Source organism: Shewanella sp. SM74, assembly GCF_025653725.1.
In the GTDB taxonomy this organism is placed as follows: domain Bacteria; phylum Pseudomonadota; class Gammaproteobacteria; order Enterobacterales; family Shewanellaceae; genus Shewanella; species Shewanella oncorhynchi.
Genome location: NZ_JAKKRZ010000009.1, coordinates 1 through 175,951, shown reverse-complemented (window position 1 = coordinate 175,951; position 175,951 = coordinate 1). Strand labels below are relative to the sequence as shown.

The 175,951-nt window shown below is 45.9% G+C and carries 139 protein-coding genes, 1 rRNA gene, 1 pseudogene and 1 other annotated feature; of the genes and pseudogenes, 77 read left to right on the top strand and 64 right to left on the bottom strand.

Features of this window, described 5'->3' with window-relative positions; all coding sequences use genetic code 11:
- Positions 1–297 (top strand): annotated as a pseudogene (locus L5M49_RS11860) (transposase); the annotation flags it as partial.
- 103 nt (positions 298–400) lie between these two features.
- On the opposite strand, the gene L5M49_RS11855 reads toward L5M49_RS11860, so the two are convergent.
- Positions 401–1,072 (bottom strand): RluA family pseudouridine synthase, encoded by a 672-nt coding sequence (locus tag L5M49_RS11855; RefSeq protein ID WP_263266135.1) that lies wholly within the window; start codon positions 1,070–1,072, stop codon positions 401–403.
- Positions 1,073–1,147: 75 nt separating this feature from the next.
- On the bottom strand, positions 1,148–1,771 hold the full coding sequence (locus L5M49_RS11850) for an acyl carrier protein phosphodiesterase (protein WP_263266134.1): 624 nt from the start codon (positions 1,769–1,771) through the stop codon (positions 1,148–1,150).
- Between the two features lie 208 nt (positions 1,772–1,979).
- Here L5M49_RS11850 and L5M49_RS11845 point away from each other — a divergent pair, with 208 nt between their 5' ends.
- From L5M49_RS11845 to L5M49_RS11800, 10 genes are all read left to right on the top strand, one after another.
- Positions 1,980–2,189 (top strand): hypothetical protein, encoded by a 210-nt coding sequence (locus L5M49_RS11845; RefSeq protein WP_263163444.1) that lies wholly within the window; start codon positions 1,980–1,982, stop codon positions 2,187–2,189.
- A gap of 62 nt (positions 2,190–2,251) precedes the next feature.
- The gene (queA, locus tag L5M49_RS11840; protein WP_198572755.1) at positions 2,252–3,289 is read left to right on the top strand and encodes a tRNA preQ1(34) S-adenosylmethionine ribosyltransferase-isomerase QueA; all 1,038 of its coding nucleotides are present in this window, start codon (positions 2,252–2,254) and stop codon (positions 3,287–3,289) included.
- A 161-nt stretch (positions 3,290–3,450) separates the two neighbouring features.
- A complete protein-coding gene (tgt, locus tag L5M49_RS11835; protein ID WP_006082277.1) occupies positions 3,451–4,575 on the top strand; it encodes a tRNA guanosine(34) transglycosylase Tgt in 1,125 nt (374 codons plus the stop codon).
- Between the two features lie 27 nt (positions 4,576–4,602).
- Complete coding sequence (yajC, locus tag L5M49_RS11830; RefSeq protein ID WP_007649452.1) at positions 4,603–4,935, top strand: preprotein translocase subunit YajC; 333 nt, start codon at positions 4,603–4,605, stop codon at positions 4,933–4,935.
- 17 nt (positions 4,936–4,952) lie between these two features.
- Positions 4,953–6,803: a protein translocase subunit SecD gene (gene secD, locus L5M49_RS11825; RefSeq protein ID WP_173496405.1), complete on the top strand. Its 1,851-nt coding sequence runs from the start codon at positions 4,953–4,955 to the stop codon at positions 6,801–6,803.
- A 12-nt stretch (positions 6,804–6,815) separates the two neighbouring features.
- Positions 6,816–7,763 carry a protein translocase subunit SecF gene (gene secF / locus L5M49_RS11820; protein WP_113941669.1) on the top strand — a complete coding sequence of 316 codons (948 nt, stop codon included), beginning with the start codon at positions 6,816–6,818 and terminating at the stop codon, positions 7,761–7,763.
- A 234-nt stretch (positions 7,764–7,997) separates the two neighbouring features.
- The gene (locus L5M49_RS11815; protein ID WP_028761071.1) at positions 7,998–8,315 is read left to right on the top strand and encodes a DUF2007 domain-containing protein; all 318 of its coding nucleotides are present in this window, start codon (positions 7,998–8,000) and stop codon (positions 8,313–8,315) included.
- A 128-nt stretch (positions 8,316–8,443) separates the two neighbouring features.
- Positions 8,444–8,803, top strand: a complete 360-nt coding sequence (locus L5M49_RS11810) for a rhodanese-like domain-containing protein (protein WP_263266133.1) — start codon at positions 8,444–8,446, stop codon at positions 8,801–8,803.
- Between the two features lie 19 nt (positions 8,804–8,822).
- Positions 8,823–9,734, top strand: coding sequence for a bifunctional precorrin-2 dehydrogenase/sirohydrochlorin ferrochelatase (locus L5M49_RS11805; RefSeq protein ID WP_263266132.1), 912 nt, complete (start codon positions 8,823–8,825; stop codon positions 9,732–9,734).
- Positions 9,735–9,910: 176 nt separating this feature from the next.
- Complete coding sequence (locus L5M49_RS11800) at positions 9,911–10,456, top strand: YaeQ family protein (RefSeq protein ID WP_113941666.1); 546 nt, start codon at positions 9,911–9,913, stop codon at positions 10,454–10,456.
- Between the two features lie 83 nt (positions 10,457–10,539).
- Here the strand turns inward: L5M49_RS11800 and L5M49_RS11795 are convergent, their stop codons facing one another.
- The 17 genes from L5M49_RS11795 to L5M49_RS11715 form a co-directional block, all read right to left on the bottom strand.
- Positions 10,540–12,996 (bottom strand): S8 family serine peptidase, encoded by a 2,457-nt coding sequence (locus L5M49_RS11795; protein ID WP_263266131.1) that lies wholly within the window; start codon positions 12,994–12,996, stop codon positions 10,540–10,542.
- Between the two features lie 721 nt (positions 12,997–13,717).
- Entirely contained in the window at positions 13,718–14,134 is a 417-nt protein-coding gene (locus L5M49_RS11790; RefSeq protein WP_173244003.1) for a rhodanese-like domain-containing protein, read from the bottom strand.
- 108 nt (positions 14,135–14,242) lie between these two features.
- Positions 14,243–14,455, bottom strand: a complete 213-nt coding sequence (locus tag L5M49_RS11785; protein ID WP_105252075.1) for a DUF2892 domain-containing protein — start codon at positions 14,453–14,455, stop codon at positions 14,243–14,245.
- A 43-nt stretch (positions 14,456–14,498) separates the two neighbouring features.
- Positions 14,499–17,753: an efflux RND transporter permease subunit gene (locus L5M49_RS11780; RefSeq protein ID WP_263266130.1), complete on the bottom strand. Its 3,255-nt coding sequence runs from the start codon at positions 17,751–17,753 to the stop codon at positions 14,499–14,501.
- Between the two features lie 36 nt (positions 17,754–17,789).
- A complete protein-coding gene (locus tag L5M49_RS11775; RefSeq protein WP_263184868.1) occupies positions 17,790–18,803 on the bottom strand; it encodes an efflux RND transporter periplasmic adaptor subunit in 1,014 nt (337 codons plus the stop codon).
- Positions 18,804–18,979: 176 nt separating this feature from the next.
- On the bottom strand, positions 18,980–19,696 hold the full coding sequence (locus L5M49_RS11770; protein ID WP_028761062.1) for an SIMPL domain-containing protein: 717 nt from the start codon (positions 19,694–19,696) through the stop codon (positions 18,980–18,982).
- Positions 19,697–19,839: 143 nt separating this feature from the next.
- Entirely contained in the window at positions 19,840–20,226 is a 387-nt protein-coding gene (locus tag L5M49_RS11765) for a VOC family protein (RefSeq protein ID WP_173244012.1), read from the bottom strand.
- Positions 20,227–20,328: 102 nt separating this feature from the next.
- The gene (locus L5M49_RS11760; protein WP_173244015.1) at positions 20,329–21,624 is read right to left on the bottom strand and encodes an OmpP1/FadL family transporter; all 1,296 of its coding nucleotides are present in this window, start codon (positions 21,622–21,624) and stop codon (positions 20,329–20,331) included.
- A gap of 353 nt (positions 21,625–21,977) precedes the next feature.
- Positions 21,978–23,429, bottom strand: coding sequence for a sodium/proline symporter PutP (gene putP, locus L5M49_RS11755; protein ID WP_105253092.1), 1,452 nt, complete (start codon positions 23,427–23,429; stop codon positions 21,978–21,980).
- A 157-nt stretch (positions 23,430–23,586) separates the two neighbouring features.
- Positions 23,587–24,291, bottom strand: coding sequence for a DUF3379 domain-containing protein (locus L5M49_RS11750; RefSeq protein ID WP_263266129.1), 705 nt, complete (start codon positions 24,289–24,291; stop codon positions 23,587–23,589).
- A complete protein-coding gene (locus tag L5M49_RS11745; RefSeq protein ID WP_006085483.1) occupies positions 24,284–24,847 on the bottom strand; it encodes a sigma-70 family RNA polymerase sigma factor in 564 nt (187 codons plus the stop codon). The genes L5M49_RS11750 and L5M49_RS11745 overlap by 8 nt, the downstream gene beginning before the upstream one ends.
- 72 nt (positions 24,848–24,919) lie before the next feature.
- Positions 24,920–26,641 carry a BatD family protein gene (locus tag L5M49_RS11740; RefSeq protein WP_263266128.1) on the bottom strand — a complete coding sequence of 574 codons (1,722 nt, stop codon included), beginning with the start codon at positions 26,639–26,641 and terminating at the stop codon, positions 24,920–24,922.
- Positions 26,635–28,686, bottom strand: a complete 2,052-nt coding sequence (locus L5M49_RS11735) for a VWA domain-containing protein (RefSeq protein WP_263266126.1) — start codon at positions 28,684–28,686, stop codon at positions 26,635–26,637. The genes L5M49_RS11740 and L5M49_RS11735 overlap by 7 nt, the downstream gene beginning before the upstream one ends.
- Complete coding sequence (locus tag L5M49_RS11730; protein WP_263177966.1) at positions 28,686–29,705, bottom strand: vWA domain-containing protein; 1,020 nt, start codon at positions 29,703–29,705, stop codon at positions 28,686–28,688. The genes L5M49_RS11735 and L5M49_RS11730 overlap by 1 nt, the downstream gene beginning before the upstream one ends.
- On the bottom strand, positions 29,699–30,343 hold the full coding sequence (locus L5M49_RS11725) for a DUF4381 domain-containing protein (RefSeq protein ID WP_219251529.1): 645 nt from the start codon (positions 30,341–30,343) through the stop codon (positions 29,699–29,701). Before L5M49_RS11725 ends, L5M49_RS11730 begins: the two co-directional genes overlap by 7 nt.
- Before the next feature lie 2 nt (positions 30,344–30,345).
- Positions 30,346–31,299, bottom strand: coding sequence for a DUF58 domain-containing protein (locus L5M49_RS11720; protein WP_263266125.1), 954 nt, complete (start codon positions 31,297–31,299; stop codon positions 30,346–30,348).
- A gap of 24 nt (positions 31,300–31,323) precedes the next feature.
- A complete protein-coding gene (locus L5M49_RS11715) occupies positions 31,324–32,280 on the bottom strand; it encodes an AAA family ATPase (protein ID WP_028761051.1) in 957 nt (318 codons plus the stop codon).
- A gap of 262 nt (positions 32,281–32,542) precedes the next feature.
- Between L5M49_RS11715 and fadI the strand changes: the two genes are divergently transcribed.
- The 3 genes from fadI to L5M49_RS11700 all read left to right on the top strand — a co-directional run bounded on the left by fadI (position 32,543) and on the right by L5M49_RS11700 (position 36,565).
- Positions 32,543–33,853 carry an acetyl-CoA C-acyltransferase FadI gene (gene fadI, locus L5M49_RS11710; RefSeq protein ID WP_263184863.1) on the top strand — a complete coding sequence of 437 codons (1,311 nt, stop codon included), beginning with the start codon at positions 32,543–32,545 and terminating at the stop codon, positions 33,851–33,853.
- Positions 33,854–33,858: 5 nt separating this feature from the next.
- Positions 33,859–35,985, top strand: coding sequence for a fatty acid oxidation complex subunit alpha FadJ (gene fadJ, locus L5M49_RS11705; protein WP_263266124.1), 2,127 nt, complete (start codon positions 33,859–33,861; stop codon positions 35,983–35,985).
- A 379-nt stretch (positions 35,986–36,364) separates the two neighbouring features.
- Positions 36,365–36,565 (top strand): hypothetical protein, encoded by a 201-nt coding sequence (locus tag L5M49_RS11700; protein ID WP_263254714.1) that lies wholly within the window; start codon positions 36,365–36,367, stop codon positions 36,563–36,565.
- Positions 36,566–36,879: 314 nt separating this feature from the next.
- Here L5M49_RS11700 and L5M49_RS11695 read toward each other — a convergent pair whose 3' ends face one another.
- The 3 genes from L5M49_RS11695 to L5M49_RS11685 all read right to left on the bottom strand — a co-directional run bounded on the left by L5M49_RS11695 (position 36,880) and on the right by L5M49_RS11685 (position 44,576).
- On the bottom strand, positions 36,880–37,113 hold the full coding sequence (locus L5M49_RS11695) for a hypothetical protein (RefSeq protein ID WP_317630124.1): 234 nt from the start codon (positions 37,111–37,113) through the stop codon (positions 36,880–36,882).
- A gap of 109 nt (positions 37,114–37,222) precedes the next feature.
- The gene (locus L5M49_RS11690) at positions 37,223–41,503 is read right to left on the bottom strand and encodes an EAL domain-containing protein (protein WP_263266123.1); all 4,281 of its coding nucleotides are present in this window, start codon (positions 41,501–41,503) and stop codon (positions 37,223–37,225) included.
- 283 nt (positions 41,504–41,786) lie between these two features.
- Positions 41,787–44,576, bottom strand: coding sequence for an insulinase family protein (locus tag L5M49_RS11685; protein WP_263266122.1), 2,790 nt, complete (start codon positions 44,574–44,576; stop codon positions 41,787–41,789).
- Positions 44,577–44,745: 169 nt separating this feature from the next.
- Here L5M49_RS11685 and sixA point away from each other — a divergent pair, with 169 nt between their 5' ends.
- Positions 44,746–45,216 (top strand): phosphohistidine phosphatase SixA, encoded by a 471-nt coding sequence (sixA, locus tag L5M49_RS11680; RefSeq protein ID WP_028761045.1) that lies wholly within the window; start codon positions 44,746–44,748, stop codon positions 45,214–45,216.
- 99 nt (positions 45,217–45,315) lie between these two features.
- On the opposite strand, the gene smrB is transcribed toward sixA, so the two are convergent.
- Positions 45,316–45,846, bottom strand: coding sequence for an endonuclease SmrB (gene smrB / locus L5M49_RS11675; RefSeq protein WP_263266121.1), 531 nt, complete (start codon positions 45,844–45,846; stop codon positions 45,316–45,318).
- Positions 45,847–45,926: 80 nt separating this feature from the next.
- Between smrB and prmB the strand changes: the two genes are divergently transcribed.
- The 6 genes from prmB (at position 45,927) to L5M49_RS11645 (ending at position 51,611) form a co-directional block, all read left to right on the top strand.
- Positions 45,927–46,871 (top strand): 50S ribosomal protein L3 N(5)-glutamine methyltransferase, encoded by a 945-nt coding sequence (prmB, locus tag L5M49_RS11670; protein WP_011788895.1) that lies wholly within the window; start codon positions 45,927–45,929, stop codon positions 46,869–46,871.
- 124 nt (positions 46,872–46,995) lie between these two features.
- Positions 46,996–48,090, top strand: coding sequence for a chorismate synthase (gene aroC / locus L5M49_RS11665; RefSeq protein WP_263254711.1), 1,095 nt, complete (start codon positions 46,996–46,998; stop codon positions 48,088–48,090).
- A gap of 78 nt (positions 48,091–48,168) precedes the next feature.
- Entirely contained in the window at positions 48,169–49,344 is a 1,176-nt protein-coding gene (locus tag L5M49_RS11660) for an MFS transporter (protein ID WP_105252091.1), read from the top strand.
- 60 nt (positions 49,345–49,404) lie between these two features.
- Positions 49,405–50,583, top strand: a complete 1,179-nt coding sequence (locus tag L5M49_RS11655; protein ID WP_113940714.1) for an ATP-NAD kinase family protein — start codon at positions 49,405–49,407, stop codon at positions 50,581–50,583.
- Positions 50,584–50,587: 4 nt separating this feature from the next.
- Positions 50,588–50,872: a YfcL family protein gene (locus tag L5M49_RS11650; protein ID WP_011788898.1), complete on the top strand. Its 285-nt coding sequence runs from the start codon at positions 50,588–50,590 to the stop codon at positions 50,870–50,872.
- A complete protein-coding gene (locus L5M49_RS11645) occupies positions 50,862–51,611 on the top strand; it encodes an RNA methyltransferase (protein WP_263266120.1) in 750 nt (249 codons plus the stop codon). The genes L5M49_RS11650 and L5M49_RS11645 overlap by 11 nt, the downstream gene beginning before the upstream one ends.
- Positions 51,612–51,688: 77 nt before the next feature.
- Here the strand turns inward: L5M49_RS11645 and mnmC are convergent, their stop codons facing one another.
- The gene (gene mnmC / locus L5M49_RS11640; RefSeq protein ID WP_263266119.1) at positions 51,689–53,731 is read right to left on the bottom strand and encodes an FAD-dependent 5-carboxymethylaminomethyl-2-thiouridine(34) oxidoreductase MnmC; all 2,043 of its coding nucleotides are present in this window, start codon (positions 53,729–53,731) and stop codon (positions 51,689–51,691) included.
- A gap of 138 nt (positions 53,732–53,869) precedes the next feature.
- Here mnmC and fabB point away from each other — a divergent pair, with 138 nt between their 5' ends.
- The 9 genes from fabB (at position 53,870) to purF (ending at position 66,150) form a co-directional block, all read left to right on the top strand.
- The gene (fabB, locus tag L5M49_RS11635; RefSeq protein ID WP_168824238.1) at positions 53,870–55,081 is read left to right on the top strand and encodes a beta-ketoacyl-ACP synthase I; all 1,212 of its coding nucleotides are present in this window, start codon (positions 53,870–53,872) and stop codon (positions 55,079–55,081) included.
- A 158-nt stretch (positions 55,082–55,239) separates the two neighbouring features.
- The gene (locus tag L5M49_RS11630) at positions 55,240–56,370 is read left to right on the top strand and encodes a 4-phosphoerythronate dehydrogenase (protein ID WP_263192195.1); all 1,131 of its coding nucleotides are present in this window, start codon (positions 55,240–55,242) and stop codon (positions 56,368–56,370) included.
- A 2-nt stretch (positions 56,371–56,372) separates the two neighbouring features.
- Positions 56,373–57,389: an aspartate-semialdehyde dehydrogenase gene (locus L5M49_RS11625; RefSeq protein WP_028761035.1), complete on the top strand. Its 1,017-nt coding sequence runs from the start codon at positions 56,373–56,375 to the stop codon at positions 57,387–57,389.
- Positions 57,390–57,566: 177 nt separating this feature from the next.
- Positions 57,567–61,004, top strand: coding sequence for a FimV/HubP family polar landmark protein (locus L5M49_RS11620; protein WP_263266118.1), 3,438 nt, complete (start codon positions 57,567–57,569; stop codon positions 61,002–61,004).
- 102 nt (positions 61,005–61,106) lie between these two features.
- Positions 61,107–61,892 (top strand): tRNA pseudouridine(38-40) synthase TruA, encoded by a 786-nt coding sequence (gene truA / locus L5M49_RS11615; protein WP_263266117.1) that lies wholly within the window; start codon positions 61,107–61,109, stop codon positions 61,890–61,892.
- A gap of 44 nt (positions 61,893–61,936) precedes the next feature.
- Complete coding sequence (gene folC / locus L5M49_RS11610) at positions 61,937–63,208, top strand: bifunctional tetrahydrofolate synthase/dihydrofolate synthase (RefSeq protein WP_263266116.1); 1,272 nt, start codon at positions 61,937–61,939, stop codon at positions 63,206–63,208.
- On the top strand, positions 63,201–63,974 hold the full coding sequence (locus tag L5M49_RS11605; protein WP_263266115.1) for an SPOR domain-containing protein: 774 nt from the start codon (positions 63,201–63,203) through the stop codon (positions 63,972–63,974). The genes folC and L5M49_RS11605 overlap by 8 nt, the downstream gene beginning before the upstream one ends.
- A gap of 115 nt (positions 63,975–64,089) precedes the next feature.
- A complete protein-coding gene (locus tag L5M49_RS11600; protein ID WP_028761030.1) occupies positions 64,090–64,578 on the top strand; it encodes a CvpA family protein in 489 nt (162 codons plus the stop codon).
- Positions 64,579–64,635: 57 nt separating this feature from the next.
- A complete protein-coding gene (purF, locus tag L5M49_RS11595) occupies positions 64,636–66,150 on the top strand; it encodes an amidophosphoribosyltransferase (protein ID WP_028761029.1) in 1,515 nt (504 codons plus the stop codon).
- A gap of 127 nt (positions 66,151–66,277) precedes the next feature.
- On the opposite strand, the gene L5M49_RS11590 is transcribed toward purF, so the two are convergent.
- Complete coding sequence (locus L5M49_RS11590) at positions 66,278–67,756, bottom strand: alanine/glycine:cation symporter family protein (protein WP_105252099.1); 1,479 nt, start codon at positions 67,754–67,756, stop codon at positions 66,278–66,280.
- Between the two features lie 267 nt (positions 67,757–68,023).
- Positions 68,024–68,311 (bottom strand): hypothetical protein, encoded by a 288-nt coding sequence (locus tag L5M49_RS11585; protein ID WP_263266114.1) that lies wholly within the window; start codon positions 68,309–68,311, stop codon positions 68,024–68,026.
- A gap of 166 nt (positions 68,312–68,477) precedes the next feature.
- Here L5M49_RS11585 and L5M49_RS11580 point away from each other — a divergent pair, with 166 nt between their 5' ends.
- The gene (locus L5M49_RS11580) at positions 68,478–70,604 is read left to right on the top strand and encodes a DNA topoisomerase III (RefSeq protein WP_263266113.1); all 2,127 of its coding nucleotides are present in this window, start codon (positions 68,478–68,480) and stop codon (positions 70,602–70,604) included.
- Between the two features lie 248 nt (positions 70,605–70,852).
- Positions 70,853–72,022, top strand: a complete 1,170-nt coding sequence (locus L5M49_RS11575) for a porin (protein ID WP_263146239.1) — start codon at positions 70,853–70,855, stop codon at positions 72,020–72,022.
- Positions 72,023–72,137: 115 nt separating this feature from the next.
- Here the strand turns inward: L5M49_RS11575 and L5M49_RS11570 are convergent, their stop codons facing one another.
- Complete coding sequence (locus L5M49_RS11570) at positions 72,138–73,664, bottom strand: sigma-54 interaction domain-containing protein (protein ID WP_263266112.1); 1,527 nt, start codon at positions 73,662–73,664, stop codon at positions 72,138–72,140.
- Positions 73,665–73,829: 165 nt separating this feature from the next.
- On the opposite strand from L5M49_RS11570, the gene L5M49_RS11565 reads away from it, so the two are divergent.
- From L5M49_RS11565 to L5M49_RS11555, 3 genes are read left to right on the top strand one after another with little or no spacing between them, the layout of a single operon-like run.
- On the top strand, positions 73,830–75,383 hold the full coding sequence (locus tag L5M49_RS11565; RefSeq protein WP_263146242.1) for a flavocytochrome c: 1,554 nt from the start codon (positions 73,830–73,832) through the stop codon (positions 75,381–75,383).
- A 41-nt stretch (positions 75,384–75,424) separates the two neighbouring features.
- The gene (gene hutH / locus L5M49_RS11560) at positions 75,425–77,062 is read left to right on the top strand and encodes a histidine ammonia-lyase (protein WP_263175612.1); all 1,638 of its coding nucleotides are present in this window, start codon (positions 75,425–75,427) and stop codon (positions 77,060–77,062) included.
- 42 nt (positions 77,063–77,104) lie between these two features.
- Positions 77,105–77,488 (top strand): cytochrome c3 family protein, encoded by a 384-nt coding sequence (locus L5M49_RS11555; RefSeq protein ID WP_173244080.1) that lies wholly within the window; start codon positions 77,105–77,107, stop codon positions 77,486–77,488.
- Positions 77,489–77,696: 208 nt separating this feature from the next.
- On the opposite strand, the gene L5M49_RS11550 is transcribed toward L5M49_RS11555, so the two are convergent.
- Positions 77,697–78,986, bottom strand: a complete 1,290-nt coding sequence (locus L5M49_RS11550) for an alpha/beta hydrolase (protein ID WP_263266111.1) — start codon at positions 78,984–78,986, stop codon at positions 77,697–77,699.
- A gap of 255 nt (positions 78,987–79,241) precedes the next feature.
- On the opposite strand from L5M49_RS11550, the gene L5M49_RS11545 reads away from it, so the two are divergent.
- The 11 genes from L5M49_RS11545 to L5M49_RS11495 all read left to right on the top strand — a co-directional run bounded on the left by L5M49_RS11545 (position 79,242) and on the right by L5M49_RS11495 (position 90,408).
- Complete coding sequence (locus tag L5M49_RS11545; RefSeq protein WP_113940724.1) at positions 79,242–79,886, top strand: MBL fold metallo-hydrolase; 645 nt, start codon at positions 79,242–79,244, stop codon at positions 79,884–79,886.
- 145 nt (positions 79,887–80,031) lie between these two features.
- Positions 80,032–81,771, top strand: a complete 1,740-nt coding sequence (locus L5M49_RS11540; protein ID WP_263266110.1) for a methyl-accepting chemotaxis protein — start codon at positions 80,032–80,034, stop codon at positions 81,769–81,771.
- Positions 81,772–82,093: 322 nt separating this feature from the next.
- Positions 82,094–83,110: an XdhC family protein gene (locus L5M49_RS11535; RefSeq protein ID WP_263266109.1), complete on the top strand. Its 1,017-nt coding sequence runs from the start codon at positions 82,094–82,096 to the stop codon at positions 83,108–83,110.
- Positions 83,110–83,877: an NTP transferase domain-containing protein gene (locus L5M49_RS11530; protein ID WP_411569104.1), complete on the top strand. Its 768-nt coding sequence runs from the start codon at positions 83,110–83,112 to the stop codon at positions 83,875–83,877. The genes L5M49_RS11535 and L5M49_RS11530 overlap by 1 nt, the downstream gene beginning before the upstream one ends.
- A gap of 3 nt (positions 83,878–83,880) precedes the next feature.
- Entirely contained in the window at positions 83,881–84,384 is a 504-nt protein-coding gene (locus tag L5M49_RS11525; protein ID WP_263266107.1) for a (2Fe-2S)-binding protein, read from the top strand.
- A gap of 1 nt (position 84,385) precedes the next feature.
- Entirely contained in the window at positions 84,386–86,632 is a 2,247-nt protein-coding gene (locus tag L5M49_RS11520) for a xanthine dehydrogenase family protein molybdopterin-binding subunit (RefSeq protein ID WP_263266106.1), read from the top strand.
- A gap of 260 nt (positions 86,633–86,892) precedes the next feature.
- The gene (locus tag L5M49_RS11515) at positions 86,893–87,384 is read left to right on the top strand and encodes a DUF1097 domain-containing protein (RefSeq protein ID WP_113940728.1); all 492 of its coding nucleotides are present in this window, start codon (positions 86,893–86,895) and stop codon (positions 87,382–87,384) included.
- Positions 87,385–87,488: 104 nt separating this feature from the next.
- Complete coding sequence (locus tag L5M49_RS11510; RefSeq protein WP_263139063.1) at positions 87,489–88,940, top strand: methyl-accepting chemotaxis protein; 1,452 nt, start codon at positions 87,489–87,491, stop codon at positions 88,938–88,940.
- Positions 88,941–89,166: 226 nt separating this feature from the next.
- A complete protein-coding gene (locus L5M49_RS11505; RefSeq protein ID WP_263181532.1) occupies positions 89,167–89,385 on the top strand; it encodes a hypothetical protein in 219 nt (72 codons plus the stop codon).
- A 41-nt stretch (positions 89,386–89,426) separates the two neighbouring features.
- Positions 89,427–89,795 (top strand): SMI1/KNR4 family protein, encoded by a 369-nt coding sequence (locus L5M49_RS11500; RefSeq protein WP_028761011.1) that lies wholly within the window; start codon positions 89,427–89,429, stop codon positions 89,793–89,795.
- Between the two features lie 187 nt (positions 89,796–89,982).
- Positions 89,983–90,408 carry an SMI1/KNR4 family protein gene (locus L5M49_RS11495; protein WP_131523523.1) on the top strand — a complete coding sequence of 142 codons (426 nt, stop codon included), beginning with the start codon at positions 89,983–89,985 and terminating at the stop codon, positions 90,406–90,408.
- A 991-nt stretch (positions 90,409–91,399) separates the two neighbouring features.
- Here the strand turns inward: L5M49_RS11495 and xthA are convergent.
- The 16 genes from xthA to L5M49_RS11415 all read right to left on the bottom strand — a co-directional run bounded on the left by xthA (position 91,400) and on the right by L5M49_RS11415 (position 109,595).
- Positions 91,400–92,212, bottom strand: a complete 813-nt coding sequence (xthA, locus tag L5M49_RS11490) for an exodeoxyribonuclease III (protein WP_263266105.1) — start codon at positions 92,210–92,212, stop codon at positions 91,400–91,402.
- A complete protein-coding gene (locus L5M49_RS11485; RefSeq protein ID WP_028761008.1) occupies positions 92,212–92,511 on the bottom strand; it encodes a YciI family protein in 300 nt (99 codons plus the stop codon). The genes xthA and L5M49_RS11485 overlap by 1 nt, the downstream gene beginning before the upstream one ends.
- On the bottom strand, positions 92,511–93,056 hold the full coding sequence (locus L5M49_RS11480; RefSeq protein WP_028761007.1) for a septation protein A: 546 nt from the start codon (positions 93,054–93,056) through the stop codon (positions 92,511–92,513). The genes L5M49_RS11485 and L5M49_RS11480 overlap by 1 nt, the downstream gene beginning before the upstream one ends.
- A gap of 113 nt (positions 93,057–93,169) precedes the next feature.
- Positions 93,170–94,240, bottom strand: coding sequence for a siderophore-iron reductase FhuF (gene fhuF / locus L5M49_RS11475; RefSeq protein ID WP_263266104.1), 1,071 nt, complete (start codon positions 94,238–94,240; stop codon positions 93,170–93,172).
- Positions 94,241–94,363: 123 nt separating this feature from the next.
- Complete coding sequence (locus L5M49_RS11470; RefSeq protein ID WP_263266103.1) at positions 94,364–96,568, bottom strand: TonB-dependent siderophore receptor; 2,205 nt, start codon at positions 96,566–96,568, stop codon at positions 94,364–94,366.
- Positions 96,569–96,652: 84 nt separating this feature from the next.
- The gene (locus L5M49_RS11465) at positions 96,653–98,581 is read right to left on the bottom strand and encodes an IucA/IucC family protein (RefSeq protein WP_263266102.1); all 1,929 of its coding nucleotides are present in this window, start codon (positions 98,579–98,581) and stop codon (positions 96,653–96,655) included.
- A 9-nt stretch (positions 98,582–98,590) separates the two neighbouring features.
- Complete coding sequence (locus L5M49_RS11460; RefSeq protein ID WP_263266101.1) at positions 98,591–99,316, bottom strand: GNAT family N-acetyltransferase; 726 nt, start codon at positions 99,314–99,316, stop codon at positions 98,591–98,593.
- 2 nt (positions 99,317–99,318) lie between these two features.
- Positions 99,319–100,833, bottom strand: coding sequence for a lysine N(6)-hydroxylase/L-ornithine N(5)-oxygenase family protein (locus L5M49_RS11455; protein ID WP_263266100.1), 1,515 nt, complete (start codon positions 100,831–100,833; stop codon positions 99,319–99,321).
- A 733-nt stretch (positions 100,834–101,566) separates the two neighbouring features.
- Positions 101,567–101,851 (bottom strand): DUF2798 domain-containing protein, encoded by a 285-nt coding sequence (locus L5M49_RS11450; RefSeq protein WP_263211476.1) that lies wholly within the window; start codon positions 101,849–101,851, stop codon positions 101,567–101,569.
- A 71-nt stretch (positions 101,852–101,922) separates the two neighbouring features.
- A complete protein-coding gene (locus L5M49_RS11445) occupies positions 101,923–102,354 on the bottom strand; it encodes a glycerate kinase (RefSeq protein ID WP_105252115.1) in 432 nt (143 codons plus the stop codon).
- A 246-nt stretch (positions 102,355–102,600) separates the two neighbouring features.
- A complete protein-coding gene (trpA, locus tag L5M49_RS11440; protein WP_263266099.1) occupies positions 102,601–103,422 on the bottom strand; it encodes a tryptophan synthase subunit alpha in 822 nt (273 codons plus the stop codon).
- Positions 103,423–103,427: 5 nt separating this feature from the next.
- A complete protein-coding gene (trpB, locus tag L5M49_RS11435) occupies positions 103,428–104,618 on the bottom strand; it encodes a tryptophan synthase subunit beta (RefSeq protein WP_105252117.1) in 1,191 nt (396 codons plus the stop codon).
- A 178-nt stretch (positions 104,619–104,796) separates the two neighbouring features.
- The gene (gene trpCF, locus L5M49_RS11430) at positions 104,797–106,275 is read right to left on the bottom strand and encodes a bifunctional indole-3-glycerol-phosphate synthase TrpC/phosphoribosylanthranilate isomerase TrpF (RefSeq protein WP_263266098.1); all 1,479 of its coding nucleotides are present in this window, start codon (positions 106,273–106,275) and stop codon (positions 104,797–104,799) included.
- A 6-nt stretch (positions 106,276–106,281) separates the two neighbouring features.
- The gene (gene trpD / locus L5M49_RS11425) at positions 106,282–107,328 is read right to left on the bottom strand and encodes an anthranilate phosphoribosyltransferase (protein ID WP_173244113.1); all 1,047 of its coding nucleotides are present in this window, start codon (positions 107,326–107,328) and stop codon (positions 106,282–106,284) included.
- Entirely contained in the window at positions 107,325–107,927 is a 603-nt protein-coding gene (locus tag L5M49_RS11420) for an aminodeoxychorismate/anthranilate synthase component II (RefSeq protein WP_263166032.1), read from the bottom strand. Before L5M49_RS11420 ends, trpD begins: the two co-directional genes overlap by 4 nt.
- A gap of 9 nt (positions 107,928–107,936) precedes the next feature.
- On the bottom strand, positions 107,937–109,595 hold the full coding sequence (locus L5M49_RS11415; protein WP_263266097.1) for an anthranilate synthase component 1: 1,659 nt from the start codon (positions 109,593–109,595) through the stop codon (positions 107,937–107,939).
- 98 nt (positions 109,596–109,693) lie between these two features.
- Positions 109,694–109,801, bottom strand: a sequence feature (Trp leader region).
- A 210-nt stretch (positions 109,802–110,011) separates the two neighbouring features.
- On the opposite strand from L5M49_RS11415, the gene rnm reads away from it, so the two are divergent.
- The 6 genes from rnm (at position 110,012) to L5M49_RS11385 (ending at position 114,972) form a co-directional block, all read left to right on the top strand.
- Positions 110,012–110,872, top strand: coding sequence for an RNase RNM (gene rnm, locus L5M49_RS11410; protein WP_263266096.1), 861 nt, complete (start codon positions 110,012–110,014; stop codon positions 110,870–110,872).
- On the top strand, positions 110,869–111,489 hold the full coding sequence (locus L5M49_RS11405; RefSeq protein WP_028760994.1) for an L-threonylcarbamoyladenylate synthase: 621 nt from the start codon (positions 110,869–110,871) through the stop codon (positions 111,487–111,489). Before rnm ends, L5M49_RS11405 begins: the two co-directional genes overlap by 4 nt.
- 159 nt (positions 111,490–111,648) lie before the next feature.
- Positions 111,649–112,437, top strand: a complete 789-nt coding sequence (locus tag L5M49_RS11400) for a segregation and condensation protein A (protein WP_105252121.1) — start codon at positions 111,649–111,651, stop codon at positions 112,435–112,437.
- 3 nt (positions 112,438–112,440) lie between these two features.
- Positions 112,441–113,037 (top strand): SMC-Scp complex subunit ScpB, encoded by a 597-nt coding sequence (scpB, locus tag L5M49_RS11395; protein ID WP_028760992.1) that lies wholly within the window; start codon positions 112,441–112,443, stop codon positions 113,035–113,037.
- The gene (rluB, locus tag L5M49_RS11390) at positions 113,030–113,905 is read left to right on the top strand and encodes a 23S rRNA pseudouridine(2605) synthase RluB (protein ID WP_028760991.1); all 876 of its coding nucleotides are present in this window, start codon (positions 113,030–113,032) and stop codon (positions 113,903–113,905) included. Before scpB ends, rluB begins: the two co-directional genes overlap by 8 nt.
- Positions 113,906–114,006: 101 nt before the next feature.
- On the top strand, positions 114,007–114,972 hold the full coding sequence (locus tag L5M49_RS11385) for an exo-alpha-sialidase (RefSeq protein WP_263266095.1): 966 nt from the start codon (positions 114,007–114,009) through the stop codon (positions 114,970–114,972).
- Between the two features lie 146 nt (positions 114,973–115,118).
- Here L5M49_RS11385 and L5M49_RS11380 read toward each other — a convergent pair whose 3' ends face one another.
- On the bottom strand, positions 115,119–115,856 hold the full coding sequence (locus tag L5M49_RS11380) for a YciK family oxidoreductase (RefSeq protein ID WP_028760989.1): 738 nt from the start codon (positions 115,854–115,856) through the stop codon (positions 115,119–115,121).
- 262 nt (positions 115,857–116,118) lie between these two features.
- Between L5M49_RS11380 and L5M49_RS11375 the strand changes: the two genes are divergently transcribed.
- Together L5M49_RS11375 and sohB are read left to right on the top strand one after the other, a co-directional pair.
- On the top strand, positions 116,119–118,602 hold the full coding sequence (locus L5M49_RS11375) for a VolA/Pla-1 family phospholipase (protein ID WP_263266094.1): 2,484 nt from the start codon (positions 116,119–116,121) through the stop codon (positions 118,600–118,602).
- 111 nt (positions 118,603–118,713) lie between these two features.
- Complete coding sequence (gene sohB / locus L5M49_RS11370) at positions 118,714–119,730, top strand: protease SohB (protein WP_212600694.1); 1,017 nt, start codon at positions 118,714–118,716, stop codon at positions 119,728–119,730.
- Between the two features lie 87 nt (positions 119,731–119,817).
- On the opposite strand, the gene L5M49_RS11365 is transcribed toward sohB, so the two are convergent.
- Positions 119,818–120,885, bottom strand: a complete 1,068-nt coding sequence (locus L5M49_RS11365; protein ID WP_028760986.1) for a DUF3083 family protein — start codon at positions 120,883–120,885, stop codon at positions 119,818–119,820.
- A 145-nt stretch (positions 120,886–121,030) separates the two neighbouring features.
- Positions 121,031–121,630: an arylesterase gene (locus tag L5M49_RS11360; RefSeq protein WP_028760985.1), complete on the bottom strand. Its 600-nt coding sequence runs from the start codon at positions 121,628–121,630 to the stop codon at positions 121,031–121,033.
- Between the two features lie 52 nt (positions 121,631–121,682).
- Between L5M49_RS11360 and L5M49_RS11355 the strand changes: the two genes are divergently transcribed.
- The 3 genes from L5M49_RS11355 (at position 121,683) to lepB (ending at position 125,838) form a co-directional block, all read left to right on the top strand.
- Positions 121,683–122,411 (top strand): ABC transporter ATP-binding protein, encoded by a 729-nt coding sequence (locus L5M49_RS11355; protein WP_212600695.1) that lies wholly within the window; start codon positions 121,683–121,685, stop codon positions 122,409–122,411.
- A gap of 2 nt (positions 122,412–122,413) precedes the next feature.
- Positions 122,414–124,909 carry an ABC transporter permease gene (locus L5M49_RS11350; RefSeq protein ID WP_263175588.1) on the top strand — a complete coding sequence of 832 codons (2,496 nt, stop codon included), beginning with the start codon at positions 122,414–122,416 and terminating at the stop codon, positions 124,907–124,909.
- Positions 124,910–125,175: 266 nt separating this feature from the next.
- The gene (gene lepB / locus L5M49_RS11345) at positions 125,176–125,838 is read left to right on the top strand and encodes a signal peptidase I (RefSeq protein WP_263163350.1); all 663 of its coding nucleotides are present in this window, start codon (positions 125,176–125,178) and stop codon (positions 125,836–125,838) included.
- Between the two features lie 75 nt (positions 125,839–125,913).
- On the opposite strand, the gene gltS is transcribed toward lepB, so the two are convergent.
- The 3 genes from gltS to folX form a co-directional block, all read right to left on the bottom strand.
- A complete protein-coding gene (gene gltS, locus L5M49_RS11340) occupies positions 125,914–127,137 on the bottom strand; it encodes a sodium/glutamate symporter (RefSeq protein ID WP_263266093.1) in 1,224 nt (407 codons plus the stop codon).
- A gap of 532 nt (positions 127,138–127,669) precedes the next feature.
- Positions 127,670–128,563 (bottom strand): TIGR01777 family oxidoreductase, encoded by an 894-nt coding sequence (locus tag L5M49_RS11335; RefSeq protein ID WP_173497363.1) that lies wholly within the window; start codon positions 128,561–128,563, stop codon positions 127,670–127,672.
- 87 nt (positions 128,564–128,650) lie between these two features.
- Positions 128,651–129,013 (bottom strand): dihydroneopterin triphosphate 2'-epimerase, encoded by a 363-nt coding sequence (gene folX, locus L5M49_RS11330; protein WP_006082167.1) that lies wholly within the window; start codon positions 129,011–129,013, stop codon positions 128,651–128,653.
- 98 nt (positions 129,014–129,111) lie between these two features.
- On the opposite strand from folX, the gene L5M49_RS11325 reads away from it, so the two are divergent.
- On the top strand, positions 129,112–130,221 hold the full coding sequence (locus L5M49_RS11325) for an AI-2E family transporter (RefSeq protein ID WP_219234382.1): 1,110 nt from the start codon (positions 129,112–129,114) through the stop codon (positions 130,219–130,221).
- Between the two features lie 6 nt (positions 130,222–130,227).
- A complete protein-coding gene (locus L5M49_RS11320) occupies positions 130,228–131,145 on the top strand; it encodes a class I SAM-dependent methyltransferase (RefSeq protein ID WP_263266092.1) in 918 nt (305 codons plus the stop codon).
- A 104-nt stretch (positions 131,146–131,249) separates the two neighbouring features.
- Here the strand turns inward: L5M49_RS11320 and L5M49_RS11315 are convergent, their stop codons facing one another.
- The 4 genes from L5M49_RS11315 to ackA form a co-directional block, all read right to left on the bottom strand.
- Positions 131,250–131,375, bottom strand: coding sequence for a hypothetical protein (locus tag L5M49_RS11315; protein WP_263266091.1), 126 nt, complete (start codon positions 131,373–131,375; stop codon positions 131,250–131,252).
- Between the two features lie 568 nt (positions 131,376–131,943).
- Positions 131,944–132,378, bottom strand: a complete 435-nt coding sequence (locus L5M49_RS11310) for a hypothetical protein (RefSeq protein WP_028760977.1) — start codon at positions 132,376–132,378, stop codon at positions 131,944–131,946.
- A gap of 476 nt (positions 132,379–132,854) precedes the next feature.
- Positions 132,855–135,008, bottom strand: a complete 2,154-nt coding sequence (pta, locus tag L5M49_RS11305; protein ID WP_028760976.1) for a phosphate acetyltransferase — start codon at positions 135,006–135,008, stop codon at positions 132,855–132,857.
- 111 nt (positions 135,009–135,119) lie between these two features.
- The gene (gene ackA, locus L5M49_RS11300; RefSeq protein ID WP_263266090.1) at positions 135,120–136,319 is read right to left on the bottom strand and encodes an acetate kinase; all 1,200 of its coding nucleotides are present in this window, start codon (positions 136,317–136,319) and stop codon (positions 135,120–135,122) included.
- Positions 136,320–136,460: 141 nt separating this feature from the next.
- Between ackA and yfbV the strand changes: the two genes are divergently transcribed.
- Positions 136,461–136,904: a terminus macrodomain insulation protein YfbV gene (gene yfbV / locus L5M49_RS11295; protein WP_081729091.1), complete on the top strand. Its 444-nt coding sequence runs from the start codon at positions 136,461–136,463 to the stop codon at positions 136,902–136,904.
- Between the two features lie 44 nt (positions 136,905–136,948).
- Here yfbV and pflA read toward each other — a convergent pair whose 3' ends face one another.
- Together pflA and pflB are read right to left on the bottom strand one after the other, a co-directional pair.
- Entirely contained in the window at positions 136,949–137,689 is a 741-nt protein-coding gene (gene pflA, locus L5M49_RS11290) for a pyruvate formate lyase 1-activating protein (RefSeq protein WP_263266089.1), read from the bottom strand.
- A gap of 63 nt (positions 137,690–137,752) precedes the next feature.
- A complete protein-coding gene (pflB, locus tag L5M49_RS11285; RefSeq protein WP_263266088.1) occupies positions 137,753–140,035 on the bottom strand; it encodes a formate C-acetyltransferase in 2,283 nt (760 codons plus the stop codon).
- A gap of 1,216 nt (positions 140,036–141,251) precedes the next feature.
- On the opposite strand from pflB, the gene focA reads away from it, so the two are divergent.
- Positions 141,252–142,247 carry a formate transporter FocA gene (gene focA / locus L5M49_RS11280; RefSeq protein ID WP_263266087.1) on the top strand — a complete coding sequence of 332 codons (996 nt, stop codon included), beginning with the start codon at positions 141,252–141,254 and terminating at the stop codon, positions 142,245–142,247.
- A gap of 154 nt (positions 142,248–142,401) precedes the next feature.
- Here focA and L5M49_RS11275 read toward each other — a convergent pair whose 3' ends face one another.
- From L5M49_RS11275 to cysK, 4 genes are all read right to left on the bottom strand, one after another.
- Positions 142,402–145,116 (bottom strand): TonB-dependent receptor plug domain-containing protein, encoded by a 2,715-nt coding sequence (locus tag L5M49_RS11275; RefSeq protein ID WP_263266086.1) that lies wholly within the window; start codon positions 145,114–145,116, stop codon positions 142,402–142,404.
- 694 nt (positions 145,117–145,810) lie between these two features.
- Positions 145,811–146,809, bottom strand: a complete 999-nt coding sequence (locus tag L5M49_RS11270) for a TDT family transporter (RefSeq protein WP_173244152.1) — start codon at positions 146,807–146,809, stop codon at positions 145,811–145,813.
- Between the two features lie 152 nt (positions 146,810–146,961).
- Positions 146,962–148,035, bottom strand: a complete 1,074-nt coding sequence (locus L5M49_RS11265) for a methyltransferase (RefSeq protein WP_173497362.1) — start codon at positions 148,033–148,035, stop codon at positions 146,962–146,964.
- A gap of 202 nt (positions 148,036–148,237) precedes the next feature.
- Complete coding sequence (gene cysK, locus L5M49_RS11260; protein WP_113940761.1) at positions 148,238–149,206, bottom strand: cysteine synthase A; 969 nt, start codon at positions 149,204–149,206, stop codon at positions 148,238–148,240.
- Between the two features lie 250 nt (positions 149,207–149,456).
- Between cysK and L5M49_RS11255 the strand changes: the two genes are divergently transcribed.
- Together L5M49_RS11255 and L5M49_RS11250 are read left to right on the top strand one after the other, a co-directional pair.
- The gene (locus tag L5M49_RS11255; protein ID WP_173497361.1) at positions 149,457–150,656 is read left to right on the top strand and encodes an RDD family protein; all 1,200 of its coding nucleotides are present in this window, start codon (positions 149,457–149,459) and stop codon (positions 150,654–150,656) included.
- Complete coding sequence (locus L5M49_RS11250; RefSeq protein ID WP_105252150.1) at positions 150,653–151,774, top strand: beta-ketoacyl-ACP synthase III; 1,122 nt, start codon at positions 150,653–150,655, stop codon at positions 151,772–151,774. Before L5M49_RS11255 ends, L5M49_RS11250 begins: the two co-directional genes overlap by 4 nt.
- 99 nt (positions 151,775–151,873) lie before the next feature.
- Here L5M49_RS11250 and L5M49_RS11245 read toward each other — a convergent pair whose 3' ends face one another.
- Both L5M49_RS11245 and cysZ read right to left on the bottom strand, forming a co-directional pair.
- Positions 151,874–154,315: a carbohydrate binding family 9 domain-containing protein gene (locus tag L5M49_RS11245; RefSeq protein ID WP_263266085.1), complete on the bottom strand. Its 2,442-nt coding sequence runs from the start codon at positions 154,313–154,315 to the stop codon at positions 151,874–151,876.
- Positions 154,316–154,459: 144 nt separating this feature from the next.
- Positions 154,460–155,239: a sulfate transporter CysZ gene (gene cysZ / locus L5M49_RS11240; RefSeq protein WP_263178560.1), complete on the bottom strand. Its 780-nt coding sequence runs from the start codon at positions 155,237–155,239 to the stop codon at positions 154,460–154,462.
- Positions 155,240–155,436: 197 nt separating this feature from the next.
- Between cysZ and smc the strand changes: the two genes are divergently transcribed.
- From smc to L5M49_RS11180, 12 genes are all read left to right on the top strand, one after another.
- Positions 155,437–158,853: a chromosome segregation protein SMC gene (gene smc / locus L5M49_RS11235; RefSeq protein WP_263266084.1), complete on the top strand. Its 3,417-nt coding sequence runs from the start codon at positions 155,437–155,439 to the stop codon at positions 158,851–158,853.
- A gap of 23 nt (positions 158,854–158,876) precedes the next feature.
- Entirely contained in the window at positions 158,877–159,950 is a 1,074-nt protein-coding gene (gene zipA, locus L5M49_RS11230) for a cell division protein ZipA (protein WP_263266083.1), read from the top strand.
- A 103-nt stretch (positions 159,951–160,053) separates the two neighbouring features.
- On the top strand, positions 160,054–162,111 hold the full coding sequence (gene ligA, locus L5M49_RS11225) for an NAD-dependent DNA ligase LigA (RefSeq protein ID WP_263266082.1): 2,058 nt from the start codon (positions 160,054–160,056) through the stop codon (positions 162,109–162,111).
- Positions 162,112–162,357: 246 nt separating this feature from the next.
- Positions 162,358–162,843, top strand: coding sequence for a DUF2919 domain-containing protein (locus L5M49_RS11220; RefSeq protein ID WP_263184822.1), 486 nt, complete (start codon positions 162,358–162,360; stop codon positions 162,841–162,843).
- Positions 162,844–163,065: 222 nt separating this feature from the next.
- A complete protein-coding gene (locus L5M49_RS11215; RefSeq protein ID WP_131523554.1) occupies positions 163,066–164,271 on the top strand; it encodes an HD-GYP domain-containing protein in 1,206 nt (401 codons plus the stop codon).
- Between the two features lie 56 nt (positions 164,272–164,327).
- Positions 164,328–165,191 carry an NAD(P)-binding domain-containing protein gene (locus tag L5M49_RS11210; RefSeq protein WP_168824139.1) on the top strand — a complete coding sequence of 288 codons (864 nt, stop codon included), beginning with the start codon at positions 164,328–164,330 and terminating at the stop codon, positions 165,189–165,191.
- 125 nt (positions 165,192–165,316) lie between these two features.
- A complete protein-coding gene (locus tag L5M49_RS11205; protein ID WP_168824137.1) occupies positions 165,317–165,937 on the top strand; it encodes a thiol:disulfide interchange protein DsbA/DsbL in 621 nt (206 codons plus the stop codon).
- A gap of 632 nt (positions 165,938–166,569) precedes the next feature.
- Positions 166,570–166,836, top strand: a complete 267-nt coding sequence (locus L5M49_RS11200; protein ID WP_006082142.1) for a DUF4212 domain-containing protein — start codon at positions 166,570–166,572, stop codon at positions 166,834–166,836.
- Between the two features lie 11 nt (positions 166,837–166,847).
- A complete protein-coding gene (locus L5M49_RS11195; RefSeq protein ID WP_028760955.1) occupies positions 166,848–168,584 on the top strand; it encodes a sodium:solute symporter family protein in 1,737 nt (578 codons plus the stop codon).
- A gap of 199 nt (positions 168,585–168,783) precedes the next feature.
- Entirely contained in the window at positions 168,784–170,631 is a 1,848-nt protein-coding gene (locus tag L5M49_RS11190) for a DUF294 nucleotidyltransferase-like domain-containing protein (RefSeq protein WP_173497354.1), read from the top strand.
- A gap of 1 nt (position 170,632) precedes the next feature.
- On the top strand, positions 170,633–171,319 hold the full coding sequence (locus tag L5M49_RS11185; protein ID WP_263266081.1) for an exonuclease domain-containing protein: 687 nt from the start codon (positions 170,633–170,635) through the stop codon (positions 171,317–171,319).
- A gap of 203 nt (positions 171,320–171,522) precedes the next feature.
- Positions 171,523–172,116, top strand: a complete 594-nt coding sequence (locus L5M49_RS11180; RefSeq protein WP_263266080.1) for a lecithin retinol acyltransferase family protein — start codon at positions 171,523–171,525, stop codon at positions 172,114–172,116.
- An 87-nt stretch (positions 172,117–172,203) separates the two neighbouring features.
- Here the strand turns inward: L5M49_RS11180 and L5M49_RS11175 are convergent, their stop codons facing one another.
- Both L5M49_RS11175 and L5M49_RS11170 read right to left on the bottom strand, forming a co-directional pair.
- On the bottom strand, positions 172,204–173,271 hold the full coding sequence (locus L5M49_RS11175; RefSeq protein WP_263266079.1) for a ketoacyl-ACP synthase III: 1,068 nt from the start codon (positions 173,269–173,271) through the stop codon (positions 172,204–172,206).
- Positions 173,272–173,362: 91 nt separating this feature from the next.
- Positions 173,363–174,034, bottom strand: coding sequence for a GntR family transcriptional regulator (locus L5M49_RS11170; RefSeq protein WP_028760950.1), 672 nt, complete (start codon positions 174,032–174,034; stop codon positions 173,363–173,365).
- A 468-nt stretch (positions 174,035–174,502) separates the two neighbouring features.
- Between L5M49_RS11170 and gmhB the strand changes: the two genes are divergently transcribed.
- Together gmhB and L5M49_RS11160 are read left to right on the top strand one after the other, a co-directional pair.
- Positions 174,503–175,051 (top strand): D-glycero-beta-D-manno-heptose 1,7-bisphosphate 7-phosphatase, encoded by a 549-nt coding sequence (gene gmhB, locus L5M49_RS11165; RefSeq protein ID WP_131523561.1) that lies wholly within the window; start codon positions 174,503–174,505, stop codon positions 175,049–175,051.
- Positions 175,052–175,706: 655 nt separating this feature from the next.
- Positions 175,707–175,951, top strand: a 16S ribosomal RNA gene (locus L5M49_RS11160); the annotation flags it as partial.

Sequence of the window (175,951 nt, the reverse complement as noted above, 5' to 3'; positions counted from 1 at the left end):
CCGTTTTGCAGCTACTTTGTTTGCCTCAAGAGTGACCCCACTGGCATCGAATTTGTAGATTCAACCAGCATCAAAGTGTGTCATAACTTACGTATTCATCGCCATAAAACCTTGGCGGGGGTGGCGTGCAGAGGTAAAGGCACCATGGGTTGGTTCTATGGCTTTAAGCTGCATTTGATTGTGAATCACCAATGCGGAATAGTGGCTGGCAAAGTGAACTCTGCGAATGTACATGACACAAAACCTGTGAACGAGATGGTGCACAGTGTTATGAATAAACGCTATGCAGACAAGGGGATATCAGTAATAACATTCCATTTAAAGACGTGATCTAATTTGAGATAATTTTATATTTTGGCTCAGTACGCTGAATTTTGAAGAATCTAAATGACTTTTAACATTATAACGAAAAGGGGTGTTTGCTGCTAAAAAACAGTGGTTTACCCGAATAGGGATGGGTCAAACTTAAGCTTTGTGCATGTAAACATAAACGCGGTTTGGCCTTGATAACCTCGGCATCACCGTAAAATTCATCGCCTAAAATTGCATGCCCTAGGGCAAGCATATGTACACGCAATTGATGGGTGCGGCCTGTTTCTGGTGAAAGCTCGACTAAGGTGCTGTTTTCTCGGAGCTCTAATACACGGTAGTGAGTGAGGGCGCTTTTGCCGCCAGTCTCTCCCGCCTGTAGCGTTTTTTGATAGGGCGGATGTTCAGTGTCTGGCACTATCGCGAGGTCAATAATCCCCTGTTCCTGCTGCACATGTCCCATCACTTCGGCAATATAGACTTTCTTACTCTGTCTATCTTGAAACTGTGTTTTTAAATGCGACTCTGCTTTTTTATTACGGGCGAACACCATAATGCCCGAGGTCGCACAGTCGAGCCTATGCACTAAAATTGTTTCTGGATAAAGGGCTTGTAAGCGGGTTAACGCGCAATCGAAGGTGTGAGCCGCTCGACCCGGATTAGACAATAATCCCGAAGGTTTGTTGATGATAATCAGATCTCTATCTTTATAGCGTATGTCTAGCCAAGGAACTGCTGGGGGCTGGTAATCAAATATCTGCATCTTGTCCTCATTTTTGCGCGGCCATACTAGCAAAATTTACGCAGGCACACAGCATAATCTCATGCTTGCTTATTCTTAGAGGGGGGAGGGCAAATATTCTGCAGGCGTCTTACGGCTCCAAATACGGGTATAAGCCATTAGTTGCGGATAAAAAGTGCGGAACGCGGTTTCGATTTCTATCTGCATTTTATTGACGACTTTATGGGCATCTTTAAACAGTGCGGCTTGCGGATGCTGTTTGGCCACTTGTGCTAAGGCGTGTTGTAATCCTTTTTCGGTGGTGTAGCTGCCTAGCCAATCGGCGCTGCGTATTGTGGGCAAGAGTGTAAATAATGCCTCTGGATGGTATGGATCAACGCCTTGCGTGGCGAAAGCATCTAACGCGTCATAGGCCTTGCTGCTGAATTCATCCAAGGGTTGGTGGTGATATTCTTCCCAATAGTAAGCTAAATAGTGATCGAAACTCACCGCCATGAGTTCTGCTGCTATGCTTCTTAAGGGCGCAGGGAAAGCTTCCATTAATTCAATCGTCAATTCATGGCTGGCGCAGAGGGTATTAATCTCTTGGTTTAGCCATAAGGCTTGGCGTAACTCCATTGGGGCTTGCGCAATTGGCGCTTGAATATAGTTACCTGCTACGTTGGCAGCAAGGTGGGTTTTACTGATGTCGGCGAGATGTAAGTGTGTAAGAAAGTTCATTATTTGTGCTTGGTTAACCACGTCGGTTCACGGTATCATGCACAAGCGCGCTTAGGAAAGCGCCGAAGCTAAAAATGCAGTATTTTTTCACTTTTTATTGATAATGACATTTGATTCGCCGTAAATAATTATGGCTGACTTCAACGTTGACATAGTAATCGATAAGGGAAAAGTGAAATAAAATCAATAACCTTTTTTAGGATCATGGATGATGTGGAACTGGTTCACCAAAATGCTCGGTAAAGACGAGCAGCAGAAGCGCAAAAAAGTGCTAATAGAAATCCCCTTTGAACAACACCGTTTCAGCATGGATGACTTTAGTCGCTCGCGGCTAAAATTCGATACCGATGACAATCTGCCCCAAGATGGCATCAATCCAGTGGAACCCGAGCAAGAAGTGGACACTGGCAATAAGTAATCTTGATCTTATTGGCCTCTAACCATAGACTAGCCGCCGTTCTAAGCTATCTAGAGGCCAATATGCGCGTTGCAGACTTTTCTTTCGATCTCCCCGATGAGCTGATCGCTCGTTATCCTATGGCGCAGCGTAATGCATCTCGTCTGTTAACCTTAGACGGCAACTCTGGCGCGTTAGGCGATAAGCAGTTTACCGATCTGCTGGGGATGATTAATCCTGGCGATTTAATGGTGTTCAACAATACCCGAGTGATCCCCGCGCGCATGTTTGGTCAAAAGGCCAGTGGCGGTAAGTTAGAAATTTTAGTCGAGCGTATGCTTGATGATAAGCGTATCCTCGCCCATGTTCGCAGCTCTAAATCCCCTAAAGTGGATTCGTTAATCCATCTCGACGGAGGCTATCAGATGAAGATGGTCGCCCGTCACGATACCTTGTTTGAACTTGAGTTGTTATCCGAGTTGACCATCTTAGAAGTGCTTGAAGCAGTAGGGCACATGCCTTTGCCTCCTTATATCGATAGACCCGATGAAGATGCCGACAAAGAGCGCTATCAAACCGTGTATAACCAAAACCCTGGTGCAGTTGCGGCGCCAACGGCGGGTTTGCATTTTGACGATGCCATGCTTGATGCATTAAAAGCCAAGGGCGTGAATGTCGCGTTTGTGACCTTGCATGTGGGCGCGGGAACATTTCAGCCAGTGCGTGTCGATACTATTCTTGAACACAAGATGCATTCCGAGTGGGCGAATGTGCCGCAGGATGTGGTTGATTTAATCGCGCAAACCAAAGCTGCGGGTAAACGTGTGGTGGCCGTAGGGACGACGTCAGTGCGCTCCTTAGAAAGTGCGGCACGCGCAAGCCTTGGCGAGCTCAAAGCTTTTAGCGGCGATACCGACATCTTTATTTACCCAGGTTATGAATTCCAAGTGGTCGATGCTATGGTGACAAATTTTCATCTACCTGAATCAACTTTGATCATGCTAGTTAGTGCTTTTGCCGGTTTTGATCATGTTATGGCGGCGTATCAACATGCTATCACGCAAAAATATCGCTTCTTTAGCTATGGCGATGCGATGTTTGTGACGAAAAAAGCCCACTAGACCAAGATTTTGTTTTAAAATAGCCGCCCAAAGTGAGATGGTGCGGCAATTTTTTTCGTTAAAAGATTGAACCTTTTAACACTGTCCCCATCTCTATTGTTAATCAAAATGGCATTAGCCATTAAAAATGTAGTCAGACTGTTTATCTGGCGAGGTGAATTATGAAATTTGAATTAGACACTACCGACGGGCGTGCGCGCCGTGGTCGGTTAATTTTTGATCGTGGCACAGTAGAAACCCCCGCTTTTATGCCGGTAGGTACCTACGGCACAGTGAAAGGCATGACACCGGAAGAAGTACGTGCCACTGGCGCGGATATTTTGCTCGGTAACACTTTCCATTTATGGTTGCGCCCAGGCGAAGAAATCATGCGTAAGCACGGTGACTTGCATGATTTTATGAACTGGCAGCGTCCTATTTTAACTGACTCGGGCGGTTTCCAAGTGTTTAGTCTTGGCGATATCCGTAAGATCACCGAAGAAGGTGTGCATTTCCGTTCGCCCATTAATGGTGAAAAAATCTTCTTAGATCCTGAAAAATCAATGCAAATTCAAGATGCATTGGGCAGTGATGTGGTGATGATTTTTGACGAATGTACGCCATATCCCGCAACTGAAGATGAAGCGCGCAAGTCAATGCAGATGTCTTTGCGTTGGGCGAGACGTTCGCGTGATGAATTTGACCGTTTAGAGAACCCTAACTCACTCTTCGGTATTATTCAGGGCGGTGTGTATGAAGATTTACGCGACGAAAGCTTAAAAGGCTTAGTCGATATTGGTTTCGACGGTTATGCCGTCGGTGGTTTGGCCGTCGGTGAGCCTAAAGCAGATATGCATCGCATTCTTGAGCATATTTGCCCGCAAATTCCTGCAGACAAACCTCGCTATCTGATGGGGGTCGGTAAACCAGAAGATTTAGTTGAAGGTGTACGTCGTGGTGTTGACATGTTTGACTGTGTGATGCCAACCCGTAATGCCCGCAACGGTCATCTGTTTACGAGTGAAGGTGTGATCAAAATACGCAATGCGCGTCATAGAGATGACACGTCACCACTTGATACTAAGTGTGATTGTTATACCTGTAAAAATTATTCACGGGCGTATCTTTACCACTTAGATCGTTGTAATGAGATTCTGGGTGCGCGTTTAAACACCATTCACAACTTGAGATACTATCAAATGTTAATGGAAGGTTTGCGCGGTGCGATTGAGACGGGTACATTAGACGCCTTTGTGGCGGACTTCTATACCAGTCAAGGTCGCGAAGTACCAGAGTTAGTCGATTGATTTTTTGCTAATAAGAAGAGAAAAACTATGTTTATTTCAAATGCATATGCAAGCGCTGCCGGCGCACCACAAGGTGGCGGCACGATGGAACTGATTTTCATGCTGGCGATTTTCGGCCTGATTTTCTATTTCATGATTTTCCGTCCGCAATCAAAACGCGTTAAAGAGCACAAAAATCTGATGTCTTCATTAGGCAAAGGCGATGAAGTGTTAACCAGTGGTGGGATTTTAGGCAAGATTGCAAAAATCAGCGACGAAAGCGATTACGTGTTACTGAGCTTGAACGACACAACACAAATCACGATCAAAAAAGACTATATTGCAGCTGTATTGCCTAAGGGCTCTATCCAGTCGTTGTAAGCCAAGAGGGCTCAGGCGTGTTAAATAAATACCCAATGTGGAAAAACATTATGGTGATGCTCGTCATCGCCATAGGTTGTTTCTATGCCGTACCTAACCTTTTTGGTGAAGATCATGCGGTGCAAGTGGTGGCGACTCGAGGTGCTGAAGTAACAGCATCTACCCAAGCCAGTGTGAACGAGCTGTTAGCCAGTAAGAGCATTGCGGTAAAGCGCTCTGAGCTTGAAAAAGGTCAGTTGTTGGTCCGTTTGCAAAATGCGGATCAACAGCTACTGGCGAAAGAACTGATTGCTGACAGCTTAGGTGACAAGTTTACTGTGGCACTTAACTTAGCGCCTGCGACGCCTAAGTGGCTCGAGTCCATGGGTGGTAGCCCAATGAAACTCGGTCTTGACCTTCGCGGTGGTGTGCATTTCCTCATGGAAGTGGACATGGGCGAAGCGATTCGTAAGATGGAAGAAGCTAAAGTCGCTGATTTCCGTTCACAATTACGTGAAGAAACCATTCGTTATGCTGGTATTCGTGTTAATGCCACTGGAATTGAAATCAAGTTCCGTGATGCTGAAAACTTAGCGACTGCCGAGCGTTTTCTTAAGACTCGCAATAAAGATATGGTGTTCACCGACGCTAGCCGTGGCGAAGATTTCGCGCTGCAAGCTGTGATGAGTGAAGCTTATCTAAAGCAGATTAAAGAAGAAGCACTGCAACAAAACATTACTACCATTCGTAACCGTGTTAACGAGTTAGGTGTGGCTGAGCCTGTAGTACAACGTCAAGGCGCCGAGCGCATTATCGTTGAGCTGCCAGGTGTGCAAGATACGGCTCGCGCTAAGGAAATCTTAGGTGCAACCGCATCAATTGAATTCCACATGGTGGATGACAAAGCCGATCCGAATGCTGCGCAATCAGGTCGTGTACCTGCAGGTTCTGAAGTGTATCAGCGCCGCGAAGGTGGCACTGTGATATTGAAGAAAGAAGTGATGTTGACGGGTGATCATATCACTGGCGCGCAACCTAGCTTTGACCAGTACAGTCGTCCTCAGGTCAGTATCAACCTCGACGCTAAAGGCGGTACCATTTTCTCTGACGTGACTAAAGACAACATAGGCAAGCCTATGGCGACTTTGTTCATCGAATATAAAGACAGTGGTGATCGCAATGCCGATGGCAGCGTTAAGATGCAGAAAATCCAAGAAGTGATTTCTGTCGCGACCATTCAAGCCCGTTTAGGCCGTAACTTTGTGATCACTGGCTTAAGTCATGGTGAAGCACAAAACCTTGCGCTATTACTGCGTGCGGGTGCCTTGATTGCTCCTGTATCAATTGTTGAAGAACGTACCATTGGTCCAAGCTTAGGTGCTGAAAACATTCAAAGCGGTGTACAAGCTATGGTATGGGGTATGGCAGTTGTCTTACTCTTTATGTTGGTTTACTACCGTAGCTTTGGGCTTATTGCTAACCTGGCTTTAACCGCAAACTTAGTCATGGTTGTGGGCGTTATGTCTATGATCCCTGGCGCTGTGTTAACCCTACCCGGTATTGCCGGTATGGTGTTGACGGTCGGTATGGCGGTTGACGGCAACGTGCTGATTTATGAGCGTATTCGTGAAGAGCTTCGTGCAGGACGTAGCGTACAGCAGGCAATCCATGAAGGTTATGGTAATGCTTTCTCAACTATCGCCGATGCGAACATCACCACCTTCATCACTGCGCTCATTTTGTTTGCCGTAGGTACTGGTGCGATTAAAGGCTTCGCTGTGACCTTAATGATAGGTATTGCGACTTCTATGTTTACCGCCATCGTGGGTACTCGCTCAATCGTTAACGCGATTTGGGGTGGTAAGCGCGTGAAGACTCTGTCTATCTAAGGGGAAGTGACAATGATTGAAGTTTTATCCTTAAAACATACAGTAAACTTCCTCCGCCATGCACTGCCTATTAGCGTTATGTCGGCAGTGTTAGTGCTGGGCTCGCTGGTATCACTCGCGACTAACGGTATTAACTGGGGTCTTGATTTCACTGGCGGTACTGTTGTTGAAATGGAGTTTACTCAGCCGGTTGATTTGAATGCGCTGCGTGTGCAACTGACGACGCCAGATTCCGAAGGTGCGATCGTGCAAAACTTCGGTTCTAGCCGTGACGTACTTGTACGTTTACAGGTGAAAGAAGGCGTTAAGAGCGATGTGCAGGTTAAGTCTGTCATGGAAGCCGCGCAGAAAGTTGACCCACAAGTGCAGCAGAAGCGTGTTGAGTTTGTTGGCCCACAAGTGGGTAAAGAACTGGCAGAGCAAGGTGCATTGGCGGTATTAGTCGCGCTGATTTGTATCATGATCTATGTGTCGTTTCGTTTCGAATGGCGCTTAGCGTTTGGTTCTGTAGCGGCACTGGCGCACGATGTCATCGTGACCTTAGGGGTGTTTTCGTTATTCCAATTGGAATTCGACTTGACCGTATTGGCGGGTTTGTTAACTGTGGTGGGTTATTCACTCAACGATACTATCGTGGTATTTGACCGTATCCGTGAGAATTTCCTTAAGCTGCGTAAGAGCGATCCTGAAGAAATAGTTAACATTTCAATCACTCAAACTATGAGCCGTACCATTATTACAACGGGCACGACTTTGGTGACTGTTGTGGCCTTGTTCCTTAAGGGCGGCACTATGATCCATGGCTTTGCGACTGCATTGCTGTTGGGGATTTTTGTGGGAACTTATTCCTCTATCTATGTGGCGAGCTTCTTGGCCGTTAAACTGGGTATCAATCGTGAACACATGATGCCAGTTGAGATTGAGAAAGAAGGCGCAGACCAACCTCCTATGATGCCTTAAAGGTTAATTTGGAGTTAAAAAGCCACCTATGAGGTGGCTTTTTTTTGCATCAATTTTGAGGCGTATCTGACATTCTGCTAGCAAACTCACAAAGTTATAGTCAGTTATGCTGTAAAAAGTGAATGTTAATTTATTTAACAACTGATGTAAAAATCAGCGCTCGACAGCCTCGGCTATTTAGCAGTAGGATGTCGGCAACCCATATTCTAGAGAGTTGTAGCCGTAGGATGTCGCATGGAAGAACGTAAAGTGTTAGTTGCTGGTGGTAATTTATTGCAGGCCCACACATGGAAAGGTTTATTGGAGGCCTGTGGCATTCATGTTGAACTCAGAGGTGAAGCGTTATTAGGCGGCATTGGTGAACTCCCTACTGGGATGCAAAACGTCGAGTTATGGGTAGGTGAGTCCCAATACGCATCGGCACAAGTTCAATTGAATGCGTTGGATGTTGAAAGTCCGCAATGGCAGTGTGTGCAATGCCATGAGACTAATGAAGGCAGTTTTGAGCTTTGCTGGCAATGTAGCTCAGAGCGCAGCGAAAGCCACAACTAGCCTTTCACTGGCAACCTTCTCAGCTTTGCGGTGAGGCTGAAAGATTGCGTCTGCAGGATGAGAAGATTACACTTTGCTGATAAGCTGACATTCATCATGTCATTCAATATCTTATCTAGGAGTTAGTGATGCAGCATCCCAATGCGTTTTCCGCCCTTGTTGACGCTATTCTGCCTAATATCACCGAAGTGACAATCGAAGCTTATCAGGCCGATGACCGCTGGCACCTTGTTGATGTGCGTGAGGATCGTGAGTGGCTGCAAGATCATTTACCCCGAGCGAAGCATTTAAGCCGGGGTATTTTAGAGCGTGATATCGAAGCGCGTTTCCCCGATAAAAATACACCCATATTACTCTACTGCGCGGGTGGTGCGCGTTCCGCCTTGGCTGCCCATAATCTGCAACTTATGGGTTACGCCCACGTTGCCTCTATGATTGGTGGCTATAAGGGCTGGGTACAGCGTCAACTGCCAGTGGTGCAGGACTAAGCGTTCAGGATCTCATCTAATGCAATATTTTCCCTTGTTTGTCGATACGGTTAATTTGAATGTTCTACTGGTGGGCGCGGGCGATGTGGCGAGCCGTAAGTTAGCACTGCTGACACGTACTGAAGCCAATATCCACGTGGTAGCGCCAAAGGTGAACCTTGAAGTGCAACGTTATGCAGATGCTGGCCGCATTTTGTTATCCCAGCGTGAAGTCGTCCATGCCGACATTCAAAATTATGATTTGGTGTATTTAGCTACGGCAAACGACAGTCTTAATGCCGAGTTAGCGACCTTAGCTACCGCGCGTGGTATCTGGGTTAATGCCGTTGATAATCCCGCCTTTTGCCGCTTTATCACTCCTTCTATTGTGGATCGAGGTCGTTTAGTGGTCGCGATCAGCACTGCGGGCGCAGCGCCGGTATTTGCACGCACGATTCGCTCGCGTTTAGAATCTAGCCTACCGCAGTCACTCAAACCGTTATTCGATTTTGTCGCCGATAGACGCGTCGAAGTACAAGATAAGCTCGATTCAACCTCGAAACGCCGCTTATTTTGGGAGCGTTTTTTCGATACCAATGGCGACCGTTTTGATAGTCGTACCACCGAGCATTACCATCATGCGTTTAATAACTTAGTCAGCCGCGGCGAAATCCTTTTGTTGGATGATGCAACGTCTGTGGACTTATTGCCGCTCGCCGCCATGCCATTATTACAGCGCCTCGATTGGATATACAGCCAAGGGGATTTGAGCGTCGAACTCGCTGAACTTGTTCGCCGCGACGCAGATCGTGGTTTTTTACCCGCTTTCAGTGAATTGAGTCAACAGTATGAGTTGGGTACGCGTATGCTACTGGTAGCGGATACGCAAAAAATCAGCTTGTTGAAAGCCCATTTCCCCATGGCTAAACATCTGCGACCTGGAGCGATTTAATTTCTTACCGATTCAGCCTTGGGTTCGATTTAACCTTCTGTTCGATTGCACGTTTTGTTCGATTTCATGGGCGTATTCTATTGTTCGTTTGAGCTAATGCCGAGTCTCAGGTAGACTCGGCAGCCTTATTTTAGGATTTCGCTGTTTCAGGATTTCACTCTGCATTTATGATGACTATGGCCCTCAAGGCGACCGTGTTTAAAGTCAATTTACAGATAGCCGATATGGATCGGAATTATTACCAAGACCATCAATTGACGCTTGCCCAGCATCCTTCCGAAACCGATGGCCGCATGATGGTGCGTTTACTCGCGTTTATTGTGAATGCCAGCGAAACCTTAAGTTTTAGTAAAGGTCTGTGCGTCGATGACGAGCCAGAGCTATGGGACAAAACCCTATCTGGTGAAATTGATCTGTGGGTTGAGTTTGGTCAGGCCGATGAAAAATGGCTGCGAAAGGCCAGCGGCCGTGCCAAAGTCGTGCAGCTCTTTACCTATGGTGGCCGCAGTGTACCGATTTGGTGGAAACAGAATCAGCAAGCGTTAGAGCGTTATCAGAATTTAAAAGTGTGGAATATTGCCGAAGAGTCCGTCACGGCGATGGAAGCCTTTGTTGGGCGTAATATGGCATTGCAAGTTTCGATTAGTGAAGGCCAAATTTGGTTATCGGATAATGAAACCAGCGTGTTGATTGAGCCTGAAATCCTCAAAGATATTGAATAACATGTTTTGTAAAAAAAGAGCCTGCAATTGCAGGCTCTTTCCGTTTATCACTTTTAAATATCAGTAAGAGTATCGATTTTGATTTATTTGAAGCTCAGTTCCCAGCTATCGATATAACCAACATCACCACGGCCACTGTCTACGGCTTTTAACTTCCATACGCCGTTCGAATTAGCACCTGTCATATCTGCGGTATAGCTCTTATTGATATTGTCTGCACCAAGACCTGTGTTGTTATGCAGGGTAACCGTTTTTCCTGAAGGGCTGATCAGCTGCACTTTTAAGTCACCAATGTAAGGGTGGACTATGTTCACGGCTGCAGTCACAGTACTTGAATCACCTGTGCGAGTAACCGTGATTGGGCTAGTGATCCCCGCCGCTTTGTTATCAGGAATATTATAGTTATCAGTATTGCTATAGCTCGTTGGCGTACCGCCGCCATTAGACGCTGTGTAGTTCGCCGTTAACGACACACCAGTGAAAGCCGAATCGCCTTTCACCATGGCATAGTAAGTGCCTGATTGTACGTTGGTGATTGGACAAGACTCACTATTGCCACTTTTATACGGACGGCAATCGTAATTAGTGGTGGTTGGCGCCGCGCCATATTGCACATACAAGTCCGCATCACCTGTGCCACCGTTCATCACAAAGCCTAGGTTCGTTGCACCTGCTGGAACTTCAAATGAAAAATGTAATTCTTCACCTGTTGCGCCTGCTAAACCTGTTTTCGCCACACCGTTCACCAGAACACTATCGCCCGGTTCAGTTGGATCGACAGGACCCGTTGGACCAGTACAAGATGCGTCTAGGAAGGCTTTTGCTGCAACTGCATTAACTAAACCGTAACCATAGTAGTTGTCACGACCTGCAGTTCCGAGATCTTCGGCGGTCATTTTCAATGCGTTACGGACTTGCGCCGCACTACATTCTGGGTGGTAGCTCCACACTAAGGTCGCAACACCTGACACATGCGGTGTCGCCATAGATGTACCATTGTAGTACTCGTAATCTTTATTGCCTTGGTTGCTGACAGTGACTGTGGCGCCCAGTTGATTGCGCAGTGCTAAGCCTGTTGCACGATCAACAGATACAGAAACCATATTGATTTCGTTGTTAGCATCGACAAGGAAGGGGTTTTGTAAGCCGGGTAATGCCGCGTTACTGTAAACAATCGTCGCACTGGCACCTGCATTCTTACAGGCTTTAGCTGCGTTAATTTCAGGGTAGCTAGTGCCTTGATTACCAACACGTTCCACTAAACAAATCTTATTGGTCATGTTGCCGCAGTTGAAGCTTGTGCCGCTAACGGTACATTCTGCCAAAGTTGCAGTGCTGGTACCGTTAAATGGTGCGGGGACATAGCTGCTACCAGAAGGTATCAGGCGATTGTGCGGTACGACACCTGAGTCAAAGTAAGACTGATTGCCGATAGTGATATCGGCTAAACGGCCTTCGCCACGGGTAACAGTCGATAGAACTGCTTCACCAGGGCCAGATATTTCCACTTGGTTGGTGTATTGGGAGAATGCTGAGTGGTCTTTATGGCTATCCACAGAGGCGACAGACATGACGCCATCGTAGGATGCTGGGTAGCTGTGAGTGCTATTCCCATCGTTACCCGCAGCAGCAATCAGGAGAACACCATTATTATAGTGGGCGGCCAGAGCGTTACGCTCAGTGGTGCTAGAACCTGAACCACCTAAACTCATAGTGACAACATTGGCGCCGTTGGTGACACAAGTGTCTACGGCAGCGACTAAGGATGAAGAGTAGCCCCAGCCAGATTCATTAAACACTTTGATCACATGAATATTGGCATTTTGATTTGGCATAACGCCGATCACGCCATCATTGTTGGCAATCGCCGCAATCGTCCCCGCAACGTGGGTACCGTGGGCGTTATTATTGCCCGGCTCAAACCAGTTACCCGTGCCTGAGTTATTGGTCCCTGTGACATTGTTGCCACCTAAGTCGCTGTGACTACGGTCGTAGCCTGAGTCGATAATACAAATAGTGCGGTTGCCCGTTTGGCTGTCGCTTAGCTGGGTTGCTCCCACAAAAGTTTGGCCCCAAGGCGTACTTTCACTTAGAAAGCGGCGTGGCATATCTTCTTCGACATATTCCACATCAGCACGGGTTTTTAAGGCATTGATCCCTTTGGCATCGAGTTTCACCGAGTAACTGTTACTGCGGCCGATACGCTTCATTTCCTTCGCTTGTACTTTATTTAATGCGGTATGTTGGGCACTGATTTCAGCCATTTGTGGCTGATAATTCATTGTGGTTGGTAGCGTATCTGTTGTCGCGTCATTGAGTGACTGCAGATCACTCGTTGATTGCACACTATTGGCTGACATGATGGCCGCGGCATCAGTGTTTTTAAACTTCACAATGTAACGCTTTGGCAGTGGGGAGGTTTGTGCTTGTAATGCTGCGGCAAAACCTGGGGCTTGTGGTGCTGCTTGTACACCAGCTGAGATCGCAATAGCTAAGCTTGAAAGGCTTAACGCTATTTTAGTGGTTCTGTTGATTGTCATGTTCTTCTTCCATGGTCAATTTAGTGTTAATCATTATTATTTTATGTTTCATAAGAATAACTACGACTCAGATGCTACTCGGTTAGTGAATTTATCTGCGACCACGTCATTTGTAAATCAATTGTTAACAGTATGGCGGTTGGTAAGTGTTTAGATTTAATAGGCATTTATAGTGCATATAAATTCAAGTTGTAACGATTTGTAACCAAATTTTATTAAAATATTTGTTTTTTTATGTGATAAACGTGAATAAGTGAATACGAATTTACGACTTCATATGAGGGCTTTTGATTGATTTTACCGTTATCAATGTATTGAAATTTATATATATATTTTTTTGTAATTAAAAATAACAAAAACAAACTTTAAGTTTTCATCATAATGATAATATTTTCTCAAGTGATTGATTATGCGAAATTGTTGCAAAAGGCTGTCAATAGGGTGGCAGTTGCCAATTGATTGACTTTACTTAGGCTTTTGGGAATACGGGTGTTACTTATTTTATAGAACTACTAAAAAATCCTGTGTTCTTTCGTCCACAATGAATCTGGTAAAAACTTATTAATCCACCCCCTGCTTAATTTCGATATTTTATTTAGACAATAAAAAAGCGCCCTAGGGCGCTTTTAGCCGTTAAGCCTTGAATGGCTAGAGCGAGGTGAGAGTACTAAAGTGATTTATTCTTACTTCCCCACACTAGAGCCAATTTGATGGTTGTTAATTATTTAGCGGACGTTTTTTGCGCTTCAACTAAGGTGGAATAGCCGCCACCATTATAGGTTTGGGTGTATCCGGCAGCGACTAAGGCTTCGGTCGCAATACTGCTACGACGACCGCTGCGGCAATACAAGACGACGGGAGCATCTTTGGCGATGCCACGCTTAGCAAACTCCTCTGTCACTTGCTCAAAGGGAATATTGACCGCATTCGCTAAATGACCTTCGGCAAATTCTTCAGGCGTTCTAACATCGAGCACCATAGCGCCTGCGGCAATTTTATCCCATGCGATTGCAGGATCTTGGTCGGCGGCGCTGGCTATCATGGGCATTAGCAGCAGTGGCATGAGTACCAGTGACTGCAAGCTTAATAGGGCTAAGCGCATTAGACTTTGGCCACGGGTTACGAGGTTGTGGGTCACTTTATCTCTCCTTGACGGCTTTTGGGCACGCTTGTATTAGCCAAGCGTGTACTTGCTCACCTAACTCTTAACTCTTATCTTAACTCTTAAGAAGTGACTTTATGTGGCTTAGCTTTGCTTAGCAATTTCAGCCTCTGATTTTACCCCTAATTTGCGTAAAACCATGGCGGCAGGACAAAAACCGGTAAAAGCACTTTGGAATAGGTTAGCGCCAACAAATGCGGTTAACCACAGAAAGTTGTGGTGCACATAGGCGGTTAACACCAGTGACAGTAACACCATCAATCCAGCAAAAGCCATAATACTGCGTTCTAATGACATACCTTACTCCTTGAAGCCATCTTGGTGATGGCCTTTGTTGTGGTTAGTTTTGTGTTTGTGTTTGTGTTTGTATCTGAACAGTATTCATACGGTTTTTCATGGCCGTGTAGTACAGCACAGGGATGACAACTAAGGTCAGTATGGTCGAGATAAAAATACCAAAGATCAGACTGATCGCTAAGCCATTGAAAATCGGATCATCAAGAATAAACAATGCCCCTATCATGGCTGCAAATGCAGTCAGCATGATAGGTTTAGCTCGCACGGCGCCAGAGTGGATCACTGCCCGCTCAAAGGGCACACCGGATGCGGTTTCTTGATTAATAAAATCGACCAATAATATCGAGTTACGCACAATAATCCCCGCCAGCGCTATCATGCCTATCATGGACGTCGCCGTGAATTGCGCTCCGAGCAGGGCATGTCCAGGCATTACGCCAATCACAGTCAGTGGAATTGGCGCCATGATGATAAGCGGCACCAGATAAGATCTAAACTGCGCGACCACCAATAAATAAATCGCAATCATGCCAACGGCATAGGCGATACCCATGTCTCTAAAGGTTTCGTAGGTGATCTTCCATTCGCCATCCCAGAGCACGGCGACTGAGTCTAACCCTGTGGGTTGGTGAATATAATGCTGATCAAATCCTAAGCCATCGGTGCCATCAATTTTGCCCGCCATATCGAACATACCGTAGAGTGGGCTGTCCAATGGCCCCGACATATCGGCGACGACCATGATCATAGGGATCATATTCTTATGGATAATTGGTGCATCGATTTTGCCGCGTTTGATGGTCACCAGCTCAGAGACAGGCACAGATTGCCCCGTTTGGCTCAGTAACTTCATATTCAGCACTTGCTCTAAATCGACTTTCGCGCCTTCGTTTAATTGCAGGCGGATCGGTATCGGTTGTTTTTGCTGGGCTTGATGTAAATAACTCACATCTTTGCCGCCAACGGAGGTGGCAATCAAGTCGACAATATTGCTGTAGGGCACGGCCATCAGGCTGGCTTTACTGCGGTCGATCATCACTTGCCATTTTTGCTGGGCAGCGGGCAAGAAAATATCGATATCGACCACATCTTTGGTTTCATGGAACAGCGCCTGCATCTCGTAAGCGGCTTGCTCGCGGATTGCGGGGCTTGGGCCATACACTTCAGCAACCAGCGGCGACCACACCGGCGGCCCAGGTGGCACTTCAACCACTTTGATATTGGCTTGATATTGCTCGCCAATTTGCTGCAGTTCGTCTCGCACCGATACCGCTATGCTGTGGCTGTCGCGCTTGCGGTGTTTCTTATCCACTAGGTTCACTTGGATGTCGCCAAGCTCTTGGCTGTGACGCAGGAAATAGTGGCGCACTAAGCCGTTAAAGTTCATTGGCGCGTTAGTGCCCGCATACAATTGCAGATGCTCGACCTCAGGGACGGTTGTTAGGTAGCGACTCAAATCCTGCAATACTCTTTGTGTTTGCTCTACGGGAGTGCCTTCTGGCATGTCCACCATCACTTGAAACTCTGACTTATTATCGAAGGGCAGCATTTTAAGCACCACGAGCTGACCCACGGGGAGCGCGACGGCGATGCCGATTAACACAAATACGCCGGCAGCCAGTCCCACTCTTGCCTTACGGGCATTTTTACCCAGCAGGAAAGGACCAATTAAGTGAGTAAAGAGGCGCACCATCTTAGTTTCAGCTTCATCCTCGTGCGAGGCTTGGGCAGTATCGTGTTGGTCATTATGTTTCAGCAGTTTATGACTGAGCCAAGGAGTGACCACAAATGCCACAACGAGGGAAATTAACATGCCCATACTGGCGTTGATGGGGATCGGGCTCATGTAAGGCCCCATTAAGCCCGATACAAAAGCCATCGGCAGCAAGGCTGCGATAACTGTAAATGTCGCCAGAATCGTCGGGCCACCGACTTCATCGACCGCCACAGGAATAAGCTCGCTGAAGGAATTTTTGCCGAGCGCCATATGCCGGTGGATGTTTTCTACTACGACTATGGCATCGTCGACCAAGATGCCGATGGAGAAAATCAAGGCGAACAAGGACACGCGGTTTAAGGTAAATCCCCACGCCCAAGAGGCGAAAAGGGTGATCGCTAGCGTGATAATAATGGCCACGCCCACGACTAAGGATTCGCGTGCGCCCATGGTTAAAAAGACCAGCACGACTACGGCGCTGGTGGCAAAAATCAGTTTTAAAATAAGGGTGTTAGATTTATCCGCCGCGGTTTCGCCATAGTTACGTGACACTGTGACTTCGACATTTGCCGGGATCAACACATTGTCGACTTTAGCTATCCGCTCAATCACACTGTCGGCGATATCGACGGCATTTTGGCCTGCTTGTTTACCAATTGCGATTGTGACGGCGGGATAAATGTCGGTTTTATCTGCGTGCCAAACGCTCTGTTTAGGGATATCACTTTTTAAGCTGATTTCGGCAATATCCGCCAAATAAATCGGAATAGTCTTGCCTTGTTTATCTTGATAGACACTGACGACTAATTGCTTGAGATCGTCGATGGATTGTAAAAACTGCCCAGCCTGAACTTTAATCTCTTGATTGCCTTGCACTAAGGATGCAGGCATAGAGACCATATTATTGTCATTCAGGCTTTGTCTTAACTTATCGTAGGTCAGATTAAAGCTGTTCATCTTGGCGGGATCGATACGTATGTTGGCCACCATATCGTGCTGGCCAACGGTATCGATTTCGCGAGTGCCGGGAATACGCTTAATTTCAGTTTCTAATCCAAGGGCGACATGGGTTAGCTGCTCAGCAGACACTTGCCTGTCCTTTGACCATAAGGTCAAACTGACAATGGGCACATCATCGATGCCGCGGGGTTTAATTAGCGGTTCACCCACGCCAGCGCCCCTTGGTAATTTATCCATGTTGGAATAAATCTGGTTGTATAGGCTGACGATGGCATCATTGCGCGCAACACCGACCTTAAAGATGACGATGATCAGCGCGCCATCGGGTTGGGAGAACGAGTACAGAGTATCTATGCCTTTGATTTCGGAGATCACTTGTTCCGCTGGCAGGGTGACTAAGTTTTCAACTTCCGTGGGTGTCGCGCCGGGAAAAGGGATAAACACATCGGCAAAGGTGACATCAATTTGTGGCTCTTCTTCTTTTGGTGTCACCAAAATGGCGAATAAGCCAAGTAAGAGCCCGAGAAGTGCTAATAGCGGCGTGATGGCGCTATTTTGAAAGGCAGCGGCAATTCGTCCGGAAATCCCAAGTGTGGTTTGTGGTACTGGAGCATGTTTCATAAAACAACCTCGACAAAGCTTAAGTCGCTAGGGAATTTATTGCTTCTTGCTGAGCAACACTTGGTAGGCATCAACGGCCACCTTGTCACCCGACTTAAGGCCCGCAAGCACTTCTACCTCGCCATCTAAGGGCTCAGTGACACGGACTTGGGTCAGCACAAAGGCTTCGCCTTGTTTAAGGTAAACACTGCTCAGTTCGTTCATTGTGAGCAGTGCAGAGGCGGGCAGTTGGATTTTTTCCCGATCGCCATTTTTAAAGGAAGCTTTTGCCCAAGTACCAGGTTGAAGATTGGCTTCATTTTCTGGCAGATTAATTCGCACTTGATAACTGTGGCTGACGGGATCGGCGAAACTGAAAATCGTGAGGTCAGTTGAGGTGAACTCGCGCCCATCACTTAAACGGACGAGAAATTTGGGGGAATTTTTAAGTTGGTTAATATAACGCTGTGGCACTTGGGTAATGGCGCGCATTTGACTCGCGGAAAACCCTGAAAGTAGTGCTTGTCCTGGGCTTACTGTTTCGCCAAGTTCGACAAAACGCTCAGTGACTATGCCACTAAAAGGCGCTGAAACGACAGTGTATTTTAGGGATTCGTTGGCTTTGATGACACGGGCTTGTGCTGCACTGACGGCTTGTTCTGTTGCTTTAGCATTGGCGGTGGCTTCATCCATCGCGCCCTTAGAAATCGCGCCTTGGGGAAATAGCTCTTTATAACGTTTGTATTGTGCCTGAGCTTCGACATTTAAAGCCTTCGCTTTGGCTAGATCAGCCTCAAAGCTTGCCAGTTCAGCGCCTTGCTCTTTACTGGTTATTTCTAGTAGGGCGGCTCCTTCGGGGACGACATCGTTAACATCGTAGTTGAGTTTAACAATACGACCAGAGGTTTGCGCCGATACCGTCGCTGCTTTTACTGCTTCAATGGTGGCGTCTAAGGTGACCCAATTCGGATAGGGTTTATTTAAGACTTCGATGGTTTCGACTGAGGCAGCCTGAGCTTGAGTACTGGAAAGTGCCAGCAGTAAGAAAAAAGCACGAGAAATTGATGTCATAACTTATATCACCCCAGATGTAATTTATGAGAAAATTCTAATGGAGTTGTTTTCAATAGGCAATCAATATTTATTAGAAAAATTTAATGTAGTGTTTTTACCTAATTTAGGAATAAGGAATAAGGCCTATAGCGCCTTATTCCTCATGCTTCAGAGCTTCAAATTAAGCCTAAAATTTAGTCATTTAAATAATAGGTTAGTGTGGAAACGATGCGAATTTGTTTAATGTAAGGCGTGCTGCTGTCGCGGTCTGAAATGGTGAACTGGCCTTGACTCGCACTTTTAATTTTTCCGAGGCGAGAATCCGAATCCTTAGCAAATTTTTCAGCCACTTCGCGGGCATTTTGAGTCGCTTCTTGCACCATGATAGGTTTGACTGAGTTGAGATCGGTAAACAGAAACTCAGTGCGATTATCATAATCTTGGCTAGCGATCGCTATACCTTCTTTTACTAAGTTAATCATTTGCTTACGGGTGTTCAGCATGAGATCAATCTGTGGGGTATAAACTGATAGGTTCACTTTTGCCGAGTAACGGTATCTGACGTTGGGATCGACATAACCTTGGGCTTGGCGATCTTCAATTGAAGGCAAAGAGACAGTAATTTCGCTGTCGCTAAAGCCTTGTTCCTTTAAAAACGCCACAACACGATCGGTTTTTTGCTGAACCGTCTCATAGAGTTTAGGCAGATTGTTATCGACCTCAGTGAAATTGATTGGCCAAATTGCCACATTGGCTTTGACTTCTTTTTCCGCTAAGCCCTTTACCGTGACAGTGCGTTCCATGGCTTTCATTTGCAATAGTGCTGAGCTTGCTGTCTGGCCTACATAAACAAGTCCAGCGCAAAGGAAACCACCTAACAGCAGGGCAGGAAGGATGTTACTTTTTTCCATAAAAAGAATCTCTTGATTAGATGAACTCAGTCTACGATACCGAATAAACCTCAGTCATGCACTGGGTTTATTCGGAATAGATGCCGCTTAAGGCAGAGGAGATTATGTTGAGAGATGAGTTTTGAAATATCTGTTTAAAGCATTTATTTTTCAGGAGGGATGGCGCTTGGCTGCCATAATTCGACTTTATTGCCATCAGGGTCAATAAACCAGCCAAAGCGGCCAAATTCTGAATCTTCAATACCACCAATCGGTTGACCGCCACCTTGCTCTACTTGTAGGAGTGCTTGCTCTAAATCGTCAACGACAAAGTTGAACATAAACCCTTTATCTGAGGGGGCGAAATAGTCCGTGCTATGGGCGAAAGGAGTCCAAACATGGTAGCCAAGAGTTGATTTATCTGTGTGATAAAACGCGGCGCCTCCCCAGTTTTCAATAGGGACTTGAAGATGGGTTTTGTACCAAGTTGCCAAGGCAACGGGATCGACACTTTTAAAGAAAATTCCACCGAGTCCAATGACTTTAGCCATAGCCGTAGCTGCATTTACAGGAGTATGAATTAACTTTAGGCAATAAATGCTTAAGATACAAAAAAGCCGCAAAAAATGCGGCTTTGGTGTTAGGAGTTTATCTTAGAACTGGTAGCTGTATTGAACTGAGTAGTACATACCACTTGATTCAGTAATCGCATTAACAGGGCCTGCGATTGCGCTGTTTTCGATCAGGTGAACTTCTTCACCTTTAATATAAGCGATACCAAAGTCAACCGTGTTTTGTGGGTTGATGTGGTAGCTCATACCCGCTGTATACCAGTTACGGTCAGAGTCTGGGAATGAAATAGAGCTGATTTCGTCCACAACGCCTTGGTCATGCATATAACCCGCGCGCACGGTGAATTGTTCGTTGATTGTGTAAGTGCCACCTAGGCTGAATAACCATGAATCTTTCCATTGGTATTCTTTCAGCGCAACATCACCTACGGCTTGAGTCACTCCAACAGCTGGAATGGTTGCAACACCATCTTTAGCTGTGATTTGTTCAAAATTACCCCATTGGGTGTGCTGTGCTGTATAGTGCAGAGCAAACTTAGGGGTGATTTGATGAAAACCTGCAACTTGGAAGATATCCGCTAGCGGTACATCTAAACTATCAAAACTGGTGGCAACAGCCACTTGTCCAACATTTGGTATATTGGTTGATGTAATGGTATTAACATCACCTTTAACATTCACTGTTGGGCTGAAACGGTAGCTGATACCGAAACGATTGTCTTTATCTAACTCAATTGTGGCACCCACAATACCACCAAACGCCCAACCGTCAGCGTCGACGTCAACCAGAGGTGTCGCGCCCATGTTACGGGTTAAACGGCCTTCACCGTAAATGGCATCAATACCAGCACCGATACTGAACATGTCATTAATACGGTATGAAAGGCTGGTGTTAAAATTAACCGTTGTTACTTCTGTTTCGCCAAGCAGATCATAAGGTGCTGGTGAGCCTGCTGGTAAACTCTTTGAAAGTGAGCTGGCATCGGTACCGGTACCAAAGTTAGAGAAAGCGGCAAAACCTACGGCGAACTTATCGTCGATGGGGTGGATGTAGAAAATATTAGGGATAATTTTAGAGCTACCCGCGTCATCGATGCTGCCTAAGTCAACGGCACCACCGGCAAAGTTAACGTCTTTAACATCAACAGTAATATCGGCATAAGTTAAGCCGAAGGAGATCGCATCTTTATCGAATAATGCCATAGCAGCAGGGTTACGTGATAACACAGAAGCGTTATCGGCAATAACCGCATCACCCGCAAATGCACGGCCCATACCCGTTGCTGATTGGCTGTTTAGTTGAAAACCTGAAGCTAAGGTTTGTGTGCTTGCTAATGCGACAGAAACGGCAATGAGTGTCTTGTTGAATGTTTTCATTATTATTCTCTCTATTTTTTATAAGTATTGGATTTTTATTCGGTCCTAGTCCGCCGAAAGTATTTAAATCCATTTATTAGTCTCCGGCATCTTATGGATTCAATGTACCCTCAACAAGTCCGACCAGAAGTGAAATATGTTAATTTTCAGTTAATTAAAAGTCTTTAAAACAAGAGTGATACTTTAGTATGCTTGAATGGTCTGGCCAGATGCTTGATATGAAGGGCTTTGGGTACCGCTATGGGTTTCAATTGAAGTTAACGGTTTGTAATGGTGTGTTGGGCATTTAAAAGGATACAAAATGTAAAAAGCGCACACTTGTGCGCTTTTTAACATATGGAAGCATATCTAGATTAGAGTGCAGACTTAAATTGTTCGAACTCTGTCGTTACTTTTTCACTTGGAGCAGAGAATTTACTGACTAAAATACCCGCAATAGTCGCGAATATAAACCCAGGAAGGATTTCGTATACTTCAAAAATGCCACCAGTGAGTTGCTTCCAAATCACCACGGTTAATGCACCGACAATAATAGTGGCGATAGCGCCATTACGGCTATATTGCTTCCAAAACAGGGATAACAAGACTACAGGACCAAAGGCCGCACCAAAGCCTGCCCAAGCATAACTCACTAGGCTGAGCACGCTACTTTCAGGATTGAGTGCTATCACACCTGCAATTACAGCGATAGCGAGTACACCTAAACGACCTACCATCATTAGCTCGCGATCATCGGCCTTTGGGCGCAACCATTTACGGTAGAAATCTTCGGTGATGACACTTGAGCAGACTAAGAGCTGTGAGTCGATAGTACTCATGATTGCCGATAAAATAGCGGCGATTAATAGCCCACCAATCCATGGGTTAAACGCCGCTTGAGCTAAATGGATAAATACCGTTTCAGAATTGGCTAATGGCTCTTTGGCGAAATAGAGCGATCCTGCGATACCTGTGGCTAACGCGCCAATGAGAGATAACACCATCCAGCTCATGGCTATACGGCGTGACAAGGGCAGGGCATCGGCACTGCCTATCGCCATAAAACGCGACAAAATATGTGGCTGACCAAAATAACCTAGGCCCCATGCGAGCAAAGATAACATGCCGATGGCAGTGGTTTTGTCATTGACCAATGCCAACATCGCGGGATCGATTGTTTCAATACCTGCATGGCTTTCGGGGTGAGCGAAAACGGCGAAAGGGACAATCAATAGGGCGATGAGCATTAAACTGCCTTGGAAAAAGTCAGTCCAACACACGGCAAAGAAACCGCCAATAAAGGTGTAACCGACTATGATGGCCGAGCCAATCACGAGGGCTGCGGTGTAATCAAGCCCAAAGACCTTCTCAAACAAAATCGCGCCACCGACCATGCCAGAGGAGGCATAGAAAGTAAAAAACACCAGAATAGTGATTGCGGAAACGAGTTTGAGATAGCCTTGGGTATCGTGGAAACGTTTCTCGAAAAAATCCGGTAAAGTGAGGGCGTTATCGGCGAGTTGGGTATAAATGCGCAGTCGTTTGGCAACAAATAACCAGTTTAGCCAAGCACCAATAATTAATCCTACGCCAATCCAGGCTGCACCTAAGCCGCTTAAGTAAACTGCGCCGGGTAATCCCAGTAACAGCCAACCTGACATGTCAGATGCACCCACGCTGAGTGCGGTCACTGCGGGGCCCATTTTGCGGCCACCTAAAATATAATCATCAACAGTATCGGTAGCACGGTAAGCCCAAAAACCTATGCCCATCATCAATACTAAGTAACCAACAAATGTGATTAAAATCGGGGTTTCAATCGTCATCTTGCCTTTTCCCATCTTTTTATTATTAAAAGTGGCAAGCATGCTACCAGATGTTTGAACGTGCGCCCATTAGCAGATGTAAGTGTGATTGAAATCTAACCTCCGATAACATGAAAATATCGGAGATTGATTTTTAAATGCAATTTATAACAATAGCTTAAATAAATATATTCTTGATTTCGTCTTTTATATAGCGAAGGTCAGCTTGATCCTCACCTATGAGCAAAATAAATGCATCGGGCGTTTCAAAGCCCATCCCTTGATATTTACCGTCGGCGAAGGTTTTATCCAACACCATACGTTTCTCGAGTGGCACGATAAAGAGTGTCACCTTACTTTGTTCGCCCTGAAGTACTAAGTGCAGGCTTTTTACCCCTTGAAAATCGCAATAAGAGGTGTAATACACTTTGCCCGGTTGTTGGGTAAATTTGGCATTGCCAAAGTCTTTTATCGACGCAAGCTGGGCATTGACTTGACTAAAATTGACATTTTGATCGACATGCAAGGCAATATCTTCATGGTAGACATGGGCCAGTGCATGTTCAGCTAAATCAATAGGCCCTAAGCGTAATAGGCTGAAGCTGATCCCTACCACAAACGCGACCGAGGCTGCCATGGCCACTAAAAAAAACGTTTGCCGGCGCTGTTTATGGTGCTGTTGTAACTGCTGACGCAAAATGAGTTTGTCGGCGAGATCCTCAGCCACATCCACTTTTAATGCATTGCTCAGTTTGGCATCAAGGTTTTTAAGCTCATTGATTAGGGCTTGGTTTTCTGGCTTGGCATTGATCTGCGCCAGAAAGTCAGCATCTTGATTATGAGGATCTTCATAAGCTTGACGTCTAAATTTAAGCTCATCCATTGGATTGACCTCTCACATCATTCTTCTCAAGTAATTCTTTCAATTGGCTCCTCGCCCGAAATAAACGCGTCATTACGGTGTTGCGATTGAGCTCCATCAGCTCGGCGATTTCATCGCCGCTAAAGCCACCAATGAGCTGGAGTAAGAGTGGTTCGCGGTATTCGATATCCAGCTTGCCAATTTGTCGACGGATCAGATATTGCTCGGTCTGCTCTTCACTGCTATTGGAGATATTGTCCTCTAAGGTATCTTGCTCAACGTCGGAATAATCGAACTGTTTACGCTCGAAACGCCGCGCATTTTCACGCCTAAGAATCGTGATCAGCCAAGCTTTCGCCGCTTTATCATCCTTGAGGGAATCCAAAGAGCGCCACGCCCGCAAGAAGGTTTCTTGGGTAATGTCTTCAGCCACGTGCTTATCGCCGCATAACCAATAGGCGTAGCGGAAAATGTCTGCATGTAGCGCCTTGACTAGGCTGTTGTATCGTCGTTGTTTGCTTAGCATGTCAGAAGAGACCGCGGGCTCGACGGATTTCTTGCGCCAGTTAGCAAACATTTTTTATCTTTGGGCTTTTTGGCGGAATATTTAGCATGGTAGCACTCGCTTCTTTGTCATTAACCCCATCATTTATTTAGGATTCAGTGGGCTTAATGGCGCTGATTTTGTGTTTGAATGTTTATGCTCACAGGCCTTAACCGCGTTAAGTAAGGCGGTACATTCGGCGCTTAAGTGGCTATTTGTATTGTTAGAATTCGCACTGCTCGTATTAGCACTGTCAGTATGGTGGCTCTTATCGGCCTTCGCACTGTAGGCTTTGATTTGCAGTTGCTGTATCGCTGCTGCCAGTTGCGGTGACTGCTCAGCAATCTTATCTAATGTCATAGGCGTTTGCTGTAACTCACTGAAATATCGCTGCAATTGCAACATAATTCGACTCACATCGCCACTGGCACAGGCTTGCTCTAATCCTTTCAAGCCGGAGGCAGTCACTGATTGTGCTGAACTGATTGAAGAGTTTACTGCAATTGGGGCGGCCGTTTGATTTTTTAAGGCGCGGCGCCAAGCGACTAAGGTGATAATCCAAGCGACTAGAGTGACCAGCCATAGCGCAGCAAAAACCGTGGTTAGCCAAGACCAGCCCTTATCGGCCGCGGAGTTGGTTTCCCATGTTGGTTGAGCTGGCGTATCACTGACAGCACCGCCTTCAACGACTATGGTACGCGCGGGCAGCGTTGCAGTTTCTTGACGTTTAAGGCGCGGATTCCACCAAGGCACTTTGATTTCGGGCAAGGTAAAGGTGCCCGCTTTGCTGGGAACGATTGCCGAAGTAATACTGTACTGCGAAACAATTTGTGCATCGCGCACAAAGGTTTGCCGCTGAGGTTTCTCTGGGTATGACTTGAGTTCATCGGGCAGGGTTTGCACTATATCAGGCAGACTATTTTCATCGGCATTGGAAGCCAACAGCGTAATAGTGCGGGTGATAGGGCTACCGACGGTAAACTTTTTAATATCCTCAGGGAAGTTTTCTTTTAGCGCTACTAAATCGGCAACTAGCCATTGGCCTTGGAAACTTGTTGGTGCGGGATTCACTTGAACTGTCAGTGAGGGCGCGCCTGCTTGCATTGGGCGGCTTTCATTAAAGCCAAACATACCGCCGCGGCGTTGGGCTTCTACCAACACATCGCCAGCAAAGGTTGCACCTTTGATATTCACTTGGCCGGGCAAATCGGGAATGATGCCATAGGTGCGTTCAATCACGCGGTAACGTCGGCCATCGACTATCTCTGAACCATCCCTATCTTCACCGATTTGTTTGATCTGTGCGCCTTCGATTAATGGTGCACTCAATACGCCCCTTTGTAATTCTACCGCCAGATAGAGTTTCACCTTGTAGGTAATGAGCTGCCCAACATAGGCCTCGTCGGTCGAGACTTTGGCGTCAATGAACAGATTGTTCATTTGCGCGGGCTGGCTACCGGTTTCGACCACTTTGAGAGGAATAGGCGATGAGCTGACGCCGTCAATACTAAAGGCCGGAATGGTTAACTGACCTTGTTGTTTTGGCGCGAGCAGCACTTGCCAGCGGGTTTCTTTGACCGCATCGAAGTTCATGATTTGCGTGCTGCGACTCACGCTAGTACGGCCGACAATAAAATCTTTCAGTAGGGCGGATGTGTCAAGCTTTCCGGTATCGACTTCGTCATCGACACTGATGTTGAGCACAAAGTATTCGCCCTCCATCACTGGGTTGCGATCGACCGAGGCCTCAATTTTGCTAAGTGCAAAGGCGGGATGGGCCACTCCGATGGCAAGGAGTAGCAGGATAAAAAATTGTCTCGTCACCACTGTTCGTTATCCTTTGATATTTGGCCATTTTGACGGCGTTTTTGATATTCCAACTGCATCTTGTTGCGCAGTAACACTTGCGGGTCTTCACTCACGCCCCTCAGTGCTCGTTGCATTTCTGCGGGCAGTGGCTCGCTATTGGTTGGCGGTGCCTCGACCGATTCACTCATAGCAGCCTCTTGTTTATCTTGCGCATTTTGCTCAGGAGCTTCTTTGGCGGCAACGCTTTGCTTTTCTTGTTCTGCTGACTTTTGCTCTTCAGCATCGGCTTTAGCCTGCGCTTGCATCTTAGCTTCATTATCTACCGGCTCATTTTCCTGCTGAGCTTGTTGATCCTGTTGCGCTTTATCTTCAGCGGGATCTTGCTGAGCTTCATTCTGCTTGTCCTGAGCATTGCCATTTTGCTTATCTTGCTCAGACTGTTGCTCATTCGTTTTTTGCTGCTCAGGGCTTTGCTCAGAATTGGCATCGTCCTGTTGATCCTGAGACTCTTGCCCTGCTTGATCTTGCTTATCTTTCTGAGCGCTATCTTGGTCAGATTGCTGTTTATCCTGCGACTTTTGGTCACCAGACTGTTGATCACCTGATTGGGGATCACCGGACTGTTGATCGCCTTGTTGATCTTGGTTCTTATCCTGTTGCTCGTTTTTACCTTGCTGTTGTTGCTGTTCTTGCAATAACTTTTCAGCTAGTTCAAGGTTGGCCTTGGCCGCAGGGAAATCAGCTTGTTTCTCAAGTGCGGCTTGATAGCGCTCCTTGGCCTTATCGGGTTTACCGAGCTGCATCAACGCATTGCCTTGATTGTAGAGGCCTTGGGCTGAGCTATCTTGCTCGAAGGTTTTCAGTGCTTGCGCAAAATCACCGGCTTTGTATTGGGCGCTGCCACGCCATTGGGGCGACTCAAACTGCTTAGCGGCGTTGGCATAATCTTGGGATTGATAGGCCTGCATCGCTTGTTGATCTGTGGTTTTCCACACATTGTCCCAGGCATTGTCCCACACACTGGCATGGGCTGGCTGAGGCACAGCCGCGAGCAGTAAGCTGCCAGCAAGAGTGATAAATCCAACACTGGCCACGATTCCTTGTCTAAAGCTGAAAAGGGCGGGTAGCAGTAATAATAAGGCGAGGTAAGGACCGAGATCCTGCCAAGTTTCACCATCAAGATCTGTGGCTTTCGCATCGCCAGCATCGCTTAACCATTGCTGTAATTGGGCGAGATCATTACCGTCGGTGCGATTCTGGATCAGAACGCCTTTGTTATTCACGGCCAGTTTTTGTAGCAGAGCGAAATCAGTGCTGGCCACAACGACTTCGTTGCTGCTGTCGCGTTGTAATTGTCCATCGGGTAGACGGATTGGCGCGCCTTGGCTGGTGCCAAAAGCGACGACAGCGAGGCGATATTGGGTGCCACTTAATGCCGAGTTAGCCTCATCAAACTGGGCAGCAGTTATGCCATCTGTCATCAGGATAATATCACCGCGAATATGCCCACCTTGAGCCAGTAGCGTTTTGGCTTGGGTCAAGCCTGCCGCTAAGTTTGAGCCACGAACGGGCATGATCTCAGGACTTAAGGTCGGCAGTAAATTGAGTAATGTGCCGGTATCACGGGTTAATGGGCTGATAGTAAAGGCATCGCCGGCAAAGGCGACTAAACCTGTTTCACCTTCTTTAAGATTACGTAGGAGATCCGTTGCCCTAAATTTGGCTTGGGTTAACCGATTCGGCGCAAGATCGGTGGCGAACATAGATACGGACATGTCCATCACCAGTACGCGGCCTTGCTCGGCGGCAAACACAGGTAAGGATTGTTTATTAACGGCAGGTCCGGCGAGTGCCAAGGTCGCAATCAACCAAGTTAAGGCTAATAAATGCAACGGACGGCGGGATTTCTTATTGCCTTGGGTGACCAATATCTTGGCTAAGTGCGGCGCAATATAACGATTCCAAGCGCTGTGGCTCTCGTGTTGCCGCCATAAACTCAACAAGGCTAAGGCTAGCGGCACTAGGGCGAGTAGCCATTCGGGACGAATAAAATGTAGGCTCATTATTTGATGTTCCCCTGTGAAGTGGTTGCGACAGAGGGTTTAACGCGGCGCGCTGCAAAGAGTGGCAATTGACCTAAGGCAATCCACAGACTCGTCAGTAATGTCAGTGCCAGCGGCCAATAGAACAGATCTGCCTGCGGACGATAGCTTAACTGGTCGCGACTCACAGGTTCGAGTTTATCGATTTCTTGGTAAATCTGGTCTAGCTCTTGGCTGTTACGGGCGCGAAAATAACGGCCGTGGGTGACGTCGGCGATATGCTTAAGTTGGTTTTCATCCAGATCCATTGAGGGATTAACCCGCTCGCGGCCAAAGAGTGTACGGCGCTCCATTACATCTGCGCCCACACCAACCGTATAAATAGTAACTTTACGATTAGCGGCAATTTGCGCTGCTTGCTCTGGTTCTATATTGCCCGCGTTGTTAGAGCCGTCGGTCAATAAAATCAATACTCTATTACTCTCGTCCATTTTATCGAAGCGTTTTACCGCTAGAGCGATAGCTTCACCTATGGCGGTTTGCTTACCGACTAAGCCAATTTGTGCTTCTTTTAAAAATTGCGCCACTGAACGTCTGTCTTGGGTCAGCGGCGCCTGTAAATAGGCGTGATCGGCAAAGAGGATCAAGCCGATACGATCACCCTTGCGGCGCTCGATAAAGTCACTGACGACGTGCTGAATTAAAGTGAAACGATCAACGGTTTTGCCATTCACCACCATGTCTTCAATCTGCATACTGCCGGATAAATCCACCGCCATCATCAAATCACGGCCTTGGCTTGGCAGTTCGATAGGTTCACCAAGCCATTGAGGACGAGCAATAGCGAGCACTAACAGGCACCACATCAGCCAGTAGCGTTTGCGGCTCTGACGCGTATTGGCCGTTAAGCTTTGTTTACCCGTTTGGCTTATTCCGGGTAATTGCAGCCGGCCACCATCCACTTGTACTGTGTGTTGGCGCCAAAAAATCAAAGGTAAAGGCAATAATATCAATAGCCAAGGCCATGCAATTGTTAACATTGTGCCTCCGGTTGTTTGGTGTCAGCTGGCTGGATTGGCGCTTGGCTTTTAGCTTGAGCGTCGCCACTAGCTTGAACGTAGCCCTTAGCTAAAACAAGAGTCGACTCAGGCGCACTCAGTTTTGCTTTCGATGCCAACCAAGCCTGTGTGAGTTGATGCAATTCATTGGCTTCAGCTAAGGTCAATGGCGTTGCCTGATGGCGTTTGGCTAATAAGGGGCCGATATGTTGGCGTTTATGCTCGGGTAAATAGCTGTCTAACCAAGCCGCCCAAGCTTCGCCATCTAAGGAGGCTATTGCTTCTCTGCTGAGGTAACTCATGGCGGTGCGCTTTAATAGGCTGTTGACGTCAGAGGCATAGGACGTCGCTTGTCTATCGAGCTGATTGAGTAACTGTTTAGCGGCTTTTTTCGGCGCAAAGTCACGGGCGCGTTTTCTTAGCCAGATAACTAAGAGTGTGATGAGGGCAATCACAAGTGCTAAAACCAGCCAATAACCGATTGCCCAAGGCCAAGCGCCGATCGGATCGGGATGAATAATATCCTGCAGTTGTGCAAGGGCTGGGTTTGACGCCGTAGAAGGCATAGGTACTGCTGCCTGTGGATTTGCTATTTCTGAATTCACTGTTGCTGGATCCATAGTTAACGCAATAATTCCAATTGGTGGGCTAGGGGAGCACCCGCATCTATGAGCTGGGTGCGTACGCGCAGTTGCTGCATCATGGCGATAAAGTCCTTTTGCTGACGCAACTGAATGTCGAGCCAAGCCTGATAACTGTGGCGGGTAAGCACTAAGTCCTCATCCCCATCCTGTACCGGCAAATTAAAGTTGTGCGGTAACGGCAGTGTACCTTGACGCAGAGGATCGGTAATAAGATAGGCACCCACATCGCAATGACGCTTAAGCTCGGTGAGAGGCGCGATACATTGGGGACTAAAATGGCTGCCATCTGTCACTATCCAAACTAAGGAGCCGGGTTTGGCGATACGTTGTAATCGCTGACAGGCACGCAGGATATGGTCAGGATCGCGCTGGCCACTGCCAACATGATTGAGCTGATTTTCGTGCACACGGCGCAGGCCTGAGATCAATTGCAATATGCCCTGACGACGGCTGCGGGGTTTGAGCTCTAAATGCTCAGATTCGCAGGCGATCAAGGCGCCGAGCCGATCGCCATGGTTAATCGCATTCCAACCTAAGGTGGTCGCAAGGTGTCCTGCTTGCACCGATTGCAGCAATAAACTCGAACCAAAATAGAGGCTTTGGCTCAAGTCGATTAACAATAAAATAGGGCGCTCACGTTCTTCGACAAATAACTTAGTGTGAGTTGTGCCCGTACGAGCGGTAACGCGCCAATCAATGGTGCGCACATCGTCGCCCTGTTGGTAGTGGCGCACCTCGGCAAACTCCATACCGCGGCCTTTGATTAAGCTGCTGCGATGGCCCGCTAAATTAGCGCGGGCACGGCTATAACGCTCAGGCATAGCTCGGGCGATATTTTGGCACGCCAGCAGCTCTTGCTCGGTTAAATGCAAGCCATCGGCAAAAAGCGGCAAGCCATCGACCGAGGCTGAGAGTCGCGCTGTGTCACTCATCTTATTTCACCTTTATCTTCACCGTTAAGGTACTGCAACTTGACTTAAGATGTGGTTGATCACGTGATCGCGGCTGACACCTTCGGCCTGTGCTTGGTAGCTGAGTAGGAGTCTATGGCGTAATACATTTGGCGCGACGGCTTGAATGTCTTCCGGTGAAACAAAGTCTCGCTCGTGCAGCCAAGCACGGGCGCGGGCGCAGCGTTCTAATGAAATGGTTGCGCGCGGGCTGACGCCGTACTCAAGCCACTTAGCTAAGTCTTCGCTGTAACGTAAAGGCTCACGGGTCGCCATCACGATTTCGACTATGTACTTTTCGAGCGGCTCGGCAAGATAGATTTCCATGGCTTCGTCACGGGCGGCAAACACATCCGCCTGAGCAATCGGCTCAGTGGTTGGCAATTCGTGGGTCAGTGCTTCTTTGCGGGATTGACGCAGAATTTCGATTTCAGTCTCACCGCTTGGGTAATCAAGGTTTAAGTGCATCAGAAAACGGTCAAGCTGTGCTTCGGGCAGCGGATACGTGCCTTCGTTCTCTAATGGATTTTGGGTGGCCATCACTAAAAACAGCGGCGGTAGCTTATAGCTGTGCTTACCAACTGTGACTTGGCCTTCGGCCATGGCTTCTAATAAGGCTGACTGAACTTTGGCTGGGGCACGGTTAATTTCGTCCGCCAAGATTAAATTGTGGAAAATCGGTCCGGCTTCAAATTCGAAGGTGCCAGTTTGCGAGCGATAGATATCTGTACCAGTTAAGTCGGCGGGCAGTAGATCTGGGGTAAATTGAATGCGGTGGAAATCGCCCTCAACCCCGTCACATAAGGCTTTCACCGCACGGGTCTTGGCCAGCCCCGGTGGTCCTTCAACTAATAAGTGGCCATTGGCAATTAAGGCAATGAGCAGATTTTCGGTCAATACTGGCTGCCCTAAAACAACCTTATTTAGGTAAGTGCGTAATGCGTGGAAGCGACTCAAAGGCATGATGCTACTCGTTTTATTATGTTGAAAATACGTGTGTGGGCTATAGACAACAGCTATGGTAAAGAATTCCCTTAGGGTTTGGCTAGTGTTAAAAAAACAAACAGGTGTTTAAAACTTGCTGACAAGAAGTTAGAATCAGATCACACTTTAATGGTCAGACCTGTTATTGGGCGTTTTTCGCCGTAAAACAATGGGTCAAACACGGAAATAGCTAGCGCCGCCTGAAATCTCTCAGCGATTGCGCACATAAAGAGGGTGACAAATGAGTGATAGACAACAGGTTACGAACGCCAAGGGTGAACGTATCGCCATTGTAGCGGGTTTAAGAACGCCCTTTGCAAAGCAAGCCACGGCATTCCACGGTGTATCGGCGCTCGATATGGGCAAAATGGTGGTCAATGAATTATTGGCGCGCTCTGAACTCGATCCTAAGCTGATTGAGCAATTAGTGTATGGACAAGTCGTGCAAATGCCGGCTGCACCTAACATTGCCCGTGAAATCGTACTCGGTACTGGCATGAATGTGTCGACCGATGCCTATAGTGTCACTCGCGCCTGTGCAACTAGCTTTCAATCTGCCGTAAACGTGGCTGAATCTATCATGACGGGTAATATCGAAATCGGTATTGCGGGCGGCGCCGACTCTTCCTCTGTATTACCTATCGGTGTATCGAAAAAATTAGCCCATGCGTTAGTCGATCTGAATAAAGCCCGTAGCTTTGGGCAAAAGTTACAAATTTTCCGCCGTTTAGGTTTAAAGGATTTATTACCTGTGCCGCCTGCGGTGGCAGAGTACTCAACGGGCTTGTCTATGGGACAAACCGCCGAGCAGATGGCAAAAACCTACAATATTAGCCGTGCCGATCAAGATGCCTTAGCGCACCGCTCACATACCTTAGCGAGCGAAACTTGGGCTTCGGGCCATTTGCGTGACGAAGTTATGGTCGCGCATATACCGCCGTATAAGCAGTTTATCGATCGCGATAACAATATCCGCGAAAACTCAGTATTGGAGTCATATGCTAAGTTGCGCCCTGCATTCGACAAACAACACGGTACTGTGACGGCGGCCAATAGTACGCCACTGACGGACGGTGCCTCAGCGATTATCCTGATGAGTGAAGGTCGAGCCAAAGCCTTAGGTTATCAACCGATTGGTTACATTAAGAGTTACGCCTTTAGCGCCATTGATGTGTGGCAAGATATGCTGATGGGGCCATCCTACGCGACGCCACTGGCGTTAAAACGTGCTGGAATGGAATTAGAAGATCTTACTCTGATTGAAATGCACGAAGCCTTTGCGGCGCAGACATTAGCGAATATGCAGATGTTTGCTTCGAAAAAATTTGCCGAAGAAAAACTCGGCCGCAACCGCCCGATTGGCGAAATCGACATGAGCAAGTTTAACGTGCTCGGCGGCTCGCTCGCTTATGGTCATCCTTTTGCGGCAACGGGAACCCGTTTAATCACCCAAGTGTGTCGTGAGCTTAAGCGCCGTGGTGGTGGAACTGGCTTAACGACGGCTTGTGCGGCCGGTGGTTTGGGTGTGGCTATGATAGTGGAAGTGGAGTAATCGGCATGGAAAAGACCTTTAATTTAACCCGCCGCGACGACGGCATTGCCATTTTGACTATGGATGTTCCTGGCGAAACCATGAACACCCTAAAAGCACAGTTTGGCCCTGAAATCAGTGAGATTCTGGCTGAGATTAAAAGCGATCCTCATATTCGTGGACTCGTGCTGATCTCGGGCAAGAAAGATTCTTTCGTCGCGGGCGCGGACATTTCCATGCTCGATGCCTGTAAAACGGCGGCCGATGCCAAAGCCTTATCCCAGCAAGGGCATGTGGTTTTTAATGAGTTAGAAGCCTTAAAAATTCCTGTAGTGGCGGCAATCCATGGTGCCTGTTTAGGTGGTGGTTTAGAGTTAGCCTTAGCCTGCCATCAAAGGGTATGTAGCGACGATGGTAAAACCATGCTCGGCGTACCGGAAGTTCAACTTGGCTTATTACCTGGCGGCGGTGGGACTCAACGTTTGCCTCGTTTAGTCGGTATTACCACCGCCTTAGACATGATGTTGACCGGTAAACAAATCCGTCCTAAACAAGCCTTGAAAATGGGCTTAGTGAATGATGTTGTACCGCAGACCATTTTGCTGCAAACCGCAGTTGAGATGGCGCTTGCTGGTAAACGTGCACCGAAACCTGTTAAAAAGTCACTCGTTAATCAAGTGCTTGAAGGCACGAGCTTTGGCCGTAACATTATTTTCGATCAAGCGACTAAACAAGTCGAAAAGAAAACCCAAGGTAATTATCCAGCACCAGCCAAGATCATTGACTGCGTGCGTCAAGGGATTGCGAAGGGGATGCAAAAAGGGCTAGAAGTCGAAGCGAGTCACTTTGCCGAATTAGTGGTATCAAAAGAATCTGCAGCGCTGCGCAGTATTTTCTTTGCTACCACAGAAATGAAGAAAGAAACCGGCGCTGAGGGTGCTACGCCGCGTAAAGTGAAGAAAGCGGTGATCTTAGGTGGCGGTTTAATGGGCGGAGGCATCGCCTCTGTGACGACCACTAAGGCTAAAATCCCTGTTCGCGTCAAAGACATCAGTGAAAAAGGTTTAAGCAATGCATTAGCCTACGCTTATAAGTTGTTGGATAAAGGGGTAAAGCGCCGCCATATGACGCCTGCTGCCCGTGACAACTTAATGGCGCTGATGACGACAACCACTGAGTATAAAGGCGTTAACGATGCCGATATCGTTGTGGAAGCGGTATTTGAAGATTTAGCACTTAAGCATCAAATGGTGAAAGACATTGAGCGTGAGTGTGGTGAGCACACTATTTTTGCGTCAAACACCTCATCTTTGCCAATTAGCCAAATCGCTGAGGCGGCAACGCGTCCCGAGAACGTGATTGGTCTGCATTATTTCTCGCCAGTGGAAAAAATGCCGCTGGTGGAAGTGATTGCCCATGCTAAAACGTCACCAGAAACCATTGCGACTACTGTCGCATTTGCCCGTAAGCAAGGTAAAACACCGATAGTGGTGCAGGATGGTGCGGGTTTCTACGTGAACCGTATTCTGGCTCTGTATATGAATGAGGCCGCGCAATTACTACTTGAAGGCCAAAGTGTTGAGCATTTGGATAAAGCTTTAGTGAAATTTGGCTTCCCTGTGGGACCGATTACTTTGCTCGACGAAGTGGGTATCGACGTGGGCGCAAAAATTTCACCGATCCTTGAAAAAGAATTGGGTGAACGTTTTAAAGCGCCAGCCGCATTTGACAAGCTTTTAGGTGACGATCGTAAAGGCCGCAAAAATGGCAAAGGATTTTATCAATACGGCCAAAAAGACTCTAGCAAGAAAGCGAAAGTCGTCGATGAGAGTGTTTATGGCGTGTTAGGCATTAAGCCTGGCACCAATAAAGACGCAAAAGCGGTTGCTGAGCGTTGTGTCGTACAAATGCTCAATGAAGCGGTGCGTTGTTTAGATGATGGTATTATCGCATCGCCAAGAGATGGCGATATTGGCGCCATTTTTGGTATTGGCTTCCCGCCATTCCTCGGTGGCCCATTCCATTATATTGACTCTTTAGGCGCCGCGAACTTAGTGAAGATCCTTGAAGGTTATCAAAGTCAATTCGGTAACAGATTCGAACCTTGTGAGCGCTTAAAAACCATGGCTCAAGAAAACGCGCGTTTCTTCTAAGTTTCAGTGAATCTAAGTCATCGTTAATCTAGGTCTTAGTTAATCAAAATTGAACAAAAAAGCGGCAGATTATTGCCGCTTTTTTTATTGCCATAAGGCATGTTTTTGCCTAAAAAATGTTCATGTTGGGGATGTGGATCTTGTATAATCCGAGCCCTTTATCGAGAGTTCGGTATTACGTGTTCTGTACTGAGAGCGCAGCGAGGAATGAGTATTGCTCGTTTATGCATAATGCGGAGAACTTTTTATCCTGCCGTTAAAACGACGTATTTAACATGCGCATCAATCACCAAGACTACGCGAGTAGCATCCGCATTTTAATGAGGAATTAATTTCTCTACATTTATGATTTATTTAGTTGTTTTCAAAGAGGTGGTTTGTGGTTTTGCTGGTTATCTTTATCGCATTAATCTCGGCTTGGTACTTTGGCTTGGCTGCATTTACCGCAGGTCTTACTGTTAAGCATTGGGTGCTGCTGGGTTTTGTGCTCGGGCCTCTGGCTTATCCACTCTTTACGACACACCGCCATTTAGCCTTGAGGAAAATCCGTTGTAGTGAGGAAGGGATATTAAATAGCTAATTTATTAATTTGTTAGGTAACTTCCATGACTACATGACTACATGACTATTTAGTACTTTTATATTCACTTAAGACTAAAGGGAGTCAATGCTCCCTTTATTGTTTCTAAGCTGCGCTAACTTAATTAACTATCACTGTACATGAGTTAGACTCATGTCTACAGAACTTAAATTAGTTCCACCAACCTTTTGCAGAAATCACTTCAAGGTGATTCAAGCCTTCAGGCAACTTAACTTTTTTACGCGCTGGCTTGGATAAACCGAGTGCTTTTTTGATTGAATTTAACATAGTCACTCTCCTTTTACTTAATTTCGTTATGCGATTTCAAATAATTTGAATTTAACATTAGGAGCGCCCGCAACTTCGAGTGGCTTGAATTTAACATTAGGAGCGCCCGCAACTTCGAGTGGCTTGAATTTAACATTAGGAGCGCCCGCAACTTCGARTGGCTTGAATTTAACATTAGGAGCACCTTCAAGCGAAACGCTATTTGCAGCTAAATAAATTGAAGATAATAAAGTAACTGTTACTAGGATTCCTTTAATCATTCTAATTCTCTCTCAGGGTAGTTGATATTGATTTATTATTGACACTGATAGTGCTATTGCACTTGTTGTGCCAATGTTGTAAATCGCAATCAAATTGAGAGTGGATTGATTATGTAATGTTGCTTTTTGTGTTTGGCTTTATCATGTCTTCTTTAAGTAGCAGGGTAAATTCGCTCTCCTTTATGGCCTTACTAAAAATATAGCCTTGAATTTCTTCACAGTTGAGTGCCCGTAAAATGTTCAATTGTGCTGCTTGTTCTACCCCTTCTCCCACAACAGAAAGCCCCATGTTATGGGCGATAGTGATAATAGAATCGACCATTTTGAGATCGCGATCAGACTTATCAATATCGTCAACAAAAGCTTTATCAATTTTTAAAGTATGAATCGGGAAACGTTTTAAGTATGAAAGGGACGAGTATCCAGTGCCGAAATCATCTAGTGCCAAACTAACGCCCATTTTAGCAAGTTGCTGCATGACGATAATCGCCGTTTCCGGCTGTTTAATGACGGTGCCCTCAGTTATTTCTAATTCAAGATGACATGCGGGTAGTTTGGTGAGTCTTAAAATTGACTCTATTCGTTGTTGAATATCGGGTAGAGCAAATTGACGTGACGATAAATTGACGGCGACTCTGCCGCTGAATATGCCTTGTTCACGCCATTTCTGTGCTGCGAAACAGGCTTTGCGTAAGACGATTTCACCAATTTCAACAATTAAGCCGTTTTCTTCAGCAAGCGGAATAAAATCATTGGGGGGAATTAAACCATGTATTGGATGATTTAATCTGACTAAAGCCTCCATACCTGCAATTTTACCGCTTTTAAGATCAACCTTAGGTTGATAATAAACTTCAAATAGATCATCTTTTAAACCTTCACGGATAAGATTTTCTACTTCTAATTGCCTAATTGCATGTTGGTTTAAAGACTCAGAATAAAACTGGTAGCAATTACCTCCTGCTGACTTAGCATGGTACATAGCAATGTCAGCCTTTCTCAGTAATGCTTGCTCGCTTTGCTCATCTTCTGGGAATAGCACTATGCCAATACTTAACCCTAGGACTAGCTGTTCATTGCTAACGTCAAATGCAGGTTTTAATCCCTCAATAATACGGTTAGCTATTGCTGCACTGGCGTTTATATCTGAACCTTTGTCTAATACAATGGCGAATTCATCTCCGCCTAGACGATAAATACTGGTATTTTTAGGAAGTAAGGACTTAATGCGGGTAGCAACGAGCTTTAATAACGTATCCCCAATTTGATGGCCTAGGGAATCATTAATACGTTTAAAATTATCAAGATCAAGCACCATAAGAGCATGAGCTATTTCTCGATTCACTAGGTTATTTAAGGTCACTTGTAAGTTGGAGCGATTAGGTAGTCCGGTTAAGAGATCGTTATTGGTTAATTTTCTAAGCTCTTCTTCTTGCTGCTTACGTCTTGATATATCAGAAAAAACACCAACATAGTGTGACAATTCGCCTAACTCATCATAGATAGCATCGATAGTGAGCTCCATATGGAAGTGACTGTTATCTCCTCTGGCGGCTTCGACTTCATTTGCCCAGCGACCTTGCTGTTTTAACATAGTTCTGATTTGGGTGGAGAAGGTTTCTGGATATAAATCAAATGTGAGTAAGTTGCCAATAAAATCAGTTCGGTTACGTAATGAAATTTTACAGCAAGCTTCGTTGACTTCGACAAAACGGTATTCGTTGTCGAGGATAAACATGCCTTCCGAGATATTTTCAATCGCTTTTTCAAAGAGTTTTAGCTGCTCTTCTTTTTGTTTAAATTGACTAATATTTTTAATCGTTCCAGTCATTCGCAGGGCATTATCTTTGTCATCCCGCTCTACAATCTTGGCGCGGTCTAAAATCCATACCCAATTGTCGTCTTTGCCTTTTACCCTATATGCGGCTTCAAAATGATCTGTTTCACCATAAAAATGCTTATTAAGCGCTTCACGGACACGTTCTTGATCCATAGGATGTATATTACTTTCTTCATCCGATTTACCTGAACGATGTCCATCACGGGGAAATTCAAGTGCTCCCCAAATATTTGAGCGAAAAATGTTGCCAGTTTCTATGTCCCAGTCCCACATTTCATCACCACTTCCCCAAAGGGAAAGTTTTAATCTTTCTTCGCTGAGCGCTATTTGGCGTTGCACTTCTCTTTTTTTCAAGAGAACCTTGATACATATAAATGTCGCAAGTATTAATGCGATAAAATAAAATGATTTAGCATAGCCAGATAGCCACCAAGGAGGCGTTATTTCTATTTTTAAGCTATGAGTGGGCCCTGGTTCATTTGTGATAGGATTTACCCCATATACATTAAATGAGTATTCTCCTGGTGATAAATTAGTATATGTTGCTGAGTTATTTCCTTTATCAGCGATCCAATCATTTGACAAACCCTCCAATTGATAAAAGTAATCAATATTTATACTGCCAGATTTAGGTGAATTAAATCTTAATGTAAAAGGATAATCAGAATATTTTAACTCTATACTTGAAGATTTTGAAATTGATTTCTTAAATTTTCCTTCTCCAATTTTTTGTATTTCATTAAATATATAAAGGTCGCTAATAACCGTTTCTATTTTATCTCCTTTTATATATTCTTTTAGTTTTTCAGTATTTAGTTGGCTGATGCCATTTATTCCACCAAAATAAAAGTAGTTATCAATAGCGACTGCACTTTGTGTGTTATATTCATCTTGCGCACCAAAGTCGGTATTTAAAGTATAGATTTTATCGCCTATTTTTACAAGTAACTCTTGGATCGATGATGCTGCTATTTCATTGTTACTATTAATCGATAAAGAGTAAATAGGGTTTTTGCTATTGACAAGAAGTGTCACTGAATTATTCTTATGATTATAAGAGTAAATTGCTGACTTTGTACCGAAATATGTTATATCGTCTTTGTGTGCAATACTGTAAACAATACCACTGTCATATACTGTTCTTTCAATCCCATAACCTATTTCAATCAATCCAGCTTGTGTGGCGACAATATATTTTTCATTAGAGATTATTTTTATTTCAAAAATGGGTAATTTTTTATTTAGGACTAACTTTGGCGTAACTTTTTTACTTTCAATGTCAATCTCTTTTATTTCGAAATTACTAGTTCCAAATAAAATTTTGTTGTTTTTAATGTTTGACATTGCGACGATTTCATCGTCACTGACTTTTATGGGTTTAACATCATTATTCTGGGTGTAGTATAATCCATTTAAACCTCCAAAAAAAACACCATCTTTTATCGAAATTGCATTTGTTATGTTTTCAATATTGGTTGTAATTGTTTTTTTATTTTTCCTAAGAGTATTAATAATTGAAATGTTGTTTTTGTTTATCGAAGTGGTTAGTTCTTCATTGTTTTCTGATGTTATATTCCAAACATTTGTTTTTGAGTCGTTTATTAGGGAAACTATATTTTCATTGTTATCTATTAATGAAATTCCCATGTTAACTTTGGCTATGAATATATAGTTCTTACCCTGTGATAATAAATGTGGTTTCTGTGTTGAGTCTGTTCTAGATATACTTCCGATTATGGATTTCTTAAAGGTCTTTCTATTGAGGCTGTAAATGGAATCATCTTTTATGAAAATGATTTGTTTTTCAGAAATTGAAATGTTATCAATTTCAACGGATGAAATTTTACTTGCGCTTCTATTCTTTTCGTCAAATTTATAAATGGATGTATTTGTAAATATGAAATAGTTGTCGTCTATTTGGCTTATGTCTATTGCATTTTCAATTATCTTTTTTGACGTGTTTTCAAAGTAAAAAAATACTGTTCCGTCATGGTTTTTTAAAAGATATTCACTTCCAATTTTGATTACTCGCTTCACACTGTTAAAGTCTTTGTTTTCTATGCTGGATATTATTTTATTTGTATTGAGGTCGATTTCAATTATTTTGTTCTCGGCACCAATAATAATATTTCCATCAGAGATATTTAGTGACCATACTGCAATTTTTAAGTCTTCAATTTTTTCAAAACTTTCCTTTTCTGGCGAATAAACATTCAATCCTTTATCTGTTCCAATAAAGAGTTTTTCTCCATCAAAAATGGCACTTTGAATAAATGAACTATCAAGCCCTGAACCATCATTAGAATAGAATTTTTTGAATTCTCTACCATCAAATCGATTTAGTCCATTTAATGTTCCAATCCAAATGTAGCCATCAAGATCTTCTGCTATGGATGTTACAGTACTTTGAGATAGCCCTTCAGGCACACTGAAAAGCTTAGCTTTTAATTCTACAGGTATAGCCCCTTGTATAAGTTCTTGGCTTAAAAGGGGAAATTGGAATAAATTGAGAGTAATTAAGAGGAAAAAAGTCAATAGTGCTTTAGGCATAGTGTTTGTTCTTATTATCCGAGGATGCCATGAAACAATTGTGTTACATCACTTTTCCAGAAAGTGAGCGGTTTGTCAAAGTAGAGTCTGCAGAAAATCCTTTTAACAGCATGTAGATGCAGTAAAATTGTTCGGTGCTGAAGTGGTAGAACATGGGCTAGCCATGTTTTACATCAGGATTACGTCCAACACTGAAAGATACGACTATAGTTGGACTGATTTGTAGCGATTCTGTTTGTTTACCTAACTTTGCTCACAAATGTGTGAGCAAAAGTGTTTTTGTTTAGAAATTAAACTTTTCTGCCGTTTGCTTAAAAACTTTAAGATCCGTGATCATTTTGTCTGACATCAGCGCGGCTTGGGTTCTGTGTTGTTCACCTGTGCTAAATAACACTAAGCGATCGCTGTGCTTAGTACGCATTTTACGCATCATGAATTTGAGTAAATCAGTGCGGGTGAGCTTAGTTATTTCGTCTACGACGAGTTCTCTTTGGTTAAATTGATAATCTCTATTGCCGACACTGACCCAATAACGTTGACTGCGAGTTTTGAGGTTCGCGTCGTGCTCCATGATTTGATTAATCAGACCTACCTTTGTACTTTCCCATTCTTCGTTGGTGATTTGCATCACTGCATAATTAAAGTCGGCAATAAACTCGTCGATGGCTTCTAATAAATGCAGTGGCCCAGTTGTGGGTGACTGAATATAGAAAATAAGTCCAGGATGACGATTGAGCGGCAGATAACCTGTGCCTACCATATAGCCCAACTGTTTTTCAGTACGCAGCTCATGGAAGAAGGTGGACGACATAGTGTGATTCAGTAAGCTAAATAGCGCCATTTTTTCGGGTGTTGCCACGGCAGATTGGTAATACACAATAATTGCGCTATCTTGATGATCTATTGCGAGTTCTCTCAGTAACGTGCCTTGGCCTGTTAAATTCACTAATTCTCTGGTGGACTCGGCGCTCGGCGTCGAAACTAAAGATAAAATGTGCTCTAAACGTTTGCCAAGAGCTTGTGCTTCAGAGACTAACCAATCCCCGTAGACTAACCCTTCAAGATAGATCTTTTCGTAGAAGGCGCGTACATGGTTATGTAAATCTTCTAGGCTAATATCTTCCAACATTTGAGCCATGCGTGCTGGTTCATAACTGCTTTTTTGCAGCGTAACAGTCAGGCTCGTAAATAATTGTGAAATCGGTTTAGCCTGTGTTTGATTCTGCCAACTGCGCAGAAGCTGAGATTTTATGAGGGCAAAGCGCTCTTCGGTAAAATTACGCTCTCTGGCTTTATGGATTAATAGCGCTAATAACGTTTCTTGATTGCCGGTAAAGCCCGATAAATGCAGTGTAATTCCGCCTTGATGCGGATAAATGTTATAGCTTAATCCAGCAACTTCGGCCTGATAGGTTGGCTCGGTTAGATAATCGAGTAGCATTTCAACATATAAGCGGGTGAGGGTGGCATGCCTTGGCGTTTTACTTGCCTGCTCTGAATCCAGCGATAAATACATGTGACCTTTTGGCACATTAAACTCATCATCTTTCTTATGCCAAATGCGGTATCCAGTTGATTCAGCAACTATCACTGGCACGTCAACATCGCTCTTATCCGGACGGGCAATCGAGTCGGCGACAATAAAAGGATTTGCAGCCGGTAGTTGTAATTCAGGGCGAATACTGTTCACTTGCCAACGAGCTAGGGACTGTGGCGCAATTGGGCGGACTTTGTACGGCGTGTGATACCAGTTAGCTTTACGATCCGTTTTAACCGATTGGGCGATAAGCTGCAGACGCATATTCTGTGGCACCATGAGCTCAAGTAGCTCAATGGTTTCAGGGATATCCAGCCCATCCATCCGATAATCGCCAAAGACCAAGTCTTCGACCTCATAGTGATGCATATTGATGCTGAGATGGCTGGCTAAATCGAGTGATTTAACTTGCTCTTGATAACGAAACGCCATTTTGAGCAGGTTTGCACGCTCCAAATAACGCCATTCATCTAAGCCTTGGGTTTTGATAAGTTCAATATACTCAAAACAGCAGCTGATAATTTCATCGAGATTGCCTAGCCCTTTATCGGTTAACTGTAAACCGATACTGTAATCCTTGAAGTTATAACCATTTACACCGCCGCCCGCAGACAAGTTGTTCACTAATCCTTGTTCTTTCAGATACGACAACAGACTGCCATGACTCTCATTGCCTAAAATATGGCTGATATAAGTCAAAGGCTTACGTTTGTAGTAGTGATCAATTCCAGGGAAATTAAAACTGATGCTTAAGCGTTTTTGCTCCTTAAGCGGCACAATATCGATTTGCCTCAACAGTTCTTTTTCTGAAAATAGTGGTACTTGAGGATAGTTTTTCACTAAGTTCAAGTTTCGGATCCCACTAAAATAGTGGCAGGCTAAATCTTGTAATTCATCAAGGGAAAGCGGAGCGACTAAGCACAAGGTCATTAAGTTGGCGCTGTAATGGCTTTGATAGAAATCGAGTAATTCACTACGTACTTGTGCCTGTTCTCCGCCTAAGGTGACTAAATTACCTACGGAAAATTTCGAAAATGGATGCAGTGGGTTGACTGTCTCTTTGAGTACTTGATAGGTCCGACGGATATCATCTTTCAGTTTTAAACTAAATTCAGATTCAATAGCTTGGCGTTCTCTATCGACTAAATCTAAATCAAATTTTGGGGCGATAAAAAATTGGCTGAATCTGTCTAAGGAGTCGGCAAACACTTCTTCATTGATGGTGAAAAAGAAGTTAGTGTGCTCTGTGCCCGTCCAAGCGTTATTGCTGCCGCCATGCTGATTAATAAAGGCGTGATACTCGCCTGAGTCTGGGAATTTCTCAGTACCTAGAAAGAGCATATGCTCTAAAAAGTGCGCCATGCCGGGTCTATCTGCGGGATCATCAAAATGACCCACGCCTACAGCCATAGATGCGGCAGCTTGGCTGGCATCTTGATCTTCAACCAATAACACCCTGAGCGCATTATCTAATACAAGATAACGATACTGGCGGTGATCATTTGGACTTTTATATATGGACTGAGAGGCTTGCAAAGAGACACTCCGGTAACGATAGCTTGTTATATATTGATAGTCTTAATGGTTTTTAGCAAATATCTCTTGTGTTTATCGACTAAAGATTAAGTCTTGTGAGGTTTGTTGAAACGGATTTTAGGGCTACAATTGGGATAAAACAAAAACAAGTTTGAGTCGCGAGAGAAGTATGCAGCTATTTTTGATGAGACATGGTGACGCCGGATTTAATGCTCAGTCTGATAGAGACAGAACACTGACCGATGTTGGAAGGCACCATACTGTGTTGATGAGCAACTGGCTAGCTCGCAGTGTGGCTGATTTCGATCTTGTTTTAGTTAGTCCTTACTTACGAGCACAGCAAACGTGGCAGGAACTGAGTCAGCATTTTCCTGAGCCGCGTAAGTGGTTAGTCGCCGATGATCTTGTGCCTTCTGGCGATCCCGCCAATGTAGCCGCCTTGGTTGTGGCTTATGCTGAATTATACAAAGCCGATAAAGTACTAGTGATTGCTCACATGCCGTTACTGGGCTATTTAGTCAGTGAGTTAGTGGCTGGCGTTGAGCCGCCATTATTCGCGACGTCAGGCATTACACTCATTGATAAACATGCCGAGCAAGCATCGATTGTGTGGCAGCACGCCCCGCATAGTATTAGCTAATCTAGGTTTATACCTCTTTTACAAAACAAACGGCCCACATTAAATGGGCCGTTTGTTTTCAGCTAAATAGTAAATGTTAAAGCCTAAGCCGATAGCGAGCTAACGTCTATGCGGCTGCTCGCCAATATCAATCAGCACTAATAACGCCGCATCGCCACCCCATTCTTTAGGTGCTTGATGGAAAGCTTTCACCATAGGATGCTGCACTAACCACATGGGAACTTGTTGTTTCAATATGCCACTGCCATAACCATGCATAATGCAGCAGCACAGGCTTTGCTGTTTAACGCAGGCTTGGATCAGTGCCGCTAACTCAAGTTTGGCTTCCAATTGGCGATAGCCGTGCAAATCCAGCAGCAAATCTGGCTGGTAATCCCCACGTCTGAGGCGCTTGAGCTCTAAACTGTCAACACCTTCTTCTAACCAACGCATCGGCCCTTGTACAGGCAGTAGTGGCTGATAAGTATCTGAGAAATAACTGTTAGCATGCAGTTGCTGCTCTTTCAGTTCTATTTCCTGTTTGGTTTTTAAGGGCATGCGAAAGTGTCGCTTATTTTGCGTGATGGGTTTAATTCCATCAATAAGCGCTGAGAACATCGCCAAGCCTTCTTTGTCGTCGTCTTTATTCATGGCGGGTATTCTATTGAATCCTATGGTTTCTGAATAGAGTTCAGTTACAATGTTTGCGAACAAACTAGCGGGAGCACGTTTTGGATAAGATCTTTGTAGATGAAGCTGTGACAGAATTACGTACTATTGGCGATATGTTACGTTGGGCCGTGAGCCGTTTTAACGATGCCAATGTGTATTATGGTCATGGTACTGATAATGCGTGGGATGAAGCCATCGCCTTAGTTTTCCATGCCTTACACTTACCCGAAGAAATCGGTCAGCAAGTGATTTTAAGTAACTTGACCAGCAGTGAAAAGCATAAAATTGTCGAGTTGATCATTCGTCGGGTGAGAGAACGCTTACCTGTGCCTTACTTGACCAACAAAGCGCGTTTTGCTGGGCTTGAATTTTACGTCGATGAGCGCGTGTTAGTGCCACGTTCACCGATTGCCGAAATGATCGCTAACCGTTTTAGCCCCTGGTTATATAACAAGCCAGTCACACGTATTTTAGATTTATGTACTGGCAGCGCTTGTATCGCGATTGCCTGTGCCTATGAATTTGAAGACGCCGAAGTCGATGCGCTGGATATCAGCGAGGATGCCTTAGATGTAGCGCAAATCAATATCGAAACCTTAGGTGTGATGGACAGAGTTTTCCCGATGCAATCGGATCTGTTTTCGGCCATCCCAGAAGGGCCTCAGTATGATTTGATTGTTTCAAACCCACCTTATGTGGATGCTGAAGACATTGGCGACATGCCTGATGAATATCACCATGAGCCTGCCATTGGTTTAGCCTCAGGTCGCGACGGGTTAGATTTAACCAAACGTATACTCGCCAATGCCGCGCAATACCTCACGCCAACGGGTTTGCTCGTTGTCGAAGTCGGTAATTCTATGGTGCATTTGATTGAGCAGTTCCCAGAAGTGCCATTCACTTGGATTAACTTTGAAAATGGTGGCGATGGCGTATTCGTATTGACCCGCGATCAACTGGTTGAAAATCAGTCGGTATTTGGTATTTATCGCGACGCACAATAGCCTAAGATAGCAAATTAGGTTGAGACTTTTCCCGCTGCCAGTTAGGCTTGCAGCGGGAAAATAAATTGTCCAGTACTCGCTGGGCGCGGAGCGATGAACAAATAACCTAAGGTGTACAAAGCGGATGTCTGGAAACAGTATTGGTCAAAATTTTGTAGTGACGACGTTTGGTGAGAGTCACGGTGTTGCACTGGGTTGCATTATTGATGGTTGCCCTCCTGGGCTTGAATTAACCGAAGCCGATATGCAGCACGATCTTGACCGCCGTCGCCCAGGGACATCCCGATATACCACGGCACGCCGTGAGCCCGATGAAGTGCGGATTTTATCCGGCGTCTTCGAAGGTAAAACCACGGGCACCTCGATTGGACTCTTGATTGAAAATACCGATCAACGCAGTCAAGATTACTCTAATATCAAAGATTTATTTCGCCCTGGGCACGCCGATTATACCTACCAGCAAAAGTACGGTATGCGTGACTACCGCGGTGGTGGCCGCTCTTCAGCCCGTGAAACTGCGATGCGGGTTGCGGCGGGTGCTGTGGCTAAAAAGTATTTAAAGCAAGTTCACGGTATCGAGATCTACGGCTATATGTCGCAGCTGGGTCCTATTTGTGCGCAGACTATTGATCTTGACCAAATCGAGCAAAATGCCTTTTTCTTCCCCGATGCTAGCAAGCTGGAAGCGCTCGATGAATACATGCGTGAGCTGAAAAAATCCGGTGACTCAATTGGCGCTAAAATCTCCGTTATCGCGACAGGTGTGCCAGTGGGTTTAGGTGAGCCAGTATTTGATAGACTCGATGCCGATATCGCCCACGCGCTGCTGGGTATTAATGCCGTCAAAGGTGTTGAGATTGGTGATGGTTTTGGTGTCGTGACGCAAAAGGGCTCCGAAGGGCGTGACTTAATGTCGCCGCAAGGCTTTGAATCTAACCATGCGGGCGGTGTACTCGGTGGGATTTCGTCGGGTCAGCCGATTATTGCCCATATTGCGTTAAAACCCACCTCCAGCATCAGCGTGCCAGGTCAAAGTATGACGGCACAGGGTGAAATGGCTGAAGTGGTCACTAAAGGTCGTCACGATCCCTGTGTTGGGATCCGCGCGGTACCGATTGCCGAAGCTATGCTTGCCATTGTGTTGATGGATCACTTATTAAGACACAGAGCGCAAAATCAGGATGTGCGTAGTCACACGCCCGTTCTCGGAATGAGATAGGGGTATGAGATAGGCGCATGAAATAGCTGGTATGCGATAACGATACAATGAGTGGCATGAGATAAATGGAATGCGTTAATGTCAACTTCTTCTAGCACAAGCCGGCAATTGCGCTGGCTTTGTGCCTGCTATTTTTTCTTTTTTTCTATTCTCGGCACTATGGTTCCTTATCTTGGGGTCTTCTTCGAAAATCGCGGTTTTAATCCTCAAGAAATTGGCTTTTTACTCGCCATCCTGATGGCGACGCGCATCGTTGCGCCGAATGTGTGGGCTAAAGTGGCCGACCGAACGGGGATGCGCGCCGAGCTGATCAAAATGGGCGCGGGAGCCGCCGCGCTGGCGTATTTGAGTTTCTTCTACCATGGTGGTTTTGTGTATATGGCGCTGAGTCTGGCCCTCTATACCTTCTTTTGGAATGCGATCCTCGCCCAGCTTGAAGTGATCACCTTAGAAACCTTAGGCGAGAATGCCAGCCGCTATGGTCAAATTCGCAGTTGGGGCAGTGTCGGTTATATCTGTCTTGTTGTCGGTGCGGGCTTTGCCATTGGTCAGTGGGGCACTGAGGTGTTGCCTTATATCGGTTTGTCATTATTTATCGGCATGTTAGCCTGTGCGTTGCCACTACCAGCAAATCGTTTAGTGCGCGACACCAGCCAAGTGCGGCCGCCATTGCAATGGAATCGGGCGATTATTTGGTTCTTAGTCTCGGCCATGTTGCTGCAAATGAGCGCGGGACCTTTCTACGGCTTCTTCGTTTTATATTTGAAGCAAGCGGGTTACTCCGAATCCTCGGCGGGCATATTTGTCGCCCTTGGCGCTATGGCCGAAATCGTGATGTTTATGTTCGCGCCGCGTTTACTCGGTCGCTATGGTGTAAACACCCTATTGATTGTCAGTATCGGCATGACTTGCTTGCGTTGGTTATTGGTTGCCTTTGGGGTAGATAGCGTGTTGTGGCTTGGCTTTAGCCAATTATTACATGCCTTTACCTTTGGCTTAACCCATGCTGCATCGATTCAATTTGTGCATAAACATTTCGATGCGAGTCACAGAAGCCAAGGTCAAGCCCTATACGCCAGTTTAAGTTTTGGGGTTGGCGGCGCGCTCGGTACTTGGATTTGCGGCTATATTTGGGGCGATGGTAGTGGGGCGGTTTGGTCTTGGGTATTTGCCGCAGTATGCGCCTTTGCCGCTATGCTGGCGGTATTCTTTATCCCTAAGGATAAACCGAGTGTTGCAGCCCATACGGCCTAGTCATATCCATTAAGATAAAAATATAAAAAAATCAAAATATTGCGTTAAGTGAGGTAAAGGGTGATTCGGTTTCGTTTAGGGTTAGTTATCAATCCATTAGCTGGCTTAGGTGGCAGTGTTGGCCTTAAGGGCAGCGATGGCGTTGCGCAAGAGGCGCTTGCATTAGGCGCCGAACCTAAAGCCGCATTGCGCATGATGCAGGCCCTTGAGGTTATCCGTGATTATAGTGATGACATTGAAGTCATTACTGCTTCAGGCATCATGGGTGAAGACGCCGCTAAAACACTCGGTTTTACCACGCGAGTGGTGTATCAAACTCCGGATAAAACTCAGGCGCTGGATACGCAGGCCGTTGTGCGTGCGCTGCTGGATGAACCGCTGGATTTACTGCTTTTTGCCGGTGGCGATGGTACGGCCCGCGATGTTTACTCCGTCTTTGAACAAGCCACTATCGATGACAAACTCCCTGTGCTCGGCGTGCCTGCTGGGGTGAAAATTCATTCCGGCGTTTACGGTATTACGCCCCATGCGTCTGGCATGGTGGTCAAGATGTTACTCGATGGCGAACTTGTCAGTTTGATGTCCGCCGATGTGATGGATATTGACGAAGTGGCTTTTCGCCAAGGCACAGTGCGCGCTAAACGATTTGGCGAGCTCTTAGTGCCCGCCGAGCCGCGTTATGTGCAAGCGGTGAAGATGGGCGGCAAGGAAGTCGATGAACTCGTGCTGGCCGATATCGCCGCCGATGTGATCAATCAAATGGAAGATGAGCTGTATATCATGGGCTCTGGCAGTACGGTTGCCTTTGTGATGGAAGAGTTAGGCCTCGATAATACCCTGCTCGGTGTTGATCTTATTCAAAATAAAAGTTTAGTCGGCAGTGACTTAACCGCGAACAAATTACTCGAACTGACCCAAGATAAGCCGACTAAGTTGGTGATCACTCTGATTGGCGGTCAAGGCCATATCTTAGGGCGCGGTAATCAACAATTGTCGCCCGAGCTCATTCGGCGCATCGGAAAAGACAATATTATTATCCTTGCCACAAAAACTAAGCTAAAAGCACTTGATGGACGACCACTAATTGTGGATAGTGGCGACCCTAAATTAGATAGCGAGCTTGGCGGCTATTATAAAGTGACGACGGGCTACCATGATTACGTCATGTATCAGGTGGCCAATCCAGATTTATTGGTCGCAGCAGATGTGTCGGCCAATCCAGTATTAATGGAGAGTTAGACCCATGTTAGAGCATTACGAAGACGCATTAGAACAGTGGATCGCCAGCGTTGTTAGCCATGGTGATGACGATGCTTTGTTTGCCTGTGGCTACTTACAGGGCCATGTGGCCGTAGTGTTGTCCCAATTGGAAGCGCAGGGTGAAACGGATCTTGATGCTTTAATGCTAAAAATGACCGACTGTCTAGCACTCGCGCGCCAAGAATTAAACGATGCCGATTATGCCTTGGTTGAACAGGCATGGGCACAGCTGCAGGCAAAGATTATAGGCGAATTGGATGTTGCCTAGCTCCCAGCCGATGACTGACAACGAGCACGTGACTAATACCGAAGTAACGAGTGTAGAAATGCCGAGTGCTGAATTAGCCTGTGAGCAAACGCTCGATGCTAGCGCGGTATTTATCGGTTTAGTGAATCCTAAAACGCCCGTTAACGTCGGTGGCATTATGCGCGCATCGGGTTGCTATGGCGTCGATGGCGTATTTTACACTGGCAGGCGCTACGAGTTAGCCGCGCGTTCAGGCGCAGTGCAATACCATGTTGATACTAAAGATGCTGGCGAGCGCATTCCGCTCACGGGCGTCACTTCATTGTTAGCCGCGATTCCGGCGGACACTCAGCTTATCTGTGTCGATTTGGTGGTGGGCGCGACGCCGCTACCGGATTTTGTCCATCCCGCGAAAGCCTTTTATGTGTTTGGTCCTGAAGATGGCACCATTGGTCAAGAGATTATCGATAAAGCCGATGCCGTAGTGTATGTGCCTACGGTCGGGTGTATGAATCTTGCGGCTTCGGTCAATGTGCTGTTATACGACAGATTGGCCAAATCCCACCGTGAGGCTGCAGATCTGACATCGAGCATAAGTGGTGATGCGCTTATTCGTCAGAGCCGCGATAATAACAATCGTACTCGGGTAAAAGTGGCGAGAGAATCGATAAAGCCCCGACATATTGAGGCTAGTTGTGTAGAGCCTAGCAGTCTTGAACCTAGCAGTAGTGATAACACTATTGTTGTTACTGCCGCTTAAGTGGGTTACAGAAAATAATAAAAAAGGGATTAAGCCTTGGCTTAATCCCTTTTTTATTTGCACAGGCGATAGCAAAGCTAGAGGGATTTTCCCTTGAGCAATTTTCGCAGCCACATACGATTGGGGTTGAGTTTACACAGGGTTTCTTTATCGAGCGGTATTGGTTCGCCGCAAAGCTGCGCCGCGAGACATTCGGCGGCCAGTGGCCCAGAACTTAACCCCCGTGAGCCTAACCCGCCAAGAATATACAGCCCTTGATGCACGGGTGCTGGCGTGGTTTGCCAGTAGTGGCGACTTTCTTTCGTGAGCTGATGTTGCGCATAATCTTTAATAATTTTTGGCACATCGGGCGCGCAGCCCATCATAGGGAAATGATCCCGCGTGACCATACGCACGCCAACACGGGCATTGTTGCTACTCATGTCGATATCTTCAAGCCAGCTTTGATCAGGATAACTCTCGTGCATTTTGGCGAGGTTTTCTTGTTGCTCCTGCGGGCAAAAATCTAAATGCTTAGGTTCTTTAACGTAACTCGCGCCAAGGCAGTGGAGTCCTTCGTGACTCGGGGTTAAATAACCGTTGGCGCACAGCACAGTCGCGAGCTGACTTAATTGAAATTGAGCGGGCACATGGCTGACTTGGCCGCGAAAAGGGCTAATTTGTAATTTGTTGCTGGCATCAAATTGCGTGAGCGCTGCGCCATTGGCGAGCACAAGTTGTGCAAAGGGGCCAAAGCGATGCTTAGTGGTGATTAAATACCAACCTTCACTTTGATGCTCAATTTCAAGGATCTCAGTCTCCAAATGGAGTTTGACCTCAGTAAGCTGCTGCGCTTTTTGTAGTGCAGCTTCGGCATATTCGTAGGGACAAACCCAGCCAGCCAGCGGATAGAAAAAGCCTGATTTGTCGATATTAATGTTCGCAAGAGAATTGGCCTGCTGCGCATCGACTCGATAGGCAATTTCACTTGGCCAGTTCTGGCTTTGAATAATTTTATCGAGTCGTAATTGGCTGCGTTCATCGTGGGCAGTTTGCAATACCCCGCAAAAATCATGGGAAATCGGCGTTTGATGTGGGGCGGGAACAGATGTCAGCGCCTGCACTCTACGGCGGCTAAATAAGAATGCCAGCTGGAAGAAGCGGCTTAATTCATCATTTTCTGGGGTCAGCAGTGGATAAATCGCTCCTTGGCGGTTGCCCGAAGCGCCTTGGCCAAGCTTGGCATCTTTACAAAAGAGCTGCGTACTTTGGCCGCGTTCCGCCAAAGACAGTGCCAAATGCGCCGAGGCTAACCCGCCGCCTATGATGGCAATCGAGCTGGGCGGCACCGAGGGTAAGATTGCAGCCATAGGATTAAAGGCATAGGCTTTAGCATCTTGCTGGCGTAAGACGTGGCGCTCGTGTAACAAAATGGCATCAGGCTGATGGTTTGTCTGTATTTCAGCGCAGGTAAAATCCCTCACCTCAAAGCCACAGGCTTGGAAACGGCTCACAGGTGTTTCGCTTAATCCGCTTGATTTGTTTAATCCAATCGTTGCAACAGTGGCGCCATCGTCACTGAGTTTTGCCATCTGCCAATGGATCTGCTGATTTAACCCATTTTGTAGATGGGGCAACACTAGCCAGTGCTGAACGGGGTGAAGCGGAGAATGGATGAGCGAACTGAGCTGGGATTGAATATCACCAAAGTGCAGGTCGATTGTGGTACGACCGTCATCAAAAATTAATCTCTGGCAACCTATAATAGCCGTCGGCTCTGTATGAAGTAAGCGTTGGGCAAGTGGCTCAAGTTCAGGCACTTTGGTTAAACAGGCGGATTGATCCCAAAGTAATTTAAGTTCGTACGCATTAATCGGATTGGGTTCGAATACGTTAAGGAGTAATCGTTGGTTAGGATTCGTCTGAGTGCGCCACCAAGATAAGAGTTCAAGCCCGTTACCTAAACCAATTTGCCCTAATACTAAGAGTTTTTGCTGTGAATGAGCCTCAAATACCCGCTGCTGATAAATGCTCAATTTGCTGAGATAGTGTGCATCAGTGTGAGCTGTTGCGGGATAAAGGTTGATTAATTGCGGGTAATCGCGCTTAATTTGGCAAGGTTTATTGGGCTCTGCAGTCAAAGAAATTTACTCTCGGTCTCATAATTGGCATTATTTTACTCGCCTTTATGGAAAGCTGACCACTTAATTGAGTCAAAACAGATACTATTGGCTCAGCGAAAAGTAGGTACTGACATGTACACAATGGATAGCAATAAAATGAAAAGAGTCGTGATCACCGGAATGGGTGTTGTTTCAAGTATCGGTAATAACAAGCAAGAAGTGACCGAGTCACTGAAAGCGGGCCGCAGTGGTATTACGCATTCAGCTCAGTTTGAAGAGATGCAATTACGTAGCCATGTATGGGGCGACATCAAGTTAAACCCTGCTGAGCATATCGATCGTAAGGCATTGCGTTTTATGGGTGATGCGGCAGCTTATGCTTACATTGCTATGCAAGAAGCGGTTGCCGATGCCAATTTAACTGAAGAGCAATATTCAGATCCGCGCGTAGGTTTGATTGTGGGTACAGGCGGCGCATCATCGTCTAACCAAGTACAATCTGCCGATACATTGCGTGAAAAAGGCGTTAAACGCGTAGGTCCGTATATTGTGCCTCGCATCATGTCGAGCACGGCCAGCGCTTGTTTAGCCACGCCATTTAAAATTAAAGGCATGAACTATTCTATCAGTTCAGCCTGTGCTACCAGCGCCCATTGTATTGGTCACGCCGTTGAACTTATCCAAATGGGTAAGCAAGACATGGTGTTTGCCGGTGGTGCTGAAGAAGTGGATTGGACGCTGACCATGGGCTTCGACGCTATGGGCGCACTGTCAACTAAGTACAATGCCACACCCGAAAAAGCCTCTCGTACCTATGATGCAGACCGTGATGGTTTTGTTATCTCTGGCGGCGGCGGTATTTTAGTGGTTGAAGAGTTAGAGCATGCTCTGGCTCGCGGCGCAAAAATTTACGCTGAAGTGATTGGTTATGGCGCGTCTTCAGACGGTTATGACATGGTGGCGCCATCGGGTGAAGGCGCTGTGCGTTGTATGCAAATGGCGATGATGGATGTCGATACCCCAATCGATTACATCAATACTCACGGCACTTCAACGCCAGTGGGCGACGTGCGTGAATTAGAAGCGCTACGTGAAGTTTTCAAAGACAAGTGCCCACCGATTGCATCGACTAAGTCTATGACAGGCCATGCATTAGGCGCCGCAGGCGTACATGAAGCGATTTACAGTTTAATCATGATGGAAAACAGCTTTATTGCCCCAAGCATCAATATTGAAAATCTGGACGAAGCGGCGAAAGATATGCCTATCGTGCGTGAATATCGCGATGCTGAGCTGACTACAGTCATGAGTAACAGCTTTGGTTTTGGCGGTACAAACGCCACGCTAGTGATGCGTAAATTCAAATAAGTTTGTTTATCAAACGCGATAGAAGGGAAGCTTAGGCTTCCCTTTTTTATGGGCGTTTTTTGTAAACCTGTTGCATCGACAAGGATTTATCCCATTAGTCTTGTTAGAATACCGAGCATCTTGATGCCTTCCATTCCCATTTTTCAGATCAGGTGCCCATGAAGATTTTAGTCGATGAAAATATGCCCTTTGTTGAACCGTTATTTGGCGATCTCGGGGAAATTATTCCTGTTAATGGCCGCACGTTAACCGCAGCGCAAGTGCGCGATGCCGATGTGTTATTAGTGCGCTCAGTCACCAAAGTGAATGCCGAGTTGCTCTCGGACAATCATCAACTGAAGTTTGTCGGCAGTGCCACTATAGGCACAGATCATGTGGATTTAGCCTACCTTGCCGAGCGTAATATCCCCTTCTCTAATGCGCCAGGTTGCAATGCGACTGCGGTTGGGGAATTTGCTTTTATCGCTATGCTGGAGCTAGCACAGCGGTTTGATTCGCCGCTTAAGGGCAAGGTCGTCGGCATAGTGGGCGCGGGTAATACCGGTACTGCAACAGCAAAATGTTTGCAAGCCTACGGTATTAGCGTGTTGCTTAATGATCCCATCAAAGAGAAACAGGGCGATCCGCGCAGTTTTGTGAGCTTAGAAACTATCATGGCGCAGGCCGATATCATCAGTTTGCATGTGCCCATCACGCGCACGGGCGAGCATAAAACCAAACATTTGTTCGATGAGGTGCGCTTAAAGGCGCTCAAACCCAATACATGGTTAGTGAATTGCTGCCGCGGTGATGTGATAGATAACAAAGCACTTGTCAGAGTTAAACGCCAGCGTGATGATCTCAAACTTGTACTTGATGTGTGGGAAGGCGAGCCAACACCGATGCCTGAACTGGTGCCACTGGCTGAATTTGCCACCCCGCATATTGCAGGTTACAGCTTAGAAGGTAAGGCGCGCGGCACTTTTATGCTCTATCAAAAGCTGTGTCAGTTACTTAATATTGCTGCCGATAAAAGTCTGCTGGATCTCTTGCCAAGCTTTAACATTAAGGCGGTCGAACTTGCGACCGCGCCGAATGAAAAAGCGTTATTACAGCTCGCGCGTTTTGTCTATGATTTGCGCGATGATGACAAGATGTTCAGAAATACATTCTTAAATGAGAATGGCTTCGACACTATGAGAAAAAATCACCAACATAGACGCGAATTTAGTGCATTGGCGCTGGCTTATGACGGTCAATCTGAGGTAGATTGGTTGTCCAATTTAGGTTTTTCAGGAGTCGGTCAGTAGCTATGTCACAGGAATTTAATGTTGTCGTTTTAGGTGCATCGGGCGCAGTGGGTCAAACTATGATAGAGATCCTCGAAGAGCGTAATTTCCCGGTTGCCAATTTGTACCCTTTAGCCAGTAGCCGCAGCGCCGGTGAAACGGTCAGCTTTCATGGCAAACAAATTACCATTCTCGACGTAGAAACCTTCGATTGGACCCAAGCTCAAATTGGTTTCTTCTCTGCAGGTGGTGATGTTTCCGCCAAATGGGCACCGATTGCCGCTGAAGCAGGCTGTGTTGTGATTGATAACACCTCTCACTTTAGATACGACATCGATATTCCTTTGGTTGTACCTGAAGTGAATCCGCATGCTATCGCTGATTTCCGCAATCGCAATATCATTGCTAACCCAAATTGCTCAACCATTCAAATGCTGGTGGCACTTAAGCCTATTTATGATGCCTATGGTATCAGCCGCATTAATGTGGCAACGTACCAGTCAGTATCGGGCACAGGTAAAAAAGCCATTGAAGAATTAGCGCATCAGTGCACTAAATTATTGCAAGGTTTACCTGCTGACGCTGAAGTCTATCCAAAACAAATTGCTTTTAACGTATTGCCACAAATCGATAAATTTATGGATAACGGCTATACCAAAGAAGAAATGAAAATGGTCTGGGAAACCCAGAAGATTTTCGGTGACGATGAGATTTTAGTGAATGCGACTGCCGTACGTGTGCCTGTGTTTTATGGTCACTCAGAAGCCATTAATATCGAAACTCGTCAGCCTGTTGATGCCGAAGACGTTAAAGCTTTACTGCGTAATGCCGAAGGAGTGGTATTGTTTGAATCCGATGAGGATTATCCAACAGCAGTGACAGATGCCGCAGGAACCGATCCGGTTTATGTGGGTCGCATTCGTAAGGATATTTCTCATTCTCACGGGATTAACTTGTGGGTCGTGTCAGACAATATTCGTAAAGGCGCAGCCTTGAACAGTGTGCAAATTGCCGAGATCTTAGTGAGAGATTATTACTAAGCATTAGATTGCATTTGATGCCCATTGAAAAGCCTGCTGTCAGCAGGCTTTTTTTGTTTTACAATTGTGAACAGTAGCAGGGCGGGGATTTCTGGTTTATAGTAATCTCAATAAATACAATTGCCTAAAGCCTGTTATCAGTGAGATAACTTTATAGCGCTTCAAAGGGAAGGATTGATGAAATTTCGCACTTCGTATCTTGTGGGTCTAATGGCCACTGTTTTAGCTGTTTCTTCTACCGCTTATTTTATTGATCCCGCCGTTGCTGCAGATACACCAAGATTAAAACCCTTAAAAATCATGGGGCCAGACGGACAGATCCGTCAAGTTAACCATCAATATGGTCCAACGACATCGAAAGATACTTTTTGGAGCATAGCGCAAAAAGTCCGTCCTGATGCCAGTGTAAGCGTCTATCAGGTGATGGCCGCCTTATACGATGCTAACCCTCATGCGTTTAACTCTGCCAGTTATAACAGTTTAGAACGCGGTATGATCCTGCTCATTCCGTCTAAAGAAGTCATGCTGTCGATCCCCAATCGTATGGCGATAGCCAGAGCAGAGCAAAGTGATAGACAATCTCGGGCTCCGGCGAAAGCAACGTCTAAACCGCCAGCTAAGGTGACGACAGCAAAAGCGCCAGTCACGGCTCCTGCGGTGATTGTTGAAACGAAAGTGACACCACCTAAAGCGGTTGCTGAAACACCTGTTCCAGAAAAGCCCAAGATGCTGAGTTCAGATGTGACGGCGCGGTTAGAAGCGGCAGAAAGCAAAAATCTGTCATTAACCGATGAATTAGCCCGCACGCAAGATCAACTGTCAGTTCGCACTTCAGATGTTGAAGCGCTAAAAGTTAAAGTTGAAGAATTAAATCAACGGATTGCTGTGCTGGAAGAAACACTTCAAGCCAGTAAACTACAAAACCAAGCCTTGAAAGCCGAAGTTGAAGCTGCGCAAGTGCCAGAGACGACAGCTGTTGAAGCTGAAGTAGAGGCAGAGGCACCGATTGAGCCCGATGACTTGTGGCGCAATATCCTTAATAGTCCTGTGTTATTGATTGCCGCGGCTGTGATCCCTGCCTTGTTCTTACTGCTTGCTGTGTTCTGGTTCCTGCGCCGTAAACGCAATAAAGAACGTCGTGAAATGCAGACACAAGAAGCGGTTATGGCCGCCGGTGCCGCTGGGATTGCGGGTACCGCCATCATGGACATGGATGATGACGATTTAGACGATATGGCGGTACATTTAGATTCTGACCATGCGGACTCCATCGATAGTCTTCTTGATATGGGCAGTGTCGATTTACAACCTGAGCAAGATTTGACTGACTCCCACGATCAGATGGATATGGCTTCTGAAATGTTTGTCGATCCGGGGATCTCTGCCGAACCAGAGGTTGAAGACGAAGGGCAATCTCTTGATGACCTGTGGGCCGAAGCCATGGGCGATCAGGAAGAGGATATTGTTGAGGAGAAACCCAAATCTGGCAATATTCTTGAGGAAGCCGATCTTGATGCACTATTAGCTGGCCTAGGTTCTGACGACAGCACTTCTGAAGACAGCACCGAAGCTGAAGAGGATTTAAGTGAATTAGAGCGTAACTTTGCGAGCGATTTAGCTCAAGAAGATGACAGTAATGATATTACTTCTAAGCTGAATGATGTTGAAGTCGCAGACACTAAACCTGCCGATGAAGCCATCGCGGATGACGATGATCTTGATGCATTACTTGCCGAGTTTAGTGTTCCTGCAGAAGATACTGAGATTGCACAAGCGCCTGCACCAGACGTTGTTGCGTCTGATGATGAAGATCTCAGTGCTGCCATCGCGGCAGAACTCGGTGATGAGCTAGATGATGAACTTAGCGGAGAAGACGTTGATGATATCGATGTCTTATTAGCTGATTTCGATAAACCAACGCCAGCCGCTGAACCTGAAGTCGAGCCTGATATTGGCGCTGAAATTGCTGCTGAACTAGATGCGGAGCTTAATGAACTGGGCGTAGAAGACACCGATGACATCGATGCCCTGTTAGCCGATTTCGATAAACCAGCAGAACCTGAAGTTGAACCTGATCTCGGCGCTGAAATTGCTGCAGAGCTAGACGCTGAGCTTGATGAGCTAGGTGTGGAAGATACCGATGATATTGATGCTCTGTTAGCCGATTTCGATAAACCAGCAGAACCTGAAGTTGAACCCGACCTCGGCGCTGAAATTGCCGCAGAGTTAGACGCTGAGCTTGATGAGCTGGGTGTGGAAGATACCGACGATATTGATGCTCTGTTAGCGGATTTTGATAAACCGACGCCAGCGGCTGAACCTGAAGTCGAGCCCGATATTCGTGCTGAAATTGCCGCTGAGTTAGACGATGAGCTTAATGAATTAGGCGTAGAAGAATCCGATGATATTGATTCACTACTGGCGAGTTTTGATGCTGAGCCTGAACTCAAAGTCGATGCAGAAGATGATGATATCAGTGCAGAAATCGCCGCAGAATTAGAAGCTTCGTTACCTGAAGACATAAAAGCTGAAGCGTCAGGTGAGGATGATTTAGATGCACTCTTAGCTGAGTTTGATGTGCCGGAGCAATTGGATGCCGATGAAGATGAATTCGACTTCGATATGGAAACGGCGCAGCTCGATTCAGAAGACAATTCAGTTGACGAAGATAATTTACTTAAAGGCATAGGTGCGGCTCACTCTATCGACGGCACCGATGATACTTTTACATTAGTCGAGGAACTGAGTGACGATAACGACGCTGATGTATTAGCGACGGCCGCAGTCACTTTAGCCGCTGCTGCAGCCGCGGCCAGTGTTAAAGAAAAAGAATCTTCTTTCTTTAATGATTTAAAAGCCAATAAGAGCAAAGATCCCCATGTGCTCGATTGGGACTCAGAGCTAGATTTTGCGCCTAAGGCTAAGCCTGCGGCAACGCAAGCAGATGTAACGGCTAATGATGTTGAGCCTAACAAAGATGCCACCGCGCTGGATTATGCTTCTCAAGAGAAGCCCATTAAGGCTACGCGTAACGATATTGATTTTAGTGAAGATTTTAAACTTGATATCAAAGAAGACGCGGATGATTTGGACCTTGAGCAAGGGCTAGACTTAAGTGACGATAATGTGCTCGCCGCTTTTACAGCCAATACAGATTATGACGATGAAGATGTGTTGACGTCGGAAGACAGTTTCTCTCTGGTCGATGATCATAATCTTACCGTCGATGAAGCCTTGGCTGCACTCGATGCCCAGGAGTCGCGAAAAGCGCAGAAAAAGTTTGTTCCTGACCATGATTTAACCAGTTTTCAAAATGAAAACGGTTTTATCGACATCGACAAGTTGCTGAATGATGCCGATGAAGAGGGCGCAGATACCGATTTGTATTCGGAAGTTGACGTTGAGATGAGTGATGTCGGTGCCTTAATCGGTGATGCCGCGATGATCGATGTTGATGATGAAGAAAACTCAGTCAACGCTAAGCTGGATTTAGCGCGTGCTTATATCGAAATTGACGACAGCGACAGTGCGAAAGCCCTGCTCAAAGAAGTGCAAATTGACGGTAACGAGCGCCAGCAGGATGAAGCTGGACGTTTGCTCAAAGAGATTAGTTAATCCCGGTTGAGAGTGTTTCAATCTAACGGCGCCTTCAGCGCCGTTTTTTTTATGGGCTGCTGTGATAAAATGCGCCGCTAAATCAATTGTGAGGATAAGTGGATGCGGATTGCATTAGGTATTGAATATGACGGTAATGGTTATTTTGGCTGGCAACGTCAGGCCGAAGTCGATTCAGTACAAGGGCAATTAGAACGGGCGTTATCGATAGTGGCTAATGAGCCTATCGGCGTCTTCTGCGCTGGCCGTACCGATGCGGGCGTGCATGCCACAGGCCAAGTGGTTCATTTTGAAACCAATGCCATTCGTAATGAAGGTGCATGGACCTTAGGGGTGAATGCTAATTTGCCCGACAATATTGCCGTCCGTTGGGTCAAAGAAGTCGACGACAGTTTCCATGCGCGCTTTTCGGCCACCGCCAGACGCTACCGCTATGTGATTTATAACCACACTTTTCGCCCTGGGATTTTACGCCATGGTGTAAGCCATTATCACGGCAATATCGATGCTGACAAAATGCACCAAGCGGCACAGGCACTCTTGGGTGAGCAGGATTTTACTAGCTTTCGCGCTGTTCAGTGTCAGTCGAAAACACCGTTTCGTAATGTGCATTGCGTTAATGTCACGCGCCAAGGTATGTATGTGATTGTTGATATCGCCGCGAATGCTTTCTTGCATCACATGGTGCGCAATATTGTCGGTTCATTGTTAGAAATCGGTCTAGGTAATCGGCCACTGACTTGGATGGGCGATTTGCTCGCGTTAAAAGACAGAAACCAAGCCGCAGCAACGGCTAAACCCCATGGACTCTATTTAGTTGATGTGACTTATCCAGAACAATATCAATTACCTAAGCTCGCCCTTGGGCCATTATTCATGTTGGATTGAAAAGATCTTATTTGAGAGATAATCGAATACGAGGATATACGGACATGCTTACAGTACCAGCGTCAAATGCAGCATTGGAACAGTGGTTGGATTATTTGCTATCTATACATCCAACCGAAATCGATATGGGGTTAACCCGTGTCTCTAAGGTCGCGCAAACCCTTGGTCTTTTGGATTTAGGTCCAACCAAAATAGTGACAGTGGCGGGGACGAACGGCAAAGGTACCACCTGCGCCATGCTCGAAAATATTCTGCGCTTATCGGGTTTGACGGTGGGCGTATACAGTTCGCCACACATGCTGAAGTACAACGAGCGAGTGCGTATTAATGGCAGCGATGTCAGTGATAGCGATTTTGTTACGGCATTTGAGCAAATTGAAGCCGCGCGCGGCGATATTTCTCTGACCTTTTTTGAGTACGCTACGCTCGCAGGCTTGATACTCTTTAAAACCGCTAAGCTTGATGTGGTTATCTTAGAAGTCGGTTTAGGTGGACGGTTAGATGCTACCAATATTATCGATGCTGACATTAGCGTACTGACGTCGGTCGATTTAGACCATGAAAGTTATCTCGGTAATACCCGTGAGCTTGTGGGCCGTGAAAAGGCGGGCATTTTCCGCCGTGGTAAACCTGCCATTGTAGGTGAACCCAACTTGCCACACACTGTCAATGATGTCGCCAATGAGGTTGGCGCCATCTTGTATCGCGTCGGTAACGAATTCAGTTATCAAGCCCATGGCAATCTGTGGGATTTTCAAGGTCAAGTGCTCAAACTGCACGATTTAGCGTTACCAACTTTGCCATTACCTAATGCGGCGACTGTATTGGCAGTGATTGAACAGGGCTGGCCAGAGATCACGCCTTCAATTATTGCTGAGGGTATTAGCACGGCTCGGTTAACGGGTCGATTAGAGCAGGTGAGTGAGCAGCCGTTAGTGTTACTCGATGTTGCCCATAATCCCCATGCGGCACGTTTTTTGGTACAACAGTTAGCGCCAATCGTTGTGGGTAAGCGCGTGTTCGCCCTTTGCGGCATGTTGAAGGATAAAGATATCGCAGGTGTGTTGCCTGTGATCAACCCTCTGATCGACACTTGGTATTTGGTCAGTCTGCACGGTGAGCGTGGCGCGAGTTCGGCCATGCTACGCAAAACATTAGCCACTGAGGCTGCTGCATTTGAGTTTGAGGACATATCTGAGGCTTGGTCTGCATTAAAAGCGCAAATTAACCCAGATGATGTGGTAATTGTGTTTGGCTCCTTTTACACTGTGGCAGGTTTTAAGTCTCAATTTATGCAGGAAGTCAGTTTTGTCTAGCCAGTTTCATAATCGTTTAGTCGGCACTGTGGTGCTGGTTGCGCTTGGGGTAATTTTTTTGCCGGATATTTTGGATGGCAAAAAAGATCGCCAAGAAGAGCAGTTTTCCGAAATCCCTTTGCGCCCGACCGTGATTGAGCAGCAAAAAGCCGACGATGATATGTTTGAAGTCTTGTCAGCCGAGGATGCTGCCGAGCTGAATGGGACTGAGGTCGCCCTAGCTGAAATGCCAGTTAATGCTGACAATGAAAAGTCTGCCGCCGCGCCAGTAATCGAAGTCGCAAAGCAAGATGTTAAGAAAGACGTTAAGCCTGATGTTAAAAAAGCAGAGCCTAAGCCTGAAACGAATCCTGAAGCTAAAAAAGAGCCGCCTAAAGCTACTGTAAAAACTGAGCCGGCTAAAAAAGCGGACGCTAAAGCGACTACTGTGGCTAAGGCTGAAAAGCCTAAAGCAGAAACGCCCAAAGCCAGTGCAGCCAAAGAGGATGCCGTTAAAGTGGTCAGCCGTGACAGCTTGAAAAGTGGCTTTACCTTGCAGCTTGGCAGTTTTAACAACGCAACGAATGTTAAAGCTTTGGTTGCACAGCTGCGTAAGAGTGGTTTTAAAGCGTACACTATTCCTGAAAACCCTAAAGATGGCGTATTAACTAAAGTGTTTGTCGGACCCGATGTGTCTGAGGCAAAGCTGAAGAAAGTACAAGTTGAGGTGGAAAACCTCACACGTCTCAAGGGCTGGATTGTTCCTTTTAATCCCTTAGAATCTTAATGGTGATACAACACTCGAGACTGAAAATGATTTATTTACCTCACTAGGGGTGAGAATCGTTTCAGTCTCTGGTAGAATCGCGCCGTCTTAAAGCCCATGTCGGAAAGCCATCTCAATGGTTTGGATTGATTACGCTATCATATTCGTCATCGGATTATCGACTCTCATCAGTCTGATCCGTGGATTTGCCAAAGAAGCCATGTCCTTAGTGGTATGGTTTGCGGCTTTCTTTGTTGCCAGCCAATTTTACCAAGATCTTGCCGTTCACTTAACACAAATGAACGATGAGATGCTGCGTAATGGCGTTTCTATTGCCATCCTCTTTATTACCACTTTGGTACTCGGTGCCTTAGTTAACTATATTCTCGGACAACTTGTTGTCAAAACCGGATTATCTGGCACTGACAGGCTTTTGGGCTTGTGCTTCGGTGCTATTCGAGGCGCGCTTATTGTTAGCGCCTTGTTGTTTTTCATGGATGCTTTCACAGGCTCTCCCAACTCCCAATGGTGGAAAGATTCTGTGCTAGTACCCGAATTTGGCGTTGTTATTCAATGGTTTTTTGACTATTTGGAAAACACCTCCAGCTTTGTACCCAAACTATAAGAAAGAAAATAAAATAATCCTAAGTGATAGAACATCTTACAATGAGGAAGCTTACCCATGTGTGGTATCGTCGGAATAGTTGGCCAATCATCGGTTAATCAGACCATTTATGATGCACTGACAGTGTTGCAGCACAGAGGTCAGGATGCGGCAGGTATTGTGACCATTGATCGTGGTGCTTTCAGACTACGTAAAGCCAATGGTTTGGTTAAAGACGTTTTTGAAGTCAAACATATGCAACGCCTACAAGGTAATGCAGGTATTGGCCATGTGCGTTATCCAACTGCGGGCAGTTCAAGCGCATCTGAAGCGCAGCCTTTCTATGTTAACTCACCATTTGGGATCTCATTAGCCCATAACGGTAACTTAACTAACACAGTCGAATTAGCCGAAGGGCTGATCAAAAAACGTCGCCACGTGAACACCACTTCGGATTCTGAAGTCTTGTTAAACCTGCTCGCCGACGAACTGCAAAAAACCACGAGTTTAACCCTGACGTCGGAAGAAGTGTTCGATGCGGTCGCTAACGTACACCAACAAGCTCGTGGCGCCTACGCGGTTGTGGCTATGATTATTGGCCAAGGCTTAGTTGCGTTCCGTGACCCATTTGGTATTCGTCCTTTAGTATTAGGTAAGCACGAAACCGCCACTGGCACTGAATACATGGTGGCTTCTGAAAGCGTGGCACTTGATGCCGTTGGCTTTGAAGTGATGCGTGATGTGGCACCGGGTGAAGCGATTTATGTTTCAATTGACGGCCAGCTGTATACCCGTCAATGTGCAGCCGAGCCTAGCTATGCACCTTGTATCTTCGAATTCGTCTATTTTGCCCGTCCAGATTCGACGATCGACAAAGTGTCTGTATATGCAAGTCGCGTCAACATGGGCGCTAAGCTTGGCGAGAAGATTAAGAAAGAATGGTACGATCACGATATCGACGTGGTTATTCCTATTCCTGAAACCTCTTGCGATATCGCGCTGGAGATTGCCCGTTGCATGGACTTACCGTACCGCCAAGGTTTTGTGAAAAACCGTTATATTGGCCGTACCTTCATCATGCCTGGTCAACAGGAGCGCAAGAAGTCAGTGCGTCGTAAGTTGAATGCGATTAACACTGAGTTCAAAGGCAAAAATGTCCTGTTGGTGGACGACTCTATCGTTCGCGGTACGACCTCAGAGCAAATCATCGAAATGGCCCGTGAAGCCGGTGCCAAGAAAGTTTACTTTGCCTCTGCCGCACCAGAAATTCGTTTCCCGAACGTGTACGGTATTGACATGCCAACGTCGAATGAGCTTATTGCCCATGGTCGTGATGCCGATGAAATCGCCAAGTTAATTGGTGCTGATGGCATTATTTTCCAAGACTTACCCGATTTGATTGAAGCGGTAAGAATGGAGAATCCTGCGATTAAACGTTTCGAAACGTCCGTATTTGATGGTCACTACATCACGAACGACGTTGACCAAGCGTATTTAGATCACTTGACGCAACTGCGAAATGACGATGCCAAAGCCGATCGAAATAAAGATATCGGCACTAACTTAGAGCTGCATAACGTCTGTCACCCATAAGGATTGTGGGTAATTCAGTATCGTAAAGTTTGTGTCCTTTTTGTTCTAAACGATACAAAAAAAGCCAGTGAGAAATCACTGGCTTTTTAATGGCTTATATTTGCTTAACGGATCATCGTGATAACGTCTACGTATTTATGCGTTGCGCTGTTTCAGTCATTACATTTTCTTCAGCGTGCTTACGTTCAACCCAGTAATCCGCATTTTTAATCCCCAGTTTTACCGGGTCGAAAAGTGGCTCTATGCCGAGTGCTTGCTGTGATTCATAATCTTTAAGGCAAGTGAATGCGGTTTTCCTTAATAGAATAATGGCAATAATATTGAGCCATGCCATGAGTCCGACACCAATGTCACCCATTCCCCAAGCCATATCAGCCGTTTTAACTGTGCCGTATACGGTTGAGCCAATGATCACGACTTTGAGAACGACCATGAACCAAGGATGATTTACTTTACGGTTAATATAGGCAATGTTGGTCTCGGCAATGTAGTAATAAGCCACTATGGTCGTAAAGGCGAAGAAGAACAGTGCGATAGCCACAAAGATATTGCCAAATCCTGGCATCATACTTTCCATTGCCGTTTGTACGTAGCCTGGTCCTGCAGCGACTCCGGCAATGCCGGTATAGAGCGCCGCACCGTCTGGGCCCTGAACATTATACAGTCCTGTAATGAGCAGCATGAAACCTGTTGCAGAGCAAACGAATAAGGTGTCGATATACACAGAAAAAGCTTGAACTAACCCTTGTTTGGCTGGATGGCTTACCGCCGCTGCAGATGAGGCATGTGGCGCTGTACCTTGACCCGCTTCGTTGGAGTAAATACCCCGCTTTACCCCCCACATGATGGCTAAGCCTAAAATGGCACCAAAACCCGCATCAAAGCCAAAGGCACTTTTGATAATTAACCATAAAATACCCGGTAGCTGGCCAATATTTAGCGCTATGATGACACAAGCCACTATGATGTAACCCAGTGCCATAAAGGGGACGACGGCACTGGCAAAGTGAGCGATACGTTTTACACCGCCAAAAATGATAAAGCCAAGAAGCATAGCCAGTATGGCTGCAGTCACATTAGGATCTATGTTGAAAGCGGTTTTTAAACTTGAACCAATCGAGTTAGCTTGTACGCCCGGCAGCAGGATCCCGCAAGCAAATATGGTCGCAATTGCAAATACCCATGCATACCATTTCATGCCTAAGCCTTTTTCAATATAAAAAGCAGGCCCACCACGATACTCGCCATTGATTTTTTCTTTATAGACTTGACCTAAGGTAGATTCAACGAAAGCGGAGCTGGCACCGAGAAAGGCAACCATCCACATCCAAAATAAAGCGCCAGGACCACCAAAGGTGATTGCTGTGGCAACCCCTGCAATGTTACCTGTACCGACTCGGCCCGCTAATGTCATCGCGAGTGCTTGAAAAGACGACACTCCCGCATCAGTACTCTTACCATCAAACATCAGGCGGATCATTTCTGGCAGATGGCGCAGCTGTAAAAATCGAGTGCGAAGGGAGAAATAGAGCCCGACACCTAGGCAAAGAAAAATAAGTGCAGGGCTCCAAATTACACTATTGATCGCGTTGACAATCTCATTCATAGACTCCGATTCCTTTATTGTGTTGTTTTAGCAGAGTTTTTAGGTTTACGGTTATTCAACAGATGTTGAGTTAGGACATTCACTTTTGATTAAGACATTTTTTGTAAATATCCAAGATACTCAACATAACTATTTTTTAGGGAGCTTCATAGTTAAAGTGTTAAATATTTGAAACCAATGTGTTTTGAAATTGAGTTTTAGCATGGATAAATAGAGCAGAGGGGCGAGTTAACTCGAAATACGGTAGTGATTTATTATGAATGTCAGTTATCCCATTACCCAAAGTAGCATCCACACGCCGAATAAGCTGCTTAAGCTATGGCGCGTGATTTGATGGCTGAGTAATAGAGATAAACTCACAGCAATAGGAATGACGAGAATGAATCCCCATGCTAACGGCATATCGATGATTTTCATTTGTCCCAGCCAGGTACTGGTGAGCATGCTTATTGCGAGTAACATTAAGCTATGGAATATCAATAACTGATTGAATCTTAATATTGATGCTGGAGTTATTGTCATAGCCTGTCGCGCATTTATTGCAAACTGTCTCATAGTCACTCCTTAGTTATTTAGTGTATCTTATGTCTTGTTGAGAATCATTCGCAATTGAATTTACACTTAAGCTTTTACATTTAAGCTCGGTTTACTACAGAAATTTGCACTCAACTGGCGTTTGGGCTAAATTGTACTGTAATTATATCCAGTACTTGGTGTTTGTATGATTCTCTATATCGCAGAAAAACCTAGCCTAGGGCGGGCCATTGCCGATGTATTGCCTAAACCCCATAAAAAAGGCGATGGATTTATCGAAGCCGCCAATGGCGATTGTGTGTCTTGGTGCGTTGGTCACTTGCTCGAGCAAGCAGAACCTGATGCCTATAATCCCGAATTTAAGTCTTGGAAATTCGAGCATTTGCCAATAGTGCCAGACAAGTGGCAACTAAAACCTAAGGCCGCAACCCGCAGCCAACTCACAGTGCTAAAACGATTAGTCAAACAAGCCAACACGCTGGTTAACGCGGGCGATCCCGACCGCGAAGGGCAGTTACTCGTGGATGAAGTGATTGCCTATCTTGGCGTGACGGGGGACAAGCTACATCAAACCCAGCGTTTACTGATCAGTGACTTAAACCCACAAGCTGTAAAACGGGCTCTAACGCAGCTACGCAGCAATCGCGAGTTTATTCCTTTATCCACATCGGCCTTAGCTCGCAGTCGTGCCGATTGGCTCTATGGCATGAATATGACGCGTGCGTACACCATCCAAGGTAAAAAGGTCGGTTATCAAGGCGTGTTATCCGTCGGCCGAGTACAAACGCCATTGCTTGGGCTAGTGGTGCGCCGTGATGAAGAGATTGCCCACTTTCAATCTAAGCCTTTTTATGAAGTACTGGCGCATTTGGCGACCGAGAAGCAAGAAACCTTCAGCGCCAAGTGGCAACCTAGCGAAGCTTGTCAGCCTTATATGGATGAAGAAGGACGAGTGTTAGTGAGAGGGTTAGCGCAAAATGTGGTGAGTCGCATCAGTGATAAACCCGCTTTTGTCACTCAATTAGTGGCTAAGGACAAGAAACAGAATCCACCATTGCCCTACAGCTTATCCGCGTTACAGATTGATGCGGCCAAACGGTTTGGTATGAGTGCTAAGGATGTGCTCGATACCTGCCAAAGTTTGTATGAACGTCATAAACTCATTACTTACCCACGCTCCGACAGTCGTTATTTACCCGTTGAGCAACATAACCTTGCGCCTTCGGTACTTAAGGCGATCAGTAACGGTGCTGCTGAGTTATTGCAAGGTGCTGATGCACCCGATCCCCGTCTTAAATCTAAAGCATGGGATGATAAAAAAGTGGACGCCCATCACGCAATCGTCCCCACAGAGAAGACGGCTAACTTATCTAGCTTGAGTCAGCGTGAGAGGCAGTTATATCTTCATGTTGCTCGCCAGTACTTAGCCCAGTTTTATCCGGCTTATTGTTACAGTGAAACCACAGTGCAAGTGACAATCGAGGGTGGCTTATTTAATACCAAGGCGCGTCAGGATAAATCCCTCGGCTGGAAGCAACTCTTTGCCCGCCAAGAGCCAAATGGCAGTAAGGCGAGTGGCAACAAGTCGACGGAAGAAAGCGCAGGTAAGGACGATGAGGAGAATGACGAGTTTATCGGCCAATTACCGCCTTTGAAATTGGGACAGGCTTTGCATTGTACTCGAGGCGAATTGTTGGAGAAAAATACTCAACCACCAAAGGCCTTTACCGATGCCACTTTACTCGGAGCTATGACGGGTATTAGCCGTTATGTGACCGATCCTGAGATCCGTAAAATTCTTAAAGAAACCGACGGATTAGGTACAGAGGCTACCCGTGCAGGTATTATCGAATTGCTGTTCAAACGCGGTTTTTTACAGCGCTTAGGTAAATCTATTGTCTCGACAGACGTGGGGAAAGGATTGATTAACAGCTTGCCCGCGAGTGCGACTACGCCGGATATGACAGCGCTTTGGGAAGCGAGTCTGAATGGCATTTGCCATAAAGAAACCTCTTATCAAGCCTTTATGCAGCCACTGCTCGGCACCTTATCCACGCTTATCCAGAATGCAGGCGCACAACTGCCAACCGCGCTTAATGGTTTACAAGGCCAAGGTTATCGTAAAACGGCAAGTAATAAATTCGGTTATCGTAAGTCGTACTCTAAAAAATCAAGTTCAGCGAAAGGTATAGGTACAACAAAAAACAATGGTTCCAACAAATATGCTTCCCAAAAGACCAGTTCCAAAAGTTCGGTAACTCGATCAACCAGTCGTTCAGCTTCTAATAGCCGCAAATCTACAACAGCAGTGTAATGACACACTTGTTGCATATATGTCGTTATTGTCTCTTGATGTAATAACGACATTTAATTTATCTAACGGTATTTAACAACCGATAATCACGATATTTCGAGATTGCCTGATCCGTATCTAAAAAACACCTTGATTTTCAGCTTTTCCTCCCGGTGGCATATAACCTGCTTAGTATTGATTGGGGAAAATAATATATTAAATAAATCATGTGATTATATGTGGTTTCGCTGAATTTAAAGGTAGATGAAATGAAAAAGACATTGCTCGCTTTGATGATCCCAAGCTTATTGTTAATGGGAACTGCTCAAGCCGTTGAGTTGTATAATGACCAAACTAACAGCGTTAACATGATAGGTTGGTTAGGTTTTGCCGCGTTAAATGATGGTCATGAAACTTCCGTTATAGATAATTTTTCTCGTGTTGGTTTTCGTTTCGACCGTCAAGAGAAAAATGGCTGGAGCTCCTTTGCCCATACGGAATGGGGTATCAATATGGTGACCAGTGATGACGGCCTTATATACACGCAAGGCCAAGGTGGCGGTCAGTTATCTGCATCTAAAAATTCAGATTTTTTATTCAATCGATTGGGTTATGTAGGGATGTCCCATGAGAAATGGGGAAAGATCAGTTTTGGTAAGCAATGGGGGGCTTACTATGATGTTGCTTACACAACCGATGTGCTCAATGCTTTTACGGGGTGGTCAGTGGGGGCCTATACCTTCGGTGACGGTGGTTTAACAGGTGCAGGACGTGCCGATGCTGCGCTGCAATATCGTAATACTTTTGGTAATCTACATGTCGCAGTGCAGTATGCCTCTAAACAAAATAGCGATGTTGCCTTGTATGATGGCAGTGGTGCTCCCTTGAATGATGGTTCCGAATTGAGTTTCGAACCTAGCTACGGTGCAAGTGTAACTTACAACTTTACTGATAAATTTAAAGTGCTAGCGGGATTTAATCGTGGTGATTTTACCGGAAACCTTGCAGGCCAAGAGGTTGATAACACTAATCAAATTATTGGTATTGGCGCCCAATACGGTAGTTTCTATCAATATGCTCCAGGTCGTGATGCTGACGGTTTATACGTAGGTTTTAACGCCCATAAGAGTGAGCAAAACGAATTAGTGGGCGGAGATTTATATGATTCAACTGGAGCAGAGTTTATTGTTGCTTATCAGTATGATAATGGTTTCGTTCCAACTGTATTACTGACATATCAAGATCTTGATACCGATGTAGATACTGCGATCCAAGGAAAATGGACACGCCAATTTGCAGTGTTAGGTCTGCATTATCGCTATAGCCGCGACACAATTATGTACGTTGAGGCCAAAATAGATTTCAGCAGTATGGATGATAAAGCCTATGAAGATCTACAAGATAACAACTATGCGGTGGGAATCCGTTATTTCTTCTAGATCCTATGGTTATCATTAATTTTTCAAAGGTCACTTATGTGACCTTTGTTATTTATGCACTTTGTTAACCGATGCTTTCTATTTTTGTTATAGCGCACTCGTTAGCCTTGAAAGATTACACAATCCCCAGTTTCTTCATTTTGCTACGCAGCGTATTAGCATTGATGTCCAATAACTCAGCCGCACCTCCTGGACCATAGAGTTTCCCACCTGTAATCCGCAGTGCATGACTAATGTATTTTCTGGTCATAACATCAAGGGGCACAAGTTTATCACTCGCATAGTTTGGATCTATGATAACGGTTTGATTTGCTTGGGTCGTAATTTCCTCACCCTGATGTGGAGCAAGGAAGCCAAAATCTAACGGTCCTGAAGGTTGTTGTATTATCGCCCGTTCGAGCACGTTAATGAGTTCTCGGACATTTCCTGGCCAAGCGTATTGATTCAGAATATTCAATTGTTCCGGTGCAACTCTTGGCAATTGAGGCAGGTTGAACTTTGAACTCAGTTGCTCGATAAAATGCTGTACGAGTAAAGGAATGTCTGTACGTCTTTGTCTTAATGAAGGGATTTCAATAGGGAATATAGCTAAGCGATACCAAAGATCCTCCCGAAACACTTCTCTGTGTATCATAGCTTGTAAATTTCTATGAGTGGCAGCCACTATACGAATATCAAGCTGTACAGCATCATGCCCACCCACACGGGTAATACTGCTATTTTGAAGTACACGGAGTAATCGAACCTGTGCGGATAGTGGTAGCTCACCAATTTCATCGAGGAAGATAGTGCCGCCATTGGCTTGTTCGAAGTAGCCAATTTTACGGGACTCAGCCCCAGTAAATGCCCCTTTTTCATAACCAAAGAGTTCGGAGTCAATCAAAGTATCTGGAATGGCGCCGCAGTTGACCTTGATAAAGGGCTTATCTGAACGTTCAGAAAGTTCGTGAATAGCGTTGGCTATCACTTCTTTACCACATCCCGTTTCACCCAGCATCAGGACGGTTGTATTAATCTTGGCAATAGATTGCACTTGCTGCATGACGTGTTTCAAGCCTGAATTGGCTCCCACTACGCCATTCTGGACATCCAGTGTTCTGCGAAGACTCACATTCTGCTTTGAGAGTGCTTCATTTTCTTTAAGTAAATTACGTCCGCGTAGATTTAGTGCAGTGATCAAGGCTAATGCATGCATATGCGGAGCAATTAAATCAGCATGACGAGGGCGAAAAACGCCTGTCGTTTTGGCATAAAATCCGACTATCCCAAGGTGGGTATTTTCGATAGACATTCTCAAAATGATCAGCGAACGAATACCACTGATCACCTTAGGCGCAACTAAAGCTGTGATTGGGTCGTGCTCAATATCATTAACAATTCTCACGCGTGGGCGTTGAGGATCATCTAAGCACTTAGCCAGTTCTTCAGGGATAGATATTTGCCTATCTAAGGTACATGATTGGTTAGCATTGACATGAGCTATAAATTGTATGTCATTAAATTGTTTGCGAAAAATATTAATAAATAGCCCATCAATAGGCAGTTCATCCCGAATAAACTCGAAGTAACTTTGCAGGGACTTTTCGAGTTGTAGGCTACTGCATAATCTCAGTGTCGATTCGTGATAAAAGTGTTTTTCCATTGATATTTCATGTTAATCATTAAGTATCGTGATTGTAGATCTTTATATTTCGTGATTCCGTGCCTCCAATCAAAGTTCCCCACTTAATTACCTCTTTTTAGGTGCTTGGCACAGCGCATGCACTTCCATGCTGACAAGTTCCAGCCATTATTGAAGGAAGTAAGCATGAGTAAAACTCAAGATATTGATACGGGCCGTCGGCAGTTGCTAAAAGGTGGGGCTGTGATGGCTGCGGGCTTTGGGGCTGCAATAGCCTTACCTGCAACAGCAAGTTGCGATGCTGTTCCTGAAGCATTCGACGAGATTGTAGATGTGCTGGTCGTCGGCAGCGGCTTTGCTGGTATGTCTGCAGCATTACAAGCAAGGGAAGTCGGTGTCAGTGTGATGGTTGTGGACAAGATGCCTGTCTTTGGCGGTAACTCAACAATCAATGGCGGTGCCATGGCTGTGGCGGGCTCTGAGTTGCAAAAACAGGCCGGAATTAATGATTCTGTCGATGAAATGGTCGCCGATATGATGCGAGCAGGTCGGGGCATGAACGATGTTGAGATGTTAAAACTGGTGTGTAATGGCACGGCTGAATCCTGTCAGTGGTTGATTGAACATGGGGTTAAGTGGAAACCTTTTGTGCAGCATTTTGGTGGACACTCAATACAACGAGTCTTGCAAACCGTTGAAAGTTCAGGGGCAGGTATTATCAGACCGCTGATTAACGCCGCGAGAGATAAAGGCGTGGTGATGAGAAATCAGACCAAGCTCGAAAGCTTTGTGAAAGATCTCGATGGTCGCGTGATTGGGGTCGAAGTTCGTGAAGGTTTTTATTTCCCTAATGAGCGAACCGGTAAAATACGTCGCATTGGCGCGCGCCGTGGTGTTGTTATGGCAACGGGGGGCTTTGGTCGCGATATTGAATATCGCATGATGCAACTACCTGAGTTAAATAACGACTTAGATTCCACCAATCATGCTGGTGCAACTTCAGAAGCTCTAAAGCAAATGATGCTCTTAGGTGCTAACCCTATTCATTTAGACCAAATTCAACTCGGCCCATGGGCATCTCCCGATGAAAAAGGCTTTGGTACCGCATCCCAGTTCAACACGATTGCGACCTATCCTCACGGTATTGTGGTGGATGTGCGCACTGGTGAACGTTTTTTCAATGAACTTGCAGATCGTAAAGCGAGAGCTGACGCCATCATGACTCGCCGTGATGAACATGGTCAGCCTGTTTATCCTATTGGTTTTACTAATGCAGAAGGGGCTAGTAAGGCGCAAACCTTAGATTGGGGACTGAAATATAAGGTGATTAGTAAAGCAGAAACCTTAGATGAACTTGCTGCTATTTATGGTATGCCGGCTAAAGCACTAAAAGCTCAAGTCGCCCGTTGGAACGAAGCGGTAAAAAATGGTGTTGATAAAGAATTCGCACGTCCTCTGCAAGAAGCCATTGTGCTAGATAAAGGGCCTTGGTATGCCGTTCGTATGTGGCCAAAAGTTCACTATTGCATGGGCGGCGTTAAAGTGAATACCCGATCAGAAGTACTGCATTTAGTCACCAACCAAGCCATTCCAGGGCTGTATGCCGCAGGCGAAGCAACCGGAGGAATTCACGGTGCTAGCCGTTTAGGCGCTTGTGCTGTCGCAGAGGGCGTTGTTACTGGTCGCAACGCGGGCCGAAATTGTGCCGCGGCAAAGGCGGCGGTGCTTAAGCAAGCATAATTAGATTTTTATTAAAAATTACAATGTATTGGAGAATGGTAATGAATAAATCAGTGTTGATGGCATCGCTTACTTTAAGCCTACTCTCTGGGAGTGCTTTAGCGATGGAGCACGTTGTCCTCGATGGTAAACATTTAACGCAAGAACAAGCATGGGCAATCGCCGATGGCGCTAAAGTCAAGATTGCATCTCAAGCGAAAACCCAACTCGTTAAAGCTAATAGTTTGTTGATGGAAGCTGCTCGTTTAGGTAAGCCTGTTTATGGTCTTACTGTGGGCGTTGGTTTGAACAAAGATCACAAGTTATTTGATGCCAATGGCAAGTTAAGTGATGAAGTGCTTGAGGCATCACGTAACTTTAACTACAGCACTTTTCGAGCTCATAGTGCAGGAGTCGGTGACGCTGCACCGATTCGGTTAACTCGATTAGCCTTGGCGGTACGCTTAAATACTATGCTCGCGGGACAAACAGGGGTGCAACCTGTTGTGGCTGAACTCTATGAGGCATACCTTAACAAAGGGTTAACGCCAGTCATCCCCGCCCACGGTACTGTAGGTGAAGCGGATATTTTGCTCTCATCCCATGTCGGGTTAGCTATGGTGGGTGAGTGGGAAGTATTCTACAAAGGACAACGTGTTAGCAGTAAAGATGCTATGGCGGATGCCGGAATTACACCACTTGTGCCTATGGGTAAAGATGCGCTATCAATTCTGTCTAACAATTCGTTTTCAGTTGCTTATGCGATGCAAGGTTACCGTGAGGCCAAGCAATTACTCTCTATCTCGCCAACGCTATTTGGTTTAAGCCTTGAGGGATTAAATGGTAACGTGGCGCCATTTTTACCACAAACCAATGATATTCGTCCTTTCCCTTATATTAAAGCCAGCACAAGTGACATTCTAAAACAGTTAGATGGCAGTTATTTATGGCAGCTTAATGATGAACGTCCTTTGCAGGACCCTCTCAGTTACCGAACGACAGCATACACGTTAGCCAGTGCTGAACAAGCGTTAGCAGAATTGAATGATGTGGTAAATATTCAAATAAATCATTCGGATGATAACCCTGCAGTTATTGTTGGCGCATCGAATGAGTATGCGAAGTTTCCACAGGTTGCTAAGTATATTGTCGAAGGGCAAGGTGGTGTGTTCCCAACCACGAACTTTGAACCTTTGCCTGTTGCACTGGCAGTACAAAACTTGAGCGTGGCGTTGACGCATGTATCCCATAACAGTGTCATGCGCACTATCCACTTATCCGATGATCACTTTACTAAACTGCCACGCTTTTTAAGTGCTCCAGGTAATAATGGCCATGCTTTTGGCGCGATTCAAAAAGCTTTTGTAGATATGCAGGTTCGTAATAAACAGTTGGCGACCCCAGTGTCATTTGATGGGATTTCAATTGCGGGGGGAATTGAAGATACTTTCACTAACCTGAAGCTTGCTGCGGACAATTTGATCCAGATTGTCGACAACACACGTGTGATCTACGGTTTAGAGTTGCTGCATTCAAGTCAAGCAATTGATTTACGTAAGTTGGCCACTCCAGATCTTCATTTAGGTAAAGCGACCGAAGCCATGTACAAGGCTTACCGAGAAAAAGTGCCATTTGTTGCTCAAGATCGCCCATTCACGCCTGATATCCAAACTTCAACTGAATTTATCGCAAATTATTAATATGTTATGCGGGGCAGTATGCCCCGCTATAGGAAGAGTCTGATGTTAAAACCCTTATATACACTTTTACTTGGTTGCATGTTCATGCTGCCAATAACAACAAATGCGATGAATATTAAGGATTATCATAAGGATGTGATGACAAGTGAGAATGGTCAGGTCGACTGTACTGCCTGTCATGGTGATGTAAAGCGTAAGACCATACCTGATGCCGCAGTGTGCGCTAACTGCCATGGTTCTCCTCAGGATGTGGCTAAACTGACTAAGCGACCTGAAGACGCGGGGCATTCGGTTGAGCCCAATCCCCATGACAGTTTACATTACGGTTCTGATTTACCATGTACTTACTGTCATCAAGAACATAAAGAAAGCAAAGTTTATTGTAATCAATGTCATGAATTTACTTATCCTAAAATGAAGCGATAGTTTTAAGATTTTGTCACTTTGCTTTGTCGTCTATTTTATTGGGCAATGCACTCGCCGAAGGTGAGTGCATTTTTTGCAAAAAAAAAGAGTAAACCAAAACGGTTTACTCATACGGAAATGGGTCGTTAAAGCTTGCCAAAATCACTCAACTGATGAGGAGCAGGCATATAATCTCAGCATTAACTTAATTAGCCCTTAAAGCTCATATTTATCTTAGGGTGTCGCCTCGGTTTAAGCTGATGAGTTTATCCAGTATGCGTTCTCCATCCATGCGGATGCCGTTATGTTCATATTCTGATGTTAACCAATACTTTAGCCTGCCAACTTGTTTTGTGGTTTCTAAACTGTATTGCATCTCTACAAACATATCTTCACTGTAAATGGCCGCTGCAACAGGGACTCGGTTTTGTGCCAGTTGCTCTAGATTGTAAAGTGCTGGCCAATCTGATTTATGGGCGAGGATTTCTGCCGCGGCTTTAAGCGGCACTAAGTGACTAAATTGGTCAAACATCCATGGGTATATCATCTCACCTGTGAATAAAAACGGTTTACCTTGTTGATAGTTAAAGGCGGGGAATTGCTGTCTAACCCTGTGTGCCGACCATTGTGAAGCCGAGTGTTGGCAGTAGATGGCCTCATGCAACAGGGCAAAAATCGGGTTAGTGTTGTAATCGAGCATTTGACCGAAATGATTTAAAAATAACGGGTTAACGACTGTCCCTGAAGCCGTGTTGATCAAGGCTTGTTCAAGCAAATAATAAACCGATTCAGGCCCTTGTTCCATTCCAATATTAATACCCAGCAGTTGCAACATTTCAACCGTGAGGCGTTCACTCGTTGCCAAATACACTTCATTTTCAAGCAAATGTTTTGCTAAGCGAGTGACGAGATGTTGAGCATCGTGGAAGCGTTGGAAAAATTGTTTATTCTTCGCCAGTACGCGTTGATAAGTCGCAAGATAGACGTCGTCGCTGCTACGGGTTAATGATGGTATGCCACCCGTGAGATAGGCTTCGCTGACGCCTTGAGGGGCGGCGCTTAAATAATGTAACACGCAAAATCCCCCAAAACTTTGGCCGAGAATCGCCCACTTATCGGCGGGACAAAGCTGGGCACGAATCGTTTCGGCATCACGAATGATATTGTCAGCCCTGAAATGGCTCAGATAATCCGCTTGAGCTGCGGGATCTAAGTGTTGCAGGCTTTGGTAATTAATCGGTGTTGATAGGCCTGTACCACGTTGATCGAGTAATAACACTCGATATTCTTTTAATGCGCGGCGGATCCAGCCGCTGTTGCTGGCGGGACGCATGGCCGCAAATCCAGGGCCGCCTTGAAAAAATACGATATAAGGTAGTTTTTTATCTTTGTTTTCTGGGCTACAGAGTTCTCTGGCAAACACTTGGATTTGCTCTGCAATTGGATTTTGATAGTTGAGGGGCAAGGTAAAAGTGTGTTTCTTCGCCAGCACTCCGGCGAGAATAATATCGGGTTTCATCAAACAACCTTAATGGCAGAGGATCATGTTATTGTGATTGGCAGATTGTATACCCAAATAAGCTGAAGATGCAGTAACCTAGGCTACCTGAAACGCGTATCTTCAGCTAACTTGGGTATAGACAAAATAGTTTATGTCGTAAGCTAGGATTATTTGATTAGCTTTTGGTGAAGATCAATTTTTTGGATACAAATTTGAGCCATGATGAGTTTCTTAGCGTAATCTATCGCTTATGGATAACACGAGATTGAAGCTATGAAGTATCAGATTATTCCAGTGACACCTTTTCAGCAAAATTGCAGCTTGATCTGGTGTGAAAAAACCAAGTGTGCTGCGGTCGTGGATCCCGGCGGGAATATTGACAGGATCCAAAACGAAGTGGCGAAACTTGGACTCGTCCTCGAAAAAATCCTCCTTACCCATGGGCATATCGATCATGTCGGTGGTGCAAAAGCCTTAGCGAAAGCCGCCAATGTGCCGATTATTGGCCCGCATATTGCCGATAAATTCTGGATTGATAACTTACCTAAGCAAAGCCAAAATTTTGGTTTTCCCCATTGTGATGCCTTTGAACCGGATCAATATCTGCAGGATGGTGATATTGTTAAAGTGGGCGAGCAAAGTTTATCTGTGCTGCATTGCCCTGGGCATACGCCGGGACACATTGCACTTTTCTCTGCCCAATCTAAGTTGGCGTGGGTGGGGGATATTTTGTTTCGAAGTTCTATCGGTCGCACCGATTTCCCCCAATCAAATCATCAGGATTTAATTCACTCGATCACCGAAAAACTGTGGCCCTTAGGTGCCGAGGTTGAATTCATTCCTGGGCATGGTCCTATGTCGACCTTTGGCGAAGAGCGCGAGCATAACCCCTTTGTCGCGGACCAACTTTTACTGTAATTGAGACGCCATTCAGCATTGCTTGATTTGTGAGCGATAATCACTCGCAAATCAAATGATTATTTCAGCTAATAAACCAACCTTTTTTATGTTTTCTGTTTTTCCTTCTAGACTTAAAGCAGTTCTTCCGTCTACTGGGGTAAGTATGAAAACAAAAACAATGATGAGCGTGGTCTTTTCGACCATAGTCGCGAGTGCCGTGATTTCTGCGGTATTGAGCTTCAATGTTAAGTCTAAAATCGATCTCTTTAATGATGCGGCTAGCGTCCGATATCAGTCCTATCAAGTTGCCGATGAGTTAAGACAAAGTTCCGATGACCTAACGCGTCTCGCTCGAACTTACGCTGTAACGGGTGATGAAAAATACGAAAAAATGTATATGGATATTTTGGCTATCCGTAATGGTGAGAAGTCTAGACCTGAAAAATATCACCAGATTTACTGGGATTTGGTGCTGAGCTATGGCGATAAGCCAAAACCCGACGGTGCTAGCATTGCGATAAACACGCAAATGAAGTCCCTCGGTTTTTCTGATGAAGAATTCCGTTACCTTGAACAAGCTCAGCAAAGCTCAGATGCGTTAGTCGCCCTCGAAGTGAAAGCCATGAATGCCGTTAAAGGTATTTTTATGGACCCCAACACCCAAACCTACACGATCAAAGGTGAGCCTAACTTAACCATGGCGAGGGAGTTATTACATAGCGACCAATACCACAGAGAAAAAGCTAAGATCATGCAGCCGATTGATGAGTTTTTTACAGCATTGGATAAACGTACCGATGGTGATGTGAATAACCGACTCGATTCCCTGCATGCGGCATTAAACTGGTCCCAACTGGTGTTATTTATCGTGATTTTAGCCGCCGTTGGCGGATTTATTATCGTTAAAAGCAGGATTGTGACTCCCTTAGTGCAGACCTGTGTTGAATTGCTCGATATTCAGCGCTCTAAAAATCTTGCGCGGCGGATCTCTGTTACGACTCAGGGGGAAATTGGCGAAATCGTTAATCAAATCAACTTGTTTATATCCTCCCTTGCCAGTTCATTATCGACGACTGATGGCATTGCAAAAGAGGTGGCTGATTTAGCTAAGCAAACTAAAGCATCAATTCAAATTTCGCGTGAAAGCTCAAATCGGGTGGCGAGAGAACTGGACGCCAGCGCCAGTGCGATGGAAGAAATGACCACGACCTTAGTGCATGTGAGTGAGAGCACTTCGAATGCTGAAAGCCGTGCCGCCGAAAATGAAACGCATGTCACTGTAGGTAAACAGACGGTATCGGAAGCGTTGAAAGCCATGTCGGTATTAGAAACTGAGTTTAGGAATACCCAAGACTCTATGTCACATCTAGTGAACGAAAGTACCCAAGTCAGCAATGTGTTGAGTGTGATTAAGGCGATTGCTGAGCAGACGAATTTGCTGGCACTGAATGCCGCGATTGAAGCCGCACGGGCCGGTGAGCAAGGACGAGGCTTCGCTGTGGTAGCTGATGAGGTTCGATCATTAGCCCAGCGCACTCAAGATTCCACTAAGGAAATCGATGATATTGTCGCAAGCCTTCAAAGCCGTACCAATCAAGTGGGTACATCTGTGACTCAAGCGGCGACGCTAATGCAAAAGGCGGGGGTAGAACTGCAACGTATCGTGGCAGTATTTGAGGATATTCGCCATAGTACGGAAGCGATTCATGGGATCAATACTCAGGTTGCCGCTTCAACCGAAGAACAATCCTTGGTTTCTAAAGAAATCGCTTCGAGCATGATGGTGATCCGCGATAATTCCCGTGAAGTATCACAGATTATCGAACAGATTGAATCGACATCCATTAGTCTAGACAACCAATCCCAGATACTGCGCACTAAGGCGGGCGAATACCAGTTTTAGATAAATGTGATTGGTTTGCGAACAAACGCCACTCAGACATGGACGTCAATTCTTCCTCTTTAGCTCCCCCTGAACATATTTTATGCTTTAACACTTTTTGAAATCTATTACTCCTTTCAATACGCACACGCCTTTGCTAACTTGGTTGTCCATATGTTTAATGCGAGCGTTTGACGAAGCGGTTTTATTTGCTGATAAAACTTGCGTCAAGCTTTGATGACAAATAGACGTCGATAGCTGCGTTATTAACGGCTGATCGTTTCAATAGCTATAAGCGCATTAAATTTTTTTAAATCTCCCTAACCCAATGGAGTCCTTGCGGATGGATCACCAAATCGAAGATTTACTAGAGCATTGGCTACCGCTGGCGGATGACGCTTGGGTGCTTGCGGTGATCACCAAAATTCAAGGTTCGGCCTATCGCAAACCCGGCGCCATGATGTTGTTCCATGAGTTTGGTCAAGGCGTGGGTATGTTAAGTGGCGGCTGTTTAGAAGCCGATTTACGCCGCCATGCTCAAAATGCCATGCAGACTAAGCAAGTCATGTGTGTCACCTATGATGCAAGCGATGAGTCCGATGCCAGCTATCGACTCGGTTGTGGTGGCATAGTAGATATCATGTTGATCCCTCTGCTAAAAGAGAATCATGATCTTGGCTTAGTTGAGCTAGTGCAGGCATTTCGTCACGGTCGGTCGGGTTTTTACCAATTGCCTTTAGTCAAAGCAGGGACGGATGCACGCCAGTATCACGCTGCGTTTTATTCTGAGGAGTTGACGCCGTTCCCCGCCAGCGATTTTGTTCGCACGGGCGTTTTCACCCAAGACGCGGGAGAATCATTGATTATTCCCTTGAGACCAAGATTCCATCTTGGGATCTTTGGCGGTGGTATCGATGCTAAGCCCGTTGCCGCCATGGCCCACACTTTAGGTTGGCAAGTGACTGTTTTCGATGGTCGTACCGCCTATGCCAGAGCGGCGGATTTCCCCCATGCCCATATAGTTAAACTGACCGCGGGGGAATTAACCGCGAATCATATCGCTCAATTGGATTGCGCCGTGGTGATGAACCATAACTTGGGCTTAGATGCTGCGGCATTAAAGGTCATTCAAGCGCATCCGCTAGCCTATATCGCCTTGCTTGGTCCTGCCCATCGACGGGATAAAGTGCTTGGAATGGCAGGGCTCAGTGCTGAATCTTTTACTGGGGTATTTTCTGCTCCCGCGGGGCTTGCCCTTGGCGGCGAGTTACCGAGCGCAGTGGCGTTAAGTATTTTGGCCCAGTGCCACGGTGTGCTCCATGGCGCAACCTTAAAACATCTCGATGAGATAATGCGTTAATGACATTGCCGCCAGTACAAAAGTCTTCTGTACTAATGTCTACAGCGCCAAAGTCGGCAGCGCTAACGTTGACAGAGAAAACGCCACTTTCATCCAAGCGCCTGCTGATTGTGGTACTTGCGGCGGGTGAGAGTAAGCGCTTTGATGGGGTAAAGTTAGCGCAACTTCTACCATCACATAGCGCTACGAAAATTCGCGAACAAACCATCATTAACACTCATGTTGAGCGTTTACAGCAGCTTAATTGCCAAGATTTAGGTTTGTATTGCCAAGACACTCATTCGCTCCAGCATACGCCTTTGTTAATCATACTCGGTGCTCATCAGCACATATTGCAGCCATTATTAGTCGAGCTTCATTCCCGCCAACCCTTTGATATTTTAGTTAATCCACAGTGGCAAACAGGCTTGGCATCCTCAGTGAGTTTGGCGGCAAGCTATGCCAAGGAGCAGGGCTTTGATGCCATGCTGCTGACATTGGCAGACCAAGTGGCCTTGAGTGCAGACGATTATCGACAACTGATTTGGACATGGCATGAAACCGGTAAAGACGTTGCCGCCCATTATTTGGATGATTTAGGCGTACCTGCTATTTTTAATGCCTCTACATTACCGCAGTTCACTCTCTTGAGTGGTGATCGCGGGGCGAAATCGATTCTAAAACAACAAGCACAGCAGGGAGCGTTAGTCGCTATAACACTACCCCGCGCCGCAATTGATATTGATACCCAAGCCGATCTTGCGTCGTGGTTGGCACTTAAGGAGTGAGTTATGGCAGAAGTATTATCAACCATTGCAGTTATCAAGGAAGCCAGTACCGCCGCTTCCACCCAAACACTTTTCATCAACGGTAAATCATTTACCTTAGATGCCGATCCTAAAATGCCAATCCTGTGGGCGTTACGGGATATTTTAGGGCTCACGGGCACTAAATATGGTTGTGGTGCAGGGTTATGCGGTGCTTGCACTGTGCATTTAGACGGCCAACCCGTACGCGCCTGTTTAACCAGTTTGGGGCAGGCACAGGGAAAACGTCTGACAACAATTGAAGGGCTAGATAATCAAAAGCTTAAAAATGCTTGGGCCGAACATAACGTGCCCCAGTGCGGCTATTGTCAGGCGGGACAATTGATGTCGGCTGCGGCGTTAGTGGCGCAGCATCCGAAACCTTCTGAAGCACAAATCAACTCTGCTATGTCGGGTAATCTCTGCCGCTGTGGCACCTACCCACGCATTAAAGCGGCGCTGCAACACTATGCCAAACAGGAGGGCTAATATGAGTACTTTTACTGCCGTAGAAAATTTAAGCCGCCGCGACGTGTTAAAACTGTTTGGCGCAGTAGGGGGCGGACTTACATTAGGGGCGAGTGGATTAACTTGGAGCCCCATGGCGTTGGCGCAGGATAAAGAAGCGCGGCTGAATCTGTTTATTGCCATTGGTGAAGACGACAAAGTGTACCTCACTTGCCATCGCTCCGAGATGGGACAGGGGATCAGAACCGGCATTCTGCAAGTCTTAGCCGAAGAGTTAGACGCGGATTGGGATAAAATTGTCCCTATTCAAGGCTTAGCCGATAAACGTTATGCCAGCCAAAACACCGACGGTAGCCGCAGTATTCGCGAAAATTACGACCGTATGCGCCAGATGGGGGCTATGGCAAGAACCATGCTAGAGCAAGCCGCCGCTGCGCGCTGGAAAGTCCCCGTGAGCGAGGTGCATACCGCCGACCATAAAGTGTTGCATGCTAAAACGGGCCGTTCGGCCAAGTTCGGCGAGTTAGCGTTAGCCGCATCTGAGCAACCCGTACCCGCCGTTGAGTCGTTAACCTTTAAAGAGGTTAAAGATTTCAAGCAGATTGGCGCATCACGCCAAATCGTTGATATGGATGCCATGTTAAGTGGCAGCGCGATTTATGGTTACGATATCAAACTCGATGGCATGCTTTACGCCAGCATAATACGCCCGCCGGTGCTCGGGAGCGATGTGGCAAGCTTGGACGATACCGCAGCGCGTCAAGTGGCTGGGGTAGTGGATGTGTATCGTTTGCCAGCCGCTAAGGGCGCTCCCGCGTTTCAGGCTTTGGGCGGCGTAGCTGTTATCGCCACAAACACGTGGAGTGCCCTCGAAGGGCGCAAAGCCTTAAAAGTCACTTGGACTCAGGCCGACAACAGTCAGCATGATTCAAGTCTTTATTTGAAGTCACTGGTCGAGCGGGTACAGCAAAGCGGTAATGTCGTGCGTCAAGCTGGTGATGAAATCAAAAACTGGCCCGAGGCGAATACGTTAAAAGCGGTTTATACCGTGCCTTATTTAATTCATTCCTCTATTGAGCCGCCCGTTGCCACCGCCCATGTGACTGAAAAGGGCTGTGAAATCTGGGCATCGACCCAAACGCCGCAAAGTACCCAGCAAAATGTGGCCGCAGCGCTAGGTATGGAAGAAGATGCGATTAAAGTGAATGTCACCCTATTGGGTGGTGGTTTTGGGCGTAAATCTAAACCTGATTTTAGCGTTGAAGCCGCACTATTATCGAAGCAATTCAAGCGTCCAATTAAGGTGAGTTGGAGCCGCGAAGATGAAATTCAAAACGGTTATTACCATGCTATCAGCGCCCAGTCCTATCAGGCACTGTTTGATGCCAATAACAAACCGACCGCGCTTTTAGCCCGTACCGGATTTCCATCCATTAGCTCGACCTTTGCCGAAGGGGTGGAATATCCCTCTGGCGGTGAGTTGGATTTAGGCTTTGTGGATGTGCCCTTTGCTTTGCCAAATTTAAGATACGAAGCGGTAAAAGCGCAGGCGCATAGCCGTATTGGTTGGATGCGCTCTGTGTGTAATATTCAGCACGGTTTTAGTGTCGGCAGTTTTGTCGATGAAATGGCTCATCGTTCTCAGGTTTCTTGCCCTGCAATGTGGCGTAGCCTTTTAGGTGAAGCAAGGCGTGAGACCTTTACCGACCAACAGTTCACCTACGGCAACTATGGCGAAGAGTTCAATCGTCACCCTGTGGACGTCAGTCGCTATTTTGGGGTAATCGACGCGGTCGAAAAAGCCCAAGCTAAGGCGCCCAAGGCGGGTAAAAATCAGGGCTGGGGTTTTGCCGTACACCGCAGTTTTGTGAGTTATGTCGCCGTGGCCATGCTGGTGGAAGTGAGTGAGGATAAACAGCTTAAAGTGCTGAATGCCATCGCTGCTATCGATGCGGGCACGATAGTTAACCCAGATAGGGTAAAAGCACAGACAGAAGGTGCGATTGTATTTGGCCTGAGTTTAGCCTTGATGGGTGAAATCACTTACAAAGAGGGCAAAGTGCAGCAATCGAATTTCCACGATTATCCTTTGCTGCGACTTCCCCAAACCCCCGATATGGAGATCATCATTATTGCATCCGATGCGCCGCCCGCAGGCGTGGGTGAGCCGGGTGTGCCGCCCGTTGCCCCGAGTTTAACCAATGCGATTTTTGCGGCGACGGGGCAGAGGATCCGCGATCTTCCCGTGAATAAACTATTGCGAGTGTAAGTGTCGGCAAGAGGGTTAACTGAAAGCCGTTTGAACAAAAAAGCGCCTAATAAGCGCTTTTTTCGTTTTTTTACCACAAAAAATTTGCTTGTTAGCGATTTTACGGGCATTAATGCCGAAAATTAGCAATAGATCAGGTTTTTGTTACCAAAATAGAGGTAATTTAACCAATATGTTTACCCAAGCCACCTCAAAATATACATTTTAGAGCGCCCAAGGGTATTAAACTTCCGTGAATAGAATTACTAAAGGGGTCATCCATGGAAAATCGTTGGCAAGTCGCTATTTCTGCCGGCCTATTGGCGGCTATTTGGTGTGGCGTCGCAGATGCTTTTCATCTGGTCACTTGGATCGGCTTTTTAGGTTGTAGCACTTTTTTTGCTCAACCTAAGGCTGGCTTTCAGGGCGTGATGATGGCGTGGTGCACAAACCTGTCCGGTGTATTTTGGGCTTGGCTCATTATCTCGGGTAGCAGCTTTTTTATTTCGCCCGTATTTGGGTATATTTTTACCGGCATAGCCACTTCGGCCATGTGTTTACAGGCAAGTTATCAAAAGCTTAGCTTTATTCCCGGCGCATTTATTGGCTGTTGCACTACCTTTGCTATGGCGGGTGATGTGGCCAATGTCGTGCCGTCGTTGATCATTGGTGGCTTATTAGGTTTTAGCATGAGCCTGTTAACGGGGCAGTTGGTTACTCTGACACAAAAGTGGTCTGCCGCCACACGTAACCAAGTTGCTAGCACGGATTAGCATAATACCTGCTCAGATCTTATGACTGACATAGTTGTCGTGACAATCTGAGCTATACTGCTGATTTAGTGCCAAATAGCATTTTGTTCTTAGGAATTATCAAGATGAAACAAATCCAGTTTCGTACCATTGATGCCATATTGATCAAGTTCAGTCTCAACGGAAAGTTTTGGGTAGTGTGTTCTATGGTGGCGCTGATCACGGCCGCCGTGGCGCTTGTCAACTATCAACATGCGCACCGTAACCTTGAGCAGGCCTCAATCGCTCGGGTTCAAGCTAGCGTCGATACCTTAGCGCAAGTTGCAACGGCGCAAAAGCTACAAGCTGACGCCTTATCTCAATTTGCCAGCCAATACGGGTTAACTGTAACTTCAAGGCAAAGTGATGCGCAGCGTCAAGGGGATAAAGTGACGGTCAGCGCCAGTGTGTCAGGTCAAGCCTTACAACTGACGCAGAATGTCCATGAGTGGGAAGCCGATGCGCGTAGCGATGCTAACTTTATGTTCTGGTTAGCGTTAGTGGGTTTGTTGCCTTTATTCCAACTGAGTTACTGGATTTCGACTTCACTCGGTGGTGGATTATGGGACATGTACTTAGCCATCAAACGCTTAGCCGATGGTGATTTGAGCTTTAGATTAAACTTCTTTGGTACTGACGATTTCAGTTTGATTGCTCGGGAAATCGATCGCTGCGCCGACAATATGAGTGAAATGGTGTCAGCCATTGGCAAAAATGCACAGACCTTATCATTGGCATCCGATGAATTTAATCAACAGGCGGCCACCAGTGATAAACTGATTGGGTTCCAACATCAATTCCTCGATTCCGTTGCCGTGGCGATGGCACAAATGACCTCAGCGATTGAAGAAGTCTCTGTTAATGCGAGTAATACTTCGTTGCAAACCAAGGAAAATTCAAGCCAAATGTTGGCCAGTCGTGGGCGTATTAGCCATACAGTGGAAAGCATTGGTTTACTCTCAACTAAGATTGGTGCGGCGTTTTCATCGGTGGAACAATTGTCTAAGGATGCGGCGAGTATCGATGCTGTAGTCACAACCATTAACAGTATTTCCCAGCAAACCAATTTGTTAGCCTTAAATGCGGCCATTGAAGCGGCCCGTGCCGGTGAGCAAGGTCGTGGCTTTGCTGTGGTAGCCGATGAAGTGCGTACCTTAGCGGGTCGAACTCAACAGGCCACGGTAGAAATTCAGGCCATGATTGAAGGCTTACAATCTGGCACGACTCGTTTATCTAGCATTACCATGGAGATAGTCGATCAGGCCGATGAAGGTCGCAGTGCGATTATCGCCGTCGGTGATGATGTTCAAGGTATGGCGCAATCGGTCAATGCGGTATTTGATATGAGCAGCCAAATTGCCGCCTCGGCGGAAGAGCAGAGTGTCGCCGCGCGGGATATTGCCGGACAATTGAATGAAATCCGCCATCAGTCGGAAACTATCAAACAAACAGCCCAGCGCAGTGTGACCTTAGCCAATGATCTGCACCATGCCTCGGTCGAGTTAGATGGCATTTTAAAGCAGTACCGCACGAGTTAATATGTCACCTTTAATGTGAGTCGTCGGCATGGGGTGTTGAGCAATAACGCCCGATACTGAGTCTCATGTTAAGTAGTAACGTATCATCCGACAATGGCGGAAATCTTAGATTTCCGCCATTTTAATTTGGAAGTACCCAAAGAACTATTTAGTTATATTGCCCTATTCCGTTCTATCAGCGTGACATTATCTAAATTGACGGTCATAGATTTCAGGGGAGAAAGTTATGTCTGAAAATGTCCTTTTTTGCGGAGGGTATTTCACTGTGGTTGGCGGTGGAAATCTGTGTTTTGTAAAAATAGAATTTGGGGAAATTGATGGTTTCTATATGGCTGATTGTGTTAACCTTTATCGGAAATATTTAAGAAAAATATCAAGCAATTTTAAATTGTTTGTTGATGATAAACGTTCACTAGAGTATCACTTGTTCGCCTCGGTCAATTAAAATTGGCTTGGGACGCCGCTTAACGTTAGGCAACAATAATTATGAATAACGATCCATTTCGAAACCCGACAGATACCGAAATAGCCAGCGCTGAAAGCAAACTGGGCATCAGTTTTCATGACGACTACCGATCATTTTTGAAGTCTGGCAGCGATGTTGCAAACGCTACCTTTGAGCCTGCGGTAATTTTACCCGGCTCTGGCCATCTTGATATCTTTGACATTGCTGAAACAGCCTGGAATGTCATGGGTCTTCCAAGAGACCTTTTGCCATTCATCGAGGATAATGGCGACTATTTCTGCATAGCAAAGACGGGTGAGATAATTTATTGGTCTCACAACGGCAGCACTAAGGAAGAATGGCCGAATCTTTCTGCATGGCACAAGCAGGTTTGTGTAGACCTTGAGTAACTGTGATAGCCTAAATAGTGGTTCAAATCGTTCGCTCCGCTCTCAGTGATGGGTTAAAGCCTGCCCCTTAGCCAAACGTTAACCCATACAAGCATTTAAAGCGGGACTGCTAACAGTTTGCTCGACTTCGCTTCGCTACACAATTTTAGCAAACGATTATCAGCCCCTTAAATGGGCGTTAAGCATTATGAGCAAATATCGAGATAAATTCGAATATCCGGAAAATCCAGCAAGTGCTGAAGAAATTCAGGCTCTTGAGAAATGGTTAGGAACAGATCTTCCGAGTGAGTATAAGAAGTTCTTGCTTGAAACTAATGGGGCAGAAACTCCGATTGGCGTGCAAGAACCAGATGACTCAGTTGTGCTCTGGAGCGCTAAAGAGATATCCGAATTAACAGAAGCCTATTGCTACGAGCAATACTTGCCTGGGTTGGTTGCTATTGGTTCAGATGGTGGGGGAGAGTCAATTGTCTTCGATACCACACATAATATAAGTTCAGAAGACTGGCCAGTTTATAGGGTACCTTTCGGCGATTTAACGAAAGAGTCTATGGTATTGTTGGCGGAAAATTTCAATGAGTGGGTTTCCAGTGGTTATTCGCTCAAGTTCTAAAATGTTTAACAAGGCCAGTCAATCTGACCTCCGTAAACTGTCTTCTTTTTTGCAAAAAGACGTAAAAAAGCTTCCAACTCACTCCGGCAGTTGCTGGCGGCGTTATGTTTAAAGCGGTAGAAATTAGAAAGAGGGCATCAATATGTCAGGAGAGCGAATATCGGGTGATGGAGAACGAGAACGATGTCCTGTACATGGGCATACGAGAAGGCTATCTAGCAAAGAAATTAATGAGATTAAGCACGCTGTAGAAGTTGCTAACTCACAAGCTAAACGTAAGGGCGTTACACCTAAAGATCCTCAAATTGGTCTTTTCAGTTGTAAATGTAATTGCTTCTATGTGAAAGTTGAATAATGGTCCATCAATATGTTGATAGTATTATTAGAATTCGAACATAACAAATTGCTGCATCTGACATTTTTCCGTTCCTTCTTTTTTGTTTGATAACACAAAAGCTTCTACTCCAAAAATGCAGCTGAGCAAGGCGTTACACCATAGAAATTTCTATGCGAAATTCACCTGTTATAGCTGATGACCTAACACGCTTTTGTCCCAAAGCATGCTACGTATTTCTTTAAAACAAACAGGTTTTGCCGATGCTAAACAGGTGAGCGATGGTGATTAGCTAGACGACCGTCCGGCACATGGCCGCTCTTTGGCGTCCATGCCATCGCGGCATTTGTGAATCCTTTCACATCAGATGGGGCGGTCGAGCATCCACGGATGGACTGGCTGCGAGTCGACGAGCAAATACCATGGTAAGCATGTGTGAGTGGATATCAGCAAACGCTAAACTCCTCACAACTAAAATTATTGGTCCCAAAACACTCGTCTTCAAGACATATCTGTCCAAAAGTGAATTACGTTCAGTATCAAACCTGACTCATTGACCATTCATCGAACGACAAAGATAAAATATGTTTCGCCCATAAAAAAACATCGGCCTAAGCCGATGTTTTATATCTACTAAGATGATCGAACGTTAGCTAATTAAGCCTCTTTGAACGTGCTCCAAATGGGCGCGTGGTCTGAAGGTTTATCTATGCCGCGCAGATTGTAATCGACATCGGATTCGACTAAACGTGCTGCCAGTGAAGGCGTTGCTAAAATCACATCAATTCGCAGGCCGCGGTTGTCATCAAACCCTTTGCTGCGGTAATCGAACCAAGAATAACGTTCGATGCGCTCTGGATGTAATTGACGGAAAGTGTCGATTAAGCCCCAGTCTTGTAAGGTTTTCAACCACTCACGTTCTTCCGGTTGGAAGCTACATTTGCCGGTTTTCAGCCAACGCTTACGATTGACTTCACCTATGCCTATGTCTAAATCGGTCGGCGAAATATTGATGTCACCTATGATGGCGATATCTTCATCGTTGTTGTGATTTGTCTGCAAGTAGTGCATTAAATCCTGATAAAACTTACGTTTAGCAGGGTATTTTGTTGGGTGGTCTATGCTTTCGCCCTGGGGGAAATAGCCGTTGAACACAGTCAATGGACGACCATTCGCTTGGGTAAATGTGCCGATAATCATGCGGCGCTGGGCATCTTCATCATCGCTTGGAAAACCCTTTTGCAGTTTTTCTGGTGCGATTTTAGACAGCATGGCAACACCATAGTGAGCTTTACCGCCGTGGTAATGCACTTGATATTCCATGGCTTCGACTTCGGCTAATGGAAACGCCTCATCGTGCACTTTGGTTTCTTGCAGGCCGATAATGTCGGGCTGGTGGCTATCGATTAAGGCTTGCAATTGATGCAAGCGCGCCCGCAGACCATTGATGTTAAAGGACACTATTTTCATTAAGGCAGGACTCGTTTAAAGGGTTTAACCACAACACTTTGGTAAACGCCCGCTTCGATATAGGGATCGGCATCGGCCCAGTGTTTTGCAGCCACTAAGGATTCAAAATCTGCGACAACCAGTGAACCACTAAAGCCTGCATCACCAGGGTTTTCACTGTCGATGGCTGGGTGTGGGCCAGCGATCAGTAAACGACCTTCATCGGCGAGGGCTTGCAGGCGAGCTAAATGGGCTGGGCGTGCGGCTAAACGTTTTTCTAAACTATTCTCAAAATCTTGAGCTGAAATCATATACCACATTATTTGAGTTCCTTGCGTTGATCTTCGGGAAGGTGTTTATAAAGATAAAATACGGTCAGGACAGTATTAATTAAGGTTAAAGCGGTTAAACCAAACACTTTAAAATTGACCCAAGTTTCTAATGGCAAACTAAAGGCGACATAAATATTGACTAGGCCACAAGCGGCGAAAAAGATCACCCAATACCAAGTTACGCGAGCCCAAATTTTGTCGTCTACTTGCATTTCTTTGCCTAACATCGACTTTAATATCGATTTATTGAGCAATTGACTGACACCTAAGGCGATGGCAAATAAACTATAGATAATGGTCACTTTCCACTTGATAAAAGAATCATCGTGAAACACTAAAGTGAGTGTGCCAAACACTGTCACCATAGCAAAGGTGATTAAGTGCATCTTTTCAAGTTTCTTATATAGCGCATAGGTCACGATCAATTGAAGCGCTGTGGCTGCGATCAATGCGCCGCTGGCGATATAAATATCGAAAAATTTATAAACGGCAAAAAAGATGACGAGGGGCAGGAAATCAAGCAGTTGTTTCATAAATAATCATGTTAAAGAGACGTGGGCTTGAGTGTAGCATGTGCAACATAAGGGCAAAAGCACCATGGGCCTAGGATTGCGATCTTGCCCATTAAATGGGTTTAATGGGCAAGTTAGACTTGTGCCTGTTTGGTTGCGTTTGTCTTAGCGTTAGGGCGACTTAGTAGTGGGCAATCGTGGCATTGGCCAGTGTTGGCGAGTTGATACCTTAGGCAGCAAGTACGCCGAATGCAGTGGATGTTTGTGCTGCCTTCTTTGGGTTCAACAATCAAATTGATGCTGTTATACAGTGGATTTTGGGTGCCATCAAAAAAGGTCGTTCTGCGAAACAGAGCTTGCTTAAGTTGCTGACTTTGTTGCTGAGATAATCCCAACTCTCCTAGATACCAGTGGATCAGATAGCCTAAGTGACTCCAATATAATTTAGCGGGCACGGGGCTCAAAGTGAGTAGTCGCTCAACACTCGGTTGCAGTAAGTTTAAGATAAGGCCTTGTAGGGCGAGTTCTTTATCAACTGGCGGCTTATATGAGGTTAATGGCGAGTGTACCTTAGTGTCTGTCTTGAAACTTGGCTTAGTGTTTATTTGGGAAAGTGGTTCGATGCCGTGGTGTTTTTTAAAGGTCAAAGCGGTATTTGGCTGTTGCTTTGTTATTTTAAATTCAAATTTTGCCACTCGGCCACTGGCGTGTACCTGCATAAAAACGGACTGTGGCTGCCAGTGAATAGGCTCGAAATCGGCTTTTTTTGCGTTAAAAATCCACTCCATCACAGGCGGAACTAAAAGGCCAAAATACCATTGACCCCAAAGTGAATGCAGCGCTTTGCGAGTGTCTTCTCTACTGGCCGTAGCGCTTTTACTGACCAAAGCGTGCGCTCGGCTGGTTGCAGCTGTTTTACTAACCTCGGTTTCATCTTCAGTTATAGCTTCAGTTTCACTCTGAGTTTCTGCGCTAGGGTGTGCGATGGCAAAACGTGCAATGAGTTTTTGATAAGTATCGACGTTACTCCATTCATCAAAACTGAGCCCAGTAGTGGACTGCGTTGCGCGAAGGTGCTCGCCATAGAAGGGTGCCCGTTGATGTAACAGCTGATTGAGTGACAAAATAGTTTGATTCAACGCGTTGTGGCTTGGCGAGATATCGCACAATGTTTGCAGTCTGGTGTCTCTCCGTTGGCTTGCCATAGTGACTCCTTAATGGCTGTGATTGATTGCCGCGGTTATCGATAAGTCCATGTAAATGATTACCTTGCGAGCCCAAGATTTGGGCTCACAAGGTTTTTCGAACGATCTCAATATAAATCTGACTTAGAAGCGATAGTCCAAGGTTAAGCTGGCACTTCGCGGCGTACCGTATTGGAATTGACTATATTGACCGACTTGGCTGTAGTAGCTTTTATCTAAGGCGTTGTGCAGGTTGGCGCTGAGCTTAAGTTGCTCGGTGAAGGCGTAACTCGCCATTAGACTCGCTAGCGCGTAAGAGCCTTGCTCGACTTCGACTTTGCCAAGTGGCGAATTAACTGTTTGGTAGACGCGGCTCTGCCAGTTAACCCCCGCACCTATTTGCAATTTATGCCAATCACCGCCAAAGGTATAAGTGGTGAAGAGTTTTAACTGCTGACGTGGTGACGTGGTACTGATACGTTTGCCTTCAGGATCTTCGCTAGTGAACTGGGTGTAACCTAAGTAAAGATTCCAGTCATCAGTGATTTTACCCGTTGATTCAAATTCGAATCCCTGTGTTTTTGTACCGTTTACGCCTTCATACACTTGCGTTGTTGTTCCTGGGATCACATCGCCAGTGCTGACTCCGACATTGTCTTGTCTGATCTCAAACACCGACAGCGACATATCTAAAGCCTCATCGAACAGGCTCGCCTTAATCCCGCCTTCGTAGTTTTTCCCTTTGACCGGATCTAGATAGCTTTTATCGATTTTTTGCTTAGTTTGCGGTGCAAAAATATCCGTATAACTGGCATAGAGCGAATATTGCTCGGTCAGGGCGTAGGTGAGGCCGAAGTAAGTGGTGAGTTCGTTGCTGATGTTGAAATCGTAGCGGCTGCCAAAGTTATCTTGGTCGGTTTCCCACTCATTGAGGCGTAATCCGACGAGGACAGCTAACGCGTCGCTGAGATTAAGCTGAGTCGCTACATAGGCTGCACTCTGTTTGGTTTCGCCAAATGAACCCGTGGTATAGGTTTCCTTCCATTGAGGTTTTGGATATTGGAAGTTCGGATCGCGAAAATCCCCCAAAGGCGGTACTGCCGCAGTGGGATAATAGTAGGGATTGGCGAACTCTTGGCGTTGGCCATTCCAGCCAAACATCAATTGATGTTCCTGACCAAAGAGTTGGTATTGTCCTTCGGCGCGCAAATCCACATTGTGTTGGGTGCGACTGCCGTCGACATAGGCGATAGAGCCTGCAGTGGCGCCGATATTGGTTACAGGATCAGGATATCCCGTGGCCCATAGTACATCGAACTCCAATGAGTTATCGCCGTAGGTGTAAGTCCCTTTTAGGTTCCAACCGTTATCTAATCTGTGTTCGAGACTCGCAAAGGTGTTGAGTCCTTGGGTATGCGCCGAGCCCCAATCGGGCGCCGTTGAAGTGGCACGATCATAATTAGTGCGACTGCCATCGCTGTAAAATAGCGGTAAACCGCCCGACATAGTGCCGCTCGGCGTAGCATCTTGGTAATCGACACCAAGGGTGAATAAGGTGCTATCACCAATATCGGTTTCGACTATGCCGTATAGCGTTGTGCGCTGCTGCTCGTACCTGTCTTGGAATGAATCCTTATCTTGATAGGCGGCGACCACGCGACCGCGCACAGAACCAGAATCATTTAAGCCGCTGGAAACATCGACCATACCGCGCACATTATTCCATGAGCCCACACTTAACGAGGTGTTGCCCATAAACTCTTGAGTCGGGCGTTTACGGATAAGGTTAATGGCCGCCGAGGGGTTACCAGCTCCCGTCATGAGGCCAGTCGCGCCGCGTACCACTTCTACTCGCTCGTAGATGGCTGTGTCGATCAGATTATCCCCATAGTTGAAGCGAGTATCGTAGGTGGTTGGCACGCCATCGTACAAAATGCTGCTCACGGCAATGCCGCGGGCACTAATACTGTATCTGTCGTTATCCATTGGGCGGGCATTGATCCCCGCGACGCTGGTCATGGCATCAATCACGCTATTAAGCTGTTGATCATTCATCATTTGGCGGGTGATAGACGTGACCGACTGCGGCGTTTCTAGATAGGATAAATCGAGCCCAGTTGCCGTGTTCATCGCTTGGGTCTTATAACGGTTGTCGTGTAAATCCTTAGCGCCAATGACATTGATGACTTCAATTTCTTTTTGGTGCTTTTTAGTCTTACTATCCGCATCGACAGTATCAGCTGTGGCATGGGGAACCGTGGCTAACATGGCTGAGCACAGCAATAGCTTCGGGTTAACGAGGGCTTGCCGACAGACGAGTGCGATGCTGGAGAGAGGAAAAGTCTTCATAATGTTGATCTTTAATTCCGTTTAGGTTGGGGGTTAAACAAGCTGGGCTAACATTGGCCCAGCTAAAGTTTCGGGGTTGGTGTGTTAACGTGCCTTTTGCTCAGCGTTGCTAAGCATAGGGTGCTTAAAGGCATGGCTTTGTCTAAAGGCCGCCAAGGGATTGTCGATGCCACCGGCGAAACGCAGGTTTTTCTCCCTGTCGGTGAGGTCTATCATTTGTTGGTTATTATTCAATTGGATACGATTGAGGCACGTACGTACAAAGCTGTCCTTAAACAGATCGTATTGGGCAAACTTGTCGGCCAAATGTGGATGCTGGGCTTGGTAATCACGTACATTGTCCGCCACTAGCTCCCAGAATTGGCTTTCACTGACACTGGTTTGCTCATCGAGCAGCGGTGCTAAATAGCGGAAAATACAGTCAAAAATATCCAGTAAGATGTAGTTAAGTTTCATCTCTTCTTCAAGGCTCACCGCAAGGCGTTTTACATCATCAGGTAGCGGCTTCGCGCCATTGAGTACCGCGACTTCTTCGCCTATGTCTTTCATCAAAATCTTGACTGGCACATATTCATCGAGTACTAAGATCAGGTTTTCACCATGGGGCATAAAGACCAGATCGTAGGCGAAAAAGGCATGTAACAGCGGCGATAAATACAGGTTTAAGTAGCGACTGACCCAATCCTTTGCTGGTAAGCCTGAGGCGGCTATCAAGGCTGCAATAAGGGCCTTATCTTCATGATCCGTATGCAGTAGCGCAGCCATGGTCATCAGATTTTGCTTAGGATCAATGTGTGGCAGTGGGCTTTCGCGCCACAGGGCAGAAAGCATTTTTTTGTAGGCACTATCTTGGGTGAGTGCCTGCTCGTAATAATGGTGGTGGTAACCTATGGCTGCAATTTCTTTAAGGATCACAAACCCTTGCTGAGTAAAGTAAGGGTCGCTTTCAACCAAGTTCGCCACCCACGCATTGATTTGCGGTGTGCAGCTCATGTAAAGGGGCGATAGACCACGCATAAAGCCCATATTTAGGATAGAAAGCGCGGTTTTGACATAGCACTTTTGCGGTGATGCAAGATTGAAGAAAGTGCGTATCGATTGCTGCACTTGGTATTGTTCGCTGCCTTCACCAAGGTAAACCAGATCGCCACGGGCGATGTCGCCGGCAAAGACGCGGGCGATTTTTTCGCGCCACTGCCAAGGATGCACAGGCATAAAGTAGAAGTCCTGTGGATCATGCTGCTGGGTTTTAAGATGCTGCTGAAAATCATCGAACTGCTGGCCAAGCTCCTTCTTTAATAATGCGTCGTGACTCAAGTTTTCGAGGGCGGCAAACGTGGTTTTGCTCTTGCGTACGCCAAGCCAGACTAACTGCATCGGCATCGCGCTTTCTGGGGCAAATTGACGGTAATCCTGCATATCAAAACCAATACGGCCGTTATTGGCAATAAACACCGGATGGCCCTCAGTCATGCCCGCTTCTATGCTCTGATAATCGGCTCGCGCCAGTGCGGCAGCGGGGATCGCCTGATGCGCTAACTTGTACGCCTTGCTGTAAAGAGTGCTGGTGATTTCTTCTAAATAGGTAGGCAGTAAGGTTTCGCTGATCCCTAAGTCATTTTTAAGGGAAATGATCAGCGACATCGCATCGAGGATTTGCTCTTGTCCTGCAAGTGAAACGCGGATGGAATCAGCATCGATAGCAAGATGATCGAGCTGATAGTGCCGCGCACTAAAATAATAAGTGCTGTCTTTGAGCCGCAGTTCATAGTGATTGAGCCCCGCTTTTTGCCCGTACAGGGTCGGCGTAATGAGCTTCTCGTGGGTGAATTCGCAGAGGATTTTCTTCACTAAATGACGATTAGCCGCTTGCCAATAGACGGGAGTCAAATGCTCCGGCATAGAAGTCGATGTTGTCGACAGCGCCGAGCTTTGTTGAGCACGTACTGCTTGATCATGATGATCTTGCGTTGGCAATGGGTTAATTAATAAGGCTTTTGTGGGTAAGTTCATCTAATTCACCTAAAGAGTCGATAATGTCATGGGAGAGATTGCAGATGCCGCGAGCGAGCTTGGCTTTGCTAGGGCTGGGCTTGCTAAGTTTGGCAGAGCAGACGTTGACTGATCTGAGCTTGGCAGGGCTGAGGTTGTTTGGGCTAGGCTCGTCAAAGAGGGCGTGCTCGATGGTCGAAGGCGCTGGGCCGCAGTGCAAAATCCGAGGAAAGCAGCTTTAGTGTTTAACTGAATCGCTTTTTCATAGCGAATGCCTATCAGGCTATTTAAGCGATGAATTTTGCTATTAAGTTGATCAGGTTCAACCACGAGGCGATTAAAGGCCAGTTTTTCAAGCACGAGCTGCGCTATCGCATCCATCACCTCCAAGGATAAGCCGCTGACGGGTTTGCCATCGGGCGGCGCGATAATCAGATGCATACCACAATCACCCGGCGCAACACGATAGTGCTGGCCGACTTCATCGTGGACGGGATCGTAGAGTTCCACCATAAATAGCGCTTTGGCCTGCCATTCACCTATCAAGGCAAACTTGTGTTCTGTTGTTGCTAACAGATTTTTTATGGCATCAAGGTTCAAGTCCTGCATACCCCAAAACTTGGCGTAATCTTGGTTAAACCAAGACTGTAGTGTTGGAATGTCTTGTGTAAGGTCTAACGCTCTGAATTGGAAACCATTAATGCTCGAAATAGCGGATAGTTGCGTTAAACAATGGTTGCTAAATTGGCTTGCCATTATTATGCCTCCTGGTTCGGCGCCATTAAGACCGGCATATTGGTTCCCGCGCCTGAACTCACGGTTGAACTTGCGCCAGAACTTGGAATCTTGGTTGGAGGGATAGTTTGTGGCGCATCAACTTGAGTTTTTCTGTGCGGCGCCTTAGAAAAATGTCTTGGATTAAGATCCAGCGTGTTAATTGCATTGGCGCCGCAGGGCTGATGACTGGCAAGTTTGGCCGGATCGAAGGTTTGAAACGCGATATGTTCCTCAATGTGGTAGGGCGCATAACCGAGCACGGCTTTTAAGATGGTGCCGTTGCGATAACAGCCCATACCCAGATCTGGAGAGCTTATCCCATGGGTATGCAAACCGACATTCTGGACAAAAATATCCCCTCGAATATCTATGCTGTAATCACGCTGCACGCTAAGTTGTCCGGCGTCATCGAATTCGACTTGTTGCTTAATACCACTGATAAACTCGGGTAAACGATAGTGGTAACCTGTGCCTAAAATAACGGCGCCCGTTTCTTGCTCAAAGGTGTGATTTTTTTCATTGTGGTGGAAATGCAACTTGAGCATATTGGCTTGGGGCTCGATATGAGTCAGCGCCGCATTCGTCATCAGTCGGCATTGAAAATCGGCCAATAGGCGCTTTTGATATAACAAATCGTAAATGTCGTTTATCAGCTCAGAATTTATCCCTTTGTAGAGCTGTTTCTGGCTGGCGATCAGTGAGCATCTTTGATTAGGGGTCAACTCGTGGAAGTAATCGACATAATCTGGCGAGGTCATCTCTAAAGTAAGCTTGGTATATTCCAAGGGATAAAAACGCGCTGATCGTGTCATCCAATTGAGTTGATAACCATAGGTATCAATATCTTGCAGTAGATCGTAAAACACTTCCGCCGCACTCTGGCCACTACCAATTACTGTGATGGCACTCTGACTCTGCAGGTAGGTTTTTTGCTGCATATAACTGGCGGTATGCATGACCCGTGCATCTTGGATTGGGCAATCTTTTGGTAGATAAGGTTCAGTGCCAGTGCCTAGCACTAGCTTTCGGGATTGATAGGTATGGGTTTTACCACTGCGCCTATCAAAACCTGTAACTCGATAAATACTTTCACCTGCGTTGTAATCCACTTGAGTGACCTTAAAACCAAATTTAAGGTTGCTGAGTTGTTGGCTCACCCATTGGCAATACAAGTTGTATTCGTGGCGAGGTAAAAAGAAATTCTCACGAATATAAAAGGGATAAAGCCTGCCCGTTTGCTTGGCAAAATTAAGGTAACTGTAGCGGCTGGTGGGATCGGCCATAGTCACCAGATCCGACATAAAGGGTGTTTGCAATCTTGAGGATTTGAGTAGCATGCCTGGATGCCAGTCAAAACTGGTTTTAGCATCTAAAAATAAGCAGTTAAAGCCGTCAATAGGTTCTGATAAGGCGGCGAGGCCAAGATTGAATGGGCCAATGCCTATGCCAAGTAGATCAAAGATTTCGCGATCCATTTCCCTTTGCTGTGTACTCACTTACGCCTCCTTGGCAACATGCTACTGCGCGTTGCCGATCCAGTAATCAGTTACCTAAGGACACAAATCAAAGTGAATGCGGTTATCAAAATAGACTGTTTGGCTATTTATCTTGCGTTGATCAACTCGCTATTTTTAGCTCAGTCCTTAGGCCATTTCCTGCTGTCTCTGTCCCGACAACGGTAGGTAAATTAGCATGTGAAAATATTCAAATGCAAACCATTCTCATTTGAGTGGGGCTGTAGGTTAATACTTTTAACTGATAAATAAGGGGGGCGGATACGGTTAATGGTACAAATAAGTAAATGATAAAGGGGTGATAATTAGGCAGCGTTTTGGGGATATATCATTTAGGGTTTTACGAGCTCTATTTTTATAAAAGATATAAATACAGTGGGTTACATTAATGCTTGAGTTGGTTCGAGAGCAGAGGAAAATTGATTTAGGTGGGAGTCATGTCATCCTTATACAATAAACATAGGTGCCGCTAAACGGTCAGTGTAAATCCATTGTAAAGCGTGGACAGGAGGCTCAATGAGCGCTTTGATTTAATACGATTGGTATGGTGTAGGTCGTACTGTTTTAGTTTAAGTGAATATGGGCAGGGTAACAGATCGAGCAATTATCGATGTAATTTTTAGTCGCTGTACGCATAAGAGAAGGAGTTCAAGATAAAGCCGTCCTAAAACGGCTTTGAAATAAAATAGTTAAATCGGAAGATTAAGTCGTAAAACTAGCGTAAATCGACAAAATGAGCTGTGATTTTACGCACCAAAGGTAACACCATCAGCAGTGTCGGAAAGGCGACAACCCATGAGATCAGCCAAGCGCCGAGCCAGAGTTCGAGAAATTGCGGTGAAGCGCCAACGCCATTGAAAGTGCTGATCCCAGAAACGATACAACTCATGAGAATAGAGAGAAAAAATGGCATCACCACAGTGGCATACTTGGCCGGTAATTTGGGTGTTCCCAAAAAAGTACGGGGTTTGTTATCGGGTAAAGATTTAGAAACGGTCATCGGATCCTCTAATGGATATGTATCAGGCGAATGATTTGTTACAGGCTAGCACTATACCTTTTTTTATCGACTTAATTCATCCAATTTGTTACCCAAAGTTCGCCTGTTACATTAACCCAATGGCCTAGCGAGATAGGGGATTTTCCCAGTTCATTATCAAAGGGGAGCGGTAGATTTGATTGCAACAGGTAAATTGTATCTTCGGGTGTTTGGCTGATGTCGATGATTTGTCCCGAAGCTTCAAAGTGACAGTTATGCAACGGGAATTTCAGATGCTGGTGTGGCGTTTGTTTAATCATATCAGCTTGAAGACTGGCACTTGCTAATCGGCCAAGCAATTCAACTGTGACCCATTGGTTAACCGGAAAGCGAATTTCGGCCTGCTGATCGCTACCTTGGTAGTAAAACCAAATTGGCGCACCATTATCGCATTTACCTGCAACTTCACCTTCAAAACCACAGCCCCAAGGCGTTAATTCGAGAATATAGATCCGATACTGCATAAAAAGTCCGTTTTTCTTCGATAGGGCATTCTATCGAGGAACTGTGACTAAATAAATACGCTGTCAGTGTAGTACTGGGTGAGTGTCAGTATTGCCTTGATAGATTATGTTTGAGGGAGATAAAGGCTGAATAAACATAGAGCTTGGTAAATATAAACAAAATAAGCGAGGCGATGAGTCTACCTCACTTATTTTATTTGTAATTGAATTCTTGATTTATATTGGATTATTTAAATCAAGACTCGCTTAGGTTGCAGCCTTCATTGCGCGAGTAAATTCCCCAAGCGTTGCAAGTAGCTTAACTTCATCGTGCTGGTGGGTTTCGATAATTTTTACTACGGCAGAGCCAGAAATCGCCCCCGCAGCGCCCGCTTTGATGGCGGCGCTTACCTGTGAAGGCTCGGCAATACCAAAACCGAGGAGCGGTGGTGGGGCGTTAAAGGTTTTTAATTTAGATAAAATTTCCTCTACCGGCACGCCAGCTTTCGTGTCTGTGCCTGTGACTCCTGCGCGGGATAAGAGATAGGTGTAACCTTCACCACTTTTACTCACTTGCTCCAGGGTTTCACTGTCAGCATTGGGCGGCGCGATAAAAATCGGCGCAATACCATGGGCTTTAGCGGCTTCGCTAAAGGGCGCTGATTCTTCCACTGGAACATCGGCGATAAGTACTGAATCCACACCCGCTTGCTGCGCTTTGGCGTAAAACGCATCTATGCCGTTAGCAAACACCAAGTTCGCATACAGCAGCAAACCGATTGGAAGTTCAGGATATTTAGCGCGCACTTGCGCCAGTAATTCAAAACACGCCGTTGGAGTTGTGCCAGCGGCTAAAGAACGCAGGTTAGCGCCTTGGATCACAGGGCCATCGGCCAAGGGATCGGAAAACGGAAAGCCCAGTTCTAAGGCATCGGCACCGTTTTGCACTAAGGTATCGATAATTTTTAGCGATAACTCAGGGCTAGGATCACCAAGGGTGACGAAGGGGACAAAAGCGCCACGGCCTTCGGCGTTGAGTCTGGCAAAGGTGGCTTGGTAACGGCCAGTGTTGGTAGACGTGTCACTCATGTTTATTATTCCTCTTTACCATTCAAAATGTCAGAAACGGTGAAAATATCTTTGTCGCCACGACCGGAAAGATTGACCACTAAAATGGTTTCTTTGGTGCACTCGCGCGCCATTTTGACGGCATAGGCGATAGCATGCGCCGATTCTAATGCGGGGATAATCCCTTCACAGCGCGCCAGTTGTTGGAAGGCTTCTAAGGCTTCATCGTCGGTAGCTGATTCATAACGGGCGCGGCCTGTGGCATTAAGATGCGCGTGCTGCGGGCCAACGGAGGGGAAGTCCAATCCGGCTGAAATCGAGTAAGATTCTTCGATTTGCCCTTCGCTGTCTTGCATCAAAGGCGCTTTCATGCCGAAGAAAATACCAGTCTTACCGTGTTTAAGCGGCGCGCCGTGCATTGGCGTGTCTATGCCTTTACCCGCAGGTTCGACGCCAATCAGTTCGACACTTGGTTCGTCGATAAAGTCAGCAAACATGCCGATAGCGTTGGAACCGCCGCCAACACAAGCGATAACAGCATCGGGCAGTCGACCTTCACGTTCCAGCATTTGCTTCTTGGTTTCTTCGCCAATAATGCGTTGGAATTCACGCACTATGGTTGGGAACGGATGTGGCCCCGCAGCTGTGCCTAGGAGATAGTGGGCCTTTTCGTAGCTGCCAGACCAGTCGCGCATCGCCTCGTTACAGGCATCTTTTAGGGTGGCAGAACCTGAGGTGACAGGGATCACTTCCGCACCCATCAAACGCATTCTAAATACGTTAGGTGATTGGCGCGCAACGTCTTTCGCGCCCATATAGACTTTACATTTTAAGCCTAATAGCGCGCAGGCAAGGGCGGTGGCAACGCCGTGTTGTCCTGCACCGGTTTCGGCAATAATTTCTTTTTTACCCATGCGCTTAGCCAGCAGGGCTTGGCCTAACACTTGGTTGGTTTTATGGGCGCCGCCGTGGAGTAAATCTTCCCGTTTAAGGTAGATTTTCACCATAGGATTTGGGCTTAAATTGCGGGTTAAGGTCAGTGCTGTTGGGCGACCCGCATAGTTTTTCAATAAATCGGTAAACTCGGCTTTAAAGTCTTCATCTTCCTGCGCTTCCACAAAGGCAGTTTCTAATTGCTTAAGGGCTGGCACTAAAATCTGTGGCACATACATGCCGCCGTATTCGCCGAAATAAGGGTTAAGCTTTAACTTTGACATACCTTTTTCCTTATCTTATCAATCAGTTTGTCAGTGGCTTGATAGTGCTAACAGCGTCTTGGGGTTAACCGCATCGTTATCTATTTGGCCACTGGCATTAATAGGTTCATATTGTTTGTTGAGCATCACTCTTGTCCTGCACCAACAGCATCTAGGGCTTCTTGCTTAGCGCGATAGGCTAGAGACGTAAATGGGCAAAAGCCGTTTGGATCAGTTGCGCCGATTTAATTCCTGCGGCGGTTTCTAGGCCAGAATTAAAATCTAAACCGTAAAATCCTTGGGCATTGGCACTGGCCGCATTGTCGGCGTTGAGTCCGCCAGCCAACATGGCATGGGCTTTTTGTGGGCAGAGGGATTTCACATCAATGCTTTGCCAATTAAAGGCTTGGCCTGAGCCGCCAAATTGGTCTGCCGTTTTACTATCAAAGAGATATCGCGATGCTCCCTGAGGTATGTTACCAAGCTCACCCGTTTGTGCATCGACGCTGACGGCTTTCCAAATTTGAGTTGTGAGTCCCGCTTGCTCAAGTCGCTCTGCGAGTTGTGCGATTTCAAGTTCAGTTTCAGTGCCATGCAGCTGTACGGCAGATAACTGCAAACAGGCTGCGGTATCCGTAATGGTGCTTGGCGCGGCATTAACAAACACGCCGACGAATTCAATGGCGGGAGCCGCGGATGCGCGATATTCCCTGAGCAATTGTTCAGCGGCATTAAGGGTTAACGCGCGTGGGGATTTTTCAGCAAAAATCAGCCCGGCATAGACGGCGCCTGACGTTGCTGCGGCGCGAATATCTTCCATGCGGGTGAGGCCGCAGACTTTATTGTGACCGAAGATCAATTTACGGCAGGCTAAGTCGATATCAGCTTCGGCCATTATCGAACTACCGACGAGGAAACCATCGACCAGTGGGCTCAGGCGGCGTACTTGCTCATTGTTGTAGATGCCTGATTCGCTGATCACCACGCGGTCGCTGCCAACGTGTGGCGCTAAGGCTTCTGTGGTGGCGAGATCGGTACTCAAATCCCTTAAGTTACGGTTATTGATCCCGATAATCGGCGCATCTAATGCGATGGCGCGTTTAAGTTCTTCTTCGTTACTGACTTCGGTCAGCACATCGAGTTGATACTTAGCGGCTTCTTTCGCTAGGCGGTGATATTGCGCATCATCGAGTACGGATAGCATTAACAGAATGGCATCGGCGCCTTGGTGGGCGGCGAGTTTAATTTGGTATTCATCGACAAAAAAATCTTTGCACAGAATAGGTTGGTTCACCCGAGCGCGCACCTTAGGGATATAGTCCATATCCCCTTGGAAAAACTGCTCGTCGGTTAATACCGAAATGCCCGCCGCATATTTTCCGTAAATATCGGCAATGGCTTCGACATCAAACACATCGCGGATAAGCCCTTTGGACGGGCTGGCTTTTTTACATTCTAAAATGTAACCCGCCTTGGGCGCTTTGAGTGCGGCAAATAAACTGCGGTCAGAGATTTTTGGCGACAAGCTTGCCTCGGGGAAACGCAGCTTCAGGACGGCAATATGGGCCGCTTTGGTATCGACTATACGGGTTAACACATTACTTTTTGGCATAGGGTTTGTTGCTGCCTGTGGCTGAGTTCTCATATCTTGGCTATTTGTTATCAGTTCTTGAGTCATTGCCACTTATTCCTTTGTTTCACTGCTGACTTTAGCTAATTGGCTTAACAATTCAAAGGCTTTACCGCTTTGTATGGTACTGAGCGCAAGTAAGGTTCCTGTTTTCACTGAATCAGCAATCCCACACACATATAAAGCACAACCCGCATTGATGGCGACCGCATTGGCATGTGCATCTGTGCCACAACCTTTCAAAATTGCCTCGGTGATCAAGGCATTCTGCGCGGGTTCGCCGCCTTCTAAGTCACTGATTTGTGCTAAAGGCACACCTAAATCGGCGGGCGTGAGTTGATACTCTATGATGTCGCCGTCTTTTAATTCGGCCACTTGGGTGTTGCCGTGCAGCGCGACTTCATCTAAACCACTGCCGTGCACTACCATAGCGCGTTTTGTGCCAAGCGCCTTTAATACTTTCGCTATCGGTAAGACTAACTCAGGGCTATAAACGCCAAGTAACATAAATTCGGGGCGGGCAGGATTGATAAGTGGCCCTAACACATTGAATAAAGTGCGCGTTTTCAGTGCTTGCCTGACCGGCCCCGCATGTTTTACTCCGCCGTGGTAGTGGGGCGCAAATAAAAAGCACAGGTTCAATGCGTCGAGGCAACGACTGGCGGTGTCTGGTGACATGGTTAAGTCAATGCCAAACTGCGCCAAAAGATCCGATGAACCCGATTTACTCGACACGCTACGATTGCCGTGTTTGGCGACCTTGGCGCCCGCCGCCGCGGCAACAAAGGCCGCAGTGGTGGAAATATTAATGGTATTAAAGCCATCGCCACCCGTGCCAACTATGTCAACGATTCCATTGCTAAGGTTATCGCCATTCGAGTAGGGAAACGTCTTGGCGGCGGCGCGCATCGCATCGGCGGCGCCGCTGATTTCATCAATGGTTTCGCCGCGCATCTTGAGCGCGACTAACATTCCAGCCATAGTGGCTTCACTCATTTCACCGCGAATTAACGCGCTAAAAATCTCAAAGGTGTGTTCACGACTTAAACTCTTACCTTGGTATAAAACATCGAGCAAAGGCTGAATATTGTTTGTACTCATGCATTTACTCCTGCTGTCATGTCTTGGGTTAGAAATGCCAAGGTTTGAATGAGCAGTGTGCTGCCCAACGTCGTCAGAATTGATTCTGGGTGGAACTGAAACCCAACGGCTCTATGCTGCGGGTGCAAAATCGCCATCGGCATAGCGTCAGTGGTTGCGATCACTTGCAGGCAATCCGGTACTTGAGTGGCGACGAGACTGTGATAACGGGCAACGGGCAGGGGAGAGGGCAAACCGGCAAATACACCAGTACCGTCATGGAAAGTCGGACTCGCCTTGCCGTGTACCACAAAAGGTGCGCGTGCCACTGTACCGCCGTAATATTCCACCATAGCTTGATGCCCAAGGCAGATGCCCAGCATAGGCACCTTACCCGCAACTTTGGCGATAAGCGCCATCATAGATCCCGCCTCATGGGGCGCACCAGGACCGGGTGATAGCACTAGGGCTGCAGGCTCTTGTTCGTTAAGCAGTTTTTCAGCGATATAGTCGGCGGCAACATCGTTGCGGTAAATCACCACTTCACAACCTAGACTGCGAAATTGATCCACTAGGTTATAAGTAAAGGAGTCAAAGTTATCGAGTAGATAGAGTTTCATATTTGGCTCCTATTTATTTGGCACAAAAGTGGATTGAACTGACGATTCATTTGCTGGCGATTCATTGACTAGCAGTCCAGCGCCCATCTTGATGGCTGAAATCACGGCTTGGGCTTTTTGACGGGTTTCATCTGCTTCGCTTTGTGGATCCGAATCAAATACCACGCCAGCGCCCGCTTGAATAAAGGCGGTGCCATTTTTAACAAAGGCGGAGCGGATAACGATGCAAGTGTCCATGTCACCAAGGGCATTAAGGTAACCCACAGCGCCACCATAGCTGCCGCGGCGGGCTTTTTCTGCTTGGCGTACCAGTTGTGATGCACGTACTTTTGGTGCGCCCACTAATGTGCCCATATTCATACAAGCCTGATAAGCATGCAGGGCATCTAAATCTTGGCGCAGTTGACCCGTTACACGGCTGACGAGGTGCATCACGTGGGAATAACGGTCAACTTTTAATAGTTCGGCGACTTTGCGGCTGCCGCTTTGGCTGATGCGTGCGATATCGTTGCGAGCTAAATCGACCAGCATTAAGTGTTCCGACAGTTCTTTTTTATCTAAACGCAGTTCAAGTTCAATACGGCTGTCTAAGTCAAAATCAATCTCGCCCGTGGCGGTTTTACCGCGTTTGCGGGTGCCTGCAATCGGGTAGACTTCCACCTGATTACTGCTGGCATCAAATTTGAGCGCACTTTCTGGTGATGCACCAAAAAGCGTGAAATCTTGGCCTCTGAAATAAAACATGTAAGGGCTTGGGTTAGTCAGACGCAGGGCACGATAAGCCCCTAAAGTATTCGGGCAAGGCAAACTAAAGCTACGGGATGGCACCACTTGGAAAATATCGCCCGCAATAATGTGTTCTTTCAAATCGATAATGGTTTGTTTAAACACCTCATCGGAAATATTGACTTGCTCAGTTGCGTCGATGGCGACCAGTGTCGGTATATCAGCAGGTGAATTACCCAGAGTTTTACATTGTGTGCTTAACTGCTGAACTCGCTCGCTTAGCGCTGCGGTAATGGCGGCATACTGGTCGGAATCGCCACTAAAATTATGGGTAATGATGTCAGCTTGTTTCAGTTTATGGTCAATAAGGATTAAGGTTTCAGCGAGGTAAAATAAGTAATCAGGGCAATCGTTATCGCGGTTCGGTACGGCGGGCAGTGGTTCTACAGTATCAATCAAGTCGTAGGCCAGCACGCCACCTAAAAACAGGTCCTCAAAGGCGGGCTTGGTCTGGCTGTCAGTATGAGCGCCACAACCAATCTGCTGGATAAATATCCGCAGACCATCGAGTGGCGAGGTCGATTTTAAGCGTGCATCTTCATCCTGCAGCTGAGTGTCTTTTTGTAGCGTCACCACTAAGGTCAAGTTATCACGGGCCACATTCACAGCAGTACTGAAAAAGAGCGCGATGGGAGCAAGTAAACTCGTGCCATTGTCGGTCAGTGCTGTGAAGGTCAGTTGATAACCGTCACAGCGGATCATCATGGCTGCATGGGTCATTACCATGCTTTTTAAGTGATCTTTACTGTCGATTTCGGCCGATTCGAGCAACATAGTATGGGGCGCATCTTGGGTGATGTGCTGATATAAGCGTAGTGGATCGCTGTGGTAGGTTAATGCCGCCTTGAGTGTGCTTGAGCGTGCGAATGTCTGTTTGGGCATGTTCATACTCCAGCTACCTGATAAAATGTATTTAACGTCATGAGTTATCTCGCTTTCTTAATTTTTTTACCCGAGTCTGCCGACATTTTTCGCACCTAACAAAAAAGCCCGCATTTCTGCGGGCTTCTTGTTGATTCTGGTCACTTTCAAATGAGCACAGAGCTTCACACCACCCGCTACGTTGGGAAGTGCCACCACCAAATGATGTTTAATGAAGCGTTAATGTGTGTCATTCAAAAGGGGCTCGCTAATTCAGTAATTGGTGTATAGAAAACCTTAGCTGGAGCTGAATGTCAATTGAATATTTTTCACTTCCTGCGATTTATTCGCTGCAATGATGCATAAAATTGATGTTACTCAGCCACAAAATACGAGATAACAGCGCATTTGTTAACAAGTTCGCGTACAATAGCGCCATGAATACTCAAAGCATATTGGCTGATCTACACAGCCACACGACCGCGTCCGATGGTCAGTTAACGCCGTCTGAATTGGTGGCCAGAGCCCTTGAAAAGGGCGTGCAGTTATTTGCCATTACCGATCATGACACAGTGGCTGGTTTATCCGAAGCCCGTGCCTTTAATCAGGCACAAGCTACTCCATTGAAATTGATTTCTGGCGTGGAAATCTCTACTCGCTGGAACAGTTACGATATCCACATAGTGGCGCTTAACTTCGATGCTGATAATCCAGCGTTATTAGCATTTTTAGAAAACCAGCGTGAATTACGTGAATTACGGGCTCAAGAAATTGGTCATAGATTAGCTAAAGCTGGCATTGAAGGTGCCTACGAAGGTGCTAAGGCGTTGGCGGGGGATGCGGCATTGAGCCGTGGACATTACGCTCGCTGGATGGCTGAAAATGGTCATGCTGTGGATATGCCGAGCGTCTTTAAACGCTACCTTGCCCGCGGTAAAACTGGTTATGTGCCTAATAATTGGGGTGATATGGGCAGTGCCATTGATATCATCCATAACGCAGGTGGATTAGCCGTGTTGGCGCATCCCAGTGGTTATAAGTTATCGGCTAAGTGGCTTAAGCGCTTAGTGCGTGAATTTAAAGAAGCGGGTGGAGATGCCATGGAAGTGGTGCTTGGCCAGCAAACGTTAGACGACAGGGCCAATCTTGTGGCGCTGAGTGTCCAAAACCAGTTGCTCGCATCGATAGGGAGTGATTTTCACTTTCCGAGCAATTGGATAGAATTAGGTAAAAATCTGTATCAGCCCCAAGGTATTGATTGGGTCTGGCAATCGGGATCTTGGATGGAACGACCATGAGTCAGTTTTTTTATGTACATGAAGTAAATCCGCAAACGCGGCTTATAAGTCAGGCGGTTGCCGTATTGAAAAGCGGCGGTGTAATTGTTTATCCCACCGATTCGGGCTATGCCTTAGGCTGCTTGATTGGTGAGAAAGACGCGATGACGCGGATGGCGAGAATTCGTCAAATTGAGAACGATCATAACTTTTCCTTGATGTGCCGTGATTTATCCGAGCTTGCGACTTACGCTAAAGTGGATAATCAGGCGTATCGCATCCTAAAAAGTTGCACGCCTGGGCCTTATACGTTCATTTTCAAAGCGACTAAAGAAGTACCGCGTCGCTTACAAAATGACAAGAAAAAGACCATAGGTATTCGTGTGCCCGACAATGTGATCGCACTGGCGTTACTTGAAGCCTTAGATGCGCCGCTGATGTCGACCAGTTTAGTGATGCCGAATGCGGAATTTGCCGAGTCTGATCCTGAACAAATTCGTGATTTGCTCGAGCATCAAGTGGATGTGATTATCCACGGTGGTTATTTAGGCGAAAAACCAACGACTGTGATTGATATGTCTGAAGATGGCGCCGAGATTTTACGTGAAGGCGCGGGTGATATCACGCCGTTCCTCTAAATCTGCCACATTAGATTTATCGCTAATGGATGCGGGTAAGTGATTCGGATAGTGGTAGTCAACATTTGGCAGTTTTATCGCCGTAGATTTACAGGTATAATCGCGCGTTTGGCGTTAGCCTAGGTTGGATAGCGCAGTGTTAACGGAGCAAAATAGCGGATGCAGGGCACGCAACAGAGTTTACCCTTAGCCGTTATTCGTGGTCAGGCAATGACCGAAATGCCGCTGGATTTGTTTATTCCGCCTGAGGCATTGGAAGTGTTCCTCGAGTCCTTTGAAGGGCCATTGGATTTGCTTTTATATTTGATCCGTAAGCAAAAATTAGACGTTGTCGATTTACCCATTCAGCAAATCACCGCGCAGTATTTAGAATATATTACGTTGCTGACTCAGGCTCGAATCGAACTTGCCGCTGATTACTTAGTGATGGCGGCAACGCTTGCAGAGATTAAATCCCGTTTGCTGCTGCCGCGTATGGTGGCCGAAGATGAGGTTGAGGAAGATCCACGGGCACAGCTTATTCGGCAGCTTAAAGCCTATGAAGTGATTAAAGAAGCGTCGCAAAAACTCGATGATTTACCGCGGCTCGAGCGGGATGTATTTCAAGCCAAAGCAGTGGCAGCACCCGACATTAAGCCGTTAATGATCCCGCCAGAAGTTTCGTTGTTTGAAATTGCCCGCGCCTTTGGTGATGTACTCAAACGTATCGATGCCTATGAAGATCATCATGTTAAGCGTGAACAGTTATCGACCCGTGAGCGCATGAGCCAGATTTTAGCCATGTTGAACTCGGAAGATTTTACGGCATTTGAACGTTTATTTACCCTAGAAGAAGGCCGTGCCGGCGTGGTAGTCACCTTCTTAGCTTTGATGGAATTAGTCAAAGAATTATTGGTCGAATTGTACCAAACAGAGCCGTTTTCAACTATTTACGTTAAGGCCTATTAATTGATGCAGATAAATCCGACTCAATTAAAACAGCTTATTGAAGCGAGTTTGTTTGTATTGGGGAAACCCTTGTCGGCGAAAATGTTGAAAGACACTGTATTGGTGGATTTCACGGTTTCTAGAGACAAAATAAAAGCTGCATTGGATGAGCTGCAGCAGGATTATCAAGACAGAGGTGTGCAACTTGTGAAAGTCGCTGGGGGTTATCGCTTCCAGACCTTAGACGTCTTGAGTCCATTTTTGCAGCCTCTGTGGCAAGAAAAAGCGCCTAAATATTCGCGTGCGACATTAGAAACCTTGGCGGTGATTGCTTATCGTCAACCTGTGACTCGCGGCGATATTGAACAGGTGCGCGGTGTGGCCATTAGTAGTCACATCATAAAAAGTTTGTCAGATAGACATTGGATTAAAGTAGTTGGCCATAAAGAAGTACCGGGGCGACCCGCGTTATATGCCACTACCTTAGAATTTTTAGCATATTTTGGCTTAGATACCTTAGCGGATTTACCGCCGCTGTCGGATACTGAGTCATTGCAGGCGGTTTTTTCAGGTTTGAAATCATCGCCAGAACAGTCAGAAGAGCAAAATACTAATGAGTGAAAAATTGCAGAAAGTCTTGGCCCGTGCAGGCCATGGCTCCCGTCGTGAGATGGAGGCATGGATTGCTGCAGGCCGAGTTAGTATTGATGGTGAAATTGCTAGCCTTGGGGATCGTATTGAAGCTGATGCTAAAGTGCGTATCGATGGCAGAGCCATTTCGTTAAAGTCTGCCGAAGACGTGATTTGCCGTGTGCTGGCATATCATAAACCTGAAGGCGAAATTTGTAGTCGTAAAGATCCTGAAGGCCGTCCAACGGTATTCGATCGCTTACCTAAAGTGCGTGATTCACGCTGGGTAGCAGTGGGTCGTTTAGACATTAACACCTCAGGCTTATTGTTGTTTACGTCAGATGGTGAGTTGGCGAACCGTTTAATGCATCCATCGAACGAAGTCGACCGCGAATACGCAGTGCGTACCTTTGGTGAAATCCCTGAGGCTACAGTGCAACGTTTACGTACTGGCGTCATGTTAGAAGACGGCCCTGCGCAGTTTGATAGCATCAAACCAGCGGGCGGCGAAGGGATGAACCAGTGGTGGCATGTGTGTTTACGCGAAGGTCGCAACCGTGAAGTGCGCCGTTTGTGGGAATCCCAAGAAGTACAGGTGAGTCGTTTGATCCGTATTCGTTATGGTATGGTCGAACTACCAAAATCACTGCCTCGTGGTGGCTGGGTTGAATTGCCCGTAGAGCAAGTTAACTACTTGCGTAAGCTGGCGGGTCTTGAGCCCGAAACTCGTACTATGCTTGCTGCCGATAAACACAGCGTAGCCCGTGCTCAGGTGAAGAGTGCTAAAATTCGCCGCGCCGTACGTAAGCATAAAGTGACCGGATCGGGAAAACCTAAGCCATCGCGTCAGCGCAGCTAAGTTGTTTTATCCCAATGAAAAAGGCCGCTAAGCGGCCTTTTTGCTTTCTGTTATTTGCAGCTATGTTATAACAAGTCTCAGTTGGATTGAGGAGTGAATGAATGAAGCTAATTTCAGTGAAACGGATTTGGGAGCACGCTGCCCATAATGCGTTTACCGATTTAATCACGTTTCAGGGGGCACTGTTTTGCGTTTTCCGTGAAGGGACTGCCCATGTGTCACCCGATGGTGCGCTACGAATTCTACGCTCAGCGGATTTAGGCGACACTTGGCAGAGCGTGGCGCTGATCCGTTCGGATGAGGCGGATTTACGCGATGGCAAACTGATTGAGTATCAAGGAGAATTACTCTTACTCGGCGGCGGGACTTTACACGATAAGTCCGGCTTACAATCACATCTTTGGCGCTCAGTCAATGGGCTAGCGTGGTCGGATGCGTTAAAAGTCGCGGATAAAGGCTATTGGTTATGGCGCTTAACCGAGCATCAAAATGCACTCTATGGCGTGGGTTATCGTGCTGGGCCTGATGGCGATACCCGCTTGTATAAAAGTGATGATGGGGTGCAGTTTGAGACTTGGTTAAAGGTGTTTAATAATCAAGGTTATGTCAACGAAACTGCCATTGTTTTTCATCAAGAAAACGGCTTTTGTCTATTGAGGCGCGATCCCGTATGGGGCCCAGAATTTGTCGGTTTACTCGGCCGCAGTCAAATGCCATTCACTGATTGGCAATGGCAAGAACTCGATAAGCGCATTGGTGGGCCAGTGATGTTGATGTATCAATCCCGTTTGTTGGCTGTAGTGCGTTTATACGATGAGCAAGTTCGTACGGCTTTAGTTGAAATTCATCCAGATACTGGCGTGGTTCAAGAACTACTGACACTGCCATCGAAGGGCGATACTAGTTATGCGGGCGTTGTGATTGACGGAAATGAGTTGTGGGTAAGTTATTACTCCAGCCATGAGTTAGCTGACTCACAGCTGGATACACAAAATTCGCTTGATGAGTCAAACAGAGTCGCCAAAGCTAAAACGATGATTTATTTTGCAAAAATTCAGTTAAGCTAGGATTGGCGGTGCGGTATCTTTGTCGTACTTAATATCATCGACAAGTTCTGGGTTTCATTTTGAGAATATCTAAAATAATAAAGAGCCATAAATAGGCCCTTTAATATTGCTGAATCATACCGGCAGAAACTCAATAAGCGATTCGATTACTGTGCGTTAAACTGCTGTCCGTTGACGGCACTAGAATCTTGACCCATCAAATAGAGATAGGTCGGCATGATCTCTTCAGCGGTTTTGAGATCCAGTGGATTCTCTGCAGGGTACGCTTTAGCGCGCATCTCAGTGCGGGTAGCTCCAGGATTGATGCTGTTAACTCGAACTGAGGTGCCATCGCATTCATGGGCGAGAACTTGCATCATGCCTTCGGTGGCAAACTTAGAGAAGGCATAAGGTCCCCAATAAGCGCGGCCTTGACGACCCACACTGCTCGACGTAAAGATAATCGATGCACTGGGTGCTTGGCGCATCACAGGTAGTAATGCTTTAGTTAGCATGACTTGGGCCGTGACGTTCACTTTGAGCACGTCTTCGAGTGATGGAATATCTATGTGTTCAAACGGACCTAAGGCACCGAGTAAGCTAGCATTATGTAATAAGCCGTCTAAATGATCGAATTGCTCGGCTATGGTATCGCCCATATCGCGATAATTTTGTTCCGTTGCGCCCTTAAGATCCAATGGCACTATGGCAGGTTTGGGATAACCGGCTTGTTCTATTACGTCGTAAACTGCTTCCAATTTTTTCACTGTTTTACCAAGTAAAATCACAGTGGCGCCGTGTTTTGCAAACTCAATGGCGGCGGTTCGGCCTATGCCAGCACCAGCGCCTGTGACTAAAATTGTCTTGCCCTTGAGTAAATCTTTTGCTGCTTGATATTCCAACATGAGTCTCTTTTTCCTCTTGGCGAGAATGCCCGCCACTTCTAGAGTCGCCGAAGTGATAAACGCATGTTTCAAACAAATGAATGAAACTTTGTTATCAATAGCTAAAATCTTTGTGACAAACTTGTGGCTAACTCAATATTTTTACGTTAACTTGAAATGAGTTAGGGGCTAACATAAGCCCTATTGGTCACAGATCTAAAAGCTATTGTGACTAATTTCTTGGGGAAAACAAAACTATTACAACAAGATTTGGGGAAAAAAGATGAAAAGACTCATTTTGGGTGTTGCGATTGCATCTGCACTGGGCCTCACAGGATGTGGTGAGGACAGTTTTAATGAACTCAAGGATAAGACAGAAGTGCTCATCCCTGAATCGCACATGGTGTTCGACCCTGCTAATTCAAAAGTTCCATTACCGAATGATTTGCTGTTCAGTGGCACCAAAGATGGCACATTATCAATTCCGGGTGAAAGCTCGGGCAATTATGTTGATCCACAAATAGCGCTTGGGGCGTTAGATGGGTGGTCGACAACATCACCGATTTCTATTGATATCGATTTGGCGAAAAAACATGACGGTACACCGCTAACCTTAATGGCGGCATCGGTTGCGCAACCGGGTGCTGTCAGAATGTTTGAAGCCACAGTAGGCGGCGCATTATCATCTGATCCCGAATGTAAGGCTAAACCGTCAGTTTCAGCCTGTAAAGTGGGCGCTGAGTTGCAGTTTGGCGTTGACTTTATATCAACCGCTTCGGGCAAAAAAGTGGTGATAATTCCGCTTAAGCCACTCAAAGCCGGGCAATCTTATATTTATGCGACAACGAATCTTATTCAAGATTCTGAAGGTCGTGGTATCGCTCCTTCAACGACCTATGGTTTGTTGAAGCTGGATATCAATACGTTACCTTTAGAAACGCCAGATCAATTGATGCTGCAAACCTTAGTGAACAGTTATGAGAAAGGGATTGCTGCGGCCCATAAGGTCGATCCTTTAACCATCAGTTACTCTGGCTTATTTACCACTCAGTCTGTTGCTAACGTCTATGAAACCACCAAATTGCTGATGGCGAAGGGTGCTCCCTATGCACCAAGCTTTGCCCAGATGCCAACACCGACTGGATTGACTGTGGCTCAAGTGGCGGGCTTAACACCAGCTGCTGGAGCTGCCTATGTTGCCGCAAACTTGGCTGATGTGTATACGGCAAAAATTAAACTGCCTATTTACGGTGATTGTTCTTCAGTTGGTTGTTTATCCGCTGAAGGTAAACCATTAATTAATGGTCATTGGAAAGCCCAAGGTGATAGCCCTGTCTCTGTGCTACTAGCCCTGCAAGCGGGCACACTCAGCCAGAATAATTTTGGTATGCAAGCGGTGGCTAATGGTATTGCTAACCCTGCTGATGCTTTAGCCAATCCCTCGTTAATGGCGGGTAAAACATGGGTTTTAGATGATGGTACGGCAGTTGATAAAACCAAACATCTGACTAAATTCAATCCTATTCCAGCAATCAAAGGTTATGAAACAGTATCCGTACTGATTTCTATGCCCAATGCAACGAAATTGGCCGCTTTTTATCAACAGCAAGGTCGTGAGTTTATTCCTCCTACATCTGGTTGGCCAACAACAATTGCCCTTCACGGTTTAGGTGGCGGTAAAGAAATGTCACTGGCCTATGCCGGCACGTATGCGGCAATGGGGGTTGCAACTGTTGCTATTGATATGCCACTTCACGGTGCGCGTTCATTCGATGCTAACGGTGATGGGATTTATGAAGTCTCTGCGACAGATCCTGCCTTCGGTGCAGTTGTCGGTAAACCGGATGCCTTTAAAAATGGTAACCCGTTGGTGTTTGTGAATATTTCTAGCACTTTGTCGGTGCGAGATAACTTCCGTCAAGCGACGATGGACCATTTAGGGGTGCGTCTTGCTCTTACGGGCTTAGCACAGGGCTTAGCACAAGCAGGTCAGCCGCAAGTATTTGATGTGACTAAAATCAGTGCTCAAGGTCTGAGTTTAGGCGCCATTGTGGGCACCGATTTTGCGACCTATGCCAGCACAGGCATGAAGAATCCAGCAACCGGCGATGTCTTGCCAAATGCTTATGCTATCAATGCTGTATCCTTAGTTGCGCCAGCAGGTGGGTTAGCAGGATCATTCGCAGGTTCTGCAACCTTTGGCCCAGTACTGTTTAGTAATATTACGGCATCTGCAACTTTCCAAGCACAGGTCGATGCGGCTAATACAGCAGGTTATGAGCCTGGTAGCCCTGAATATGCGGCACTGGTGCAGGGGGTATATGCCCAATTTATTCCGACGTTTGCCTTTGCGGTTCAAACAGCGGTAGATTCTGCAGATCCTGTTAACCATGCTGCTATGTTAAAAGCGACAGGCTTACCTGTGCACTTAATTGAAGTGGCGGGTGATGGTAACGGTAACTTAGCAGATCAAGTGCTGCCTAATCGCGTCGATAACTTCCCATTATCGGGCACTGAGCCGCTGATCGCTGCCATCGGGCTACCTTGTGCCGATAGCACGAGCAAAGGTCATGGCGTTGTGCGTTTCGCTAAAGGTCACCACAGTTCGATTGTTGATCCTAAAGAAAAGGAATCAACAGATGGTATGGCCGCGGCTGCCACGGTTGAAATGCAGACTCAAGTGGCAACCTATGCAGCTACTGCAGGTAAGGGCGATGCGACGATTTTAGTGACAAACAGTGAGGTCATTGCGACTTGTCCTAACTAATCTTGCCTTAATCGGAAAAACCCAGCCTTTGCTGGGTTTTTTTATGGGCCTTTAGGCTGTTAGAATAGCGCGCAATTGACTGAATGATGTAACGCCCTAACGGAGAACACTTTGGAATTTTTATACGAGTATGGAATGTTTTTGGCGAAAGCCATCACAATAGTGGTCGCAATCGTTGCCGTTATTATTGTGGTGTTGGCTTCCACTGTAAAACACAAGTCAGATAAGGGCGAGCTGAGGATCACTAACTTGTCTGAAGAGTTAGAAGAACTTAAGCATGGCTTAAAAGAAGAACTTCTGTCAAAGAAACAATTCAAAGCCTATGAAAAGCAATTAAAAGCTGACGAAAAGGCAAAAGACAAGGCCGCAGATGAAGCCTGCACGGGCAAAGTGTTCGTGATTGATTTTAAGGGCAGTATCGATGCCGCTGAGGTCGCATCACTGCGTGAAGAAATCAGTGCAATTATCGCTATCGCAGAAAAAGGCGATGAAGTGGTTGTCAATGTAGAGAGTGGCGGTGGTATGGTGCATGGTTATGGTTTAGCCTCCAGCCAGTTAGATCGCTTACGTCAAGCTGATATTACATTGACTGTCTGTGTTGATAAAGTCGCCGCCAGTGGTGGCTATATGATGGCTTGTGTAGCGAATAAAATTTATGCTGCACCTTTTGCCATTGTCGGTTCTATTGGTGTTGTTGCTCAACTGCCTAACTTTAATCGCCTGCTGAAAAAGCATGAAATTGATTATGAGCAACATACGGCCGGTAATTTTAAGCGCACCTTGACAGTATTTGGTGAAAACTCCGATGAGGGAAGACAGAAGTTTCAAGAAGAACTCGAAGAAACCCACGTCTTATTTAAAGCGTTTGTTGGTAAGTATCGCCCTGAGTTGGATTTAGTGAAAGTCGCCACTGGCGAGCATTGGTACGGTCAGCAAGCCATTGAATTAGGTTTAGTTGATGCGATTTCGACCAGCGATGATGTGATAATGTCACTCGCCACAGAGCGTACTGTGTACAAGATACGTTATCAGGTGAGAAAGAAACTTGCCGATAAAATTGCCCACGGTGCTTCTTTGTCTGTGAACGCTATTTTCAATCGCCTCATAGAAAAAAATCGTCCTATGTAATTCTGTCTATTGGTGAATAAAAGTAAAAACGCCTGCATTTGCAGGCGTTTTCATTTGCTGAGCTTTCGCGGCTAATACCGAAGTGGGTTAGATTTGATAGCTGATATGTTGATGGAAACGTACGATGAGATCTTCACGCTCCGGATCGACACCTATGTCCGCAGCAAAGGCCTTCAGGGCTGTTTCAACATTGTTCATAAAGCGACCGAAACCCGAATCGTCACAGTCCTTAGTACCTGCCACTATGGTAAAGTGCGCGGCTTCGACCAAGTTATCGGCATCCCAGCGACGGATAACTTGTTGCTCAGTCGCATTAGGATCGAACCCTATCATTTGTACTTCGGCTTTGCTGTCGAGCTTTTCAAACTTACTGTTACGCACAAGCGGTGTTAAGCCGTTCGCTATCATAGCAAGGCGTGTCAGCTGTCTATTAGCTGCCGCTTTGAGGAAGCAGTCTTCAAGATGCTGATATAAAGGCGTAAAGTCAGTGGCTGAGTCAGGTAATAAACCCTGTTTGAGTTTGCGACTCAGCGGCAAGCTTACCGTCACATAGGTAAGAGAGCTAACGTTTTCTGGTAACTCACATTTTCTGGCTTTATATCTTGGGCCGATGGCGCGCAGTTTATAACCATAGGTTTCTTTATAGCCCTTAGCTTTTGCGAACAGATCATAGGATAAATGCTGATGGTCGCGGACCTTAACCTTAAGATCGCTTATTGGCATTAAGGGCATTAATTCAGTGAGCAACTCACGCACCTTGATATGGAAACTGGCGGAATTACTGCGAATATCGTCACCTGTGGCAAGAAACACAATGCGCAGTTTGCGGGCGCGATAGTTTTCTTGCGAGAATAAGTTTTGGGCTTCGTGGTAGGCTGGGTTATAAAAAAATAGAATTTGTTCAGTGGTTTGGAAGCAATATGCTTCGGTATGGTAACGCACTACTGGCAGTTTATCGTTAGTGATCACGTGAACATTACGGAGATCGTGTTGTTCTGCCAAATTAAATATCAAACGGCTTAAAGTTTGATAACAGCTTTGATAATCGGGATATTGATTGAGTAGCTCATCCGTCACCTTGATTTCGGCTGTGATGTATTGATTTGTACGGGCTTCCTTGGGTATGTACACTTTTTGCTGATGGCTAAGGGACATATTGACTCCTTGTTTGAGTTAACCATTTGCTAACACGAATTTTACTGTTTATCTATAGGGTTAATCTTGCGTTAGAACACGTTTTTATCCGTTGAGTATGAGTTTAGCTAAGTAAGCGGTTCGTTAGCTTAAAATAGCAGCTATTTTATTGGGTTAACGCATTTTCTATCCATGGTTGCATCCAAGCCGCAATCTGAGCTTGTGCCTTTTCGTTGGGATGAATGCCATCCCTTTGCATTAATTCTGGATGGGGCGCGATATCCTGCATAAAGAAGGGGATCAACACTATATCCTGGGTTTTAGATATGTCTTGATACACTTGGGTGAACTTTTGGGTATAGCGAGGGCCATAGTTAGGCGGTACCATGATCTCGGTCAGCAGCACTTTTGCGCCGCTATCTTTGGCTAGGGTAATGATTTGGATTAGATTATTTTCGAGTTGCGTTGGGGGGAATCCACGTAAACCATCATTACCTCCTAGCTCAACGACCACAAGATCGGGAGCAACAGAATCGAGCAAGGCGGGTAATCGGCGTAGGCCGCCCGCTGTGGTTTCGCCGCTCACTGAGCCATTGGTAAACTGATGTTCGGGCAGATTTTTTTGCAGTAGTGCTACCCAGCCTGACTGTTCTGCCATGCCGTAGCTAGCGCCTAAGCTATCGCCGAGGATCAGTATCTTTGCCGCGTGAGCGGGCGTGACCATGAGTACACTCAGTAGGATGAATGCCCCTAGGGTCTTCGCCATTGATTTTAATCTTAGCGATTGATACCAGAACGATTTATATAAGAAGGATCCTATGTCTAACGTCATCTTAAAAAACAGTGCCATTAATGTTGTTAACCTCGAAAAATCAGTGATTACTCAGGAAGGAACGCTCACTATCCTCAAGGGCATTAACTTAGATGTCAAGCAAGGTGAGAGTGTGGCTATTCTCGGCCCATCAGGTTCGGGCAAATCCACCTTATTGGGATTGCTTGCGGCGCTTGATACGCCTACGTCGGGGGAGATTTGGCTCGATGGTGTGGCATTATCACCACTGAATGAAGAGCAAAAAGCGGCACTGCGTAAACAGAAGGTCAGCTTTATTTTTCAATCCTTTATGTTAGTGGATACCTTAACTGCACTCGAGAACGTCATGTTACCCGCCGAGCTTGCGGGCGTGAGCAATGCCAAGGAAAAAGCGCAGGCCATGTTGGTGCGGGTTGGTTTATCCCATCGCTTGACTCATTTACCCAAACAGCTTTCGGGTGGTGAACAGCAAAGGGTGGCGATTGCCCGCGCTTTTATCTGTGAGCCTACAGTTTTGTTTGCCGATGAACCAACAGGCAATTTAGACAGCGTCAACGGCCATAAGATTGCCGATATGTTGTTTGAGCTTAATCAAGAAAGCCATACAACCTTAGTCCTCGTTACCCATGATCTGCTGCTGGCCAAACGGTGTGAGCGTCAACTAGTGATGGATAACGGCCATTTACAGGAAGATATTACTCAAACAGAACCGCTAGCCGATGTTAAGGAGGCTTAATAATGGAGTTAAGTCTGGCATGGCGTCTGTTTAAACGCGAGTTACAGCAAGGGCAATTGTTATTGATTATCCTCGCTATTACGCTCGCGGTTTTGTCTGTGAGTGGCTTGGCGCGGGTGAGTGAACGTCTGCAAGTGGCAATTAGTGGTCAAGCTTCACAGTTTATTGCTGCCGACCGTATTATCGATTCGCCAGTTAAAATTGATGCGGCGATTTTATCCAAAGCCGAAGCGCTTGGGCTTAAGCATGTGACTAATATGCAATTTAATTCCATGGTCTATTCGGGAGATAAGTTTCAGTTAGTCACAGTACGCGCCGTAGAGTCGGGTTACCCGCTTAAGGGGGATATTGAACTCACCAGCGGTAAAACAAAGGCGTTACCTCAAGCGGGCGAAATCTGGTTTGAGACTCGCTTAGGCGGACTTTTGGGTTATCCCAAATCCATCGAACTAGGTAACAGCGAATTTGTGCTCAGCAATGAGATCAGCCGCTTACCCGACGCAGGTTTTAATCCTTTTGCTTCATCGCCTGTGGTATTGATGCGGATGGAGGATGTCGCCAAAACAGGTGTTATTCAACCAGGCAGCCGCGTGACTTATCTGTATCAATTTGCCGGAGATGAAGCCTCGCTTACGGCCTTTGAACAAAGTGTTAAACCGCTTTTGAATAGTACCCAGCGTTGGGTCGATGTGCAATCCGGTGACTCGCCGATTGCGGGAGCCGTTAAGCGAGCGGAGCGCTTCTTACTGCTGGCAAGTTTGATGGGCATTGCATTGGCCTGCGCGGCGATAGGTATTGCCGCCCAGCGTTATTGTCAGCGTCATTACGATGTGGTGGCCATGCTGAAAACCTTTGGCGCCTCGGCAAAGCAAATTCGCCTGTTGTTTGGTACTCATTTATTGTTGGTAACGCTACTAGGAATTGGTCTAGGTCTTATTGGGGGAGGGTTACTCGATTTTGGGATCAGTTATCTATTGCCACCCGAAATTGCGGCCTATTCACCGCCACTCACACGACCATTATTACTCGGCATCAGCACAGGGCTCATCAGCGCCTTTATGTTTTCGGCTTATCCATTGATGCGTTTACTGGCTATTCCGCCACTGCGGGTGTTGCAGCGCCAGTTAGAAGGCTTACAGCTTGGTATGTGGCTGCATTTGCTACTGAGTCTAGGGGCTATGGCGCTATTGGGCTATTTGTATTCCCAAAGTTGGACTTTGACTCTGACTGTGGTCGCGGCTGTGCTATTGCTGGCTGCGCTATTAAGTCTGCTTGGATTTGTGATGATCCGCGCAGGACACAGTGTTGGTATGAAGACTACCAATCCTTTGCAATTAGCGCTGGCGGGGCTAAGGCGTCGTGCGCGGCAAAATGCGGTGCAATTGGTCGGCTTTAGCGCTGCACTGGTACTGTTATTGACTATTTTGGCGTTAAGACAAGATTTACTTAACGAATGGCAAAAACAGTTGCCCGAAAATGCGCCTAATTATTTCCTTGTCAATATTGCGCCTGATGATGCAAAGCCCTTGAATGATTTCATGACGGCTAAGGGGATAGTGGCGACAGACATTTATCCGGTGATCCGTGGCCGATTAACTCAAATTAACGGTGAAGCGCTGATTTCGAATGAACAGTCCGAAGCGGGTGAAAAGGGAAGAGTGGGTATTTCGCGCGAGTTAAACCTAACGTGGCGCAATACACTGCCTGCTAACAACGAACTGTTAGAGGGGCATTTTAATCAAGCCGCTGATGAAGTATCGGTGGAGTCCGGCGTGGCGGAGCGTCTAGGTATTGGTCTTGGCGATAAGCTGACTTACGTGATTGATAATCAAGAGCTCACAGTTAAAGTTGCCAGTATTCGTGCCGTACACTGGGAAACGCTGCAACCGAACTTCTTTATGATTTTCACCCAAGAAGCGCTCGCACCTTTTGCTTATACTTCGATGGCGAGTTTCTATCTGAATGATCAGGCGACTAACGATAAGACTATGAATGCTGATGGTACGCCTAAGGATGCAGTGATCCTTGCGCTTATTCAGCAATTTCCGACCATATCTATCATAGATGTTGGCGCTATGGTGGGGCAGTTGCGGCAGATAATTGAGCAAGTGTCGCTGTCCTTGTCTTTAGTGCTGGCCTTAGTGTTATTAGCCAGTGCCTTAGTCTTGATTGCACAGACTGAGGCTGGCATGGCAACTCGGCAACGTGAATTAGCTGTGTTGCGTACCTTTGGTGCTTCAGGATGGTTATTGCGCAGTGCAACGGGTTTAGAGTTCGCCTTACTTGGCGGTATTGCGGGTGTGTTAGCCGTAATTGTGGCCGAATTTGCGTTATATCTACTTAAGACGCAAGTATTTGAACTTAATGTATACATGCACTGGCCTTGGTGGGGTATTGCCCCGGTTTCTGGAGCCTTAATCGTCGCCTTACTAGGGGTTTGGCGTTGTCGACAATTGCTCAGCCAATCTTGCTCTGAGCTATTAAAGGCTGGGAGCTAGGGCGGTTTGTGAACTCTGTTGATGGGCTAAAACATAAAGCTTATTAAAACAACAAGCTGAGCCAACAATAAAAGCACTGATGCCACATAAGCTCAGTGCTTTTTTGTTATGGGGTTGATTCTGCTGCACTTGAATTGAATATGCTTTTTACATCGGCTTACAAATTGATCTGTGCTTAAGCAGGTAGCAACAGAACTTAGTGCAACTCAATGGGTCTATCTAACTGAGAACAGCGACTAGCTTATATATGCCATAGAGGGAATATTATGTTCAAAGGAATAACAAAACTGCTTAAGGATAATCGCTCCTTTTTTCTGTTTATCAGTTTAATGCTAGTGTTCAGGAGCGCTGTGGCCGATTGGAATACTGTGCCATCGGGTTCTATGCTGCCGACTATCGTCGAGGGTGATCGCATTCTTGTTAATAAGATGGCTTATGATCTTAGGGTGCCATTTACGCATATCGCATTAGTTAAACTGGCAGATCCTGTTCGCGGCGATATCGTGGTATTTGACTCGAAAAAGGCCGATAAAAAACTGATTAAGCGGGTAATAGCTGTGCCAGGCGATACTGTGATGATGCAGGATAATCGCTTGTATTTAAACGGTGAACTGCTTAGCTACACATCCCAAGCATTGAGTGCTTATGCTCCCGCTGATGTGACAGAAATGCAGGAAAATTTACTCGGTATGGTCCACAGTATTCGCCTTAACCCTGTATCCTCAAGGCTTGCCAATTTTGGACCTGTCACAGTGCCGGATGCGCATTATTTAGCCCTGGGTGATAACCGTGATAACAGCGCAGACTCTCGGGTTATTGGCTTCGTGCCCCGTGATGAGATTGTTGGCCGTTCAAGTTCAGTCGTTTTCTCCCTTGATTATGATGATTATTACCTGCCTCGGCCTGAACGCTTAATGCGTGAATTCTAGTCTTAACTATTTTGAACCATGAAATAGGGCGCCAAAGTCGGCGCCCTATTTTTTAAGTGATTGAGTTATAAACAACTACTTCATAAAGCTCAGATAGCCCTGTAAGACAATTAAGTTGACTATGTCGATAAAGAAGGCACCGACGATAGGTACTACCATAAAGGCTTGGGGTGATGGCCCTGTGCGCGAGACGAGCGCGCCCATATTCATTACCGCTGTTGGGGTTGCACCCATACCAAAACCGCAGTGGCCACCGGTGATCACCGCAGCATCGTAATTACTGCCCATGACTTTGAACGTCACGAAATAGGCAAAAATGGCCAACACTGCGGTTTGTACCAGTAAAATCACCAGTAGCGGGATCGCTAAATCAAAAATTTCCCATAATTTTAAAGTCATTAAGGCCATTGAGAGGAAGAGTGACAGCGCGACAGTCCCTATCACATCGATGCTTTCGGTATGGGGTTTGTAACCGCGGGTGAGTTCTGTGAGATTAGCAATGAGCACGCCAAGAAAAAGAGCATATACAAAGTCGGGCATCTTTAGCCACGCAATACCCGATTGGCTGATCCACAGCGTGAGCCATTTTGAACCTGCAACACACAACAACAGCACAAACAGAGTTTCTAATATGGTTTTGGCGGTGACTTGGTCTTCTTCTAAGTGATCATAAGTGACTAAATGCGGATGTTCACTGTGATGCTTGCGGCCAACCCCATAGCGAGAAACAAGATTATGTTTACCGATTAATCGCTGCGCGACAGGGCCACCGATGATCCCACCCATGATCAAACCAAAGGTTGCCGCGGCCATAGCAAACTCTAAGGTGTTGATACCGTAGCGCTCAGCAAAGGTTTGTGACCAAGCGACGCCGGTACCATGGCCGCCCGACAGGGTAATTGATCCTGCGATAAGTCCCATGATGGGATCGAGCCCCAATAGGCTGGCTAAACTGACGCCGACGGCATTTTGAATCACAATATACATTGAGGCCACACCTAAAAAGATGAAGACTTTTTTACCACCGCTGAGCAATAGCTTGTAGTTTGCCGAGAGGCCAATGGTGCTAAAAAACATCAGCATTAAGGTATTTTGCAGTGATAGGCTGAAGTCGAGACTGATATTTTGAAAGTGAAGAAATGTGACTCCCGCGGCGACAACTAGGCCACCCACTATGGGTTCGGGGATATTATATTGCCTGAAGACACGTACATGGCGATTGATAGAGTGGCCGATAAACAGCACGAAAATGGCAATTAAAAATGATTCTAGCTCGCCAATCATATGGGTCGTGTGCATGAAAATTCCTTACAAATTGTCTTAGTGTGGGTGTTTCATTGGGCACAATGTCCAATGAGAAGTAACCCATCTTGTTATTAAGTACCTGCTAATGCTGGATGTTAAGCGCTTGATGTCGAGGACAGATCAGTGTCAATCCGATAAAAAATTTAAAGGATGAGTAGGCGCGAGTGTGTATCGTTTTATGGTCTACAGACCAAGAACAGCAGATTAAATAGCCTGTTCCTGAGCATAAATAACTGTCTATTTATGAGGTGTTGCTGAGTCTATCTGTGGTCAAGGCTGAGGCGGTTAATGCGTGCCTCCTATGACCGAATGGAGGCGAGTTTAGCAGAAAATGGACGGATTGTCGCTAAATCATAATATAAATCATGATGTTACACTCTTGTTTTTCTCGTGTTACTAAAATAATGGCAAGATTGACGTTACAATATACCTGGCTGTTGAGCGGATTTGAGTACTAAGTTCCGCCTGCATCAGCCACTGATTTTATCAGTATATTTAAGCTGAGTTTAGGCTCTAGCGTGCTGGCCTATTTGGCTAACACGTTTGTTAAGGCGTTATCGAGATCACTGAATTGAAACTGAAAACCCGCTTCGAGGGCACGTTTGGGGTAAACAAATTGTCCTTCTGTCAGCAGCTCCGACATTTCGCCCATCGCTAAGCGTAATGCAAGCGGTGGGGTCGTGATTAACGCTGGGCGATTAAGTGCTTTTCCGAGCGCTTTGGTAAACACAGCGTTACTCACTGGATTGGGTGCTGTGGCATTAAATATGCCTTTACAGTGTTGTTGAGTGAGTAAAAAATCAATAAGGGAAATGAGATCCTGCACATGGATCCAGCTCATACCTTGGCGTCCATGGCCAATTGGGCCACCGAGTCCGAGTTTAAATGGCGGTAACATTTTCTCTAAGGCACCACCTTTACCTAGCACGATACCAATACGGATAATGCAGACTCGTGTGTGCTCTGAGGTTGCATTTAGCGCCTCTTGCTCCCATTTTCGACAGATGTCATGGCTAAACTCAACATGGGCGCCACTAGACTCATCGAGTAATTTATCATCGTGCCGCCCGTAATAACCGACTGCCGAACCACTCACCATGATCTGAGGAGGAGTGCTACTCTGTTGTATTAGCTGAGTTAATCTTGCCGTAATATCCCAGCGACTATCACAAATGCGTTGCTTCTGATTTTTACTCCAACGTTTAGCGACTATGGGTTCACCCGCAAGATTTACAATGGCATCAATGTGATTTAAGTCGCTTAGCGCATCGAGACTCTCGAGGTAATGGTGCTTACTACCGAGCACTTTTTGTGTTTGTTGCACTGAGCGAGTTAATAACGTCAGTTGATGATATGGCGCCAGTCGTTCGACTAATTGGCGGCCAATAAAGCCGCTTGCGCCGGTGATCAGTATATTCATGGAACCTCTCTTAATTGGTTAAGCTCTGCGGATATATACCAAAATGCGGTGTGCAACGATCACTTAGTCGGAGTATTTGTAGCCAGATTATTTTTGATAACATAACTCCATCGAGACTGAATCGGCAAAGCGTAGTGCATGGGGTTTGTCTATTTCGACACTGGCAAATTCAACCCAAGGATGTTCACTGGCGATGGCCAGCGTTTGGCTGGTGAGATTTTCGAGTAATGAGAAACGGTTATTCTCAATCAGTTCAATGATCTTTTTGGTGATAGTGCGGTAATTGAGCGCATCCTCAACATTGTCACTGTTGCGGGCACGTTCGGCACAATAATGGATCACGACATTAATGATCACGTCTTGGCGATTTTGGATTTCATCTTCTTTAATGCCAATAAAAGTACGAAGTCTTAAGTTTTTAATGCGTATAATCGCGGTTTCTGGTTTCATAATGACAAATGGCTATCTTAAGCTAAAGTTGCTGAGGTTAAGTGGTTTCAAAGGTTAGCCTAACAATTTTATCTAAGATCAAGAAGGATTTTTAATAAATGACTCGACCTAATGCGCCCTCTGCTGCTTATCGTGGCTTTGCGGTTATGGCCTTTGTAGTGATTATTTTGGCAGGGATTAAGGCGGCGAGCCCGATTGTGGTGCCGTTTGTGCTGTCCAGTTTTCTTGCGGTGATTTGTAATCCTGCAATCGGTTTGATGACAAAGTTCCGTGTGCCTAAATGGCTGGCAGTGATCCTCTTGATGGGTTTTATTGTGTTGATGGGCCTATGGTTAGCCTCAGTCGTCGGCAGTTCTGTCAATGAGTTTTCTAAACAATTGCCCCAATATCGCGATCAGCTGGTGGAGCAGTTTTCGTGGATTATCCATAAATTACAGGCATTAAATATTCAGATTTCGAAGGATCAGGTATTAGCCTATTTTGACCCAGGTATGGCCTTGTCTATGACCACGAATATGCTATCGGGTGTCGGCAATGTGATGGCGAATTTATTTCTGATCATCCTCACTATCGTCTTTATGCTGTTTGAAGCTCAGTCGCTGCCAAAGAAATTGCATCTGGCATTGGACGATCCCGATATGCGCTTAAAGCAGATTGACCGCTTTTTACAATCTGTGAATCAGTACATGGTGATCAAGACCTTAGTGAGTTTGGCTACTGGGATCATCGTCGGTGTGGGATTGACCTTCATCGGCGTGGATTACGCCATGTTATGGGCGGTGATTGCTTTCCTGTTTAATTACATTCCCAATATTGGTTCTATCATTGCCGCCATTCCAGCGGTGTTGTTGGCCTTTATTCAGCTTGGCCCTGCGGCGGCGGGGGGAACTGCACTTTTGTACGTGGGTGCCAACATGGTGATGGGCAATATCATTGAGCCTAAATTTATGGGGCGCGGTCTGGGGTTATCGACCTTAGTGGTGTTTTTATCATTAATTTTCTGGGGCTGGTTATTAGGTTCTGTGGGCATGTTGCTGTCAGTGCCATTGACTATGGTGGTTAAAATTGCCCTCGAATCGAGTAAGAGTGGTAATTGGTTAGCCATTTTATTATCGGACGATATCGAAGATAAGTTCTTGGCCAGTAACACGGAAAATGCAATTCCCAATGGCGATGAAGCCAATACAAGTGCAACTGAGAGTAAGTAGTAGAAGATGCAAAGTTTTATACAAGCGCTAGCGACAATTGAGTTAGGTGATGATGCGGTGCGGTTATTCCACGGCCGCGGTGGGCATTACGTGGGTTGTGAGCACCTATGTTTAGATTGGTTTGCACCCGTACTATTGCTGACCAGCTTTACTCCGTTGGAGGATACGGATTTAACCCTCTGCCAACAGGCTATTGCAGTGCGCTGGCAAGCTATTCGGCCAGATAGTCAATTGAATTTAGTCTACCAATACCGTAGTGCGGGGGAGACGTTTACCCAATTATTGCAAGGTGAAGTGCCTGAGCCGCATATCGTTAGCGAAAACGGTGCACGGTTTCAGGTGCACCTAATACGCGGACAAAACCACGGACTCTTCCTCGATATGGCCAATGGCCGCGAGTGGGTTAGAGCAAACGCCCGTTATAAAAAGGTGCTTAATTTATTCGCTTATACCTGTGGTTTCTCGGTCGCGGCATTACAAGGGGGGGCCGATGAAGTTGTGAATATGGACATGAGTAAAGGCGCATTAGGCATAGGCAAGCAGAACCACTTGCTGAATGGCTTTAGTGCGGGGGCCCGTTTTTTAGGCCATGATATTTTTAAATCTTGGGGCAAACTGAAAAAGCTCGGTCCCTACGACATTGTTGTTGCCGATCCACCGAGCAATCAGAAGGGCAGTTTTGTTGCGACTAAGGATTATGTGCGTTTAATTAGGCGTTTACCTGAGTTGCTTGCCGAGAATGGCGAAGTATTACTGTGTCTAAATGCACCTGAACTCGATACCACTTTCCTGCGTCAACAGGTAGCGGAAGCAGCACCTGCACTCGAATACATAGAGCGCTTAGCCAATCCGCTAGCCTTTATGGATGTGTCGGAAGAGAAGTCACTTAAGGTGCTTCGCTACCGCTTATCGACTCAAGCCTAGGCCTGATTTAGCTTAACTGGCCAGTATTAACTGGCCTTTTTGTCGGCTTAGGTTGAGTGTTTAGCTTTTTACACTGTCGCTTATTACTCAGCACTTATTATCCATTAGCTTAATCGCTCAGATAGCTGCGATCGCCCATAGGTTTCAATCACTTTACTGACTTGATGTTGGTCTAAGTGTTTGAGGGTAGAAATTTCACCATAAAGCCTGCCCTGAACATCTAATGGCATTCCCTAGATTCATTTTATGTAAGCGATTTCTGTTAATCGCTTTTGTGTATAAAGCGAATGATGACATGGCGTCAGCATGGCCTCAATATCCTCGTAGAAAGTGAAAGTCTTTCATGTGGAAGTACTGATTGTGAGCTATTTAAATGATAACCAGCCTTAAATGCTATGCTTGGTGATACAAAACTGAAAGTTTTCTGTAATTGTGGCTTTTGCTTTGTTATACTCCAGCCCACGGAATGTATCCCTTTCCTCATAGGCAAAATGTCAGCATAGAATGGCAAGCCTCTGCGACCTTACCCAATCAAGCAGGAGTTGTTATGGAAGTTCATGAATACGAAAATGCTTATTATCAAGTAAAAGACGATGTACTAACGTCTTTACCTGCTGAAAGCGAAGAAGAAGTGATCCAAGCTTAATCGATAGCGATTAAACTGACGGTACTTATGAGTCGGAAATAACAGAACAAGCACAAAAAATAGCAACCCTAAGGTTGCTATTTTTTTGGCTGAAAGTAAGCAGAATGATTGTATGACAAGGTATGCGCGGTGAAAGCAGGCAAGAAAGGGGGTTAACCGTTAACTTTGCGCTTTTCAGGCAGAAGTTCGACGATAATCCATTGGCTCCCAATTTTGTGTAGGCGTATGGTCCTGTCATCAATCCATGGTTGACCACCTTTAAGACCTTTCATTTTGACCACAACAATGACGTCTTTGGTAAATTTGCGGAAGAAGTCGATATCGATATCATCAATTTCCATTTCAACATTGGTCATAGATAGGCCGAGCATATTACGCTGTACGGCTGCGGCAATGTGGTAATGGGTGAGCACTTGTTTAATGGGATCGTCGACGTATTGCTTGGCTTGTTCAACATTACGATCAACATAAATCGCTTGAAAAAAGCCTAAGCTCACTTCTTCCGGTGATAACTGGCGCTGCTCTTGCGTTGAGGGATCGCCACAACCGAAGAGAAACAGGAGGGAGAAAAAAAATAGAGTTCGCATAAGTTTTAGTTATTGGAATTTGTTCCGAGTATCGCGATTTTAGCTGTAATGTACAAGTCTTGTCGTGATTCGCTGTCTATTGTGAAAAGCATTGACTCAAACCTCATGTGTGTGGCATATAGTTAGGAGTCATATAAAAAGGTTATCCACAGAAACTGTGGAAAACTATGTTGAAGACTTCAGTGATACTTTGTAAGTCACTGATATTGTCTTGCTTTATTTGCTGGTTAAAAAGTGACGCTTTTCTGCTTTCCATTATGTTCCACTTCTACTTGTGGATATTTTTCGCAATTTGCCGAGCTTATTCACACTGCATAATTTGATATTTCTCGTTTTTTCTTCATCTTTTGCAATTTAGACCTATCCATTAAGCGATTCTTGCGATCAGCGGTATGGTTTACGCTAAATTTGAGCATAAAAAAGCACCGGTAATAACCAGTGCTTTTTTGTGCTAACGTTATGCAGATTTAATGCTGTTAGCCTTTAGCTGCGTCGTTTTGTGCGGCTTGAATTGCCGTTAGTGCGATAGTGTAGACGATGTCATCGACTAACGCGCCGCGAGACAAGTCGTTCACAGGTTTGCGCATACCTTGCAGCATAGGACCAATACTGATCAGATCGGCGCTTCGCTGTACGGCCTTGTAAGTCGTGTTGCCTGTATTAAGGTCTGGGAACACGAAAACGGTAGCTTGACCAGCTACAGGGCTATTAGGTGCCTTAGAGCGTGCAACGTTTGGCATGACTGCCGCATCGTATTGCAATGGACCATCAATAATCAGATCTGGGCGTTTTTCTTTGGCAATTCGGGTTGCTTCACGCACTTTATCCACATCAGAACCTGTACCTGAGTTGCCAGTTGAGTAGCTGATCATTGCCACTCTTGGCTCGATACCGAAGGCTTTTGCTGATTCTGCCGATTGGATGGCGATATCAGCTAACTGCTCAGCATTAGGATCTGGGTTAATCGCACAATCACCGTAAACAAGCACTTGATCTGGCATCAGCATAAAGAAGATGGATGAAACTAAGCTTGAGCCCGGTGCCGTTTTGATCAATTGCAGTGGTGGACGAATGGTATTGGCTGTGGTGTTAACCGCACCAGAAACGATACCGTCGACTTCGTTTTGCGCCAGCATCATAGTGCCGAGCACCATGTTGTCTTCTAACTGTTCACGAGCAACGACTTCAGTTAAGCCTTTGCTGCGACGCAGTTCCAACATAGGTTCTACGTAACGGTCGCGCACCTCTTCTGGATCGATAATGATCACGCCTTCGCCAAGCACTACATCTTGTTGTGCTGCGATACGCAGGATTTCATCTTTTTTGCCTAAAAGTACACAGCGCGCGATACCGCGTTCGGCACAAATGGCCGCTGCTTTAATGGTACGCGGCTCATCACCTTCTGGCAGCACCACAGTCTTGTGGGCGGCGCGCGCTAATTCCGTGAGTTTGTAACGGAAAGCGGGTGGTGACAGGCGATGCTCACGGGGCGAGTTTTTAGTCACGCTTTCAATCCACGTTTGGTCAATGTGGCTGGCCACATAATCCTGCACCAGATCGATACGGACGGCGTCATCGACGGGTACTTCATGGTCGAAACGTTGAATGTTGAGCGAGGTTTGCCAAGTGTTACTGTCGATTAAGAACACAGGTAAACCGGTTTCAAAGGCCTGTTCACACAGCTTAAGGATTTCTGGCTCTGGCTCGTAGCTACCTGTTAATAACAGGGCACCAATTTTCACGCCGTTCATGGCCGCAAGACAGGCTGATACGATCACATCTGAGCGATCACCTGAGGTTACAAGCAAGGAGTCAGTCTTGATATGAGTGACCATGTTCGGGATACTGCGGGCACAAAAGGTTACTTTACGCAGGCGGCGGGTATGCATTTCACCAGCATTTAGAATGCGTGCACTTAAATGTTTCGCTAAATCCGACGCACGAGGAGCGACAAGATCAAGATTGTAGGGCACGCTGCCTAAGATACGCAGTGGGCTCTTACCCGGCAGTTGGAACATGCTGGCCGCATCTGAGCGTTGAACACCTTGGTGATCAAAGACTTCAGATAAGTCAGGGCGCGCGCGACCTTCGTCGTCAACGGGGGCACCAATCTTGTTGATCACAGCGCCAATTAAGCGTTTATTCTTTTTCCCGCCCCAAGAGTTATAGGCGATTTCGAGGCGATTCATTAGCCCTGTAGCCGTATCACTGCCTGGTGTGGCAATAAAAATCACGTCGGCATCCATGGCTTTAGCGATGGCATAGTTCACATCATCGGCGAAGGGATGATTACGCGTTGGCACTAAACCTTCGACAATTAAGGTCTCTGTGTTGCTAGCGCAATCGGCCGCACGGGCAATGATTTGCTCCATTAAGACGTCGATTTGGTCGGCGCGGATTAAGGCTTCGGCATGGGCCATGTCGAAGGGCTCTAAGGGATTTACTGTTGGCGATTTGCTCAGAATAGTGGTCGAGCGTTCTGGGCCATTATCGTTTGGACGAAGCTGAGAAATAGGCTTAAAGAACTGAACCTTAACCCCGTGGCGCTCCAGTGCGCGCACCATCCCAAGGCTTAAGGAGGTCAGGCCGACTCCGGTACCTATGGGGATTAACATAATATTACGAGACATAAAAACCTCTAGTTTCGATGGTTTTTGGCAGAAGAGTTTCTGCAAATTTGCTTGTGAGTACGGCTACGTAAGGTATAAAGCCGTTTGGGTGAGCAAACGGCTTAGGTCTTTTTATTTGTTGATAAGTTTAATGGAATCTTCGGCGATAACCCATTCTTCGTTCGTTGGGATCACCATGGCAATCGTGCCTTTATCTTGGGTGATGATACCTTTCTTACCGAAACGCGCCGCTTTGTTGCGCTCACTATCGACATGGAAATTGAATATTTCCAGCATGTTGAGCACTTTTTCACGGATTAAATCTGAGTTTTCACCAATACCACCGGTGAAGACGACTGCATCTAAACGGCCCAGTGGCACAGTGTAAGAGGCGATGTACTTGGCTAAGCGGTAGCAGAAGATTTCTAAGGCTAAGGTCGCGCCTTTATGACCGTCGGCGTAACCTTCTTCGATGCCACGGCAATCGTTAGTCAGCTCGGAAATCCCCAGCAGACCACTTTGCTTGTTCATCAGGTTATTCACTTCTTCTAAGGTGTAACCCAGTTGATGAACTAAGTGGTAGATGATTGAAGGGTCAATATCGCCACAACGTGTGCCCATGACCAAACCTTCTAATGGGGTTAACCCCATAGAAGTGTCGACACTTTTGCCGCCTTTGATGGCGGTGACTGATGCACCGTTGCCTAAGTGAGCACAGATTACATTCGTTTCTTCAATTGGCTTGTTGAGCATTTTTGCCGCTTCACGGCTAACGAATAAATGACTCGTGCCATGCATGCCATAACGACGGATACCGTGTTCACGGTATAACTTGTAAGGCAGGGCGTAGACATAAGCTCTGTCTGGCATGCTTTGGTGGAAAGCGGTATCAAATACAGCAGCCTGTGGCAATTTAGGGAAAGAGGCCATTGCCGCGCGGATGCCGATAAGGTGAGCAGGATTGTGCAGTGGGGCTAATGAAGCACAGTCTTCGATACCTTTGATCACGCTCTCATCGATGATCACTGAGCGAGTGAATTTCTCACCACCGTGAACGATACGATGGCCAACGGCTTGAATTTTTGCTGCTAATTCAGGTTGTTCCGCAAGAATTTTATTAACAATGTATTCAACTGCTTCACGGTGAGCCGTAAATGCACCTAAGGCTGCTTCATGTTTTTCGCCGTTGATTTTCCATTTAATGCGAGAGTCTTCTAAACCAAAACATTCGGCTAAGCCAGAAATTTGGTCGTCACCTGTTTGCGCGTCAATGACGGCAAATTTGAGAGAAGAGCTACCGCAATTGAGAACTAAAACCAGTTTATTTGACATGTGTAAACCCTTTGCCATTGTGTTTAATATAACGATTCAAAATAATGAGGAACTGCGGTGTTTTTACCATATCAGTCTTGGGGCGATTCGCCAGATTGTGCTATGGTAAGAGCAGTATTCCATTGTAGTTGGTGTCTAAGATTGAGCATTAAGATCCTCAAAACCTTAGGTGATGGTCATCAGTATATGAAGACTTGGCCTATGGTTAGACAACTGGGTTTTTATTTTCCTGAGTATCGGGTCGTCCGAGCGACTCAGCTTGCCATACTGGTGATGCCAGTGCTGGCGATTTTTGTGAGCATGAGCCAGCTGTATATTCACGGTTGGGCATTTCTGCCCCAAGCTGTCACTCTCGGTTTATTTTTCATCAGCTTACCGTTACAGGGGCTGCTGTGGTTAGGCTGGCGAGCTCGCCATCCATTACCGTTAACGCTGTTCGACTGGATTAACCAGTTGAGTGCGAAGTTGTCATCCATGGGCATCAATTGCCACACGTTAGGCGCTAAAGCCTGTTACCTCGATATGGCACTGATTTTAAAAATAGCCTTTGAGCGTTTAGATGCCAGTTATTGGGAAGAACTTTAGGCCGTTGCCGCGGTTATCCGTTTTGGCTTTTCTATTACTGTGGATTAATAAATCGCGTTAATCCCTTGTTGGACAAATACCGCTTTGATCTTTTCCATGGTTTCTCGACTCGGGGGGGATATCCCATCGAGTTGATAGCTTTCGCCCATGGCTTCCCACTTATGTTTACCTAATTCGTGATAGGGTAGTAACTCTACCTTTTCAATGTTTTTCATGGGCTTGATAAACTCGGCCAGTTGTAATGCCGATGCTTCATCGTCGGTAAACCCGCCCACTACGACATAACGTATCCACGTCGCTTGATTACGCTCTGCTAAATACTGCGCAAACTGTAATGTTCTATGGTTGCTGACTTTGGTTAACTCAATATGTTTTTCATCGTTCATGTGCTTGATGTCGAGCAGAACCAAGTCAGTATGGTCGAGCAACTCATCAATCACTGGCGTGTACTTACGTACAAAACCATTGGTATCTAAACAGGTATGAATACCTTCTTGCTGACAAGCCGTGAATAATTCGGCGACAAATTCGGCCTGTAAAATGGCTTCACCACCACTGGCCGTAACACCACCATTGCTGGCATCGAGAAAAGGCCGATAGCTGATGATTTGACTCATTAACTCATCGACCAGAACTTCTTTTCCGCCATCAAGATCCCAAGTGTCACGGTTGTGGCAATATTGGCAGCGCATTAAACAGCCTTGCATAAAGGTGATAAACCGTATGCCGGGACCATCTACTGTGCCAAAGGATTCCACCGAGTGGATCCGACCGATAACTGCCATTGTGACTCCTGTTAAAATAAGTGAGGCTGTAGCACAGTGTACTACAGCCTTGACTAATTTAGCTTACAGACCTTTTGTGAATGTACGCGTGATCACATCTTGTTGCTGCTCTGGCGTCAGTGAGTTGAAGCGCACTGCATAGCCAGAAACACGGATGGTCAGCTGTGGATACTTGTCTGGATGCTTAACGGCATCTTCGAGCATCTCGCGGTTCATCACGTTGACGTTTAAGTGTTGGCCACCTTCTTTTTTGTCATTGTGGTCGAAGTATCCGTCCATCAATGCCGCTAAGTTGGTACGGCGAGCATCATCATCTTTACCCAGCGCATTTGGCACGATTGAGAAGGTATAAGAGATACCGTCTTGAGCGTGGGCAAATGGGAGTTTTGCCACTGAGGTTAATGAAGCGATTGCGCCTTTTTCATCACGGCCATGCATAGGGTTTGCACCCGGTGCAAATGGCGCACCTGAACGACGACCATCGGGTGTGTTACCGGTTTTCTTACCATAAACCACGTTTGAGGTGATGGTCAGAATTGACTGCGTTGGGATCGCATTGCGATACATTTTACGGTCACGAATTTTCGCCATAAAACGTTCAACTAAGTCACAGGCGATATCATCTACACGTGGGTCGTTGTTACCAAATTTTGGATAGTCACCGCTGATATCGAAATCAACTGCTATGCCGTTTTCATCACGCACTGGTTTTACGGTGGCGTATTTGATGGCAGACAGTGAGTCGGCTGCGATAGATAAACCCGCAATACCACAAGCCATAGTGCGACGTACGTCTCTGTCGTGCAGCGCCATTAGCGCCGCTTCATAAGAGTACTTGTCGTGCATGTAGTGGATTGAGTTCAATGCTGTGACATATTGCGTCGCTAACCAATCCATTAAACCGTCTAAACGATTCATCACGTCATCAAAGTTGAGCACTTCGTCTGTGATCATGTCTGCTTTAGGGGCAATTTGGATTTTCAGTTTTTCGTCTACGCCGCCGTTAATCGCATACAGCATGGTTTTCGCTAAGTTAGCGCGAGCACCGAAGAACTGCATGTGTTTACCCACAACCATAGGGCTCACGCAACAGGCGATTGCATAGTCGTCTGATTGGAAATCTGGACGCATTAAGTCATCGTTTTCGTATTGGATTGAGCTAGTGTCGATAGACACTTTGGCACAATACTCTTTGAAACCGACGGGTAGTTGTTTTGACCATAATACTGTGATGTTTGGCTCTGGACTTGGACCCATAGTGTAAAGGGTGTTCAAGAAACGGAAGCTTGATTTCGTCACTAACGTACGGCCATCTAAGCCCATACCGCCGATTGACTCCGTTGCCCAAATTGGGTCGCCTGAGAACAATTCGTCGTATTCAGGGGTACGTAGGAAACGCACCATACGCAATTTCATCACGAAATGGTCAACCATTTCCTGAGCTTGTTGCTCAGTTAAGGTGCCATTTTTCAGATCACGTTCAATATAGATATCGAGGAATGAAGAGGTACGACCTAATGACATGGCAGCGCCATTTTGGCTCTTCACTGCAGCTAAATAGCCGAAGTAAGTCCATTGGATCGCTTCTTGTGCATTGGTCGCTGGACGAGAAATATCGAAGCCATACTTGGCAGCCATTTTCTTCATTTGGCCTAATGCACGGTGTTGCTCGGCAATTTCTTCACGTAATTGGATAACGTTAGATAACTCTTCACCCGCTTCGAACTGCGCTTGCAGTGAGCTAAATTGGGCAAACTTATCTTTCATCAGGTAATCGATACCGTAAAGTGCCACACGGCGATAGTCACCAATGATACGGCCACGGCCATAAGCATCGGGTAAGCCCGTTAAAATACCTGATTTACGACAGGCCATAATTTCGGGGGTGTAAACATCGAACACACCTTGGTTATGGGTTTTGCGCAGTTCTGAATAAACGTATTTAACATCTTCATCCAGTACACGATCGTAGGCGGCGCATGAGCTTTCCACCATACGAATACCACCGTTAGGCAACATAGCGCGTTTTAGCGGCGCGTCTGTTTGTAAGCCAACGATAGTTTCTAATTCTTTGTTGATATAGCCGGCGTCGTGGGAAGTGATGGTTGAAACCATCTTAGTGTCGAAATCAACAGGCGCGTGGGTACGGTTTTCCTGTTTGATGCCTTCCATGACTTTATCCCACAATTTTGTGGTCGCTTCGGTGGCACCGGCGAGGAAGGACTCGTCGCCTTCAAAAGGCGCGTAGTTTTGTTGGATAAAGTCACGTACATTGACTTCAGATTTCCAATCGCCAGGAGTAAAGCCTTCCCATGCGTTGGCAAACAGTTCAGTTTTGTCGGTCATCGTACTAATACCTTCTGGTTGAGATAAAAGGTTATTGGCGATCAGCGTTAAGCAATGCTGAGTATAAGCCAATAGCTAATTCCTGAAATAAAGCTCCCTTCATGATGACGCCCTATGATGGGAACTGGATTTTGAAGCGCTCGTCACTCCAAAAGTCTGTCTATTGATACCCGATAAGATGACAAATATTCGCTTACTTTGATTATCGGCTACTGATAAATCTTTATAATTGGTAAGACCAATTGTCCATAAGCATATTAACATAGGTCTGTCGCTATCGCATCTTAAACGGCTTGGTTTATGCGCTGTTAATCCCAAATTTGCTAGCTAGGTAGCATTTTTTTACCACAATAGGGAATACGGCACGCTTTTTAAGTTGGTGTGACATCTGAACCCCATTATCTCTTAAATCAGCCGTCCTATATTGTTCCCATTTACTGTCCACCTTTAGCGAGGATAAATCTATCCTCGTATAGGCTGATTTTGATTGGTGGGAGTCTCGGCTCGATAATGGGAGCTGTCACAGTAGGCGCAGTGGTTATGATATTAAAAATAAGTTTGATGTTAGCTATTTGTATTAATTTATTTTTATTTGCTAACTTAGTGTCGATTTAGGAGACGTCATGTCATAACGCCATCAAATAAAGCATGCAATGCTTAAATCATTCAGGAAGGGTTAAAGAGTGGCTAAATACAGTAGTTTGCTATGATGCAGGCAACTTGTTACTTGCTGTTGGACTAAACTGTAAATGCTAAAGTATGGGTTATAGTGGGTTCAATTTAATGAATACCGAGAGACACGCATCAAGCTCTTGGTCATTTAATGTGTCATTGCTGAGGTTAACTTGAATCTATAGCGCATTAATTTAAGCGTTAGTTCGCTAAATATGAGATGGAAACGTGCAGGATTTGCATCGTATACCATCTTAATTAAGCCACATTCTCGCGATGAAAATCGTGTCATCATGGTAAGACCAATTAACCTTTTGTGTTTTTGGCTTCAAAGTTTTCACATTTTGGGTGTGAATAGCATCACGCTTTAGCAATATCTGCTTCACAGCATAAGCGCGTTGTATGATACAAAGCGAGACTTTAGTGAATCATCATTTAAGCAAATCATTATCTCGGTTTTGATTCGTGTTATCTGCGCAATGGCGCTGCTGGAGATACCTATGCTACGCGTTCAAGTTTGTTTATCTGAAGTTGGAGTTATGCAATGAAAAGCCCAAATCCATCGTCATCAGTTCCAACTGTGACAAACAGCGCACATGAAGCGCCACAGGTTTCAGCTCATTTTAGTTGTTACAATCAGGCTGAAATTTACGGGACAAGCAAAGTGGTTAAAGCACCTTGGCAGTCCTTTGGCTTAGCCGTATTTGCTGGCGCATTTATCGCTTTAGCCTTTGTTTTTTATTTAACCGTAACCACTGGCGCAGGCGATGCGTCTTGGGGTTTAGTTCGTTTCGTTGGCGGAATAGCCTTTAGTTTAGGTTTAATTTTAGTGGTTGTTTGCGGTGGAGAACTGTTCACTAGTTCTGTGCTCAGTACCGTCGCCTGGGCACAAAAACAGGTCACTAGCGCTGAATTACTCAAATGTTGGTGCCGCGTGTATGCCGGCAATTTTGTCGGCGCCATGTTGATGGTTTGCTTGATCACTGCCGCAGGTATGTATGAGCTAGATGGTGGTAATTGGGGATTAAATGCCCTTAAAGTGGCACAGCACAAACTGCACCATACTTGGATTCAAGCCTTTAGTTTAGGCATTTTATGTAACATGTTGGTGTGTTTAGGTGTGTGGATGACCTTTGCTAGCCGTGATGTGCTGACTAAATCGTTACTGTTAATTTTACCTGTGGCTATGTTCGTCAGTAGTGGCTTTGAACACAGTATCGCTAACCTGTTTATGGTGCCTATGGGCATGATGATCCAATCAATCGCCAGCCCAGAGTTCTTCGTGTCTTTAGGGGTTACTCAAGCACAATTTGCCGATTTAACCGTGGCAAACTTTATATTCAATAATTTAATACCTGTCACCCTTGGCAATATTGTCGGTGGCGGTGTGATTGTTGGTTTAGGTTATTGGTGGATAGAGCAGGGTAAAACGACGTCAAGCGATCCACACAAAGCTCACCATGAACATTTTTCTGCACCACATTCACATACTGAAAAAACTCAGCATCAGAGTGAGATTAAGCTGACTAAACATTCCTAGAACGCCTTTAATTATTAGTCTGAAGTGAAAGTGCCCAGCAGGTAGCTGGGCATTTTTTTATGTCGGTTTACTATGATGTGTAAATAATGAAGTAAATAAAAACGGCATCCGAAGATGCCGTTTTTTGATTAGGTTCTAACTAATAAATGCGAGATTAGAATTTAACTTCGCCTTCGATAAACCATTCACGACCACGCGCATCATATGATGAGCGGTTATAGTGTGGCCAGGCTGTATCTGTTGGATCAAAGTTTGGTCCAGCATTAAATAAGTTCATTACACCGCCAGTCACTTTAATTGCGTCTGTGATGTTATAAGCTGATGTTAAGTTCCACTTCGTTTGTGATGCAATTTCGTTTGCACTTTCATTGAATGCCAAACCTTTATCTAATGCAGCTTTTTTAAACGATTTATATCCAACACCATGCATTCTTGCTGTGTGGTAAGCACCTAAAGTTGTTTCAAAATCGTTTATATACCAACCTAAAATGATATTGGCTTTATATTGCGGTAAACCACCATCATCGATGTCATCATCAATTGCTGCTGTAGGATCTGTTTGTACTTCAGAAAGAAGAATATAAGTACCATTAAAGTTTAGTTTTAACTCACCAAAGTCAGCGACATCCCATCCATAACCAGTGGTTAAGTCAATACCACGAACTTTCTGATAAGCAAGGTTTTGTGCGACGGTATTAATGTGAGTAATGGTACCTAATGCGTCACGGGTGATCATGTTTGCATAAGTTTCATATTCACGAGCAGCTTTGCTTGCAGAGATGTCACTTACCATGTCATCCAGTTTCCACTCCCAAATATCGAGTGAAGCATTTAAGCTATCGCCACCATAAACAGCACCTATGTTGGCTGTATAGCCTGTTTCAGCGCTAAGATCTTTGTTAGCACCAGTAGTGATATCAATATTGAGTTCATTACAGATTTTGTTCAGTGTTGGATCTGGATTTTTCTGAGATGGAGTTCCACCTAGAGCTTGGCACTGTTTAAAATCAATGATATTGCTATATGCTTGAGTTGCATCTCCATATACGCGATGCATATCTGGTGCGCGGAACACTTTACTGATAGAGCCACGAACTAATAATTCATCAAGTGGACGATACTCTACGGTTAATTGAGGCGACAAATTTCCACCGAAATCATCATATCGGTCATAACGTAAGGCCGCATCAAGTGTTAAGTCCTCAAGAACTGGAAGCTTTAATTCCATATAGGTTGCCCAGTATGAACGCTCACCAGCACCTGATGAACCACCACGGCTTAGAATATTGCCTTTAACAGATTCTGAGTCAGATTCTGATGAGTAGTCTTGAGTGGTATATTCTGCCCCAAAAGCAAAGTCAGCTGAACCTGCTGGCAGTTCAAATGCTGGACCTGTGATATTTGCTTGAATATTTTTTTGAGTTGATTGAGCTTTTTCAAACGGAGTGTACGCTATACCGCTGACATCATTTGTGCTGATTGGCGCAAGCAGTGATTTACCGTCAGTGCCTTGAGCTAGATAATTAAATAATCCACCAACAGTCGCAAAGCCGCTATTGAATACATCCACATTAGTACGGCCGTAATTTACGGATGTATCCCAACTATAATCATCAGCGATCACGCCTTCCAAGCCCGCGGTGAAGAAATAGTTACGGGTACTTGTTTCTCCTGCGCGGTTGCCGAATTCGTGCAAACGACGAATATAGTTGTAGTCACCATTTTCGGCATTTTTAAAATCTCCACCAAGACCTGTATTCTTGTCGAATGTTTTTGTCAGTGAATCATCTAAATCAACGCCTAAAGTTACTTTGTCTCCTGCAACATTGACTGTGTAGTTATCGATACCCATAGGTTCGATACGTGTTGTTGATTTTGCTTCTGCAAAATCAAGACGTCCTACAAAGTTCAAATTATCTGCAAGTTCATAGTTAAAGTTCGTTGAACTGATAAAACGGGTGCTTTCTGGTGATAGATCGCGCCACTTTGAGCGATCAAAGCCACATGCGCTACCTGTCCAAAGAAAACCGCCCGCTTCGCATTCACTCGCAGTGAGGGCACGTTGGCCTTTTGGTGTCGCTCCACCAGCAGGTTTTTTACCTGTAATGCCAGCCCCATATGAGCTGTATTGTGAATATTTACTATAAGGTACTTTGTCTGTATCTAATCCAAAAACAGCTCTATCAGTTGCATTCAAACGCTCAGTATCAGTAAATTCGATGAAGGTTGAGACGTTACCACGTTCGGAAGATGAACCCAGAGATAGCGCAATTCGATCGCTTCCACCACCGCCTTCAGTAGTATCACCATGTCGATATTTTAATGCGACGCCATCAAAATCTCTTTTTAAAATAATGTTTACTACGCCACCAACAGCATCTGCACCATAAATTGCTGAACCACCAGATTGTAATATCTCAATACGAGCAACAGCTTCCATTGGTAAGTTTGCGGTATCAACAAAGTTGTCTGTACCACCTGCTGGTTTAGGATATTGGTTGAGACGTTTACCGTTAATCAATGTTAGCGTTCTGCTTGCACCCGCATTACGTAAACTGATTGATGACGCAGCTGGTGTAAAACCATGTACTGATTGAGTTGTCATTGCTCCTGTTGTTGAAGTCAGGCTCTGCAATGCATCTTGTACGTTAGTAAAACCTTGTTTTGCCATATCATCAGCACTTAGTACTGTAACTGGGGTTGCGGTTTCCATATCGGTACGCTTAATACGTGAACCTGTTACTTCAATACGTTCAACTTTGGCACCATCTTCAGCTGCATATACTATCGAAGTGGTTAACGCGGCAGTAGCTGCTCCGCTTATTAATGCAAAGCGAACGGCTTTGGCTAATGTAGAATTTGCACGCATTTTATTCTCCCTTAACACATGTTGTATGTTTATTTTTTATTTTTCTTAAATGGTTACTTATGTAAAGAATTAAGCTCTCATTTAATTGAGTTCAGGATATAACCACAAGAAAATAACAAGTGCAACATTGGTCATGCTGGAGTTTTGTTTAAAATTTGTTATTTACTCTCTTTTTAAAATGCAAATATAAGTAGGGTGTGTGTGTGATCGGTGGCAGATAAGGTTTTAATCTGAGGGTTTTGTTTTTTATTTGGCTTTTTTGTTTTTATTATTGGTTTTTTGTGTTTTTTTATTGTTGCTAATATTTTGTTTTATTGTGTTTTAATTTTGTTGTTTTCAATAATAGTTTGAAACTATTTTATGTGAAAAAGTAAAAATTAATAACGATATGGTTTGTCATTTCATATATTTTAGATTGGATGATTGAGGAGTGTTATCAATAAGGGTTTTCATGCGGTTTAATTTTGTATGGTGATGTTTTTACACCGCGTCAGTAAGCTAGAAGTAAAATTATGGAATGAAATGTTGTAAAGAATAAAAACTAATCAAATACTATTTCTGATTATTTAATTTTGACTGTTTAAATATAAAAGCGAAGTGAATATCTATTCACTTCGCTTTCGGTTTATTGTTTAGTTTTTTGAGTGAACAATTCATTTGTATGGTTAATTATTTTTACAAAAAGCTGTTCTGTTTATTTGCTATTTAGAACTGATTTGTGCTCTACCACGTTAAATTGCAGTGGAAAGTAGTGTCCTAAATAACGTAGGGCGACATAGGCAACCACTAAGGTGGCGATTACCAGTTCGAATTCTGCTAAGTATTTTATCCATATCGCTAACTCACCCATGTTATTGAACTGCGTTAACCAAGCTGCGGTTTTAAAGAGGGCGGTTGCACCGATCACCATAGGGAAGGTAAAGGCTGCGTAGCCTGGGCTAAAGGGCAGTTTTAGTAGGTGAAAGAAGGCCAAGTAGATGATGCTGGTCATCAGAATGGCGATGCTCAGTAGTAAGGCGACTAAGGGGATTGATGCCTGCTCACAAACAGTCAGATAGCCCGCGAGTGATAAACTGGCGGGAGCTGCAAGAATGGCAATGGTTGGTTTAGCGGCATCAGGTATCGTCTGACAGAAAATGAGGCGATAGAGCATCAAAGGCAGCATGATTAAGTAGGCTAACATTCCAAAAACCAAAATGGCGTTTGCTAACCATTGGTAATCAGACACAGGGAAAGACACCGCCGCGACGATAATGCCAATCGGTGGTACAAACCAGCTTGGAACCATGTGCTCGAGTTTAAAATCGATGGCGCGAAAGTAGATAAACGCGCTTAGGAAGATCACATGGATACCAATGGCTACTAGCCACAGAGTTAAGCCTGCATGGGGGAAATAATCGCCGAGTGATTTAGACACCACCATCAAGCCCATGGCGAAGGTGGGGATCACACTACCAATCACTGGGTGGCTTAGCTCGTCCTTTAAAATATTAGGATGAAGCATGAATTTACCCATGAGCAATAACAGTAACACAGAGGCTATGATGGCCCCTGTGAGTTGTCCTGCGCCATTAAGTGAAGGTGTCATGTTCTCCCATGTCCAACCTAAGCTGGCAATTGCCAGTGCCAACCCAGCCATAGGGCTGGGAAGTTTAGCTGCGTGGGATGTCCAGCGTTTGCGTTTTGAAGTCATTTTGAATACCTCTCAATACTGACAATGCTTAACATCGCTTTTTTGGGGCGCTGTTTTGATGTATTTAGTGTACTGCGGGTATCAATGATAAATAAATTTGATTAATTTTATTCATTGCATAAGTTTTGTTTACTTTGATGTTGCTATTAAACTTAAGGTTTGAGTTTACAACGTAGTAGCGTGTGCCCTAGGCCAAGATTGTCTGTGTCTTCATCCACATACAGTCCCGCTTGGTGAAGCAGGGCCAATAAATCCTTAGAGTGATACATGCGGCTATTGCCATTGGCCATGGCGCTGAAATAGAGGCTAGTGGCATTTACGCAATAGGCGGAGGCGGCCGATGGCTGTCTATCCCAAAAGGTTTCGACGATAAAGAGTTGGCTGCTTGATGTCATTGCCTTTGCCGTGCGTTGTAAAATGCTCAGGATTTGGATTTTTGAGAAGCAATCCAGAAATTGACTCATCCAGTAAGTATCGGCGCCTTCGACAAAGGGTAGTGAGTCGTCTAGCAGATCGGTGGCAAAGGTATGCACGCGTGCTGCAAAACCTCGTGCGAGTGCATTTTGTGTGGCTACCTCTAGTTGACCCGGAAAATCCATAATCGTAACTTCAACGTTTGCGTCATAATCACAGCAGCTCAGTGCCCATTTTCCGGTATTGCCGCCTATATCCACTAAATGGATTGGCTTATGGGCAAACACTAATGGTAGAAGCTGTGGAAAGGCATGATCCGAATAGTAATGATCGAAGGCAAACCAGCTCTGTTTCGCTTTGGGTGGTAGATCTTTTAAGGCGGGATAGATGGTATTCCAGTCACCGAACACCTTAAGTCCTGCGGCCTTGCCTTCGAGTAGCGCGGTATCAAGGTTAAAAAGGCCTTGATAGCAAACATCCTGCACAAAGTTAAGGTTGATGGCTGCCATGTCGTCATGGAGTAAAAAGTGCCCAGTTTTGTCGAGCACATAGCCATTTTCATGTTGCCAAACGAGACCCATACTGAGCCCCATATCCAACAATACCCCCAAGGCATATTCACTCAGTGGGGTGGATTGGCTTAACTCGGCCGCAGTGATCCCATGTTCGGCCGCTTTATCTATTTGGGCTAGCACATCGAATTTGAGTAGGCAGTGGGCGACTTGGAAACTAATGGGGCCAAAGGCAATTTTTTGAGCTTCAAACTTTGCATTGAAGGCGCTGATGTTACTTGGTGTTCGGTAAAAAGACATAAAAAGGAATGAATTGGCGAGCGGGTCCGTTCTTTATAACCAAGTTAGCCGTGAAAGCCAGTTGAGATACAAAGAACTATGAGCTGTATCCAAACTTGAGCAGTAACTTGTTTATGCTCTGTAATCGAGATCTAAATAATGGAATGCCATAAATAAAAATACCCAGCCAAAGCTGGGTATTTTAAGGACGATAAAACGTCGTTTATTGAACGTTTTCTTCGTCGCCGAATTGGCCTTGGAACAAGACTGAAGATAGGTAACGCTCGGCAGCCGATGGCAAAATCACCACAATGGTTTTGCCTGCAAACTCTGGCAACTCAGCGATGCGGTTGGCGGCGACAACGGCGGCACCCGATGAAATACCCACTAAAATGCCTTCTTCTTGCATTAAGCGGCGGGCCATGTCGATGGCTTCATCGTTAGTAACAGCTTCAACACGGTCAATCAATTCTAAATCTAAGTTACCTGGGATAAAGCCAGCACCAATACCTTGGATTTTATGCGGCCCTGGTTGCACAGGTAAACCCGCTAAGGTTTGAGCTATAACAGGAGAATCTGCTGGCTCAACCGCAACTGAGGTGATGGTTTTACCGGCCACTTTTTTCAAGTAACGGCTTACCCCAGTAATTGTACCGCCAGTACCTACACCGGCAACAAACACATCCACTTCACCATCGGTATCATTCCAGATTTCTGGACCTGTGGTTTTTTCATGGATTTCTGGGTTAGCAGGGTTATTAAACTGCTGCAATAAAATGTATTTTTCAGGAGCCGATTGGCGAATTTCTTCCGCTTTATCAATGGCACCTTTCATGCCTTTCGCGCCTTCAGTCAGCACGAGAGTTGCGCCTAGGGCTTTGAGTAGCTTACGACGCTCTAAACTCATGGTATTTGGCATGGTCAGGGTCAGTTTATAGCCACGGGCCGCGGCAACATACGCTAATGCAATACCTGTGTTGCCTGATGTCGGCTCAATCAGCTCGTGATTTTTTGTTAATAGACCTTTCTTCTCGGCATCCCAAATCATATTGGCACCGATACGGCATTTAACACTGAAACTTGGGTTACGGGCTTCGACTTTGGCCAGCACTTTACCTTGGCTAACACGGTTTAAACGTACTAGTGGTGTATTACCAATAGTATATGAATTATCTTCGAAAATTTTGCTCATGGATTGCTTGCTCCTATGTTGGCACTACTGAATCATAATCTGCTGTGGCGCTTTTAGAAGTGATTGTTTGTTCTTCTTTATTCGATTTGGTTATTAAAGGGTGTGCTGTTATTCGCAAACCCTGATTGGCAGCCAGTTTAACTGTGTTAACCTCTTGCTAACATAAAAAAGATTGTGGCATTAACAGGGATAACTTCTTGATGTCTCAATCGTAAAACTAGCCTATCACTCGTATCGGACAAGCGCAAAGATGAAGCAGCAACAAATGGATCTGGGTAAAGATCCAAAAACGATGGTAACGCCAAAGGCATTTACCATTGCAGCAGCCGTGTTATATACCCCATTGGCGACACCGTTGAAGCGGATGTTAGCCATACTGATTGATGGTTTGCTGATCACTGTGTTAGCTGAACAGATGGATTGGATGTTTGTCTTGCTGGTGGTCAGTATTATCTGGATTGAAAAGCGCAGTCGTAAGTTTGGTCGTTTATTAAAGTGGGGACTTTATGCCCTGATGTTGGTTTTTATGTTGCTGACAACCGCCAATAATCTGTTTGATTTTAATGGAACAGACGTTAAAAGCAGTGAGGGAGTAGAGCAACAATTGGCATTAGGTGAACAAATCATTACGTCACTACCAGCATTGATGTCGTTGAGCCAGTGCAATAATTATGCTTGTGGTAAAACTCAAGTTCAATCCCTACATGAAGCGATAAAAAGCGCTTCAGTATCAAAGGGCATGACAGAAAATGATCAACGTGAAATGGTGCTAGAAACCATAGCCAACAGTAGTTTGCCTGCCGTAGACAGTGAAAAGTTACAGGCGGAGGTGCTTAATGGCAGCCTATGGCCTGTTATTACACTTCCTGTTGAGTTGGCGACAACAGATTCTCCGCCTGAGCCACTTCAGCCTATTCAAGCTATTTCGCCGGATGTACAGCTGCAAAGTGCGGCTGATGCAGTGAATGTGAGCTCTTCGCAATATTCTCGCCTCAGAACCGTTGATGAAGCTACAACCCATAGTGTTGTCGCTTGGGTGAAAGGCTTTCTGAGTGATATGGGGTTGGGTTTTGGTTGGGCAGCGTTTTACTTTACCGTCTTTACTGCACGATTTGATGGTCAAACCTTAGGTAAGAAGATGTTGGGCATTAGGGTGATCCAGCTCGATGGTGCCAACATCAGTTTATGGGCCGCGTTTGGCCGTTATGGTGGCTATGCCGCAGGCTTTACTACTGGCTTACTTGGCTTTATGCAAATATTTTGGGATGCCAATCGGCAGGGGATCCAAGATAAAATATCTTCAACAGTCGTGATAGACTTAGTGCAAATGCATAAAAAGCAACGATTAGAGCAACAAGCGCAGGGGCAAAATGAGTTAGCACCTGTGCTTACGAGTGATGATGCATCCTCTGCTCACCTTACAACCAGTACCCGTTTGGAGCATTTATGAAACAGGTCGTCATTTCGGGGAGTGGCCTATTTACGCCGCCCCACAGTATTTCCAATGAAGCCTTAGTTGAGAGCTTCAATGCTTATGTGGATATTTTTAATCTTGAAAATGCAGGCTTAATTGAGCAAGGCCATGTTGCGGCTTTGTCCTATTCATCGAGCGAGTTTATTGAAAAAGCCTCAGGTATCAAGCACAGATATGTGATGGTGAAAGAGGGCATTCTGGATCCCGAAGTCATGATGCCGCTAATTCCTGAGCGCAGCAGTGACGAATTATCTATGCAGGCTGAGATTGGCCTTGAAGCTGCCTTGATGGCACTAAAGAATGCCAATCTCAAAGCTGAGCAAATTGACTTAGTGATTGTTGCCTGCGCTTATACTCAGCGTGCGTATCCTGCTATGGCAATTGAAATTCAACGTGCACTGGGTACGCGGGGTTATGGTTACGACATGCAGGTAGCGTGTTCATCGGCGACGTTTGCAATTGTCGCCGCGGCTAATGCCATTGCTACGGGTTCTGCCTCAAGAGTGCTAGTGATCAACCCTGAAATTTGCTCGGCACAGGTGAATTATCGCGACCGTGACAGCCATTTTATCTTCGGTGATGTGGCGACGGCTCTGGTACTGGAAGAACAAAGCTTAGCCCAGTCTGACCATGTGTTTAAGATCATCTCAAGCCGCTGTTTTACCGATTACTCGAACAATATTCGCAGTAATTTCGGTTTCTTGAACCGCTGCGATCCGAGTGCGGCCCATCAAGCCGATAAGTTATTCCACCAACAAGGGCGCAAGGTATTTAAAGAGCTGTTGCCGATGATTTACCAACATTTGGATGAACATCTGGCCGAACAAGCGTTAACGCCACAGTCCTTCAAACGTTTGTGGTTACATCAAGCGAACATCAACATGAATCAGTTTGTGGTGAGAAAGTTGCTTGGGGATGATGTGTCAGCGGAACAAGCGCCCGTGGTACTAGATGAATACGCCAATACGGCTTCCGCGGGTTCTGTTATTGCATTTCACAAGTTTTCCGGTGACTTTAAGACTGGCGATTTAGGTTTATTGAGTTCGTTTGGCGCAGGATATTCTATTGGCAGTGTTATTCTGCAGAAGGTCTAAGATTCTCACCGCCATAATAAAAAGCCCACATCGAGGAAGATGTGGGCTTTTTATGTCAGTTGTTTGCCTAAGTTGCTTTCTGTTTAAGGCAATGATTGTTTATAGCAGCCATGCGTAACTTAACTTCATAAAGTAGGTTTTCTCGTCCCGCGTCAGGCGGCTTAACTCATCATTAGCCTGCAAACTATCAGAGTATCCAAGGTAGAACACACTCTGCGGATTGAGTTTATAACCGTAGAGGAGTTCATTACCTAAATGCGCTTCCTCACTCTGAGGCGCCGAATATAAATACTGCGCCACATTGCGATTTATCCGGGTGTAAATGCTAGAAAGGCGAATAAAACTGTGTAGACTGAATTGCCAGTTGAGGCGTACATCGCTCAGATTAGCGGTAAAAAGCGCACCTTGTTCCACATCCATTTGCTGATAAAGATGGGAGATATCGATAGAAAGTCCATTAGCAATTTTCCAATTGATATTCGGGTTCATTTGCGTTTTAGTGCCCAGCCTATCATTGATAAAATCAATTTCATCGCCGTAGTACATTTCAAGCTCCATACTCAGGGGCGATAACGGGGTTACTGCGCCATAAAACCACACTTGGGTTTCATCATATAGTTGACTATTTCCGGCGATAGTGAGCTGTGAAGCATTGCGGCGAGGGCCCACACGTTCACGGGTTTCTACACCAAAGGTGATTTCGCTTTGTAATGCGCCGAGGATTTCGATGTAGGCTTCATACTCTTCTTCAAGTCGTTCGCCTGCTTGGTTATGAGTGATATCCCAATCTCCCGCTAATTCCACCTTGTTAAAGGTGCCCGTAGGATACCAAATCAAACCCGCACCAGCCTCAAAGGTGCGGTAATCGATTTTTTCGACAAAGCCTAAATCGGCACGAAAATCGGGATCAACTGCGTTGTATTCACTGTAAGCAAACCAATTTCGCTCTTCGTGTTTAAAGGTTAACTGATATAAATTGCCGCCAAAGCGGCTATCAGATTGGCTACGTAATACTTGTTCGTTGAGTTGGCAGTGACCGAGTTCGCAATCAAGCTGAGATTGGCCACAGGGCAAACCATTACTAGGGTCATTTTCAGTATCAGTACAAAATTGACGATAAACTCCCGTGGGGTACTGAGTATCTGATTGGGCCACTTGCGCAGTGAAACTGTCCTGTGGTGTTGGTTGATATTTCGCATCCAGACTAATGACATAGTTGTGGTAATCGGGTTGGCTGTTAATCCCATAGTGTGGGTTATTTGCTGTACCATTGTGAGTGTTGTCACTGCTCGTTTTCGCGGTAAGTAATCCACCGATGGAGAAGGTTTTGCTCATGTCGAAACGATAACGTCCCGCAAGGTTCACACTTTCTTGATCAAGCGAGGCAACCTCTGAGCTTAAATTTCCCGGTACCAAAAACGTGGTTTGGCTATCGTTACTCGCTAGCAGAGCTAAGGTGTGATCATCGCTCTTACTTGTCAGTTTGATACCATAGTCAGGTGCAACAATATTGCGGGTGTGCAGCAGATTCACCTGTGTGTCGAAATAGTCTTTATTATCCAAAAAAAACGGCCGTTTCTCATCATAGAACAAGGAGAAAGTGCTGTTCACATCGAGCTGGCCAGCATCGGATTCCACTTGGGAAAAATCGGGATTAATGGTGGCATTGAGTAAGGTGCTGGAATTAATGCCCCAGCGCAAGTCTACACCTGGCTCGAGATTGTTATCAGCTTCCCAGCCATCCGCCTGTTTATGTTCGTTACGGTTGGCGATAAAAGTCGGGGTGATTTGTACATCCCGTCCTTGTTCTGCCCCCGCCAAGCCAGAAGCCACACCTAACTGACAAAGTTGACAACTCGTATTACGGTCAATCTTATGGGTCGATAGGCGATGTTTTTCATTGCGTGGATAATAACGAATTAACTCAAAGCCCCATTCTTGTAGGCTTTTCTTGTCGTCAAAGTTGAACAGTCTCAGTGGTAATTCAACTTCGACCTGATAGCCATCGGCGGTGATCTTGCCTGCGGATTTCCAAATACCATCCCATGCTTCGCTTTCTTCACCCGTTAGTTCGTTTTCAATTGAGTCTAATTGCACGCCAAGGGGATTAATAAAAAATTGGTATGCTAAACGGGCATTATTAAAAGTATCGAGTTTAATTCCGACTAAATCATCACTCCACAGCTTGTCTCTGTCCTTAAGTGTTGCTCGAATGAGTTTGGGATTAATGTCTTTGGCAGTAAATGCTACAAAAAGACTGGTTTTAGTCGCATAGACTCGCGCCTCGGTTTTCACTAATGCGGCAATGTTTTCCCCTGGTTGGGTTTCGTATTTGAGCTCTGTGACTGCGGCTTGTTGCCAAATGGCATCGTCCAACTCACCGTCGATATTGGCAGCACTGTTAAGTGTTGGAATAGCTAACTGAAATTGGCTGGCATAGCCAGCAAGGCAAGTTACAGGTAGAAAAGCTAGACTAGATAAGATGATGGCTAAGATTGATTTCAACAAAAAAGACTCAAATAACACATTCGTGGCGCGCATTTTGCCAGAAAACGTGAAGTTAACAATAGCGAGTAATTGTTACAAGGTTTGCGTTGATTTTGACGAGGCGAAACATGATTGGATTATTGGGTTTAAAAAAATTGGGGAGCAGTGCTGAGCCATGACTCAGCACTGCTGGTGTTACTACTCGGGTGCGATGGCATGGTTGCGATACGCTTCACGATACTTATCGACCCACATGGCCGTCGCGCCACAAATCGCCACTGGCATGACGATAAAGTTGACTATGGGGATCATCGAAAATAGCGTCACAGTGGCGCCAAAGCTAAAACTGGTGCCACGGGTTTGATTCAATGCAAAGCGCATATCTTTAAAACTGACCTTGTGGTTATCGAAGGGATAATCGCAGTACTGAATCGCCATCATCCAAGCGCTGAACAGAAACCATAAAATCGGCGCCAGCGTCTGGCCTACCATAGGCACTAAAAACAATAACAAAAATACCAGTGCGCGGGGCAGATAGTATTTGAGTTTGATCCACTCACGTCCAAGGATACGCGGTAAGTCTTTGATTAAATCAATACCAGAACCGGTATTCAGCTGCTTACCAGTTAACAGCTGCTCGACTTTTTCAGCCAACAGACCATTAAAGGGGGCGGCGAGCCAGTTCATGACGGAGCTAAATACAAAAGCAAGCATCACCAGCATAGTGGTGACGGCGAGTGGCCAAAGTAAAAAGTTTAACCAGCTTAAGTACTCAGGGAGCTGGGCATTCATCCAAGTGAATAGCGTATCTAACTGGCCTATGGCTACATAAATGACGCCAGCAAACAGCAGAAGGTTAATCATTAACGGAATAAATACGAAAGTGCGCAGGCCTTTACGTGTGATTAAACCAAAGCCATCGAGAAAATAATTAACGCCACTTTTGGCTGGGAAGGGCAAGTTTTTTTTCTGTGTCATATCGTTTTTCCAAAAAGTTAAGCGACAGCTATATGCGATTGTGATCAACTCATGGACAGATGACAAGCTAAAAGCCGCATGAATTCAATAAAAAGCGTTACAAAATGCTGCCTGCTTTGTTAAAGTTGCCAGCAGAATGCATTTGCACCGCTCGGCTCATTTTCGGGCCAGACTTCAGAGACGCGCTAACTGGCACCATGAGATTAAAACAGATAAAACTTGCCGGCTTTAAGTCGTTTGTCGATCCCACGAAAATTCCTTTTTTACAGGCATTAACCGCCATTATTGGCCCAAATGGCTGCGGTAAATCGAACGTGATCGATGCCGTGCGTTGGGTGCTCGGTGAAAGCTCGGCGAAGCACCTACGCGGTGATTCTATGGCCGATGTGATATTTAACGGTTCAAGCGCGCGAAAACCTGTGTCTGTGGCGGGTGTTGAACTTATTTTTGAAAACAAAGAAGGTCGCCTCGCTGGTCAGTATGCCAGTTATGAAGAAATCGCCGTTAAGCGCCAGGTGAGTCGCGATGGTGAGTCTTGGTATTTTCTCAATGGTCAAAAGTGTCGTCGTAAAGACATTACCGACTTGTTTATGGGCACAGGTCTTGGTCCGCGAAGCTATGCCATTATCGAGCAAGGCACTATTTCCCGCCTGATTGAATCTAAACCCCAAGACTTGCGCACCTTTATTGAGGAAGCCGCTGGGATTTCCCGCTATAAAGAGCGTCGGCGCGAAACTGAAAACCGTATTCGTCATACCCGTGAAAACCTCGAACGTTTGGGCGATATTCGCAGTGAACTCGGTAAGCAGTTAGATAAACTCGCACAGCAGGCTAAAGCTGCTAAACAATATCGTGAGCTTAAACAGGCCGAGCGTAAGACCCATGCTGAACTCCTTGTGATGCGCTATCAAGAGTTGCAAGATCAGATGGCGAGCCTATCTGAGCAGATAAGTGCTATTGAAGTGCAGCAAGCGGCGGCGCAGTCACTCGCGCAAACCGATGAATTACAAACCACTGAATTGCAAGTGCAACTCGCGCAACTGGCGGAGCAAGAGCAGCGATCGGTTGAAGCCTATTATCTGACTGGTACTGAAATCGCTAAGTTAGAGCAACAGCTACAGAATCAAAAGCAGCGCGACGCCCAGCTCGAAACCCAGTTGGCGCAAGTCAAAGAGCAGATCCAACAAAACACCGATAAGCTTAACGGCTATAAAGCGAGTCTTAGCGCGTTAGAGCTTGAGCTTGCCAAGCTTGGGCCACAGCATGATGAGCAACAAGAGCTCATGGATGAGCTGCAATCCCAATGGGAAATGAGCATAGAACGCAGTCAGCAGCAGGCCGAAGTGGCGCGCCAACAGGCAGCGGATGTTTCTCAGCATAAGTTGCAGCTTGAACTGCGTCGCAGCCAGTTAGCGCATCAGCAGCAATTACTGCAACACAAACAGCAGCAAAGTCGTGAGCAGCAGGCGCAACTTTCGGCGTTAATGGACGGTGATCTCGCATCGAGTATTACACCATTGCAGCAAGATATTGAGTCTTTGGATGATGCGCTCACACTGCAAAATGAAATTAATCATCTGCAAGAACAAAGTGTAAGTGTAAGTACGCAAGCCTTAGATGAAGCCCGCCATAGCGCTGAGCAAATTCAGCAGCAATTAACCGCGACTAAAGCGCGCCATGAGCTGGTTGAACAATGGTTGACTAAGCAAGAACAGCAGAGTGATAAACCGCAGTTATGGCAGAGTTTAACCGTTGAAAATGGTTGGGAAACTGCGGCGGAACTCGCCCTTAATGGCTTGTTGACCTTGCCCGTTGGCGTCACTGAAACTGAAATGGGGTTTCAAGCGTTAGCGTCACAATCAAGCCAAAGTGAATTTTTACAGGCTAAGGTGAATCTCGCCCCTTGGTTAGCGGGGCTTAAGTGGGCAAAGGATATCCATGCAGCGAAAGAACTGCTGCCACAGCTAACATCCGATCAACGGATTGTCACTGCCGACGGTTATCTACTGGGACAAGGTTTTTTAATCACGAAAACAGAGGGCGCCCAGTCACTGGTGCAACTCAGTAAAGAGCAAGCTCAGTTAGCGCAAAATATCCTCGATTTGCAACAATCCCTGCAGATTCGGCAAGACAAGATGACAGATCTTGCGGCTATTTTGCAGCAACAAAGACTGCAACTGACTGATGGCGCGCAAAAATTACATCAATTGCAGTTAGACAAAGCGACTAAGTCGATGCAGCTCAGTGGTTTAATCGAGCAAGTGAAGGCGCGTGTCGAACAGCAAAGTAAACTCGACGCGGCTTTAAGTACGAGTTTGATTGATATTGAACGCTTAAGCGAGCAATGCGAAGTATTAGCAGAACAAGAAATGGAGCTCGATGAGACGCTGCAGGCTAGTGAAGATATTCAGCGGCAACTCATCCAAGGCACACAGGCCGATAGTGTGCGCCATCAAGCATTAAAAGGGCGTATTACTGAGGTAGAACGTCAATTATCAGCCATTGCGACGGGTTTGCAAGCCGTGACGATGCGCATGGCCGTGAGCGCGGAGCAAATTGAATTACAGCAAGTGCGTGTCAATGAACTCATCCACTCCCGCGAGTCTGTGTTAACAGAACTTGCCAAAGTTGCCCAATTGAGTGGGGTGCAAAATAGTGTGCAGCTGACAGAGCAGTTAACGCAGTTACTAAAGCAACAACATGAGCAACAACAGGGCTTAAAAGAGGTTCGTCAGCAGCAAAGTGTGCTCACAGACACATTAAACAGTATAGGAATAAAGCAAAAACAAGAGCTTGGTAAGCTTGAGGACTTGACTCAAAGCCTGAGCACGTTAAAGTTACGTCGTGAAGGAATAAAAGGCCAAGCGAATAGTCAGCTGGAAGCCTTACAGGAACAGCAAATCATTCTGTCTGAAATCCTTGGAAACTTGCCCGCAGAGGGGATGCCAGACAAGTGGCAGAGTGATTTAGATCAAATACGGCAGAAAATTGTTCGTTTAGGTGCCATTAACCTTGCGGCGATCGAAGAATTTGAACAGCAAAGTGAGCGAAAATCTTATCTTGATCATCAAGATGACGATTTAAATAAAGGGCTTGCAACCTTAGAGGAAGCGATCCGTAAAATAGATAAGGAAACCCGAAGCCGCTTTAAGACGACATTTGATTCAGTCAACGAAGATCTCGGACGCTTATTTCCGAAAGTGTTTGGTGGCGGCCGAGCTTATTTAGCGTTAACTGACGACGATTTGCTAGAAACGGGCGTGACTATCATGGCCCAACCACCGGGGAAGAAGAACAGCACAATCCATCTTCTTTCGGGTGGTGAAAAAGCCTTAACCGCTTTATCATTGGTATTCGCCATTTTTAGGCTGAATCCTGCTCCCTTCTGTATGTTAGATGAAGTGGATGCGCCATTAGACGATGCCAACGTAGAACGTTTCTGTCGATTGCTAAAAGAAATGTCACAGAGCGTACAGTTTATTTATATCAGCCATAACAAAATAACCATGGAAATGGCGGATCAACTTATTGGCGTGACTATGCACGAGCCAGGTGTGTCTCGTATAGTTGCGGTAGACATAGAGCAAGCGGTGGCGATGGCTGACGCTGGATAACTAGAAGAAAGACAGGGTAACCAATGGAAGATTTGCAACTAGTATTGTTCGTTTTAGGCGCCATAGCCATAGTTGCTGTGCTGGTGCATGGATTTTGGTCTATCAGAAGACAACAGCCTAAATCATTGAAAGATAGCCCAATGAGCAACTTTTATAAGAAACAGGCTGAGAAAGGTGAGCCGAGTCCGAAGCGGATCGATTCAGAAGGGTTTGATGCCGATGGTATTGGCGCCGTACGCGTGCGCAAAGCCGGTGAACTTGCACCTAACAACGAAACTCCTGCGGCCAATCCTTATTTGAAGCAGGAAGTAAAGCTAGAACCTAAGCCTGAATTTAAACCACAAGAGTTTAAATCAACAGAATTTAAACCAGAGTTGAAAGTTGGCCCTAAACACGAGCCCGTGATAGCTCAGCCTGATTTTAGCTTGCAGCCACCCGTGGCAAAAGAGCAACACCGTGGCCCGAAAGTCTCGCGTCAAGAGCCCGTTTTGAACACTCAAGCGAGCATGCAAACTCCGCCAATGGGTCAATCCCATGCGGCTATCGTAGCGCAAAAAGCGGCTGAGCAGGAACATGCGTTACGTAGTGCAGTTCCGCAGCAAACGGCCTTGTTTGACGAAAATGAATATAAAGAAGATAGCTATCAAGAAGAGGTTGTCGAACAAGCCGCTGAAGATGAGTTAGGTGAACCACGCGACGTACTGGTATTACACGTGGTCGCTAAAGAGGGTCTACAGCTTAACGGCGCCGAATTGCTACCTTGTTTCTTAACCTTGAATTTTAAATATGGAGATATGAATATTTTCCATCGCCATGTAGATAATGCTGGCAATGGTAAAGTATTGTTCTCGATAGCGAATATGCTAAAGCCTGGCGTGTTTGATCCTGATAATATGGAGCAGTTCAGTACCCAAGGAGTGGTGTTTTTCATGACTTTGCCTTGTTACGGTGACGCCCTAATGAACTTCTCGATTATGCTTAACTCGGCGCGCCAACTTGCGGATGATATCGATGCGGTCGTGCTTGACGGACAACGCCAACCTTGGGGTGAGTTCACTAAGCAAGATTATTTACATCGCATTCGCGCTAACGCTTAAGCCGACGCCGCAACTTGGCGGTTAATAGATTGATGAGGCCGCTATTGCGGCCTCATTTTTTGTGATCTACTTTTTGTGATCTAAAGAATTCTGGATAAAGAATATGCAAGACATTCAACTCGATACACTTCTGTCTAAAGACGTCACCCCAGAAAACGCATCGCAGGTGATGCAGGCGCTCAGCCAATCGCTGAACGAGCACAACATTCGTTACTATGTGGACGATGCTCCGAGCATTACCGATTCTGAGTACGACAGGTTGATGCAGCGTTTACTCAAGTTAGAAGCCTTGTATCCCCATTTGATTGTCGCTGATTCACCGACTCAAAGGGTGGGCGGATTAGCGCTCGCCAAATTTGATCAAATCACACACCTTAAGCCTATGTTAAGCCTAGATAACGCCTTCGATGAGGCGGATTTCAGTGCTTTCCATAAGCGTGTCACCGATAAAGTGGGTGAGGTGAGCTTTTGTTGTGAGCCTAAACTTGATGGCCTTGCCGTGAGTATCTTGTATCGCCATGGTGTGCTCGAGCGTGCGGCGACGCGCGGCGATGGTTCAGTGGGTGAAGACATCACTGAAAATGTTAAAACCATTAAATCGATCCCGCTTAAATTACGTGGTAATGACTTCCCTGAACTCGTTGAAGTACGCGGCGAGGCTTTTATGCCAAAAGCCGCTTTTGAAGCTTTGAATGACAGGGCGCGCGCCAAAGATGAAAAACTCTTCGTGAATCCGCGTAACGCAGCAGCCGGTAGCTTGCGACAACTTGACAGTAAAATTACTGCTGCCCGTTCATTGGCTTTTTATGCCTATGCGCTCGGTGTGGTGGAGCCGGATTCCCATCCGTTAGCTAAAACCCATTTCGAGCAGTTACAGCAGCTTAAATCGTGGGGTTTACCCGTAAGTAGCGAAATTAAAGTCTGCGCTGAACTAAGCCAAGTCTATGACTACTACAAAGACATTCTTACTCGTCGCGGCGATTTAGCCTTTGAAATTGATGGGGTAGTGATGAAAGTTAACGACATTGCCCAGCAGCAACGTTTAGGCTTTGTGGCTAAATCACCCCGCTGGGCGATTGCTTATAAGTTCCCCGCACAGGAAGAAATGACCCAACTTGAAGGCGTTGATTTTCAAGTGGGCCGCACAGGTGCTGTCACGCCAGTAGCACGCTTAAAGCCAGTGTTTGTTGGTGGCGTGACGGTATCGAATGCGACGCTGCACAATGCCGATGAAATTGCCCGCTTAGGCATTAAAGTCGGTGACACAGTGATCATCCGCCGCGCTGGCGATGTTATCCCACAAATTGTTGCCATAGTGCCCGAAAGACGCCCTGAAACGGCGACAGACATTGTATTTCCGCACAATTGTCCTGTATGTGGCAGTTTAGTTGAGCGCCTAGAAGGTGAGGCTGTGGCGCGCTGTAGCGGTGGTTTATTCTGCGAAGCGCAGCGTAAAGAAGCGATTAAGCATTTTGCATCCCGCAAGGCTTTAGATATCGATGGCATGGGCGACAAAGTCGTTGAGCAATTGATTGATAAAGAGTTAGTTCAAAGTCCTGCGGATCTGTTTAAGCTCACCGCTTCTATGATGACTATGCTTGACCGCATGGGGATGAAGTCGGCAACCAATTTAGCTGCCGCGATTGAAGCGGCCAAAACCACCACTCTTGCGCGTTTCTTATATGGCTTAGGTATTCGCGAAGTGGGCGAGGCGACGGCAGCAAACCTGGCGGCGCACTTTGCCAGTCTAGATGCGCTGCGGGTGGCAACTGTGGAGCAGTTAACCGAAGTGGAAGATGTTGGTGCTGTTGTTGCACAGCATGTGGCCCATTTTTTTGCCCAGCCCCATAACCTTGAAGTTATTGATGCTTTAGTTGCTGCAGGTGTTCATTGGCCTGCCATTGAAGCACCTAGTGCAGATGCACAGCCGCTTAAAGGCCAAACTTGGGTATTGACTGGCACCTTAAATCAGCTCAATCGCAATGATGCTAAAGCTCAGTTGCAGGCGCTGGGGGCGAAAGTGGCAGGCAGTGTCTCCAAAAATACCGATTGTTTAGTGGCAGGTGAGGCGGCAGGTTCAAAACTGGCTAAAGCGCAGGAGCTTGGTGTTAAAGTGATGGATGAAGACGAGCTGTTAGCACTTCTCGCCGCGAACGCTTGATTGGCGTCAGTTGAGAGAGCGTTGGCTTGATGTTGATTCAATGCTGGCTGTAGCGGCTGCAGCCTTGTATCAAGGGGTGAATACCGTCGAATAGCCGATATTAAATAGTGCCTGGCCCAAGGCGCTATTTTTTTGTCTGAAAATAATCACGGTGCGGAAAGATTATCTGCTTTGGCTATTGAATTAACTGCGATTGGCACCATCTCCTTGATATGCTGTTTTAGATTTTGCTGATTGGAAACCTATTTGAATTTTAGTCACATCACTTGGCTCGATGATAAAGGCCACATTAAACCGCCCATCTTTTTATATGCGCTTTTGGCTTATCTCGCGCGTGGTTGGTGTATTTTTATCGCCTCGCTGACTCAGATGGGTGATCGTTCTGAGTTAGTGCGGATTTTTTACCCTGAAAAGTCAGATTTTTTGCTAGCAATCGGGGCGGGACTTGGCGCGGTTTTGATTTATCTTGTGGTGATAGCTGAACGTCGACGTTCGCCCCAATGGTTAAGACCGATTTTTGTGCATTTAAAATGGGGGTTGTGGTTGCTGTTGATGATTGATGGCGTTTTGTTGGGTCAGCGGTTAATCCATAGCCAATTTCTGTTTCATTGGAGTCTTGCTTTAGATGCTTTAATGTTGTTTTGGTCGAGTATTTATCTTATTAAATCGAAGCGACTCAGTTATTACCTCCGTGATTGGCCAAAAGAAGAAGCTCAAGAACTTCAGCCTTAGTTTTTATCGTATTGTTATATAATAACTTTATTTAGAACTGAGCGGTGGGGCACATGACGATGTGTTCTATCCCTCAGTTTGATAAGGATTTTTACCTTATTTCTCCATTGAATGCTTTGAATCATCTATAGTTATATGTACTTAGCTTAAATGTGCCCTGTTGGATACGCAGATGAGGTCATCTGTTTATATCCACATTACATTTGAAAGGAGTCATATTGCGTGGCAAAAGTACCTCAAAAAAAGTTGTTACTGTCAGAAATTCAACTTGGCATGAGAGTCAAGTTGCCTTTGTCATGGACGAACCACCCTTTTTTATTTAACCGTGTTGATATTAGCAGTGCCGCTCAAATCGAAATGATCCGTGGCTTAGGCGTTCCCTATGTTTTTTTGTTATCTGAATTGAATCCCGGATCGGAGACTGTTAGGGAAGATGAGGATGTTGAAGATGAAATTGAAGTTCCACCTGAGCGGGATCTTAAGGCCGATACCCGTAAGGCGATACGTTTAAGCCAAAAGCGTTTCCTTGAGAATGTAAATAACTGCCGAAATGTATTTGGCAAGATAGCCAGTGATCCCGAAGGTGCCTATCGATTGTCGGCGTCATTGGTAGAAGACTTGCTAAGCCATTTGCAGGAAGTTGAAAAACCTTTCCTCACTTTGGTCGGAATGGATGATAACGATGTCAGTGTGACCCAGCACGGGGTCTCTGTGGCAGTATTAGCAATGATGATGGGTCATGCACTGGATTTAAGCCCAAGGGAACTGCGTGATATTGCTCTTGGTAGTTTGTTACATGATATTGGAAAACTTAAGGTACCTGATGTTATTCGCCGTAAGCGCGGAGCCTTAACACCTCATGAGTCAAATTATCTGCAAATGCACCCTAATTTCGCCTATGACATGCTCAATCGTTCCGGATTATTCCCTAAAGAAGTACTCCACATTGTGCTACACCACCATGAGTTTATTGACGGTTCAGGTTTCCCTGATGGGTTAACTGATCATAAAATTCCTATCATTACGCAGATCGTGAGTTTGGCAAATGACTACGATCAACAGCTCAGTGGTCAACAAATATCCTCCCCTCAAGTCGCTTTAGGTTATTTGTTTAAGAATCGGGCCACTAAACATGCCGAATCTTTAATCGCTATTTTGGTTAAAATTCTCGGTATTTATCCACCAGGAACCATAGTGAAACTCTCCGATGGCTGTATCGCAAAAGTCATGATGACGACTAAAGATGTGAGTCAACCCCAAGTGTGGGCCTGCAAAGAGGATGGCAGTGAACCATCGCTGCGTTTTTTAAGTAATGAAGGCGTGACAGTACAAAAAGCCATCAAGGCGGAAGAGTTGTCCGAGGGGGCTATTCGTACCTTACAAGTCGATAAAGGGATTAGTTTTTATTTTAGTTCGCTACAAACTTGAATCTTATGCGCTAAGTTCCGTATTCTATCCGCTGATGTGATTCCCTTAGGGCTAATATGGCGAATGTAAAAGCAGAAAACAGCACAGTAAAATCCAGTGTTGCTTTGGTCGGTTGTGGTTGGTTTGGTTTTGCTTTGGCAAAGCAACTTGTCCATGAGGGCTATCGAGTCACTGGCTGTAAGCGCAGTGCCGAAGAATTATCGGTATTAACTGAAGTCGGGATTGAAGCCTATCCGCTGCAATTGGGCCACGAAGCATCATCTGCCCCCGATGCTCAGGCGTTAAGCGGTTTATTTCAGACCGATTATTTAGTGGTCAATATTCCTCCCCGATTAAAGCGTGGTAATGCCGCTTATCTTGAAGAATTACAACAACTCATCGCATTAACTCAAGGCTGGCAATATCAGCGGATTGTGTTTATCAGCACTACGGGCGTATATCCGACCCAAGATAAATTGATGACAGAAGCCGATGCGATAGCAGAATCAAGCGATAGCCAAGTGCTATTAGATGCTGAAGCTTTATTTCAAGCATTGCCCCATACCTGTATCGTTCGTTTTGCTGGACTCGTCGGTCCTAAACGTCATCCTGGGCGTTTTCTTGCTGGAAAAACTGATGTGAGTGGGGCGAATGTCGCGGTAAATTTAGTCCATCTTAGTGACTGTGTGCACGCCGTTAGCGCCATTCTCGCGGCAACTCATTCTGGATTATCAGTGGCGCCGATTTATAATCTTTGCGCACCTTCACATCCGACTAAAGCTGAGTTTTATCAAGCTGCTGCCGAATCTCTAGGTTTAGTCGCGCCAGAATTTAATCAACAATCTATGCCGAGTAAAGTCATCCAAGCTGACGCGATTGTCACAGATTTAGGCTTTCGATATCAGTATGTTTCGCCGCTGGATATGCTAGCGGCATGTTGAGAAAGGTTCATTACTGTAAAAGGTAAAAGTCGAACTTTTAGGTTATCTTTGGGTTCCAAATTTGCTTTAGCAAATGTGTAATCCTTATTTATTTAAACAAATGACGAATAAAAAGAGACAATATAATGGGCGTGTTTAATCGAGTTCGACCTATAGCAGTATTTGCGTGCGGATTAATGCTGAGTGCCAGTTTTGCCCTGCAGGCTGCAAGTTTCGAAGAAGGCAAGGATTATGTCACTGTGGCGGGCATTACCGAAACGCAAAAGCCAGTGCTGCGGGAGTTTTTTTCTTATAACTGCACACATTGTTATAAGCAAGAACCGCTCATTGAGTCGACAGTAAAGCTGCTTGGCAAAGATGTGGCCTTTGAGCGTACACCCGTTGGTGCAGGTCGTCCCGCTTGGGAATTGAGCCAGTTTGCCTATTATATGGCGCAAAAATTAAAGATGACTAAGCAAACCCATGGTGCCATTTTTAAGCAAATTCATGAGAAAGGTGAGCAATTTACCACCCTTGAGCAAGTAAAAGCCTTTTTCCTTGCCCAAGGCGCTAGGGTGGATGATGTCGATGCCGCGATGAATTCCGTCGATGCAAAATTCACCCTAATGAATTATGACTCTCAAGCTGAGCTTGCTGGGATCAAGGGGGTACCGTCATTACTGGTTAATGGCCGTTATATGCTGACCTCAACCGCACATACCGCAGAAGAATTGGCGGCGTTAGTGAAGTTTTTAGCTGCGAAGTAACGGCATTTTATAGACGGACGGCACGCGATGTATCATGCGATGAAAGTTGCTTGTTGCGAGTAACGCTTAGTCACGTTTCCTCAAGGTAGATTGAGTAACCCAGCATAGGCTGGGTTATTTTTTGTTGTTAACCTGCAAGGTGACTGTGAGTCAAACCCTAACATTTTGACGAAATAACATGATGAAATGAAACGGTAAGCAATTGGGCTGACCTAGGTTTGATGAAAGATTTAACGTCTCTAATTGATTGAGAAACTCATGATTAAAACTCTCGATAATCTAGGCTAAAAACCTCAAGTCATCTGATTTTTAGCCAGTCTAGAGCTGTATTAAAGGTCATTTAAATTTCTAATTTCCCTAGTTCAGACAATAAGTTATTTCTATTTATTGGATGAAAATCCTCTTTCTCCATTCGCATCCCACTCATTCATGTTCGACATTGGTCTAACCTGTTAAAAAAGTTAAAACCGTATCGAAATGTAATATCATTGTTAACTCTTTGAATTTGTTTCTATTCGCTATTTGCAGGCAGTGTTTTGAATCACGGGTTAGACGAAAGTCGTGATTGTGCTCACACCAGCTGTTGCTAGATTAAACATGACTTAAAATTAAAACAGCACAGGGGAGTCACTATGGGTTTTGAAAACAACGACAAGGCAAAGGGTTATTGGCGCGAGAATATTCGTCTCGTACTGAGCTTATTAGCCATTTGGGCGGCAGTTTCTTTTGGATGCGGCATTTTATTGGTTGATGTACTCAATGAAGTCCATTTCATGGGATTCAAATTAGGTTTCTGGTTTGCACAACAGGGATCTATGTATGTATTCGTTGCGCTTATCTTTGTCTACGCGGCAAAAGCCAACGCCTTAGATAAAAAATATAACGTACAAGAAGACTAAGGAGCTTTGAGATGGATGTTCAAACACTCACATATATTATCGTAGGGCTCTCATTTGCGCTCTACATTGGGATTGCAATCTGGACCCGTGCGGGTTCAACCAAAGAGTTCTATGTTGCTGGCGGCGGTGTTCACCCTGTGGTGAACGGTATGGCAACGGCGGCAGATTGGATGTCAGCGGCGTCATTTATTTCGTTAGCGGGTATTGTGTCTTTCGTCGGTTACGATGGTAGCGTGTACTTGATGGGCTGGACGGGCGGCTACGTATTGCTTGCCCTTTGTATGGCACCGTATTTACGTAAATTTGGTAAGTTTACTGTGCCAGATTTCGTCGGTGAGCGTTATTACTCACAGGCGGCACGTACTGTAGCGGTTATCTGTGCCATCTTTATTTGCTTTACGTATATTGCAGGGCAAATGCGCGGTGTGGGTGTTGTGTTCTCGCGCTTCCTTGAAGTGGAGGTGGATACTGGCGTATATATCGGTATGGCGGTCGTGTTCTTCTACGCGGTACTCGGTGGTATGAAAGGGATTACCTACACTCAGGTTGCCCAATACTGCGTACTGATTTTCGCCTTTATGGTTCCGGCTATTTTCCTTTCAGTGATGATGACGGGCCACTTAGTACCGCAAATTGGTTTTGGTGCTGAGTTACTGGATGCCGCTGGCAATAATAGCGGTGTGTATTTGTTAGAAAAACTCAATAACGTTTCGGTTGAGCTCGGCTTTGCACCTTACACCGACGGTTCTAAGAGCATGATAGATGTGTTCTGTATTACGGGTGCCTTGATGGTGGGGACTGCGGGTTTACCCCATGTTATCGTGCGTTTCTTCACTGTACCTAAAGTGAAGGATGCACGTATCACTGCCGGATGGTCGCTTGTTTTTATTGCGATTATGTACACCACAGTGCCTGCGTTAGCAGCGTTCTCCCGCGTGAACATGATTGAAACTATTAACGGTCCCGATTCTAAAGGTGTGGCTTATGAGTCTGCACCAGATTGGATTAAGAACTGGGAAAAAACCGGTTTGATTAAGTGGGATGATAAAAATGGCGACGGTAAAATTTACTATTCGTCAGGTAAGATTGAAGATCCCGCTAGCAAAAATGAAATGAAGATTGATAACGATATTATCGTACTTGCTACGCCAGAAATCGCTAATTTACCAGCTTGGGTTATCGCCCTTGTGGCGGCGGGTGGTTTAGCAGCTGCGTTATCAACATCTGCAGGCTTGCTATTGGTGATTTCAACGTCGGTTTCACACGACCTATTGAAAAAGAATTTAATGCCTAACCTTTCCGATAAAAAAGAGCTGCTATATGCTCGCTTGGCGGCAGGTATTGGCATTGTGATTGCGGGTTACTTTGGGGTGAACCCTCCTGGTTTCGTGGCGGCAGTGGTGGCATTCGCCTTCGGATTAGCGGCTTCCTCACTGTTCCCTGCCATTGTTATGGGTATTTTCTCTAAGACAATGAATAAAGAAGGTGCGATTGCTGGTATGTTAACGGGTCTGCTGTTTACTGCTGGTTATATCATCTACTTCAAGTTTGTTGATCCAACGGCTAACATAGCTGCTAACTGGTTCCTGGGTATTTCACCAGAAGGTATTGGTATGGTAGGCATGTTAGTGAACTTCGGTGTGGCAGCGATAGTGAGTCGAGTCACTGCGGCAACACCACTGCATGTTCAGGAGATGGTTGAATCGATTCGTTTCCCTAAAGGTTCGGGTGAAGCAAGCGGCCACTAACCTTACTGCGTAATGGTGAGTACCAACACAATAGAGCGCTTCGGCGCTCTTTTTTATGGCTCTTTTGGCCAGCCTTTATGATTCTGTGGGGAGTCACTTTATTATGCTTGCGGCTGACTTTAGTCGAATGTAGCGTAGCGACAATGCAGGCTATAGTGATGACATCTCAGTAAAAATTCGCCTAAAGAAGGTGTTGCCTATGAATGCCAGTGAGTTACAACCCGTAGTGCAATTTCTACAGGGACTTGTGCCCTTTGATGCTCTACCTGAGGATGTCGTCGTGCGCTGCGCTAAGGCTGTTACTGTTGGGTATTACAGCAAGGCCTCTGGTTATGTTAATTTCGACGCGAATTCGCCTAAGTTGTATATGGTGCGAAGCGGCGCCTTTGAAGTGCGCGATCCTGACGGCGTGTTGGTGGATAGAGTGGGCGAGGGTGAGTTTTTTGGCTTTTCTACTTTGTTATCAGGGGAAAAAGTCGTTAATAAAGTCGCTATTCTTGAAGACGGTCTAGTTTATCATCTGCCCCAAGCCTTGTTTGATAGCCTTAGGAGTGAGAGTCGTCACTTCGATAAGTTTTTTACCCGCGCCTTCGCAAAGCGTTTACGCCATGAGGCCCGCTTTAAGGCAAAGGATCTGACGACCACAAGTCGGATAAGTACCTTGATGTCTTCCACTCCCATCGTTATAGATGCCCAAGCTAGCGTGACTCAGGCGGCACTCTTGATGCGAAATCGCCGAGTATCGTCCTTATTGGTGACGGATAATCATAAATTGGTTGGCATCTTAACCGATAAGGATTTGCGTAATCGCGTGTTAGCAGCAGGGCTTGATGGCAGCGTTGCTGTGCATCAAGCCATGACGGTTTCACCTATCTCGATCTCCTCCAATGCCTTGATTTTTGAAGCCATGCTGCTGATGAGTGAGCATAACATTCATCACTTACCTATTATCGATCAAGATAAAGCTATCGGTATGGTGACCAGTACTGACATCTTGCGCGGGCAGGGCTCACAACCGCTACTGTTGATTGGTGAGATTGAACGGCAGCAGGATCTTGCCAGTTTAATTGGCGTCAGTAAGCAAATTCCCCTATTGCTGCAAAATCTTATTAGTGCCGATGCCAGAGCTGAAGAAATTGGCCGAGTGTTAACCTCTGTCACCGATGCGCTGACGCGGCGATTAATTGTGCTCAATCAGCAATTACTCGGTGAACCGCCCATGGCCTTTTGCTGGTTGGCATTTGGCTCGCAGGGACGACAAGATCAGGCTGCGTGTTCAGATCAAGATAATGGCTTGTTAGTCGCAGAAGAGATGGATGATTTTGCTAAAGGTTATTTTGATGCCTTAACCCATGCCGTGTGCGCAGGGCTTGACCAATGCGGTTATGAATTTTGTCCCGGCAATATTATGGCGCAAAATCCCCAATGGCGGATGTCACTCAAACAGTGGCAACAGGTATTTGAAAAATGGGTCATAACGCCTGAGCCTAAGGCGTTAATGCACGCCAGCATCTTCTTCGATATGCGATCGGTTTACGGTCCACAAACCCTGTTTGATGCCTTACAGGATAAAGTCTTGGCTCAAACCCGCGATAACGATATTTTCCTCGCGGGTATGACAGGCAATTCGTTGGTGGAGTCACCGCCGCTAGGATTTTTCCGCAAATTTGTACTCGAGCGGGATGGTAGCGAAGTTAAAGGCATAGATTTGAAGCATAAAGGTAATGCTTTGATTAACGATATTGCCCGTGTCTATGCCTTGTCTGCGGGCATTAAAGAAGTGAATACTGCAAAACGTATTCGTGCCTTGATGGATGCGAATATTCTCAATCGGCAAGATGCGCTCAATTTGGCTGATGCCCATGAGTTTATCGCCCATATGCGGTTATCGAACCAAGGTTATCAACATAATCAAGGGGTAGAGGTGAGTAATTATTTGCTGCCTGGGCATTTATCTTCGCTGGTTCGTCATCAGTTACGTGACGCTTTTAAAGTCGTACATGAGGCGCAGGCGGGGATGAAGATGAAATTTATGCGAAGCTTTTGATATGAATACATTGTTGCTGAAAACTCAGCTCAATTGGCGGGCGCTGCGTTGCCAACATCATTTATTTAAAGGCTATTATCAGTCGCTGTTGCCTCTACTGGCAATGCCGTTATCCGAAGCGCCGTTAACGGCGATGGATTTGGAGATGACAGGGCTCAATCCACAGCAAGATCAAATTCTCAGCATTGGATTGGTGCCGATTGAGCGCGGTGAGATCCCGTTGGCACGCGCCGAGCAAAAGTTAGTGCAAATTCGCGGTAGTGTAGGCCAAAGTGCGACGATCCACGGCATTCTTGATAATCATTTGGTGCAAGCTGTCACCATTGAGGAAGCCATGGGCTGGTTTATCAATCAAACCTATGGCCGTGTGCTGGTGGCACATCATGCCCCTTTAGATTGTCGTTTTTTACAGCAGGATTTATTAACGATTTATCATCAAGCCATTGTTTTACCTGCAATCGATACTTTAATGGTTGAAAAGCACCGTTTACTACGGGAGCACTCAGTGATTAAAGAGGGGAGTTTGCGCCTTGGCGCTTGTCGCGAGCGTTACGGTTTACCCATTTATACGGCCCATAGCGCGCTGACCGATGCCTTAGCTTGTGGGGAATTATTACTTGCGCAAATGGCTGCTATGGGCGGTGCGGCAAAGCTTACTGTGGCTGATTTACTGCAAAAATCGACTTAGTCAGTGCTAACAGAAATCACTCTTTGTGGTGAGTGAATTCATTTGAGATGGATTGGTTTCATCTGGATTTCATCTTAGGTTAATCACTGACAAGCTAAACTCAGTTTACATTTAATCCTCTGTTCGAATTCAACCTGCCGTTAACTTGGCAATCCAACCAACTTGTACTTCACTCTACTAAGTTGAGTGTGTAGGAGAATATGATGCCGTTACCTTTACTTTGGGTGGGTGGTGCCGTAATCGGTGCGGTTTTGCTGGCCGATGAGCGCCAGCAGCGTCAACAGCTTGAGCGTGACAGATTACTCGGTAAGGCCCCTAAGTACCCCGTTGCCAATCGCGCTATGGTGGCACCGCCGAGTCAATGGCAAAAGGGATTAAAACAAGTATCGCCAATTCCTGGCAGTATCGTCTGTTGTTATGTTTTTGGCGTGATTGAGCATACTGGCATTTGGCTTGGTGATGATTGCCTCGTAGAGTTACATGGCTCAGGGCTGGTGCGAGCTGTATCGGTAAAGCGTTTTTTAGCGGGACGGACCGGTAGCCAAATCTATCTTGCCTGTAATCACCAACATCAGCCTCTTATTGCCGACTCTGTGTTGCCCCGCGCTGAACAGGCGATTTATCAGTATCGGGAATACGATTTATTCGACAATAATTGCCATCGATTTGCCTGGTCTTGTATTAGTGGCAGCGAAGGCGTGATTAAAGGCTTTAACGAGTTAAATCAAAAACTCGCCGAACATTTTAATCAAGCTATCTATTGGGATGAGATGATCATTAGCAAGTTGAATGAATAAGTTCTGTAGTCATAAACTAAAAAAGCCATCGCTTAAGATGGCTTTTTGTTTTAGTGGAACACTATGTAATCGTTTTGCAGAAACCGTTTACGGCTTACAAAAATAATCTACAGCGCGTTTAACTAACTCTATGCCTGTTTTGTCACAAGGCGGTAACTCGGCATCACTGATATTGATAGGTGTGACGCGATTTCCCCATTGCAGCAAGAGTGCAGCAGAGGTTAAGCCTGCGCCAAAGGCACAAGAGAGTATGGTTTGATTCGGCTTGATAATGCCTTGTTCTAACGCATCACAAATCGCAATTGGAATCGTCGCCGCCGAGGTATTGCCATAATTAGCGATGTTCACGAAGGCTTTTTCTTTCGGGATTTTCATTCGGCTAACTAAGGTATCAATAATACGTTCGTTGGCTTGATGCGGGATCACGAGATCCACTTCATCCTTATCAACACCACATTTTTCAAGCACTTTAGTGCTCAATTTATTCATTCCGTTAATCGCACGCTTGAAGATTTCTTGGCCATCGAATTCAATGAAAAAGTCCAATGAGTCGGCTGAGAATCTGTCCATCGCCGTGCCAAAGCCCGCTTTAAGAATGTCACGACCTTCAGGATCGTTATTCAGTTCATAACCGAGCACGCCACCGGCAACATCTGTCGCTTCAACCACAACGGCACCCGCACCATCACCAAATAGCACTGCAGTTTCGCGGCGCGACCAATCTAAATAGAAAGATAAACGTTCAGCACCAATGACTAATACTTTCTTGCTCTGGCCACTCTTGATTTGTGAGCTGGCTAAACCTAAGCCATATAAGAAGCCACTGCAGGCAGCATTGATATCGAATGCGGCACAACTGGCGCCAATATTAGCTTGTACAGTGGATGCAATATTTGGGATCAAAGTGTCTGGGCTGGCACTGGCCAGAATGATCATGTCGATTTCACTGCCATCAATACCTGCTGCTGCGAGCGCACGTTTTGCTGCAACTGAAGCAAGTTCAGAGGTATTTACATGACTGATATGGCGTTGGCTGATCCCTGTGCGAGATTTGATCCATTCGTCGGATGTCTCGATAAAGGTAGCAAGATCATCGTTGGTCAGCGTGGCTGGTGGAACACATTTGCCCCAACCTGTGATAGTGGCGTACTGCATGGTGGTTTCTCTCAAATAAAAAAGGCAGAACCTGAGCGCTGCCTTGAATCGACAACAAAGCTTATCGGCAACTCTAATGGCCGTCCGTGATCTAGACCACCTGTTTGGCGACGAGATCTCGAATTGTCATTGCGGCATGCAGAATATGATGACGCAGTAGCGCCGTCGCTTTTTCTGTTTCTCTCAGTTTGCAGTGGTTGAGCAAAGCCCTGTGCTCATGCTCTGCGGCAGGAATTCCCCCCGCGAGCAATAACTGCAAACGAATGTATCTATCACAATTAGTATTGAGGCCGTGAACAACCTCAAGGGTGTGTGGGCGATTAGCCGCCTGATATAAGCAAGTGTGAAATTGCGTATTCAACTCGCTCCAACTGGCGACGGCATCTTCATGTTTGAAGGCCGACTCCAATTGCTCGAGTACACGTTCTGCTTTTTCTAAATCAGCCTCTTGAAGTCGTGGGATCGCTTTCGCAAGCAGATCGGTTTCGATCATTGCACGTAATTCAAAAAGTTCGGTGACTTGTTCGACGGATAACACGGTCGCAGTCGCACCTTTATGGGGCTCAAACTTAACGAGTCCTTCGGCTTCGAGTTGCAATAATGCTTCTCTCACCGGAATACGGCTGACATTTAACGCTTCAGCCAAGGCACTTTGTCTGAGGGGTTCTCCTGCGGCTATGTCACCTGAAAGAATTCTCTCTCTGAGCACTTCCACAACTAACTGGGTGCGGGTTTTGTGGACGATAGGCGTAGTTCGACTCATTATTTCCGTCTATTTCGGGTATTTTCTCGTTATTTGCCCAAGATTACCGTTAAAAACACCACAAATAAAGGGAAATGCTTGATTGAGTGCAGCATCTAAGAGACTAACAATGTCCAAACGACGGGGTTTTTTGTGGTTTTCTCTTACGATTTGAAGCGCATTACTTGCGAGTGGCTTCGATGGCAACGCTGGCAATTATTTGTAAAAACGCTGTTCAGCTTCTTCGATTGAGTATTTTGATTAAAACAGTGCAATTACACATTTCACTGCTGGATTTTTTGGACTCTAATTTGGTGGGACAATTGCTATCTCGCATAGACACAAGCTGTACATAGAGATTTGCCTGTACAGTCACGAAATATCACTAACGCGCAATTTAGCACTAAAAGCATAACTTCAGCGGTGCAATTTCTGATAATGAATGGAATAATAGCGCGATAACGCCTTAGGCGATTTGGGAGTATTACAGTGAGTCGAGCAGTATTTTTAGACCGTGATGGTGTGATTAACAAAGACCATGGTTATGTCCACCTAGTGGATGACTTCGAATATATTGACGGTGTGTTTGAATCTTGCCTCTCTTTAAAAGAAATGGGCTACAAGTTAGTTGTCGTCACTAATCAATCCGGTATTGCCCGTGGCATGTATACAGAAGATCAATTCCACAGCTTAACGGAGTGGATGGATTGGAACTTTGCCGACAAAGGGGTCGAGCTCGATGGTATTTACTATTGCCCGCACCATGCCGAAAAAGGTATAGGGGAATATAAGGTCGATTGTGATTGCCGCAAACCTAAGCCGGGTATGCTTAATGATGCGGCGCAATTCTTAAAAATCGACTTAGCGCACTCAGTCATGGTTGGCGACAAAGCCGAAGATATGCAGGCAGCGAAAGCGGCGGGCGTGACCACACGCATATTAGTGCGCAGTGGTAAGGTTATTGCTGATGACAGTGATGCCACAGTGGTACTCGACAGTATTGCCGATGTGCCGGCTTACTTAAAAAGCCTAGGCTAGTCGCTACGCGACTACTTATAAGCAGATAAACATTTGCTTATAAGTTCATCTCAAGTAGCTACTATCACAGTAGCCAGTAGCGTGGGTTATTGCTCTTGTTGAATGGAAGCTTGCGTTAAAAGCGATCTAACATGGCATAAAGAGCTAACCAATAAGTTGGCTCTTGTCATTTCTAGCGCTGGGTTAACCTCATCTTTTTACCTTAATCCAGCACAAATTCGATAAAATTGGCGTTAAAACACACTTTTAGTTTAAAAAGTGTGCGCTTGAATCGTTTTTCGTAATTATTCGCGCCAAAGGGGTTGCGGTAAAATCTGACATCCCTATAATGCGCATCCACTGACCCAGCGGGGTCAAGGGTTAAACGCTGAATAAGCTGCTAACCATGCTCTTTAACAATTTATCAAGCAAATCTGTGTGGACACTCACAGGTGTTGAGTTAATCGAAACTGCTTAAYCTTCGGGTTRGCAGTCAAAAATTTAAATCAATGTTTTCAAGTCATTCTCMTCAACGAGAARCGTGACTGAGTGTTCATAGTAATATGTACATACAGTAATGTATGARTTGAAACGCGATGCTTCTTAGTGAGCAAAGCGAATCAAACAGTAGAATTCATTGAGCCGCTGAAGTCGMAAGACGGAAGCAACAAAACTTTAATTGAAGAGTTTGATCATGGCTCAGATTGAACGCTGGCGGCAGGCCTAACACATGCAAGTCGAGCGGCAGCACAAGGGAGTTTACTYCTGAGGTGGCGAGCGGCGGACGGGTGAGTAATGCCTAGGGATCTGCCCAGTCGAGGGGGATAACAGTTGGAAACGACTGCTAATACCGCATACGCCCTACGGGGGAAAGGAGGGGACCTTCGGGCCTTCCGCGATTGGATGAACCTAGGTGGGTGG

What these genes read in the sequence shown, in the direction of transcription:
- truA (WP_263266117.1), top strand. Translation starts at nt 61,107, where the DNA reads ATGCGGATTGCATTAGGTATTGAATATGACGGTAATGGTTATTTTGGC.
- L5M49_RS11535 (WP_263266109.1), top strand. Translation starts at nt 82,094, where the DNA reads ATGGATCACCAAATCGAAGATTTACTAGAGCATTGGCTACCGCTGGCG.
- trpD (WP_173244113.1), bottom strand. Translation starts at nt 107,328, where the DNA reads ATGAGTACAAACAATATTCAGCCTTTGCTCGATGTTTTATACCAAGGT.
- folX (WP_006082167.1), bottom strand. Translation starts at nt 129,013, where the DNA reads ATGAAACCAGAAACCGCGATTATACGCATTAAAAACTTAAGACTTCGT.
- fadI (WP_263184863.1), top strand. Translation starts at nt 32,543, where the DNA reads ATGAGTGATAGACAACAGGTTACGAACGCCAAGGGTGAACGTATCGCC.
- L5M49_RS11795 (WP_263266131.1), bottom strand. Translation starts at nt 12,996, where the DNA reads ATGACAATCAACAGAACCACTAAAATAGCGTTAAGCCTTTCAAGCTTA.
- lepB (WP_263163350.1), top strand. Translation starts at nt 125,176, where the DNA reads ATGTTCAAAGGAATAACAAAACTGCTTAAGGATAATCGCTCCTTTTTT.
- L5M49_RS11485 (WP_028761008.1), bottom strand. Translation starts at nt 92,511, where the DNA reads ATGTGGTATATGATTTCAGCTCAAGATTTTGAGAATAGTTTAGAAAAA.
- L5M49_RS11175 (WP_263266079.1), bottom strand. Translation starts at nt 173,271, where the DNA reads ATGCAGTACGCCACTATCACAGGTTGGGGCAAATGTGTTCCACCAGCC.
- scpB (WP_028760992.1), top strand. Translation starts at nt 112,441, where the DNA reads ATGCAGATAAATCCGACTCAATTAAAACAGCTTATTGAAGCGAGTTTG.
- L5M49_RS11745 (WP_006085483.1), bottom strand. Translation starts at nt 24,847, where the DNA reads ATGTTTGCTAACTGGCGCAAGAAATCCGTCGAGCCCGCGGTCTCTTCT.
- L5M49_RS11335 (WP_173497363.1), bottom strand. Translation starts at nt 128,563, where the DNA reads ATGAATATACTGATCACCGGCGCAAGCGGCTTTATTGGCCGCCAATTA.
- L5M49_RS11360 (WP_028760985.1), bottom strand. Translation starts at nt 121,630, where the DNA reads ATGGCGAAGACCCTAGGGGCATTCATCCTACTGAGTGTACTCATGGTC.
- L5M49_RS11265 (WP_173497362.1), bottom strand. Translation starts at nt 148,035, where the DNA reads ATGTCTTTTTACCGAACACCAAGTAACATCAGCGCCTTCAATGCAAAG.
- L5M49_RS11800 (WP_113941666.1), top strand. Translation starts at nt 9,911, where the DNA reads ATGGCCCTCAAGGCGACCGTGTTTAAAGTCAATTTACAGATAGCCGAT.
- L5M49_RS11805 (WP_263266132.1), top strand. Translation starts at nt 8,823, where the DNA reads ATGCAATATTTTCCCTTGTTTGTCGATACGGTTAATTTGAATGTTCTA.
- L5M49_RS11405 (WP_028760994.1), top strand. Translation starts at nt 110,869, where the DNA reads ATGAGTCAGTTTTTTTATGTACATGAAGTAAATCCGCAAACGCGGCTT.
- L5M49_RS11780 (WP_263266130.1), bottom strand. Translation starts at nt 17,753, where the DNA reads ATGAAACATGCTCCAGTACCACAAACCACACTTGGGATTTCCGGACGA.
- L5M49_RS11310 (WP_028760977.1), bottom strand. Translation starts at nt 132,378, where the DNA reads ATGCGAACTCTATTTTTTTTCTCCCTCCTGTTTCTCTTCGGTTGTGGC.
- L5M49_RS11565 (WP_263146242.1), top strand. Translation starts at nt 73,830, where the DNA reads ATGAGTAAAACTCAAGATATTGATACGGGCCGTCGGCAGTTGCTAAAA.
- L5M49_RS11375 (WP_263266094.1), top strand. Translation starts at nt 116,119, where the DNA reads ATGAAAAGACTCATTTTGGGTGTTGCGATTGCATCTGCACTGGGCCTC.
- focA (WP_263266087.1), top strand. Translation starts at nt 141,252, where the DNA reads ATGAAAAGCCCAAATCCATCGTCATCAGTTCCAACTGTGACAAACAGC.
- pflA (WP_263266089.1), bottom strand. Translation starts at nt 137,689, where the DNA reads ATGGCAGTTATCGGTCGGATCCACTCGGTGGAATCCTTTGGCACAGTA.
- fadJ (WP_263266124.1), top strand. Translation starts at nt 33,859, where the DNA reads ATGGAAAAGACCTTTAATTTAACCCGCCGCGACGACGGCATTGCCATT.
- L5M49_RS11505 (WP_263181532.1), top strand. Translation starts at nt 89,167, where the DNA reads ATGTCTGAAAATGTCCTTTTTTGCGGAGGGTATTTCACTGTGGTTGGC.
- L5M49_RS11320 (WP_263266092.1), top strand. Translation starts at nt 130,228, where the DNA reads ATGCAAAGTTTTATACAAGCGCTAGCGACAATTGAGTTAGGTGATGAT.
- L5M49_RS11195 (WP_028760955.1), top strand. Translation starts at nt 166,848, where the DNA reads ATGGATGTTCAAACACTCACATATATTATCGTAGGGCTCTCATTTGCG.
- L5M49_RS11250 (WP_105252150.1), top strand. Translation starts at nt 150,653, where the DNA reads ATGAAACAGGTCGTCATTTCGGGGAGTGGCCTATTTACGCCGCCCCAC.
- L5M49_RS11550 (WP_263266111.1), bottom strand. Translation starts at nt 78,986, where the DNA reads ATGAAACCCGATATTATTCTCGCCGGAGTGCTGGCGAAGAAACACACT.
- smc (WP_263266084.1), top strand. Translation starts at nt 155,437, where the DNA reads ATGAGATTAAAACAGATAAAACTTGCCGGCTTTAAGTCGTTTGTCGAT.
- cysK (WP_113940761.1), bottom strand. Translation starts at nt 149,206, where the DNA reads ATGAGCAAAATTTTCGAAGATAATTCATATACTATTGGTAATACACCA.
- L5M49_RS11545 (WP_113940724.1), top strand. Translation starts at nt 79,242, where the DNA reads ATGAAGTATCAGATTATTCCAGTGACACCTTTTCAGCAAAATTGCAGC.
- L5M49_RS11350 (WP_263175588.1), top strand. Translation starts at nt 122,414, where the DNA reads ATGGAGTTAAGTCTGGCATGGCGTCTGTTTAAACGCGAGTTACAGCAA.
- fhuF (WP_263266104.1), bottom strand. Translation starts at nt 94,240, where the DNA reads ATGGCAAGCCAACGGAGAGACACCAGACTGCAAACATTGTGCGATATC.
- L5M49_RS11190 (WP_173497354.1), top strand. Translation starts at nt 168,784, where the DNA reads ATGAATGCCAGTGAGTTACAACCCGTAGTGCAATTTCTACAGGGACTT.
- L5M49_RS11365 (WP_028760986.1), bottom strand. Translation starts at nt 120,885, where the DNA reads ATGTCCCTTAGCCATCAGCAAAAAGTGTACATACCCAAGGAAGCCCGT.
- cysZ (WP_263178560.1), bottom strand. Translation starts at nt 155,239, where the DNA reads ATGACACAGAAAAAAAACTTGCCCTTCCCAGCCAAAAGTGGCGTTAAT.
- rluB (WP_028760991.1), top strand. Translation starts at nt 113,030, where the DNA reads ATGAGTGAAAAATTGCAGAAAGTCTTGGCCCGTGCAGGCCATGGCTCC.
- L5M49_RS11245 (WP_263266085.1), bottom strand. Translation starts at nt 154,315, where the DNA reads ATGCGCGCCACGAATGTGTTATTTGAGTCTTTTTTGTTGAAATCAATC.
- L5M49_RS11625 (WP_028761035.1), top strand. Translation starts at nt 56,373, where the DNA reads ATGTCACAGGAATTTAATGTTGTCGTTTTAGGTGCATCGGGCGCAGTG.
- ackA (WP_263266090.1), bottom strand. Translation starts at nt 136,319, where the DNA reads ATGTCAAATAAACTGGTTTTAGTTCTCAATTGCGGTAGCTCTTCTCTC.
- L5M49_RS11715 (WP_028761051.1), bottom strand. Translation starts at nt 32,280, where the DNA reads ATGCCTTTGAGTCGCTTCCACGCATTACGCACTTACCTAAATAAGGTT.
- L5M49_RS11465 (WP_263266102.1), bottom strand. Translation starts at nt 98,581, where the DNA reads ATGAACTTACCCACAAAAGCCTTATTAATTAACCCATTGCCAACGCAA.
- tgt (WP_006082277.1), top strand. Translation starts at nt 3,451, where the DNA reads ATGAAATTTGAATTAGACACTACCGACGGGCGTGCGCGCCGTGGTCGG.
- L5M49_RS11600 (WP_028761030.1), top strand. Translation starts at nt 64,090, where the DNA reads ATGGTTTGGATTGATTACGCTATCATATTCGTCATCGGATTATCGACT.
- L5M49_RS11315 (WP_263266091.1), bottom strand. Translation starts at nt 131,375, where the DNA reads ATGCCATTAGATGTTCAGGGCAGGCTTTATGGTGAAATTTCTACCCTC.
- L5M49_RS11620 (WP_263266118.1), top strand. Translation starts at nt 57,567, where the DNA reads ATGAAATTTCGCACTTCGTATCTTGTGGGTCTAATGGCCACTGTTTTA.
- L5M49_RS11735 (WP_263266126.1), bottom strand. Translation starts at nt 28,686, where the DNA reads ATGAGCCTACATTTTATTCGTCCCGAATGGCTACTCGCCCTAGTGCCG.
- L5M49_RS11180 (WP_263266080.1), top strand. Translation starts at nt 171,523, where the DNA reads ATGCCGTTACCTTTACTTTGGGTGGGTGGTGCCGTAATCGGTGCGGTT.
- L5M49_RS11205 (WP_168824137.1), top strand. Translation starts at nt 165,317, where the DNA reads ATGGGCGTGTTTAATCGAGTTCGACCTATAGCAGTATTTGCGTGCGGA.
- L5M49_RS11200 (WP_006082142.1), top strand. Translation starts at nt 166,570, where the DNA reads ATGGGTTTTGAAAACAACGACAAGGCAAAGGGTTATTGGCGCGAGAAT.
- trpA (WP_263266099.1), bottom strand. Translation starts at nt 103,422, where the DNA reads ATGAGTGACACGTCTACCAACACTGGCCGTTACCAAGCCACCTTTGCC.
- L5M49_RS11355 (WP_212600695.1), top strand. Translation starts at nt 121,683, where the DNA reads ATGTCTAACGTCATCTTAAAAAACAGTGCCATTAATGTTGTTAACCTC.
- hutH (WP_263175612.1), top strand. Translation starts at nt 75,425, where the DNA reads ATGAATAAATCAGTGTTGATGGCATCGCTTACTTTAAGCCTACTCTCT.
- L5M49_RS11325 (WP_219234382.1), top strand. Translation starts at nt 129,112, where the DNA reads ATGACTCGACCTAATGCGCCCTCTGCTGCTTATCGTGGCTTTGCGGTT.
- L5M49_RS11810 (WP_263266133.1), top strand. Translation starts at nt 8,444, where the DNA reads ATGCAGCATCCCAATGCGTTTTCCGCCCTTGTTGACGCTATTCTGCCT.
- L5M49_RS11555 (WP_173244080.1), top strand. Translation starts at nt 77,105, where the DNA reads ATGTTAAAACCCTTATATACACTTTTACTTGGTTGCATGTTCATGCTG.
- pta (WP_028760976.1), bottom strand. Translation starts at nt 135,008, where the DNA reads ATGTCTCGTAATATTATGTTAATCCCCATAGGTACCGGAGTCGGCCTG.
- L5M49_RS11785 (WP_105252075.1), bottom strand. Translation starts at nt 14,455, where the DNA reads ATGTCATTAGAACGCAGTATTATGGCTTTTGCTGGATTGATGGTGTTA.
- L5M49_RS11255 (WP_173497361.1), top strand. Translation starts at nt 149,457, where the DNA reads ATGAAGCAGCAACAAATGGATCTGGGTAAAGATCCAAAAACGATGGTA.
- L5M49_RS11580 (WP_263266113.1), top strand. Translation starts at nt 68,478, where the DNA reads ATGATTCTCTATATCGCAGAAAAACCTAGCCTAGGGCGGGCCATTGCC.
- zipA (WP_263266083.1), top strand. Translation starts at nt 158,877, where the DNA reads ATGGAAGATTTGCAACTAGTATTGTTCGTTTTAGGCGCCATAGCCATA.
- pflB (WP_263266088.1), bottom strand. Translation starts at nt 140,035, where the DNA reads ATGACCGACAAAACTGAACTGTTTGCCAACGCATGGGAAGGCTTTACT.
- L5M49_RS11470 (WP_263266103.1), bottom strand. Translation starts at nt 96,568, where the DNA reads ATGAAGACTTTTCCTCTCTCCAGCATCGCACTCGTCTGTCGGCAAGCC.
- fabB (WP_168824238.1), top strand. Translation starts at nt 53,870, where the DNA reads ATGAAAAGAGTCGTGATCACCGGAATGGGTGTTGTTTCAAGTATCGGT.
- L5M49_RS11645 (WP_263266120.1), top strand. Translation starts at nt 50,862, where the DNA reads ATGTTGCCTAGCTCCCAGCCGATGACTGACAACGAGCACGTGACTAAT.
- L5M49_RS11170 (WP_028760950.1), bottom strand. Translation starts at nt 174,034, where the DNA reads ATGAGTCGAACTACGCCTATCGTCCACAAAACCCGCACCCAGTTAGTT.
- L5M49_RS11770 (WP_028761062.1), bottom strand. Translation starts at nt 19,696, where the DNA reads ATGGAAAAAAGTAACATCCTTCCTGCCCTGCTGTTAGGTGGTTTCCTT.
- L5M49_RS11725 (WP_219251529.1), bottom strand. Translation starts at nt 30,343, where the DNA reads ATGGATCCAGCAACAGTGAATTCAGAAATAGCAAATCCACAGGCAGCA.
- rnm (WP_263266096.1), top strand. Translation starts at nt 110,012, where the DNA reads ATGAATACTCAAAGCATATTGGCTGATCTACACAGCCACACGACCGCG.
- L5M49_RS11630 (WP_263192195.1), top strand. Translation starts at nt 55,240, where the DNA reads ATGAAGATTTTAGTCGATGAAAATATGCCCTTTGTTGAACCGTTATTT.
- purF (WP_028761029.1), top strand. Translation starts at nt 64,636, where the DNA reads ATGTGTGGTATCGTCGGAATAGTTGGCCAATCATCGGTTAATCAGACC.
- L5M49_RS11775 (WP_263184868.1), bottom strand. Translation starts at nt 18,803, where the DNA reads ATGACATCAATTTCTCGTGCTTTTTTCTTACTGCTGGCACTTTCCAGT.
- ligA (WP_263266082.1), top strand. Translation starts at nt 160,054, where the DNA reads ATGCAAGACATTCAACTCGATACACTTCTGTCTAAAGACGTCACCCCA.
- xthA (WP_263266105.1), bottom strand. Translation starts at nt 92,212, where the DNA reads ATGAAAATAGTGTCCTTTAACATCAATGGTCTGCGGGCGCGCTTGCAT.
- aroC (WP_263254711.1), top strand. Translation starts at nt 46,996, where the DNA reads ATGTCTGGAAACAGTATTGGTCAAAATTTTGTAGTGACGACGTTTGGT.
- L5M49_RS11750 (WP_263266129.1), bottom strand. Translation starts at nt 24,291, where the DNA reads ATGGATGAGCTTAAATTTAGACGTCAAGCTTATGAAGATCCTCATAAT.
- L5M49_RS11690 (WP_263266123.1), bottom strand. Translation starts at nt 41,503, where the DNA reads ATGCCTAAAGCACTATTGACTTTTTTCCTCTTAATTACTCTCAATTTA.
- trpB (WP_105252117.1), bottom strand. Translation starts at nt 104,618, where the DNA reads ATGTCAAAGTTAAAGCTTAACCCTTATTTCGGCGAATACGGCGGCATG.
- L5M49_RS11530 (WP_411569104.1), top strand. Translation starts at nt 83,110, where the DNA reads ATGACATTGCCGCCAGTACAAAAGTCTTCTGTACTAATGTCTACAGCG.
- L5M49_RS11275 (WP_263266086.1), bottom strand. Translation starts at nt 145,116, where the DNA reads ATGCGTGCAAATTCTACATTAGCCAAAGCCGTTCGCTTTGCATTAATA.
- gltS (WP_263266093.1), bottom strand. Translation starts at nt 127,137, where the DNA reads ATGCACACGACCCATATGATTGGCGAGCTAGAATCATTTTTAATTGCC.
- L5M49_RS11815 (WP_028761071.1), top strand. Translation starts at nt 7,998, where the DNA reads ATGGAAGAACGTAAAGTGTTAGTTGCTGGTGGTAATTTATTGCAGGCC.
- L5M49_RS11760 (WP_173244015.1), bottom strand. Translation starts at nt 21,624, where the DNA reads ATGAAAACATTCAACAAGACACTCATTGCCGTTTCTGTCGCATTAGCA.
- L5M49_RS11500 (WP_028761011.1), top strand. Translation starts at nt 89,427, where the DNA reads ATGAATAACGATCCATTTCGAAACCCGACAGATACCGAAATAGCCAGC.
- L5M49_RS11480 (WP_028761007.1), bottom strand. Translation starts at nt 93,056, where the DNA reads ATGAAACAACTGCTTGATTTCCTGCCCCTCGTCATCTTTTTTGCCGTT.
- L5M49_RS11415 (WP_263266097.1), bottom strand. Translation starts at nt 109,595, where the DNA reads ATGCCCAAACAGACATTCGCACGCTCAAGCACACTCAAGGCGGCATTA.
- L5M49_RS11270 (WP_173244152.1), bottom strand. Translation starts at nt 146,809, where the DNA reads ATGACTTCAAAACGCAAACGCTGGACATCCCACGCAGCTAAACTTCCC.
- L5M49_RS11420 (WP_263166032.1), bottom strand. Translation starts at nt 107,927, where the DNA reads ATGAAACTCTATCTACTCGATAACTTTGACTCCTTTACTTATAACCTA.
- L5M49_RS11660 (WP_105252091.1), top strand. Translation starts at nt 48,169, where the DNA reads ATGTCAACTTCTTCTAGCACAAGCCGGCAATTGCGCTGGCTTTGTGCC.
- L5M49_RS11510 (WP_263139063.1), top strand. Translation starts at nt 87,489, where the DNA reads ATGAAACAAATCCAGTTTCGTACCATTGATGCCATATTGATCAAGTTC.
- L5M49_RS11855 (WP_263266135.1), bottom strand. Translation starts at nt 1,072, where the DNA reads ATGCAGATATTTGATTACCAGCCCCCAGCAGTTCCTTGGCTAGACATA.
- L5M49_RS11575 (WP_263146239.1), top strand. Translation starts at nt 70,853, where the DNA reads ATGAAAAAGACATTGCTCGCTTTGATGATCCCAAGCTTATTGTTAATG.
- trpCF (WP_263266098.1), bottom strand. Translation starts at nt 106,275, where the DNA reads ATGACTCAAGAACTGATAACAAATAGCCAAGATATGAGAACTCAGCCA.
- sixA (WP_028761045.1), top strand. Translation starts at nt 44,746, where the DNA reads ATGCAGCTATTTTTGATGAGACATGGTGACGCCGGATTTAATGCTCAG.
- queA (WP_198572755.1), top strand. Translation starts at nt 2,252, where the DNA reads ATGCGCGTTGCAGACTTTTCTTTCGATCTCCCCGATGAGCTGATCGCT.
- L5M49_RS11765 (WP_173244012.1), bottom strand. Translation starts at nt 20,226, where the DNA reads ATGGCTAAAGTCATTGGACTCGGTGGAATTTTCTTTAAAAGTGTCGAT.
- putP (WP_105253092.1), bottom strand. Translation starts at nt 23,429, where the DNA reads ATGACGATTGAAACCCCGATTTTAATCACATTTGTTGGTTACTTAGTA.
- L5M49_RS11845 (WP_263163444.1), top strand. Translation starts at nt 1,980, where the DNA reads ATGATGTGGAACTGGTTCACCAAAATGCTCGGTAAAGACGAGCAGCAG.
- L5M49_RS11730 (WP_263177966.1), bottom strand. Translation starts at nt 29,705, where the DNA reads ATGTTAACAATTGCATGGCCTTGGCTATTGATATTATTGCCTTTACCT.
- L5M49_RS11650 (WP_011788898.1), top strand. Translation starts at nt 50,588, where the DNA reads ATGTTAGAGCATTACGAAGACGCATTAGAACAGTGGATCGCCAGCGTT.
- L5M49_RS11590 (WP_105252099.1), bottom strand. Translation starts at nt 67,756, where the DNA reads ATGAATGAGATTGTCAACGCGATCAATAGTGTAATTTGGAGCCCTGCA.
- secF (WP_113941669.1), top strand. Translation starts at nt 6,816, where the DNA reads ATGATTGAAGTTTTATCCTTAAAACATACAGTAAACTTCCTCCGCCAT.
- smrB (WP_263266121.1), bottom strand. Translation starts at nt 45,846, where the DNA reads ATGAATAAAGACGACGACAAAGAAGGCTTGGCGATGTTCTCAGCGCTT.
- L5M49_RS11400 (WP_105252121.1), top strand. Translation starts at nt 111,649, where the DNA reads ATGCAGGGCACGCAACAGAGTTTACCCTTAGCCGTTATTCGTGGTCAG.
- L5M49_RS11210 (WP_168824139.1), top strand. Translation starts at nt 164,328, where the DNA reads ATGGCGAATGTAAAAGCAGAAAACAGCACAGTAAAATCCAGTGTTGCT.
- L5M49_RS11450 (WP_263211476.1), bottom strand. Translation starts at nt 101,851, where the DNA reads ATGACCGTTTCTAAATCTTTACCCGATAACAAACCCCGTACTTTTTTG.
- L5M49_RS11525 (WP_263266107.1), top strand. Translation starts at nt 83,881, where the DNA reads ATGGCAGAAGTATTATCAACCATTGCAGTTATCAAGGAAGCCAGTACC.
- L5M49_RS11460 (WP_263266101.1), bottom strand. Translation starts at nt 99,316, where the DNA reads ATGGCAAGCCAATTTAGCAACCATTGTTTAACGCAACTATCCGCTATT.
- yajC (WP_007649452.1), top strand. Translation starts at nt 4,603, where the DNA reads ATGTTTATTTCAAATGCATATGCAAGCGCTGCCGGCGCACCACAAGGT.
- L5M49_RS11540 (WP_263266110.1), top strand. Translation starts at nt 80,032, where the DNA reads ATGAAAACAAAAACAATGATGAGCGTGGTCTTTTCGACCATAGTCGCG.
- L5M49_RS11520 (WP_263266106.1), top strand. Translation starts at nt 84,386, where the DNA reads ATGAGTACTTTTACTGCCGTAGAAAATTTAAGCCGCCGCGACGTGTTA.
- L5M49_RS11445 (WP_105252115.1), bottom strand. Translation starts at nt 102,354, where the DNA reads ATGCAGTATCGGATCTATATTCTCGAATTAACGCCTTGGGGCTGTGGT.
- L5M49_RS11495 (WP_131523523.1), top strand. Translation starts at nt 89,983, where the DNA reads ATGAGCAAATATCGAGATAAATTCGAATATCCGGAAAATCCAGCAAGT.
- L5M49_RS11570 (WP_263266112.1), bottom strand. Translation starts at nt 73,664, where the DNA reads ATGGAAAAACACTTTTATCACGAATCGACACTGAGATTATGCAGTAGC.
- L5M49_RS11385 (WP_263266095.1), top strand. Translation starts at nt 114,007, where the DNA reads ATGAAGCTAATTTCAGTGAAACGGATTTGGGAGCACGCTGCCCATAAT.
- L5M49_RS11850 (WP_263266134.1), bottom strand. Translation starts at nt 1,771, where the DNA reads ATGAACTTTCTTACACACTTACATCTCGCCGACATCAGTAAAACCCAC.
- L5M49_RS11515 (WP_113940728.1), top strand. Translation starts at nt 86,893, where the DNA reads ATGGAAAATCGTTGGCAAGTCGCTATTTCTGCCGGCCTATTGGCGGCT.
- folC (WP_263266116.1), top strand. Translation starts at nt 61,937, where the DNA reads ATGCTTACAGTACCAGCGTCAAATGCAGCATTGGAACAGTGGTTGGAT.
- L5M49_RS11720 (WP_263266125.1), bottom strand. Translation starts at nt 31,299, where the DNA reads ATGAGTGACACAGCGCGACTCTCAGCCTCGGTCGATGGCTTGCCGCTT.
- L5M49_RS11380 (WP_028760989.1), bottom strand. Translation starts at nt 115,856, where the DNA reads ATGTTGGAATATCAAGCAGCAAAAGATTTACTCAAGGGCAAGACAATT.
- L5M49_RS11585 (WP_263266114.1), bottom strand. Translation starts at nt 68,311, where the DNA reads ATGAGACAGTTTGCAATAAATGCGCGACAGGCTATGACAATAACTCCA.
- L5M49_RS11185 (WP_263266081.1), top strand. Translation starts at nt 170,633, where the DNA reads ATGAATACATTGTTGCTGAAAACTCAGCTCAATTGGCGGGCGCTGCGT.